The sequence below is a fragment of the Pseudonocardia wallangbongensis genome (assembly GCF_054486945.1).
The window spans coordinates 1-169,158 of sequence record NZ_JBRERS010000016.1; the positions used below are offsets into that span (position 1 = coordinate 1).

Here is a 169,158-nt window from a genome sequence, read left to right on the forward strand (position 1 = left end):
GCCGCGGCAGCCGGGCCGACCCACCGCCACTGCGGGTCGGGGACGTGGTCTCGATGACCGTGCAGGGCATCGGCACCATCCGCAACCGGGTCGTAGCCGGCACCGACCCCCTGCCCATCCCGGCAGCACGGCGCGCCGGCAGAGCCCGGACCTGACCGCGACGACCGGACCCGTCTGCTGCGTCAGTGCGTGAAGCCCAGCGCCGACGAGAGGCGGGCAGCGGTGTCGCGGAGCGCGAGGACCTTGCCGGAGTTCAGGTCGGGGGACAGCGTGTGCACGGTGCCGATGATCGCGGCAGTGGCCACGATCACCCCCTCGTGGTCGAGGACCGGCGCCGCGATGACGCGCACGCCGACGTTGATCGTGTCGCTGACGGCGACACCTGTTCGCCGCACGTCGTCGATCCGCCGGCGGATCCGCTCGGCCTGGGGGTCGTCGAGCTGGTCGAGGAGCGCGTCGACGCGGTCGGTCCGGTGGGCGAGGAAGACCGCGGCCTGTGCGGCGTCGAGGTTCAGGGTGCGACCGACCCGGATCGAGATGTTGAGCACGCGGTTCTCGGGTTCGTGGCAGCGTACGACGACCGGACTGCGGCCCGCCCACACGCTGAGCACGGCGGTCTCCTCTGCGACGTCCGCCAGGTCGCGCAGGTAGGGGTCGGCGATCTCGACCACCCCGAACCCGTTGAGCGCCAAGGTTCCCACGTGTGCGAGCAGGGGGCCCAGGCCGTAGCCGCGGTCGCCGTCCCGCTCGAGGAAACCCGCGTTCGCGAGTGACGCCAGGTACCGGTGGGCGGTGGTGCGCCCGACGCCGAGCTCGGACGCCACTTGCGCCACCCGCACGGTGCGGTCCTCGTAGGAGAACATCCGCACCACCTGCGCGCACCGGGTGACCACCTGGATATCGGTGCCACCGGCTTCGGTTGCCTCGGTCATGTTCCGCATCATGGGGGATGAGCGCGCAGATTGTCCACGATGAGGATGCCATCTCCGCAAACGTGTGATGTGTTCGTCGCATTGTGGTCATTGCATCCGACAGGCGATACAACGTCTCGCGTAGAGCAGAGAGACGAGGAGCCTTCCAGTGACCGCGATCACCGACATCCTCTGGGGATCCGTCGACCTCCACGTGCACTCCGGGCCGAGCCCGTTCCCCCGCCGCTTCACGCACGCCGAGGCCGCCCGTGACGCGGGTGAGCGGCTGGGGATGCGGGGGATCCTGTGCAAGTCGCACCACCACAACACGGTGATGGACATCCTGTCGATGAAGGACCAGCTCGCCGGGTCGAGCTGCCGAGCCTTCGGCGGGATCGCGATGAACAACCAGGTCGGCGGCGTCAACCCGTTCGCCGTCGAGATGTCGCTGCGCATGGGCGGCAAGGCGGTCTGGCTGCCGACCTTCTCCTCGGGCCGGCACATCGACTGCCACCCGGAAGGCACCGGCTTCCCCACGGCGACCGTCGAGCTGCGCAACGTCGAGGTGCCCATCCGCACGGAGGACGGCCGCCTGCTCGACGAGCTCCACGACGTACTGGGTCTCGTCGCCGAGAGCGGCGCGCTGCTCTCCGGCGGGCACATGGACCCGGACAGCATCGAGGAGGTCTTCACCGAGGCGAAGGCGCGCGGCGTCCGGAGGCTGGTCGTCAGCCACCCGAACTTCGTGATCGGGGCCGAGCCGGAGCAGGCCCGCCGGATCGTGGCGCTCGGGTCGTACGTGGAGCACGAGGTCTCCATGTACGACCCGAAGGGCACCAAGAGGTGGGACCCGCAGATCCTCAAGGACTGGATCGACGCGATCGGTCCGGAGCGCACCGTGCTGGCGTCCGACCTGGGGCAGGCCAACCGGGAACTGCCCGTCGACGCGTTCCTGCGGGTCGGCGAGATCCTGCTCGACCTCGGCGTCGAGGAGAAGGACCTGCAGCGCATGACCCGGGACAACCCGGCCTTCCTCCTCGGGCTGGAGGACTGATGGCGTACACGTCGAGCGATCCGCGCTCCCAGCTCGCGACCGCCGACCGGCAGGCGGGTGACGAGGGCATCGCAGCCCCGGAGTTCGCGGACTTCACCGCCACCCCGCCCACCGCGGTGAGCGACCTCGGCTCGCGCACCTGGTTCGTGCGGGCGCAGAACGTCGTGCTCGCCCACACCGAGGCGGTGGCCGGCGAGGTCCTCGCCCGCACCGGCGACACCGACGAGTACGTGGTGCTGCTGCCGCACGAGATCTCCACCGCCCGCGTCCGCGCGGGCGGTGCGGAGGTGGAGCTGGCCGGCCAGGGCCTGATCGTCGTGCCGCCGGGGGACAGCGAGGTCGTGGCGGCGGCCGCCACGCACCTGGTGCGGCTGTTCCGGCCGGACGCCCCCGGAGTGGCGGCGGCAGCCGCCAACGCCGCGTCGTACGCCGAGCCGCACCCGCGGGTGGCGATCGAGGACCGCTGGCCCGCCCCGGTGGACGGCGACCGGCTGCGCGTCTACCCGGTCGGGGAGATCGGACGCAGCCCCGACCGCTTCGGCCGGATCTTCCGGACCCGTTCGTTCATGGTGAACTTCCTCTACCCGCACCAGGGCCCGCGTGACCCCGAGAAGCTCTCGCCGCACCACCACGACGACTTCGAGCAGGTCTCGCTGGCGGTGCGCGGGGAGTTCACCCACCACATCCGCACGCCGTGGACGACCGCCCGCTCCCGCTGGCGCGAGGACGTCCACGAGACCCTCCCCAGCCCGTCGGTCACGGTGATCCCGCCCCCGACGGTGCACACCAGCGAGGCCGTGGGCGCCGGGCTCAACCAGCTGGTCGACATCTTCGCGCCACCGCGGCGCGACTTCTCGGCCAGACCGGGCTGGGTGCTCAACGCCGACGAGTACCCCGCGCCGTGAGCGACGTGCTGCCGGCACCGGCGCTCGGGACGTGGGTGAAGCTGAGCTCCGCGACCACCGTCGAGATCATGGCCCACGCCGGCTTCGACTTCGTGGTGGTCGATCTCGAACACACCTTGCTCGACCTCGGAACCGTCCAGACGATGATCTCGTTGGCCCGCGCGTCCGGGGTGCTGCCGTTGGTGCGCGTGCCCGACCACACCGCGTCGACGATCCAGCGGGTGCTCGACTCGGGCGCCGCTGGTGTCCTCGTGCCGCACGTGGACACCGCGGACCAGGCCGATGCCGTGGCCCGCGCGTGCCGGTTCCCGCCGCACGGCACGCGCGGAGCGGGTTCGACCGGTCCCGCGGGCTGGTGGGGTCGGCTGTCCCGGGCGGAGTACGTGCGGTACGGCAACGAGCAGGTGCTCTGCATCCCACAGCTGGAGAGCGGCCGGGCGATCCGGGAAGCCGGGCGGATCGCCGCCGTCCCGGGCGTCGACGCCGTGTTCCTCGGCGCCGCCGACCTGGCGATGGACGTCGGCACCGGCGACGTGGCCGACCTGCTGGCCGCCGCGCGCGCCGCCGCCCGGGACGCGGGCGTGCCGGTCGGCTCCGCGGCGGCCTCCGCTCCCGCGGCGGGCGCGGCCCTCGACGCGGGCGACGCCTTCGTCGTCTGCTCCAACGACACGTCGATGCTGGCCGCCGCCGCGGTCGACACGGTCGCCGCCGTCCGCCGCGCGTCCGCGGCCACCTCCTAGCCCTTCTCGAGCAGACTGGAGTCACTCCATGAACGCCCCCTCGACGACGACGTCGTGGAACCAGCAGCGTCGAACCCTCATCCCCGCGACCGTCGTCGGCACCGTCCTCGAGTGGTACGACATGTTCGTCTACGCGCAGGCGGCGTCGCTGATCTTCGCGACGATCTTCTTCCCGTCCTTCTCGGGTTCCGCGGGCACGCTGGCCGCCCTCGCGACCTTCGGCGCCGGGTACATCGCCCGGCCGCTGGGTGCGATCGTGTTCGGCCACATCGGCGACAGGTTCGGCCGCAAGACCGCGCTGAGCCTGACCCTGGTCATGATGGGCCTGTGCAGCACCCTGATCGGCGTGCTGCCGACCTTCGAGTCGGTGGGGATCCTCGCCCCGACCCTGCTGGTCGCGCTGCGGCTGCTGCAGGGCCTCGGCTCGGGCGCGGAGTTCGCGGGCTCGTTCGTGATGGTCGCGGAGTTCGCCCCGGCGAAGCGGCGCGGGTACTGGGCGTCGTTGCCCGGCACCGGCGTGTACGGCGGCATCATCCTGGCCACGATCGTCGGCCTGACGGTGTTCCAGCTGCCGGACGAGCAGCTGTACAGCTGGGGCTGGCGGCTGCCCTTCCTGGTCAGCTTCGTGCTGGTCATCATCGGCCTGGTCATGCGGTTGCGGCTGTCCGAGTCACCGGTGTTCAAGGATCTGCGGGAGCGCAAGGAGTCGCACAGCATCCCGTTCGTCGCGATCTTCCGGAAGTCCCCGAGGACCCTGTTCCTCGCGGTCCTGCTCACCGCACCGATCGCCTTCAACGCGCACGTCAGCTCCACCTACTCGCTCACGTTCGGGGTCGAGCAGGGGGTGAGCCGCACCGGCGTCCTCCTCGGCTCGCTGCTGGGTGCGATCGCCGCGTTCGTCCTGGTCCCGGTGGCGGGGCGGCTGTCGGACCGGTACGGGCGCCGCCCGGTGTACATGGTCATGACGGCCCTCGGCGCCGTGGGGAGCTTCCCGTACTTCATGCTGATCCTGGCCGGCGCCGACGTCTCCTTCTGGGCCGCCCACGTGCTGATCATGGCCCCGTTCACCCAGGCGCTGACCGGCGCGCAGGCCGCGTTCCTCGCCGAGCTCTTCGAGCCCCGGCACCGCTACACCGGCGTGGCGCTGTCCCGTGAGCTCAGCACCGCCCTGCTCGCCTCGATCGCCCCGGTCACGGCGTTCGGCCTGATCACCGCGGCGGGTGGGAGGCCGTGGCTGCTGGCGACCTTCATGTCGGTGCTCAGCCTGGCGGCGTTCGCCGCTGCGTACCTCCTCCCCGAGACGCGGGGCAAGAACATGCTCGCCGACGACACCGACGATGCCGCAGCACCCGCGGCGGAACCCGCCGAAGGGGTGGTGCCGTGATGACCCCGACGTACGACGAGCTGCTCGCCCGCACCGACGCGCCCGCGGGCTCGGCGTGGGGCCTGTGGGGCGGCGACGACCAGCTGGGCACGCTCAACTTCCTCACGCCGCAGCGCGTGGTGCGCGCCGCGGGGTTGGTTCGCACCGGGACGCGGTTCAACCTGGACTTCCCGGTGAACGCCTTCGAGCCCTACCCCTCCGGCACCCGCCATCCCGCCCGGCACCACACGTTCGCGAACAACCCGTACCACCGCGACGACTGGGTGGACTCCTTCTACCTGCAGTCGTCGTCCCAGATCGACTCCCTGCGCCACGTCGGGCACCCCGAGCACGGCTTCTACGGCGGCCGGGCGAAGGAGGAGATCACCGACGACGGCGACACCCTGGGGATCCAGAACTACGCGCAGGCCGGGATCGTAGGCCGCGGCGTGCTGCTGGACGTCGACCGGTACCTCGCGGCGCAGGGCAGGCCGTTGCAGCTCAACGACCCGACGGCCTTCGACGCCGACCTCCTCGACGCCGTCGCCGACGCCCAGGGCGTCCGGCTCGAGGAGGGGGACCTGCTGCTGATCCGCACCGGCTGGGCCGGGCGCTACCTGGCGTTGACGGAGCGGGAGCGCGCAGCGCTCAACTCCGCCCGCTCCACGCCCGGGCTCGCCCAGACCGAGGCGGTGGTGCGCTGGTTGTGGGACCACCGGGTCGCGATGGTCGCCGCGGACAACACCGGCGTCGAACGGTTCCCCGCGCAGGACTCCGACTTCGTCGTCGACGGGCTCCCGAAGCCGGAACGCGGCCCCGACCACAACGGGATGATCCACCGCCCGCTGATCGCCCTGCTCGGCATGGCGATGGGCGAGCTGTGGGCCCTGGACGAGCTGGCGGCCGACTGCGCCGCGGACGGGCGCTACGAGTTCCTGCTCACCGCGTCCCCGCTCAACCTGGCCGGCGGCGCCGGCTCGCCGAGCAATGCGATCGCGATCAAGTGATGCGCCTCGGACTGGCCCTGGACCTGGGCAGCGACGCGGCGGCGGGACCCGTCGCCGCCCAGGTCCGGGCGGCGCAGCCGCTGCTGCGAACCGCTGAGGTGGCGGGGTTCGACTCGGTGTGGCTCGGCGAGAGCTACCACCCGCGACCGGAGTCGTTCCACCTGCCGTCACCGCTGCTGGTGCTCGCGCACCTGGCGGCCCGCACCACGCTCGGGCTCGGGACCGGGGTGCTGCTCGCCCGTGCGCAGCACCCGGACCGGCTGGCGGTGGAGGCCGCGCTGCTCGACCAGCTCGGCGACGGTCGGCTCACGCTCGGGATCGGGCTGGGTGGCGACGCGCTGCGCGGCGCGTTCGGCGGCCCGGACCTGCCGGGTGGCCGGATGCTGGACGAGCTGCTGGTCCGGCTGCGCGAGCTCTGGCAGCGCCCCGACGTGGTGCCGGGTCCGCGACGATCGGGCGGCCCCCCGGTGCTGGTCGGCGGGCGCGGGCCGGCCGCCGTCCGGCGGGCGCTCGGGCTCGCCGAGGGCTGGTACGGCGCGACGAACTACTCGGACCGGCTGGTGGTGGCGCAGGCCGCGGCGTACCGGGCCGCAGGCGGCACGGGCGAGGTCGCGGTGAACCGGCTCTGCGTCATCCACGCGGACGGCGGGCGGGCCCACCGGTACCTCGACCGGGTCCGCGCCTACTACCGCGACCGGGCCGCATGGGACATCGGCGGCGAGGCGGGGGACGCCGAGCCGGTCCTGGTCGGCAGCCCCGACGAGGTGCGGGACGGGCTGGAACGCCTCCGCGAGGCGGGTGTGAGCAGCGTGCAGTTGCGCGTCGCCCCGCTCGGCGTCCCCACCGACGTGGCGCTGCAGACCGTCGAGGCGATCGGCGACCGCGTCCTGCCCGCGCTCGCGCCCGTCCGGTCCGAACCCGGCCGAGCATCCCGCCGTGGCGTGTGAGGTCGCGAGGCTCGTGGACCTCCCAACTCGGCCGACTCGGTGAAGTGACCGCGGTTGTCACCGACGCTCGGGCCACAACCGGGGTCGCCTCTCAGCGGTATCCGCACCGGGCGTGTCGTGGCGCGCGAGGGGGCATGGGCGGCACACGGGGAGCTCGGTGGTGTGAGCGTGGATCAGGTCGGGCTGCTTCCAGTCGGGCTCGGAGAAGTACCTCGTGGTCTCCGTGACGACGATGCCGGACAGCACCAGCAGTCCGAGCAGGTTGGGCACCGCCATCAGGCCGTTGGCTACGTCGGAGAACGTTCAGGCCAGGCTCAGCTCCGAGGTGGCGCCGACGTAGGTGATCGCGACGAAACAGCCGCCCTCGAACCCGTCCCCACGGCGACACGGGCGGCGTCGGCCTGACGGGCGATCCCGTCCAGCACCGCGATCCGCGCCTCGGGCACCCGCACGTCCAGCGTCAAGGTGCCATCGGCGGCGGTAAGCCGGAAGTCGAAGAACGAGCAGCACGAGGACTCCCGCACGGTCAGGTCCCCCGTCCTGGCCTCCACCCCGGGTCCGGCATCGAGGCTCAGCCGCAGCCACGTCGGCGCCGGCCGTGCCATCCCGCGCAGCGACGTGGCGAACAGCGCGGCGAACTCGGCCTCCCGCAGCGGCCTTTCCGCGGTTGGCAGCGTGCACGCGTCAGCGGGTGCCCACGCCGCCGGCACTCGGACGGGGTCGCCCGTCGGGCGGTCCTGAACGACCGGCGTGTGCAGCTCCCGGACGGCGTCCGCGGGCGGTGCCCCCACCAACGTCCCGACGAGCGGGCGAGCGCGGAGATGGCCGGGCTCGTGATCGCTGACGCGGGCCAGAATCAGAGGGGTGAGGTGCGCATCCTGGCCGGCGGGCGGATCTCTGGGGGTCAAGGGGACGCAGGTTCAAATCTTGTCCTGTCGTCCCGACCGTGTTCGCGCTGCTCGTGGGCTGCGCCGTCGGGGCGGTGGCCATCCCGCTCGTCGGGAAGCTCTCCGACCGGACCGGGCGCAAGCCCATCTACCTCGCCGTGTCGATGTTCTGCGCCCTGATCTCCTTCCCGTTCTTCTGGCTGCTCGACATCGGCAACACCGCGCTGATCGTCCTGGCGTTCGCGTTCGCCCTCGGCGGCGGCTGCCTCGCATGTTCGGGTCGCAGGCGGCCTTACTTCGCTGAGCTCTTCCCAGCGGCGTAGCGGTTCAGCGGGTTCGCCCTCGGTCGGGAGATCCCTGGCGCCGCACTGGCCGGGCCCGCACCCATCATCGCGGTCGAGCTCGTCGCGGCGGCCGGTGGTGCGCCATGGCTCCTCGCCGTGGCTCTGGTGGTCGTCGCGCTCGCGAGCGCGGTCGCCGTGGCCGTGCTGCCGGAGACGCGCGGTGTGGAGCCGGCTCCTGTGGTCGCCGTCGGGCTGGAACCTGCGGGTGAGGCAGGAACAACTGCGGATGTCCTGACCAATCAATGATCAAAAGTGAATGACTGATTGCACAATGGTCTGAGACGCCTGCTGCAAGTTGCTGGTACTGCCCGCTCGTGGCGGCGATCCACATCTCCGCGCTCAGCAACCGGATGAGCCCGGCGGAGGAGGCGGAGCTGCTGGCGGCGGCCCGCGGAGCAGCCGTGCAGGTCGAGCGGGACCTCGGCCGGATGCACGGCGACACGTGCGCCGCGGGCCTGCGCGCTCCCGGGTCACCGGGTGCTGACAGGACACACATCGCCAGCCGGCAACGCCGGGCGCAACTTGACGTCTGACGTGGAGCGCAGCTGGGCTTCGTAGTGGGTGAGGATGTCGGGGTCGGCGCGCCGGATGGAAGGTGGCTCGTGAGCGGAGGCGCCGACCCTGCCCTGTCCGAGGCCATGATCCGCTGGGCCGCGATCAACACCATCACCCGACGGCTCGCCCGCGGAGGACCCGCCGCCCGGGCGCAACAGCGCACTTTCCGCCGCTGAAGTTGATCTCCAACCGGCACTCTCCCAGTTTGATCTTTAGCTGTTCGTAGCCAAGGAGTAGACGGGCGTGCGCGGACTGGGCTCGCAGCGGTGTCGATCAGGCCGCGCCGCGGTAGGTGCCGAACGTCCAATGGTTGCCCTCCGGGTCGCGCACCGAGAACGTGTGCGAGCCGAAGTCGGTATCCTCCAGCTCGCGGGTCACGTCCGCGCCGGCCGCGCGGGCCCGCGCGTACACGTCGTCCACGTGGTCGGTCACGACGTACACGAATCCCACACCAGAGCGCATCTCCTCGTGGCCGCCCTCGGTGTGCTTCGTGGAGCCGAACATCACGGCGCCACCCTCGGGCCAGCGCAGCTCGGCGTGGGTGATGTCACCGCTGTCGTCCGGTACCACGAGCGCCTCACGGAAACCGAACACATCGACGAGGAAGCGCAGCGCGGCGGGTGCGTCGTCGTAGCGCAGCGCAGGCCATACGGTGGGCTGAGTATCGGTCATGCGGCCTACGTTGACCCACCCATGACCTCAGTGTCTTGGAGAAACGGGAACTCCTCGACGAGCCAGGTGCGCGGCGTGCAGCCGGCCATCGATCGCCACTCGTTGGTCAGGTGCGCCTGGTCGACATAGCCGCAGCGCTGCGCGACGTCGGTCAGCCCGCCGAGCGGCAGGCGGCGGAGCAACTCTGCCGCCCGCCCAAACCGGACCACTCGGGCGGCCCGTTTCGGGCTGAGCCCGACCTCCTGGGAGAACCGTTCGGAGAAATGCCGCCGACTCCACCCCACTTCGGCCGCGAGCTCAGCAACCGGCAACCCACCACCAGTCCGCACCAGACGCTGCCAAGCCCACCCGATCTCCTCCAGCGGCAGACGCACACTGACCCGTGTAGCCGAAGCGAGCAACACCTCGTCCAGGACGCGGAACCTGGCGGCCCAGTCCGGCGCCGCGCGCAGCCGGTCGGGAAGGGTCGCGAAACCCGGTCGGCCCAGGTCCCCGAGGTCGACCACCCTGCCGGTCAGCTCGGATGCAGAGACCCCGAGCAGCGTGCGCACGCCCAGCGGGTTGAGTTCGAGGTGCACCCCGGCCTGCACACGGTCCTGGGCGATCAGCACCCGATCGGCGTGCAAGCCGCCGACGAACGCCTGGAAAGAGGCAGGCCCTCGCCCCGAGCCGGGCCCTTCCAACAGCCGGACCGGCTCCTCGAAACTGACGATCACCGTCACGTGCCGGCTAGGCAGACCGCGGTGGACGTCGAGCGTGACACCGTGCTGTCGGTACCCGATGTAACGGGCGATCAGTGCGCACAGCCCCGGATCCGGGCGGCGCACCACCCACTCGACCTCGGCCGGACGCTCGGGCACGGCCCAACGGTACGGGCACGCTCTGCTCGGCTCGACTCCCCCTGGCACGGCAGAAGCCGGAGCCGCCGGGCAGGCAGCCACACAGGCGTAGCTCGAGCCGTTTGGGCGTGAAACCTGACGATCACGGTAGCCGGGTTGGTAGCCACGAGGCTTGCTTTCGCCTGCGATGGTGTGAGACTCCTGCGACAGTAGCCGTGCTGGACGCCGGCGTTCCTGCTGGTCAGCAGGCGATGGGAGAGTCCACGTGAGACGGGCTGTACGCGCAGTGGCTTGTTCACACCGAAGAGGTCACTGGTTCGATCCCAGTATCGCCCACAGCGCGTTTTGCCTGGTCAGACGGCCTGTCGATGATCTTCATCGGCGGGCCGTCTGCGTGTGCGGGGAGCGGACGGGGAGCATCCTCTCGCGCATGGCTGGGGTGACGTGGGCGTAGACGTCGTCGATGTCCTTGTGCTTGTGCCCGAGGTGTTGCAGGCGCAGCACGCGGGGCACCTGGTCTTCGACGAGCCAGATCTCGTGGGGTGTGGCGTAGGTCGTGGAAGTGCATCACGACCCTGGCCATGAGTGTGGCGAGTCTTCGCCACGCGCTCGGTGCCGCTGCCCCCGGCGCCCTACGCTCGCTGCAGTCGTCTGCAGGATCGCGCGGGTGTTCGATCTTCCGGCCTCGTGAACGAGCTTGGTGCAGAGCAGGGCGCGGCGGCGGCGCAACCGAACCCGAGCGGCCTCCGGGCCCGAGTCACAGCTGAGGTGGGCGAGCTTGCGTGCCACTGTGATCCCGCGGGCGGCCGTGGCGGTGCTGGTGGGACTTGCCGTGCTGGTCGGGGCGTGCGCGACACCGGTCTCGGGTGCGGCGCTGCCCGCGCAGCCGGTCGCCGCTCCTCCCGGTGGGGGCCTGCCGCTCGACCCGGAGCAGCAGCGTGATGCCGAGCTGTTCGCACACGTGCGGTCATGGGACATGTGCGCGATGCACGATGTCGCCGCAGCGGCCCGCGTCACCGGTTTCGACCCCGACGAGCTGCTGCCCTACCGCGAGCTCGGCATCTGCCGCCTGGTGATGAAGCAACGGGGCGGGGCGGCGCAGTGGGAGCTGACGCTCGACGTGTTCCGGCTGGTGCCCACCCCCGGCGGATCGCCCATCGAGGCCGGTGGGGCCGAACTGCAGCAGGTGCGCGAGAGCGACGACGTGCAATGCGCCTACAGCCTCCCGATCGGCGACCCGGACGAGAAGCGGTGGGGCATCGAGGTGTCGGTCTACAGCGTTTCCGCGAACAAGCCCCCGTGCGACGTCGCGGGGGAGTACGCCACGGCGATCGCGCCGCGGATGGCCGACCCCCCGCTGCGCAGCGCTGGTCTGACGACCCCCGCGCTGGACCTCGCCGCGAGCGACCCGTGCGCGCTGGCCGCGGCGATGGTGCCGGCCCTGTCCGGTGGCCTGCCGCCCGACGCGGTGGGCGTCGCGGTGGGCGGGATGGAGCCCTTCGGGTGCGACGTGACGGTCACCGCGCGCGGTGCGTCGGGTTCGCAGGGGGTGCGTGGATCGGTCGCGCTCACGCTCGAGTCGGCCGGTGATGTCGGGGGTGACGCCGTTGCCGGCTTCCCGGCGGCCCGCGATGAGCTCGGCAACGTCTGCAAGGTGGTGTTCGCGCCGTCGGACGTGGTGTTGGCCGGCAACCCCGGCATGCCGCCCGACGTTCCGGCCGTCGAGGTCGCCGGAGACTGCGGTCACGTGGACGGGTTGGCCGAGGCGGCGGCCGGGGTGCTGGTGCCCGCACCGCGCGGCGCGCCGCCCGGGCCGCCGCTCGCGCTGGGCGACCTGAACCCGCCGCCGACGGTCGAGTCGGCCGGTGCTCCGTTCGACCCCTGCACCGTCGTGGGCTGGCCGGACTACCCCGCCGGCGTGCGGCCGGCGACGCCGCGCCAACCAGTGCCGATGCCGGTGGGACCCGACGACCCCTTCGCCGTCGGCTGCAAGTTCAACGCCGGCGACATGCACTCGCTCCTGGTCTGGGGCATGGCGGACCAGACGTTCTCCGCCGATCCCGCGGCCCGCCCTGGCGCCGTCCCCGCCCGGTTCGGGGGACGCCCGGGCGCGGAGGAGCTGGGCACCAACGAGTCCAACGACGCACCGGACTGCTACAGCGCGGTTCAGCTCTCCCGCGGGATCGCCGCGATGTCGACGACCACGTCGGGCGACCCGTGCGCGGTGAACCGCGCCGTGCTCGACCAGGTCGCGCAGCGCGTGCCCTGACCGACCGCGCGCAAGGGTGCTCGACCGGGTGACATCGCCAGGTACGGCCGGCGAGGCGTCCTGACGGTTGCCGGCCGTGCCGCGTCGGGGCCCTGCACGGCCATTCGGTCAGGCTGTGGTGGCGTCACCGGGGTGGCTGGGCGGTGCCCCGTGTCCCTGCTCGACGGAGCTCCGGGCGGTGCGCGGGTCGTCGCCGAAGCCGACGACGAGGCGGTGGGTCATGTCGGCGAGCAGGAAGGAGACCTGGTCGGGGGGCAGCAGCTCGGCGAGCGCCAGGCTGACCATGCCGTGGCACATCGTCCAGATCTCGGCGGCCCAGCCCCGCGCCAGGGTCGGTTCGTCCCGGTCGAACCGACCGGCGTCGATGCAGCGGCGGACTGCGTCGACCATGCGGGCGAACGTCTCCGAGCCCGGGTCGTCCTGGTCGACCGGGGGGCGGTCGACGAACATCGCCCGGTACAGCTCGGGGTGGGCCAGCCCGTTGGTGAAGTACGCGGCTGCGCCCGCGGCCAGATCGGCCACCGGGTCCTCCGTGCGCGGCACTGCGTCGAGGTCGGCGTTCAGGCGGGCGAAGCCATCTCGCCGGACCGCGCGGCGCACCTCGTCCATGCTCCCGAAATGGGTGTAGACCGCCATCGTGGAGGTGCCCACCTCGGCGGCCAGGCGTCGCGTGGTCAGCGCGCGGGGTCCTTCGGCGGCCACGACGCGGGCGGCGGTTTCGACCAGGGCCGTGCGCACGGCGGGGTCGGCGGAGCGGGGACTCACTCCTTGACGATACCATCACAGCGATATATAACATTGGTATTGATTTGTGAGCGCAAGCACGACGGGAGAGTCCCGTGAGGCAGCCCTCCGCTTCGCCGTCCGGTGCCCCTCGGCGAGGGAGCGCCTTGTTCGGTCTGGCCTCCGACATCGGTCTCCCGCTGGCGGCCTACTACACGCTGCACGCCCTCGCGGCCTCCGACTGGGCCGCGCTACTGGCGGCCACCGCCGTCGCCGGTCTCCGGCTCGTGGCCGTGGCGGTGTGGACCCGGCGGGTCTCCTGGTTCGCCGCGATCATGCTTGGTCTGTTCGGCGTCGGCCTCGCGCTCGCCTTCGTCGGCGGCGAACCTCGGTTCGTGCTGCTGAAGGACTCCTTCACGACCGCCACGATCGGTGCGGTGTTCCTGGCCAGCCTGCTCGGTGAGCATCCGATGACCCTCGCGGGAGCGCAGGCCTGGAAACCTCACCAGGCCCAGGCCCTCGGCGCGCTGTACCGCACCGAGCCCGGAGCCCGTCGCGCCTTCCGGGTCAGTGCACTGGGCTGGGGCCTCGGACTGGTGGCCGAGGCAGTACTGCGGATCCCACTGATCTACCTGCTGCCGCTGGAGATCGCGGTCGGGGTCTCCACCGCCTCGATGATCATCGCGATGGCCGCGATCGCGGTCTGGAACGCCGTGTACGTCTCCCGGGCAGCCCGCCGCAACCCCGCCCTGTCGGTGCTCCTGCCGGGTGCACGCCGGGTCGGCCCAGGCGACCCGCGCGGGGAACATGAGATCGGCGGCGGGTCGTCCTGATGGCGCTCGGGTTCACGGGGTCGCGGTCGACGGCTGCGCGGCGGCGCCAGGCACCGCCGACAACGATGGCGGCTTTGCCATTTCCTACGCCTCCGGCCTCGGTGCCGGCTCGACCCGGCGATGAGAGTTCTGGAAATGTGATCCTTCACTACTTCGTTAGCCGTCGGTACGGTGCCCGTAATTTGGTGTCTACTGTCCGTCGGTAATCTTCACTGGTCTTCGCGAAGTGCTCACAAAATGCGTCCACCGGTGGCTCCGGCGCGGAAGGAAATAATTCCGGAATGCCTATGAGCGATGAGTTTTGTCGGCGTCTTCTTCCGGTGCTCCCGCGGATCGCGGACCACTTCGGTACTCCGTGTCACATCTACGACGTGCAGGGCGTCCACGGCACCGCCGACAGCTTCAACCGCGCGTTCCGCGGACTGGATTTCCGCGAGTACTTCGCGGTCAAGGCGCAGCCGAACCCCCAGATCCTGCGCCTGCTGGCCGGCCACGGGTTCGGCTTCGACTGCAGTTCGATCGCCGAGCTCGTGGCCGCCCGGCAGGCCGGCGCCGCGGGTGATGACATCTCCTTCACCTCGAACAACACCAGCTGCGAGGAACTGGCCGCCGCGCTCGGTGCGGACGCCATCATCACCGTCGACGACGAGACCGTCGTCGACAAGCTCGTGGCCATGCGGGCGCGGCCGCGATCGGTCTGCTTCCGCGTGCATCCGGGCCGGTCGGCGTCCGTGCAGAACATGCACCTCGGTGGGAGCGAGTCGTCGAAGTTCGGCATCCGGATCGACCGCCTGCACGACGTGGCGGCGAAGGCGTACGGACTCGACGCGCACACGTACGGGCTGCACATCATGCTCGGCTCGCACCTGCAGACGCCCGACTCCTTCCTGTGCAATCTCGACCTCCTGCTCGAAAGCGCGCTCCGGCTCCGGGACGGGGTCGGGGTGCGCATCGATTTCGTGAATCTCGGCGGCGGAATCGGAATCCCGTACCGCCCGGAGGAACGGGAGTTCGACCTCTCCGGGCTGGCGGCCGGAATCCGAGACCGGGTGCTGGCATTCGAGCGCGAACACTCGTGGCACCTGCGGGTCCTGTTCGAATCCGGAAGGTACCTGATGGGGCCGCACGGGGTGCTCGTCACCCGTGTTCTCAACCGGATGACCAAATGGCGGGAGATCGTGGGCGTCGACTGCGGCATGAACGGGCTGATCCGGCCGGGAATGTATCCCGACGCCTACCACCACGTGTCCGTACCGGATGGCGACGGGCGTGGTCTCGAGACCGTCGACGTCGTCGGCTCGATGTGCGAGAACAACGACAAGCTCGCGATCCAGCGGGTCCTCCCGCGCACCGTCGAGGGCGACCTGCTGCTCGTGCACGACACGGGCGCCCACGCGCTGTCCCAGACCTACACGTACGGCGGGCGACTGCGCCCGCAGGAGCTGCTGCTGCACTCCGACGGGGTCGTCGAGCGCATCCGCCGGGCGGAGACCGTCGAGGACTATTTCGCGACCCTGCGCTGCGCCGCGGACCGGCTGGAGGCCGCGGCGGTGCTGCAGTGACCATCCGCATCGCCCGGAACCCGGCCGTCCCGCCGGGTGACGGCCCCGGCCGCGCCCGACCGGGGCTGGTCGACGAGATCGTCGCGCGCGCCGCCGAGCGGCCCTCCGCGCAGGCCCTGGTCGACGGCGACCGTGTCCTCACCTACGGCGAGCTCGTCGCCGCGGCGCAGGGCGTCGCCGAGCTGCTCGTCGCTGCGGGCGTGGGTTCCGGGGAGCCGGTCGGAACCCCGGCGGTCCGCGAGGCCGACAACATCGTTGCGATGCTGGGGGTGCTCCTCGCAGGGGCGGCCTTCGTCCCCCTCGATCCCGCCGACCCGCCGCAGCGGCTCGCGGAGATGGTGCACGACGTCGGCGCCGGCCTGTGCGTCGCCGACCCGGACCGGTACCCGCAGTTCGCGAGCGCCGGCCTGACCTGCCTCTCCGCGCGGGCGGGGGAGAACCCGACCCCGCGGCCCGCAGCGGAGCCCGACCCCGCGGCGCGCACCGGCGAGGCGACGGTGCCCGGCGACGGACTGCCGGCCTACGTGATCCACACGTCCGGCACGACGGGTCGTGCGAAGGGCGTCGCCGTCCCGCTGCGGGCGTTGGAGCACTTCTCCCGGGTGTCCGTCGCGCATTTCGAGATGACGCCCGACGACCGGGCGCTGCAGTTCTTCTCGCTGGCCTTCGACGCGTCGATCGAGGATGTCTTCCCACCCCTGCTCGCGGGGGCGACCATCGTCCTGCGCGACGACGAGATGGTCCTGTCGATCGACCGCTTCGTCGAGCGCTGCGCGCAGCTGTCGATCACCGTGCTCATGCTTCCCACCGCGTTCTGGCACGAGATGGTCGACGCGATGGAGCGGGACGGGCTTCCACTCCCGCCGACCGTCCGCCTCGTCACCATCGGCGGCGAACAGGTGCGGTCGGAGCGGGTGCAGAAGTGGCGCCGCCTGCCGATGCGCCCGGACGTGCGGCTGGTCAACGAGTACGGGCCCACCGAGACCACGGTCACCGCCACCACGGACGAGCTGGCGGGGCCGGGCGCAGAACCCGACGCCGAGGAGCCGACGATCGGCCGCCCGCTGCCCGGCGTCGTCGCGCGGGTCGTGGACGAGGCCGGGAACGACGTCCCCGCCGGCGAGCCGGGCGAGCTGCTGCTGGGCGGCCCGACGGTGGCGATCGGCTACCTCGGGCAGCCGGAGCGCACGGCCGAGCGCTTCGGCACCGACGCCGAGGGCCGGCGCTTCTACCGCACCGGCGACCGCGTGCGCCTGCGCTCGGACGGGCGCCTGGCGTTCTTCGGGCGCATGGACCGGCAGCTCAAGGTCCAGGGCCACCGCATCGAGCGCGCGGGCGTCGAGCAGGTGCTCCTCGGACACCCGCTGGTCGACGACGCGGTGGTGGACCTCGACCCCGTCGGCGGGCTGCTGGTGGGCTACCTGGTCCTGGACGCCGGGGCCGCGGGCCGGGACGACGAGGTGCTCGCCGACGTCCGCCGCCACGCCGGCCGGCGGCTGCCCGCGTACAGCGTGCCCCACCACCTCCGGCGGGTCGCCGTCCTCCCGCGCACCGACCGCGACAAGGTGGACGTCGCGGCCCTGCACCGGGCGTTCGCGCCGGCCGTGGAGCCGGTCGGCGGTGCGGGCACCGGCACCGAGCGCGACGTGCGCGCCATCGTCGGGGAGGTGCTGGGCGCCGAGCCCGACCTCGACAGCCCGTTGCTGGACCTGGGGGCGCACTCGCTGGCCATGGTGCAGATCGCGACGCGCCTCGCGCGTCGGTTCGGCGTGCGCCCCGCGGTGGGCGAGCTGCACGGCGCGGTCACGGTGCGCGGCGTCGCCGCGCTGGTCGCCGGGCGCGAGGCGCCCGAGCCGCAGGCTGCCCCCGCTCGCGCGGCGTCGCGGATGACGGGGTTCCAGCGCGACACCTGGCTCGCGGACCAGCTGCACCCCGGCACCGCCCTGCACACCATCGGGGTGCGGTACCGGCTCGTGGGTGTGACGGATCCCGCCGCGGTCCAGGCCGCGCTCGACGCGGTCGTGCGCCGCCACGACGCGCTCCGCGCGCGCTTCCACCAGGACGGCGACGAGCCCGTGATGGATCTCGGCGCCGAGGCCCGGCCGGTCCCCATCGCGGTGCACCGCGCCGACGGTGCCGACGTCGACGGGCTGCGCCGCGACCGTGGGCGCACCGTCCTCGACCCCGCCGCGGGCGACCTGCTGGCGGCCACCCTGATCCTCGGGAACGGCGAGGCCGAGCTGATCGTGGCGGTGCACCACCTGGTCTTCGACGGCTGGTCGGCCGCCGTTCTGGCCGACGAGCTCGCCGTCGCCCTCGCCGGCGGCGAGCCGGTGCCTGCCGGCAGCTTCGCCGAGCACCTCACGCGCACCTCGCCCGACTCGTCGGGCTACTGGGTCGAGCGGCTCGCGGGGCTGGACACCGAGGTGTGGATCCCGACGGACCGCCCGCGCCCCGCGGTGCGCTCGTTCCGCGGCGACCGGGTCGAGGCGCCGATCGGAGGCGGCCGGTTCCGCCGGATCTCCGAGCTGGCCGAACAGGCGGGAACCAGCACGGCCACGGTGTTCCTCGCGGGCCTGCAGGCGCTCGTCGCGCGCCTGACGGGACGGTCCGACATCACCGTCCTGTCGCCGGTCGCGCACCGCACCGAGCTCGACAGCGAGCGTGCGATCGGCGCCTACCTCACCGTCGTCCCGCTGCGCACCGAGGTCGCCGCCGGAGCGGACTTCCGGGAGATCCTGGCCCGGGCGCACGGCACCGTGTTGGGCGCGCTGGACCACGACGACCCGCCGCTCGCGGATCTCCCTGCTGCCCTGGGGATCCCGGCGCGGTCGGGGCGCAGCCCGTTCGGCCAGGTCAGCCTGATGGTGCACACTACGCCGAGCGCGGTGGCCCGGTGCGGCGACGCCGCGGTCGAGTTCGTGGGCTCGACCCACCCGGGGCGGACCAAGCTGGACCTCACCTTCAGCATCGACTTCCCGGCCGGCGAACCCGTCCTCTACCTCGAGTACGCGACCGAGCTGTACGACCGTGCCACCGCGTGCGGGCTGGTCGAGCAGCTCCTGGCACTGCTCGACGAGGTCACCGCGGATCCCGCGCGGCCGGTCGTCGAGCCGCGGGGGACGGCGGAGGGCGCCGAGCGGGACCGGATCCTGCACGACTGGGGCGCGACCGACCCGGCAGAGCCGTCGGCCGAGGCGCCGCACCGGCTGTTCGAGCGCCACGCCGCGGAGACCCCGGACGCGCCCGCTCTCACCTTCCGGGGCGAGACCGTGTCGTACGGCGAGCTCAACCGGCGGGCCAACCGGCTGGCGCACCACCTGCGGGAACGCGGGGTCGGCCCCGAGGTCCGCGTCGCGATCTGCCTGGACCGCGGCCCCGACGTGTTCGTCGCGATGTGGGCCGTGCTCAAGTCCGGCGGCGCGTACGTACCCCTCGACCCCGACTACCCGGCCGAGCGGCTGCGCTTCATGCTCGAGGACAGCGCACCGGCGATCCTGCTCACCCGGCGGGCGCGCGCGGAGACCATGGTGGTCCCCGCCGGCGTCGAGATCGTCGCGCTCGACCGCGACCGGGAGCGCATCGCGGACCTGCCGGACACCGACCCGGCGCCCGTGACGCGCTCCTGCGACGCCGCGTACCTCATCTACACATCGGGCTCGAGCGGCCGGCCGAAGGGCGTGACGGTGGAGCACGGCCACCTCGCGCACGCCACGGCCATGTGGCAGCAGGCTTACCGCCTCCGCGCCGAGTGGACCTACCAGCAGGCGGCCAGCTTCTCGTTCGACATGTTCGTCGGCGAGACCCTGCGCGCGCACTGCACCGGCGGCCGGCTCGTGATCGTCCCGCGGGAGACCCTGCTGGACCCGGCAGCGCTCTACGACCTGATGCGCACCGAGCGGGTGGCCTGCACCGAGCTCGTCCCCACCGTGCTCCGACGGCTGCTCGCCCACGCCGGGACCCGCCCCGAGCGCCTGGATCTCGTCGAGCTCCTCATCGGCGGCGGCGAGAAGTGGGACGTCCAGGACTTCCGTCGGGCCCGCCAGGCGGTGGGGCCGCGGGGCCGGGTGGTCAACGCCTACGGCGTCACCGAGGTCACGGTGGACAACGTGTACTTCGACGGCGACGTCGACGGCCTGCCGGACGACGCACCGCTGCCGATCGGGCGCCCGTTCCCGGGCAACCGCGTCTACGTGCTGGACGAGCGCCGCTCGCCCGTCCCGGCCGGGGTCGTGGGGGAGCTCTACCTGGGCGGCGACGGTGTGGCCCGCGGCTACCACGAGCGCCCCGAGCTCGACGCCGAGCGTTTCGTGCCCGACCCGTTCAGCCCCGTCCCCGGCGCCCGGATGTACCGCACCGGCGACGGCGCGCGCTGGCGGCGGGACGGCGTCGTCGAGTACCTCGGGCGGCTGGACCAGCAGGTCAAGATCAACGGCTACCGGGTGGAGCTCGGCGAGGTCGAGGCGGTGCTCGCCACGCTGCCCGGCATCGAGGCCGCGGCGGCGGCCGTGCACCGCGGGCCGGGCGGCCACGCCTACCTCGTCGGCTACGTCGTCGGCGGCGCCGACGCCCCGCCCGCCGAGCCGTCGCTGCGGGAACGGATGTCGACGCTCGTACCGGTCCATCTCGTGCCGAGCCGGATCGTCGCCGTTCCCGCTCTGCCGCAGACCCCCAACGGGAAGATCGACCGCGCGGCGCTGCCCGAGCCGGCGCCGCAGCCTCTGGCGGACCGCGAGCCCACGCCCCGCGAGGCCGAGGTGGCCGACGTGTGGCGTGCGGTCCTCCGCCTCGGGGACGACGCGGCCGTCGGCGTCGACGACAACTTCTTCGAGCTCGGCGGCGACTCCTTCTCGGCCCTGCGCATCGTGCGCCGGCTGGACCCGCCGCCGCCGCTGTTGACGCTGTACCAGAACCCCACCGTCGCCGCCGTGGCCGCCTGGATGGACGGGCCCGCCGGTGGCGGTGCGGGGCCGGACCGGCTGCTGCACCGGCTGACCCGCGGGGAGGCGGATCCGGGCGCGGGCGGGGTCACCGTCGTGGCCGTGCCGTACTCGGGCGGCAGCGCGGTCTCCTACCAGCCGCTCGCCGACGCCCTCCCGGACGGATGGGCGCTGTACGCCGCCGAGCTGCCCGGGCACGAGTGGGCACGTCCCGACGACCCGCTGCTCGGGGTGGACGAGACGGCGGCGCGCATCGCGGACGAGGTGCGCGCGCTCCGCGGGCCGGTGCTGCTGTACGGGCACTGCCTTGGCGTGGCGATCACGGTGGACGTGGCCCGGCGCCTCGAGCGGGACGGGGTCGAGCCGGCCGGGGTGGCCCTCGGTGCGGCGTTCCCGACGGCGCGCCTGCCCGGGCGGCTGTTCGACCTGTTCTACCGGCTCGTCCCGCAGGACCGGCTGGTGTCGGACCGCGCATACCTCGCCTACCTGCGCGGCCGCGGCGGTTTCACCGATGTCGGGGGGCCCGAGCAGCAGGCGTTCGTGCTGCGCAACGTCCGGCACGACGCGCAGGGGGCCGAGGAGTACTTCACCGCGCTGTTCCGGCGGGCGGGCCGGACGCGGCTGCGGGCCCCGGTGCTCAGCCTCGTCGGCGGCCGGGACCGGGTCACCGAGATGTACGAGGAGCGCCACCGCGAGTGGGAGCCGCTGGCCGAGAGCGTGGACCTCGCCGTCATCCCGCGGGCCGGGCACTTCTTCGTCCGCACCCACGCCGCCCAGCTGGCGCAGGCGCTGCGCGCGCACGCATCGCCCCCCTTGACCTCGGCGGGGCCGGGCCCGGACGAGCCGGCGCCCGCCGGCCGCGAGCCGCGCGGCGGCCCGGACCCCGGCCTCCGCCGGTTCGCCGCGGTGGCGGGCGGGCAGCTGGTGTCCATGCTGGGCAGCGCGATCACCGCGCTGGTGCTCAGCATCTGGGTGTTCCGCGAGACCGGTTCGATCACGCAGTTCGCCGTGGTGTCCGCGCTCGGGATGCTGCCGGGGATCGTCGCCTCGCCCTTCGCCGGCGCCGCCGCCGACCGGTGGGACCGGCGAAAGCTCATGCTGGCCAGCGACGTCGGCGCCGCGGCCGCGATGGCGATCGTGGGCGCGCTCGCTCTCGGCGGAGGGCTGCGGCTGTGGCACGTGTACCTCGCCGTCACGGCCGCCTCTCTGGCCACCGCCTTCCAGCGTCCCGCGTACCTGGCCGCCGTCGCCCAGCTGGTGCCCAAGCGCTACCTGGGCCGGACCAACGGGATCAGCCAGCTGGGCGCGGGTATGGGCGTGGTCTTCGCGCCGATGCTCGGCGTCCCGCTGATGCACGTCATCGGGGTCGGCGGCGTGATCGCCGTCGACATCGGGTCGTACCTCGTCGCGATCGCGACCGTCCTCGCGGTGCGCTTCCCGGACCGCCTGTTCCGGCGGCGCGAGGAGCCGTTCACGAGCGAGATCGCAGGCGGCTGGCGGTACGTCGCCCGGCGGCCGCCGCTGCTCGCGTCGCTGCGCTACTTCATCGTCGACAACGTCTTCTACCTGCTCGGGTTCGCCGTCATCATGCCGCTGCTGCTCAGCGAGCAGAGCCCCGTCGCGCTCAGCGCCGCGCTGACGGCAGGCGGCCTGGGCGCCGTGAGCGCAGCCCTCGTGATGGGGCTGTCCGGCGGCACCCCGCGCCGGGCCGACGGGATGCTCCTGTTCATGGGCGTGTGCAGCGTCGGAATGGTCGGCGTCGGCGTCAGCACCTCGCCCGTCCTGATCGTGTGCGGGATGTTCCTCATGGCCTTCGGCGAGTCGATGGCGACCGCGCACTGGATGACCCTGCTGCAGGTGAAGGTCGGCTTCGAGCTGCAGGGCCGGGTCCTGTCCTTCTTCCTCACCGTGATGCTGCTGACCGAGCCGCTGGGCTACCTCGTGGTGGGGCCGTTCGCGGATGCGGTGGTGCGGCCGCTGCTCGAGCCCGGCACGCCCCTGGCGCACCTGTTCGGCCCGCTGCTGGGCACCGGCGCCACCCGCGGGCTCGCCCTGCTGCTCGTCCTCAGCGGCGTGCTGCAGTTCGCGTGGGCCGTCCGCGGCTGGTTCCTCCGGCCGGTGCGGCGCATCGAGGACCTGCTGCCCGACGCCATCCCGCCCGACGAGCTGGGCGACCGCGAGGACCTGCAACGCCTCGCCGACAGCAGCCTCCCGAGCCGCAGCTGAGTTCCCGACGAACCGAGGACCCCCACATGACGGACGCGTCACCGACCACCCCGACCGCGCCGATCGACGCCTACGGCACGCCCCTGTACGACGTGTCCGCGCTGACGCCGGGGGCGCATGTGGTGGTGAAGGACGAGACCAGGTACGTCTCGGGCAGCCACAAGGAACCGGCGGCGCGCGCCGTGGTCGCGGATGCGCTGGCCGACGGCTACCGGCACATCGTCCTCGCCTCGTGCGGCAACTACGGGCGCGCGACGGCGATCGCGTGCCGCGACGCCGGCATCGCGTGCACGGTGACGCTGCCCTCCGGGTGGAGCGACGGCGGCGCGTGGATGCGCTCGGCCGGCGCGCGCGTCGAGCTGGTCGAGGGGAGCTACGAGGACGCTGTCGACGCCTCGCGCCGCCTCGCCGCCGACGGTGCCGCGCGCGGCATGGTGGACGGCAACGTCGACGGCCCCTACCAGGACTCGGTGCTGCGCGGCCACGGCATCGTCGTCGACGCGCTCGCGGCGGCCCTGCCCGAGCCGCCGGCCGCGCTGTGGATCCCCGCGGGCAACGGTACGACGATCGTGGCTGCGCACCGACGGATTCGGGCGTTGGGCTGGCAGACCGTGATCAACGGTGTCGGCTCGGAGGGCAACAACCCGCTGCTCACCAGCCGGCCCGGCGCCTACCGCACGCTGGACCCCGGGTCCGTGCGGGTGACCGACCACAACCAGCCGCTGGTCAACTGGCACGCGCTGCAGGGGCCCGAGGCGCTCGAAGCCGTCGCCGAGACGGGCGGCGCGTTCCACGGCGTCGCGGACAGGCACCTGCGCGCCGCGGCTGAGGCGCTGCGTCCCCTCGGTGCGGAGCCGACCTCCGCGGGAGCCGTCGCGCTCGCCGGTCTGCTCTGCCACGCCCGCGACGCCGGGCTCGAGGACGGCACCCACGTCGTCCTGCTCAGCGGCCGCGACATCCCCCCGGCGAGGCCCCGCCATGAGTGAGGTCGCGCCGCGAACGCGCCAGGACCGGCCCGATCCGCTGTTCGCCCGCGCGCGTGTCTCCGCGGCCGACGAGCGGGTGTTCCTGGCCAAGCTCGTGATCCTCGTGGTGCTGACCGCATCCGGGATCGTGTTCGCGCTGGCGGAACACCCCCTCGCGATCGCCGTCGGCGTGGTCCTGCTGGCCGCGATGTTCACCCACGCCGTCGAGCTGCAGCACCAGTGCCTGCATCACTCGGGCTTCCGCCGCTCCGGTCCGCACCGCCTCGTCGGCGTCGCGCTCGGGCTCCCGCTGCTCGTCGTGTACAGCCACTACCGGGTGCGGCACCTGCAGCACCACCGTTACCTCGGCACCGCGAACGACACCGAGTTCTTCGGCTTCGACACCCGCTCGCCCCTCACCGCCCGCCACCTGCTGGTCGGCCTGTTCGACTACGCACGGCTGTGGCACGTCGGCCGTGACCTCGCGCGCGCCGCCACCGGGCGGTGGCACTACGAGTACGGGCCGATCGCCGACCACATGCGCCGTAAGATCGTGCAGGAGTACGTCCTGGTCGGGGCCGTGGCCGCCATCGCGCTCGCGGTGGCGCTCGCGGGCGCGGGGGCCTACCCGCTGCGGCTGTGGCTGCTGCCGCTCGTCCTGGCGGTGCCGATGCACTTCCTCGTCGAGCTGCCCGAGCACATCCTGTGCGACCCGAACACCACCGACGTGCTCCGCAACACCCGCTCCATCCGGGGCAGCCGCCTCAGCACCTGGTTCACGAATGGCAACAACCTGCACATCGAGCACCACGCGGCGATGAGCGTGCCGATCAACCGGCTGCCGGAGCGGCACGGCGAGGTCGTGCGCCGGGCGCTGTACGTCCAGCGCACCTACCCCGAGTTCTACCTCCTGCTCTGGAGGGCGCTCCGCGAAGGTGCGGGGTCCCGGTGATCCCATCTCGCAGCTGCGCCGTCCGAGTGCGCTCGCCGCGACCGCGGCGAGGCCCCGGTCGATCTGTGCCGCCACCGCGGCCGACCGCTCCGGCGGCAGCCCGCGTGTGGTCCGGACCTCGGCGAGCGTCGGCCCGTCGACGAACCGGGACGAGCGTGTTGCCAGCCCAGACGTCCCGAACACAGGTCATGTAGACGAATCCGGCAAGAAAGCCACCGCCCGAGTCCTGGTCGAGTTTCAGTTCGATCCAGCCATTCGCGCCGGAGTGGCCGCATGCTGAACATCGGTCGCCAATGATCGGCCGAAGTTGCACGCAGTTGGCTTGATCACCTTTTTGATACGTTCGCCAGACATCGGAACTTCTAGAGGTGTGCCCAGAGGATCACACTGGCAGATACTCGCCAATCCAGCCTCCCGGCAGAAGACCGTCCGGCACGCTCCGGTCAGGCGGAAGTGGCGTCCACCGGAGTGTCGTGTCGAGCACGCAGTATCGGGCCACGCCGGACGGCCGCTCGGGTATACGCCGGCTCCACCCCGATGGCGCCCTGCTTGGGCACTGCGGGCAAGGTGATGTCCGTGAGTTCGAGGCCGAGGTTGCATCTCACGGTCGGCTTGCCCGGGGCGGGCAAGACGACCCTTGCTCTCGAGCTGGAGCGGGCGAGCGGTGCCTTGCGGCTGACGCCCGACGAGTGGATGGTGCCGCTGTTCGGGGTTCGGTGGGTCGAGTTCGGCGGGAAGCGCGAGGTTCTGGAAGGGCGGCTCATCTGGGTTGCCCACCAGGTGTTGCGCGCGGGCGGGTCCGTGATCCTCGACTTCGGCTGCTGGTCCAGCGAGGAGCGGTACGCCCTGCGGGCGATCGCCGACCTCGCGGGCGCCGACTTCGAGCTGCACTACGTGAGTCTTCCCGAGGATGAGCGCAGGGAGCGGGCAACGGCGCGGTGGCGCGCGGCTCCGGAGGAGACCTTCGAGATGACCCTCGACGACCACGAACGGTTCCGTACCTCGTTCACGCCACCCACGACCGGCGAGCTCCGAGGTTGCTCACCTCCTCCGCCGCCGGCACCGTTCGAGAGCTGGCCCGCATGGGCTTCCGACCGGTGGCCCACGCTCCCGCGCCTGGACATCATCTGAGCGCGCCGAGGCGGCTCGGGCGTGCCGTCGCGGCGGACGGCCGGCGTCACCTCGGAGGGCCGGAACCGGCTTCCTCGGCGGCCGCCGACGCAATCGACCGTTGCGCCCACGCGACGTCGTGCCACCGGCCGTTCTTGCGCCCGACCTCCCGGAACGTGCCGACGGGTTCGAAGCCCAAGGCCCGGTGCAGCCCGACGCTCGCCTCGTTGGGAACGGTCATGCCGGCGACGGCCGTCCGGTAGCCGCGCTCGGCGAGCCGCGCCAGCAGCGCCTCGTACAACGCCCGGCCGGAACCGCGGCGTCGGCTGCCGGCCTCGATGTAGACGCTGGTCTCGCACGTGCGCCGGTAAGCGGAACGTGAGCGCCACGGGCCGGCGTAGGCGTAGCCGACGACGCGGCCGCCGGACTCCAGATCCTCGAGGACGAGCCAGGCATGTGTGCGCTCCGCCGCGGTGATCCGTTCGCCCATCTCGGCCGGTGTCGGCGGCTCGGTCTCGAACGAGATCGCCGTGTCGGTGACGTACGGGGCATAGATCGCGGCGCACGCCGCGGCGTCCTCGGCGGTGGCCGCCCGAATCTTCATGGTGAAGATGGTAAGCAGAACTGCCCCTATAGTGGTACGGGTGCCCGACACCCTCTCGGCCTCCCTCGCGGAGGCGCTGCTGGCGGCCCGGCAGGCGCGCGGGCTCTCGGTGAACGCGCTCGCGGAGCGGTCCGGGGTATCCCGCGCGATGATCGCGAAGGTCGAGCGCCGTGCGGCGCAGCCCACCGCCGTCCTGCTCGCCCGCCTGGCCGCCGGGCTCGGCATGACGCTCTCCGAGTTCGTGACGCGCGCCGAGGACGGTGCCGGTCGGCTCGTGCGGGCCGCGGACCAGCCGACCTGGACCGACCCGGCCAGCGGCTACCGGCGTCGTGCGGTGTCACCGGCCGGTGGGCGGCCGCTGGAGCTCGTCGAGATCGAGCTCCCGGCCGGGACCCGGGTTGCGTTCCCGCCCCTCACCTCCGAGCTGGTCCACCAGCAGATCTGGGTGCTCGACGGACATCTGAGCCTGCACGAGGGCGCCACCGTGCACGAGCTGGACGCAGGGGACTGCCTCCAGATGGGGCCGTCCGCCGCACGGGAGTACATCAACCCGACCGACCGGGTCTGCCGGTACCTCGTGGCGCTCACCCGCCGGTGACAGCGTTCGTCGCCGCGCGCGGCGCCGAGCTCGTCGTCGCGGCCGTGCCAGCCGCTGCAGCCATGCGCCGTCGCCGTATCCGACGCCGATCTGGCCGAGACCACCCGCCGCCGTCACCGCCGCGGCGAGCGCCCCGCCCGCGACGGTGCCCATCGGCGCGCGGAGGACCGGGTGGCGCACGTCGAACCGGGCGGTGAACCGCGTGGAGAACATCGGTCAGGCCGCGAGGAGCTGGCCGATCACGACCATCACGACCCCGCCGGCGAGCACCAGGTAGGGCAGCGCGCCCGCTCGCCTCGTCGGCGCCACCGCGGCCCCGTCCGCTCCGGTCTCGTACATCGAGTCCGGGAACTCGCCCCGGTCCCGGTAGTAGTGGCGGTACGCGAACACCGGGACGATCAGCGCGGCGGCCACGAGGCCGGTGAGCAGCGCACCCGGTCCCCACACGTTCGCACCCCAGCCGAGCAGCAGCGCGTTGACGAACGCGAGGACCGCGCCGGCGGCGATGAGGGCCGTCGGTGCCCGCCACGGCCGCGCGAGGTGCGGGTTGTCCCTGCGGTGCAGCCATCCGGCGTTGAGGTTGAGGAAGTTGAAGATCATGTAGCAGACCGTGGACGCGGCGAGCACGAACACGTAGTCGCTCATCAGCAGCAGCACCAGGTTGAACACCAGGTCGGTCCACATCGCCCGGGCCGGTGCGCCGTGCCGGTTGGCCTTGCCGAGGTAGCGCGGCAGCCAGCCGTCGATCGAGCCCTGGTACAGCGTCCGCGACGAGCCGGCCATCGTGGTCATGACCGACAGCAGCAGCGCCAGGATCAACATGACCACGAGCAGGTTGCCGACGACCGCGCCGCCGCCGACCATCTCGACCATCGCCGCGGCCACGCCGTCACCTGCGACGATGTCGTCCTGCACCAACCGGTCGAGGCCGAGGGCGCCCTGGAACGTGAACGGCACGAGGGTGTAGACCGCGAGGCAGAGCAGGCCCGCCGCGAAGATGGCCCGCGGCGTGTCCCGGCCCGGGTCCTTGAGCTCCCGGGTGTAGCAGACCGAGGTCTCGAACGCGTAGGCCGACCAGGCGGCCAGGAACAGGCCGCCGGCGAAGAGGGTCCAGCCGCTCCCGTCCCACGCGCCGGACAGCGGCACGAACGGGGCGAAGTTGTCCCGCATGACGTCGCCGGTGAGCAGCGGCACGACCCCGACGACCACCAGCGGGACGAGGACCGCGATCCCGACGATCGTCTGCACCCGTGCGGCCCGGAGGACACCGTGGTGCTGCAGCAGGAACACCACCAGCAGGAACGCGGCGGCGATGAAGAACTGGGCGTTGAGCCGCAGTTCCAGTCCGTCCTTCAGGGCGGAGAGGTCGACCAGGCTGACCGACCAGGTGTTGATGGCGGCGTCCGCCGGGAACAGCGCGGTGATCAGGTAGCCCGCGCCGAGTCCCGACCCGATCGTGAGCACGGGGGACCACGCGAGCCAGTTGCACCACACGGAGACCGGGGCCACGAACTTGGAGTACGGCATCCACGCCATGGCGCCGTACACCGAGGCGCCGCCGGCCTTCTGCGGGTACATCCCCGCGATCTCGGCCCAGGTGAAGCTCTGGATCAGCCCGAACACGACCGAGACCGTCCAGACCAGGACCGAGGGCGTCCCGACGGTGGCCGCGATCGAGCCGATCGAGAACAGCACGAGTGCCGGGACGCCGCTGGCGATCCAGAAGGCACCCTGCCAGCTGATGGTGCGTTGCAGACCGGGGTCGGCGTGCGCGGACCCTCCGGGGGGAACTGCCGGACGTGCGGTGTCGGTCATCACAAAACTCCCGAGAGTCCCCTGGCTTCAGCCGAGGGGAGGAAGGGGGGTTCACACGTTCTCTTGTTTATCGACATGGCGCGGACGACGCCAAGGTGGCGCCGCCAACCGTGGCGACGAAGTAGGAGCGGGTCCACACGGTCGGAAGTCGGCTCCGCGGCGTGGCGAACTCCTCCCAGAGGACCCCGTGAACTGCGGCCCCGGAAATGCCCGGCCGGCGGGTGGACGCCGTACTGTCGATCCGCAGTGACGAGCAAATGCACTTGGTCTGGCTTGGTCTCCGGTTCGACGGTCGGCGCAAAACCAACCGGATGATGTCTCTGAGGTGGTCCTCGATCCGGAAAGTGTCGGGGGTGGGCTGGATAGTGACAGGTGTGGAGGAGATCGTGCGTTACACCTACCGGCTGCGCCCCGGCATGCAGGCCAAGCGCGCGCTCCTCGACGAGTGGCACCGCTGCCGGTTCCTGTGGAACGAGGCCGTCCACCAGCAAGAGACCGGCCGCACACCGACGGTCGGGGAGCTGTCCCGGCAGCTGACGGAAGCCCGCGCACGTACCCGATGGCTCCGCGCCGGGTCGCAGGTTGCCCAGCAGCAGACGCTGCGCACCTACGCCACCGCGCTGGCCGACGCCTACCGGATCAAAGGTCGTGGCAAACCCAGGCTCAAGGGGCGGAGGAACACGCTCCCGTCGCTGGAGTACACCACCCGCGGATTCGCGGTCCGCGACGGCCGGCTGCGGCTCCCCAAGAGCGTGTCCATCCGGGTGGTGTGGTCGCGCGAGCTGCCGAGCCGGCCGACCTCGGTGCGGGTCTACCAAGACTCCCTGGGGCACTGGTACGCCTCGTTCGTGGTCCGCCGCGAACGCGTGCCGGCGCCGCACGCCGGTGGGGCGATCGGCATCGACTGGGGCGTGTCCACCACCGCGACCACCACTGACCCGGCCTACGACCTGCCCCACCACGGATATCGGCGACGCTGCGCCGCGGAGCTGGCCCGTGCCCAGCGGAAGATGAGCCGCCGCCGTAGGGAGCGCGGGCAGGCCCCGTCGGCGGGTTACCGGCGGGCCCGCCGGCGGGCCGCCAAGCTGGCGAAGAAGGCTCTCCGGCAGAACTCGCACACCGCCCGGTTGTGGGCGCGTCGCGTCGTCGCCGACCATCAGATCCTCGCGGTCGAGGACTTTCGGCCACGCTTCCTGACCCGATCGAGCATGGCGCGCAAGGCGGCCGACGCCGCGATCGGCGCGGCCAAGCGGGAACTCTTGGAACGGGCCCAGCGGGCGGGCCGGAGGGTGGTGTTGGTGCCGCCCGCCTTCACCACGATGACCTGTGCGAGCTGTTTCGCGAGAGCCAAGCAGCGGCTCGCGCTGGCCGAGCGAGTCTTCCGGTGCGCGCACTGCGGGCACACCGCCGAGCGTGACCGGAACGCCGCCAGGGTGATCCTGGCCGCGGTAGATCCCGACCGTGCCGGTGCTGACGACGTAAGACACCGTTCGCCTCCTCTCGGGGATGCGGTGGTGCGGTCCGAGCCGGACATCCCCCGGCCGTAGCCGTGGGAAGGGTTAATGGAGTGGTTTCTCCCAACCTTCGAGCTCGCTACGCGCGTAGTTCTCGCCGACCGTCGGCGAGCCCGAGAGCCAGGACCCGAGCTCGGGCTGCGCGAACTTCGCGTGCCGGTGCTTGAGCCAGATGCCGTACGAGTTGCCCTCTTGGAGGTGCGTGATCAGGACCTTCCGGGCGTACTCGTCCTCGCGGCCCTCCGGGATGTCGAAGTAGATCTTCAGGAAGGCGTTGGTGTAGCGGTCGAAGACGGCGTTCATGCCGTCCTCCTGCATCAGGTGGATGTCCTCCAGCCAGTTGATGTCGTCGCCGGGCGTCGCCGCGTCGAGGTCGACGTCGTCGACGAGCGAGCGCTCGAACTGGTACGGGAAGGTCCGCCCGGTCAGCTCCTCGGTGTCGATGCCCTGCCGGGTGCTGAGGTGCCGCTTCGCCGGGTCGAACTGGATCTCGACGGGCACCGGTTCAGACATCGCGCACCGCCCGCCCGTCGTTCGCGACGTGCTTCTCCAGCAGGTGCTTGATCTCGGCCAACGTCTGCTCCTCGGTGACGCCGGGGACGTAGGAGGTGCCGGCCAGCGGAACCCGGGCCATCGCGGCCGCCTCCGTGGTGAGGGCGCAGAGGTCCTCCGGCTCGAGGCTGTGGATGTTCGTCTTCCCGCAGGCCCGGGCGAGCATCTGCACCTCGAGCGTGAGCGTGTGCAGGAAGTTGTAGACGCGCTCCGCGGCCTCGTCGACCACGAGCCGCTTGCGCAGCTCCGGGTCCTGGGTGGTGACGCCGACCGGGCAGCGGCCGGTGTGGCAGTGGTAGCACCTGCCGGCGGGCACGCCGATCGTGCCCTCGTAGTCGGTGACGCCCGGGATCTCCTTGTTGCAGTTCAGCGCCATCAGCGCGGAGTGGCCGATCGCCACCGCCTTGGCGCCGAGCGCGATGCACTTGGCGATGTCGGCGCCGTTGCGGATGCCCCCGGCGACGACGAGATCGACCTCGTCGGCCAGGCCGACGTCCTCCAGGGCGCGGCGGGCCTCCGGGATCGCCGCCATCAACGGGATGCCGGTCTCCTCGGTGGCGATGTGCGGGCCGGCGCCCGTGCTCCCCTCGGCGCCGTCGAGGTAGATGATGTCGGGGCCGCACTTCGCGGCCATCCGGACGTCGTCGTAGACGCGCGCCGCGCCCAGCTTGAGCTGGATCGGGACCTGGTAGTCGGTGGCCTCCCGGATCTCCTGGACCTTGAGGGACAGGTCGTCGGGACCGAGCCAGTCCGGGTGGCGGGCGGGGCTGCGCTGGTCGATGCCCGCCGGGAGCGAGCGCATCTCGGCCACCTGCTCGGTGACCTTCTGGCCCATCAGGTGCCCGCCGAGACCCACCTTGCAGCCCTGGCCGATGAAGAACTCCACGGCGTCGGCGAGCATGAGGTGGTGCGGGTTGAACCCGTACCGGCTCTGGATGACCTGGTAGTACCACTTGGTCGAGAGATCGCGCTCCGGCGGGATCATGCCCCCTTCACCCGAGCAGGTCGCCGTGCCGGCCATCGACGCGCCCTTGGCCAACGCCATCTTGGCCTCGAGCGACAACGCTCCGAAGCTCATCCCGGTGATGTAGACCGGGATGTCGAGTTCGAGCGGTCGTTTGGCGAAGCGCGCGCCGAGGACCGTCTTGGTCTGGCACTTCTCGCGATATCCCTCGATCACGAACCGGGTCAGCGTGCCCGGCAGGAACATCAGCTCGTCCCAGTGCGGGATCGGCTTGAACATCGAGAAGCCGCGCATGCGGTAACGGCCGAGCTCGGCTTTCGTGTGGATGTCGTCGATGACTTCCGGCGTGAAGATGCGGCTCTGCCCGAGCAGGTTCTTCGGCTTGCCGTTGGGCGTGCTCATCCGAGGACTCCTTGTGCAAAGGAAACGGGAATGCGGAACCCGGCTACAGGACGAGCTTGCGCTCGTTCGGTTCGAGGTTGTCGTAGTTCCAGAGCTTCTTCCCGCAGACGAACTTGCGGAACCGCTCCGGCCGCTGGAGCCCGTAGATCCCGAACTTGCGGTCGATGAGCTCGTCATCGGCCGGGGTCATCTCGCTCTCGACGCAGTCGACACCGAGGGAGGCGACCTCGCCACCCACGTAGATCGCGCCGTCGTACATGGAGTCGCCGAGACCGTGGCCCGCGTCGCCGCAGATGATCTGGCGGCCGCGCTGCATCATGAAACCGGTCATCGAGCCGGTGTTCCCACCGACGATGATCGTGCCGCCCTTCTGGTCGATCCCGGTGCGCGCGCCGACGTGCCCGCGGACGACGAGGTCGCCGCCGCGGAACGCGGCGCCGGTGAGCGATCCCGCGTTCTTGTCGATCACGAGGACGCCGGACATCATGTTCTCGGCGACCGACCAGCCGACGCGGCCGGTGATGTGGATCTCCGGGCCGTCGATCAGCCCGCAGCCGAAGTAGCCCAGGCTGCCGTCGATGCGGATCCGGCACCGGGTCAGCAGCCCGACCGCGATCGAGTGCCGCGCTCCCGGGTTGCGGACGACCACCTCGGTGACGTCCTCGGTGTAGAGCAGCCGCCGCAGCTCGAGGTTGATCTGCCTGGTCGTGAGGTCCGCGGCGTCCAGCTCCGCCGATGCGCCCGTGACGACGGCGGTCTTCGGGGCCGTCGTGTCGGGCTCGGCGAGGCCGCGCTGGTCGACCCGTGCGGTGGCGGTCGTCTCGGTCATCGGCTCCACACCAGCACCTCCCGCTCGTAGGGGTCGTAGGTGTCGATCTCGCGGTTGACCACCGCGCGGATCGCGATCTCCTCGGACGCGAGCGCCACCATGTCGTCCGCCTCGTAGAGGACCAGCGGCTTCGCGGCCATCTCGTCCTTGGCCACGCCCAGCTGGTCCTCGGTGACCACGAGGTAGGTGAAGACGCCGTCGAGGTCGTCGAGGCTCTGCTTCATCGCGGTCTCGAGCGAGAGCCCGTCGGCCATGCGCTGGGCGATGTAGACGGCGATGATCTCGGAGTCGCACTCGGACTGGAACCGGTGGCCGAGGCGCTCGAGCCGGCGCCGCCACTGGTGGTAGTTCGTGAGCTGCCCGTTGTGCACGACCGCCACGTCGGAGAACGGATAGGCCCAGTACGGGTGAGCGCCGGCGATGTCGACGTCGGACTCGGTGGCCATCCGGACGTGGCCGATGGCGTGGGTGCCGCGGAAGTCGCCGAGGCGGTACTGGGCCGCGACGGCCTCCGCGTTGCCGAGGTCCTTGACGATCTCCAGCGAGTTGCCGAGCGAGAGCACCTCGGCACCCGGCACGTCCTCGACGTAGTCGGCGAGCGGCTTCAGCTCGCCCGAGTAGCGGAACGTGGCCCGGTAGGCGTACTCCGACTCCCCCTGGACGCGGTCGATCGTCGCGCCGAGCTTGGCCAACCGCGCCTCGACCTCACGACGGTTGCGCTCCAGGCGCTCGCTGAAGTCGAAGTCGCGCTGGTCGGTCGGGTCGGCGAGCTTGAAGCGCATCACCAGCAGATCGGTCGGCTCGCCGTAGAGGGCGTAGCCGGTGGAGTCCGGCCCGCGATGCCGCATCGACTGCAGCATGTGGGTCATGTCGCGCCCGACGTCCCCGGTGCGTCCTCTGTAGATGATCCCCGCGATCCCGCACATGGAGAGCCCCTTTCCTACGGGAGGATGTCGAGGTATTCCTTGACGTCCCAGTCGGTGACGGCGGCGCAGAAGCGCTCCCACTCGTCGCGCTTGTAGTGCATGAAGACCCGGTACATGTCGCCGGGCAGCGCGCTGCGCATGACCTCGTCGGCCTCGAGCGCGGCCAGCGCGTCGCCGAGCGTCATCGGGATCTTGCGGACCTGCTTGCCCTCGGAGATCGCGTCGTAGATGTTGCGTTCCTCGGGCGGGCCGGGGTCGAGGTTGCGCCGGATGCCGTCGGCCATCGCCTTGATCAGCCCGGCCATCGAGAGGTACGGGTTGACCGCGGAGTCCACCGAGCGGTACTCGAAGCGGTCCGGCGAGCTGACGCGCAGCGCGGTGGTGCGGTTCTGGTAGCCCCAGTCCGCGTAGAGCGGCGCCCAGAACCCGGTGTCCCACAGGCGGCGGTAGGAGTTGACCGTCGGCGAGGTGAGGCAGGTGAGCGCGTTGAGGTGCTCGAGGACGCCGCCGATGGCGGCCAGCCCCAGCTTGCTCGGCATCCGCGGGTTGTCCCCGTCGGGCAGGAAGACGTTCTCGGCGTTGTCGCCGTCGCCCTGCCACAGCGAGATGTTGTGGTGGCAGCCGTTGGCCGAGACGCCGGTGAACGGCTTGGGCATGAAGCACGGGAAGGCGCCGAACTCGCGGCCGACCTGCCGGCAGACCTGCCGGTAGGTGGTCAGGCGGTCGGCCGTGTGCTCGGCCCGGTCGAACTGCCAGTTCAGCTCGAGCTGGCCGGGCGCGTCCTCGTGGTCGCCCTGGATCATGTCCAGGCCCATCGCGGTGCTGTACTCGATGACCCGGTGGATCAGCGGCTGCAGCTCGGAGAACTGGTCGATGTGGTAGCAGAAGGGCTTGGTCATGCCCTCGACGGAGGGGGTGCCGTCGGGGTTGAGCTTGAGCCACATCATCTCCGGCTCGGTGCCCGCCCGCAGGTGCAGCCCCGTCTCGCGCTCGAAGTCGGCGTGGATCCGCTTGAGGTTCCCGCGGCAGTCGGAGGTGAGGTACGCGCCGGGGTCCTCCTCCTCCTCGGGGCAGCGGAAGAGCGTGCAGAAGACCCGTGCCGTCTTGGGGTCCCACGGCAGGACGCAGAAGGTCTCCACATCCGGTAGCCCGACGAGCTCCCGGGCCTCCGGGCCGTAGCCGATGTACTCACCGTGCCGGTCGGTGAACAGGTTGGCGGTCGAGCCGTAGACGAGCTGGAAGCCCTTGCGGGCGAACCGCTCCCAGTGCGCCGCCGGTGCACCCTTGCCCATGATGCGGCCGGTGACGGATGCGAACTGGTAGTAGATGTACGTGACATCGGATTCGTCGATCAGGCGACGTACCCGAGCGATCTCGTCGTCGCGACCGTCCTGTGCCAGGAACTGATCGAGATCGGATTCCATGGGCCCCTCCTCTACGAGCGCCGGTGCTCTTGCGGGGGTGGTTTATCCACAAGCAGTAAACAGTGTCCCGCGTCACGACACAACCCCGATCGGCTAGCGTTGGTGCAGGCGGGGTCGGCCCGCCGTCCCCGCGGGCGCGCCCGCGCCGATATCCCGGAGCCGAACATGACCGCTGAGTGGGTGGGTGTCGAGGAGGCGGAGGCCGTGGACGGGCAGCCTCCCGTCGGGGTCGAGGAGTCGCTCGCGACGGTGATCGCCGAGCGCGTCCGGGAGATGCGACTGCGCCACGGCTGGACCGTCGGCAGGCTCGCCGACGAGTGCGGCCTGTCCAAGAGCATGCTGTCCAAGATCGAGAACGCGCAGTCGTCCCCGAGCCTCGGCACGCTGGCCCGCCTCTCCGAGGCGCTCTCGGTCCCGGTGACGGCGTTCTTCCGCGGCCTGTCCGAGGAGCAGGACGTCATCCACGTCAAGGCCGGGTCCGGACTGGTGATCCAGCACCGCAACTCCGCGCACGGTCAGCGGTACCAGTCGCTGGGGACGATGCGGGCGCCGCACGACAGCCTCGAGCCGATGCTCGTGACGCTGACCGAGCGCGCCGACGCGTTCCCGCTGTACCAGCACGCCGGAACGGAGCTCATCTTCATGATCAGCGGGAAGATGGAGTACTGCTGCGGAAGCGGTCGCTACCTGCTCGAGGCCGGGGACACCCTCCAGTTCGTCGGCGAGGTCGCCCATGGTCCGGGCGAGCTCATCTCGCTTCCGATCCAGTTCCTCGCGGTGAAGTCGCTCAGCTCTCGAGGTTGATCCACTCCGTTCACTGAGGATGGACAACGTCTCCTCTCGTTGAGTATGGTCCGCATCACTGTCGCGTAGGGGCGCCGGTCGCGCCTCGTTCCCAGCGGGATCTTCGGAGGCGGGCGGCGTGATCGCAGACAACGACCGGAACGGTTCGACGAACGGGCGCCGGAAATCACCGAGGTACTCGGCGTTCAGCCTCCTCAAACACGGCGTGGTCTCCACCGAATGGCCGCGAGCATGGCGCAACCACGAGGTGCGCCCGAGTTACGACGTCGTGATCGTCGGCGGCGGCATCCACGGGTTGGCCACGGCCTACTACCTCGCCGCGAACCACGGCATCCGCAACGTGGCGGTCCTCGACAAGGGCTACCTGGGCGGCGGGGGCTCCGGCCGCAACACCGCGATCCTGCGCTCGAACTACCTCACGCCGGAAGGCGTGCGGTTCTACGACCGGTCGCTCGAGCTGTACCGCCACCTCGCCGCGGACCTCAACTTCAACGTCATGTTCTCCCGGCGCGGGCACCTGACCCTCGCCCACAACGACAGCTCCCTGCGCACCATGCGCTGGCGCGCCGAGGTGAACAAGCTCGTCGGCGTCGACTCGGAGGTGATCGACCCCGGCCAGGTCAAGGAGCTGGTCCCGCACCTGGACACGACCGCGGACACCCGCTACCCGATCCTCGGCGCCCTCTACCACCCGCCGGGCGGGATCATCCGGCACGACGCCGTGGTGTGGGGGTACGCGCGGGCCGCCGACGCGCACGGCGTGCACCTGCACCAGAAGACCGAGGTCACCGGCATCGAGGTGGAGCACGGGCGGGTGGCCGGCGTGCGGACGAACCGCGGGCGGATCGCGGCACCGATCGTCGTGAACAGCACGGCGGGCTGGTCGTCGACGATCTCCGACATGGCCGGCGTCCGCACGCCGATCCAGACGTTCCCCCTGCAGGCCGCGGTCACCGAGCCGGTCCGGCCGTTCCTGCACGCCGTCGTGGTGTCCGGGACGCTGCACGTCTACGTCAGCCAGACCGACCGTGGTGAGCTGGTGTTCGGCGCCAGCGTCGATCCCTTCACGTCCTACTCCATGCGCGGCTCGCTGGAGTTCGTCGAAGGGCTCGCCGGGCACGTCCTCGAGCTGATGCCGTCGCTGTCGAAGATGCGCCTGCTGCGGCAGTGGGCCGGGCTCTGCGACATGACCCCCGACTACTCACCGATCATGGGCGAAACGCCCGTCGACGGCTTCTACGTCGACGTCGGCTGGGGCACCTACGGGTTCAAGGCGGGCCCGGTGTCCGGCGAGGCGATGGCCGAGGCCATCGCCACGCGGCGGACGCCCGAGATCATCGAGTCGTTCGGGCTCGACCGCTTCGCGCAAGGAGAACTGGTGGGCGAGAAGGGTGCCGCGGCGGTCGGCCACTAGACGCCCCCACCGCCGAACCCACGAGAGGACCTACCTCTGATGATCGAACTGCCGTGCCCGTGGTGCGGGCCCCGCAACGTGTCCGAGTTCCGGTACTCGGGCGAGGTGACGCCGCGGCCCGACCCCGCCACCGCCACCCCCGAGCAGTGGCGCGACTACCTGTACCTGCGCCGCAACCGGCGCGGCTGGGTGGACGAGACCTGGTACCACACCGCCGGGTGCCGCCGGTTCTTCCGGGTGGAGCGCGAGACCGAGAGCAACCGGATCCGTGGGGGAGCGACCCGATGACCGTCGAGCAGTCCCGGTCGGCCACCGCTCTCGCGAGCCATCGCCTCGATCCGCAGCCCGGCGAGGTGATCGACCGCAGCCGCACCCTCCGCTTCACCTGGAACGGGCGTCCGGCCGCCGCCCACCCCGGCGACTCGATCGTCTCCGCGCTGGCGGCGGCGGGCGAGCGGGTGTTCTCCCGCAGCTTCAAGTACCACCGGCCCCGCGGGATCCTCACCGCGAGCTACCACGACCCGGGATGCATCCTGCAGGTCGACGACGAGCCGAACGTGCGGGCCGCGCACCGCCGGGTCGTCGACGGCATGCGGGTGTCGTCGCAGAACACGTGGCCGTCGCTGCGGTTCGACGTCAAGGCCGTGAACCAGTTGGCCGGCCGCTTCCTCGCCCCCGGCTTCTACTACAAGACGTTCATCAAGCCGGAGCGCCTGTGGCCGGCCTACGAGAAGGTGCTGGCGCGCTTCGCGCACGCCGGGTCGATCTCGCCCGACACCCCCCACGTCCACCGCGACAAGCGCTACGCCCACCCCGACGTCCTGGTCGCGGGCGGCGGTCCGGCGGGAATGGCCGCCGCCCTCGCCGCGGCGCGGGCCGGCGCCTCGGTGCTGCTCGTCGAGGAGGAGCACGACCTCGGCGGACACCTGCGCTGGGGCGACCCGGCGCAGCTCGCGCTGCTCGCCGAGCTGCGCAGCACCGTCGCCGCCACCGCCGGGATCGAGGTCCTCACCGACTCGGTCGTGCTGGGCCGCTACGACGACAACTGGATCGCGGTCGCCGAGCGTGCCGGGGACGGGTCGGAGCGGCTGGTCAAGGCGAGGGCGGGGACCCTCGTCGTCGCGGCCGGGCTGATCGAACGGCCGTACGTGTTCGCCGGGAACGACCTCCCCGGGGTCATGCTGTCCACCGCCGTCCGGCGGCTCGTGAACCTGCACGCGGTGCGGCCGGGCGAGCGCGCGGTCGTCCTCACGGCCAACGCCGACGGCGACGCCGCGGTCGACGACCTGCGCTCCGTCGGGGTCGACGTCGCCGAGGTCGTCGACGCCCGGCGCGGCGGCGACGTCGTGCGCGTGCGGGGGCGGTCGGGGGTGCGCGCCGTCGAGCTCGGGGACGGGCGCACCGTGGCGGCGGACCTCCTCGTCACCGCCACCGGCTGGACCGCGCCGACCGCGCTGCTCAACCAGGCGGGCGCCCGCCCCGTGTACGTGCCGCAGGCGGCCCGCTTCGTCCCCGGGGACGACCTGCCCGACGAGGTCATGGCGACCGGCGGGATCGCGGGCGACGGCAGCGTGGACGAGCTCACCGACCACGCCGACGCCGTCGGCCGCGAGGCCGCCCGCCGCGCCCTGGCGCGGCGCGCGCGCAAGCTCGCCCACCTCCCGACGCGCGCCGCGCCGGCACCCGCCGTCGCCGAGCAGCCGCCCGTCGAGGTGCCGGAGCTGGTCATCGAGGACCACCCGGAGCTGTTCCGCGGGCGCAGCCACGGCATGGTCGACTTCTCCGAGGACGTCTCCTCCAAGGACATCCACGTCGCGGCCCGTGAGGGCTACGACTCGGTGGAGCTCGTGAAGCGCTACACGACGGTCACCATGGGTCCCGCGCAGGGCAAGCTCGAGACCGTCAACGCGGTGGCGGTGCTCGCCGAGGCCACGGGGTCGACGATCGCGGAGACCGGCACGACCACCTGGCGGCCGATGCACGTGCCGGTGACGCTCGGGGCGCTCGCCGGGCGGAGCTTCGAGCCGGTGCGGCACTCGCCGATGCAGCCCGCGCACGAGCGCCTCGGCGCGCGCCCGCTCGTCGCGGGGCAGTGGATCCGGCCGGACCACTACGGCGACCCGGCCGCCGAGGTACGCGCGGTGCGCGAGGGCGTGGGGATCATCGACGTCACGCCGATCGGCAAGCTGGACCTGCGCGGGCCGGACGTGTCCGAGCTGCTCAACCTGCTCTACGTGAACAAGTGGTCGAAGCTCGAGGTCGGCCGGGTGCGCTACGGCGTGATGTGCGCCGAGGACGGCGTGGTGTTCGACGACGGCGTCACCGGGCGGCTGGCCGACGACCGCTACCTGATGTCCACCACCTCGTCCGGCGCGGGTGCCGTGTGGGAGTGGGTGGAGAACTGGCTGCAGACCGAGCACCCGGAGTGGAAGGTGCACGTCACGCCGTTGACCACGGCGTACGCCAGCATCAACGTGGCCGGTCCGCGCTCGCGCGAGCTCGTGGGGCGGCTGGCCGAGGGCGTCGACCTGTCCGAGGAGGCGTTCGGCTACATGAACGTCCGCACCGGGCGGATCGCCGACGTCGACGACTGCGTGCTGTGGCGGATCGGGTTCACCGGCGAGCTGTCCTACGAGCTGCACGTGCCCGCCGCGTACGGCCTGCACGTGTGGGAGGCGCTGCTCGAACACGGGCGCGACCTCGGTGTGGCCCCGTTCGGGGTGGAGGCCCAGCGGATCCTGCGCCTGGAGAAGGGCCACCTCATCGTCGGCCAGGACACCGACGGCCTGACCCGGGCGTACAGCGCGGGCCTGGACTGGGCGATCAAGCTCGACAAGGACGACTTCGTCGGCAGGCCGGAGCTCGCGTGGCAGCAGGAGAGCGGGGGCGGTTCGCGGCTCGTCGGGCTGCAGCCGGTCGACGGGGCCGTGGTGCCCGCCGAGGCGAGCCAGATCGTGGAGGGCGAGAAGCGGATCGTCGGCCGGGTCACGTCCAGCCGCATGTCACCGACGCTGGAGCGCTCGGTGTGCCTCGCGCAGCTCGACGCGGCGTTCGCCGATCCGGGCACCGAGGTCACGGTGCTCCTGCCCGACGGCCGGCGGATCGCCGCTCGGGTCACCGACCACCTGGCCCACGTCGACCCCGAGGGGCAGCGCCAGCGGACCGCGACGGATGCACCGGCCGGCCCGCCGAGGCACGTGGGGCCGCCGGTCGCGCGCAGCCCGATCACGGTCGGGCCCGCCGCGGCGTGCGCCGGGGCACTGACCGTCAGCGACCTCAGCGCCTCGGCCAAGGTGCACGTCAGGGCCCCGCACGATGGCGCCGTGGCGGCGGCACTCGGCCGATTCGGCCGGGCGGAGCGCGACGCGGACGGCGCGCTCGTGGTCGGCTCCGGCCCGGGGGAGTGGCTGGTGATCGACGCGCCCGGCACCCAGGACGCGGTGCGCGGCCGGGTCGAGGCGCGCGCCGGTGCGCCCGACGAGTTCGTCACCGTCGTCGACCTCACGCACGGGCGGGCGATGCTGCGGGTCCGCGGCGAGCGCGCGACCGACCTGCTCGCGAAGGTCTGCGGCATCGATCTCGCCGACGACGTGGTCCCGAACGGGGCCGCGCTGCGGACCTCCGTGGCGAAGCTCGTGACGGACGTCGTACGCGACGACGTGGACGGCGTTCCCAGCTACCTCCTGCACTGTGAGCGCTCGTCCGGCCAGTACCTCGCGGACACGCTGCTCGACGCGGGCGCCGAGCTCGGCGTCGAGTTCACGGCCGAGAACACCACACCCTAGGAGCCGACCGTGCCCTTCCCGAATGACCTCGAGATCGCCCGCGCCGCGAAGCTCAAGCCCATCGAGGACGTCGCGGGGGAGATGGGCCTCGGTCCGCACCTTCTCGAGCCGTACGGCCGGGACGTGATGAAGATCCGGCTGGAGGCGATCGAGGAGCTGGCGGAGCGGCCGCGGGCGAAGTACGTCGTGGTGTCCGCGGTGACGCCGACGCCGCTGGGCGAGGGGAAGACGACCACCACGGTCGGCCTCGGCCAGGCGTTCAAACACATCGGCAAGCGCGCCACGGTGGCGGTCCGGCAGCCGTCCATGGGCCCGACGTTCGGGATCAAGGGTGGCGCGGCGGGTGGCGGCTACGCCCAGGTGGTGCCGATGGAGATCCTCAACCTGCACCTGACCGGGGACTTCCACGCGGTGACCGAGGCGCACAACATGCTGTCCGCGCTGCTGGACAACCACCTGTTCCAGGGCAACCCCTCCGGGCTGGATCCGCACAACATCACCTGGCGCCGGGTGCTGGACGTCAACGACCGGGTGCTGCGGAACGTGATCGTCGGTCTCGGCACGCACACCGACGGGAACCCGCGGCAGACCGGGTTCGACATCACGGCGGCCTCCGAGGTGATGGCGATCTTCGCGCTCGCGCGGTCGGTGCGGGAGATGCGCGAGCGGTTCGGGCGTGTGGTCGTCGGCTACAGCGAGGACGGCACGCCGGTCACCGCGGAGGACATCGGCGGTGCGGGCGCGATGACCGTGATCATGCGTGAGGCGCTGAAGCCGAACCTGCTGCAGACGCTGGAGAACACGCCCGTCCTGGTGCACGCCGGCCCGTTCGGCAACATCGCGCACGGCAACTCCTCGGTGGTGGCCGACCTGATCGGCATCCACGGCGGTGACTACCTCGTCACGGAGGCGGGTTTCGGCGCGGACATGGGAGCGGAGCGCTTCTTCAACATCAAGTGCCGGGCGTCGGGGCTGACCCCGGATGCCGCCGTGGTGGTGGCGACCGTGCGGGCGCTCAAGGCCCACTCCGGGCGGTTCCGGATCGTGGCGGGCAAGCCGCTGCCCGAGGCGCTGCTGGCGGAGAACCCGGACGACGTGCACGCCGGGGCGGCCAACCTGCGCAAGCAGATCGAGAACATCCGGCTGCACGGTGTCTCCCCGGTCGTGGCCATCAACGCGTTCCCCGACGACCACCCGTCGGAGCACGAGGCCATCCGGGAGATCGCCGAGTCGGTGGGCGCCCGGGCGGCGGTGTGCCGGCACTTCGCCGAGGGCGGCAAGGGGGCCACCGAGCTGGCCGAGGCGGTCGCGGAGGCCGCGAACGAGCCCTCCGAGTTCCGGTTCCTCTACCCGGACTCCGCCTCGCTTCGGGAGAAGATCGAGACCGTGGCGACGAAGGTGTACGGCGCCGACGGGGCCGACTACGACCTGGTGGCGGCTCGCCAGCTCGACCGCTACGAACGCAACGGCTTCGGCCACCTGCCGGTCTGCATCGCGAAGACGCACCTGTCGATCTCGTCGGACTCCTCGCTGAAGGGCGCGCCGACCGGCTGGCGGATGCCCGTGCGCGAGGTCAGGGCGTCCGTCGGCGCCGGGTTCATCTACCCGATCTGCGGCGACATGCGCACCATGCCCGGCCTGGGCGTCAACCCGGCCGCCCACCGGATCGACATCGACGCGAACGGCGAGATCGTCGGGCTCTCGTGACCTCCTGCATCGGGGTCTTGCCGAGTCGGCCGCGCAGGCGTTCGCCGATCAAGGGGAAATGGTCGCCAAACGATCTTCGGGAGCGACCATCAGCCCTTGATCGCGGCCCTGGCCCGACGGGGGAATTGCCCATAGGGAGATACGCGACCATATCTGAATCGTTCCGAATGGGCTGAGAGCCGAGAAATGTCGCAGATTCGGGCAGTTGCATCTCCATGGAGGGTGTACAAGTCCGGATCGGTCGGCGATGATGTGCATCACAGGGCAGGACGGGGCGTCGCGATGGCGCCTCCCGCAGTGCGCACTCACGCATCGGATTGCCGATCCACCGTTCTCGACGGCGTGCGCCCGCCCGGGCGCCGGATCTCCTGAGGAGCCGCCATGCTCGAAACAGGGAAGGCCCAGCAACTGCGTCTGGAGTACCGCAACCGGCAGGTGCGGTGGGGTTTCATCTGGGCGATCTGGTGCGCTGTGCTGTGGGGCGCCTGGTACGTGCCGGGGACGGTGATCTACTCGGAGGTCCCGTTCGTGGATCTTGCGGGTTCGACGGGTGACTACCTGTTGGCGGCGATGGTGATCACCACGTTGAACGCCGTCGCGGTGCTGCTGGCCATGTACCTCTGGGTGGCGGTGCTGGGCAAGACGGGTGAGTACGTCCGCACGATGCGGCGGGTGCGCATCTCGCGCTGGTATGCCCCGGCGGGGTTGGCGGGCATGTTGGCGATCTTCGGTTCGATCCTGGCGATCGCGTACGTGGGGGCTGCGTTCGCGGCGGTCGCCGCGTTGCTGTATCCGATCATCGGGGCGGTGTTGGCCAGGCTCTGGTACAACGAGCGGATCACGCGGCGGGCGGTCGTGGGAATCCTGGTGATCGTCGCGGGCGGTGTGATCATCTTTGCGCCGGGGATCGTCGGGGAGCTCGCGGGTGCGGGGACCGGGGGCCTGCTCGGCTACGTGGGTGGCGCGTTGGCGTTCATCGGGTGGGGGATCGAGGGTGCCATCGCGGGGCGCGCGCTGGATGTCAGCGACCCCGATGTCGGTCTGACGTTGCGTTTCACGGCGGAGGTGGCGTTGTGGTTGGTCGTTGCGGTGCCGATTGCTTGGGGGCTTGCGGGTAGCCGCTTGTGGGAGGTCACGGGTGCTGCGTTGGCGAATCCGAACAACTTGTTGCTGCTGGTTCTGCTCGGGTTGACGTTCGGGTTCTGTTATGTGTCCTGGTACAAGTCCTTCCCGTTGATCGGGGTGGGTCGGGGGCAGGCGATCGCTGCGTTGTACGGGCCGTTGGCGTTGGTGTGGCTGTATCTGTTCACCTTGGAGGCGCCGGGTGTCCAGTTCGTCATCGGTGGGCTGATCGCCGTGTTCGGCAGTTTCGTTCTCTTCACCGAGAAGCGTGATGTGTTGGAGGTCGTGCGGGCGGTTCCGGGTGCACATTCCCGCGCGGCGACCAACTCCTGAGGGGAGGCACGACCATGCACATGAAGGGCTACATGCTGCAGTTGCTGGCGCGGCGTGGTCCGTTGTGGGACTACGACATCGCCGCCGAGGTGATGCAGGCCTACGGGGTGTCGGGGGAGTACTGGTTCGGCACGGTGCGGTTGACGCTCACCGACCTGTTCTCCAGCGGTCTGCTCGACGAGGTCGAGTCGACCGTGGACCCGGACAAGTCCGGCGGGGTGGAGAAGGTCCTGTTCAAGTTCGGCCTCAACGACTTCGGGCGCAGCCGGATGCGGCAGTCCGGACTGATGGGAGCTGCGTGATGAGTGACTTCTTCGCCTATCCGGCCGGGCCGGTGCTGATGGTGATCCTGATGATCGGGCTGCCCCTGTTGGCGCTCTACCAGGCGCGGACGTTCGTCAAGAAACTCTGAGGCAATCGTGAAGGTGTGGGGTGACCGGCCGTTCTGGGGCGTCGGGGCCGAATGGGACCCGGACTGGCTGCTCACCGCGCGGCAGCGGGAGCTGCGCGAGACGCTCATCGAGTTGTGCGAGCAGGAGATCCGCGACAACGCCGAGCGCTCCGACGACGAGCTCCGGTTCCCGCGCCGCAGCCTGGAGCTGCTCGGCGAGCACGGCTTCCTCGGGTTGACGGTGCCCGAGGAGCACGGCGGGCTGGGCGGCGACCACACCACGTTCGCCATGGCCTGCGAGACGATCGCGCGGTACGGCTGCGCGTCCACCGCGATGTGCTACGTGATGCACGTCGTCGCCGTGCAGGCGATCATGCTGCGAGCCACGCCGGCGCTCATCGAGGACTACATCCGCCCGTTGAGCGCGGGGCGCATCGGCACGCTGTCCTACTCCGACCCGGCCACCGGCGGGCACTTCTGGTACCCGATCTCCTCGGGGGCGGAGCGGGTGAACGGGGCGTTCCGGGTGCGGAAGAGATCGTCGTGGACGACGTCCGGCGGGTTCGCCGACTTCTACGTCGTGCAGACCACCAGCCCGGGCTTCACCGGCTACGACGACCTGTCGGTGTTCGTGGTCGACGCGGGCGACGTCCGGGCGCAGCCCTCGCTGTGGGACGCGCTGGGGCTGCGGGGCAACCAGTCCGGTGCGATCGAGGTCGACGACGCGCTGGTGCCCCCCGAGCACCTCGTCGGGCCGGTGGGCGACGGTGCGGAGTCGAACGACGAGGTGGTCGACCCGTGGTTCCTCACCGGCTCCTCGGCGGTCTGGAACGGGATCGCGATGGGGGCCGTGGACATCGCGAGGCGCCACACCCTCGGAAAGGAGCACCGCGACACCGGGCGGCGGGTGGCGGACTACCCGGCCGTTCAGGACTACATCGGCGAGGCCGTGATCGACACGAACGCGGCCCGGCTCGCGGTCTACTCGGTGGCCGACGCCCTCGACCGGGCCACCGCGGGCAACCAGCGTGTCCTCGAACCGGGCACCCGGGCCCGCGCGGACTTCCTGCACTGGTGCTGGCAGATCAAGTTCACGGCGGCGAAGAACGTCGCCGCCGTGGTCGACCGGATGCTGCACGCCTGCGGCGGCTCGGGCTACCGGCGCGATCTCGGGCTCGAACGCTACCTGCGCGACGGCAAGGCCGGATGGGTGATGGGCCCGTCCAACGAGGTGCTGCGCCAGTTCGTCGGCCGGTCGGCGCTGTTCGGGTTCGCTGCCGTGGACTACTGGAACCGCACGGTCGACGAGCGCGCCTTGCGGAACGAGACCGGGAAGCTCGACCCGGCGGCCAAGCGGGCCCTCGCCGCGCGGCTGCTGGCCGAGGCCGACGAGTCCGACGAGTCCGAGCAGACGACCACGCCCGGAAGGTGACGTGCCCATGACCCTCGCCCTCCCGGCCCCGCGGCTCCTGCTGCCCGGCCTGGTCCCCCGCGAGCCGGGGCTCGAGACCTACTGGGTGCGCCCGGGCGGTGTCACCGCGGTGGCGCTCGCCGGCGGAGACCGGATCGACGTCGTCGACCGGCAAGGGCGGCAGCCCGCCGAGCTGACCGTGCTCGGCGGCCCGCACGCCCTCGACATCCGGCAGGACGCGCCGGCGGGCACGGTGCGGGCGATGGTGCGCACCGAGGGCGCAGGCGACGGCGCGCAGGCCGTGCTCGCGGTGCTGGCCGAGCACGGGGTGGACGCGTCGACCGCGACCGCCGCCCGGCTGTTCGGCGAGTGGTCGCCCGCGGGTGCGCGCGAGTCGTTCACCGCGACGGACGCGGCCGTCGTCCTCGTCGCCGCTCCTGCCGTGCCGATGCCCGTCGACGCCGAGTCCGCGAACCCGCCCTCGGACCTGCTGCTGGAGGTGCGGCGGGCGGCCCAGCGCCGGGACGCCGCGCCCCGCCTGCCGGAGCCCCTGGCCGAGCCGGTGCTGGACCTGCGCATCGACGCCGCCACGGCGTGCAGCTACGAGGTCCGCGCCGGCCAGTACATCCAGGTCGTCGACGTCGAGGGCAGGCAGTGCTCGGACTTCCTCGCCTTCGGCGCCCACCGCCTGGCCGACGGGGTGGAGCGCGGGCTGGATTCCACGACCACGCGCTACCTGATGGGCAACGCCTACCCGCAGCCCGGCCTCCACGGAAAGTTCTACGACCAGGACGCGCAGCCGCTGGTGGAGATCGTGCGGGACACGGTCGGGCGCCACGACACGTTCGGGCTCGCGTGCAACGCCAAGTACTACGAGGACATGGGCTACCCGGGCCACGTGAACTGCACGGACAACTTCAACGCGCGACTCGCCCGCTACGGCGTGGCGGCCCGGAAGGGCTGGCCCGCGCTGAACCTCTTCTACAACACGATGTTCGACGACCACAACCAGCTCGTGTTCGACGAGCCGTGGTCGCGGCCCGGCGACTACGTGCTCATGCGGGCGGCCACCGACCTCGTCTGCGCCTCCTCGGCCTGCCCGGACGACATCGACCCGTCCAACGCCTGGGTGCCCACCGACGTGCACGTGCGGGTCTACGACGCGAGGAGGAAGTTCTCGATGGCCATCGCCCATCGCGTCACCCCGGAGTCGGAGGCCACGCTGACCCGGCAGACCGGATTCCACGAGCGCACCTCCGCGCGGACGCGGCAGCTCGTCGAGTACCGCGGCTACTGGCTCCCGCAGAGCTTCGACGGGCACGGCGCCCAGGAGGAGTACTGGGCCTGCCGGGAGCGGGCCGCGGTGATGGACCTGTCGCCGCTGCGCAAGTTCGAGGTGCTCGGCCCCGACGCCGAGGCGCTGCTGCAGGCCACCGTCACCCGCAACGTCCGCAAGCTCTCGCACGGCCAGGTCGTCTACTCGGCGATGTGCAACGAGACCGGTGGCATGATCGACGACTGCACGGTCTTCCGGCTCGGTGACACGAACTTCCGCTTCGTCGGCGGCGACGAGTACGACGGCGTCTGGCTGCGCGAGCAGGCCCAGCGCCTCGGTCTGGACCGGGTGTGGGTGAAGCACTCCACCGACCAGCTGCACAACATCGCCGTCCAGGGGCCCGCGAGCCGCGACCTGCTCGCGTCGATCGTCTGGACCCCGCCGACCCAGCCGCCGTTCCCGGACCTGACCTGGTTCCGGTTCGCGATCGGGCGCATCGGCGACCACAACGGCATCCCGCTGCTCGTCTCGCGCACCGGCTATTCCGGCGAGCTCGGCTACGAGCTGTGGACGCACCCGCGCGACGCGTCGGCGCTGTGGGATGCCGTGTGGGAGGCCGGCCGGTCCCACGGCCTCACGCCGCTCGGCCTCGAGGCGCTGGACGTCCTGCGGATCGAGGCCGGCCTGGTCTTCGCCGGGTACGACTTCGACGACCAGACCGACCCGTTCGAGGCGGGGATCGGGTTAACGGTGCCGTTGAAGACGAAGGAGGACGACTTCGTCGGCCGCGAGGCGCTGCTCGAGCGAAAGGCGCACCCGCAGCGCACGCTCGTCGGCCTGGAGCTCGCGGGGAACGAGCCCGCCCAGCACGGCGACTGCGTCCACGTCGGGCGCTCCCAGGTGGGCGTGATCACGAGCGCGACCCGGTCGCCGGTGCTGCGGAAGAACATCGCGCTGTGCCGCATCGCCGTGCAGCACGCGGAGATCGGCAATGCGGTGGAGGTCGGGAAGCTCGACGGCCACCAGAAGCGGATACCGGCCCGCGTCGTCCGGTTCCCGTTCTACGACCCCGACAAGACCCGCCCCCGTTCCTGATACCACCGACACCAGGAGGAGACATGGCACGCGTCGCCGTCATCGGTGCCGGCCCGAGTGGCCTGGCCCAGCTGCACGCTTTCGAGGAGGCGCGTCGCAGCGGGGTGGATGTTCCCGAGGTGGTCTGTTTCGAGAAGCAGAGTGACTGGGGTGGGTTGTGGAACTACACGTGGCGTACCGGGTTGGATCAGCACGGTGATCCGGTGCACGGGAGCATGTACCGGTACCTGTGGTCGAACGGGCCGAAGGAGTGCCTGGAGTTCGCCGATTACACGTTCGACGAGCATTTCGGCACGTCGATCCCGTCGTTCCCGCCGCGGGAGGTGCTGTTCGACTACATCACGGGGCGGGCGAAGAAGAGCGACGTCCGTCGGCACATCCGGTTCGACTCGGCGGTGCGGTGGGTTTCTTTCGACGCCGCCCGGGATGTGTTCGAGGTCATGGTGGAGTCGCGTGGGGACGGTGTGACCCGTACCGAGGAGTTCGACCACGTCATCGTCGCCACCGGCCATTTCTCCACCCCGAACATGCCGGAGTACCCGGGGTTCGCCACGTTCCCCGGGCGGGTGTTGCACTCGCACGACTTCCGGGACGCGCAGGAGTTCGCGGGTAAGGATCTGCTCGTGCTGGGTAGCAGCTACTCGGCGGAGGATGTGGCGCTGCAGTCGCGCAAGTACGGGGCGCGTTCGGTCACGATCTCCTACCGGAACGCGGCGATGGGGTTCGGGTGGCCGGAGGGGATCTGCGAGGTGCCGGGGCTGGAGCGTATGGAGGGGAGGACGGCGCATTTCGTCGACGGCACCAGCCGTGAGGTGGATGCGATCGTGTTGTGCACCGGGTACCGGCACTGGTTCCCGTTCGTCGAGGAGGGGCTGCGGCTGCGTACCGCGAACGTGCTCTACCCGCCGGATCTGTACAAGGGTGTGGTGTGGACGGGGAACCCGAGGTTGTTGTATCTGGGGATGCAGGATCAGTACTACACGTTCAACATGTTCGATGCGCAGGCGTGGTTCGCGCGTGATGTCGTGCTCGGTCGGGTCGCGTTGCCGGCGCGGGGGGAGATGGACGTGGACGTCGCGGCGTGGCGGGAGCGGCAGGAGTCGCTGGGTGGTCCGGTGGATGAGATCGACTTCCAGACCGACTACGTGCGTGACCTGCTCAAGGGTGTGGACTACCCGGGGTTCGACCTGGACCTGGTGTGTGAGCATTTCAAGACGTGGGAGCACCACAAGGAGGAGAGCATCACCGGCTACCGCGACCGGTCGTTCTCCTCGCCGTGCACGGGCACGGTCGGTCCCGTGCACCACACACCGTGGTGGGACGAGCCCGACGACTCACTGGCCACGTTCCTGGGCACCGAGTAGGTGGGTTCCCCATCTCCCGTACGAGCGGCACCCTCGTCCGATAGAGCGGTACGGGAGTGCCGTTCGTTCAGTCTGAGGCGGGTGTGGGTCAGAGGGCGCGCGTCAGCGCCTGCGCGCGTTCGAGCAACGGGTCGATCGCGGCGCGCATGGCCCGCGGCGTGAACCGCCCGCCGGGGCCCTGCACGCCGAGCGCAGCCACCAGCGCGCCGGTGCTGTCGAGGACCGGCACGCCCACGGCGTTCAGTTCCTCCTCGCGCTCGCCGACGGCCTGGGCCCAGCCGCGCTCGCGCACGCGGCCGACCTCCACCGCGACGGCCTCCCGGTCCGTCGTGGTGCGTTCGGTGTAGGCGGTGAGCTCGCCGTCGGGCAGCGTGCCGCCCCACGCCAGGAGCACCTTCCCGACGGCGGTCGCGTGGGCGACGCTGTTGCGGCCGATGCGGGCCACGCTCTGCACCGACCTCGGGCTGGGCACGAAGTCGATCGTGATCAGGTCGTGGGCCGCGGGCAGGGAGAGCGTCGTGGTCTCATCCGTGATGGCGGTGAGCTCCTCGAGGAACGGCCGGGCCAGCTGGCGGATGTCGAGTCTGTCGCGGACGGCGTTCGCCAGCTGCATGATCCGGATACCCAGCCGGTACCGGCCCGTCGACGGAACGTACTGGACCAGCCCGGCCGTGGTCAGCGTCGACAGGAGCCGGGAGATCGTGCTGACGTTCACGCCGGTGCGGCGGGCGATCTCGTTCGTACCGAGCTCCACCTCGGCCTCGGCCAGCGCCTCCAGCACCTCCACGGCGCGCTGAACCGATCCCACCTGTCGCGCCGCTGGTCGGCCAGTGCGAACCATAGTATCGTCACCCTCGCAGCAGTGGAGATGGTATCTCCCTATTGGCAATAGTAGCCCAGAGGCTGTGCCATCGCTCCTGCCCCTCGTCCGACGACCTCGCCTGGAGTGAGTCAGCATGAGCGAGCACGCCCGCTACCTGATCATCGGTGCCGGGATCCACGGCCTCTCGACCGCCTGGAACCTCGCCCGCCGCCTCCGTGCGAGCGGCCAGGGGGACGGGGAGGACGTCCTCGTCCTCGACAAGACCGCCATCGGCGCCGGGGCGTCCGGTGTCGCCTGCGGGGTCGTGCGGAACAACTACTTCCAGCCCGCCATGCGCGAGCTGATGGCGCACTCGGTCGGGGTGTGGGAGTCCGACCCGGAGGCGTTCGCGTACCACGGCGTCGGGTACGTCCAGATCGCTCCCGAGGTCATGCGGACCGACGTCGAGCAGATCTACGCGGAGCAACACGCCATCGGCTACGAGTCGGAGCTGGTCGTCGGCGAGCAGGCGTGCCGGGAGTACATGACGGGCATGTTCTCCGACTGGCAGGCGCCGGGGATCTCCGTCGTGCTGCACGAGAAGCGCGGCGGCTACGCCAACAACGTCGCGTCGCTCAAGGGGCTCGCCGCCAAGGCCGAGGCCGAGGGCGTGCGGATCCGGACGGGCGTCCGCGTCACCGGGCTGAGCGTCGACGGCGGCGCGGTGACCGCCGTCGAGACGGACCGCGGGCCGATCACCTGCGACGAGATCGTGATCGCCGTCGGTCCGTGGATCCGCGACGTGTGGTCGATGCTCGACCTGCCCGAGCGGATCCCGGTCACCGGCCCCGACGGCGTCGTGCACCCGGACCGCGCGATGTGGACCTACTGGGCGCTGCAGGAGGGTGTGCTGGAGGTCGATCCGGGGGAGTTCCGCGACAACCACGGCGGAATGCCGCCGGTGCTGCACGTCGACTCCGACCAGCCGCTCCACGACGACTCCGACGGCAGCCTGATCACCGATGAGCTGTGGGGCATCTACTACAAGCCCGACTTCTCGTTCGGCGGCGTCCAGGGCGGTGCGGCGCCGGTGCCGGTGCAGCGACCCGCCGCCGACGTCGCCGTCGACCCGTACGGCCCGGCGAGCCCGGAGTTCGCCGTGGGTGCGGACTTCGCGCGGATGTGGACGTCCGCGCTGGCGCACTGCCACCAGCGCTTCGAGGGCAAGGGGCACTTCTACCGCCGGGAGCCGTCGGGCGGGCTGGGTGCCTTCACCCCCGACAGCTTCCCGGTCTTCGACCGGTTCCGGCAGAACGCCTACGTGATCGCCGACGCCAACCACGGCTACAAGATGATCGGGGTGGGCGACCTGGTCGCGGGAGAGCTGCTCGGGCAGGAGAGCGCGCTGTTGCGGCCGTTCCGGTTCGCCCGCTACGAGACCGGCGAGCTGCACCCGACGAGCAACTCGCCTTTCCCCTGGAGCTGACCGTGCGGGTCCTGCACGTCCAGCACCAGGCCGGGGCGCACCATGGAGCCGTAGTGCTGTTCTGACGCCTTCCAGACAGCGTTATGGGTCCATGATGCTCCACATGGGAACGGACGACCGCGCCGCGCGGCTGTCCGAGCACGTCATCGCCTACGTGTCCGGGACCGGGGAACAACGTCATTAGGATCGGAGGCCGATCCGAGGGGGCCGGGGGTGGGGCTGACGGGCACGTTGGCGGAGGCCGAGTGGGAGTCGCATCGTCCGGCGGTCTTCGGGGCGGCGTACCGGATCCTCGGCAGCGTGGTCGAGGCCGAGGACGTGACGCAGGAGGTCTGGCTGCGCGCCGAGGCCGCGGACCTGTCCGAGGTGCGGGACGTGCGGGCCTGGCTGCTCACCGTGGCCGCCCGGACGTCGTTGAACGTGCTGAAGTCGGCGCGCGTCCGGCGCGAGACCTATGTCGGGCCGTGGCTGCCCGAACCGCTCCTGACCGGCCCCGACGTCGCCACCCAGGTGCTCGTGGACGAGTCGGTGAGCACGGCGATGCTGGTGGTCATGGAGGCGCTCAGCCCTGCCGAACGCGTCGCGCTCGTGCTGCACGACGTGTTCGACTTCCCCTTCACCCAGGTCGCGGAGGTGCTCGGCGGCACGCCCGCCGCCAGCCGCAAGCTCGCCTCGCGGGCACGGGCGCGCGTCGCGGCGGTCGAGGAGCGGCCCCGCGCGACCAGGGCCGAGACCGAACGCGTGCTGAAGGCGTTCAGGGCGGCCGCCGACGCCGGTGACATGGCCGGGCTCGTGGAGCTGCTGCACCCCGAGGCCGTCTACGTCGCGGACGGCGGCGGCAAGGTGATCGCCGCTCGCACACCGGTCCGCGGCTGTGAGCGGATCGCCCGGCTGCTCGTCAAGCAGGTCGAGGTCAGGCGCCCCGAGGGGTTCCGGGTCGTCGAGGTCAACGGCCTGCCGGCCCTGGCGACCTTCCACCGCGGCGACCTGGTCTGGCTGGACACCGTGGAGATCGCCGGCGGTCGGATCACGGAGTTCCGCAGGCTGGTCAACCCCGACAAGCTCGCGCACCTCGGTCACACCTGAGCGCGCCGGGTTGTCTCACTGCCGAACCCTCGGATCCGGGGGGCGAGGCTTGGGGAGAGGACGGCATCGTGGCACACGTCGTGATCATCGGAGGGGGTTTCGCCGGCGTCTGGAGCGCGGCGGGAGCGGCGCTGGCACGCGGGGACGCGGATCTGCGCGTCACCGTCGTCGCGCCGAACGAACACCTGGTGCTGCGGCCGCGGCTGTACGAGCCCGAACCCGACCTGGCCACGGTGGAGCTGCGCAGGATCCTCGAACCGATCGGCGTCGCGCACGTGCGGGCCTCGGTGAGCACGATCGACACCGACCGCCGCGTGGTGGTGGCCGGCAGTGAGCAGATCGGCTACGACCGGCTGGTGCTGGCCGCGGGCAGCACGCTCGTCCAGCCCCACGGCCTGCCCGGCGCGGAGCGGCTCTTCGACATCGACACGCTCGACGGGGCCCGCCGGCTCACCGATCACCTGCGCGACCGGGAGGGGTATTCGGCCGTGGTCGTCGGTGCCGGGTTCGTCGGCCTGGAGGCCGCCACCGCACTGGCCGCGCGGGGTCGCGTGCTGCTGGTGGACCGGTCGGACGTGGTGGGGGACCAGCTCGGCCCGGGGCCGCGCGAGGAGATCGAGTCGGCGTTGGCCGAGCTGGGCGTCGAGACCCGCCTCGGCACGACCGTGACGGAGGTCGCCGACGGGTACGCCATCCTCTCCGACGGCGCCAGGGTCGATGCGGACGCGGTGGTCTGGTCCGTGGGGATCCGGGCCAGCGAGCTCACCCGGCAGATCGCGGACGAGCGCGACCACCTCGGCCGGGTGCCGGTGGACCACCACCTGCGCGCCCTGCCCGAGGTGTTCGTCGCCGGGGACACGGCCGCGGCGGTGTTCGACGCCGAGCACACGGTCATGCAGGCCTGCCAGCACGCCACCCCGCTGGGCAAGGTCGCCGGGTACAACGCGGCGGCCGACCTGCTCGGCGTGCCGCTGCGCGACTTCACCCCAGGCCCCTACGTCACCTGCCTGGACCTCGGTGGCGCCGGCGCGATCTTCACCCGGGGCTGGGACCGCAAGGTGATGGCGTCGGGTGCCGACGGCGCGGCCATCAAGAAGGGGATCAACCAGGCCATCCACCCGCCCGTCGACGACGCCGCCGAGATCCTCGCCGCCGCCGACCGCGTGTACCTCGAGTTCCCCTTCTTCCCCCGCGACGACGAGGAGGCACCCGCCGCATGATCCTGGTGATCGGGGCCACGGGGAACGTCGGCCGGCACGTGCTCTCCCGGCTGAAGGCGGCGGGCACGGCCGACGTCCGCGCCCTGGTGCGCCCGGGGGCGACCGCGCCGGCCCCTGGGGTCGACGTCGCGAGCGGTCGCCTGGATGACCCGGACGGGCTGGTCCCGGCACTGGCCGGGGTGACGACGGTGTTCCTGGTGTGGCCGTTCCTCACGACCGACGGTGCGCCTGCGGTGCTGGAGGCGATCGGGCGGCACGCCCAGCGCGGAGCTCGTGGCGCGGGTCCGGCTGACGGCGGAGGACGCCGACCTCTCGATCGGCGACGGCCCGGAGGTGACGGGCACCGCCCTCTCGCTCCTCCTGGCCGTGTCCGGTCGGCGGGTGGCGCCGGACGACCTCGACGGGCCGGGTGCGGGGGCGCTGGCGTCCGTCAGGTGATCGCCGTTCGTGCGGCGTCTCCGGTTCGGCGCGACGCCTGGTGCAGGAGGCGCCTGGCGCGGCGGGCCGCGGTGGCGACCCGGCCCGGCCGGAGGTGGACCGTGTCGACGGGGAGGTGCTGCGCGCGCAACGCCGCCCGGGTGGCCGCGGCGTCGTAGGGCTCGGCGAAGAAGCGCACCTGGGCGCGGTCGAGGTCGAGGAGGGCGAAACGGGCCCGCGGGACGGGTTCGCGCTCGCGGGACTGGCCGACCGAACCGGGGTTGACCAGGTACCGCTCGCCCGCCGGGAGCGGCATCGCCGCCGATCCCGGAGGTGCGTCCGTGGGGAACACGGTGCCGGCGTTCGCCCCCGTGAGCCAGGGGCGGTGGGTGTGGCCCAGTACGAGCAGCCGCCCGGCCGGGAGCGATCCCAGCAACGCCGCCGCCCGCTCGTCCGTGCGGACGTACTCCTCGGGGTCGTCGGGCGAGCCGTGGGCGAGGGCGACCTCTCCCACGGTCGCCGCGTGCGGCAGGGCGGCGAGGTGGGAGCGGACGTCGGGCCGCACGACCTCGCGGGTCCAGGCGATGGTGCGGCGGGCGAGCCAGCCGGCGCGGGTCACCGGCAGGGCCTCCAGGAGCATCAGCTCGTGGTTCCCGGCCACGCAGGTGGGCTCGAGCTCGGCGACGGTCTCGACGCACTCGTTGGGGTGCGGGCCGTAGCCGACCAGGTCGCCCGCACACATCCACGTGTCGACCCCCTCCGCGCGGAGCCGGGCGATCGCCGCCCGCAAGGCGAACAGGTTCGCGTGGACGTCGCTCAGAAGTCCGATCCGCATTCCTCACCCCGGGGCGGTGGTCGACGGGAGACGGCACCCTTGAGCCGCACCCCGATCATGCCGAGCAGTGGCCCGGGATCGTCCCACTTCCACACGCCGGTGACCGGCTGGGCGCGCCACAGCCACGAGAGCCACTGCGTCGTGGAGACGCCGTGCGCGCGGGCGGCGAGCACGTCCTTGGGGTGCACCCAGTCGAGGCGGGCGCGGCGGGCGGCGTAGCCCGGGCGCGGCCGGCCGGTGAGGTCGGCGTACATGATCCCCGCGAGGTTGACCCCCGCCCGAGCGCCCGGATGGGCCCAGAGGGTGAGTCGAGCGTTGATCTCGAAGAGATACAGGCACCCGTCGGGGCCGTACTTGAAATCGATCTTCGCCACCCCGCGCAGGTCCAATGCCTTGCAGACCATTCGGCCCAGTCGCGTGACCTCGGCATCGTCGGTGATCGTCAACGACGCGGTGTGACCGTACTCGACCGGAATGGTCCGGATCTTGCGCCCGGTGAACTCGCCCGCGATCTCGCCGTTCCCGTCGACGTAGACGTGGTAGCTCACGACCGCGGTCTCGGGTCCCGGGATGCTCTCCTGGGCGATGGCCGGCTTGCTCAGCCCGCGCAGCCGCGGCCAGAACTCCAGCAGCTGTTCCTTGCTGTCGATCCGGATCGCCTTCACCGAGCTGCCGACGGCCGCGACCCAGGTGTGGTCCCGGGCCGTCGGCTTCACGATCATCGGCAGTCCGAGGTCGAGGAGCTCGGCCGGCGGCTCCGGCTCGCAGGCGTCGAGGACGACGGTCGGCGGCACCGGCAGCGCGTTCGTCGTGGCCAGGTCGGCGAACCTCGCCTTGTCCTCGGTGGCCTCGACCAGCGCGGCGTCGGGCACGGCGAAGCGGAAACCCTCGGCGAGCCGGCGGCGGTGCCGGGAGACGAAGATCATCGGCTGGTCGGAGCAGTACATGAGGACGGGCGGGGTGGGCTGCTGCCGGGCGAAGCGGACGAGCCGGTCGGCGAGAGCCTCGTCGTGCCGCTCGGCCGGCTGCATCCAGTCCCACGTCATCACGTTGCGGGCGTAGCGCGACCAGCGAGCCGGGTCGCCGGTGGGGGTCACGACCCCGACCGGTATGCCCTCCATCGCCAGCGATCTCACGACCTCGATGACGCGTGCACCCAGTACCACAGCCATGGGCGTTTCTTCCACGCGCCGTTCCCCCGTTCACGACGAAAAGGGCGAAACTCGGAGCCGCCTCGACGGGGCGAATCCGGACATTTCGACCGGTCATTGGTCTCACCGTTCTCAGTAAGATCAAAGACCGGATCCCGACATTACCGGATCCCCTCCGAATTACACGGTCTATCCGGTGAGTGGCACCATCCGTTACTCGGCCCGGGTCCCGCACGCGCGCGTACGCCAGGCCGAGCACATCGGGTTCCGGGGTGTCGAGGGCCGCGTGTCCACCCACGACCTGGCCGGCAAGGGGCGGTTCTGCCTGCTCACCGGCATCTCGGGGGAGACGTGGGCGGAGGCGGCGGCCAAGGTCGCCCAGGACCTCGGCATCGAGCTCGCCGCCCACGTGATCGGCCCCGGCCGCGAGCACATCGACCTCTACGAGGACCGGGCCAGGGCACGTGAGGTCGGCGAGGACGGCTGCGTGCTCGTGCGGCCGGACCTGCACGTCGCCTGGCGGTCGGCCGGGCTCGTCGACGACCTCGGCGAACCCGTCCCGGGGCTCTACGGTGTCGGGAACTGCGTCGCGTCGGCGTCCGCCCAGGCGTACCGGGCGGGCGGCGCGACGCTCGGCCCGATCATCGCCTTCGCCCACCGCGCCGCCACCGCGGCGCACGCCGGCTGATCAAGGAGGATCACGTGGCACTCACGACCGGGACCATGACCGACGAGCAGCGCAAGTCCGTCGCGCTGGAGTACCTCAAGGCGTTCGACAACGGGGGCACCACCAGCACCGGCGGCAGCATCCTCGACCTCTTCGCCGCCGACGCCCAGGTGTACTTCCCGAAGTGGGGCATCGCGGAGGGCAAGGAGCAGATCGGGCAGATGTTCGGCGAGGTCGGCGGCACGCTCAAGGGGATCAAGCACGACTACGCCGGCTTCAACTGGATCTTCTCGGGCGGCGACACCCTCGTGGCCGAGGGCACCAGCTCCGGCGAGCACCAGGACGGCCCGTGGCGCGCGGGGTCGCCGGACTGGGGCGCCGGCCGCTGGTGCGACGTGTTCGAGATCCGCGACTTCCTCATCCAGCGGGTGTTCATCTACCTCGACCCGGACTACGCCGGACGAGACACCGAGCGCTATCCCTGGATCGCCGGACGCTCGTAAGCTCCGGGACATGTCGCGGGTCAATGACGTCGGCGGTCAGTCCGGATTCGGGCCGGTCTCCGTCGAGGACGACGAGCCCCAGTTCCACGCCGACTGGGAGGCACGGGTCTACGCGCTCAACGTCGCGATGCTGCGGCAGGGCGTCTACAACCTGGACCAGTTCCGGGACGCGATCGAGCGGATGCCGCCCGCCGAGTACCTCGCGGCGTCCTACTACGAGCGCTGGCTGCACGCCGTCGAGACGCTCACGGCAGCCGCGCGCCGTGGGTGAGCCGCGGTTCGCGGTCGGCGACCGCGTGCGCACCAGCACCGTGGACCCGCCCCACCACACCCGGCTGCCGCGCTACGCGCGCGGCCAGGTCGGCGAGGTGGTGGACGTGCAGGGCACGTGGCCGCTCGCCGACGACCGGGCGCAGGGGTTCGGCGACCCGCGCGTGGAGGCGGTGTACACGGTCCGGTTCCCGGCCGCGGACCTGTGGGGCCCGCCGGGCGGGCACTGGGTGCAGGTCGAGTTGTGGGAGTCCTACCTGGAGGTCGTGACGTGAGTGACCACCACTCCAACTCCGAGATCGCGGTGCGGGTCCGCCGGATCGAGGAGCAGCTGATCGACGCCGGGCTGACCAGCGACGACCGGCTCGACGCCATCATCGCGCGGGTCGTGTCGGGTACGCCGGCGAACGGCGCCCGCGTGGTGGCGCGCGCGTGGGTCGACCCGGCGTTCCGCGAGCGGCTGCTGGCCGACGCGAACCCGGCGCTCGAAGAGCTCGACCTGTCGATGAGCGGCGGACCGCAGCCGCAGCGGTTCACCGTGGTGGCGAACACCCCCGCGAGGCACAACGTCCTCGTCTGCACCCTGTGCTCGTGCTACCCGATCGGCCTGCTCGGACCCTCGCCGTCCTGGTACAAGAGCGAGGCGTACCGGGCGCGCGTCGTCCGGGAGCCGAGGACCGTGCTGGCCGAGTTCGGTCTGGAGCTCCCCGCCGACACCGAGATCGTCGTGCACGACACCAGCGCGGAGAGCCGGCACATGGTGCTCCCCATGCGCCCGGACGGCACCGGCGGGCGGGACGAGGCCGAGCTGGCCGCGCTGGTCACGCGGGAGGGGCTGATCGGCACCGCCTCTGTCTAGCTTGCTCGGGCCGAAGAAGCCGGTGTGATCGAGTCGAGTTCGGTACTCGCGGTGCGGCGCTGTCGGCGCGATGTCCAACCCGGGTTCGGGCCTGCTCAGGCGGGGGGTCGCGTTCCGCGGAACGCGAAAATGATTATCGGGTCGGTCTGACCAGGGGATTCGCTGCCGGTGGGCGCGCCGTACCCGGCTCGTAGCGCGCGGCCCCCGTCTCGATCTGGTCCGGGGCGCGTTCCCTCCGGTTCGCCTCGTCCCCGCCACCTTTGCGGGGTGGCCGGGTTGGCGTCACCACCGTCCCCCGGGGTCACCCGGGCGGCCGTCCCCGACCTGCCGGCACGCCGGTTCGCGACCAGACCTGTGGCTGGCGACCACTCGACCGGCGGTGGTGCCGTTCCCCGGGCCGCTCAGACTCTGGCGTCGGCACCGAGTGTCCTGCCGGCCGACGGCCGGCCTGGAACGACCCGAAATGGGGCATGATCAGCGGAAACGGGACCTGACGTGCATAGGGAGGCTGTTGCCAGATCCAGCCGCCGGGCGGCGGCCCGCGATCAGCGGTATCGGTTGTCCATGGTTGTGGCAACGACGATGTGCACCCGATAACGGCAGGTCAGGGCGGCGATCAAGGGAGGATGGTCGCTGTTGAAGATCGACTAGCGACCATTTCGCCTTGATCGCCGAACGCCGCCGCGGCCGATTCGGCAGCACCCTCTGTGTGAGCGTGATGTCCCGATCCTGCCGATCACGGCCCGCTGGGTGTCGACCTCGGGGTTGTTCGTGGGGTCGCCCAGTGTCTGAGGAGTGCAGAAGGGGCCGGCGGGACCACCGCCGGTCGAGTGGCCGCCAGCAGAGGCGGTCTCGTCGAGACTGGCGTGCCAGCAGGCCGGGGACGGCCGCCCCGGTGACCCCGGGGGACGGTAGTGGCGCCAACCCGACTACCCCGCGGGGTGGTCGGGGCGGTGGACGGGCGTGGCCGCGCCCGGGACCGGGTCGATGGGTGGGCGATCGGGCTACGAGCCGGGTACGGCGCGCCCACCGGCAGCCGATCCCGCGACGAGACAGACCCGACCGCCAGGCGCCGGATCATGCCCGCGCATCGACGGGCATCGGCCCCCGCGCCGCCGCGTGCGCAGGCCCCCCGTCCAGCCGATCAGGTCTGCTGGGATGAGCTGCCGCGCAGCCGGGCCGACGACCCGCCGCCGACCAGCAACATGATCACGATCTACCCCCCTCCGTCTGGAGCGGCGCCTGGTGCAGCGCCGTGTCGGTGAGAGGGTGGCGGCGTGACGACTCATGCCGCCCTGGACGTGCCGGCGCTGCTGGCGGAGCTCACGCTGGAGGAGAAGGCCTCGCTGTGCTCGGGCGCGGACTTCTGGCACACCAAGGCCGTCGAGCGGGCGGGGGTGCCCGCGGTGATGGTCACCGACGGCCCGCACGGGCTGCGCAAGCAGGCCGGCTCGGGCGATCAGGTGGGCCTCGGCGAGTCGGTGCCGGCCACCTGCTTCCCGCCGGCCGTGGCGCTGGGCTCGTCGTTCGACGCCGGGCTGGTGGAACGGGTGGGGCGGGCGTTGGGTGCGGAGGCGCGCGCCGGGCGGGTCGCGGTGCTGCTGGGGCCGGGCATCAACATCAAGCGTTCCCCGCTGTGCGGGCGCAACTTCGAGTACCTGTCGGAGGACCCGCTCGTCAGCGGTGTGCTGGGCGCCGCGCTGGTGCGGGGGATCCAGAGCGCCGGCGTCGGTGCCTGCGTCAAGCACTTCGCCGTGAACAACCAGGAGACCGACCGGGCGCGCGTCAGCGCCGAGGTCGACGAGCGCACGCTGCGCGAGATCTACCTGGCGGCGTTCGAGCGGGTCGTCACGGAGGCGAGGCCGTGGACGGTGATGTGCTCCTACAACAAGGTGGGCGGCACGTACGCCTCGCAGCACCCGTGGCTCCTCACCGACGTGCTGCGCACCGAGTGGGGCTTCGACGGCGCCGTCGTCTCCGACTGGGGTGCGGTGGACGACCGCGTCGCCGCCCTGCGGGCCGGGCTGGACCTGCAGATGCCGGCGGCGAGCGGCCACGCCACCGACGCCGAGATCGTCGCCGCGGTCCGCGCCGGAGAGCTCGAGGAGGCCGTTCTGGACCGGACCGCCGAGCGGCTCCTCACCCTGCTCGCCCGCTCCGGGCCGGCGGTCCGGGACGGCGGCACGTTCGACGTGGCCGCACACCACGCGCTCGCCCGCGAGGCGGCGGCGGGCTGCGCGGTGCTGCTGAAGAACGAGCCGGTGGACGGCACGCCGGTGCTGCCGCTGGACCCCGCGGCCTCCGTCGCCGTCATCGGCGAGTTCGCGCGGACCCCGCGGTACCAGGGAGCGGGCAGCTCGCAGGTCAACCCCACCCGGCTGGACGACGCGTGGAGCGCGATCCGGGGGATCGCGGGGGAGCGGGCGGTCTTCGCGGCCGGGTTCGGGCTCGACGACACGGTCGACGCGGCGGGCCTGCGCGCCGAGGCCGTCGAGGCGGCCCGCGGCGCCGACGTGGCCGTGCTCTTCCTCGGCCTGCCGGCGTGCGCGGAGTCGGAGGGCTTCGACCGGGAGCACATCCTGCTGCCCGCGGCCCAGACGGAGCTGCTGGAGGCGGTGGCGCAGGTCAACCGGCGCGTGGTCGTGGTGCTCTCCAACGGCTCGACGGTGCAGGTGGCGGGATGGGGCCACCACGCCCCCGCGATCCTCGAAGGCTGGCTCCTGGGGCAGGCGGGCGGCGGGGCGACCGCCGACCTGCTCGTCGGGCGCGCCAACCCGTCGGGCCGGCTGGCCGAGACCGTCCCACTGCGGCTGCAGGACAACCCGTCGTACCTCAGCTTCCCCGGAGAGCTCGGCGTGGTGCGCTACGGCGAGGGGGTCTTCGTCGGCTACCGGGGTTACGACGCGCGCGAGCAGGAGGTGTCCTACCCCTTCGGCCACGGCCTGTCCTACACGAGCTTCGATCACACCGACCTGGAACTGCTCCCTGACGGGGAGCAGGGTCTCGGCGTCTCGGTCACCGTCACAAACACGGGAGCGCGGGCCGGCAAGGAGGTCGTGCAGGTCTACGTGTCCGCCCCGGACTCCCCGGTGGCCCGTCCGGTGCGGGAGCTGAAGGCGTTCGCGAAGATCGCGCTGGAGCCGGGGGAGTCCCGCCGGGTGCAGCTCGCCCTGACCCGTCGCGACCTGTCCTACTTCCACGTCGGGCAGCGGCGGTGGGCGTTCGAGGGCGGGGAGTTCGGCGTCGCCGTGGGTGCCTCGTCCCGGGACCTGCGCCTGCGCGCGACCGTCACCGTCGCCGGCCCGGCACCCGTGCCGCCGCTCGCCGGGGACGCCAGCCTGCAGGAGTGGCTGGCCCACCCGGTCGGATCGCGCCTGCTGGAGGAGCGCCTCGCCGCGGCGGGCCCGAACAAGCTGTCCGACCCGGAGATGCGCACGCTGGTGGGCAACTTCCCGCTGGCGAGGCTGGTGACGTTCCCGGACATGCCGCTGACGCCCGCCGACGTGGAGGACATGCGGGACGCCGCACGCTGAGCCGGGATCACGTCGCCCGGGGCGCGGGACCGGCGAGGAGCGCGCGGAGCCCGGCCGTGGTGACCTCACCGTCCTCGGTGTGCTCGGCCCCGATGCCGGTGAGCGTGTCGAGGGCCAGCCCCCAGTTGTGGCGCGCGTCCGCGTGCCGGCCGAGGGCGCGGTGGGCGTGGGCGAGGCCGTCGTGGGCGTTCGCCTGGTCGGCGGGCTGGCGGAGCCCGGTCGCGAGCTCGAGCGCCGCACCGTGGCAGGCGAGAGCACGATCGTGGTCCCCGGCCGCGAAGTGGAGCCTTCCCAGCCCCTGGAGCGCCTCGAACTGCAGGTTGCGGTTCCCGATCGCCCGGCTGAGCTCGAGGGTGTGCTCGAGCGTCGTCATCGCGTCGCGGTGCCGGCCCTCGAGACGGTAGGTCGATGCGAGGCCGTTGAGGGCGTTCAGCTCGCCCTGGCGGTTGCCGATGGCCCGGGCGATCTCGAGGGCCTGCTCGAAGGAGGTGCCTGCCTGCTCCCCACGGCCCTGCTGGCGGTGCAGCCAGCCGAGTCCGGTGAGCGCGTCGAGCTCACCGCTGCGGTTGCCCGTCTCGTGGGCGATCCCCCGCGCCCGGGAGAAGTCCTCGATCGCCTGCTCCCCACGGCCCTGCTGGCGGTGGAGCCAGCCCAGTCCGGTGAGCGCGTCGAGCTCGGCGCCGCGGTTGCCGGTGTCGCGCGCGATGCGCCGGGCCCGGGAGAAGCTCTCGGCCGCGTCCTCGTACCGACCCTGCAAGCGCTGGGCGTGACCGAGTCCGGTGAGCGTCCACATCTCGCCCGGGCGGTCGCCGGAGGCCACGGCGATCGCCAGCGCCTGCGTGTAGTGGTCGGTGGCCTGGGCGGTCCGGCCCTGCTGGCGCTGCGTGTGGCCGAGGCCCGTGAGAGCGAGCAGCTCGGCGGCGCCGTCGCCGGTGGCGCGGGCGACGGCCAGCGCCAGGTGGTGGAGGGTGTCGGCGGTGGTGTAGTGGGCGCGCCCGCGGAGATGGCGGTGCAGCGTGCCGGACAGGTGGGTGGTGTGGTCGGGCCATCCGTGGTCGGCGGCGTGCCGGGCCACCGCGAGCAGGGTGGGTAGCTCGACGTCGAGCCAGGCGATCGCGGCGGCGGGATCGTCGAGAGCGGGCGGCGGGGTGCCGGACGGCGGGACGAGGGGGCGGCGTTCGCGCTCGTAGGGATAGGCGACGTCCATGGCGATGGCCGCACCGTGGCGGTAGTGGTCGAACAGCCGGGTGAGCGCGGCCCGCACGTCGGCCTCGCTCTCGTCCGCGTCGGCCCTGGCGATGCTGTGGGCGCGGACCAGGTCGTGGAACCGGAAACGCCACGGGGTCGGCTCTTGCAGGAGGTGGGAGTCGAGCAGGCGGTCGATCAGCCCTTCGGCCGCCGGCACGGTGCTTCCGAGCAGCGCGGCCGCGGCGTGCGCGGTCAGCTCCGGCCCCGGATGCCGGCCGAACAAGCGGTACGCACGCTGCTGCTCGGCGGGCAGCTGCTCGTAGGACACGTCGAGGGCAGCGGTGACGGTGCGCTCGCCCGCCTCGAGCTCGGCGAGCAGGCGCCGCCGGACCTGCAGGCGTTCGAGGAGGTGCGACACCGTCCACGAGGGGTGTGACCGGAGCCGTGCCGCCGCGACGCGGATCGCCAGCGGGAGCCGTCCGCACAGCTCGACGGTCTCCCGCACGGGCGCCGCCGGTTCGGCGCGCACCCGCCGCTCCCCGGCGGCCACGGCGAACAGGGCGACGGCGTCGGGGAGCGGGAGCAGGTCGAGGGAGACGGTGTGGCTGTCGTCCAGCCCCGGGAGCCGGCGGCGGCTGGTGACGAGCAGGAGGCATCCGGACGTCCCGGGCAGCAGCGGCGCCACCTGCGACTCCGTCGCCGCGTTGTCGAGCAGGATCAGGGCGCGGCGCCCCGCGAGCCTGCTGCGGTACAGGGCGGCGCGGTCGTCGAGATCCGGAGGTATCTGCTCGGCCGGCACCCCGAGGGAGCGCAGGACCCGGTCGAGCGCCTCGCCGGGGTCGACCGGCCGCCCGCCCTGCGTGTACCCGTGCAGGTCGAGGTAGATCTGCTCGTCCGGATACCGGGACGCGACGTCGTGGGCGGCGCGGACCGCGAGCGCGGTCTTGCCGACACCCGCCATGCCGGCGATCGTGGCGATCATGAGCCGGCCGGCGTCGCTGATCCGGTCGAGTTCGGCGAGCTCGCGTTCCCGGCCGGTGAACAGGGGCGGTGGTGCCGGGAGCTGGCGCAGCCGGATCGCCGAGGCGGTGGCGGCCGGTTCGCCGGGTTCGCGGGTGTCCGCCACCAGCATCGCCCGTTCCTCCGGGCTCAGCCCGAGCGCGTCGGCCAGCAGCCGGATCGACGCGCTCTGCGCCCGCCCGCCGGATAGGCCCCGCTCGTACCTACGGATCGAGCGGACGCTGACGCCGGCCCGCTCGGCGAGCTGCTCCTGCGTCAGCAGCGCGCGCTCCCGCCACAGCCGAAGCCGCCTTCCGAGATCCGCCACAGTGCTCCTCGTTGCCGCGTACACGTCGCTGCGGCATCTCACCAGAAGCGGCGGATCCCGATCAGCGCGCGGTGCAGCCACCGTCCAGGATCAGCACGGTGCCGGTGGCGTAGGAGGCGCCGGCGAGCCACAACACGGCGTCGGCGATCTCGGCGGGCTCCGCCTTCCCCGGCGCCACGGCGTTCACGCGTACGGCGTGCGGGGCGAGCTCCAGCGCCGCGGCGCGGGTCAGCCCGTGCACGCCGTGCGTCGCGGCGGCGCCGGCGGCGTGGCCCGCCATCCCGGCCGTAGCGAGCACCGAGGACGTGTTGACGATGCAGCCACCGCCGGCCTGGGCGATCATCTGCCGGGCCTCGAACTTGAGGCAGCGCCACACGCCCAGCAGGTCGACGGCCAGCACCGCCGAGAACTCCTCCTCCGCGCACTCCCAGAGCGGCCGGCCGGGCCCGGTCACCCCGGCGGTGTTGTGCGCGACGTCGAGCCGGCCGAACGCGGCCGCGGTGCTCGCGACCGCGTTCTCGACGTGGTCCTGGTCGCGGACGTCGGCGACGATCGGCTGGATCCGCCCGTCGGACTCCTCCGGCAGGCTCGCGAGGCCGGCCGCGTCGGCGTCGACCGCCGCCACCCGCGCGCCGGCGGCGGCGAACGCGAGCGCGCTGGCCCGGCCGATGCCGGACGCGGCCCCGGTGACGAGCACGGCGGCCCCGGAGAGGTTTCGTGCCATGCGAGCGCACTCAGCGAACCCGATCCGGGCGTTACGCCCGGTCAGTCGGACTCGTCCTCCACGACGTGGTCGGGGGAGACCGCGTGGACGCCCAGCACGCCGGGCAGCTCCGTGAGCTCCGCGGCGAGCTCGTCGAGAAGGCCGGTGCCGCGCAGCTCCACGAGGACCGTGACGGAGTCGCCCACCGGGTCGCCGCCTCCCACCACCTGCCGGACGTCGTGCCGGGTGGAGAAGCGCGCCACGACCCACCCACGCCCGGTGCAGCTGGCCAGGACGTCGCGGAGGAGCCCCCGGCCGTCCTGGTAGGTGACCTCGATCAGCTGCGACCGCGGACGGGACCGCTGGATCCGCGTGCTGAGCGGCGTGAGGCCGTAGACGACCAGGAAGTAGCCCGCCGTGGTGGCGACGGCCAGCACGAGCAGCCCGGCGCCTGCGGCCATTCCCACGGCCGTGGTCAGCCAGACCGCGGCCGCGGTGGTCAGCCCGCGCACCGCGTCCCGCTTGACGAAGATCAGCCCGCCGCCGATGAACCCGATGCCCGAGACGATCTGCGCCGCGACCCGGGACGGGTCCAGCGTGATGTGCTCGCCCAGGACGTCGGTGAACCCGTACTTGGACACCAGCATGATCAGCGCGGAGCTGAAGCCGATGAGGGTGTGGGTGCGCAGGCCGGCGCTCTTGCGGCGCAGCTCCCGGTCCAGGCCGATGAGCGCGGACAGCACCAGGGCGCTGCCGAGCTCGAGGATCTGGACCCAACCCTGGCCGGTCGGCTCGATCAGCAGTGAACCCATTCCCCCGACGGTAGCCCGATGCTCAGGCCCCGCCCTGCGGCTGGTCCACGGCGGGAACCTGGATCCAGTCCAGGTGCTTCCCGATCCGGTCGTCGCCGGAGGAACGGCCGCGCAGCCGCCGGTGGATCCACGGCAGCACGTGCTCCCGGTAGTAGCGGGCCTCGGCGAGGAGCCGGCGGGCCGCGGGCGAACCGGCGCTCGCCGCCATGGCCGCGGGGCCCGCACCGAGGGCCGCGAGCACGAGCTCGGCCACGCGCTGGTGCCCGGTGGCGTTCAGGTGCAGCCGGTCGGCCGACCAGTACTCGGGACGGCGGATCTCGGTGTCGTGGAAGACGTCGACCAGCTCGACGCCGGAGGATCTCGCGAGCGCCGCGACGCCCGCGGTCAGCGCGGCGGCGCGCCGGTGGACGCGGCGCCCGAACGGGAGCCGGTCGGACGGGTCGGCGCCGGAGAGCAGCACGAGACGCACGCCCGCCTCCGCGCAGCGCCGGACCGCCCGCTCGGTGAGGGCCACCAGGTGGGAGACGTCGACGCCCGGCCGCAGCATGTCGTTGCCACCGCCGTTGAGGGTGATCAGCGTGGGCGCGGGCGTGAGGGACAGCGCCGCCTCCAGCTGGCCGGTCACGATCGGGGCGAGCAGCCGCCCCCGGACCGCCAGGTTGGCGTAGCGGACGTCACCTGCCCGGGTCGCCGTGAGACCCGCGGCCACCCGGTCGGCCCACCCCCGCACCGCCCCGTCCGGGAGCTCGTCGCCGACGCCCTCGGTGAAGCTGTCCCCGATCGCCGCGTACCGCACCGCACCTCCCCGCACGAAACCCTGCATGACAACCCTGCATGACAACCCTGCTGCCAGTTGACCACGATGAGCGGATGGATCTCGAGTTCGGTCTCTTCGACTGGGTCGACGCGGTGCCGGGAACGTCGGTGGCCGAGGTGTACGACACCCGGCTGCGCATCCTCGCGGAGGCGGACACCGGCGGCTTCGCCACCTACCACCTGGCCGAACACCACGGCACCCCGCTGGGGCTGGCGCCCTCGCCCGCGGTGTTCATCGCCGCCGCGGCGCGCGTCACCGAGCGCATCCGGCTGGCGCCCACGACGTTCGTCGTGCCGCTGTACGAGCCGCTCCGGCTGGCCGAGGAGATCGCCATGCTCGACCAGCTCAGCCACGGCCGGCTCGACGTCGGGGTGGGACGGGGGTCCAGCCCGTACGAGATCGCGATGTACGGGCTGGACCCCGCGGACGCGGCGAACCGGTTCCAGGCGGCCGTCCCGGCCGTCCTCGAGGCGCTCGAGACCGGCGTGTTCCGGGGGCGGGCCGACCCCGTCGAGCTGTCCGTGCCGGTGTACCAGCGACCGCACCCGCCACTGTGGTACCCGACATCCAACCCGGACTCGATCCCGCGCCTGGGCGACCAGGGCTACAACGTCCTCTTCGGGTTCGGTTTCGCGTCCCCGCCGCTGGACCTCGTGCGCGAGCAGAGCCGCACGTTCTTCGCGCGGTTCCGCGCGTCCGAGGAGCGTGGGGCGGCCCGCTGCAGCCTGCCCGGCCGGCCGCCGCGCTTCGGGGTGATGCGGCACGCGCTCGTGGCACCGACCGACGAGGAGGCCCGCACGTTGGCGAAGGCGGCGTTCGCCGACCACTACGCGAGCTTCTCCCACCTCTGGCGCGCGCACGGCAACGACCGGTTCTCGACGCCCCCGGACCTCGACGAGCTGGCGCGGGAGGGGAAGGTGTTCGTCGGGTCGCCCCGGACCGTCTCCGCGCAGGTCGCCGAGGCGGTGACGGTCGGGGAGCTGAACTACGTCGCGTGCGCCTTCGCGTGGGGGTCGCTGGACGTCGACGCCGTGCTGCGCTCGCTGCGGCTGTTCCGGGACGAGGTGGTGCCGGCGGTCGGCCAGAGGGCCGGGAGCACGTGAGTCAGTCCTCGTGCACGACGACGCCGCGGATGAGCTTGCCGTCATCGAGGTCCTGGTACCCCTGGTTGATCTCGTCGAGGCCGTACCGGCGCGTGATCAGCTCGTCGAGCTTCAGCCGGCCGGCCCGGTACATGTCGAGCAGCCGCGGGATGTCGAGCAGCGGGTTGCACATCCCGAAGACGTGCCCCTGGATCCGGCGCTGGTAGCCGACCAGCATCCCGTTGGCCGCGAGCTGCACCTGGACGTCCGTGCTTCGGCCGACGGAGGTGACGGTGACCTGCGCACCCTTCCCGACGATCGCGGCGGCCTGGGACACGACCTCGGCGCTCAGCACGCCGACGGTGCAGATGGCGTGGTCGGCCAGCTGCCCGCGGGTCATCTCGACGACGGCCTCGTGCGCCTCGGCGGCGTCGGCGAAGGTGTGGGTGGCGCCGAACTCCAGCGCCTTCTCGCGCTTGAACGCCACCGGGTCGACCGCCACGATGTTCCGCGCGCCGGCGTGCAGCGCGCCCTGCACGGCGTTCGACCCGACCCCGCCGACGCCGAAGATCACGACGGTGTCGCCCGCCCGGACCCCAGCCGCGTACACCGAGGTGCCCCAGCCGGTGGGGACGCCGCACCCGGTGAGCGCCGCGACCTCGAACGGGATGTCGTCGTCGATCCGCACGCAGGACGCCTGGGAGACGACCGCGCGCTGCGAGAACGTGCCGAGCATGCAGAACCCGCCGAGGTCCCCGCCCCACTCGTCGTGGAACCGGAACGTGCCGTCGGAGAGCATCCCGGTGGCCATCTGGGCGCCCTGGTCGCACAGGTTCTGCCGGCCCGAGGAGCAGTAGCGGCACGTGCCGCAGGCCGGGATGAACGAGCACACGACGTGGTCGCCGGGCCGCACCCGGGTGACGTTCGGGCCGACGGCCTCGACGACGCCCGCGCCCTCGTGACCGCCCACGATCGGCAGCCTGCTCCAGGAGTCGCCGGTGCGCAGGTGCTCGTCGGAGTGGCACATCCCGGAGGCGGCGAACTTGATGCGGACCTCGCCCGCGCCGGGTTCGTCGAGCTCGAGATCCACCAGCTCCCAGGGCTTGCCGGTCTCCCGGATGATGGCTGCTCTCGTGCGCATGGCCCTCCCGTCGTCGCTGACCAGGCGATTCCCAGTGAGCGACGCTAGGCAGGCCGCGCAGCCGGTGCGATCGACGCATGGCGGCGGGCCCTTACGTCATGCGTCGTAGCCGTTCAGCGCCGGCGCGCCCACGGGGGCTCCTCCTGCCCGCGCCTGCGGGCGGCCCTGGAGAACGCGACACCGAACCCGTACAGCAGCCCGCCGGCCAGGAACGCGCCCACCGCCGCCGGGGCGAGCGGCACGCCGGGCTCGAGGTCCGGGGGCGCCGCCGGGCCGAACCCGGTGAGGATCAGGTACATCCACCCGGAGAAGCCGGCGAGGGCGACGACGATCCCCACCCACGCCAGCACCTGGCCGGGGTGGGGGTCGTTCGCGGTGACGTCCCGGCCGGCCACGATGCCCCTGCCGGAAACCTGGACTCCGGTCCGGGCCCGGACCTGGTTGACCAGCCGCCAGCCGCCGTGCTTGTCCAGCTGCCTGCGCAGTCGCCCCAGCTCGCGGCCGAACCGGGAGTCGTGGCGCGCCACCGCGTCGATCGCGCGGGTGACCTCGGCGAGGGTGGCGCCGTCGTACGGGTCCTTCGCGAGCTCGGCCGCCGGCCGCGGGCCGAGCCTGCGCGCCACGCCGTCCGTCAGGCGGTCGAGCGCGCCGTCGACGACGCGGTCGAGCGACCGCCGACCGCCCCGACCCACCGCCACCGCGAGGTACGCGGCGATCACCCCTCCGTCGATCATGAGCTCACCTCCGCCCGGTCCGCATATCCGAGAGCAGGCAGGGGAGCGGCTTGATACGTGCTCACCGGCCGTTTTCACTGGTCCCATGACGACAGGGCTCCCCGTGGGTGTCGTCGGGCCCGGGGTCATGGGATCGGCGATGAGCGCGCACCTGCTCGCCGCCGGCTTCCCGGTGCTCGGCTTCGACGTCGACGCCCGCCGCACCGCCGAGCACGCCGAGCGGGGAGGGGCGGTGTGCGGGTCCCCGGCCGAAGTGGCCGCGGGCGCCGAGATCGTCGTCACGTCCCTGCCCGGTGCCGGGCCCCTGTCGGGCGTGCTCGACGGCCTGCGCGGCGGCGCGCGGGGGGTGAGTGCAGCGAGCGCCGCACGGAAGGGCGGGCTGCGGCGGTTGTGTGGCCTCACAGCCTTTCGCGCCCTGGTTTGTGGATGATCCGCACCCGGGGAGCCGCCGAACTCCGTATGGTCAGTCCACCGCCGGCGAGAGGTGGGTCACATGCGAACCCGTGCAGTCATCCTGGCTTGCGCCGCCGTGCTGCTGGCGTCCTGCAGCGGCTCGGTGGTGGGTGGTTCCGGCGGGGGAGGAGGGGAGTCCGGCGCCCAGCCCCTGAAGATCGGCCTCATCACCAGCCTGACCGGCGCCTACGTCCAGCTCGGCGAGGAGCAGCGCAACGGCGCCGAGCTGGCCGTCCAGCTGCTCGGCGGCCGGGCGGGCGACCGCCCGGTCGAGCTGATCGTCCGCGACGACCAGCTCAAGCCGGACGTCGCGCTGCGGGAGGCGCAGTCGCTGGTGCAGGCCGAGCAGGTCGACTTCCTCGCGGGCTGCGTGTCGGCGGCCACGACGCTCGCCATGAACCAGATCGCGAGCCAGGCGGGCGTGCCCTACCTCGGGACCTGCCAGACCGAGCAGCTCAACCGGCCGCCGAACTACAACCCCGCCACCACGTACCACCTCGCTCCGACCACGTCGATCCCGGTCAGCGCGGCGGTGCCCTACATCTGCGGGAACCTCGGCAAGAACCTCTTCCTGCTGCTCCCGGACTACGCCTTCGGCCACGAGCAGGAGGCCGGCTACACGAAGTCGGTCGCCGAGCAACAGGGCTGCACGATCGCGGGAACCGCCTACTTCCCGCTCGGGACGACGGACTTCAACCCGTACATCCCGAGCATCGAGGGCTCCGGCGCCGACGTGCTCGTATTCGGTGGGGCGGGCCGGGACCAGGTCGGCTTCATGCGCCAGGGCGCCCAGTTCGGGCTGAAGGACCGGATGCCGCTGTTCCTCAACCTCGAGGACCTGAGCTTCGACGAGGAGCTGGGCTTCGACCTCATCGACGGCACCTACGCGCTGTCGGCGTTCTACTGGAACGTCGACGACCCCGGCGTCCAGGAGTACGTGCGCGCCTACCGCGACGCGTACGGGAAGCCGCCGGGCGGATACGGCGTCTACGCCTACAACGCGGTGAACCTGATCGCGGAGCAGGTCGCCGCCGGTCAGGGGGCGCCGGAGGAGTTCCGCACCGCGGTCGAGGGCCTGGACGTCTCGCTGGGCCAGGGCCCGATGACGATCCGGGAGTGCGACCACCAGGCGCTCGGCCCCGTCTACATCCTCGAGGGCCTGTCGGCGCAGGAGGCGGCGAGCCGCGGCGGTGACCCGCAGTACGGGTTCCGGGCCGTCGTGCAGGCCGTGCCCGGCAGCGCGGACCTGGCCCCGACCTGCCAGGAGGTCACCTCCGAGTTCCAGCGGGTCGGGTCGTAGAGCCGTGGACCAGCTGGCCTCCCAGATCGTTCTCGGGCTGGTGAGCGGCGCGCTGCTCGTGCTGCTCGCCCTCGGGCTGAACCTCATCCTCGGCCTGCTGGAGTTCATCAACTTCTCGCACGGGGCCCTCTACATGCTGGGTGCCTACGTGGCGTCCTACCTCGTGGTGGCCACGGGCAGCTTCTGGTGGGCCCTCCTCGTCGTCCCGCTCCTGATGGGTCTCGTCGGGGCCGGGCTGGAACGGTCGCTGATCCGGCCGCTGTACGGGCGCGACCAGGTGGACGCCCTCCTCCTCACCTTCGGCCTGACCTACGTGATCATCGAGGGCGTCCGGGTGATCGCGGGCTCCGGCGGCCGGAAGGTGGCCGCGCCGGAGCTGCTCGACTTCCAGGTCCCGCTGGGCGTCGGGCGGCCCGTGCCCGCGTACCTGCTGTTCGTGGTGGTCGCGGTCGGGCTGATCGTCGGCGGGCTGTGGCTCTTCCTGCACCGCACGAACGTCGGGTTGATCGTGCGGGCCGGGATCCGGGACCAGGTGATGATCCGTGCCCTGGGCGTGCGGTTCGACCGCTACCGCACGCTCGTGTTCGCCGTGGGCATCGCGGCGGCCGGGCTCGCCGGTGTGCTGACCGGCCCCATCACGGGCGTCTACCCGGAGATGGGCGCCGACATCCTGGTGCTCACGTTCGTCGTGGTGGTGGTCGGTGGGATGGGCAGCTTCTCCGGCGCGGTGCTCGCCGGGCTCCTCATCGGCGTCGTCGTCTCGCTGACCACCCTGTACGCGAGCATCTACGCGGGGATCGTGCCGTTCGTGCTGATGATCCTCGTGATGAGCCTGCGCCCGCGCGGCCTGCTGGGCGCGGCATCGTGACGGACGTCGTGCGCCCCGCTCGGGTGAGCACCACGGCACCCGCGGTCGACGGGCCGGTGCGGTGGCGGTGGGGGCAGCTCCTGCTGGTCGCGGGGCTGGCCGTGGTCGTCATGTTCACGGTGCCCAACCCGAGTCTCGCGATCGGGATCCTGATCTACGGCCTCTGGGCGGCGAGCCTCAACCTCCTGGTCGGGTACGGCGGGCTCGTCTCCTTCGGGCACGCTCTGCCGTTCGCGTGGGGCGGGTACGCGAGCGGGCTCGTGCTGCAGCACGTGACCACCAGCGCATGGGTCGCGCTGGCCGTGTCCACGGTGGGCATGGCGGTGCTCTCGGTGCTCATCGGGGTGGTCTGCCTGCGCCGGAGCGAGATCTACTTCTCGATGCTCACGCTGGCGTTCGCCCAGCTCGGGTTCTTCATCGCGCTGCAGTGGGTCTCGGTCACCGGCGGCGACGACGGCCTGTCGAGCATCCCGGTGGCCACGCTGTGGCTGCCCGGCGCGCAGCTGCAGCTCAACGCGATCGGCGACCCGCTGGTCTTCTTCGTGTTCACGGCCGTGGTCGTGCTCGTGGTGTTCGCGGGCCTCATCCTCTACACCGAGTCCCCGATGGGCCGGCTCCTGCAGGCGATCCGGGAGAGCGAGGAGCGTGCCCGCGGGTGCGGGTACAACACCCGGCTGGTGCAGCTGGCGACGTTCGTCCTCGCCGGTGCGGTGGCCGGGCTCGCCGGCGGCATGTTCGCGATGCTGAACAACTTCGTCGGACTGCAGCCCTACTGGCTGCTCGGCGGCATCGTGCTCGTCATGGCGATCCTCGGTGGGCGCGGGTCGCTCTTCGGGCCGTTCCTCGGTGCGCTCGTGTACCTGGTGCTCGAGAGCACCCTCAGCGCGCGCTTCGCGTCCTGGCAGCTGATCGTCGGGGCGATCTTCGTGGTGTGCGTCCTGGTGTTCCCGCAGGGGCTGTGGGGCCTGTTCACGTCGTCCGTGCCGCGCCGGCTCCTGCGGAGGAAGCGATGAACGATCCGATCCTCCGCGCCGAGGGGCTGGAGCGGTCCTTCGGCGGCATCCGGGCCGTGGCCGGGGTGGACCTGGAGATCCCGCGCGGTGGCCTGCACGCCGTGATCGGGCCCAACGGCTCGGGCAAGACCACGCTGTTCAACCTGCTCACCGGCCACACGCGGCCGGACGCGGGCCGGGTGCGGTTCGACGGGCACGACATCACCGGCATGCCCTACCACAAGGTCGCCCGGCGCGGGCTCGCCAAGTCCTACCAGATCACCACCGTGTTCCCGCTGCTCACGGCGATGGAGAACGTTCGGATCGCGGCGCAGTCCGCCGCCCACGCCTACGTCTTCTGGCGGCCGGCCGACCGGATCGGGCGGGTGGTCGCGCACGCGGAGGAGGTGCTCGCCCGCGTCGGGCTCGCCGACCACCGCGAGGTGGTGGCGAGCAACCTCTCGCACGGCGACCAGCGCCGCCTCGACCTCGCGATCGCGCTGGCGACGTCGCCGACGCTGCTGCTGCTCGACGAGCCGACCGCGGGCATGAGCCCGGCGGAGACCGCGGCCACGGTGGAGCTCGTCCGCGACCTGCGCCGTGACGTCACGATCCTGATGATCGAGCACAAGATGGACGTCATCCTCGGCATCGCCGACCGGATCATGGTCCTGCACCAGGGCACCACGCTGTTCGAGGGCACGCCGGACGAGGTGCGGTCGCACCCGGAGGTCCAAGAGGTCTACCTCACGGGGAGCAAGTAACCATGGCGGCGGTGCTGGAGCTGGAGGACGTTCACGGCTACTACGGCCTGGCCCACGTGCTGCAGGGCGTGTCGCTCACCGTGCAGCCGGGCGAGCTCGTCGCCCTCCTCGGGCGCAACGGGGCGGGCAAGACCACCACGGTGAAGGCGATCATGGGGATGGTGGCCGTGCGCGGCGGGCGCATCCGGTGCGCGGGCCGCGAACTCGTGGGGCTGGCCACCGAGGTGATCGCGCGGTGCGGCATCGGCTACGTGCCCGAGGACCGCAGGATGTTCCCCGGCCTCTCGGTCAGGGAGAACTTCCGGCTGGCCGCGCTGGGGGCCGGGGAGCGGGGGACGGCGCAGCGCCGGGCGCTCGACGTCTTCCCGCAGCTGGAGCCGCACCTCGACCGCGAGGCCGCGCGACTGTCCGGCGGCCAGCAGCAGATGGTCGCGGTGGGCCGGGCCCTGATCTGCGGCACCCGGCTGCTGCTCGTCGACGAGGTGACGCAGGGACTCGCCCCCGGCCTCGCCTCGGACATGGCCCGCACGCTGCGTCGCCTCGCCGACGACGGGCTCGGTGTGCTGCTCGTCGAGCAGAACAGCCAGCTGGCGTTGGAGATCGCCGACCGGGTCTGCGTGCTCGACCAGGGGACGGTCGTCGCGGCGGGGGAGGCGGCCCACGTGGGTGGGGACGTCGAGCAGTACCTGAAGCTCTGAGCGGAGCCGGTTCACCCGGAGGCGTGACGCCGTGGGACGTGACACAGTGCACGCGTGGTCGTGTCGGAGGTGCCGGCCTCGCTGCGGTCGTGGATGTCCGCCGTCAGCGAGATCGCGCGCGCCGTGAACGCCGCGGAGCCGCTTCCCGACCTCCTCACCCGCGTCGCCCAGCAGGCGTGCTCGCTGATCGGCTTCGAGTACTGCGCGGTGATGCTCGCCGACGCGCGCGGTGAGCGGCTGCAGGTGGCGGGGTGGAGCGGGCTCAGCTCCGACTACCTCGCGCTGGTCAACGGCAGGTGGTCGCTGCTCATCCACCCGCCGGACCGGCAGCACGACTCGCCCGCGGCGGCCGCCTACCGGGAGGGGCGCACGATCGCGGTGCCGGACGTCCACGCCGCCCGGGACTACGGCCGGCTACGGGACCTCGCGCCGGCGCAGGGGTACCGGGCGCTGGTCGTCTCCCCGATGCCCGCGTCGGACGAGGGCTCGGCCGAGGGGCCCGCCGAGCCGGCGGGTGTGGTGGTCGGCTACTCGGTCGCCGCCCGCGACTTCACCGCGTCGGAGCTCGAGCTGATCGAGCTGCTCGCGGGTCAGGCCGCGCTGGCGTTGGAGACCGCCCGGCTGCGCGCGGCGCAGCAGCAGGTCATCGGCGAGCTGTCGCGGGCGAACGACGAGCTGCGCCACGGGCGCGCCGTGCTCGACTGGGCCGAGCAGCGCCACCGCGAGCTCATGCAGATGGTGCTCGACGAGGTCGGGTTGGCCGGTCTCGTCCGGGCGCTGGCCGCCACGCTCGACGCGTCCGTCACGGTCGAGGACGCCGGCGGCGAGCTGCTGGCGTCCGCGCCGGACGAGGGCTACCGGCCCCCGCCCGACGCCGTGGCGCGGCGGCGCCGGCCCGCGCGGGCGGCGCTGGAGTCGATGACCCACAGCTACGACGTCGTGCAGGTGCCGATCGCCCGCCGCGGTGGGAGCGAGAAGGCGTGGGTCGCGCCCGTCGTGCTGGGGCACGAGCTGGCGGGCCGGCTCTGGGTCACAGCGCCGTCCACGGTGCCCGCGCCGGTGCAGCTGCGGGTGATCGAGCGGTTCGCACTGGTCGTCGCGCTGGAGTTGCTGAAGCGGCGGCACCTGGTCGCGGTCGAGGCCCGGCTCTCCGGAGACCTCATGGCCGACCTGCTCCGCCCGGGCGGCCCGGCCCAGCCCCAGGCGGTGCTGGACCGCGCCGCCGCGCTCGGGCACGACCTCGCCCGCCCCCACGTCGTCGCCGTGCTGGCCGTGGACGGCCGGATACCGCCCGGTATGCGGCTGCCCGAGCTGGTCCGGGCCGTGACCGACGCTCCCGCGCTCATCGGCACGTACGACGAGGACTGCGTGCTCCTGCTTCCCGCCGACCCGGACCCCGGCGTGATCCTGGCCCGGGTGCACGGCCACGCGGTGCGGGTGGCCCGGCGCCGCTGCGCGGTCACCCTCGTCGCCGGGCCGGTGGCGGGCGAGCTCGCCGACTACGCCACGGCGCACCGCGTCGCGCGCGGCGCCGCCCGGCTGCGCCGCGCGACCCGGCCCGGCGGTCTCGTCGACATCCGCGGGCTCGGGCTGTCGGCGCTGCTGCTGGAGACCGGGGCCCCGGACGCCCTGCGCCGCTTCGCGGACGCGCTGCTGGGCCCGCTCGCCGTGCACGACGAGCGCCGCGGCGGCGACCTCGTCTCCACGGTGCGGGTGTGGCTGCGCGCAGGCTGCTCGACCGCGGCGACCGCGGAGGAGCTCGTCGTGCACCCCAACACGGTGGGCTACCGGCTGCGGCGCATCGAGCAGCTCACCGGGCGCAACCTGCGGGGCGTCGACACCCGGCTCGAGCTGCAGCTGGCGCTCACGGTGCGGGACATCGTGGTGCTGGCGGACTGAGCCGGCGCGCCGTCACGGGTGGGTTCCGAGCACGCCGCAGCGGTTTTTGATCAGTAGGTCGGCGCATTCCCGGGTCGAATGGAGGGTGTTGCCGGCAGGCCCCGGGTTTGATCAGCCGGTGGGTGCACTCGCGGCCACATGTGGCCGCCCGCGCACCGAAGCCGTGATCACGCCGGCACCCGCCTCCGGTGGCGTCATGGCCCGCCGGGCAGGGGGTTGTACCGCTACTGGCGATCACCGTGCGCCCGCTTTCGCGCCGAAGTGGTGATCAGGTCGACGTCATGCGTCCCCGGTGCGCCGGCGACGTGGGCGAGCCCGATTCACCTCGTTCACGCACCGACAGCAGACCATCGAGCATGAGGCTGACGACTCGAGCGAATTGCTCGTCGTTCGATTCAGGCTTGGCTGCTGAGGCTTCAGCGAGGACGGCGGCCAGTCGTGGGTGTGCTCCGTCGGTGGCGGCACGGGCAAAGATCGCGGCTCTGCCCTTGGCGAACTCGGGGTCGAGCACGCCGCCGCCGGGACGCTCGTTGCGGAGGTACGTCTGGACCAGGCCGCCCAGCACGCCGATCGCCTCGAGCTTGGCCATCCCCGGGGCGGGATGGTCGCGCAGCTGTTCGAGGGTGTGCTCGAGCAGCCGAATGACTGCGGGGCCGATGGGTGGCCGTTCGAGGACGGCATCGGCGAGCCACGGCCGTGCACGCATGTAGCGGACCCGGTGCAGTACCTCGGCCACGAGATCCTCTCGCCACCCGCCCGTGACCCGGGGCGGCCGGTACCGGCTGAAGGCCGTGTCCACCATGAGGTCGAGCAGGTCCGCGCGGTTGGCGACGTGGCGGTAGAGAGAGGCCGAGCCCGTGCCGAGCTGCGCCGCCACCCGTCGCATGGTCACCGCCGCCAGCCCATCGCGCCCGGCCACCGCGATGGCCGCGCGGACGATCTGCTCCCTGTCCCATTCGGCGGGCCGGCCCGTCGCGTGGGCCGGCCGCTCCGGGCGAAGCCAGATCGGTGTGGGCACACGCGATCCTAAACAGGTTGCGATCGGCGATCGCAAACAGCTAGGTTTGCGATCGCTGCCCGCAAACTTGGATGCAGGCCGGCGGAGGGGAAGTGATGGACAGCTCGATCGCGGAGTTGACGCCGTTGCAGCAGGCCTGCCTGCTCACCCTGCGTTGGCGCGCGCAGGACGCGCGCTCGGAGACCCCGATCCTCGGGGATGCCCTGTCGCTGCAGGTGGCCGAGAGCCTGGGACTGGACCTCACGTCGAAAGTCGTGCGCAGCAATGTCCTGGTGAAGGCGGTGCGCGACAAGATGCTCGATCGTGTCGTGTCCCGGTTCATCGCCGAACACCCGACGGCAGTGGTCGTCGATCTCGGGTGCGGACTCGACACCCGCCGCCAACGCTGCGCCCCGCCACCCGGCGTCGACTGGTACGACGTGGACTTCCCGGCCGTGATCGCGCTACGACAACGTCTCCTCCCCGACGGAGCGCACCTGGTCGGCGCCGACGTCACGACGACCACGTGGCTCGATGACCTGCCACGCGACCGACCCACGATCGCGGTCAACAACAGCCTCATGCTGATGATCACCGCCGAAGCGTTCAGAGCGATGGCGCGCGCGATGACCTCGCACGTCCACCGCGGAGAGTTCACCTTCAACGCCTACAGCCGATTGGCGATCCGCAACAGCCGCCGCATCAGTGGCCGCGTCAAGAGTGGCCGCTGGAACATGCCCCCGGCGGTCGGCGAGGGGATCGACGACCCGCATGAAGCGGAGACCTGGGGCGCAGGGCTCTCGCTGATCGAGGAGCAGTTCATGGCAAACGCGCCAGAGGTCGACCGCTGGCCGCCCTTCTGGAAGGCGGTCGCCCGCCTCAACGCCCGGAGCGTCCGCTTCGCCCGCAGCGCTGATCGAGTGCTCCACTACCGATTCTCCCGGGGATAGCTTCGCCGAAGATCTGTCGACGAGCGGCCGCATCAGGCGCGCGTGAATGCGTGCAGCCTGGTGGGCGTGATCACGATGGCCTCGGAGAACATCGCGGCGAACCGTTCGGGGGTACCGAAACCGGCCGAGGCGATGTGTTCGCCGTACTTCGCCACGTGCTCCTCGACGTCGAACGCCGGCGGATGGTCGGGGACGTGCTTCGCCGTGCCCTCGACCCGGACGACATCGGAACCCGATGCGGTCTCGTCGAGCGTCAGCGTCACCCTGGGGTTCGCAGCGATGTTGCGGAGCTTGACCTTCCCCGGCTCGCTGAAGACGAGGATCGTGTCGTCGTCCTTGACGACGAATCCCACCGGGACACTGTCCGGCTGCCCGCTCGGCCGAACGGAGGTGAACCAGGCGACGAGGTTCTCCCGGAGCCGGCGCTCCACGTGCTCACGCAGTGCGGCGGACAGATGGGACGTGAACTCCACGATTCTTCCCTTCGCCGTAGCTCGGGTCATGACCGGCGGTACCGGCCGGGTGTGGTGCCGATGAGGTCGGCGAAGGCCGCGATGAAGCTGCTGGGGTTCGCCCATCCGCAGGCGTGGGCGACGTGGGTGGTGTCGTGGCCGTCGGCGAGGAGGACCAGTGCGTGGTGGACGCGCAGCTGGGTGCGCCACTCGTAGAAGGTCATGCCGAGCTCGTCGTGGAACAGCCGGCTGAGGGTCCGGGCGCTCGCGCCGATCATCCGCCCGAGCCCGGCCAGCGAGGTGCTGTCCGCGGGGTGCTCGTAGAGGACCCGGGCGAGGGCCTGCAGCCGGTCGTCGCGCGGTTCCGGCAGCTGCAGCGGCTGCTCGGGGGCTTCGCGGATCTCGTCGACGAGGACGCGGCGGAGGCGGGTGCCAGCCGAGCGGTCGCGGTCGCGGGCGGAACCATCGTAGTGGCGCGGGCCCGTGAGGGTGAGCAGGACCTCGCGGGCGAGGTCGGAGGCCGTGAAGACGGCGGGGTGCCCCGGAACGAGCCGGGCGTGGGATGCCGGCAGGAACACGATCCGCATGTCGGTGTGGCCGTGGGCGCGGTGGTGGTGCCCGAACCCGGCCGGGATCCATGCGACCCGGTTGGCGGGAACGATCCACGTGCCACGTTCGGTGTGCACGGACAGGACACCCCGGGCCGCGTACACCAGGTGCCCCCGGCGGTGGGAGTGCACGGAGCTCGTTCCACCCGACGGCCAGAGGTGCACGCCGCCGGACGGCCACAGCCGTGACGTGGGACCGGGCCGGGGAGGTTGGCGGCCAACGGGCATGACGTGGCAATCTACCGGTGGTCGGCCGCGCCGCGTTCCGGCGACAGTGCACGCATGAGCGATTCGGGTACGACGATGCGTGCGGCGGTCTGTGTCGGGGCGGGTGCCCCGGACGTGCTGCAGATCCGTGAGCTGCCGGTGCCGGCGGTCCGGGAGGGCTGGAGCCTGGTGCGGGTGAAGGGCGCCGGCCTGAACCGGTCGGAGCTGCGGACCCGCCAGGGGCATTCCCCGAACGTGGTGTTCCCCCGAGTGCTCGGGATCGAATGCGTGGGGATCGTGGCGAACTCGACCGACCCCACGTTGCCGGACGGGACGACCGTCGCGGCGGTGATGGGCGAGATGGGCCGGGAGTTCGACGGCGGCTATGCCGAGTTCGCGTTGTTGCCGAACTCGCTGCTGATGCCGATCACCACCTCGTTGCCGTGGGACGTCCTGGCCGCGCTGCCCGAGACGTACCTGACCGCGCGGGGCGCGCTGGACGCGATGGGCGCCCTGGCGGCGGGCCGGGGGCGGTTGCTCATCCGCGGCGGGACCTCGTCCGTGGGCATGGCCGCCGTGTCGATCGCGTCGGGCCACGGCGTCGAGACCGCGGCCACGACCCGGCGACCCGGCAAGGTCGACGCGCTGACCGCGGCCGGCGCCGACCACGTGCTCGTCGACGACGGTCGGTCGCTGGCGGCGAGCGTGCACGCGCTCTGGCCCGAGGGCCCGGACCACGTTCTGGATCTCGTGGGGGCGAGCACGGCGGTGGGCTCGCTGCACCTCGTCCGTCGTGGCGGAACGGTGTGCGTGGCGGGTTCGCTCAGCGGGTGGGCGATCCCGGACTTCGAACCGATCGCGATGATCCCCTCGGGCACCACGCTCACCGCCTTCCACAGCGACGACGTGAAGGGCGGTGCCGGCGCGGCCGTGTTGCAGCGGGTCGTCCGCGAGGTCGAGGCCGGCGCCTACCGCGCGAACGTGGACCGCGTCTTCGGCCTGGACGACATCGTCGCCGCCCACCGGTACATGGAGAGCGACGGCGCCACGGGGAAGCTCGTGGTGGTGCCGTAGCCGGGTTGTGCACCAGCCCAGCGGACCCGCGGGGTTCCTGGGCACGGCGACATGGTTCGCGGCGGGCGTCGCGAGCACGATCGAGTTCGTGAGTGCCACCCCGCCCGTCGCCGTCGTGACCGGCGCCAACCGGGGCATCGGGCAGGTGATCGCCACGGCCATGGCGGCCGACGGCTTCGCGGTCGCCGTGACGGCCCGGGACCCGGAGACGCTTGCGGAGACGGCCGCGCGGATCGACAAGGCGGGCGGTACGGCGCTGGCGCTCGCCTGCGACGTGCGCGACGAGGCGTCGGTCGAGGCGATGGCCCGGGCCGTGCTCGACCGGTTCGGCGGGGTGCACGCCGTCGTGGCCAACGCGGGCACCGCGGGCCCGACGGCGCCGATGCACCGCATCGGCCTCGCCGAGTGGCAGGACTGCGTCGCCACCGACCTCACCGGCGTCTTCCTGACGTTCCGCGCGTTCGTGCCGTCGATGATCGACGCGGGGGAGGGGTCGCTGATCGCGATCTCCTCGATGACGGGGAAGCGGCCGCTCACCGGCCGCACCCCGTACGCGGCGGCGAAGATGGGCGTGATCGGGCTCGTCCGCACGCTGGCCCTCGAGCTCGGGCCGCACGGGATCCGGGTCAACGCGGTCTGCCCGGGTGCGGTCTCCGGCCCGCGGATCGACGACGTCGTCCGCAAGCAGGCCGCCGCGCGCGGGATCACCGAGGTCGAGGCGCTGGCGGCGTTCACCGGGTCGTCGCCGCTCGGCCGGCTGGTGGAGGCGGACGAGGTCGCGCGTGCGTGCGCGTTCCTCGCCTCCGACGGGGCGGCCGCCATCACCGGTGAGGACGTGAACGTCAGCGCCGGCGTGGTCATGTTCTAGGGAGGATGCGTTGCGGATCGTCGACCTGTCGCAGGACATCTACGAGGGGATGAAGGTCTACCCCGGGCACCTCAAGACCGTGCAGTTCGAGCACGCCACCCACGAGGAGACGGCGCCGCGGTTCGACAGCGGCTTCTCGTTCCAGACCACCGGGTTCATGCTCAACGACAACGGCCCCACCCACGTCGACGCGTTCTCCCACCTCGACCCGGACCCGTCGGCCCAGACGATCGAGGCCATGTCGCTCGACCTGTTCTTCGGCCCGGCGGTCTGCCTGGACGTCAGCGACTTCAAGCCGCAGACCGACATCACCGCGGAGGACCTGGACCGGGTGGAGTCGGAGTCCCCGGTGGACGTGCGGCCGGGCGACATCGTGCTGTTCCACACGGCCACCTGGAACCGGTACTCGGGCCGCAAGGAGTACCTGAGCGAGTTCCCCGGGCTGGGCGAGTCGGCCAGCGAGTGGATCGTGCACCGGCAGGTGAAGACGTTCGGGGTGGACAGCCCGACCCCGGACAACCCGGTGAGCACCAGCTACCCCTGCCACATGATGTGCCGCCGCGAGCACATCACCCACTACGAGAACCTCGCGCACCTCGACGAGGTGGTGAACACCCGGTTCACCTTCGCCGGCTTCCCGCTCAAGCTGCGCGGGGCCCACGGCGGGCCGACCCGGGCGGTCGCGCTGGTCGAGTAGTACTACAGCTACAGATCGTGATCATGTCGCTGGTCGGCGGCGCGGGGCCGATGCCCGTCGATGCGCGGGCATGATCCGAAGTATCGGTTGTTCACGGTTGTCGCCGCAGCCATGGCCAACCGATACCGCGGATCTTGAACGTGACCGCGGCCTGGCCCGCATGGTGCTGATCCCGGTGCGGCTGCTCGCGCCGACCATCCTGTACCTCTCGTGTTCCTCATGCTCGGCCTGGGCGTCGCCGTCTCAGTGCTGTCACGGCCGTCGGATACGTCGCGGTCATGCCGATCGCGGGCTTCTGGATCACGAGCGCCGTCGTCATCGTCGTGCTGTCGGTGGTGCTCGCCGAGTTGCGGAACCTGCGGACCGCGCTGGTGTCGGTGGCGGCCGCGGTCGCGATCTGCGTCGTGTTCACGTCCCGGGTGACGGCCTGACGCCCGACCGGGCAGGATCGAGACGTGCCGCTTCTGATCGACCACCGCCCGTCGGCGTCGCCGTACGTCGAGCGCGTGTGGCGCAGCCGCAGCGAGGACGTCGCCCGGATGACGGCGATCGCGTCGCCCCGGTGGAGCCTCGTCTTCTGGGAGCAGCGCGGCCGGACGTACGGCGCCGTGCAGGGCCCGGGGTCGACGGCGACTACCGCGCCGGTCCCCGAGGAGTCCACGTTCTTCGGGATCGACTTCGCGCTGGGGGCGACCCTGGCCCGCCTTCCCGTCGGTGGGCTCGTCGACGGGTACGCCGAGATCCCCGACGTGACGCGCACGTCGTTCTGGCTGGACGGGTCCGCGTGGCACCTCCCGGACTACGAGAACGCCGAGACGTTCGTGGGGCGGCTCCTGCGCGAGGGGGTCGTGGTCCGGGACCCGCTGGTGGCGGACGTGGTTCGCGGGGCCGAGCCCGACCTGTCGGACCGCACCGTCCAGCGGCGCTTCCTGGTGGCCACCGGCTTCACCCGGGGCGCGGTCCGGCAGATCGACCGCGCGCGGCAGGCCGCGATCCTGCTGCGGCAGGGGGTGCCGGCGGGCGAGGTGGTCCATCGGCTCGGGTACTTCGACCAGCCGCACCTCGCGCGTTCGCTCCGCCGCTTCATCGGGTGCACCGCCACATCGCTCCGGGACGGAGCCGGCGGCGAGCCGTTGTCGCTCCTGTACAAGACCTGAGCCCGCCGGCGCCTCTAGCGTTCTCCTCCCGGAGATCAGGATCAGAGGGAGACGCGGTGCGCAAGCTTGTGGTCGGGACGTTCATGACGCTGGACGGGGTGGTGCAGGCGCCCGGTGCGCCCGACGAGGACCTGGACGGTGGATTCGCGCACGGCGGCTGGACGGTGCCGCTGTTCGACGACGAGCTCGGGCAGCGCATGGTCGAGCTGACGGGGCGGTCCGAGGCGCTGCTGCTGGGCCGCCGGACCTACGAGGAGTTCGCCGCCAGCTGGCCCCTGGTCGGCGACGAGGACCCGATCGCGGCCAAGCTCAACAGCATGCCCAAGTACGTCGCGTCGCGCACGCTCGAGACCGGCGAGTGGGCCAACACCACCGTGCTGTCCGGCGACGTCGCCGAGGAGGTCGCGAAGCTCAAGGAGCAGCCCGGCGGGGAGATCCACGTCTCGGGCAGCGGCACCCTCATCCAGACGTTGCTGGCGCACGGGCTCGTCGACGAGTTCGTCCTGCTGGTGTTCCCGGTGGTGGTCGGTCCGGGCAAGCGGCTGTTCGGGGACGGGACGCTGCCGGGCTCGTTGGAGCTCGTGGAGACCACGTCCACGGGGGCCGGCGTGGTGATCAGCACCTACCGGCGGCGTGGCGCCCTCGAGGTCGGTGCGATCGGTCCCGAGCAGGAGGCCGACGGCTAGCCGGCGGCCGGCTCACTGGTGGCGCGGTCTCGTGCGGTGACCGTTGACGCTCCTCATCGGTCCCGACGACTCCGGTGAGCGCGGCCGGGGGAGCTCGGGAGCACCGGGGGAGATGGTGTGCAGGGCCGAGACCCGGTGGTCGGCCCGCCAACGGGACACGATGTAGGAGCGGATGCCCTCGACCAGGGGGGCGACGTCCTGCGGAGGACGCACGACGAGGCGCAGGAACTGGCTGCTCATGCCCAGCTTGTTGCCGCATTCGCGGACCAGGACGCCGTGCTGGGAGATCAGGTGGTCGCGCAGCTCGCTGCCGTCGATCCCGTCGGCGAGCTTCACCAGCAGGAAGTTCGCCTGGGACGAGAACACGCTGAGCTCGGGCTGCTTGGCGAGTTCCACCCCCATGCCGAAGCGGTCGCGCGCCAGCAGGCGCAGGCTCTCCTCGTACTCCTGGCTGTGCTCCGTGAGCATGAAGACGACTGCCTCGGCGAGGGAGTTGAGGTTCCACTTCGGGAGGGTCCTGCGCATCGTCGCGGCCAGGCCCGGGTTGGCGACCAGGTAGCCGAACCGGATCCCGTGCAGGCCGAAGTTCTTGCCGAGGCTCTTGAGCACGACGACGTTCGGACGAATCGTGGCCTCCGTCGCGACGGACGGGTTGTGCTCCGCGTCGACGAAGTCGATGAACGACTCGTCGATCACCACCAGGTCGAGGTCGGCGAGCTCGTCCATGAACCGGAGGACCTCGCGGTGCGGGAGGTAGCCGCCGTCCGGGTTGTTGGGGTTGCACAGCACGGCGACCCGCGACCCACGGGCCCGGATGAACGCGATGTAGCGATCGACGTCCAGCTCGAAGGCGTCGCGTTCCTGCAGCGGGAACATGTCGACCCGCTTGCCGGTCTCCATCGGCTGGTCGGTCCACCTGCCGAACGTCGGGATCGGGATCGCGAGGCTCTCGGCCACCCACAGGTGGTCCATCCACGTGATCAGCTCGGTCGACCCGTTGGACATGGCGATCGTGCTCGGGTTGAGCCGCAGGACCCGCGCGAGCTGCCCGATGATCGTGTCGGCGTCGCTCGGATAGAACTTGAGGATGTTCTCCAGGTCGCCGGCGAGCTGCTCGAACATGCCCCTCGTCGGGAAGTACGGGTTGCACGGGATGCAGAAGTCGATCAGTTGTCGGCCGGTCTCGCCCATGCGTCTGGACAGCTCGAAGTACGACGGGCTGTGTGCGGTCCCCTGGAACAGCTGTGCATCCACGCCGTGTCCATTCGCGCCGTGTCCATTCGCGCTGTGTCGCACACGATCACTTCCCCTCGCTCGCGCGCGCGGTTTCAAGGTCACCGGCAGGCACGTGCGCGGGCGGGAAGCGGTTCACGGAATCGGGCTCGGGCGGGTGAGCGGGCGGTTGCGTGCGGTAAGGATCCCGGAGGTGGGTGCGAATTGGCGTACCCGTTCCGGCGAACGGGTGTCACCGAGCGGATCGCGCGTCCTGTAGCTCGGCGTTCGCGACGGCGACGTCCAGGTCGCCTTCGGCGGTCACCGTCACGGTGGCCGCGGTGGCGGCGGGCAGCGCGACCGTCGCGACCGCGGCGGCGGCCGGCACGATCCCGCGTGTGGAGCCGTGCTCCGTGGCCACCGTGACCGCCGCATCGGGCCCGCTCAGGTGCACGACGAGCTCGGCGGGCGAGCTGAGCGGTCGGACGACGAACGCGACCCATCCACCTGGGCGGATGCCGAGCATGGCGGTTGCGTCGCCGCTCTCGTCCAGCGGTGTACCGCCGGTCCACGAGAGCCGGAACGCCCCGGGCCGGCCGGGTTGGGTGTTGGCCGCCCGGAACTCGATCGACTCCTCGGCCAGATCGGCCCGCACCAGTGCGCCGTCGTTGCGGGCGCCCGGCGCCACCCAATCCCGCGAGCCCGGCCCGGGCAGGTTGACCGCCGTTCCCGGCGGCACGGCGGCCACGGCGATTCCCACCCCGTCGGCGCCCCGGACGTCGTCGAGCGGCTGCTCCGGCGCGACGGAAGGCGTGTTCCGGGTCGTGGCCCGGTCGGGTTCGGGGAACGTCGAGATGGTCACCACACCGAGCAGGCCCGAGAGCAGCACGGCCACGATCGCGACCGGATGCAACCCGGTCGCGCGAACCCTGGCCACGCCGGCCGCCGGGGCCGGTGGGTCGGGCTCGCGCTCGAGGGGCTCACGCTGGAGCGGGACGAAGAGGTCGGCAGGCGGCCGCGCCGCGGTCCCGGTGCGGGGGGAGACCTGATGGGTGGGCACGATCCTCACTCCCGGTCACACGGTCCTGCCCGCGGCTCGGTTCAGTGGGCGGGCGGGGACGCGCCGGGGTGCACACTTGTATGGTCCGGCATCCTCGTGGATACGATGTTCGCCCTGCGGAAGGGGGGAGGTGACCGTGGCCGGTTCCGCGCGCGGTGGCGTTCCCGACCCGTACGCGCAGCTCAAGGAGTCGATCTACCTCGGGGACCTGCAGCCGGGAGAGCACCTCGTCGAGACCTCCCTCGCGCAGACCTTCCAGGTGAGCCGCACCCCCATCCGGGAGGCGCTCACGCGCCTCGAACAGGACGGCCTCGTCGTCCGCACAGCCTCCGGCCTCGTGGTGCGCAACCGCACACCGGGGGAGGTGCTCGACATCTACGAGGTGCGCATCCTCCTCGAGGCGCAGGCCGGGCGCTCCGCCGCCGAGCGGCGCACCAACAACGACGTCATCGCCCTGCGCCAGGCCCACCGCCGCTACGTGAACGCCACCGAGCTCGACGCCCGCGGGCGCGTCGCGGCCAACCGCAACTTCCACCAGGTGCTGTGGCACGCCACCCACCAGCTGGCGCTCATCGACCTGCTCCAGCGGGTCGAGGTCCAGCTCGGCCGCTTCCCCCTCACCACGCTCTCCTACGAGGGGCGCTGGGAGGAGACGGTGCAGGAGCACTCCGAGCTCGTCGAGGCGATCGACGCCCGCGACGGCGACCGGGCGGCCGAGGTCGCCCACCGGCACTTCAGCGAGGCCCGGGACATCCGGCTCAAGCTCTGGGAGACCGAGGAATAGCGGCCATCATTGCGTCGTGGCCTTTCTGCAGCTCACCGCGATCCTGGTCGAGGACTACGACGACGCGATCACCTTCTTCACCGGCGCACTGGGGTTCGAGCTGGCCGAGGACTCGCCGGCCCGCACGAACGACGGCCGGGCCAAGCGTTGGGTGGTCGTCCGCCCGCCGGGCGCGGAGACCGGGATCCTCCTCGCCCGCGCCGACGGCGAACACCAGGTCGCCGCGATCGGCGACCAGCACGCCGGTCGGGTCGGTTTCTTCCTCCGCGTCGATGACTTCGACGCCCGCTACCAGCGCATGCGCAGCGCCGGGGTCGAGTTCCTCACCGAGCCCCGCACCGAGCCCTACGGCCGGCTCGTCGTCTTCCGCGATGTCGCCGGCAACCGGTGGGATCTCCTCGGCCCCGCTGCCGCCTCTCCCTGATCCCCTTCAGCGGCTGCCGGATCCGGCCGTGTGCAGGTGTATACCGCGGCTGTTAGGGTGCCACCGAGTCACCGACGTGGGTGAGGTGGGCTGCACGTGAGTCGCACGGTCGCGACGGTCGTCGCCGAGTACCTGTCCGCGGCAGGGGTGTCGCACGTGTTCACCTACCCCGGCGATCCCACGGTGGAGTTCCTGGAGGCGCTGCGCCGCCAGGGCACGGAGATCGTGCTGGGGCGCCGGGAGGGCACCGCGGCCTTCATGGCCGAGGGCCTCGCGCAGGCCACGGGCTCGCTCGGCGTCTGCGTCTCCACTCTCGGCCCCGGGTCGACGGCCCTGGTGAACGGCGTCGCGGCCGCGCAGTGGGACCGGGTGCCGATGCTGGCGATCTCCGGCCAGATCGAGGCCGCCCGCGAGCAGTTCTTCACCCACCAGGTCGTCGACCACGGCCGGCTCTTCGGCCCGATCACCAAGTGGGCGGGGCGGCTGGAGACCGCGGCGCTGGGGCCCACGGTCCGCAAGGCCCTCCGCACGGCCGTCGCCGAGCGCCCGGGCGCGGTCCACCTCACCGTCGGCGGGGACGTGTTCAAGGCGCAGGCCCCGGACGAGCCGGTGGCGCTGCCCCCGCTGACGGAGCGCGCCCTGGGGGTCCGGGTGCACGGGGACGCCGCCGACCCGAGCGCCCGCCTGGCCCGCAGCCGCAGGCCCGTGATCCTCGCCGGCATCGGCGCCGTGCGGGCCGGGGCCGGCAAGGAACTCCTCGCGCTCGCCGAGACGGTCGGGGCCCCGGTCGTCGTGTCGCCGATGGCGAAGGGCGTGGTGCCGGAGGACCACCCGTACTTCGCGGGGGTGCTCGACATGGCCTGCAACCAGGTCATGTGGGGTCACCTCGCCGAGAGCGACCTGATCCTCGCCGTCGGCTTCGACGCCGTGGAGCTGATCAAACCGTGGTCGCTGTCGGTGCCGGTGCTGCACATCGACGCCGTGCCCAACACCGACCAGGTCTACCGGGCCGAGACCGAGCTCGTCGGGCCGATCGGCGACATCGCGCGCTGGCTCGCCGACGAGTGGCGCGGCGAGCCCCGCACCGGTGCCGCCGAGGTCGCCGCCCACCGGGAGCGCCTGCGCGAGGCGTACTACGCCGGTCGCGTCGCCGGCCGGCTCAACCCCACCGACGTGCTCGACGTCGTCCGGGCGGCCATGAACGCCGACGCCGTGGTCAGCTGCGACGTCGGCTCGCACAAGCTCCTCGTCGGCCAGGGCTGGACCACGCCCAACCCGCGGGGCGTGCTCATGACCAACGGCCTGTCCACGATGGGGTTCGGGGTGCCCGCGGCCATCGCCGCCAAGCTGGCCTTCCCGGACCGGCCCGTCGCCGGCCTCGTCGGCGACGGCGGTTTCGCCATGGCGGCCACCGAGATGCGGCTGGCGGCGAGCCTGGGCGTCAACGTCGCGATGGTCGTCTTCGTGGACCAGAGCCTCAACCGCATCGAGCTCAAGCAGGCGGTGGCCGGCTACCCGAGCACGGCCACCCGCATCGAGGCCACCGATCTCGTGAAGCTCGCCGAGTCCATGGACTGCGACGGCGTGCGCGTCACGTCGGTGGCCGAGCTCGAACGCGCGACGGAGGGGATCAACGACCTCGGCCGCCCCCTCGTGATCGAGGCGATCATCGACCCCGCCCAGTACGAGGCCCAGTTCTGATGAGGACGGCTCTCCTCTTCACCGGCGGCGCCTGGCGCGAGGGCGCGAGCGTCGAGACCCTGCACGACAAGTTCGACGGCTCGCCGCTCGCCGAGGTCCACGTCCCGGACCGCGCGCAGGTGGATCGCGCCGTCCGGGCCGTCGCGGCCGCGCAGGCGGCGTCCGGGCTCACGGGCTACGAGCGCGGCCGGGTGCTGATGGCTGCCTCGGCGCTGATGCGCGAGCGGAGGGACCGCTTGGTCGACGCGGTCGTCGCGGACACCGGCTTCACGCTCACCGACGCCGAGCGCGAGATCGACCGCGCCACCGAGACGCTGCAGCTGTGCGGCGAGGAGGCCAAGCGCGTCACCGGCCGCACGGTGCCGGTGGAGGGCGGTCCGGGTGTCCGCGGCCGGATCGGCTTCACCTTGCGCAAGCCGCTCGGCGTGGTCTGCGCGATCACGCCGTTCAACGCGCCGGTCAACACTGTGTGCCACAAGATCGGCCCGGCGCTCGCGGCGGGCAACGGCGTGGTGCTCAAGCCTGCCCCCGAGACCCCGCTGACGGCGGTGGCGCTGGTCGAGCTGCTGCTCGACGCCGGCCTCCCGGAGGGGCTCGTCGCCCTCCTGCCCGGCGGCGCCGAGGTCGGCCAGGCGCTGCTGGACCACCCGGTGCCCGCCTTCTACGCGTTCACCGGCAGCACCCGCGTGGGCGAGCACATCGCCCGCAGCGCGGGCATCCGCCGCACCCAGCTGGAGCTGGGCAGCCTCGCGAGCACGATCGTCTGCGCGGACGCCGCCCTGGAGAGCGCGGCCGGGCTGTGCGTCAACGCGGCCTTCCGCAAGGCGGGCCAGGTGTGCACGTCCGTGCAGCGGCTGTACGTCCAGCGCGAGGTGGCGGAGGAGTTCGGCCGGCTCGTCGCGACGGGCCTCGCCGACCGGCCGGCCGGTGACCCGCGACTGCCGGGCACCTTCGTCGGTCCCGTGATCTCGCCGGCGTCGGCCGACCGCATCCAGTCCTGGGTGGGCGAGGCCGTCGAGCAGGGCGCCGAGCTCGTGCACGGCGGCACGCGGGAGGGCTCGGTCATCGCGCCGACGGTCCTCGGCAACGTCGCGAAGACCATGACCGTGATGACGAGCGAGATCTTCGGGCCGGTGGTCGTCCTGCGGCCGTTCGACGACCTCGCGGACGCCGTCGCCGAGGCGAACGACACCCCGTTCGGGCTCGCGGCCGGCGTCTTCACCGCCGATCTCGACAGCGCGCTCATGGTCGCGCGCGAGCTGCGGGTGGGCACCGTGCACATCAACGAGACGTCGAGCAGCCGCGTCGACCTCATGCCGTTCGGCGGGGTCAAGGCGAGCGGAACCGGCCTGGAGGGGCCGCGCTACGCCATCGAGGAGATGAGCGAGGAGACGCTGGTGACGGTCGGCCCGGCCCGCGGGTAGGCCGGGCGGTTGACCCCGCCCGGGTCCCGTGAAAGCATCGGAATCCCGTTGTACACAACTGGCTACAGTTGTCCACGATGCAGGAAGCGGCTCATCGACGAGCAGGAGGCAGGCCCATGGACACGGGCATGCAGGAGGCGCGGTCGTCCCGGGCGCCCGACCTGGCCGCCGCGGCCGCCGTGTTCGCCCTCGGGCTCGCCGCCTTCGTCGGGGCGCTCGGCCTCGGCTACTGGACCCGCGGACCGGGGCCCGGGTTCTTCCCGCTGTGGCTCGGCGCCCTGCTGATGCTGCTCGGTGGCGTCTGGGCCGGGCAGGTCGCGCGGGGGCGGAACGTCCACGCGTCCGAGCCGGTGGCGCCCGGCGGTCCGCGCGCCGTCGCTCTCGTCCTCGGCGCGCTGCTCGTGACGACCCTCCTGCTCGACGTCGTCGGCTACCAGCTCGCGATGACGGCGCTCGTGCTCTTCCTCCTGCTCGTGGTCGGCAAGCGGCACCTCGTCGAGTCGATCGTGGTGGCGCTGGTGGCCGGGTTCGGCGTCTACGCGCTCTTCGCCAACGTCCTTCAGGTCTACCTGCCCACCGCCGGGGTGCCGTTCCTGGCCGAGATGGGTCTCTAGTGGACTTCTCGCAGCTCCTCGCCGGCTTCGCCGCCGTCCTCACCGTCCAGAACCTGCTGCTGGTGGTCGCCGGCTGCCTGCTCGGCACGCTCATCGGCGTGCTGCCCGGCGTCGGCCCCGTCGCGGGTACCGCGATCCTCATCCCGCTCACGATGGACCTCGACCCGGCCGGGGCGATCATCATGCTGGCGGCGATCTTCTACGGCTCCCAGTACGGCGGCACGATCACCTCCGTCCTGATCAACACGCCCGGCGAGGCGTCCTCGGCGATCACCGTCCTCGACGGCTACGAGATGACGAAGAAGGGGCGCGCCGGCATCGCGCTCGGCATCGCCGCGATCGGCTCTTTCGTCGGCGGCACGCTCGCCACGATCGGCCTCGCCGTGGCCGCCGCGCCGCTCGCGACGCTGGGCCTGCAGGTCGGCCCGCCCGAGTTCTTCGGCCTGATGGTGCTGGGCATGTCCCTGCTCGTGGGCCTCGCCGGGAGGTCGATGACCAAGGCCCTGATCTCGGCCGCCATCGGGCTCCTGCTCGCCATGGTCGGGCTCGACCCGGTCGAGGGTGCGCCGCGGTTCACGCTCGGCATCGCCCACTTCTTCGACGGCATCGAGTTCGTCGCCGTGCTCGTGGGCCTGTTCGGGCTCGGCGAGATCCTCGCGACGCTCCTCGAGAAGCGCCGGGCGGTCGAGCAGGTCACGGTCGGCAGGCTGTTGCCCGACCGCGCGGACCTGCGCGACAGCGCGGGCGCGATCGGCCGGGGCAGCCTCATCGGCTTCCTGCTCGGGCTCGTGCCGGGTGCCACCGGTTCCGCCAGCTCCCTGCTCGCCTACGGCGCCGAGCGCAAGTTCGGCCGCAACAAGGCGGCGCTGGGCACCGGCGCGATCCAGGGCGTCGCGAGCCCCGAGTCGGCCAACAACGCCCACGCCAACGCCGCTCTCATCCCGCTCTTCACGCTCGGTGTGCCGGGCTCGCCCACGATCGCCGTGCTCATGGGCGCCTTTCTCATGAACGGCCTGACCCCGGGGCCGACCCTCTTCCAGACCGACGCGGACGTGGCCTGGACGGTGATCGCCAGCCTGTTCGTCGGCAACGTCGTCTGCCTGGTCCTCAACCTGCCGCTGATCCGGGTCTGGACGATGATCCTCAAGATCCCGCAGGAGCTGCTGACCGCGATCATCATCGTGTTCCTGGTGGTCGGGTCCTACAGCATCAACAACAGCACGATCGACGTTCTCGTGATGTTCGCCTTCGGGATCGTCGGCCTCGCCTTCCGCCGCCTCGACATCCCGCTCGCCCCGCTCGTGCTCACGCTGATCCTCGGCCCGTTCATGGAGAGCGCGATGCGGGAGTCGCTCGACATGTCCCGGGGCGCGATGACGATCTTCCTGACCCGCCCGATCACGCTCGCCCTGCTGCTGGTCGCCGCCGCGATCATCGCCGTGCCGGCGGTCCAGGCACTGCGGCGCAGGCCCGGCCCGCTCGCGAACCGTCCGCGTGAGGACGTCGAAGTCTGATGGAGGAAATGTGAAGAAGCGCCTCGCCATCGCCGTCGCAGCGCTGCTCGCCCTCACCGCGTGCGCCCAGCGGGGTGGCGGCGGCTCCGGCGACACCCCGGACGACTGGCCGGCGGGGGAGACCATCACCCTGCTCGTGGGCTACGCCGCGGGTGGCACCACGGACGTGATGGCCCGGTCGCTCGCGTCGTCCCTGGAGAAGGAGCTCGACGTCCGGGTCCAGGTGGAGAACAAGGACGGCGCCGGGGGCCAGCTCGAGTACACCGAGCTCGCCGGCTCCGCGCCCGACGGCCTGACGATCGGCACCCTCAACTACCCGACGATCCTCACGACCATCCTGGACGAGGAGAAGGGCGCCACCTACACGCTGGACGACTTCCAGCCGCTCGCCAACCACGTCAACGACCCGCGCATCACGATCGTGCAGCCCGACAGCCCGTTCCGGAACGCGGCGGACCTCGTCGAGTACGCGCGCTCGCACCCCGGCGAGCTGCGGGGCGCCACGTCCGGCCTCAGCGGCGGCGGCCACTTCTCGATGATCAAGCTCGAGCAGGCCACCGGGACCGACTTCACGCCCGTGCACTTCAACTCCGGCCAGGCCGACGCCAAGGCCGCGTTCCTCGGCAAGCACGTCGAGGTCTACTTCGCGTCCATCGGTGACGGGCTCGAGGTCGTCAAGTCCGGCGGTGGCCGCGCGGTCGGCGTCGCCGACGACAAGCGCAGCTCGCTCCTCCCGGACATCCCCACCTTCAAGGAACAGGGCATCGACATCGAGGAGGCGGGGATGCGCGGCTACGCGCTGCCCGCCGGGGTCCCACCGGAGCGCGTCGAGCGCCTCGCCGCCGCCTTCGAGAAGATCATCACGAGCGACGAGCACCAGAAGACCCTCGCCGACATCTCCCTGCAGTCGGACTTCATGGGCCCCAAGGAGTACACAGAGTGGTTGAAGGCACAGGAGCCCGAGGTAGCGCGGGTGAACGAGATCTCGAAGTCCGACCAGTGACCAACCCATCAGCGACCGACCTCCGCATCGTCGTCCTCGACGACTACCTCGACGCCGTCACCGGTTGTGCCGACTGGTCGGCGCTGCCGGCCGAGGTCGTCACGATCAACCGGCACATCGGCGCGGAGGACGAGCTCGTCGCCGCGCTGGCCGACGCCGACATCGTGGTCGCGACGAGGGAGCGCACCCGGATCGGGAGATCGGTCCTCGAGAAGCTGCCCCGGCTGCGGCTGCTCGTGACCACCGGCATGCGCAACGCCGTGATCGACCTCGACGCGGCCACCGAGCGCGGGGTGCTCGTCTGCGGCACCCGAGGCAACAAGCGGTCCACCGTCGAGCTGGCCTGGGGGCTGATCCTCGCGGTCACGCGGGACATCCCCCGCCAGGAGGAGTCGCTGCGCGCGGGCCGCTGGCAGAGCTCGCTGGGCGTCAGCCTCGAGGGCAGGACGCTCGGCCTGCTCGGCCTGGGCAGCATCGGTGGCGAGATGGCCCGGATCGCCCGCGCCTTCGCGATGGACGTCGTCGCCTGGAGCGCCAACCTCACCGACGAGCGGGCGGCGGCTCACGGCGCCCGCCGGGTCGAGAAGGACGAGCTCCTGGCCCAGGCCGACATCGTGTCGATCCACCTCGTGCTGAGCGAGCGCACCCGGGAGCTCGTCGGCGCCCGCGAGCTCGCGCTCATGAAGCCCGGCGCCTACCTGGTCAACACGTCCCGCGCCGGGATCGTCGACACCGACGCGCTGGTCGCGGCGCTGCAGGACGGGGCGATCGCGGGCGCCGCGGTCGACGTGTACGACGTCGAGCCGGTGCCCCCGGACGCGGCGCTGGTCGGTGCCCCGCGCACCGTCCTGACCCCGCACATCGGCTTCGTCACCGCGGAGGAGTACCGCCTCTTCTACGGCGACGTCGTCGAGGACATCTCCGCCTGGCTGGCCGGTTCCCCGGTGCGGACGCTGAACGAGCCGCCGGCGATGCCGTGACCCTGGAGCAGGACGACCTGCGGCGCACCGTCGAGGCCCTCGCCCGCGACCGGCTCGCCCCGGGTGCCCTGGCGCGGGCGCACTCCCCGCAGTACCCGTGGGACGTCGCGCGGATGCTCGCCGGGGCGGGCCTCCTCGGGATCACGATCCCGGAGGAGAAGGGCGGCCAGGGCGGCACCCTGCTCGACGCCGTCGTCGCGATCCAGGCGGTGGCGGCGGCCTGCCCGCGCAGCGCCGACGTCGTGCAGTCGGGCAACTTCGGCGCGATCCGGACGGTCGCCGAGTACGCCACGGCCGAGCAGCGCGAGCGGTTCCTGCGCCCGCTGCTCGCCGGCGAGCAGGTGATCGGGCTCGGGATGACCGAGCCGGAGGCCGGCTCCGCGCTCACGGACCTGCGGACCAGCGCCACCCCGAAGGGCGACGGTTTCGTCATCGACGGCACCAAGGTCTTCTCGACCCACTCCGCGGAGGCCTCGGTGTTCCTCGTCTACGTCCGGTTCGGACCCGGCGTCGGCGGGATCGGCTCGGTGCTCGTCGAGCGGGACACCCCGGGGTTCACACAGGGCAAGCCGTCGGCGTTCATGAACGGCGAGGAGTGGTGCCAGCTCTACTTCGACGGCTGCGCCGTCCCCGCCGGGAACGTGCTGCTCGGGCCGGGCGGGTTCAAGCGGCAGATCGCGGGCTTCAACGCGGAGCGCATCGGCAACGCCGCGCGGTCGCTGGCCGTGGGCCGCTACGCCTTCGAGGCCGCGCGCAGGCACGCCCTCGAACGGGAGCAGTTCGGGCGCCCGCTCTGCGAGTTCCAGGGCCTGCAGTGGATGTTCGCCGAGACCGCCGTGCAGCTGGACGCCGCCCAGCTGCTCCTCGAGCGCGCCGCCACCGAGCTCGAGAACGGCCTGCCGAAGGGCTACGACACGGCCGTCGCGAAGCTCGCCGCCAACCAGGCGGGCTTCGCGGCCGCCGACATGGCCGTGCAGGTCATGGGCGGCACCGGCTTCAGCCAGGAGTCGCTCGTGGAGTACTGCCTGCGCCGCACCCGTGGATGGCGGATCGCGGGCGGGTCGTCGGAGATCCTGAAGAACCGGATCGCCGAGTCCGTCTTCGGCCGCCGGTTCTCCCAGCGCGGGGCCCGCACGTGAGCCTGCGGCAGTCCCTGCTGTCGCCGCGCAGCGTGGCGCTCGTCGGCGTCTCCGACGACGTGGGCAAGACCGGGGCGCGGCCGTTGCAGTTCCTGCGCCGCGCCGGGTGGCCCGGCACGGTCTACCCGGTCAACCCGCACCGCGCGCAGGTACAGGGTGAGCGGGCGTGGCCGTCGGTCGAGGCGCTGCCCGAGGTGCCCGACCACGCCTACGTCCTCGCCGGATCCGACGCCGCCGTGGAGATCACCCGCGAGTGCGCGCGGCTCGGCGTCGCGGTCGTGACGATCATGGCCGACGGGTTCGTCGGCCCGGACTCCGCCACGCAGGCCCGGGCGCGGGCGCTGGCCGAGATCGTCGCCGAGTACCCGGTGCGGGTGGTGGGGCCGTCCAGCCTCGGCGTGGTCGACCTGCACGAGCGCCTCACCCTGACCGCGAACGCGGCCTTCGCCGAGCCGGACCTGCCGGTCGGCGGGCTCTTCGTGGCCTCGCACTCCGGCAGCGTGATCGGCGCGCTCGTCTCGCGCGGCAAGGAGATGGGGATCGGCTTCGCCGGTCTCGTCTCGACCGGCAGCGAGGTGGACCTCACCCTCGGTGAGATCTGCCTGGCCACCGTCGACGACCCGGCCGTCGACGGCTACGCCCTCTTCCTCGAGTCCCTGTCCGGAGGGGACGACCTGCGCGAGTTCGCCCTCGCCGCCGCCGAGCGCGGCAAGCCGGTGCTGGCCTACAAGCTGGGACGTTCCGACGCCGGTGCCGACCTGTCGGTCTCCCACACCGGCGCACTGGCCGGCGACGACGCCGTGGCCACCGCCTTCCTCGCCGACCTCGGCATCGGGCGCGTCGACTGCTTCGAGGCGCTCCTGGAGGGCCAGCAGCTCGCGCGCGCGGTGCGGCCCCGGGCCCGCCCGACGCGCCGCCCGCGGGTCGGGGTCGTCACCACCACCGGCGGCGGCGGTGCGATGGCCGTCGACCGGCTCGCCGTCGCCGGCGCCGTGCCCCAGCGGCCGAGCGAGGAGACGCGCAAGGCGCTCGCGGCGCGGGGCATCGCGGCCGCCCACGGCACGCTCGTCGACCTCACCCTCGCCGGCACGCGCTACGAGGTGATGTCCGCGGCGCTCGAGGTCATGTGCGCCGCGCCCGAGTTCGACGCCGTCGTCGCGGTGCCCGGCTCCTCCGCCCGATTCCACCCCGACCTCACGGTCCGGCCCATCGCCGACCGCGCGGGGACCGGTAGCCCGCTCGCCGCGTTCGTCGTGCCGGAGGCGCCCGAGGCGTTGCGGCTGCTGCGGGCCGCGGGGGTCTCGGCGTTCCGGACACCGGAGTCGTGCGCGGACGCGGTCGTCGCGGCGTTCGCGCGGCGCACCCCGCGCCCCACCGCGCCCGCCGCGCCCCCGGCCGGTGTGCCGGAGGTGCTCGACGAGGTGGCCTCCTACGCCGTCCTCGACCTCGTCGGCGTGCCGCACGCCCCGTTCACGCTCGTCGCACCCGACGGCGACCCCCCGGACGTCGCGGGCCCGAGCGTGGTGAAGGCGGTGTCGGCGAAGCTGCCGCACAAGTCCGACGCCGGCGCCGTGGTCCTCGACGTGCGCGACGCCGTCGGGGTCCGGCGGGCCGTCGGGGAGGTCGCCGCGGCCGTCGCCCTCGCCGGGGTCGACCTCGGGACCGTCATGGTGCAGCCGATGGTGCCCGGTCTCGCCGAGGTGCTCGTCGGCTACCGGCGCGATCCCGACGCGGGCCCGATCATCGTCCTGGCTGCCGGGGGAGTGCTCGCGGAGCTCTACCGGGACCGCTCGGTGCGCACCGCACCGGTCGACATCGACACCGCGCGGGAGATGATCGACGAGGTGGTGGCCCTGCGCGCGCTCGCGGGTTACCGGGGGGCGCCGCGCGGGGACCTGGCGGCCCTCGCACGCGCCGTCGTCGCGCTCTCCCGGGTGGCCGGGATGCCGGAGGTCGTCGAGGCGGAGGCCAACCCCGTGATGGTCCTGCCCGAGGGGCAGGGCGTCCTCGCCGTCGACGCCCTCGTGCGGCGCCACTCCGGCGGGGTCAGCAGTCCGGCGCCCCGCCCGGAACCTGCTTGAGCACCGTGGGCGGTCGGGACTCCTCCGGCCACAGCGTGAGCTGGTAGCGGGTCGCGCGGTCGAGACCGTTCGGGGCCGCGGGCAGGATGCCCTCGAACGTGGCGCGGACGCGGTAGGTGCCGGCCGGCACCCGCAGTTGGGCGTCCTCGTCGTTCAGCATCGTCGCAACGGCGATCGTGCCGTCGGTGCTCAGGCTGGCCTCCGCGACGTGGTCGTACCGGGCCAGGTCCTCGTCGGCAGGTGCCCCGCCCTCGACGTCGATGGTGAGGGTCCCCTCCGAGCGGTCGGTGGCGATGCCGACCGCGTCGGACGACCCGCTGGCCACGAGGTCCCGGGGCAGGGCGTCCAGGTAGGGCGCGTCGGCCGGTACGCCGATCCCGGTCCCGTCGGTCAACGCGAAGTGGCAGGCGTAGGGCAGGAAGGCCTCGAGCTCGACGTGCGTGCTCCAGTCGCCTTCCCCGAGCGCCGTGGCCGTCTCCGCCGGGTCCGGCGCGCACGCCGTGAGCGTCAGCACCACGGCAGGGAGCAGGACGGCTCGGCTGTGCGTCCGCCGCACGCTCATCAACAAGAATCCCCCTCGTAACACAGTCGAACACGATCGTGTTCTATTGTATACACTGCGGTCCAACAGTGGCCGGCGACGGCCCCCGACCGCCTGCAGGAGTCGATGAGGTGACCAGCCCGAGCACTGCGCCCCCCAACAACGCCACCGAAGTCCTGGCCCGTGCGGCCGTGGACGCGCGCACCCGGGCCCTACCCGATCCCGCGGTCCGCGCCGCCTGCGCGGCCATCGTGGACTGGACCGCGGTGACCGTGGCCGGCGCTGCCGCCGAGCCCGCCGAGGCGCTGCGCAGGGCGCTGCTCACGGGCGCCGGCCCGTGCCGGCTGCCCGGCACCGGCGCCACCGCGTCCGCCGAGACCGCCGCGCTGATCAACGGCACCGCCGCGCACACGCTCGAGCTCGACGACATCTACGCGCCGGGCCTCTACCACCCCGGCGCGCCGACGATCGCCGCGGCGCTCGCGGCCGCGGAACGGCGCGGGGCCGGCGGGGCGGACCTGGTGCGTGGCGTCGCCGTCGGGTACGAGGTGGGCAACCGCGTGGCGAGCACGCTGGGCGCCGCCCACTACCGGTACTGGCACAACACCGGCACCGCGGGGGCGATCGCCGCGGCGGCCGCGGCGGCGGAGATCCTGCGGTTGGAGCCCGTGCCGTTCGCCCATGCCCTCGCCCTCGCCGCCACCACCGGCGCCGGCCTCCAGCAGACCTTCCGCAGCGACTCGATGGGAAAGCCGCTGCACAGCGGGCACGCCGCCCAGGCCGGCACGGTCGCCGCGTTCGCGGCCTCCGCGGGCTTCACCGGCACCCCCTCGGCGCTCGACGGCGAGATCGGGATGGGCGCGGTCATGTCCGACTCGCCGTCGTGGGAGGCGGCGGGTGCCCCCTTCGGGCCGGCCTTCCTCGTCGAGCGCACGTCGGTCAAGCCCTACCCGTGCTGCGGGCACGTCTTCGCCGCCATCGACGCCGCGCTCGAGTTGCGGGAGGCGGGCGTGCGTGCCGAGGACGTCACCACCGTCGCGGCCGAGTCCTACTCCGCCGCGCTGGCCGTGGCCGGCAACCCCGCGCCGACCACACCGTTCGAGGCCAAGTTCTCCATGCCGTTCGTCGTCGCGCACGCCCTCGTCCACGGCGAGGTGGCCGCCGGGGCGTTCACCGACGGCCTGGCCGACGACCGCGTCCTCGACCTCATGAAGCGGGTGGCGCTACGGCCGGGGGAGGAGTTCGACGCGGCCTTCCCGGCGCGCCGCGGCGCCCGCGTCACCGTCGCCGGCCGGGACGGCGCCGAGCGGTCCGCCAGCGTGCCCGACCGGCGGGGCGACCCGGCCAACCCCGTCACACCCGAGCAGCTCGACACGAAGTTCCGCTCGCTCGTCGAGCCGGTGCTCGGCGCCGACCGGGCGGCCGAGCTGGGCCGGCTCCTGGGGGATCTCCCGGCGGTGCCGGACGTCCGGACGCTGCCCCTCGGCGTGCGCTGACGTCGGGGGGTCACGATCAGGCGCACGATCTTGTGACCTGCGGCTCTTGTCTGCGTCGAGATTGTCTGACAGCCTGACAGGCGGGTTCGCCTGAAGGGAGCGCGATGACCTCGTACGAAGTGCTCGCCGTGCGGTACGGCACCCGGGTCGCCACCAAGGCCGAGAGCTACCTCAACTTCCACATGTACGGCGAGCCGGACGAGTCCTTCGAGATGGACTACTACTTCTGGCTCGTGCGGGGCGGTGGCCGCACCGTGTTGGTCGACTGCGGGTTCGGCGAGGAGCCCGGAGCGCGCCGCGGCCGGCAGACGCTCGTCGACCCGGTCGTCGCGCTCGCGGGCCTGGGCGTCGACGCGGCCGCGGTAGACCAGATCGTCGTCACCCACGCACACTACGACCACATCGGCAACCTGCACCGCTTCCCGAACGCCGAAATCGTCATCGCGCGGCGCGAGTACGAGTTCTGGACCGGCCCGTACGCCCGGCGGTTCCAGCTCGCCCAGCCCACCGAGACCACCGAGCTGGCCCACCTCGGCGAGGCCGGGGCGCAGGGGCGGCTGCGGCTCGTGGACGGCGCGCTCGACCTGGCGCCGGGCATCGAGTTGGTGGTGGTGGGCGGGCACACCCCGGGCCAGATGGTGGCGCGCGTCGGCTCCACGGTGCTGGCCGCCGACGCCATGCACTTCTACGAGGAGCTGGAGCGCGACCGCCCGTTCTTCATCGTGGCCGATCTCCCCGACATGTACCGGGGCTTCGACGTGCTGCGGGAGATGTGCGAGGAACCGGGGAGCGCGCTCGTCGCGGGCCACGACGCCCAGGTGCGGCGCCGGTTCCCCGACCGCGTGGGCGGGTTGCCGGCGGACCTCGGCGAGCTGGTGGTCCGCCTGAGCGGGAAGGAGTCGGCATGACGGGTGAGCGGACGGTCGGGTTCGTCGGCCTGGGCAACATGGGCGGGCGGATGGCCCGGCGGCTGGTCGACGCGGGGGTCGAGGTGGTCGGGTTCGACCCGCGCGCCGACGCGGTAGCGGCCTGCGGGGCTCGGCCGGCGGCGAGCCCGGCCGAGGTGGCCCGCGGGGCTGCTGTGGTGTTGATGTCGTTGCCGGACAGCTATGTGGTGGAGCCGGTGGTGCGGGGCCCGGACGGGTTGCTGGCCGGTGCCGGGCCGGGTGCCGTCATCGTGGACCTGTCGACGTCCTCGCCGGCGTCGACCACTGCCCTGCACGCCGAGGCGGAGGCTGTCGGTGTCCGCTACCTGGACGCGGGGATCTCCGGTGGTGCCGCGGCGGCGGAGAAGGGCACGCTCACGATCATGGCGGGCGGCGACGGGGAGGCGTTGGCGGAGATCGGCTGGGTGTTCGCGCCGATCGCCGCGCACGTGCACCACATGGGCGCCTCCGGTGCCGGGCACACGGCGAAGCTGCTCAACAACTTCCTCAACGCGGTCAGCCTGGCGGCTACCGCGGAGGTGATGGTCGCGGGTCGTAAGGCGGGTCTGGACCTGGCGCAGCTGTTGGAGGTGGTCAACACCAGCAGCGGGGTCAACTTCGCGACCCAGAACCGGTTCCCGCGGATCGTGCAGGGTGACTACCTGGAGGGCGGGTTGACCGGCAGGCTGATGACGAAGGACGTCGCGCTCTACGTCGATCTCGTGGGCCGGCTCGGTGTGCCGAGCCTCAACTCGGCCGGACCTCTTGCAAGCTTCGGGCTGGCCGAGAACCTGGGGTACGGCGACCAGATCAGCAACCGGGTCGTGGACGCGATCGGCGATGTGGCCGGCGGCGTCCGCGTGCACGACACGACGGGAGGATGAGCGAGCAGTGCAGATCGTCCGGGGGCGGGCCCCCGACACCACCCCGACCCAGAACCGCAGCGAGACCTTCACGGGCACGGTGTGGGGTGACCCGGTGCTGCCCACTACGGAGGGCAACACGATCAACTCGGTGACGTTCACGCCGGGTGCGCGGACCTACTGGCACCACCACACGAACGGCCAGATCCTCGTGGTCACCGCCGGTCGGGGGTGGGTGTGCCCGCACGGTGAGCGGCCGCAGGAGATCCGGGCAGGTGATGTCGTGTGGGTGCCTCCGGGTGAGCGGCACTGGCACGGCGGCACCGCCGGCACGATCATGACGCACCTGGCCGTGTCGCTCGGGCCGACGGTCTGGCTCGACGAGGTGACCGAGGACGAGTACCGGGGAGTGCCGGCGTGACGGACGAGCGGTATGAAGAAGGCCTCGCCGTCCGCAAGGAGGTGCTGGGCGAGGCGCACGTCGAGCGTTCGCTCGCCGCGGTGAGCGACTTCTCCCGCCCGGTGCAGGAGTTCGTCACCCGTGCCTGCTGGGGCGATGTCTGGGGCCGGCCGGGCCTGGACCGGCGCACCCGCAGCCTGCTCAACCTCGTGATGCTCACCGCGCTGGGGCGCAACCACGAGCTGGGTGTGCACGTCCGCGGGGCGATCACGAACGGGGCCACCGAGCAGGAGATCCAGGAGGCGCTGCTGCAGGCCGCCGTCTACTGCGGGGTGCCGGCCGCGCTGGAGTCGTTCCGGGTGGCCGAGCGGGTGCTCGGCGAGATCGCCGCCGCGAACGGCGCCGGTAACGGCGCGGAGTCGGGCGATGGCTGATCCGACCTGGTCGGCCGACCAGGTCGGCCGGGTCGCCGCGCCCCTGCGCGAGCAGGTCGTCACGCTGGTGCGGGACGCGATCCTGGGCTTCCGGCTCCAGCCCGGCCAGCGGCTCGTCGAACGCGAGCTGGTGGAGCAGCTGGGCATCTCCCGCCCGACCGTGCGGGAGGTGCTGCGCCAGCTCGCGGTCGAGGGCCTGGTCACCGTCGTGCCGCAGCGCGGGGCGGTCGTCACGGCACTGTCCCCGGACGACGCCGCCGACCTCTACGAGATGCGGGCTTCCCTCGAAGCCCTCGCCGTGCGGCGGTTCGTGCAGCGCGCCCGGCCCGAGCACGTCGCTGCGCTGCGCGGCGCCGTCGACGAGATCGAGCGCACCGCGCGTTCCACGGAACCGCAGGAGCAGCTGCAGGCCAAGGACCACTTCTACGAGGTGCTCTTCACCGGCTCCGGCAGTGCCCCGCTCCAGCAGACCGTCGCCGGCCTGCAGGCCCGCGTCCGGCTGCTGCGGGCCACGTCGCTGTCCGAGCCGGGACGGCCCCAGGAGGCGGCGGCGGAGCTGCGGGCCGTGGTCGACGCCGTGGAGGCGGGCGACGCGGACGCAGCGGCGGCCGCCTGCGCCCACCACATCGAGAACGCCGCGCGCACCGCACTCGCCCGCCTGCGCAGCCCCGTGACCCAGGACTGATCAGAACGCGGGAGGCGGGGTCGTGCCCGTCGAGCACGCCCCGCGCCCCCCGGGTCGAATCAGGAGTCGACCTCGACGACGGGGGCGCCGTCGGCGGCCTTCTGGACCGACTCGCACCCCTTCAGCGCCGACGCCTTCGTCTCGTAGGCCTCGCCGGTGGCGACGACCTGGCCGTTGGACGCCTTCAGCCGGAACCGGAACTTGCCGGCGCGGTCCTTGTACACCTCGAACTTGCCCGCCATCTTGGTCCCCTTCACTCTGCGTAACGCTAGCGACGCGGAAGGTAGTAGAGGTGGGCGACCGGTCCCGGCGACGCGCCGGACCCGGACGGGGGACGCGATCGCACTCCGGTGCCGAAGGGATCCACCACGAGCCCTCCTCACATCCGGGCGCTGGCCGCCGTGTTGGCCTCGACCGGCGGGCGCCTGCGTTCCTCGTACCGGGCGAGAGCGGCGTCGATGCCCTCCGTACCGCGGACCTCCTCGGCCAGCGCCACGGCGTCCTCGAGCGCCATCGACGCCCCCTGGCCGGTGGCGGGCGACGCCGCGTGGGCGGCATCCCCGACGATCAGCGCGCGGTCGCGGTGCCACACGCGGACGTCCGCCAGGTCGTACGCGTTGGTGACCAGCACCCGCTCGGCGGCCGCCACGATCGACCGCGGGCCGGGCTCCGCACGCAGCACGTCGGTCAGTAGCGCCGACCAGCCGTCGGTGGTGCCGGCGGAAACCTCGTCCGGGGTCAGCTCGGGCCCGATCACCCGCGCGAACCACCAGGTGCCCTCCCGTTCCGTGGCGATGAACCCGAAGGCGACGGAACCGGCGGAGGTGCTCCGGACGAAGTGGATCCGGTCGATCGGCTCGCCCGGGGGAGCGCCGGGCGTGCTGCCGTAGAAGATCTGCGATCCGACGTACCGCGGCGGGGCCGCACCCGGGTCCAGCTGCGTGCGCACGGCCGACCGGAGCCCGTCGGCGCCGACCAGCAGGTCGCCGCCCGCCCGGGAGCCGTCGGCGAAGACCGCGACGACGCCGTCCCCGGCCCGCTCGGTCGCGGTCAGCCGCTCGCCGTGCCGCAGCGGGATCCCGCGGCGGCGCACCTCGTCCTGCAGCACCGTGCACAGCCGGGCCCTGGTGAGATAGCGGAACCCGGGGCCGCCGGGTTCGCCGAGCGGCCGGCTCGCGATCTCGGCGCCGGCCCCGTCGGAGACCTGCATGGTGCGCAGCGGAGCGCTCGCCCGCCGGACGGCCTCGCCGGCCCCGATCGCCTGCAGGGCCCGTACCCCGTTCTCCGCGAGCGTCAGGAACGCCCCCGCGTCGGTGAACGTGTCCGGGTGCGCCTCGTGGACCACGACGTGCGCGCCCGCCCCGTGCAGCGCGAGCGCCGCGGCCGACCCGGCGATGCCGGCTCCGACGACGTGGACCACCAGCGTCATGCCCCCGAGGCTAGCTCTCGGCCGACGCCGCGCCGCCCAGCCACCGGCCGATGTCGCGCAGGTGCGCCAGCACCTCGGGGGAGGCGTCCAGCCGCGTACCCGGCCCGAGCGTGACGACGTCGCGCACGAGGTGGTCGAGCGAGTCGGCACCCAGCAGCACCGTGCAGGACGTGTCGTCGAGCGGCTGGATCCGCGCGGAGATGGACATCGGCAGGCGGGCGCGCACGACGTCGGCCGGCACCGGGACGGTCGCGCGCACCGTGTAGCGGTAGGGCGTCGACGTGATCGTCCGGCGCACGTGCTCGGCGGGGTCTCCCGCGGGCAGCTCGCGCGGTGTGAACCGCAGCCGCACCGACTCGGGGCGATCGATGCGGTCCACCCGGAACGTTCGCCAGTCGCCCGCGCCGGTGTCGAAGGCCACCAGGTACCACAGGCCGTACGTGGCCACGACGTGGTGCGGTTCCACCCGCCGCTCGGTGGCGGTGCCGTCCCGGCGGCGGTAGCCGAACCGGACGATCTCCCGGTCGCGCACCGCGCCCGCCAGCACCGCGAGCACCCCGGGCTCGATCCGCGCGCCGCGGTGGTCGGGCACGGACACCACCGACTCACCGACGGCGGAGACGCGCCTGCGCAGCCGGCCGGGCATCACCTGCGTGAGCTTGGCGAGCGCGCGTCCCGCCGTCTCCCCGTCGCCGAGCGTGCCGAGCAGGCTCGTGGCGATCGCCACGGCCTCGTCGTCGTCGAGCAGGAGGGGCGGCAGGTCCTCGCCGGACGTGAGCCGGTAACCGCCCGCGGTGCCGGTGGTGCCCTCGACCGGGTAGCCGAGCTCGCGGAGCCTGCCGACGTCACGGCGCACCGTCCGGTCGGTGACGCCGAGCCGCTCGGCCAGCTCGGTGCCCGCCCACTCGCGCCGTCCCTGCAGGAGGCTGAGCAGCCGCAGCAGCCGCGCCGGGGTGGAGAGGGTCACGGCCGATCTCTACGGCAGGACCGGCTCCCGGGCAACTCGAACCGCCGGGCGCCACCGCACCGCCACCGCGGCCGCGCTCAGGGCGACCAGCGCGGCGCAGGTGCCCATGGCCGGGCCGAAGCCGTCGACGAAGGCGGCGGGGGAGGCGTAGCTGCCCGTACCGGTGAAGACGGCGACGAACACCGCGAGCCCGAGCACGCCCCCGAGCTCGCGCAGCATGGCGTTGACGCCCGACGCCGTGCCGATGTCCGCAGGCGGGACGGCGCCGAGCACGGCGTTGGCGGTGGGGGCCAGCGCGATCGACCCGCCGATGCTCGCCAGCAGGAACGGGACGACGAGCTCGCCGTAGGGCATCCCCGGCCGGGCCACGAGCGCGACCCACGCGATCCCGGCGGCGGTCGTCAGCAGCCCGGTGACGATCAGCGGCCGGTTGCCGATCCGGTCGGCCAGCCTGCCGGCGAGCGGGCCCAGCACGATCAGCGTCGACGTCCACGGCACGAGGCCGATCCCGGCCTGCAGGGGACTGAGGCCGAGGCCGGTCTGCAGCAGCTGGGCGTAGAAGAACAGCCCTCCGAAGATCGATGCGAAGAGCCCGGCCGTGGCGACGTTGCCGGCGATGAAGCCGTGGCAGCGCAGCAGCCGCATCGGGAACATCGGTGCCGCCGCGCGCCGCTCCCAGCGCACGAACGCCAGGAGCGCCGCGCCGCCCACCGCGAACGCGCCGAGCACCTCAGTACTCGCCCAGCCCACCGCGTTGCCGCGGGCGAGGGCCCAGACCACCCCGAGCACGGCCGCGCTGACCAGCAACAACCCCCGCACGTCGAGCGCGGTGTGGGCGCCGCGGCTCTCGTCGCACTTCGCGAGGATCAGCGGCAGCACGACCAGGCCGATCGGGACGTTGAGCCAGAAGACGAACTCCCACCCCACGCTGTGCGTGATCGCGCCGCCGAGCCCGGGACCGGCCAGCACGGCGATGCCGGAACCACCCTGCAGGAACCCGATCGCGCTGCCCCGCCGCTCGGGCGGGAAGGCGGCGCTCACCAGCGTCATCGCGAGCGCGCTGACGAACGCGGCGCCCGCGCCCTGCACGGCCCGTGCGAGGACGAGAACCCCGACGTCGGGCGCCGCCGCGCACGCCGCCGACGCCGCGGTGAACAAGGCCATCCCGAGCGCGAACATGCGGCGCCGCCCGTACCGGTCGCCGAGGGCGGCCGCCGGCATGAGCAGCACGGCCATCACGAGGTTGTAGCCGTTGACGGTCCACTCCAGCTGCTCGGCGGTGGCGCCGAGGTCGGCCTGGATCGAGGTGAGCGATGCGGACACGACGAGCGCGTCCAGCGCGGTCATCAAGGATGCGACGGCCGCGAGCGCCAAGACCCATGTCCTTCGGTGCGCCATGATCGTTCCTCTCACTGTGAGCAGTGCCGCCATGGCGACAATCGGAACGGCCCCGGATCGACATCGGGCGGGGGCCGGCGTCCTCCGTTACGGTCACCCGGACGGGTTCGGGGGGCGCCGTGGCGGATCGTGACGTGATCGCCGGGCGCTACCGCCTCGACGCCGAGATCGGCTCCGGTGGGATGGGCGAGGTGTGGCGCGCCACCGACCGCGAGACCGGCGTCACCGTCGCGCTGAAGCGGGTCCGCCTGTCCCACCTCGCGCCCGGCGAGCGCGACCGCGCCCGGGAACGGCTGCGAGCGGAGGCCGGGATCGCCTCCCGGCTGCGGCACCCGCACATCATCGCCGTGCACGGGCTGGTGCAGCACGACGGTGAGCCGTGGCTGGTGATGGAGTACGTCCCCGCACCGAACCTGGCCGACCTCACCGCGGCCGGGCCGCTCCCGCCGCCCCGGGTCGCCGGGATCGGCGCGCAGGTGGCCGAGGCCCTCACCTACGCGCACGGGTCGTCGCCCGGCGTCCTGCACCGGGACGTGACGCCGCGCAACCTCCTCGTCGGCAAGGACGATCACGGAGAGGATCACGTCACGCTCACCGACTTCGGGATCTCCACGGTCGAGGGCGAGGACACGATCGGCACCGGTGGGCGCCCGTTCGCCGGCGTGGCCGCCTACGTCGCCCCCGAGGTTGCGAGCGGGGTGAAGGGCGGCCCGAAGGCCGACGTCTTCTCACTCGGGGCCACGCTCTACGCGGCCGTGGAAGGGCGGTCCCCGTGGGGCGACGGCGACCTCGTCCAGACCCTCGGCGCCGCGATGAAGGGGACGGTGGACCCGCCGCGCTCGGACCCGTGCTGGTGCGGATGCTGCAGCGCAGGCCGCGGGAGCGGCCCGCCGCAGCCGGACCGGTTCGCCGTGCGGGCCCAGTTCGTCCGGTCGCCCGACGAGCTGCCGGAGGGGACGCGCGAGGAACGCGACGGGATCGTGGTCTTCCGCAGTGGCCTCGTCGACGAGCAGTGCACCCGCCGGCTGCGGTTGCCCGACGGCTACGACGTCTGGATCGTCGCCAGGTCCGAACGCGGGGCCGTCCCGGACCTGTGCGCGGTCGCCGACGTCGCCACCGACAACGCGCTCTCGGTCTTCGCCCGCGGGCCGGTGCCCCGCCGCCAGGTGCCCTTCGACCCCACCTCGCCGGCCGTCGTCGACGCCTGCGGCCTGCTCGACCGGGCGACCGTCGCCACCGTGCGGGGGCTCGAGACCGCTGGTCCCGACCGCGGCGTCGCATCCACAAGCACGGGGTGTCCGGGCTCGTCGCCCCGGAGGTGCCCCGGCCCATCGGCAACCAGCTCAACGACCACCTTCTCCGCGAGCTCATCCGCTCCGCCACCCTCGTCCCCACCGACCTGCACCGGCTCGACGACTGGGCGGACGGGTAGCGTGCGCCGCTGGTACCGGGGCGACTGCCACGTCCACTCGGTGCATTCGAACGGTGGGGAGCTCACGCCGCAGCAGCTCGCGGCCGAGGCCCGTGCGGCCGGCCTGGACTTCATCGCGACGACGGAACACAACACGTCCGTCGCGCACGATGCGTGGGACCTGCTCGCCGGGGACGACCTCGTGGTGATCCGGGGCCAGGAGGTCACGACCAGGACCGGGCACTGGCTCGCGCTCGGGATCGAGCCGGGGCAGGTGGTCGACTGGCGGTACGGCCTGCGCGACGACCTGATCGACAGGCACCTGGCCGAGGTCCATCGCTCCGGTGGCCTCTGCGTGGCCGCACACCCGTACGCGCCCTACCCCTCCGGTTCGTTCATGTACCCCTACCACGGGTTCGACGTGGTGGAGGTGTGGAACGGGCGGTGGACGTCGGACCTGCCGTGGAACGCGGACAACGAGGCGGCGTCGGCCGAATGGGGCCGCAACCTGGCGGCCGACATCCACCGCGGCCGGTGGCGGCCGGCGATGGGAAACAGCGACGTCCACCTCAGCGGGCAGATCGGCACGCCGCAGACCGTCGTGTCGGCCGAGGAGCCGACCGCCGACGCGATCCTCGCCGCCATCCGAGCCGGCCGGAGCTGGATCGCGGAATCGGCCGCCGTCGAGCTGTCGGTCGAGATGGTTGCCGGCGATCGCACGGCGGGGGTCGGCGAGCGCCTGACCACCCGTGAGCGGCCGGCGGTGATGCGGGTGGACGTCCGCGGGGTTCCGTCCGGCGCCGTCACCTTCCACACCGACCGGGGCAGGGTGCACCGCGAGTCCCTGGCCGATGACGGCTCCGGTGCCGTGGAGTGGTGCACGAGCGCGGAGGAGTCGGCGTTCGTCCGCGTCGAGGTGCGGCATCCCGATGGGCACATGGCGGCGCTCAGCAACCCAGTCGTCCTGATCTGAGATGCTGGGCCGTTCGAGTGCCCCAGCTGCGCGACAGCTCGTCCGAGCGGCCCTGATCGGCTGGACGGGGCCCGCGCACACGGCGGCGTGGGGGCCGATGCCCGTCGATCCGCGGGGCAAGATCCGAAGTTTCGGTTGCCCATGGCTGTCCACACGACCATGGACGCCCGATACCTCGGATCTTGACGGGGAAGATCGCGGGTATCGGTTGTTCATGGCTGTCGCCGCAGCCATGGCCAACCGATACCGCGGATCATGAACGTGACCGCCGCCCGGCGGTCAGGACTGTCTCGCCGCGGGATCGGCTGCCGGTGGGCGCGCCGTACCCGGCCCGTAGCCCGAACGACCCACCCCTTCGACCCGGCCCCGGGTGCGACCACTCCCGTTCCCCGCCCACACCTCACCCCGCGGGGTGGTCGGGTTGGCACCGCTACCGTCCCCCGGGGGTCACCGGGGCGGCCGTCCCCGACCGGCTGGCACGCCAGTCCCGACGAGCCCGCCGCGGTTGGCGGCCACTCGACCTGCGGTGGTCCCGCCCGCCCCTTCTGCACTCCCAAGACGCCTGGGCCTGCCCGCTTGTCCGTCGTCCTGGCGTGCTGCAGCGCCGTCGCCGACCTCGTGTCGCGGTGACCGGCCTGCGTCGCCCCGTGTTCGGCGACGCCGCGTGGGTGCCCGTCGTCGACACCGCGCAGCGGGCGTTCGTCCCCGCCCGCCTGCACGACGACCTCCGGCGCGCGAGCGACCCGGATCTGCCGTGGCCCGCCGCGCGGGAGCGGTGGTCGGCGGAACCGGTGCCGGTCACGCACCTGCTCTGGTGGCCCGCGGCGGTCGCGGGGGCGGTCGCCGGGATCGTTCCGGGCGGGGTGGTCGTGCCGGCTGCCGGTGACCTCTTGCGCGTCGTCGCGGCCGCGCTGGCCGTGCGGATCGTGCTGGGGGTGACGGCCCGGCAGCGGGCGCGCGCCTACCGGGCCCCGTGGGCGCGGTGACGCGCGGCGGCCGTCACTTCGGTTGGCAGATCACGTCGACCAGGGCCGGGCCGCCCGATTCCAGGACGTGGGCGGCGGCGCGCCGTACCGCGTCCTCCACGGCCGCGGGGTCCGTGACCGGGCCCTCGGCGTGCCAGCCGAAGCCGGTGGCGATGGTGGCGAAGTCCGGTTCCGGGTCGGAGATGGCCATCCCGATGTGCGCGCGGTCGACGGGGGTGCCGCGCTGCGCGGCGAGCTTCTCCTGGTGCTCCCAGTCGTTGTAGTAGGCGCGGTTGTTGTACATGACCACGAGCAGCGGCAGCCGGTAGCGGCTCGCGACCCACAGCGCGCCGACGTCGAACATCAGGTCGCCGTCGGGTTGCAGGTCCACGACGAGCCGGCCGGTGCCCTTGTGGGCGAGCGCGACGCCCAGCGAGATCCCGATCTGGGTGGCGGTGCCCAGCTGCTTGCCGGGGTGGCGGTGCGGGGCGTCGAAGTCCCACAGTCGCAGCGCCCACTCGGCGGCCGTGCCGGCGGTGAGCACCCAGTCGTGCTCCTTGACGACGTTCCAGACGGCTGCGGCGAGCTGCGCGGTGGCCACCGGTGTCTCCCCGGCGGCGTCGGCGGCGTGCTGCGCCCAGCCGGCCCACGCGTCCTCGTGCACCTCGGTGATCCGGCGGGTCCACGCCGCGCGCTCGGCCGTGCGCTGCTCGTCGTCGCCGGCCAGGAGGGTGCGGCACTCCTCGAGCAGCAGGGGGAGCGCGACGGCCGTGTCCGCGACGATCGCGTGGTCGGCCGGGATCTGCTGGGCGTAGTCCTCGCTCCAGGACGAGATGCCGGTGTCGCCGAAGCCGATCGAGAGCACCCGGGTGCCCGGTGCCAGCCGGGAGACGTTGCGCCGCGCCAGCCGGTCGGTCCGGTGCGTGGGCTTGACCATGTCCTTGACGTCGACGAAGAGCACGCAGTCGGCCTCGTCGATGATGTCGGTGTCGCTGACGCACAGGGGGTGGCGGGTGGGGAAGTTCAGCCGCCAGTGCGTGTCGACGGCGCCGACCCCGACCAGCTCCGCCAGGTCGACGAGGTGCCCGAACGACGCGTCGTCGCGGCCCGGGTAGGCCAGCACCATGACCGGCCGCTTCGCCGCGCACAGCTCCTGTGCGAGCGTCCGCAGCGTTGTGGGGTCGGGAGCCAGCGGGGCGGGCGCGGCGGCGAGCGCGGCGACGTCGTCCACGGGCACCGGTTCCTCGACCTGGTCCTCCTGCAGGCCGGCGTCGAGGGCGACGTACGTCGGGCCGGTGGGTCCGGTGGTGGCGATGCGGTACGCCCGGGCGAGGACGTCCGGCACGGACTCGATGGAGCGCGGCTCGTGGTCCCACTTCGTGTACTCGCGGACCGCCTGGCCCTGCACGTTCGCCGAGTGGATCCAGTCGATGTAGGGGCGTCGGCGGTCGTGGTCGGCGGGGCCGGAGCCGCCCAGGACGAGCACGGGGGCGCGGTCGATGTAGGCGTAGTAGACGCCCATGGTGCCCTGCAGCAATCCGACGAGGTCGTGCAGGATCACGCCCATCGCGCGGCCGGTCGCCTTCGCGTAGCCGTGCGCGAGCGCGACGGCGATCTTCTCGTGCGGGCACTCGATCATCTGCATCTCGTCGCCCGCGTAGTTGACGAGCGAGTCGTGCAGCCCGCGGAACGAGGAGCCGGGGTTGAGCGCGATGTAGGGCAGGTCCAGGTGGCGCAGGGCGTCGACCATGACGTCCGAGCCCCAGACCGGCTTGTCGTAGGGAGCGTGATTGGTCATCGGCTCAGCTCCAGTCGGGGTCGTCGGTGGGGAGCGTGATGGTGATCGTCTTCTCGCGGGTGTAGGAGAGCAGCTCCTCGTGCGCGTTCTCCTTGCCGAGGCCGCTCTGCTTCCACCCGCCGAACGGGGAGCCGGGCGGGCGGCGTCCGGTCCCGTTGACGTAGACGTAGCCGGCCTGCAGCCGGTCGGCCAGCCGGTGCGCGACGCGCAGGTCGCGGGTGTAGACGTTCGCGGTCAGCCCGAACTCGGTGTCGTTGGCCCGCCGGACGGCGTCGTCGAGGTCGGTGAAGCCCATGACCGCCATGACCGGCCCGAACACCTCCTCGCGCGCGATCGGCATGTCGTCGGTGACGTCGGTGAACACGGTGGGCTCGACGAAGTAGCCGCGGTCGAGGCCAAGGGGCCGGGAGCCACCGGCGGCAACGGTGGCGCCGGTGGCCTTCGCGCGCTCGATGTGGTCGAGCACACGCTCGTGGTGGGCGGCGAACGCGACCGGCCCGACGTCGTTGGTCTCGTCGCACGGGTCGCCGACGCGCAGCTCGTGCACCCGCTCCAGCAGGGCCTCGGTGAAGGCTGCGCGGACGGCGTCGTGGACGTACAGCCGGGAGGTCGACCCACAGGACTGCCCGTTGCTGCGGGCGATGTTCATGCTGGCCACCGCGTCGCGGGCGGCCTTGCGCGGGTCGACGTCGGGGCAGACGATCAGCGGGTTCTTCCCGCCGAGCTCGAGCGTGACGTGCGCGAGGTTCCGCGCGGCGGCTGTCATGATCCGCCGACCGGTGGGCACCGAGCCGGTGAACGCCACCCGCTGCACGCCGGGGTGGGAGACCAGCGCGTCGCCGAGGTCGGACCCGGTGCCGGTGAGGACGGTGAGCACGCCCGGCGGGAGCACCGCCTCGGCCACCTCGGCGAGCGCGACGGCCGAGAGCGACGTCTGCTCGCCCGGCTTCACGATCACGCTGTTGCCGGAGGCGAGCGCGGCGGCCGCCTTGCCGCATGCGAACTTGAACGGGTGGTTGAACGGCACGATCCGCACCACGACGCCGTAGGGCTCGCGCTGGGTGTAGGACACGGTCTCGGCGCCGGTGGGCGTGCTGGCGCCGTGGGTCTGCCCGGCGAGGCCGGCGAAGTAGTGCAGCTCGCGGACGGTCGACTCGAGATCCCCGCGCATGCCGGCGATGGGGTTGCCGCTGTCCAGCGTGTCCAGCACCGCGAGCGGCTCGGCGACCTCGGCGACGGCCGCGGCGAGGTCGCGCAGCAGCGCGGCGCGCCTCGTCCACCCCAGCGCCCGCCAGGCCCCGGAGGCCTCCTGGGCGGCGCGGACGGCGAGGTCGGCGTCGGCGGCGCCCCCGGCGGGGACGGTGCCGAGCAGCTCCTCCGTGGCGGGGTCGATGCAGTCCAGTCGGGCCCCGGACGCGGCGTCGCGCCACTGCCCGCCGATGGACATCCGGGCGTGCACCGGCGGCCTGCCCCGGCCGACGTTCCCCAACACCCGTGTCATGCCGGCTCCGTTCTCACGTGCACGACGGCCAGCCGGCCCTCCTGGGCCGCGGCCAGCGCCTTGGTGAAGGCGCCCGCGAGCTCGGCCGGCTCGGTGACGGTGCCCGCCGTCCAGCACCCGTAGGAGGCGGCGAGCCCGTCGATGTCGACGGCCGGGTCGGCGATCCGCATGCCGATCCAGCTGTTGACCTCCGGCCGCCCGCGTTCGCGGGCGACCGCGGCCTGGTGCGGCTCGTCGTTGTAGAACGAGCCGTTGTCGTTGACGACCAGGAGCCCCGGGATCCCGTAGTGGACGGCGGTCCACAGGGCGCCCGCGGCCATCAGCAGGTCGCCGTCGCCGATGATGCCCACGCCGAGCAGGCCGCGGTCGCGAGCGGCCAGGGCCCCTCCGACGAACGCCCCGGGCCCGTACCCGACGCCCCCGCCGCCGGAGTGGCCGAGGTAGCTCCCGGCGCCCGGCAGCTCCCACACCCCCTCCGGCCAGCTGCGGGTGTTGCGGAGGCAGAGCAGGTGCGGGACGTCGCGCACCACCGACCACAGCTCGCCGACGAGCCGGGCGGGCGTGATCGGGCGGGCGTCGGAGGGCGCCGGGAGCGCGGCCCGCGTCGCGCGGACCTGCGCGATCACCCGCTCGCGGCGGTCCGCGTCGCCCGGGACCCGCTCACGCAGGGCGGCGACCAGCTGCCGCGCCCCGGTCAGGGGGTCGGCGAGCAGCTGCGCGGCCCGGGGGAACGGTGTGGAGAACGCGTTGCTCCACGACCGCTGGTCCAGGTGCCCGGTGGAGACGTCGACGATCGCCGGTTGCGTGGTTGCCGCGCTCGCGCGTCCCCGGCCGCGGCGGCGCAGCCGCCCGGGAACGTCGGGCACCCCGATCGCGAGCACGACGTCCGCGTCGGCGAGCCAGCGCGGGTCCCCGGTGCCGTTCTGCGGGTGCGTGGTGGGGAAGGAGACGGTGTTGCGGTCCTCGACGTAGGCGGCCCCGAGCAGCTCCACCAGCTCGACGAGGACGGGCGTGGCCGCCGGGTCCCAGTTCATCGCCCCGGCGGTGACGACGGGGCGCCGGGCGCCCAGCAGCACGTCCACGGCTCGCGCGAGGCTCGCCTCGTCGGCGGCCGGGGGTGGGGCCGGGGCGTGCAGCGCGAGGTCGGGCAGGGCGACCGGCTCGGTCAGCGCCGCCTCCTGCACGCCGGCGTCCAGGGACACGTAGGCCGGCCCCCGCGGCACGCTCGACGCCCGCCGGTGCGCGGTCAGGACGTCGGCGACGAAGGCCGCGGGCGTCGCCGGCTCGGCGTCCCAGGTGACGAAGTCACGGACCAGTTCGGCCTGCGTGGTGGCCGAGTGGGCCCAGTCGATCGGGCGGCGCAGCGCCGGGTCGACCGGACCGCTGCCGCCGAGGACGAGCAGCGGCACCCGGTCGCAGAACGCGTCGTAGACGGCCATCGAGGCGTGCATGAGCCCGACGAGGTCGTGCACCGCGGCCACGCCCACCTGACCCGAGCCCTTGGCGTAGCCGTGGGCGAGGGAGACCGCGATCTCCTCGTGCAGGCACAGCAGGAGCTGCGGGTCGGTGTTGCCGCCGTGGTTGACCAGCGAGTCGTGCAGCCCGCGGAACGACGAGCCCGGGTTGAGCGGCACGTAGCGGGTGCCGAGCGCGCGCAGCAGGTCCACCACCAGGTCGCTGCCGTAGGCGGCAGGGCCGGGGGTGAGATCGAGAGGTCTCTCCGTCACCCCTCGAGGACCTTCACGTTGTCGTAGCCCAGGTGCTTGAAGAGCCGGTTCTGGAAGCTCAGCAGCCGGAGCGGGGTGCCGTCCGCCGCGAAGTGCTGGGCCACGGTGTTCTGCGGGACGTACATGATGTCGCCCTGCTTGAACTCGTGGTGGGTGGGTTCCTTGGCGATGTGGGCGTAGTACCTCTCGGCGATCTCGGCCTGCACCTCCCAGTGCAGCGAGTAGCCGTCGCCGGAGAGGGCGTAGAGCACCTCGTCGGCCATCTTCCAGTAGCGCGGGGTGGACTCGCCGGGCTCGATCGCCCACTCGAACGCGTCCACGCTGAATAGGCGCGCGTTGTCGGTCGTCGGGCTGGTCATCACGCGGATCCGGCCCAACTCCGTGTCCTCCCAGACCGTGTCCCCGACGCCGACGACCTTGGTGCGTTCTAGCACCCCGGGAGTCCAGATCTGCGCCCAGTCCTCGCGGGGGCCGAACTCGTCGGGCCGCTCGACGGGGCCGCCGCTGCCCTGCTGGAGCAGCCCGAGGAACATCCAGCTGCTCTTCGCCTTCACGACGAGGGCGAGTGCCTTCTCGTCGTACGGGTTGTAGTGCCGGTGCACCGAGTCGGTGTGGACGAAGACGAAGTCGTCCTTCTTCCAGTCGTACCGCTGGTCGTCGTGGATCTCGTAGCCGGCACCCTCGAGGATGTAGAACGCGGCCTCGTTCTGGTGGCCGTGGCCGCGGTTGCTGCCGTGCCCGTCGATCTCGACGAAGTGCACCTGCAGCGTCTGGGTCAGGAACTCCTCGTCGCCCGGGCCGATCCGCCACCACGTGCGCGACTTCTTGGTGGTGCTGTTGTGGGCCACCGCGTCGCCGTGGTCGGTGACGAACTTCTCGTCCCGGACCCTCGGATGGGCGAGCTGTTGGCGGCGGAACGCCTCGAGCTCGTACTTGTCGGACTCCAGGCCGCGTACGAACACGCGTCCGTCTTCACCCACGGTGGCCTCCTCGGCGCCGTTCGACGATTAAGGTCTAGTGGTTAGACCAATAGCTGTCAAGCTTGCTACTGTCCCGTGCCATGGCCAAGGACGCGCTCGTCACCGATGACCTCGCGGCGAAGTTCGCCACCGAGAAGGACACCCCGTACACGCGCTGGGTCGCCGCGGAAGGGCTGGAGATCATCGCCGCCCACTACGTGCCCGACCTGCGCACCGCCCCGCTCAAGCCGTGGGCGCGCCGCGGCGGCCTGGGCGTGTTCATCAACCACGAGGCGACGCGGACGTCGAACGACTGCTACGTGTGCGAGATCCCGGCGGGCGGTGAGCTGGCCCCGCAGCGGCAGCTCTTCGAGGAGATGATCCTCGTCCTCGACGGGCACGGGTCCACCCGCGTGTGGAACGACGGCGGCGCCGAGGTCAGCTTCGAGTGGGGACCCGGCTCCCTCTTCGCGATCCCCCTCAACGCGCACCACCAGCACTTCAACGGGTCCGGGCAGCAGGCGGCGCGGTTCGTCGCCTCCACGAACCTCCCGCCCGTGCTCAACCTCTACGACGACGTCGACTTCGTGTTCGGCACGGCGCACGACTTCCCGAACCGCTTCGCGGGAGAGCCCGACTACTTCGCCCCCAAGGGTGAGCAGAAGGGCCTGCTGCTCGACACCAACTTCGTCGCGGACGCGGTCAACCTCCCGCTGATCGAGGCGAAGGAGCGCGGCGCGGGCGGCGGGCACATCCGCTTCGCGATGGCGAAGGGGTCGATGAACAGCCACATCTCGCAGTTCCCGACCGCCACCTACAAGAAGGGGCACCGGCACGGCCCGGGCGCCCACGTGATCATCCTGTCCGGCGAGGGCTACAGCCTCATGTGGCCGGAGGGCGAGGAGCCGCGGCGCTACGACTGGGGTCCCGGCTCGCTGATCGTGCCGCCGAACATGTGGTTCCACCAGCACTTCAACAGCGGCACCGAGCCCGCCCGCTACCTCGCGTTCAAGCACGAGGTGGTGTCGATCCGCAACGCGCAGGGCGTGCCGAAGGCCTGGATCAGCATGCGTATCGGCGGCGACCAGATCGACTACGCGGACGAGGCGCCCCTCGTCCGGGAGACCTTCCGCAAGGCGCTTGCCGAGCACGGCATGGAGCCTCGGATGGACGCGGCCTACGAGGCCGAGCGCGAGACGCTCCCGCCCAGACCGGTCGCGGTCTGAGGTGGAGCCGGTCTACTCCGCCCACGTCCCGGACCACGACCACGATCACGACGACGAGCCCCTGCATCCGATCGATCTGGGGCCGATCGAGGACAACCCGATCTGGCAGCAGGACAACGTCACCCTGGTGAGCGTCGGGATGGACATCGGGTCCTCAGGTACGCAGGTCGTGTTCTCGCGGCTGCACCTGCGGCGGATCGGCGAGGATCTGACCAGCCGGTACGTCGTGGTCCGGCGCGAGACGACCTACCGGTCCCCGGTGGTGCTCACGCCGTACGTGGGCGCTGGGCCGGTCGACGCCGGACAGATCGACGCCGAAGCTCTGGGCGTGATCATCGACAAGGCGTACGCCGAGGCGCACGCCGAGCCGGAAGGCGTCGACACCGGCGTCGTGATCCTCACCGGCGAGGCGCTGCGGCGCCGCAACGCCGAGGCGATCGCCCGGATCCTCGCCGACCGCGGGGGCACGCTGGTGACGGCCACGGCGGGCCACCACATGGAGGCGATGCTCGCCGGGTACGGCTCCGGCGCGGCGAAGGCGTCCTACGACAGCGGCGGGCGCATCCTCCTGGTCGACGTCGGTGGGGGGACGTCGAAGCTGGCCCTGCTGGAGGCCGGGCGGATCGTCGCGACGGCCGCCGTGCACGTCGGTGGCCGGCTCCACGTGGTCGACGAGGCGGGCCGGATCGTGCGTCTCGAACCGGCCGGCCGGGAGCACGCCGCCCGGGCCGGCCACCGGTGGCAGCTGGGCGACTTCGCGTCCGAGGACGAGCTGGAGCGGGTCGCGGAGGCGATGGCGGACGTGGTCGTCGCGGCGGTCACGGGCGGGGCCGCCGCCGGACCGTTCTTCCTGACCGAACGGCTGGGGGACATCGGGCCCGTCGACGGGGTGATGTTCTCCGGCGGGGTGGCGGAGTACGTCTACGGGCGGGAGGAGGCCCGGTTCGGCGACCTCGGGCATCCGCTCGGCAGGGCGTTGCGGCGCCGGGTCGACTCGGGTGCGTTGCCGGGGCCGCTGCTGCCGGCGGGGGAGTGCATCCGCGCGACCGCGCTGGGCGCGTCCGAGTACAGCGTGCAGCTCTCCGGCAACACGTGCTGGATCTCCGACCCCGACGCCCTGCTCCCTCGGCGCAACCTCCAGGTGCTGCGACCGGCGTACGAGCCGGGGGAGGACGTCGACAGCGCGGAGGTGGCGGCCGCGATCCGGCGCCACCTCGCCGCGCTCGACACCGGGACCTCCGACGTCGCGCTGGCGATGTCCTGGACCGGGCCGCCGCGCTACCGGCGCCTCGTCGCCTTCGCCCGCGGCCTGCGGGACGGTCTCGCCGAGCGGATCGCCGTGGGCAGGGCGGTGTACGTGGTGCTCGACGGTGACGTCGCGATGACGCTGGGCCGGCTGCTGCGCGAGGAGCTCGGCGTCGACACCGACGTCCTGGTCGTCGACGGCCTCACGCTGCGCGACTTCGACTACGTGGACATCGGGCGGGTGCGCTACCCGTCGAACACCGTGCCGGTGACGATCAAGTCGCTGGTGTTCGAGGCGGCACCGCCGGGTTGACGGCGGTCAGCCCGACACCCGCGACGCCGTGCGCGTGAGGTGGACGCGCATCAGCTCGGTGGCGCGCTCGGCGTCGCGTGCGGCGAGCGCGTCGACCAGGGCGCGGTGCTCCTCGACGCCGAGGCGGCCGTGGGCGGGCACGCTGGAGCGGGCCTCCTGGAGCGACCGGATCATCGGGTCGTGCAGCGACTCGGCGAGCAGGGCGATCGCGCGGTTGTGGGTGCAGAAGGCGAAGCGGGAGTGCCACTCGGCGGACAGGGAGAGCGGGTAGTCGTCGGACTCGAGGGCCGCGCTGCTGCGGTCGCAGATCTCGTACAGCGCCGCGATGTCCTCCTCGGTGGCGCGTTCGCAGGCGAGCGGCACGAGCCCCAGCTCGAAGACCATCCGCGCCTCGGTGACCTCGAGGGCGGAGAGGCTCGACAGCGAGATGAGGTCGGCGATCCCCTCGCCGACCATGCGGCTGCTCGGTGCGGTGACGAACGCCCCGCCGCGGGCGCCGACGCGGATGTCGACGAGGCCGTTGGCCTCCAGCACGCGGAGTGCCTCACGCACCGTGACGCGGCTGACGCCGAAGCGCTCGCACAGTTCCCGTTCGCTCGGCAGTCGGTCACCCGCAGTGAGCTGACCCGACCGGATGAGAAGGCGGACCTGATCGACGATGACCTCGGAGATGCGACCGACGCTGACCCTGCTGAGCAGGTCACCCTTGTTCGGCGCGGAGCCGCCGGGCGTGGTTGGGGAGGTGGTTCCCGGCCTCGTCACTCACGCATTGTATGCCTTTACGGACAGTCGACAGCGGCGGCGCGGCCGGGCACGAACGTCACGAATCGTGGCGCTGGTCCTCACACGAATGCCGTGGTCTAATGGACAGACCAAGCGAGAGAGGACGTCGCGCTGTGCCGAAGGTGATCTACGTCGGCGACGACGGCGAGGAGTTCGCCGTCGATGCGGTGCTCGGCGAGTCCGTCATGGCGACCGCGGTGAAGAACGGTGTACCCGGGATCATCGGCGAGTGCGGGGGCAACGCGTCCTGCGCGACCTGTCACGTCTGGGTGCGTGAGGAGTTCGTCTCGGCGGCCGGCGAGCCGAACGACATGGAGGAGGACCTCCTCGACCTCGCCGTCTCGGAGCGGCGCGCCGGGAGCAGGCTCTCGTGCCAGCTCGCGGTGAGCCCGGAACTCGATGGGTTGACGGTCGACGTGCCTCCTGTGCAACCCTGAGGTCATGCGGTAGGTATAACGGTTAGTCCACAAGCCTGAGGGGAGGACGCCCGTGCTTCGTCAGGACATCAACGAACTGCTGACCCGCACCGGTCCGGGCACACCGATGGGGGAGCTTCACCGGCAGTACTGGATGCCGGCCTGCCTCGCGGAGGAGCTTCCCGACGACGACTGCCCGCCGGTGCGGCTCAAGCTGCTCTCCGAGCGGCTCATCGCCTTCCGCGACAGCCACGGCCGCTACGGCCTGATCGACGAGTTCTGCGCCCACCGGGGTGCCTCGCTGTGGTTCGGGCGCAACGAGGAGGGCGGCCTGCGCTGCCCGTACCACGGGTGGAAGTACGACGTCGCCGGCCAGTGCCTCGAGGTGCCCTCGGAGGCGGACAACTCGACCTTCTGCCAGAACGTCAAGCTCACCGCCTACCCGCTGGTGAAGGTCGGCGACGTCCTCTGGACGTACATGGGGGACCCGGCGACGCAGCCGCCGCTGCCGGAGTTCGAGTTCGCGCTCGTGCCCCCCGAGCAGACCTACACGTCCAAGCGCCTGCAGCAGAGCAACTGGCTGCAGGCCTTCGAGGGCGGCATCGACTCCAGCCACGTCACGTTCCTGCACTCCGGCGGCCTGAAGAACGATCCCCTGTTCAAGGGCGCCAAGGGCAACGAGTACAACCAGAACGACAAGAAGCCCTTCTTCGAGGTCGCCGACTCCGAGGGCGGGCTCTTCGTCGGCGCCCGGCGCAACGCCGAGGACGGCAAGTACTACTGGCGGATCACGCCGTGGGTGATGCCGTCCTTCACGATGGTGCCCCCGCGCGGCGACCACCCGATCCACGGCCACTTCTGGGTCCCGATCGACGACGAGAACTGCTGGGCCTACAGCTTCGACTACCACCCGGTCCGGGCGCTCACGGCCGATGAGCGGCAGGCGATGGTCGAGGGCCACGGCGTGCACAGCGAGAACATCCCCGGCACCTACCGGCCCGTCGCCAACCGCGACAACGACTACCTGATGGACCGCGAGAAGCAGCGCTCCGGGGAGTACTACTCCGGCGTCAAGGGCATCGCGATCCAGGACGCGTCCCTGCAGGAGAGCATGGGACCGATCGCCGACCGCACCAAGGAGCGGCTCGTGCCCGCCGACGCCGGGATCATCAAGGCGCGGCAGAAGCTGCGGAAGGCGGCGATCGCGCTGCGCGACCACGCCACCACCCCGCCCGGCGTGGACCCCGAACACCACCGGGTCCGGTCCGCGGCGGTCGTGCTCCCGCACGCCGAGGCGTTCCTCGACGCCTGCCGCGAGGACGTCCGGGTGCGCCCCGGCCAGCCGATCGCGTCGGTGTAGCCGCATGGCTCCCAGGACGTTCGTCGACCCCAGCCTGCCGGGCAGCTGCGCCCGCGCGGCCACGGCCGCCGAGGCGCGCTTCCGGATCCAGCGCCCGGTCGCGCCCGCCCGGGCCCCGCGGATCATCGCCCTCGACGGCGGGGCGGTGGAGATCGTCCGCCGCACCGCGACGCTCCGGTGGGCCAACGCCCGCTTCTACGCCTGCGAGCCGACCGGCGGCACGCTGGAGCTGCGCTCGATCGAGGGCCGCCCCGCCACGCTGGCGGACGAGCTGGCCAGCGCCGACGTCGTCGTGATGATCGCGACGGACGACGGCGGGGCGGGCTGCGCCTACACGATCGGCAAGGCCTGCTGGCAGCGCAGCATCATGACGGCGGGCCTGGTCGTCTCCGACGACGACGCCGCGGACCGGGCCGTCGCCGCCCTGCGCCCGCACGCCCGCGTGCTGCTCCCCGGCGCGGACGAGAGCGACGTCGTCGAGCTGCTCACGGCGCTGCGGGCATGAAGGGGCGGCGATGAGCGACCGGACCACCCTCCGCGGCCTCCAGCGGATGAAGGACGAGGGCCGCAAGATCGCCGGCGTCGTGGCGTGGGACTACCAGGTCGCCAGGATCGCCGACCGCGCCGGTGTGGAGATCGTCTCGGTCGGCGACACGGTGGGCGTGAACCTCTGGGGCCACGCCAACCCGTTCGAGATCACGATGGACGAGATGATCGTCGTGTCCCGGGCGGTGCGCCGCGGTGTGTCGCGGGCGCTGGTATCGGCCGACTTCCCGTTCGGCCCGGTACAGGAGGGCACCGCCGAGGCGGTGCGCGCGGCGATCCGGTTCGTCAAGGAAGCCGGCGTGGACCTGGTCAAGGTCGACGGGGCCGCCGACCACCTCGACGCCGTCGCGGCCATCACCCGCGCCGGGATCCCGGTGTTCGCGCAGTTCGGCATCACGCCGCAGACCGCCCTGCGGTACGGCGTCGAGTACTCCGCGACGCCGTCCGCGGCCGACCAGGTCCCGGAGGACCTGACCGGCGAGATGATCGCCACGGCCCGCCGGCTCGAAGAGGCCGGCGCGGTGCTGCTGAACTTCACGAACTCGGGCCCCGTGGTCGGCGCCGCGGTCGCGAAGGCCGCGTCGGTCCCGGTGCTGGGCGGTTTCGGCGGCGGGCCGTGGCTCGACGGCCGGATGCGCATGGCCCACGCCGCCATCGGCTACGCGGCCTCGGCGATCGACGCCCCGGCCGGCTCCCCCGGCACCTACGCCAACGTCGCGCAGACCACCCTCGACGCGCTCACCCGGTACGCGGACGACGTGCGGGCCGCCCGGCAGCTCCCCGGCGGGAGGTGACCGTGCCCACCGCCGTCGCCGACGGGATCCCCACCCGCTACGAGGTGGCGGGTTCGGGCCCGCCGCTGCTGATGTTCTCCCCGGGCGGCTTCGACTCCACCCTCGAGAGCTGGCGGACGGTCGGGATCTACCGCCGGCTCGCCCTGCTGGAGCAGCTGACCGCGCGCTACACCTGCATCACGTTCGACCGGCGGGAGTCCGGCCGCTCCGGCGGCCGCGTCGAGCGGCTGTCCTGGAGCCACTACGTGGCACAGGCGGTCGGGCTGCTCGACCACCTCGGCATCGAACGGGCCCATCTCATGGGCGGCTGCGTCGGCTGCTCGACGGCCGCGGCCATGGCGGTGGAACGTCCGGACCGCGTGCGGTCCATGGTGCTGTTCTCCCCGGCGGGCGGCGTCAGGTACCGGATGCGGCAGCACGACCGGTTCGCCCGGCACCTGGCCCACGTGCAGGCCCATGGCCTGGACGGGGTGGTCGCGCACGTGACAGCCACGGACGCCGGCTTCTCCGCGGATCCGCGGGTGGGGCCGTGGAACAGCGTGATCCGCACCGACCCGGCCTTCGCCGAGGCGTACGCGACGCAGGACGCCGGCCGCTACGCGCTCGTCGTGGGCGGCACCGCACGCCTGATGTTCGACCGGGACACGGTCCCCGGCGCCGAACCGGAGGACCTGCTGCGCCTCGACGTCCCGGCGTTGATCGTTCCGGGCCAGGACGAGTCGCACGCCCCGTCCGCGGCGCGCTACCTGCAGGAATGCCTGCCGCGCGTGGAGTACTGGGACGTCCCGGTGTCCGGGCAGACGCGGGAGACCGCTCCGGCCCGGGTCCTGGAGTTCCTCGACAAACAGTGAGGAGACGCAGATGGCAATGACGCCATCATCGAGGCCATTGCGCGCCGCCGTGGCCGCTGTCGTGCTCGCCGTGCTCGCGGCGTGCGGGACCGGTGGATCGAGCGGGGACAAGGCCGGCCCCTTCGCCGGCGAGGACGTCGACCTCGTCGTCCCGTACGAGCCAGGAGGCGGCTACGACGCCTACGCCCGCGCGCTCGCGCCCTACCTCGAGGACTGCCTCGACGCGACGATCGTCGTGCGGAACGAGCCGGGCGCGGGCGGGCTGGTCGCGACCAACCAGACCGCCGCGGCCGGTGCCGACGAGAAGCGCTTCCAGATCGTCAACACGGTGGGCCTCGTCTCGGCACAGATCGCGCAGGCCGACGGCGTGAGCTTCGACCTGGCCGACCTCAACTGGGTCGGTCGGATCTCCGCGCCGCCGAACGTCGTCGTGGTGGCGCAGGACAGCCCGGTCCACAGCTTCGCGGACCTCGTGAACGCCACGCGGCCGGTGCGGTTCGTGGCGCAGGGTCCGGGGGCGAACGACTACATCGCGCCGAACATCCTGGGCGCCGCCTACGGCTTCCCGTTCGAGATCATCACCGGCTTCGCCGGGTCGGCGGAGGCCCGCACGGCGGTGGTCGCCGGGAACGCCGACGCACACATCCTGCCGGTCGACAGCCAGCTGCCGGCGATCGAGTCGGGCGACGTCCGCCCGATCGTCACGCTCGACGAGGAACGGGACCCGCTCCTGCCCGACACGCCCACCGTCTACGAGGCGGCCCCGCCGGCCGCCGACGCGAAGGCGATGATCGACAATCTGGTGGCGCTGGGGCAGACCGGGCGCGCGCTGATGGCCTCGCCGCAGATGCCGGCCGACCGTGTCGAGGCGTTGCGCGCCGGGTTCGGGTGCGCCATCGGCAACCCGGACCTGGTGGCCGACCTGGAGGAGCAGGAACGTCCCCTCGACCCGCTCGGCGGGCCGGAGACCGGGCAGCTGGTGGGTGACGTGCTCACCGCTCCGGACCAGTTCCGGCAGAAGATCGTGGCGAGCTACTGATCCCGTTCCAGATCCGCGATCTGGTCGATCCTGCGCTGGTGGACGCCGCCCTTGAACGGCGTCTCCAGCCAGGTGGTCACGATCTCGCCCGCGAGGTCGGGCGCGACGACCTTGGCCCCCAGCACGAGGACGTTGGAGTCGTTGTTGCCGCGGGAGATCCGCGCGTGGAACAGGTCCGGGCACAGCCCGGCCCGGATGCCGCGGATCTTGTTGCAGGCCACGGTCTCGCCGAGCCCGCTCCCGCCGACGACGATCCCGCGCCCGACGCCGCCGCCGACGACGTGGCGGCACAGCTCGGCGCACAGGGGCGGGTAGTCGACCTCCTCCGGGCCGTGCGCGCCCAGGTCGATCACGTCGTGGCCGCTCCCGCGCAGCATCGCGACCAGCCCGGCTTTCAGCGCCACACCGTTGTGGTCGGCCGCGATCGCGATGCGCACGGGCGGACCCTCCCCGATTGCCTAGGCCTCGAGCCCGAGCGTCCCGGCGGCGAACACCTTCTCCAGGTCCACCGGGCGCGAGAGGATCTTCTGGTCGACGCCCGTGCGCACCAGCCGCTCCAGCATCTCGCGGTTCGGTTCGATCCCGTAGGGGAGGGGATCGGACCCGGTCAGGTCGAGCACCTGCCGGTTCAGCTCGTCGGTCGGGGTCGGTGACTCGATCCCCCCGTTGTTCAGCCGGTCGACGTAGACCTGCTTGGCGCGGGCGAACGCGTCGAAGATCTCGGCGGCGGCGTCGGGGTGCTGCCGGAGCACCTCGTCGCGGACGACGACGAGGTGGTTGATCGGGTACAGGTGCCGCTCCTGCAGCGCGGTGAGGGCGGCCTCCCTCGCGTCCGGGATCAGCGGCACGACGTCGGGGGCGTCGATGCGGGCGCCGAGCACCGCGGCGAGCTTCCCGCTGCGCAGGAGCTCCTCCAGGCTGCGCGGCGGCTTGACCGGGACGACGTTGGCCGGGGGCCGGTACTGGGCGACGTGCTCGTCGCCCGACAGCACCCACGTGACCTTGTCGAGGTCCAGGCCGTACTCGTCGCGCAGGATCGCGCGGGCCCACACGCCGGTGGTGACGGTGTAGCCGCGGTCGACGCCGACGCGGCGGCCCTCGAGGTCCTTCGGGTGCCGGATGCCGCCCGCGGAGGCCACCTGGGCCACGCCGTGGTGCAGCCCGCGGGCGAGGAAGACGGGCAGCGCGGTGAACTCGACCCCGTGTTCCTTGGCCACGAGGTAGGTGGTCAGCGCCATCTCGCTGACGTCGTAGGCCAGCTCGCGGACCATCCGGCGGAAGGCCGAGACGAGGATCGGGACTTCCTCGAACTCGAGGCGGAACCCCTGGGGAGTCACCTCCCCGTTCTTCAGCGCCTCGTTGGCTCCCTGCGTGCGGGTGACCGTTCGCAGCACGGACCCGGGTTCCTGCATCTCGATCCTCTCTGGTCGCTCACCGACACCCTATGGTATTACCAATAGACCTCAAGCAGAGAGGCGGGGTCGATGCCCGATCAGGTGCTGGCAGCCGTCCGGACAGGTCCGGGGGTGACCGAACTCCGCGAGTTCCCGATGCCCGACATCGACGAGGACAGTGCCCTTCTCGAGGTCGAGGTGGCCGGGATCTGCGGCACCGACGTGAAAATGTACGCGAAGCCACCCTTCACCGCTCCAGTGATCATGGGGCACGAGAACGTCGGTGTCATCTCGCGGGCAGGACGCGGCTTCACCGAGCGCAAGGGTGTGCGCGAGGGCGACCGGGTCTTCGTGGAGCACTACGTGGGCTGCTTCCACTGCGAGTGGTGCCACGCGGGGGAGTACCGGCACTGCGAGCTCACCGACTGGCGCACCAACCCCGGCGCCCGCCGCTACGGCTACACCTCCGCGGACAACCCCGGGCGGCTGTGGGGCGGCTTCTCGCAGTACATGTACCTGCCATGGAACGCGGTGATCCACAAGGTCCCGGACGGCGTGTCGGCCGAGCTCGCGGGCCTGGTCACCCCGCTGTCCAACGGCATCGAGTGGGCCCTGAACGCGGGCCGCGTCGGGTACGCGTCCACCGTGCTCATCCAGGGGCCGGGACAGCAGGGGCTGTCCCAGGTGGTCGCCTCCAAGCAGGCCGGCGCATCGCTGATCATCGTGACCGGCACGACACGGGACGCCGCCCGACTCGACCTGGCCAAGGGGCTAGGTGCCGACGCCGTGATCGACGTGCAGCGGGAGGATCCCCTGGCGCGAGTGATGGACCTCACAGGAGGCCGCGGCGTCGACACCGTGCTCGACTGCACCTCGGGGGCCGGCACGGCGCCGGTCCTGCTCGGGATCGACGCCCTCAAGCGCCGCGAGGGGATCATGGTGACCCAGGGCGAGCTGGCGGCGTTCCCGGACTTCCCGCTGAAGAAGCTGACCGAGAAGTCGATCACACTGGCCAGCGCGCGCGGGCACGGCTACCGGGCGGTCGAACTGGCCCTCGAACAGCTCGGGTCCGGGCGCTTCCCGCTCGAACGGCTGGCCACCCACAGCTTCGGGATCGACCAGGTCGATCACGCGATCCGGGCGCTCGCGGGCCAGACCGGGGAAGATGCGATCCACATCTCGCTGTTGCCGTGGAAGGAGAAAGCGTGAACCTGGTGGTCCGCAACCCACCCCGTACCGACCGCGCGCTGGTCGAGGGCCTCGCGGGGTTCGGCGTGTCCACGATCCACGAGGCGCAGGGCCGCGCCCACCTGCTCGACCCGGCCCTGCGACCCATCTGGCCCGGAGCACGCGTGGCCGGCACCGCGGTGACGGTCAGCGTCCCGCCCGGTGACAACTGGATGATCCACGTGGCCGTCGAGCAGTGCGCCGAGGGCGACGTGCTGGTGGTGGCGCCGACCAGCCCGTCGTCGGCCGGCTACTTCGGCGAGCTGCTCGCCACCGCGGTGGCCCACCGCGGGGTCCGGGGTGTGGTGCTCGACGCCGGCTGCCGCGACGTCGCCGAGCTGCGCGACATGGGCTTCCCGGTCTGGTCCCGGCACGTGTGCGCGTACGGCACCGTCAAGGAGACGCTCGGCAGCGTCAACGTCGGCCTCGTGTGCGCGGGGCAGTGGGTCGAGCCAGGCGACGTCGTGGTCGCCGACGACGACGGGGTCGTCGTCGTGCCGCGGGCGAAGGCCGCCGCCGCGCTCGAGGCCTCGCGGGCGCGGGAGGAGAAGGAAGCGGGGGTCCGGGAGCGCTACGCGAAGGGCGAGCTGAGCCTGGACGTGAACTCGATGCGCGAGGCGCTCGCCGCCAAGGGCCTCACCTACGTGGACACCTACGCCGACGCGGGGGACAAATGATCATCGACATCCACGGCCACTACACGACCGTGCCGGCGGCCCAGGTGGAGTTCCGGGACGCGCAGCTGGCCGCGCTCGCCGACCCGGCATCACCCGCCCCGGAGCCGGCGAAGGTCAGCGACGACGCGATCCGCGAGAGCGTCGAGGGCAACCAGCTGCGGATCCTGCGCGAGCGCGGCGGCGACCTCATGCTGTTCTCGCCGCGCGCCTCCTCGATGGCCCACCACGTGCCGGACCCGGCCACCGCGCGGGCGTGGGCGGCCACGAGCAACGACCTCGTCGCGCGGGTCGTCGACCTGTTCCCGGAGCACTTCGCCCCGGTCTGCCAGCTGCCCCAGACCCCCGGCGGCGCGCTCGCCGACTCCGTCGCCGAGCTGCGCCGCTGCGTGGACGCGGGCTTCGTGGGCTGCAACCTCAACCCCGACCCGTCGGGCGGGTTCTGGAACTCGCCGCCGCTCACCGACGAGTACTGGTTCCCGCTCTACGAGGCGATGGTCGAGCTCGACGTGCCGGCGATGGTGCACGTCTCCGGCTCGTGCAACCCCAACTTCCACGCCCTCGGCGCGCACTACCTCAACGCCGACACCACGGCTTTCATGCAGTTCCTGGAGGGCGACCTCTTCACGCGGTTCCCGACGCTGCGGTTCGTGATCCCGCACGGCGGCGGCGCGATCCCGTACCACTGGGGCCGCTACCGCGGGCTCGCGATCCGGATGGGCCGGCCGGACCCCGCGACGCTGCTCTCCAACGTCTTCTTCGACACCTGCGTGTACCACCAGCCCGGCATCGACCTGCTGGCCCGCGTGCTCCCGATCGAGAACGTCCTGTTCGCCTCGGAGATGCTCGGGGCCGTCCGCGGCGCCGACCCCGAGACCGGCGTCGAGTGGGACGACACGAAGACCTACGTCGACCAGCTGAAGCTCACCGACGCGGAGCGCCACCAGGTGTTCGAGCAGAACGCGCGGCGCGTGTACCCGCGGCTGGACGCGCGGCTGCGCGCGGCGGGGCGGTAGGGGTGGCACGCCTGCGGCTCGCGTTCGCCTGCGGTGACTACGACCGCACCCGGGCGCTCCACGAGGGCACCGTCCAGCCGGACGGGATCGACCTCACCTACCTGCGCCTCCCCGTCGAGGAGACGTTCTTCCGGATGATGCGCCACCGGGAGTTCGAGGTGGCGGAGCTGTCGCTGTCGTCCTACGTGAAGTCGCTCGACCTCGACCCGTCGCCGTTCGTCGCGCTGCCGGTCTACCCGTCGCGCCAGTTCCGCCACGGCGGCATCTTCGTCAACGCGGCGTCGGGCATCGAGAAGCCGGAGGACCTGCGCGGCAAGGTGGTCGGCACCCCGGAGTGGCAGCTCACGGCCGGGGTGTGGATCCGCGGCATCCTCGCCGACCGGCACGGCGTGCCGGTGGACTCGGTCGAGTACCGGACCGGTGGGCAGGAGACACCGGGCCGGATCGAGAAGGCCGCCGTCGACCTCGGCGGGCGCGTCCGGATCGAGCCGATCCCCGCGGACACGACGCTGTCGGCGGCGCTCGCCGACGGCCGGATCGACGCGCTGCAGAGCCCACGGGTGCCCTCGTCGTACCGCCAGGGGAGCCCCGTGCGGCGCCTGTTCGCCGACCCCGTGACCGCCGAGAAGGAGTACTTCGCGGCCACCGGGATCTTCCCGATCATGCACGTGGTCGTCGTCCGCCGGGACGTCTACGAGCGCCACCCCTGGGTCGCGCAGTCGCTCACGAAGGCGCTGCACCTCGCGAAGCGCGCGGCCATGGAGAACCTCTACGACTCCTCCGCGCTGAGGTTCACGCTGCCGTGGGTGATCCCCGCCGTGGAGGAGGCCAAGGCGCTGATGGGCGAGGACTACTGGTCCTACGGGCTCGAGGCGAACGCCGAGACCCTGTCCACTTTCCTGCGCTACCACCACGAGCAGGGGCTGTCGCGGCGGCGCTACGAACCGAAGGAGCTGTTCGCGCCGGAGGCCACCGAGGAGTTCGTGATCTAGCTTGCTGGGGCCGGAGTTCCTGGCGGTGCCCGGCGCAGCGTCGCTGGTGGTGCCCCGCGATCTTCCCCGTCAAGATCCGAAGTATCGGGCGTCCATGGTCGTGGTGACAGCCATGGGCAACCGATACTTCGGATCATGCCCGCGTATCGACGGGCATCGACCCCGCGCCGCCGCGTGCGCAGGCTCCGTCCAGCCGATCAGGTCCGCTCGGATGAGTTAGAGCAGGCTCTTCAGCGGGATGGTCGGGTCCGCGGCCTCGGCGGCGGGGAGCGTCCTGCCCATCGTCAGCGCCTTGCGGACCACCAGGTAGTCGGCGGGGGAGTTCACCGCGTCGACGGCGATGAGCGCGCCCTCGCGGTAGTAGAGGACGGCGAACCGCTCGCTGTCGGGCTCGCCGCGCACGTCGTAGTGGTCGTAGCCGACGGACAGGCCGGCGATCTGCAGCCTGAGGTCGCCCTGGTTCGACCAGAACCAGGGCACGCTGCGGGCGTCCGAGTTCCGGCCCAGCAACGTGGCCGCGGCGACGCCGGCCTGCGCCACGGCGCCCGGCACCGACTCCAGCCGGACGCGGCCGACGCCGGTCATGGGGTGGGGCAGCACCGTGCAGTCGCCCGCGGCCACCACGGCCTCGTGGCTGGTGCGGGCGGTGGCGTCCACGACGATGCCCCCGCCGAGGTCACCATCGCACTCGAGGCCGGCCTCCTCGGCGAGTTCGGCGCGGGGGACCACGCCGATGCCCACCAGGACGAGGTCGGCCGGGAGCTCGCGCCCGCCCGCCAGCCGAACGGTAGCGACCCGACCCGTGCCCCCGAACCCGACCACCTCGGCCGCCGGCAGCACCGTGGTGCCACGACGCTCGTGAGCCTGCCGGAGGAAGTCCGAGACGACCGGCGCCACCGCCCGCCCGACGAGCCGGTCCGCCGCCTCGACCAGGGTGACCTGCTTGCCCTGGGCGCGGGCGGCCGCGGCGGCCTCGAGCCCGATGAAGCCGCCGCCGACGACCACGATCCGGGAGGCGTCGGCCAGGCGGTCGCGCAGCCGGACCGCGTCGTCGAGGCCGCGGAGGTAGTGGATGCCGTCGAGGCCGGCCCCGGGGACGTCGAGCCGCCGCGGCCGGGCGCCGACCGTGAGGGCGAGGCGGGCGAAGCGCAGCGTGCGCCCGCCCGTCGTCCGGGCGGTCCCGGGGCGGTCGCCGTCCGGCAGCATGACGTCGACCACCCGCTCACCCCGGAGGAGGTCGATCCGTTGCTGCGCGTACCAGGCCGGTGTGCGGAAGGCGAGGGACTCCGCGCCGGCCGCGCCGGAGAGGAACTCCTTGGAGAGCGGCGGTCGCTGGTAGGGCGCGTGGGGTTCGGCGCCGACGAGCGTGATCGGGCTCGTGTCACCGAGCTGCCGCAGGGAGCCTGCGAGCTGCACGCCGGCCTGGCCCGCGCCGACGACCAGCGTGCCCGTGGACGTGGTCCGAGGCATGCGGGACCCCTTCCGCTGCGAATGGACTTACCATTATGCCAAAGGTGGCCCTTACCGGGAAGCGGAACCTCGGCGGCGCAGGGCGAACGCCGGGAGCGTCATCCCCGCCCCGACCACGGCGATCGCGGGTGTGAGCGGCACGAGCGCCACCATCCCCGCGACGGCCATCGGTGCGGCGAACAACGCAACGGCGCGGAACGTGCCGGTGGCCGCGATCGCGTCCCCGCGTTCCTCCGGGTGCACGGACTCGGCGGCGAGGGCCGGGCCCAGCACCTGGACGGCCCCCGCGGCGGCGCCGCTGACCGCGAGCACCACGGCGGCGAGCACGGTGTTCCCGGCCACCGCGGCGGTGAGCGCGGTGGCGGCGCCGGTCACCACGATCCCGGCGAAGAGTGCGCGGACCGTGAGCTGCGCCCGGACCCGTCCGGAGAGCCCGGTGCCGAGCAGCTGGGCACCGTTCGCGACCGAGATCAGGGCGCCGACGGCGGTGGCGGACTGGCCGGCCGCGTCGAGCGCGACCGGGACGTAGGAGGTGAGCAGGGCGCGCCAGCCGCCGGCGGTCATCCCCGCCCAGCACCCGACGTCGACCCCGGGGCGGCGCCACAGCCGTCCCGGCGGGCGGTCGGGCGGTGTCGCGAACGGCGGCAGGCGGTCGAGGAGCAACGTGGGGACGAGGCCGACCAGCGCGATCGCCGCGGATGCGCCCAGTGCGAGCTCCGGGGCGATCTCGGACAGCACGCCGGCGAGCACCGGCCCGGCGAGCTGGCCGACCGACCCCACGAGGTTCACCTGGGCCAGCGCGCCCGCCGCCCGGCCGTTGCCCCGTACGACGTGGGTCTGGCTGCCGGTCCAGAAGCAGGCCCGGGAGGCGCCCTGGAGCAGCTGGGCGATCACGAACGGCACCCACGCGCTGGACAGGGCGACGAGCACGCAGCCGGCCGCGAGCGTGATCGCGGCGCCGGCCATGAGCGTCCAGTCCGGCCATCGGCGCATCGCCCAGCCCAGGCCGAGCCGGACGGTCATCTGCGAGACCGCGGAGGCCGCGGTCAGGGCGCCGATCTCGAAGGCGGAGTAGCCGGCCTGCAGGGCGAGCAGGGGCAGGGCGACGCTTGCGGCACCGAGGGAGACGGAGTAGATCCCTGCTCCTGCGGCCGACGCGACGGCGTCGCGCGAGGGACGATCACGCGACGGCACGCGCTCTGCTCCGATCGGCTGCAGCAAAGGTATTACGGTTGTGCCAAACTACCAGCCGTGCCGTGCACCGCTGCATCGTCGCGAAAGAGGGACGCCGAATGCTGACCGACGCCCTCGACGGCCTCACCCAGGTGTTCCAGCCGGAAACCCTGATGCTGATGCTCCTCGGGGTGCTCATCGGCTTCGTCGTCGGGATCCTGCCCGGGCTGGGCGGGGCCGTGACGCTCGCCCTGATGCTCCCCTTCACCTTCGACATGCAGCCGGTCGAGGCGTTCGCGTTCCTGCTGGGCATGTGGGTCGTCACGTCCACCACCGGCGACATCACCTCCGTGCTCTTCGGGGTGCCGGGCGAGGCCACCTCGGCCGCCACGGTGCTCGACGGGCATCCCATGACGAAACGGGGAGAGGGCGGCCGGGCGCTCGGGGCCGTGCTGCTGTCCTCCGCGCTCGGCGCCGTGTTCGGGGCGCTGGTCCTCGCGCTCTCCATCCCGATCATCCGGCCCGTCGTGCTCGCCTTCGGCCCACCGGAGTTCTTCGCGCTCACCGTGCTCGGCCTGACGTTCGTCGTCGCCCTGTCCGGGCGGCGGCTGCTCAGGGGCTTCGTCATGGCCAGCCTCGGCCTGCTCGTGTCGCTCGTCGGCCTGGACCCGCAGGAAGGCGTGCCGCGCTACACGTTCGACCTGCTCTACCTCTGGGACGGGATCGGCATCGTCCCGCTGGTCGTGGGCCTGTTCGGTGGTGCCGAGGTGCTCCAGATCATGCTCAGCAGGCGCAGCATCGCCCGCGCCGACAGCGCCGACGCCGCCGACGCCTCGCTCGCGGGCGTCGGGCAGGGCGTGCGTGACGTCTTCCGCCACTGGACCCTCGTGATCCGTTCCAGCGCGATCGGCACGGGCGTCGGCATCGTGCCCGGCCTCGGGGGCACCGTCGCCCAGTTCATGGCCTACGGCGCGGCGCAACAGAGCTCCAAGAACCCGGAGATGTTCGGCAAGGGGTCGATCGAGGGCGTGATCGCGGCGGGCGCGGTGAACAACGCCAAGGACAGCGGGTCGCTGATCCCCACGATCGGGTTCGGCATCCCCGGCGGTGCCGGGAGCGCGGTGCTGCTGTCCGCGTTCCTCATCGTGGGCCTGAACCCCGGCCAGGAGATGCTGACCACCTCCCTCGACGTCACCTTCTCGATGATCTGGGTGACGGTGCTGGCCAACGCCGTCGCCGTGGTGGGCTCGTTCCTGCTCCTGAAGCCGCTCACCCGCCTCACGTTCATCTCCGGCCCGCTCCTGGTGCCGTTCCTGCTGCTGGTCCTGACGCTGGGCGCCTACACGTCGAACAACTCCTTCGCCGACGTGCTCGTGATGATCGGGGCCGCCGCCGTCGGCGTGATCTGCATCCGGTACGACTGGCCGCGTGTGCCGTTCCTGCTCGCGGTCGTGCTCGGCTCCCTCGCCGAGCGCTACCTCTTCCTCTCGCACTCGCTGTTCGGGTGGACATGGCTGACCCGCCCGATCGTCCTGGTGATCGGGCTGGCGATGGTGGTGGCGATCGTGACCCCGACGGTCCGGAGGCTGCGCAGCAAGAAGCGGGACGATCGGCGGACACCGGATCCGACGAGCGAGGAGAAGGTATGACCGCGCCCGCACCCGCCGAGGCCTCCGTCGCGAGCCGCCGCCCCACGCCGGAGGCCGTGGCCGACATCGCCATCACGGTGCTGCTGCTCGCGCTCTTCGCGGGGGCCTTCCTCGCGGCAGGCGACTGGTCGTTCCGGGCGGCCCTGTTCCCGCGGCTCGTCACCGGTGCCGGCGTCGTGCTCGCCGCGCTGCACCTCGTGCAGGCCCTGCTGCGGCTGCGCCGCCCGGCGCCGGCCGTCGGCGCCGATGACTCGGATCCCGACGACGTCGAGTACGTCTTCCGCACGGCCGGCCCGCGGCGGTGGGCGTCGACCCTCGGCTGGGTGGCCGGCTTCTTCGTGCTGCTCTACCTTGCAGGCCTGTACGTGACGGCGCCGGTGTTCTCGCTGCTGTATCTCAGGTTCGCGGGCAAGAGGACATGGATCTTCAGCGCGATCTACGCCATTGTGATCGCGGTTGTGCTCTACGTGGCTTTTGAGCTGGCCCTCGGCGTTCCCACGCCGTCCGGCCTGCTCCTGGACTGATTACAGGGAGTATCGATGGGTCGGCGTGGCCTCAGTGCAGTGGTGGCGCTCGGTGTCGGCGCGGGCGCGCTCGCGGGGTGCTCGAGTGGCACCCAGGCCGCAGGCGACGCGTTGCCGGCCTGCTCCTCGCTCGAGGGGGAGACCGTGTCGCTCGTCGTCCCCTACGAGCCCGGCGGGGGCTACGACTCCTACGTCCGGCTGCTCGCCCCGTACCTGGAACAGCAGACCGGCACCACGATCGCCGTGCAGAACCAGCCCGGAGCGGGTGGCCTGCTCGCCCTGAACAACCTGCTCACCGAGAAGGCCGACGGCACCACGATCGCGATCATGAACGGCGTCGGGGCCGGTGGCTCGTCGCTCGCCGGGGCCGACGGTGCCCAGTTCGCCCTCGACGACTTCACCTACATCGGTCGCGTCGTGAGCGAGCCCCCGCTCATCGTCACCGGCGCCAGCGGGCCGTACCAGACGTTCGACGCCGTTCGGGGCGCGCAGGGCTTCCGCTGGGGGTCCACCGGACCGGGCGCGGAGGACTACGTCACCGCGTCGCTCCTCGACGCGGTGTTCAACATCGACGCCGAGGTCGTGACCGGCTTCCCCGGGTCGGGCGAGACCGAGCTCGCGATCCTGCAGGGTGCCATCGACGGCATGTCCGGCAACCCCGGCAGCCGCCGGCAGGCGGTCGAGGAGGGCACGCAGACCCCCGTCCTGCGCATGGGCGAGGAGGCGCCGTCGTGGCTGCGGGCCGACGTCCCGTGGGTCCGCGACGTCCCGATGACCGACGAGCAGCGGGCGCTGGTCGACGCGCACCTGGCGTTGATCGAGATCGGTCGCCCGCTGGTGGGGCCGCCCGCGATGGACGAGGCGGCCAAGGGCTGCTGGCGGGAGGCGATGGCCACCGTCATGTCGAATCCGGACCTCCTGGCCGCCGCTCAGCAGCAGGAGCGCGAGCTCTCCTTCCTCGGTGGCGCCGAGCTAGACGGCCTCGTGCAGCGGATCGTCACCGCGCCCCCGAAGTACCGTGAACTGCTGGCTGGCATGTACTAAGGTAAAATTGTCAGTCCAATAGGAGGAGGTCGGCATGCTGCCGCCCGGCGACGACGCGCACCAGCAGCTCTACCACAGCAACAAGAACCGCACGTTCGTCCGCGCCGTCCAGGGCGACTACGGCCTCTCCGCGGAGCTCGAGCGGCTGCGGTCGATGCCGCGGGTCCAGAAGGCGAGCGAGATCAAGTTCGTCGACGGGCCGCAGGCGTACAGCCGCCACTACGTCGAGCCGAAGGACGGCATCACGCAGACCTTCCACCTCCACCTGGAGGAGTACGGCCCCGGCGGGAAGTCGCAGAAGCACGGGCACGTCAACGAGGCGGCCTTCTACATCCTCGACGGCCACGGCTACGAGATCCACGACGGCGAGCGCTACGACTGGGAGGCGGGCGACGTCGCGATCGTGCACAACAACTGCGTGCACCAGCACTTCAACGCCGACCCCGAGCGCCCGGCCCGCGCGCTGGTCATCAAGACCAAGCCGATGTACATGTTCATGAACATGCTCTTCCAGAAGCAGGTGGAGCCGCGCCAGACCACGCCGACGCCCGAAGGCGTCGGGTTCGAGGTCCGCGAGGAGGAAGAGGACTTCAACCACCCACCGGAGGGCTACCAAGTGCCCCCCATCGGGAGTCCGCCACGTACCTCGACGGCCCAGCTTTCCGCTGAGCGCACCGGCGAACCGGCCGAGTACGCCCAGTACGAGGCCGGCCCGCCGGCACACTCAGCGGAAACCTGGATCCGCCGATCTACGCCGCGGTCTCCCGATGGGGGGCACTAGTGGCCTGGTCCGAGACCGCGGCCTGGGTCGCCGGCACCGAGAACGCCCCGCTCTACGCCAACCTGCTGCAGGACGCCGCCGAGGCGCCCGAGCGCAACGCCGGGCGCCGCAAGATCCTCAAGCCCGCGGACATGCCGTGGGAGATGTCCCGGCAGGGGCTGCTGAAGCACCTGATCAACGAGGACATGAACACCCGCATGGAGACGGTCGACGCCTACATGCAGATCATCCCGGCGGGGAGCCGCTCCGGTAAGCACCGGCACCTGGCCGAGGAGTGCCTCTACGTGCTCGAGGGCCGTGGCTACGACCTCCACCAGGACTGCGACGTCGAGATCACCGACACCTACTTCTGGCAGCCCCAGGACGAGGTGAAGCGCTTCGAGTGGGAGGCGGGCGATGTCATCTACGTGCCCCCGAACACGATCCACCAGCACTTCAACGCCGACCCCCAGCGCCCGGCCCGTCTGATCTCGGCGATCAACCGGATCTTCAAGCACAGCGGCCTGAACGATCTGGAGCAGTTGGAGGATGCGCCGGAGTACGACCCGACGGTGGTCCTGGACGCCGACCGGGTCCGCGAGTACCTCCGCGGTAGCTGATCTCGCGTCCCGGCGGATGCGAGATCAGCCGAGGGCCACCCCCTCGGAGCCGGATGGCGTGGGGTCGGGCAGGCGCATCATGCGGAACGAGTTGAACAAGCCGATGAGGCCGGCCAGGAGCGGGATGAGCAGCGCCACCTGAAGGGCGATCGGACGTGCCTCGGTGTTGATCCCCAGTATCTCGTCCTCGATCTCCGGAGGTTGGCCGACCACCAGCTGTTCGAGCTGGGTGTTGGTCATCAGTTGCGCGTTCTCCTCCAAGACCTGAGCGACCTGTTGCTTCTCGGCGGCCGGGAGCACGGTGCTTTCCTGCGCCAGGGTGGTGAAGGTGGACGACAGGGTCGCCAGCATGATGGCGCCGGCGAACGCCAACCCGAACGACAGCCCGAACGAGCCGGCCGCGGAGTTCACACCGGCGGCCTCGCTGACCCGTTCATCCGAGATCGGGGACAGCGTGTAGTTGTTGAGTTGGGACACCAGCAGGCCCAGCCCCGAGCCCGCGATCACCAACGGGACGATGAGGGCCCAGCCGAACTCGGCGCGGGGCACGATCGGGATCAGCACCGCGACGCCCACGGTGAGGAGCACGAAGCCCAGCCGGACGATGCTGCTGGGGCGGCGGCGTCCTGACTTCTTCCCGGCGAGCACCGCAACGGCGAACATGCTGAGCGAGAGCGGGGCGAGGGACAGGCCGGCCTGCATCGCGTTGTACTCCAGCACCATCTGCAGGTAGATCGGGAGCGCGATCATGACGCCGCCCAGTGCGATCTGCTGGAGCATCTGCTGGGAGATCCCGAACCTGAAGAGCGCGGAGCCGAACAGGTCAGGGTCGATCAGGGGTGCTTTCCCGGCGTGCTTGCGCCGCACCAGCCAGTACACCAGCGCCGCCATCGCGATCACGCCCGTGACCAGGAGCCCGGCAACGGACTCGCCGCCCTCCTGCCACACCAGGATGCCCAGCACCAGCCCGCCCATCCCCAGGACGGACAGCAACGCGCCCACGACGTCGATGCTGCGCGGTCCGGTGTAGGGCACGTCGCGGACGAGTGTGATGCCCGACAGCACGACGGCGATGATGGCGACCTCGAGTACGAAGCCGACGCGCCACGACAGGTAGGTGGTGATGAAGCCGCCGAGCAGCGGTCCGACGGCAGCAGCGATCGCCGCGGCGGCCCCGACCAGGGCGTAGACCTGCTTCTGCGCCGATCCCTCGAAGTTGCCGTGGATGAGCGACTGCATGGCCGGCAGCAGCAGGGATGCACCGATGCCACCCAGCACCGCCCAGAAGATGATGACCGCGGTCAGGCCCTGGGCGAGCGCCATCGCCAGGGCGCCGACGGCGTAGCCCAGCAGACCAAGCGCGTAGGCCCGCTTGCGCCCGATGAGATCGCCGACCTTGCCGCCGATCAGGATGAATGCGGCGGACACCAGCGCTTCCAGCGCGATCGCCGACTGGACGCCGCTGGCGGTCGTGCCGAGATCCCGGACCACCGCCGCGATCGACACGTTCATCAGCGAGGTGTCGACGACGAGCACGAACATCGCCGCCGCCAGCAGCAGGGCCAGCCTTCTCTGCCGGCCTCTCACCCGCTCGCCATCGCTGGAACTCGCTGCCTCGGTCATCGCGGACCCACCATCTCGCCGATCGTGACGGTCCTGCGCCCGCATCGAGCCGTCCTTCGAGGCCCACCCGTCGTCCGGCGCGGCAGGAATGTCACCGCGCCGCGGCGGTGCGGACATCACCCGGTCGGGGTGACCAACACGCGCAGCGGCCCCCCATCCGTCCGCCTCGGCTCTAGGTCGCGGCCGCCGTCGCCGCCAGGCCGTCACGGCCTTGCTGCGGAGTGTTCCGACCCGGCCTCGGCCGGCCTCGTCCACGGGATCGGACCGAGCTCGCGACCGACGTACGGGGGAGACGGAGCCATCCCTCGCGGGTGATGCCGATGTCGGCGCGGGCGGCCAACAATCCGCGCGCTCCCCGCGCAAAGCTCCATCCCTCCATCCCGGCGTTCGGAGAGGCGCGGTACATGGACGTGTTCGCCATCGTCGTGGTGGTCGTGGTGACCGCATTGATCTTCGATTTCACCAACGGCTTCCACGACACGGCGAACGCGATGGCGACCTCGATCGCGACCGGCGCGCTCCGCCCCAAGATCGCTGTCACGATCGCGGGGGTCCTGAACCTGGCTGGTGCCTTCATCTCCGTCGAGGTGGCCAGGACGATCTCCGGCGGGCTCGTGACCGAGGCGCTGATCACCCCGGTCGTGATCTTCGCCGGGCTCGTCGGAGCCATCCTCTGGAACCTGCTGACCTGGCTGCTCGGGCTGCCCTCCAGCTCCTCGCACGCGTTGTTCGGCGGGCTCATCGGCTCCACCCTGGTGGCGGCGGGGCCGAGCGCGGTCAACGGGACGGCTGTCCTCTCCAAGGTCCTCCTACCCGCGGTTGCCTCGCCGGTCCTCGCAGGTCTCGTGGCCGTCGCCGCGACGTTCATCGCCTACCGGCTCACCGCGAACGCCGACGGCCCCACGGTCCGGCGCGGCTTCCGGATCGGCCAGGTGGCGTCGGCGTCGATGGTCGCGCTCGCCCACGGCACCAACGACGCGCAGAAGACGATGGGCGTGATCACCCTGACGCTGATCACGGCGGGGATGCTCGCTCCCGGTTCGGCGCCCCCGTTCTGGGTGGTGCTCACCGCGGGTCTGGCGATCGCGCTCGGCACCTATCTCGGCGGCTGGCGGATCATCCGGACGCTGGGCAGGCGGGTCAGCGACATCCAGACGACCCAGGGATTCACCGCCGAGACCACCAGCGCAACCGTCATCCTGGTCTCCAGCCAGCTCGGCCTCCCGATCTCCACGACACAGGTGTGCACCGGTGCGATCTTCGGTGCGGGAGCGGGCCGCCGGCTTGCAACGGTGCACTGGAGTGTTGCGGGTCGGATGGCGGTGGCATGGGCCGTCACCCTGCCCGCCGCCGCGGTCGTCGGAGCGGCCGCGTCCTGGACGGCGGCGAGCGGGCCGTTCGGCGTCGTCGTGGTCGCCGTGGGCGGACTCGCGCTCGCGGCCGGCATCTACGCCGCGTCGCGCCGGAACCCGGTGAACGCGCTCAACGTCAACGACGTGCCCGCGCCGCCGACCGCACACGCGACGTTCCGGTCGGGTCAGGAGTCCGCGTGACCATCGACTGGGGTTCTCTCGTCGTCGCAGCGGTCGTCTCCGCCGCCGTCACCGTGGGCGTGGTGTCGCTGGTCGCGTTCGCGCTCCTCGGGCTCTCGGCACGCGTCCACCGGCCGGTCGGCGGGCGGGACGACGGCGCCCCGGGCCCGGTGCGACCCGCGGTCGGCGCCGCCGTCGCCGCGGTCTGCACGCTGGCCGTCGTGCTGATCGTCGCGTACGGCCTGTTCCTCGTCGTGACGTGAGGCTCGGGACGACTGCAGCGGGTGACGTCCCGCGAGCGGCTACCGCCCGCTGACCGTCCGCAGGAGTGCCTGCGCATCGGCCGGCGGGCTGTCGCCCGTCCAGGCCACGTACTGGTCGGGGCGGATCAGGATCAGGCGTGCGCCGTAGGCCTCCCGGCCGTCCGCGTACGTGTCGTGGACGACCTTCACCGGCAGCCCGTCGCCTTCCCAGGCACCGGTGTCGGCGTCGAGGGCCAGGAGGGTGAATCCGTCGCCGAGCGCCTCGAAGACGGTGCGGCCGGAGGAGAGCGGGAGGGGTGGGAGGTGGTGGCCGGCCCGCGCGCGGAAGGTGTGCTCGCCGTGCGCGCTGACGGCCCCGCCGGGCGGGCCGCAGACGATCGGGGAGCCCTCGTAGTGCGGTTCGAAGTCGCGCAGCCGCTTCCCGAAACCCGCAGCCGCCTCGGCGAACCGCTGCTCGAACGCGGCCCGGTCGGCCGTCGGACGAGAAGTCTGCAGGAACTCGCGGTCGTCGCGGATCCAGCCACCGATGATGTCCTCCCCGACGTCGCGGAAGACCGGCTGCCGTTCGAGGGTGTAGGACTCCAGCAGGTCCTCGCCGCCCCAGCCCTGCAGCACGGCGGCGAGCTTCCAGCCGAGGTTGACCGCGTCCTCCAGGCCGTTGTTGAGGCCGAAGCCACCGTAGGGCGGGTGGGTGTGGGCCGCGTCGCCCGCGATGAGGGCGCGGCCGGCCCGGTACGTGTCGGCCACCTGGACCCGCAGGTCCCAGAACCCGACGTGCTCGATGTCGCAGTCGAACGTGAACCCGGCGGCGCGGTGCAGCAGCGAGGTGAAGTCGTACGCACCCAACCGGGCGTGCCGGGGGACCGGGGCGTGGAAGAAGAAGCTCTCGCCGACGTCGACGCGGCCGAAGAACATCCAGTAGCCGTTCAGGGCGGGGTGCAGCACCCGGTACGTGGAGCGGTCGGGGAACCTGCCGAGCGCCCGGTGCAGCTCGGGGGAGCGGAAGACGACGAGCGCGACGAGCTCGTCCCAGTCGGTGCCGCTGCGCGGGATGTCGGCCTGCTCGCGCACGAGTGAGCGGCCGCCGTCGCAGCCGACGACGTAGTCGCCGGTCAGCACCTCCCGCTCGCCGTCGTGCTCGACCCCGACGCGGACGCCGCCTGCGTCCTGGGTGACGTCGGTGGCCCGCCGGCCGAGGCGCACGTCGACGTGCGGGAAACCGGCGAGCCGCCGGCGCAGCACCTCCTCCGTGCGGTACTGGGGGAGGCGCTCGTTCTCCTGGAAGTAGTAGGGCGCCACGAGCTCGCGCGCCGGCGGCGCCGCCCAGAACTCGCTCATCAGGTTCTCGTAGGCCGTGACCTGCCCGATCGCGTACCCGGGAGGCATCGTGCGGGCGGCGCGGATCTGCTCGGCCACGCCCCAGCGCCACATGTGCTCCATCGTGCGCTGGGACAGGCCCTGCCCCTTGGGGATCATCGACAGCTCGGTGCGCTGCTCCACGACGACGCACCGGATCCCGCGCAGCCCCAGCTCGAGGGCGAGCCCGGAGCCGACGGGCCCCCCGCCCACGATCACGACCTGGTGGTTCACGCAGCTGCTCCCTTCGCGGCGATACCCGCGTAGTCCCGCACGAGGTTCGGCCGGGTGAGCAGCGCGATCGCGGCCAGCACGGGCACCGCCGCACCCGCCGTGAGCGCGGCGACCGGGCCGGCGAGGCCGGCGGCCACGCCGATCACCAGGTCGCCGAGCGCGGGCCCGCCCCGGGAGGTGATCTGGTAGAGCGACTGCACGCGGCCGCGCAGCTCGTCGGGCGTCTCCAGCTGTACCGCGGAGTGCCGGATCGTGGTGGCGGCGGCGTCGAACGCGCCCAGGAGCAGCGCGAACATCAGGACGGCCGCGAGGAGCGAGACCTGGGCGAAGGCGATGGCGACGACCCCGTAGGCGATCGTGGACGCCAGCAGCGCCCGGCCCAGGCGGTGCGACCGGGAGACCAGCCGGACGATGCTGTACGTCGCGAGCAGCGCGCCGAGCGACGGCGCCGCGGACAGCAGCCCGTACCCGGCGGGCCCGATGTCGAGGCGGTCGGCGAAGGCCGGGAGCAGCACCCGGTAGGCGCCGAACACGGTCATCAGCAGGTCCAGCCCGCACAGCGACCAGATGATCGGCCGCCGCCGCACGTACCGGACGCCCTCGGCCATGTCCCCGCGGATCGAGCGTGGCGCGTCCGCGCGGTGCAGGGGCGGCACCCGGACGGCGGCCAGCACGCCGACCAGGACCGCGTAGGAGATCCCGTCGAGCAGGTACACCAGCCCGGGGCCGTTCGCGGCGATGAGCAGGCCACCGATCGCGGGCCCGACGAGCACGGCGACCTCGCGGGAGGGGTTCAGCAGCGCGATCGCCGCGGGCAGCACCTCGCGGGGGACGAGCGCGGGTACCAGCGCCTGCCGGCACGGCTGGTCGAACGTCGCCGCGGCCGTGGTGACGAGCACACCGCCGATCACGTGCCACGCCTGCGCGACACCGGTCAGCGACACGGCGGCCATCGCGAGGGCGACGAGCATGGCGACGGCCTGGCTCGCCTGCAGGAGGCGGCGGCGGTCCCAGCGGTCGGCCAGCACGCCGCCGAGCGGGCTCAGCACGACCAGCGCCACCGCCTGGGCGCCGCCGACCAGGCCGGTGGCGGCGATCGAGCCGGTGAGCTCGTAGACCTGCCAGAGGCTGGCCGCGACCGTCGCCCTCGTCCCGATCTGGGATCCGACGACACCCGACCAGAAGAGCAGGAAGTCCCGGTTGTGCAGCAGCCTCGACCAGTCCATCAACCGACCGGTACGAGCGTGACCTTGCTCGGCTCCGTCGCCACGAAGATCTCGGTGCCTGGCTTGATCGAGACCGCCGGGTTGCCCCGCACGCGGAGGCTGCCCTGGCCCACGCGGACGATGTGGTCGATCGAGTCGCCGAGGAACGCGCGGTTGGTCACCGTGCCCGGCCACTCGTTGACGCGGTTGCCCCAGCCGGTCGTGCTGATCTCCAGGCTCTCCGGGCGGACGGCGGCGATCACCTCCTCACCCACCGGGACGCGGGCCGCCGACTCGAGCCGCACGCGCCCGGCCTCGGTGTCGATGTCCACGCAGTCGCCCTCGCGCGCCGCGACCTTCCCGCGCAGGAAGTTGGACGTGCCGATGAACTCGGCGACGAACCTGCAGTTCGGGGCCTCGTACACCTCGCGGGGACGCCCGGTCTGCAGGACGTTGCCCTCCTTCATCACGGCGATGGTGGTCGACAGCGCCAGCGCCTCGATCTGGTCGTGGGTGACGTAGATGGACGTGATGCCCAGCTCGCGCTGCAGGCGCTTGAGCTCGTAGCGCAGCGACTCGCGCAGCTTCGCGTCCAGGTTGGACAGGGGCTCGTCGAGCAGCATCAGCGGCGGCTCGATGATGATCGCCCGGGCCAGGGCGAGGCGCTGCTGCTGGCCACCGGAGAGCTTGGTGGCCTGCCGGTCGGCGAGGTGCCCGAGCTCCATGGTCTCCAGCACCTTGGCCACGCGCTCGCGGATCTCCCGCTTGCCCGGCCGCTGCGACCGCCTGCGCACCTGCAGCGGGAAGGCGACGTTGTCGAACACGGTCATGTGCGGCCAGATCGCGTAGGACTGGAACACCATCCCGAGCCCGCGCTGGTTGGCCGGGACGTTCAGACCGTTGCCGTCGAACAGGACGCGGTCACCGACCACGATCCGGCCGGCGTCCGGACGCTCCAGGCCGGCCACGGCCCGCAGCGTCGTGGTCTTGCCGCAGCCGGACGGCCCGAGCAGCGTGAACATCTCGCCCTCGCCGACCTCCAGGCTGACGTCGTCGACGGCGAGCACCCGGCCCGCCGTCGCCCGGCGCTTGCTCGCCTCCCCGGCGAAGCTCTTCACGAGGTTGCTGATGGTCAGCAAGGCGGAGCCTCCGATCACGACTTGAGGCCGACTCGGGCGCCGACCTTGTAGGCGACGGCCACCAGTACGGCGAGGATGAGCACCATGATCACGCCGAGGGCGGACAGCTCCCCGAAGCGCGCGTTCGCGTACAGCTCCCAGATCGAGATCGACAGCACCTCGTTGCCCGGCGTGTAGAGCAGGATCGAGGACGAGAGCTCGCGGAAGCTCACGACGAAGATGTAGACCCAGCCCGCGAGCAGTGCCGGCGCGATGAGCGGCAGCAGGACCCGCCGGAACGTCGACCACCACCCGGCCCCGCTGACCTGGGCCGACTCCTCCAGCTCGGTGGAGATCGTCTGCATCCCGGTGACCGCGTAGCGCATGCCGTAGGGCAGGTACCGCGTGCAGTACGCGATCAGCAGGATGAGCAGCGTGCCGTAGATCGGCAGGGGGCTCCGCAGGTAGACGAACGCGATGCCGACACCGAGCACCAGGCCCGGGATCACGAGTGGCGAGAACGCGATGTGGTCCAGCAGCTGGCGGCCCGGGATGCCGGACCGGACCACGACCCAGGCGGCCACCGCCATCAGGGCCATCACGATCGTCGCCGCTCCGCCACCCAGGACGAGCGAGTTCCGCAGGGCCGTGGGGACCGTCGGGAGGTTGAACACGGCGATGAAGTTGTCGAAGCTCATCGACGCGAACGCCTCTGCCGACGGGGGCCGGTAGTAGGGCAGCAGCGCCGTGTAGAGCAGCACCATCAGCGGGGCGAGGACCGTGACGAAGAAGTAGAGCAGGATGCCGCCGCCGACGACCGGCTTCCAGCGGCCGAGGTCGATCGGGCGCGGGCGGAAGCCCTTGCCGGTGATCGTGCCGCCGCCGTGACCGCGGCTCAGCACGTTGGACAGCCAGATGCCCAGCGCGGCCACGGCGAGCAGCCCGACGGCCAGCGCGCCGGCCCCGGCGAAGTCGACCGGGAAGCTGCGCAGCACCTGGTAGATGCGGCTGGTGAAGACGTAGATGCCGTTCTGCAGGCCGAGCAGGGCCGGCACCTCGAAGCTCTCGAGGCTGCGCACACCCATGATCAGGGCGGCCGAGAGGAGGGCCGGGCGCACCAGCGGCAGCGTCACCCGCCGGAACGTCTGCACGCGGGTGGCGCCGCTCATCAGCGACGACTCCTCCAGCGAGGGGTCGGTCGAGCGGAACGCGGCCACCATGAAGAGGAACGCGATGGGGGACAGGTGCAGCCCCTCGACCCAGATCATCCCCCACACCGTGAAGATGTCGAACGTCCCCGGCCCGAAGATCGGCTCGAGCAGGCTGTTGAGCAGGCCGATCGTGGGGCTGGCCAGGAAGATCCAGGCGATCGTGTACAGGATCCCCGGGATGATCAGCGGGATGATCGACGCGGCGAAGAACAGCGCCTTGAACGGCACATCGGTGCGCACGTTGAAGTAGGCGAGTGCCGTGCCGACCGTGAGGGAGAGCAGCGCCGCGCCGGCCGCGAACCACAGCGAGTTGCCGACCAGCTCCCCGATGCGGGCGTCGCCGTAGGCGCGCGCGAAGCCACCGAGGCTGAAGCCCTGGGCATCGGAAAACGTGGTCCACAGCAGGTAGACGAGCGGGACCAGGGCGAGGTAGCCCACCACGACCGTGATCGCGGCCGCGACGAGGGTGCGGGGACGCAGGAGCACCTCGCGCCACCGCGCGAGGGCTCCCGGTTGTCTCACCCGGCTTGCGAGTGTGGCCATCGGCTACTTCTCCGGGAGCTGCTCGCCGCCGCGGACGACCTCGTCGTAGCGGGCGGACCAGTCGTTGCCCTCCGACAGCAGCTTCTGGACGTCGACCGGGAGCACCTGGTGGCCGGCGAGCGGGTCGGTGCCGTCCGGCATGACGGACGGGGTCAGGCCGTTGTCGAGGATCACGCTCTGCCCGTCGGCGAGCATCCAGTCCATGAACAACATCGCGGTGCCCGGGTGCTCACTGCTGCGCAGCAGGCCGCCGCCGTTGGCGCGGGCGACGACCGGTTCGACGAATGGCTGGTCGTCGATGGGTGCCCCGCCGGCCCGGCCCTTCTCGGTGAGGTAGGTGTACGACGCGGCGACGACGCCGAACTCCCCGGCCGAGAGCAGCTCGACCTGGCCCGAGTGGCCCTTCGCCACCTTCGAGCCCTGCACCATGTCGGAGAAGAGCTTGTCGATGTCGGCGTCGGCCATGCCCTGCTGCTCGAAGTAGTCGTAGAGGGTCATGTACCAGTCGAAGTCGCTGACCTCCAGGGACAGGATGCCGTCGTACTTGGGGTCGGCGAGGTCCTGCCAGGTCTTCGGGACGAGGTCGCCGGACACGAGGTTCTTGTTCCAGGCGGGGGCGAAGATGTTGAAGCGGGTCGGGGTCCAGCCGTCGTACCGGAACTTCTCGTTGATCTTGTTGCGCTGCTCGCCCTCGTAGTCGCCGGTGAGCCCTTGCGAGGCGATGATCGCCATCTCGGTGGCGTTGGTCTCGACGACGTCGGCCCCCGCGAAGTTCGCCGAGGACTCCTGCAGGGTGCGCTGCAGGACCGTCTCCGAGTCGGCGCGGTAGACGTCCACGTGGACGCCCGTCGCCTGCTCGAACTGCGGCACCACGATGTCGGCGATGTCGGCGTTCATCGAGGTGTAGAGGGAGAGCGTGTTGCCTTCCTGCGCCGCCAGCTCGACCAGGCGGTCGTGGCGCGCGGATCCGGTGAGGGCGCCGACCTCGGCGTAGACGGCTTCGGCGGCGGTGGGCTGGTCGGAACCCGGGGCGGGACCGGACGTCGGGGCGCCGCCGCAGCCGGAGAGCAGCAGCAGGCCCGCGGCGCCGAGGCCGATGAGCGAGCTCGCGAGCGAACCATTGGCACAGCGTGCCGATGTTCGTGACATGTGATCTCCAGGAGGTGCGGCGGTGCAGCTCGGGAGGGCCGGTCCGAGAGGACTAACGGACTGACCATTGGTGCGCAGGAAGGTAACTCCCCTCACCGGGCCCTGTAAAGCCCCGGATCCCCGCCGGCGAGCAGCCGCAGGGCCGCGTCGATCTCGAACGTGCGCATGAAGGCGAGCGCCGAGCGCGCCATCGACAGGTCGGCCCCCGTGCCGGCCGCCATCTCCTCGGCGTTCGCGATGTCCTTCTCGAACCAGGTGAAGCGCATCCGGTCCATCTCGCGCAGCGTCCGGCTGTCGGTGGGGCTGTCCTGCATCGCCGCCCGGAGCTTCGGCACGTCGCCGCCGAGCCGCCGCCCCAGCTCCAGGGCCTGCGCCACCGCCGAGACCTGCGCCCAGTGCACGAGGTTGTTGACCGTCTTGCCGACCTGGCCTGCGCCGATGTCGCCCAGCAGGTGCACCGCGGCCGTCCAGGGCGGCAGGACCGGGCGCGCCGCGTCGAGCGCGGCCGCGTCGCCGCCGACGAGCAGCGTCAACCGGCCCGACTCGGCGGCGCGGACGCCGCCGGTGAGGGCCGCGTCGAGCACGTCGACGCCGTCCGGGGCGGCCGCGGCGAGCTCCCGGCAGGTGTCCGGCAGGGCGGAGCTGGACAGCAGGACGACAGTTCCGGGGCGGGCGCCGGCGAACACTCCTCGCTCCGCCGTGAGGACGTCGCGCAGCTGGTCGTCCGTCGCCACGACGACGACCACCACGCCCGCGGCGGCGGCGACGCCGGCCGGGTCCGGCGCGGCGTCGGCGCCGTGCGACGTGGCGGTGGCGACCGCCGCCCCGTCGAGGTCCGTGACGGTGGTCGGGACCCCGGCGGTGGCGAGGTGCCGGGCGATCGGACCTCCCATGGCGCCGAGCCCGATCACCCCCGCTCCGGACGGGGCGGGCGGGCGGCTGGAGGTGTGCGTCATCGCGATCTCCTCGGATAGGGACGTCCGGCCATAATGGTCTACTGTCAGACCTATGGGCGACCCTCCGTCACCGGGAGCGCCCGCAGGTTTCCTCGCCCGTACCGTCCGCTCGCTGAACCACCCCAACTACCGCCGCTACCTCGGTGGGCACGCCCTCAGCGTCGTCGGCACCTGGATGCAGCGCGTCGCCCAGGACTGGCTGGTGCTCGAGCTGACGAGGGACCCGGTCGCCGTCGGCACGGCGCTCGCCCTGCAGTTCCTCCCGATGCTCCTGTTCGGGGTGTGGGGCGGGGTGCTGGTCGACCGCCTCGACCGCTGGAAGCTCCTCGTCGCCACCCAGGCGGCGAGCGCCCTCCTCGCCGCGGTCCTCGCCGTCACCACCCTGCTCGGTGCCACCACGCTCGGCCTGGTCTACGTGATGGCCGCGCTGCTCGGGCTCGTGACCGTGGTGGACTCGCCCGCCCGCCACACGTTCGTCACCGACCTCGTTCCGCCCGGCGACTACGTCAACGCCCAGGCCCTGAACTCCACGATCCACAACACCGGCCGGCTGGTCGGCCCGGCGGTGGCCGGGCTGGTCATCGCGGCCACCGGCGCCGGCGAGGCCTTCGCGGTCAACGCGATCTCGTTCGCCGCGGTGCTGGTGGGGCTCGCCCGCATCGACCGGTCGGCGCTGCACCGCACCGCGAAGGCGGGGTCGGGCAGGGGGCAGGCGATGGCCGGGCTGCGCTACGCGTGGGGCCACCGGGAACTGCGTGCCTGCCTGTTCCTGGTGGCGGTGGTGGGCCTGTTCAGCCAGAACTTCCGCGTGATCCTCCCGGTGACCGCGGTCGAGGTGCTCGGCGGAGACGCGGCCACGTACGGGTACCTGACCTCGGCGCTCGGGCTCGGGGCCGTGCTGGGCGCCGTCGGCGCGGCATCGAGCGTGACCGTGACCGGGCGCAGGCTGCTCGCCTGCACCGTCGCGCTCGGTGCGACGAACCTGGTGATGGCCCTGGCCGGGCAGCTCGCCTTCGCGCTGGCCGGCCTGGTCGCGGTCGGGGTCGCCAACATCGCCTTCAACACGATGGCCCGCAGCCTCCTGCAGCTGCGCAGCGCGCCGGAGATGCAGGGCCGCGTGATGGCCCTGCACGTGCTGCTCAACCTCGGGACGACACCGCTCGGCGGCCCGCTGCTCGGCTGGGTCTGCGCGATGGCCGGATCCGCGTGGGGCTTCGTGGTGGCCGGCGGGGCGGCGCTGCTGGCGGCGGTGGTGGTGATACGGCGCCTGGCCCTGGGGTGACGGGGCCCAGGCTGGACGAGCGGCACTCCCGTCCCGCTCTATCGGACGAAGGTGCCGCTCGTCCGGAGATCGGCGCGCTGCGGGACGCGATGTCAACGCACACTTCAGACAAGATCGACCACCCGGAGCACGGCCGCCACCGAGCGGTCGACGTCGGCATCCGTCGTGGCCGCGTTCGAGACGGCGATGCGCATGTAGCGGCGGCCGCGCCAGGTGGTGCCGCCCATCCAGCAGGTGCCGTCGCGCTGGACGGCCGCGAGCACGGCCTCCGTTCGCTCGTCGGAACCGAAGTCGACGAGGACCTGGTTGAGCACGACGTCGTTCGCGATCTCCAGGCCGCCGGCCGCGAGGCCGTCGGCGAAGCGGCGGGCGAACCGGCAGCACCGCTCCACCAGCTCCGCCATCCCGTCCGCGCCGAGCTCGCGCAGCGCCGCCCAGACGGCGAACCCGCGGGCGCGCCGCGACGACTCGGGAACGAGGTCACCCGGCGCGGGCACCGGACCGCCGGAGCCGGTGAGGTAGCTCGCCGAGTAGTTCATCGCCGCGACCTGCACGTCCGGGTGGGCGCAGATCGCGAAGCCGCAGTCGTAGGGCACGTTGAGCCACTTGTGCCCGTCGACGGCCCACGAGTCGGCCAGCTCCACCCCGTCGACGAGGTGGGCGCGGGCCGGCGCGGCGGCGGCCCACAGCCCGAACGCGCCGTCGACGTGCACCCAGGCGCCGTGCTCCCGGCCGAGCGAGATCGCCGCGCGCAGGTCGTCGCACGCGCCGGTGTTCACGTTCCCGGCCTGCAGGCACAGGATCGTCGGCCCGGCCGGGCCCGCGCCGAGCACGCGGGACAGATCGGCGATGTCGACCGCGCCGTTCGGGCCGGCGGCCACCTCCTGGATCGCGGCGGAGCCGAGGCCGAGCAGGCGGGCCGACCGGTCGATCGTGGCGTGCCGCTCGGTCCCGGCGACGACCCGCACGCGGGGTGCGCCGTGCAGGCCGGCGCGCTCCACGTCCCAGCCCGCGGCCCGCAGCACCTGGTGGCGCCCCGCGGCCAGCCCGACCGTGTTGGCGCCCTGGCCGCCGGTCCCGAAACCGACCGATGCGGTGGCCGGCAGTCCCAGCAGCGCGAGCAGCCACCCGCCCGCGACGCGTTCGGCCGCCACCCCCGCGGGGGACAGCGCCTCGTTGAAGGGCGCCTGGTCCCACCCGGCGGCGAGCATGTCCGCGGCGGTGGCGGCGGGCAGCGCGCCGCCGACGACGAACCCGAAGTACCGCGGGCCCGCGGTGCTCATCAGCCCGCCCTCGGCCGCCGCGACCAGCTCCTCGACGACCTGCGCCGGCGGGGTGCCGGAACGCGGCAGCGGGCCGCCGAACGCCTCGAGCAGCGCGTCCAGATCGGTGGGGGCCGGCACCGGCCGGTCGGGGAGCGAGGCCCGGTAGTCCGCGGCGACCGCCGCGGCGCGGTGCAGGAGCGATCTGAGGTCCACCGCCGGATGGTACGAAGGCCCGGACGGGCACGAAGGGCATAGCGTGGGCGGCGTGGATCACGTCGATGCCGTCGTCGTCGGGGCCGGGATCAACGGCATGGCCGCTGCCGCGCAGCTCGCCGGGGCCGGCTGGTCGGTCGCCCTCGTCGACCAGCACGAGCGGATCGGCGGGTTCGTCGCGGGCGGGGAGCGCACGGTGCCGGGCTACCGGCACGACACGTACTCGTCGTGGCACCCGCTGTTCGTCACCGGCCCCGTGTACGCCGAGCTGGGGCCCGACCTGCACCGGCACGGGCTGGAGTACGCCAACTCCGACGGTGCGGTCGCGGCGTCGGTGTCCGACGGCGGGGGCGTGGCGATCGCCCACCGCGACGTCGAGCAGACCGTGGCGGGCTTCGCCGATCCGGCCGACCGGGACGCCTACCGCGCGGCGATCGGGCGGTTCGGGGCGCACGCCGCGCACATCGGCGGGATCCTGGGCAGCGAGCTGCGCTCGCCCGGCGTGCTCGGCCCGCTGTGGGGGCTGGCCCGCGAGGGTGGCCGCCGCGAGCTGGCGGCCTACGCGCGGGAGGTCGCCACCAGCGGGCGCGCGTGGCTGCGCACGCACTTCCGCGGCCCGGAGGTCGACCACCTCTGGGCGCCGTGGCTGTTGCACGCCGGGCTCGCGCCCGACAGCGCGTCCGGCGGGCTGATGGTGCCGGTCCTCGCCGCCACGCTGCACGCCGCGGGCATGCCGGTCGTGGTCGGCGGGGCGGGGGACTTCCTGACGGCGTGGGAGCGGCTCCTGGTCGAGCGGGGCGTCTCCGTGCACGCCGGGCGCCGGGTCGAGCGGGTGGTGCTGCAGGACGGGGCGGCCGCCGGGGTCGCGGGCGACGGTTGGGGCATCGCCGCCGACCGGGCGGTGCTGGCGTCGGTGACGCCGCGCGCGCTTTACGGATCGCTGTTGCCACCCGGTGCCGTGCCGGCCGCCGTGGGCGAGGAGGCGGCGCGCTTCCGGCCCGGCCGGGCGGCGATGCAGGTGCACGTCGCGTTGTCCGGACCCGTGCCGTGGCGCGATCCGGCCCTGGCCGCGGTGCCGCTCGTGCACCTCTCCGACGGGTCGGCGTCCACGGCGATCGCCTGCGCCGAGGCCGAGGCGGGCCTGCTGCCCCGCCGCCCGACGGTGGTGGTCGGCCAGCAGCACGTGCTCGACCCGACGCGGGTGCCGGAGGGGGCGGCCGCGCTCTGGCTGCAGCTGCAGGAGGTGCCGTTCACCCCGGTCGGTGACGCGGCCGGAGAGCTGGACGTGGCCGCCGGCTGGGACGCCGCGCTGGCCCGCGGGTACGCCGGCCGCGTGCTGGACCGGGTCGCGGCGCACGCGCCCGGGCTGCGCGCCCTGGTGGTCGGGGTGGACGTGATCACCCCGGCCGACCTCGCCGCGTACAACCCGAACGCGCTGGAGGGGGACCCGTACGGCGGCTCGGCCGAGCTGGACCAGAACTTCCTGTGGCGGGGGAGCCACGCGACGCCGGTGCCGCGGCTGTGGCACATCGGCGCGTCGACCCACCCCGGTCCCGGGCTGGGCGGGGCGTCCGGCCACCTCGTCGCCCGCCGCCTCCTGACGCCGACGCCCCGGGACCGCGTGCGCCGGATGGTCGCCGGCCCACCCAGGTAACGGACCGGTCAGCTCCCCGTCACCAGCGGCACGAACGCGACGCCGCCCAGGTCCTCCGTCCGGCCTCCCCGGTACCGCAGGAGCGTCCCCTTCCCGCGGCGGCCGACCGGGCAGACCAGCGCCCCGTCCGGGGCCAGCTGCTCCAGCAGCGCGGGCGGCGGCTCGCCCTCCGCCATGGCCGCGACGACGATCCCGTCGAACGGCGCGCGGTCCGCCGCCCCGAGCGCCCCGTCGCCCGTCCGGACCTCGACGTTGTCGCACCCGGTCGCGGCGAGTGCGGCGCGGGCCCGCTCGGCGAGCTCGGCGTGGCGCTCGATCGTCACCACCGAGCGGTGGCACCGGGAGAGCACGGCCGCCCCGTACCCGGATCCGGTGCCGATCTCGAGGACGTGCGCATCGGGCCCGGCCTGCAGGGCCTCGGCGCTCAACGCGACGATCAGCGGCGCGGAGATGGTCTGTTCGAGCCCGATGGGCAGCGGGCTGTCCTGGTAGGCGTCGGGGGCCACCTCCCGCGGGACGAACCCCTCCCGCGGCACCCGCCGCATCGCGTCGAGGACGCGCTCGTCGGTGATACCCCGGGCGCGCAGGCGTTCGACCATGGCGGCCCGCTCCCGGTCGGGATGGCTGGCCATGTCCCACGGGTTCCCGCCCCGCTCGGACGTCATTCGTCGCCCGCCCCGGTCACCGTGCCCGGTTGATCGCGCGCGGGCCGGGGTATCACCGGGTTTCCCCGAACGCGCAGGAAGGAGCCCGTCATGGCCCAGCAGACCACCACCACGGATGTCGTCGACGTGCTGACCACGGACCACCGCGAGGCGCTCGACCTCCTCGACCGCATCGCCAGGAGCACCGACCCCACCGCGAAGCGGGACATCGCCGACACCGTCATCGCCGAGGTCGTGCGGCACGCGATCGCCGAGGAGATGTACGTCTACCCGGCCATGCGCAAGCACGTTCCGGGCGGGGACGAGGAGGTCGAGCACGACATCGAGGAGCACAAGCAGCTCGAGGCGACCATGAAGCGGCTCGAGGCCGTCGAGGCGACCGACCCCCTGTTCGACCATCTCGTGCGGACGATGACCGAGCAGCTGCGCCACCACGCCCACGACGAGGAGTCCGACCAGTTCCCGAAGCTGCGTGAGCACGTCCCGCACGACGAGCTGGTGGAGCTGCGGGGGAAGGTGGACACGGCGAAGAAGGTCGCGCCGACCCGGCCGCACCCGAACGCTCCCAACGCCGAGCTGTTCCACAAGCTCGTGGGCCCCGGCGTGGGGCTGGTCGACCGGCTGCGCGACCGGCTCACCCACCGCGGCAGCTGACGCCGGGCCGCCCGTAGAGTGCCCCTCCGTGGTGTCGGACGGGGGCGCTCTGCGGGCGGTGGACGAGGGGGTCACGCGCCGCCTCAAGGCGCTGGCCTGCACCGCCCCGCTGCACGACCTGGACGCCCGCAAGGTCCGGCTGGACTGGGTCGACGCCACGCGCTACCAGATGGCCGAGATCGCCCTGCAGGCGATCGACCAGGTCACCCTCGCCATGGACTTCGACCACGGCGCGGACCAGGCCCTGGTCGTGCGGCGGCTGCGGCCGTTCGTCGCGGCGCAGGTGCCCGGCGCGCCGGTGGGCGAGCACGAACGCGTCGCGCAGTGGGTGATCGAGAACCTCATCAACGTCGGCAACCTGGACCGCGGCTTCCGGGTCGACTACGGCACGTTCACCGACGACGGCCGCTACGTCCGGCGCCGCTTCGACTTCAAGCTGCTCGTCGAGGTGGCCGCCCCGGACGGCGAGGTGTACCTGCGCGCCTCCGACGAGGCGATCAACGTGCTGGTCGGCGCGCTGGACACCGACGTGGAGTCGGCACAGGTCGCGGCCGAGGTGAAGCTGGAGAACCTGATCAGCCGGGGCCGGCTGGGCGACGCCCGCCTCGCGGCGGAGCAGGCGCGCTACCGCACCGTGCAGTACGCGGAGGCGCTGCGTCAGAAGCTCGACGCCACCCGCCGCGACGTCCGGTCGGTGGACTGGCTCTCCGCGGTGCCCGAGCTGCTCGACGAGGCGCTCACCCACATCGAGTCGCGCTACCGCGCCGAGACCGCGATCCTCGCGAACATCGCCGACGCCCGCGACGAGGCCACCGAGCCCGGGCGCCGCCGGCAGGCCGCCGAGCTGGTCGACGTCGTGGGCGACTGCATCCAGCGGCACACCCAGCTGCAGGCGCGGCTGCAGGAGGCCGGCGCGACGTTCCGGGCGGAGCAGGACCGCCAGCAGTTCAGCGGGCGCCCGAAGCGGGCGGCGATCGACGTGTTCGGCCAGCTCCTGCGTCCCTGCCTCGCCCTGGACACCGCCACGGCGACCGGGCCGGCCGCCGCGTTCTTCGGCGCGGGTGCGGGCGTGCGGGTGCCGAGCGTGCCCAGCCTGACGGGCCTGGTGGAGACGCTGCTGACCCCGCCCGTCGAGCGCGACCCGCTGGGGGAGCCGCTCGCGGAGCCCGATCTCGCCCCCGTCACCGTCGAACGGTTCGGTGCGGACCTCTGGCGCCACGCCGCCGGGCTGTTCGGCCCGGACCGGGGCGCGCGGCGCCTGTCCGAGCTGCTCGCCGAGGCGCGGGAGATCGACCCCGAGCTGCCCACGCTCGTGGCGCTGCGTGCCGTGCACGCGGTGGGCTCGAGCGTCGGCACCGCGCGCAGCCAGGGTGACCCGGGCGTCCTGCTCGCGTTCGACGACGGCACGGTGCTGCGGGACCCGGAGTTCGGCGGCGCCGACCTGCTCGTCACGACGGCCGGGGTCCTGGCCCCAGAACCGGGTGTCGAGGAGGAGGTCGCGTGAGCCGCGAGATCCAGCCGCAGGACGTCGAGTCCGCGGCGCGGCTCGTCGCGCACGGGATGCGCCCGAAGTCGTTGCCGTCGCGCGACGCGGGCTACGCGGAGCTGGTCCGCCGCTACCGCGACGACGACGGGTTCGCCGACACGGTGCAGCGCGTCGCGGCCGGGCTGGGGCTCGTGGTGCTCGCGGTGGGCCCGCAGTCCGGGATCGTGCTGGCCGCGGTCGAGGAGTCGGTGTTCGAGATCCGGATGGACGAGTACGCGCGGCGCACCGTGCTGCAGAACCGCCAGACCGACAAGATGCTGCACGGCCTCGCCCACCTCGCCGCCGCCGCGCTGGCGTTCCCGCGGCCCGACGACCTCGGCGACGACAGCTACGTCGGCCGGGTGTCGGTCGACCACGTCGACGGGGCCGTCCGCGAGGCGTGCCGCGTGCTCGAGGAACGCACCGCCGACGCCGACGCCGACCCGCTGTCGGACGCCCCGCACCTGGAGGCGGCGTGGCGGGCGTGGCTGCGCAGGCCGGAGGCCACGGCCACCAAGGACGGGCGCGTGGGCGAGGCGACCACCCGCGGGATCGTGGGCAAGGCGCTGCGGTTCCTCGCCGACCAGGGCTTCCTGGTCGCCGTCGGCACCGAGGGCGCCTACCGCACGACCCCCCGCTACCAGGTGCAGGTACGCGAGCTCGCCGCGCAGCGCGCCTTCGACGAGCTGCTGGAGCTCGGCGTGCTGCCGGTGGCCACGGCGGGCGGTGCCCTGCGCGCCCCGGCCGGTCTGGAGGCGCCCGATGTATGAGCTCTCCCGCGTCCGGCTGTTCTCCGTCGGCCCGCCCGGGGCCCGCTACCAGGACGTCACGCTCGACCTGCGCGGCGTCGGCCCCGCCGTGCAGGCCGCGCGGCAGGTCGACCTGTTCGCCCCCGACGACCTGGAGCGCGTGCCGCGCCGCCCGTCGCCGGCGTCGGTGCTGTTCCTGGAGAACGGCGGCGGCAAGTCCGTGCTGCTGAAGCTCGTGTTCTCGGTGCTCCTGCCGGGGCGCCGGCAGGTCGTGGGCACGACGAGCACCACCGTGCTCGAGAAGTTCGTGCTCGGCGAGGACGTCGCGCACGTGGTTCTGGAGTGGATGCACACCGGCACCGGGCAGCTGCTCGTCACGGGCAAGGTGTCCGAGTGGCGCGGGCACGTCACGTCGCTGGATCCGGAGAAGCTCGGCGCCGCCTGGTACTCCTTCCGGCCGGCCCCCGGCGTCGGCCTCGACGACCTGCCGTTCACGGTCGACGGCCGCCGCGTCACGACCACCGGGTTCAAGGACCGCCTCGCAGCACGGCACCGCGACCTGCCCGCGCTGGACCTGGTCTGGGAGACCGGGCCCCGGGACTGGACGCGCCACCTCGCCGACACCGGCCTCGACCCCGAGCTCTTCCGCTACCAGCGCGCCATGAACGCGGGGGAGGGCGAGGCCGCGGAGGCGTTCGCGTTCCCCACCGACGAGGCGTTCGTCGACTTCCTGCTGCGCGCCGTGCTGGACACCGAGGAGCCGCAGAACCTCGCCGACCTCGTCTCCGGCTACGCCACGCGGCTCGCGCAGCGGGCCGACCTGGAACAGGAACGGGACTTCGTCGACGGCACGCTGACCCGCCTCGGCCCGCTGACCGACGCCGAGCGGGCGGCGGCGACCGCCCGGCTCGCCGAGGGGGCGGCGCAGGACGGCGCCCGCACGCTCGCCGCCGCGATCGTGGCCCGCCGCGGCGTCGAGGACGAGCGGCTGGCCGTCGCGACGCAGGCGCACGACGCCGCGCACGAGGGCGTCCGGGCCGCCGAGGCGCGGGAGCGGCGGCTGCAGGAGACCACCACCGAGCTGCGCCGCCGCGTCGCAGTGCTGGAGCTGGTGGCCGCGCAGGAGGCCGAGGGGGCCGCCCGGCGCACCCACACCGAGGCCGAACGGAACGTGGCGGCGTGGCAGGCCGTCGAGCCGGTGCTGCGCCACCGCATCGCGGAGGCCGAGGCACGCCGGTTGCGCGGGGTGGTGGACGCCGAGCAGGAGCGGGCGCGCCCGGCCCTGCGGGCGCGTCAGGAGGCGGCGGGCGCGCTCGCCGCCGGGCTGCGGGCCATGGCGGGGGAGGCGGACGCCGCTGCGGCTGCGGCCGAGGAGGCCGCGGCCGCAGCGGACGAGCGCGCCGAGGCGGCGCGGGCGGCCGAGCTGGCCGAGGTCAGTGCCGCCGCCACCCACCGGGCGGCCGGCGAGCAGGCTCGCGGTGAGCTGGCCCGGATCGAGCACCGCACGGCCGTGGCCGCGACCGCGGGCCACCTCACCGAGGGCGCCGAGGTGGCCGCCGCCGGCGCCGCCGCCCAGGCCGAGGCCGACGCCGCGCAGGCCGAGGTGGTGGCCCTGCACGCCGAGCTGACCGACCTGCGGCACGCCCGCCGCGCCGTCGACGAGCGCCGCGGCAGCGCCCGGCGCGCCGACGACGCCGCCCGCGCCGCGGCGGAACGCGCGGCGGCCGCCCTCACCGACGCCCTGGCCGCCCGGGACGCCCTGGCCGGCGAGCCGCGGCTCGCCGAGCTGCTGGGCGTCGAGGAGATCCGGCCGGACACCGACGCCTCCGCCCTGGACGAGCGCCTCGTCGCCGCGATCGGCGCCGGTGACCGCAGGCGCACCGACCTGCTGGCCGCTCAGGACCGCGACGCGCGGGCGCTGCGCGCACTGGGCGAGGGTGGGCTGCTCCCCGAGCCCGCCGAGATCGAGCAGGTGCTCGGGGTGCTCGAGGCGGCCGGGATCACGGCGTACTCCGGCTGGCGCTACCTCGCGACGCTCCCACAGGTGCAGCGGGCGGCGGTGGTGGCGCGGCTCCCGCACCTGGTGGCGGGCGTGCTGCTCAACAACGCCGAGGACTCCTCGCGGGCCCGCGAGGAGCTGGAACGGGCGCGGCTGCTGCCGTGCGCCGCGGTGGCCGTCGGTGCCACCACCGCGGTCGGCGCCGGATCAGCCGCCCCGGGCGTCGACTTCGTGGTGCCGCCGAACCCCGCCATGGTCGACGAGGCGGCGGCCGGCGAGGTGCGCGCGGAGCTGGAGCGGGAGACCCGGGAGCGCGCGGCGGCGCTGGACTCGCTCGGTGCCGCCCTGGACACCGACCGCGGGCTCCTCGCCCGGCTGCGCGCCTGGCGGGAGGGGCACCCGGCTGGGGAGCGCGACGCGCTCGCCGAGGCCGCCGACTCGGCGCGCTCGGCCGTCGCCGACGCCGCCCGCGAGGCCGAGCTGGCCGATGCCGAGGTCACCGGGCTCGACGAGCGGGCCGACCGCCTCGAGCAGGACGCGCCCCGGCTCGCCGCGGCCGTCGAGGCGGCCCGGTCCCGGGCCGCGGCGCTCGCCACGCTTTCGGGCGAGGTGCGGCGGCGGCCGGAGCTGGAGGAGCAGGTGCGGGCCGCCACCGCCGCCGTCGAACGGGCCGAGGCGGCGGCCGGAGCCGCGCGCGCCGCGGCGGCCGACGCCCGGCGCGACGCCGACGAGGCCCGCCGCAGCCGCGACCGCCAGCAGGCGGTGGCCGGCTCCAGCCGCACGGAGCTCGCGGAGCTCCCCCTTGATGGGGCGGCGCTCGACGCCGAGGGCACCGACGTGGCCCTGGAGGTGCTCCGCGCGGAGTACCGCAACGCCGAGGCCGCATACTCCGCTGCCGAGGTCGACGTCGACCTGCGTTCCCGGCTCGGCGACGCCGAGCGGGCGGCACGGTCGGCCCAGGCCGCGTTCGACGAGCTGCCGGCCGAGGTGCGTGCGGCCGCCGACGCCCTGCTGCGTTCGCCCGATGCCGCCGACCCCGCCACCCGGCGGGCCGCCACGGCCCAGGCCCGGTCCGCCCTCGCCCGGTCCGCGGAGGGCCTGCGGGAGGCCGGCGCGGAGCTCGCCGTGGCGAAGCGGGAGGCGGGCCGCTTCCCCGCGGGACCGGACTCGATCGAGCCCTACGGGGAGCCGGCCGACGTCGAGCACGGCCGCGGGCTGGTCGAGCGGGCCGAGCACGATCGGCGGGCCGCAGCCGGTGCGGCGAGCGCCGCCCGGGACGGGGCGACCGCGGCCGGGTCCGCGCGCCGGGCCGCGGAGGCGTCGGCGGAGGGTTTCCGGCATGTCGTCGCCGGCCTCGACGACGGCGCAGTGGACGCGGCGGAGCCGGGCGCCGCACCGTTCGCCGGCGATGTCGACGCCGCGCTGGGCCGCTGGAAGGAGCTGCGGGCCGCGGTGCGCGACGCCGCCCGGGACCGGGCCGCTGCCGATCGGGCGGTGCGCGGCGCGGTCGACGCGGTGGCCCAGTTCGCGCAGGAGACCCGCTTCTCCAGCGTGGCGAGCCCGGTGCGCAGCCACCTGCTCGGTGTGGCCCGCACGGACATGCCGGGGCTCGCGGGCGAGTGGGAGCGGGCGCTGCGCCCGCGGCTGCGCTCGCTCGAGGACGACCTGGCCACGATCGGCCGGCACCGTTCGGGCATCGTGACGCGCCTTTCCGGGATGGTCGGCGAGGCCCTGCGCACGCTGCGGCTCGCGCAGCGGCTGTCCGAGCTGCCCGAGGGCCTCTCGGACTGGTCGGGCCAGCAGTTCCTGCGCATCCGGTTCGACGAGCTCGACGACGCCGCGCTGCTGCCCGAGCTCGGCGAGGTGGTGGACCGCATGGCGGGGGAGCGCGCCGGGAACGCGCGCGACCGCCGGGACGGCATGTCGCTGCTGCTGCGGGGCGTGCGCGCGGCGATGCCGAAGGGCGTGCGGGTCGAGATGCTCAAGCCGGACGCGGTGCTGCGCACCGAGCGGCTGCGGGTGTCGGAGATCCGCGACGTGTTCTCCGGCGGGCAGCAGCTGACGGCCGCGATCGTCCTGTATTGCACGATGGCGGCCCTGCGTGCCCACCAGCGCGGGCAGGGCAGGCGTGCGCACGCCGGAGTGTTGTTCCTGGACAACCCGATCGGTCGCGCGTCGGCGGGCTACCTGCTGGAGCTGCAGTTCGGTGTGGCCAGGGCGCTGGGCGTACAGCTGATCTACACCACCGGCCTGTTCGACGCGGGCGCGCTGTCGGCGTTCCCGCTGATCATCCGGCTGCGCAACGACGCGGACCTGCGGGCGGGCCGCAAGTACCTGTCCGTGGACGATCGCATCGCGCGGCAGCTCGCCGAGCTGGATCCACCCGACGGGAGCGGCCGGGTGGCGTCGGCGCGGGTGTTCCGCCGCCCGGAGCCGATCCCGGGCTGACCCGCGATCGTCAGGCGTTGACGGAGGAGGGCGTGGTGCTCGTGGCGCGCAGGTCCCGGCGGAACGTCTCCGGCGCCTTCCACACCGCGACCATGGACAGCACGGCGCCGATCATCACGTAGCCGGCCACCAGCGGCCAGCGCGTGCCGTCCGGTCCGGCGAGCGCGGTGGCGATGAACGGGGTGAGCCCGCCCGCGAGGATGGAGGCGATCTCCCGGCCCGCGGCGGCGCCGGTGTAGCGCCGGTCGGCCGGGAACAGCTCGGCGAAGAAGGCCGGCTGCACCGCGTTGATCGCGTTGTGCCCGAGGTTGAGCACCAGGACGTAGCCGAGCGTGATCAGCAGGAACGACCCGGTGTGCAGCAGCCCGAAGAACGGGAAGGCCATCACGAACACGACCACCGAGCCGAAGAAGTAGACCGGGCGCCGTCCGATCCGGTCGGAGACGGCGGCGAACGCGCCGTGCGCGACGAACGCCAGCACGGAGACGACGAGGATCGCGTTGTTGAGGGTCTCGCGTTCGATCCCGAGGGCCTTGTTGCCGTAGGACAGGACGAACACGGTGAGCAGGAAGTAGGGCAGCGACTCGGAGAAGCGCAGGCCGAGGATCAGCAGCAGGTTGCGCCAGTCGTCGCGGAACGTCGAGACGATCGTGCCCGCGCGGGTCGCCGCGCCGGTGTCGGCGGCGGGGGCGACGGACCCGGTGAAGACCGGCGTCTCGGACAGGCTGCGCCGCATCCAGAACGTGACGACCAGGATCACGGCCGAGAGCAGGAACGGCACCCGCCAGCCCCACGACAGGAGGTCGGCCTCGGGGAGCGTGTAGACCCAGGCGAACGACAGCGTGATGAGGATCTGCGCGGAGAACCCGCCGGTGTTGGGCCACGCGGTGAAGAACCCGCGCCGTTTCTGCGGCGCCGACTCCAGTACGATGATCATCGAGCCGCCCCACTCGCCTCCGACGGCGAAGCCCTGCACCAGGCGCAGCACCACGAGCAACAGCGGAGCCCAGATGCCGATCGTGGCGTGCCCGGGCAGCAGCCCGATGAGGATCGTGGAGAGGCCCATCACGGTGAGCGTGACCAGCAGGGTGGACTTGCGGCCTTGCTTGTCGCCGCGGCGGCCGAAGTACAGGCCGCCGAGCGGGCGGGCGAGGAAACCGACGGCGAACGTGCCGAACGCGGCGAGGGTGGCCACGAACCCGCTGCTGTCGGGGAAGAAGACCTGGGGGAACACGACGGCGGCAGCCGTGCCGTAGACCAGGAAGTCGTAGTACTCCAGCGTGTTGCCCAGGAAGCTCGACGCCGTGACCTTCCAGGTGTAGCGACGATCGGACAACGCGTCGGTCGCGACCATGCGACGCCCCTCTCGAGTGCGGGTGGTGCGGGAACTATGACCTGTCTACGGTTAACCGTCAACGGTCGACGTTGACCGTCGACTACGCGGGCCCATAAGGTGGCCGCACCCGAACGAGGAGCGTCGATGATCGTCAGTCCCGTCCACCGGCCGCCGCTGGGAGAGCAGCTGCTCGCCCAGGTGCGCGCGTTGATCGTGCGCGGCGAGCTGGAGCCGGGCACCCACCTCGTCGAGGGGTGGATGGCGGAGCGGTTCGGGGTGAGCCGCGGCCCGGTCCGGGACGCGCTGCGCCAGCTGGAGCTGGAGGGTCTGGTGGAGACCCGCAGGCGCGGCGTCCACGTCCGCGGCCTCACCGAGGACGACATCGTCGAGCTGTACGCCGTGCGGGGCGCCCTCGAAGGCCGCGCGGTCCGGGACGTGATCGCCCGGCGGGAGGGCGTCGACTGGACACCCATCGACGCCGCGGTGGCCCGGATGCGCTCGGCGGCCGTCGCCGCCGACCCGCCCGAGTTCGCCGCCGCCGACCTCGACTTCCACAGCGCCTTCTACGACCTCGGCGGCAACCGCAGGCTCGCCGCCACCTGGGCCCTGCACCGGCCGCTCTTCGCCGCGATGCTCGCCGTCACCAACACCACCGACCGCGACCTCACCCCCATCGCGCAGGACCACGCCGACCTCGCCGGGATCGTCCGCGCAGGCGACGTCGGGCCGGCGCTCGACGCCCTGGACGAGCACCTCGGCGGCTCCTGCGGTCGCATGCGCACGGTGCTCGCCGGGCGCGCGCAGCGCGCCTCCTGAGCCGCCCGAACACCCGAGACCGAGGGAGATCCATGCCCGAGCCCGCCGCGCGCGCTCCGCAGTCGAGGGCCGAGGTACTGGCCGCCGTCCCGACCTTCTTCGACGTGGACGGCGAGCTCGACCGCGCGACCACGGTCGCGCACCACGCCGCGCTCGCCGGGCGCGTCGACGGCGTGTTCGTGGCCGGGACCACCGGCGAGTTCCCCGCGCTCGACCGCGCCGAGCGGCACGCGCTCACCGAGCTCGCGCTCGACGCGTACGGCCCGGACCGGGTCGTCGTGCACGTGGGCGCGGCGAGCACCCGCGAGTCGGTGGCGCTCACCCGCGACGCCGTGGCGCTCGGTGCCCGCCGCGTCGCGGCGCTCACGCCGTACTACCTCCCCGTGGACACCGCCGCCGTGGCCCGCCACCTGGCGGCCGTGGTGGACGCGGCCGGCCCGGCGCGGGTGTACGGGTACCTCTTCACCGAGCGCACGGGCGTGGACCTCGACGCGGCCGAGCTCGGCACGATCGCCGCCGAGATCGGGCTGGCCGGTGTCAAGCTCTCGGGCGCGGCGAACGAGCGGATGGCCGAGTACGCCGCGGCGTTGCCGGCCGGCGCCCGCCTGTGGTCCGGCGCGGACACCACCCTCCCCGCGGTCGTGCGGGCCGGCGGGGCGGGGATCGTGTCCGGGCTCTCGGCGGCGTTCCCGGAGCCGTTCACGGCCCTCGCCGCAGCCGTGGCGGCGGGTGACCCCGAGGCCGAGCGGGCCGCGCAGGTCCGGGCGGACGCCGTGCTGGACGCCCTGGCCGGCACGGTGGAGGGGATCAAGGCGGCGCTGCACCACCTCGGCGTCGGCGCCGGCACCCTGCGCATGCCGGCCCCCGCCGTCCCGCCCGCGGCGCTGGAGCGGATCGCCCGGCTCGCGGGGGTTGTTCCGACGGCCGTCCTCATGCCGTGATGCCCTGGGCGCTCCACCCGCCGTCGATCACCCCGCGGCGCAGCAAATCGGCGGAGAGCTCGGTGGTGATCGACCCGGGCGCGATCGCGTTGACGCGCAGGCCGCGCGGCGCCCACTCGACGGCCAGGCCGCGCACGATCCCGGCCTTGGCCGCGCCGTACGCGGTGCGGCCCGGGAAGCCCATCAGGCCGTTCAGCGAGGACATCATCACGAGCGCGCCGCCGGCGGGCATCCGCTGTGCAGCCTGCTGGGCGCCGATCATCGCGCCGGTGAGGTGCACGCGCAGCATCGCGTCCCGGTCGGCGCCCGGGTAGCCGACCGAGTCGCCGGCCCGGGCGTGCCCGGCGTTCGCCACGGTGACGACCACCCCGCTCGTCACGCGGCCGCCCGCCGGAACACCTGCTGCACGTCGATCCACTTCTCGGCGATGCACAGCCGGTCGCCCTCGTCGGCGAAGCGGTGCCGGTAGCGGCCGTAGATGTCGACGACCGTGTCGCCGGCCAGCTGGGCCGAGTGGAAGGCCGCCCGGGACGTCAGAGCGCCGTCGGCCCGGTCGACCAGCACGTTCGTGACGAGGTGGATGGTCCAGGTGGCGTCGCCGTCGAACACCGACCGGTAGAACTCCGGCACGGCGTCGCGGCCGGTGCGCGCCCCGTCCACGCGGTGCAGCACCACGTCCGCGGTGAAGACCGGACCCAGCGCCTCGACGTCTCAGGTGTCGACGGCGAGCGTGTAGGTGTGCAGGACGCGGCGGACCGCCTCCGCCTGCTCGACCGTGGCCGTCACCGCGCCTCCAGCAGCGGGATGTCGCTGTGGCTCGGGAGCGGCAGGATCGACGGCAGCACGTCGCGGCCCAGCCGCCGGATCGCGGCCACGGTCTCGTCGGCGTCCATCGTGGGCCACTGCGGGCGCACGAGCAGCGGGTCGACGGGAAGGGTCGTCACCAGGTCCGTCAGCTGCGCAACCACCTGGTCGGGGGTGCCGAGCACGACGTGCCCCTTGACGGCCTCGGCGAACTCCCGCTCGAGCTGCCCGGCGTCGAACACGTCGAGGCCGCGCTGCGCGTAGGTGACGTAGCGGCCCTTCGCCACGCGCGCGTACTCGGCCACGGCGGCCTCCGCGGAGTCGGCCACCAGCACGTTGCGGCGCAGCGGCTGGGGCCCGAACGGGACGCCCCGCTCGGCCATGCCCGCCCGCACGAGCTCGTAGCGCTCGGCCACCGCCGGCGGCGGGAGCTCGGGCGGCACCGCGTACCCGGTGGCGTACCGGCCGGCCCGGCGGGCGCCCGCCTTGGCGAACGCACCGATCCAGATCGGCGGGTGCGGCTCCTGGACCGGCCGGATGTGCGGGCGCACCCCGTCGAGCCGGTAGTGGCGGCCGTGGTGGGTGACCTCGTCCTCGGTCCACAGCCGGGGCAGCAGCTCGAGGATCTCGTCCAGCCGGGCGGCCCGCTCCGCGTACGGCACCTGGAGGTGGTCGAACTCCTCGGCGCGGTAGCCGAGACCGACGCCGAAGACGAGCCGCCCCTCGGTGACGACGTCGAGCGTCGCGATCTCCTCGGCGAGCAGCACGGGGTGGTACAGCGGGCCGATCATGACCTGCGTGACCAGCTTCGTGCCCGGCGACACGTGCGCGGCGAGCCGCGCCAGCCAGGGCACCGGCTGCATCCACCGCAGGTCGCCGTAGAGGAAGTGCTGCCCGATCGCGATGTAGGAGAACCCGTTCTGCTCGGCCTCCCCGACGATCCGCAGCACGTCCTGGAACTGCTGGGCGGGCGGGACCGACCGCGGTACGTCGCTCAGCAGCATGCCGACCTGGACCATGTGCGTCCCCTTCGGTTACCGGGTGCCCAGCGGGCGGCTGTCGAGGTGGCGGGAGGGCGGCAGGAGCACCACCAGCACCCCGATGGCGGCCGGGACCACCGTCATGATCGAGCTCCTCCTCGACCGATTTCCCTGCGATTGATGCGCATCAATCTAGGGGCGCGCTCGTAGCGGACACAAGAGGCGTACCAATATCAGGGTTTCCGTCGCGGGCCCGATACCCTGCACGGATGGAAGCAACAGCGCGCGCCCGTGCGACCGGCCCGGCGCCGCGGTCGATCAAGCGCGGGGCCAAGGTGGCGGAGGCCCTCGCCCAGGAGATCGTCCACGAGATCGTCTCGCGCAAGCTTCCGCCGGGCACGCTGTTGTCCTCCGAGGCGCAGATGCTCGAGGACTACGGGGTCGGCCGCGGCTCCCTCCGGGAGGCACTGCGGATCCTGGAGGTGCACGGCCTCATCACGATGAAGCCGGGCCGCAACGGCGGTCCCATGGTGATCGAGGTCGGCACCCGCGACTACGGGCGCATGTCCACCCTCTTCTTCCACCTCGGCGGCATGACCTTCCAGCAGCTCGTCGAGGCGCGGCTCATCCTCGAGCCGATGATGGCGCGGCTGGCCGCCGAGCGGCGCGGGCAGGAGCTCACGGGCCAGCTCGCCGACCCGGGCACCACGCAGGTGGACGACGACCGCGTCTACTACGAGGCCACCAACGAGTTCCACCGCACGGTCGCCGCGATGTCGGGCAACCCGGTGCTCAACCTGATCAGCGTGTCGCTGGAGGACATCTTCCGCGACCAGGTGAGCGGCGCCCTGTCCCCGAAGGACGAGCGCACCCACGTCCTCGAGGTCCACATCGCCATCGCCGACGCGATCGCCGCCGGGCGGGCCGAGGAGGCCGAGCGGCTCATGCGCGAGCACATGCAGGAGTACGCCGACTGGGTCCGCCGGCGCCGCCCGGAGCTGATGGAAGAGGTCATCGACTGGCGTTAGCCGACGGAGAGGCTCCACCCGACGAGGGACGCGACGCCGAGCCGGTGGACGAGTCGGGGTCGGATCCGCGGAATGCACCCGGACTCTCGCCGAGGCCGTAGTGGGTGTGGGGACGGGACCACCGAATAGCCCGCGGGCACCCGGCAGGAACGGGCTCGTCCAGAACCGGCGTGCCGCCACGTCGGGGACGGCCGCCCGCGCAACCCCAGGGTTCGGTAATGCGCCCAACCCGGCCACCCACCCCAGGCGAAGGGGTTCGACGAACCGGAGCGCACGCACGCGAGGCCGGCGGCGGGAGGCGGGGCAGGACGCGGCCGGTCGGGTACGGCGCGCCCACCGCGGCGGGATCCCCGGTGAATGCTCGCACCGGGCAGCGGTGCGACCGGTCGTCGATGCGAGCTGCACCCGGCCGCGGCCGTGACCACGCTGAGGTACTTCTCGCGGCGCATGATCGGCCCTGAACACCCCGCGGTCCATCCCGCGGCGACCGTGATCGTCGAGTGCGGTCACAGAGCCGCACCGGAGCGGTGTCATGTCCGACCACATCGGTGACACCGATGTCTTGGGACATCGGTGACAGTGGTGAGCAGGACGCCCCGCAGTGTGTGGGGCCGCTTCTCACAGTTCAAGGGCGCCCTGTCGGGCGT

General features: G+C 72.6%; 153 protein-coding genes and 4 pseudogenes. 100 read left to right on the forward strand and 57 right to left on the reverse strand.

The window, feature by feature from the left end:
• Nucleotides 1-182: 182 nt before the first annotated feature.
• Nucleotides 183-932, reverse strand: a complete 750-nt coding sequence (locus ACU436_RS36900; RefSeq protein WP_459031741.1) for an IclR family transcriptional regulator — start codon at nucleotides 930-932, stop codon at nucleotides 183-185.
• A gap of 148 nt (nucleotides 933-1,080) precedes the next feature.
• On the opposite strand from ACU436_RS36900, the gene ACU436_RS36905 reads away from it, so the two are divergent.
• From ACU436_RS36905 to ACU436_RS36930, 6 genes are read left to right on the forward strand one after another with little or no spacing between them, the layout of a single operon-like run.
• Nucleotides 1,081-1,965 (forward strand): DUF6282 family protein, encoded by an 885-nt coding sequence (locus ACU436_RS36905; protein WP_459031742.1) that lies wholly within the window; start codon nucleotides 1,081-1,083, stop codon nucleotides 1,963-1,965.
• Nucleotides 1,965-2,870 (forward strand): cupin domain-containing protein, encoded by a 906-nt coding sequence (locus ACU436_RS36910; RefSeq protein ID WP_459031743.1) that lies wholly within the window; start codon nucleotides 1,965-1,967, stop codon nucleotides 2,868-2,870. The genes ACU436_RS36905 and ACU436_RS36910 overlap by 1 nt, the downstream gene beginning before the upstream one ends.
• A complete protein-coding gene (locus ACU436_RS36915; protein WP_459031744.1) occupies nucleotides 2,867-3,610 on the forward strand; it encodes an HpcH/HpaI aldolase family protein in 744 nt (247 codons plus the stop codon). The genes ACU436_RS36910 and ACU436_RS36915 overlap by 4 nt, the downstream gene beginning before the upstream one ends.
• Nucleotides 3,611-3,638: 28 nt before the next feature.
• Nucleotides 3,639-4,994, forward strand: a complete 1,356-nt coding sequence (locus ACU436_RS36920) for an MFS transporter (RefSeq protein ID WP_459031745.1) — start codon at nucleotides 3,639-3,641, stop codon at nucleotides 4,992-4,994.
• Nucleotides 4,994-5,980 (forward strand): cyclase family protein, encoded by a 987-nt coding sequence (locus ACU436_RS36925; RefSeq protein WP_459031746.1) that lies wholly within the window; start codon nucleotides 4,994-4,996, stop codon nucleotides 5,978-5,980. The genes ACU436_RS36920 and ACU436_RS36925 overlap by 1 nt, the downstream gene beginning before the upstream one ends.
• Nucleotides 5,980-6,927, forward strand: coding sequence for an LLM class flavin-dependent oxidoreductase (locus ACU436_RS36930; protein WP_459031747.1), 948 nt, complete (start codon nucleotides 5,980-5,982; stop codon nucleotides 6,925-6,927). The genes ACU436_RS36925 and ACU436_RS36930 overlap by 1 nt, the downstream gene beginning before the upstream one ends.
• A 57-nt stretch (nucleotides 6,928-6,984) precedes the next feature.
• Here ACU436_RS36930 and ACU436_RS36935 read toward each other — a convergent pair whose 3' ends face one another.
• Both ACU436_RS36935 and ACU436_RS36940 read right to left on the reverse strand, forming a co-directional pair.
• Nucleotides 6,985-7,203, reverse strand: coding sequence for a hypothetical protein (locus ACU436_RS36935; protein ID WP_459031748.1), 219 nt, complete (start codon nucleotides 7,201-7,203; stop codon nucleotides 6,985-6,987).
• Between the two features lie 38 nt (nucleotides 7,204-7,241).
• Nucleotides 7,242-7,718 carry a hypothetical protein gene (locus ACU436_RS36940; protein WP_459031749.1) on the reverse strand — a complete coding sequence of 159 codons (477 nt, stop codon included), beginning with the start codon at nucleotides 7,716-7,718 and terminating at the stop codon, nucleotides 7,242-7,244.
• A gap of 155 nt (nucleotides 7,719-7,873) precedes the next feature.
• Between ACU436_RS36940 and ACU436_RS36945 the strand changes: the two genes are divergently transcribed.
• The 3 genes from ACU436_RS36945 to ACU436_RS36955 all read left to right on the forward strand — a co-directional run bounded on the left by ACU436_RS36945 (nucleotide 7,874) and on the right by ACU436_RS36955 (nucleotide 8,691).
• Entirely contained in the window at nucleotides 7,874-8,137 is a 264-nt protein-coding gene (locus ACU436_RS36945; RefSeq protein ID WP_459031750.1) for a hypothetical protein, read from the forward strand.
• A gap of 117 nt (nucleotides 8,138-8,254) precedes the next feature.
• Nucleotides 8,255-8,404, forward strand: a complete 150-nt coding sequence (locus ACU436_RS36950) for a hypothetical protein (protein WP_459031751.1) — start codon at nucleotides 8,255-8,257, stop codon at nucleotides 8,402-8,404.
• Nucleotides 8,405-8,472: 68 nt separating this feature from the next.
• On the forward strand, nucleotides 8,473-8,691 hold the full coding sequence (locus ACU436_RS36955) for a hypothetical protein (protein WP_459031752.1): 219 nt from the start codon (nucleotides 8,473-8,475) through the stop codon (nucleotides 8,689-8,691).
• A 295-nt stretch (nucleotides 8,692-8,986) separates the two neighbouring features.
• Here ACU436_RS36955 and ACU436_RS36960 read toward each other — a convergent pair whose 3' ends face one another.
• The 3 genes from ACU436_RS36960 to ACU436_RS36970 all read right to left on the reverse strand — a co-directional run bounded on the left by ACU436_RS36960 (nucleotide 8,987) and on the right by ACU436_RS36970 (nucleotide 10,728).
• Nucleotides 8,987-9,385, reverse strand: coding sequence for a VOC family protein (locus ACU436_RS36960; protein WP_459031753.1), 399 nt, complete (start codon nucleotides 9,383-9,385; stop codon nucleotides 8,987-8,989).
• A 5-nt stretch (nucleotides 9,386-9,390) separates the two neighbouring features.
• Nucleotides 9,391-10,245 carry a helix-turn-helix domain-containing protein gene (locus tag ACU436_RS36965; RefSeq protein ID WP_459031754.1) on the reverse strand — a complete coding sequence of 285 codons (855 nt, stop codon included), beginning with the start codon at nucleotides 10,243-10,245 and terminating at the stop codon, nucleotides 9,391-9,393.
• A 354-nt stretch (nucleotides 10,246-10,599) separates the two neighbouring features.
• Nucleotides 10,600-10,728, reverse strand: a complete 129-nt coding sequence (locus ACU436_RS36970; protein WP_459031755.1) for a hypothetical protein — start codon at nucleotides 10,726-10,728, stop codon at nucleotides 10,600-10,602.
• A gap of 274 nt (nucleotides 10,729-11,002) precedes the next feature.
• Here ACU436_RS36970 and ACU436_RS36975 point away from each other — a divergent pair, with 274 nt between their 5' ends.
• Entirely contained in the window at nucleotides 11,003-12,493 is a 1,491-nt protein-coding gene (locus ACU436_RS36975) for a hypothetical protein (RefSeq protein ID WP_459031756.1), read from the forward strand.
• A 108-nt stretch (nucleotides 12,494-12,601) separates the two neighbouring features.
• Here the strand turns inward: ACU436_RS36975 and ACU436_RS36980 are convergent, their stop codons facing one another.
• The gene (locus tag ACU436_RS36980) at nucleotides 12,602-13,258 is read right to left on the reverse strand and encodes a TetR/AcrR family transcriptional regulator (protein ID WP_459031757.1); all 657 of its coding nucleotides are present in this window, start codon (nucleotides 13,256-13,258) and stop codon (nucleotides 12,602-12,604) included.
• A 125-nt stretch (nucleotides 13,259-13,383) separates the two neighbouring features.
• Here ACU436_RS36980 and ACU436_RS36985 point away from each other — a divergent pair, with 125 nt between their 5' ends.
• The 6 genes from ACU436_RS36985 (at nucleotide 13,384) to ACU436_RS37010 (ending at nucleotide 25,825) form a co-directional block, all read left to right on the forward strand.
• Nucleotides 13,384-14,049, forward strand: a complete 666-nt coding sequence (locus ACU436_RS36985; protein ID WP_459031758.1) for a VC0807 family protein — start codon at nucleotides 13,384-13,386, stop codon at nucleotides 14,047-14,049.
• 281 nt (nucleotides 14,050-14,330) lie between these two features.
• Nucleotides 14,331-15,611, forward strand: coding sequence for a diaminopimelate decarboxylase family protein (locus ACU436_RS36990; protein ID WP_459031759.1), 1,281 nt, complete (start codon nucleotides 14,331-14,333; stop codon nucleotides 15,609-15,611).
• A complete protein-coding gene (locus tag ACU436_RS36995) occupies nucleotides 15,608-22,777 on the forward strand; it encodes a non-ribosomal peptide synthetase/MFS transporter (protein WP_459031760.1) in 7,170 nt (2,389 codons plus the stop codon). Before ACU436_RS36990 ends, ACU436_RS36995 begins: the two co-directional genes overlap by 4 nt.
• A 26-nt stretch (nucleotides 22,778-22,803) precedes the next feature.
• Nucleotides 22,804-23,763, forward strand: a complete 960-nt coding sequence (locus ACU436_RS37000; RefSeq protein WP_459031761.1) for a pyridoxal-phosphate dependent enzyme — start codon at nucleotides 22,804-22,806, stop codon at nucleotides 23,761-23,763.
• Nucleotides 23,756-24,694: a fatty acid desaturase family protein gene (locus ACU436_RS37005; protein ID WP_459031762.1), complete on the forward strand. Its 939-nt coding sequence runs from the start codon at nucleotides 23,756-23,758 to the stop codon at nucleotides 24,692-24,694. The genes ACU436_RS37000 and ACU436_RS37005 overlap by 8 nt, the downstream gene beginning before the upstream one ends.
• Before the next feature lie 576 nt (nucleotides 24,695-25,270).
• The gene (locus ACU436_RS37010) at nucleotides 25,271-25,825 is read left to right on the forward strand and encodes an AAA family ATPase (protein ID WP_459031764.1); all 555 of its coding nucleotides are present in this window, start codon (nucleotides 25,271-25,273) and stop codon (nucleotides 25,823-25,825) included.
• 46 nt (nucleotides 25,826-25,871) lie between these two features.
• Here ACU436_RS37010 and ACU436_RS37015 read toward each other — a convergent pair whose 3' ends face one another.
• Nucleotides 25,872-26,408 carry a GNAT family N-acetyltransferase gene (locus tag ACU436_RS37015; protein ID WP_459031765.1) on the reverse strand — a complete coding sequence of 179 codons (537 nt, stop codon included), beginning with the start codon at nucleotides 26,406-26,408 and terminating at the stop codon, nucleotides 25,872-25,874.
• A gap of 40 nt (nucleotides 26,409-26,448) precedes the next feature.
• On the opposite strand from ACU436_RS37015, the gene ACU436_RS37020 reads away from it, so the two are divergent.
• Nucleotides 26,449-27,006 (forward strand): helix-turn-helix domain-containing protein, encoded by a 558-nt coding sequence (locus ACU436_RS37020; RefSeq protein WP_459031766.1) that lies wholly within the window; start codon nucleotides 26,449-26,451, stop codon nucleotides 27,004-27,006.
• A gap of 81 nt (nucleotides 27,007-27,087) precedes the next feature.
• Here ACU436_RS37020 and ACU436_RS37025 read toward each other — a convergent pair.
• The 3 genes and pseudogenes from ACU436_RS37025 to ACU436_RS37035 form a co-directional block, all read right to left on the reverse strand.
• Nucleotides 27,088-27,219, reverse strand: a pseudogene (locus ACU436_RS37025) (nitronate monooxygenase); the annotation flags it as partial.
• Nucleotides 27,220-27,222: 3 nt separating this feature from the next.
• The gene (locus tag ACU436_RS37030; RefSeq protein ID WP_459031767.1) at nucleotides 27,223-28,821 is read right to left on the reverse strand and encodes an APC family permease; all 1,599 of its coding nucleotides are present in this window, start codon (nucleotides 28,819-28,821) and stop codon (nucleotides 27,223-27,225) included.
• 67 nt (nucleotides 28,822-28,888) lie between these two features.
• Nucleotides 28,889-29,161 (reverse strand): annotated as a pseudogene (locus ACU436_RS37035) (IS200/IS605 family transposase); the annotation flags it as partial.
• Here ACU436_RS37035 and ACU436_RS37040 point away from each other — a divergent pair.
• The gene (locus tag ACU436_RS37040) at nucleotides 29,136-30,368 is read left to right on the forward strand and encodes an RNA-guided endonuclease InsQ/TnpB family protein (RefSeq protein WP_459031891.1); all 1,233 of its coding nucleotides are present in this window, start codon (nucleotides 29,136-29,138) and stop codon (nucleotides 30,366-30,368) included. The pseudogene ACU436_RS37035 and the gene ACU436_RS37040 overlap by 26 nt on opposite strands.
• 12 nt (nucleotides 30,369-30,380) lie before the next feature.
• Here ACU436_RS37040 and ACU436_RS37045 read toward each other — a convergent pair whose 3' ends face one another.
• The 5 genes from ACU436_RS37045 to ACU436_RS37065 are packed head-to-tail and all read right to left on the reverse strand — an operon-like array spanning nucleotide 30,381 to nucleotide 35,432.
• Entirely contained in the window at nucleotides 30,381-30,848 is a 468-nt protein-coding gene (locus ACU436_RS37045) for a hypothetical protein (RefSeq protein WP_459031768.1), read from the reverse strand.
• Complete coding sequence (locus tag ACU436_RS37050) at nucleotides 30,841-32,253, reverse strand: FMN-binding glutamate synthase family protein (RefSeq protein ID WP_459031769.1); 1,413 nt, start codon at nucleotides 32,251-32,253, stop codon at nucleotides 30,841-30,843. The genes ACU436_RS37045 and ACU436_RS37050 overlap by 8 nt, the downstream gene beginning before the upstream one ends.
• 43 nt (nucleotides 32,254-32,296) lie before the next feature.
• Nucleotides 32,297-33,082: a GltB/FmdC/FwdC-like GXGXG domain-containing protein gene (locus ACU436_RS37055; protein WP_459031770.1), complete on the reverse strand. Its 786-nt coding sequence runs from the start codon at nucleotides 33,080-33,082 to the stop codon at nucleotides 32,297-32,299.
• Nucleotides 33,079-34,008, reverse strand: coding sequence for a class II glutamine amidotransferase (locus tag ACU436_RS37060; protein WP_459031771.1), 930 nt, complete (start codon nucleotides 34,006-34,008; stop codon nucleotides 33,079-33,081). Before ACU436_RS37060 ends, ACU436_RS37055 begins: the two co-directional genes overlap by 4 nt.
• A gap of 14 nt (nucleotides 34,009-34,022) precedes the next feature.
• The gene (locus ACU436_RS37065; protein WP_459031772.1) at nucleotides 34,023-35,432 is read right to left on the reverse strand and encodes a glutamine synthetase family protein; all 1,410 of its coding nucleotides are present in this window, start codon (nucleotides 35,430-35,432) and stop codon (nucleotides 34,023-34,025) included.
• A gap of 165 nt (nucleotides 35,433-35,597) precedes the next feature.
• On the opposite strand from ACU436_RS37065, the gene ACU436_RS37070 reads away from it, so the two are divergent.
• From ACU436_RS37070 to ACU436_RS37115, 10 genes are all read left to right on the forward strand, one after another.
• On the forward strand, nucleotides 35,598-36,236 hold the full coding sequence (locus ACU436_RS37070) for a helix-turn-helix domain-containing protein (protein WP_459031773.1): 639 nt from the start codon (nucleotides 35,598-35,600) through the stop codon (nucleotides 36,234-36,236).
• A 118-nt stretch (nucleotides 36,237-36,354) separates the two neighbouring features.
• Nucleotides 36,355-37,650 (forward strand): FAD-dependent oxidoreductase, encoded by a 1,296-nt coding sequence (locus ACU436_RS37075; protein WP_459031774.1) that lies wholly within the window; start codon nucleotides 36,355-36,357, stop codon nucleotides 37,648-37,650.
• A 39-nt stretch (nucleotides 37,651-37,689) separates the two neighbouring features.
• Complete coding sequence (locus tag ACU436_RS37080) at nucleotides 37,690-37,938, forward strand: sarcosine oxidase subunit delta (protein WP_459031775.1); 249 nt, start codon at nucleotides 37,690-37,692, stop codon at nucleotides 37,936-37,938.
• The gene (locus ACU436_RS37085) at nucleotides 37,935-41,435 is read left to right on the forward strand and encodes a 2Fe-2S iron-sulfur cluster-binding protein (RefSeq protein ID WP_459031776.1); all 3,501 of its coding nucleotides are present in this window, start codon (nucleotides 37,935-37,937) and stop codon (nucleotides 41,433-41,435) included. The genes ACU436_RS37080 and ACU436_RS37085 overlap by 4 nt, the downstream gene beginning before the upstream one ends.
• A gap of 9 nt (nucleotides 41,436-41,444) precedes the next feature.
• Nucleotides 41,445-43,142, forward strand: coding sequence for a formate--tetrahydrofolate ligase (locus tag ACU436_RS37090; RefSeq protein ID WP_459031777.1), 1,698 nt, complete (start codon nucleotides 41,445-41,447; stop codon nucleotides 43,140-43,142).
• 381 nt (nucleotides 43,143-43,523) lie between these two features.
• Complete coding sequence (locus tag ACU436_RS37095) at nucleotides 43,524-44,597, forward strand: EamA family transporter (RefSeq protein WP_459031778.1); 1,074 nt, start codon at nucleotides 43,524-43,526, stop codon at nucleotides 44,595-44,597.
• A gap of 14 nt (nucleotides 44,598-44,611) precedes the next feature.
• A complete protein-coding gene (locus tag ACU436_RS37100; protein WP_459031779.1) occupies nucleotides 44,612-44,899 on the forward strand; it encodes a hypothetical protein in 288 nt (95 codons plus the stop codon).
• 117 nt (nucleotides 44,900-45,016) lie between these two features.
• The gene (locus ACU436_RS37105; RefSeq protein WP_459031780.1) at nucleotides 45,017-46,420 is read left to right on the forward strand and encodes an acyl-CoA dehydrogenase family protein; all 1,404 of its coding nucleotides are present in this window, start codon (nucleotides 45,017-45,019) and stop codon (nucleotides 46,418-46,420) included.
• 7 nt (nucleotides 46,421-46,427) lie between these two features.
• A complete protein-coding gene (locus ACU436_RS37110) occupies nucleotides 46,428-48,770 on the forward strand; it encodes a DUF1989 domain-containing protein (protein WP_459031781.1) in 2,343 nt (780 codons plus the stop codon).
• Between the two features lie 23 nt (nucleotides 48,771-48,793).
• On the forward strand, nucleotides 48,794-50,134 hold the full coding sequence (locus tag ACU436_RS37115) for a flavin-containing monooxygenase (RefSeq protein WP_459031782.1): 1,341 nt from the start codon (nucleotides 48,794-48,796) through the stop codon (nucleotides 50,132-50,134).
• An 88-nt stretch (nucleotides 50,135-50,222) separates the two neighbouring features.
• Here the strand turns inward: ACU436_RS37115 and ACU436_RS37120 are convergent, their stop codons facing one another.
• Nucleotides 50,223-50,942 (reverse strand): IclR family transcriptional regulator, encoded by a 720-nt coding sequence (locus tag ACU436_RS37120; RefSeq protein WP_459031783.1) that lies wholly within the window; start codon nucleotides 50,940-50,942, stop codon nucleotides 50,223-50,225.
• A 148-nt stretch (nucleotides 50,943-51,090) separates the two neighbouring features.
• On the opposite strand from ACU436_RS37120, the gene ACU436_RS37125 reads away from it, so the two are divergent.
• The 5 genes and pseudogenes from ACU436_RS37125 to ACU436_RS37145 all read left to right on the forward strand — a co-directional run bounded on the left by ACU436_RS37125 (nucleotide 51,091) and on the right by ACU436_RS37145 (nucleotide 55,166).
• Nucleotides 51,091-52,422, forward strand: coding sequence for an NAD(P)/FAD-dependent oxidoreductase (locus ACU436_RS37125; protein WP_459031785.1), 1,332 nt, complete (start codon nucleotides 51,091-51,093; stop codon nucleotides 52,420-52,422).
• A 213-nt stretch (nucleotides 52,423-52,635) separates the two neighbouring features.
• Nucleotides 52,636-53,508, forward strand: coding sequence for an RNA polymerase sigma factor SigJ (sigJ, locus tag ACU436_RS37130; protein WP_459031786.1), 873 nt, complete (start codon nucleotides 52,636-52,638; stop codon nucleotides 53,506-53,508).
• 68 nt (nucleotides 53,509-53,576) lie between these two features.
• Entirely contained in the window at nucleotides 53,577-54,728 is a 1,152-nt protein-coding gene (locus ACU436_RS37135; RefSeq protein WP_459031787.1) for an NAD(P)/FAD-dependent oxidoreductase, read from the forward strand.
• Nucleotides 54,725-54,919: pseudogene (locus ACU436_RS37140) on the forward strand (SDR family oxidoreductase); the annotation flags it as partial. The gene ACU436_RS37135 and the pseudogene ACU436_RS37140, both read left to right, overlap by 4 nt.
• An 82-nt stretch (nucleotides 54,920-55,001) precedes the next feature.
• Entirely contained in the window at nucleotides 55,002-55,166 is a 165-nt protein-coding gene (locus tag ACU436_RS37145) for a hypothetical protein (protein ID WP_459031896.1), read from the forward strand.
• Here the strand turns inward: ACU436_RS37145 and ACU436_RS37150 are convergent.
• Entirely contained in the window at nucleotides 55,159-55,980 is an 822-nt protein-coding gene (locus ACU436_RS37150) for a metallophosphoesterase family protein (protein WP_459031788.1), read from the reverse strand. The genes ACU436_RS37145 and ACU436_RS37150 overlap by 8 nt on opposite strands.
• Nucleotides 55,962-57,152: a carboxylate--amine ligase gene (locus ACU436_RS37155; protein ID WP_459031789.1), complete on the reverse strand. Its 1,191-nt coding sequence runs from the start codon at nucleotides 57,150-57,152 to the stop codon at nucleotides 55,962-55,964. The genes ACU436_RS37150 and ACU436_RS37155 overlap by 19 nt, the downstream gene beginning before the upstream one ends.
• A gap of 175 nt (nucleotides 57,153-57,327) precedes the next feature.
• Between ACU436_RS37155 and ACU436_RS37160 the strand changes: the two genes are divergently transcribed.
• The 6 genes from ACU436_RS37160 (at nucleotide 57,328) to ACU436_RS37185 (ending at nucleotide 62,963) form a co-directional block, all read left to right on the forward strand.
• The gene (locus ACU436_RS37160; RefSeq protein WP_459031790.1) at nucleotides 57,328-57,819 is read left to right on the forward strand and encodes an aromatic-ring hydroxylase C-terminal domain-containing protein; all 492 of its coding nucleotides are present in this window, start codon (nucleotides 57,328-57,330) and stop codon (nucleotides 57,817-57,819) included.
• Nucleotides 57,820-57,833: 14 nt separating this feature from the next.
• The gene (locus tag ACU436_RS37165) at nucleotides 57,834-58,301 is read left to right on the forward strand and encodes a nuclear transport factor 2 family protein (RefSeq protein WP_459031791.1); all 468 of its coding nucleotides are present in this window, start codon (nucleotides 57,834-57,836) and stop codon (nucleotides 58,299-58,301) included.
• Between the two features lie 10 nt (nucleotides 58,302-58,311).
• Complete coding sequence (locus ACU436_RS37170; protein ID WP_459031792.1) at nucleotides 58,312-58,572, forward strand: hypothetical protein; 261 nt, start codon at nucleotides 58,312-58,314, stop codon at nucleotides 58,570-58,572.
• Nucleotides 58,565-58,846 carry an SH3-like domain-containing protein gene (locus tag ACU436_RS37175; RefSeq protein WP_459031793.1) on the forward strand — a complete coding sequence of 94 codons (282 nt, stop codon included), beginning with the start codon at nucleotides 58,565-58,567 and terminating at the stop codon, nucleotides 58,844-58,846. The genes ACU436_RS37170 and ACU436_RS37175 overlap by 8 nt, the downstream gene beginning before the upstream one ends.
• The gene (locus ACU436_RS37180; RefSeq protein ID WP_459031794.1) at nucleotides 58,843-59,430 is read left to right on the forward strand and encodes a nitrile hydratase subunit alpha; all 588 of its coding nucleotides are present in this window, start codon (nucleotides 58,843-58,845) and stop codon (nucleotides 59,428-59,430) included. The genes ACU436_RS37175 and ACU436_RS37180 overlap by 4 nt, the downstream gene beginning before the upstream one ends.
• A gap of 1,277 nt (nucleotides 59,431-60,707) precedes the next feature.
• Nucleotides 60,708-62,963 (forward strand): glycoside hydrolase family 3 C-terminal domain-containing protein, encoded by a 2,256-nt coding sequence (locus ACU436_RS37185; RefSeq protein WP_459031795.1) that lies wholly within the window; start codon nucleotides 60,708-60,710, stop codon nucleotides 62,961-62,963.
• A gap of 7 nt (nucleotides 62,964-62,970) precedes the next feature.
• Here ACU436_RS37185 and ACU436_RS37190 read toward each other — a convergent pair whose 3' ends face one another.
• The 4 genes from ACU436_RS37190 to ACU436_RS37205 form a co-directional block, all read right to left on the reverse strand.
• A complete protein-coding gene (locus tag ACU436_RS37190; protein ID WP_459031796.1) occupies nucleotides 62,971-65,478 on the reverse strand; it encodes an ATP-binding protein in 2,508 nt (835 codons plus the stop codon).
• A 61-nt stretch (nucleotides 65,479-65,539) separates the two neighbouring features.
• The gene (locus ACU436_RS37195; protein ID WP_459031797.1) at nucleotides 65,540-66,202 is read right to left on the reverse strand and encodes an SDR family NAD(P)-dependent oxidoreductase; all 663 of its coding nucleotides are present in this window, start codon (nucleotides 66,200-66,202) and stop codon (nucleotides 65,540-65,542) included.
• Nucleotides 66,203-66,243: 41 nt separating this feature from the next.
• Nucleotides 66,244-66,993: an MgtC/SapB family protein gene (locus ACU436_RS37200; protein WP_459031798.1), complete on the reverse strand. Its 750-nt coding sequence runs from the start codon at nucleotides 66,991-66,993 to the stop codon at nucleotides 66,244-66,246.
• 22 nt (nucleotides 66,994-67,015) lie between these two features.
• The gene (locus ACU436_RS37205; protein WP_459031799.1) at nucleotides 67,016-67,816 is read right to left on the reverse strand and encodes an SGNH/GDSL hydrolase family protein; all 801 of its coding nucleotides are present in this window, start codon (nucleotides 67,814-67,816) and stop codon (nucleotides 67,016-67,018) included.
• Nucleotides 67,817-67,863: 47 nt separating this feature from the next.
• Between ACU436_RS37205 and ACU436_RS37210 the strand changes: the two genes are divergently transcribed.
• Nucleotides 67,864-68,913 carry an LLM class flavin-dependent oxidoreductase gene (locus ACU436_RS37210; protein ID WP_459031800.1) on the forward strand — a complete coding sequence of 350 codons (1,050 nt, stop codon included), beginning with the start codon at nucleotides 67,864-67,866 and terminating at the stop codon, nucleotides 68,911-68,913.
• Nucleotide 68,914: 1 nt separating this feature from the next.
• Here ACU436_RS37210 and ACU436_RS37215 read toward each other — a convergent pair whose 3' ends face one another.
• Both ACU436_RS37215 and ACU436_RS37220 read right to left on the reverse strand, forming a co-directional pair.
• Nucleotides 68,915-70,033 (reverse strand): NDMA-dependent alcohol dehydrogenase, encoded by a 1,119-nt coding sequence (locus ACU436_RS37215; protein WP_459031801.1) that lies wholly within the window; start codon nucleotides 70,031-70,033, stop codon nucleotides 68,915-68,917.
• A 113-nt stretch (nucleotides 70,034-70,146) separates the two neighbouring features.
• A complete protein-coding gene (locus ACU436_RS37220; protein ID WP_459031802.1) occupies nucleotides 70,147-70,767 on the reverse strand; it encodes a hypothetical protein in 621 nt (206 codons plus the stop codon).
• Between the two features lie 85 nt (nucleotides 70,768-70,852).
• Between ACU436_RS37220 and ACU436_RS37225 the strand changes: the two genes are divergently transcribed.
• The 7 genes from ACU436_RS37225 to ACU436_RS37255 all read left to right on the forward strand — a co-directional run bounded on the left by ACU436_RS37225 (nucleotide 70,853) and on the right by ACU436_RS37255 (nucleotide 77,741).
• A complete protein-coding gene (locus ACU436_RS37225; protein ID WP_459031803.1) occupies nucleotides 70,853-71,197 on the forward strand; it encodes an NAD(P)-binding domain-containing protein in 345 nt (114 codons plus the stop codon).
• Nucleotides 71,198-71,260: 63 nt separating this feature from the next.
• On the forward strand, nucleotides 71,261-72,520 hold the full coding sequence (locus ACU436_RS37230; RefSeq protein ID WP_459031804.1) for an ABC transporter substrate-binding protein: 1,260 nt from the start codon (nucleotides 71,261-71,263) through the stop codon (nucleotides 72,518-72,520).
• Between the two features lie 4 nt (nucleotides 72,521-72,524).
• Entirely contained in the window at nucleotides 72,525-73,388 is an 864-nt protein-coding gene (locus ACU436_RS37235) for a branched-chain amino acid ABC transporter permease (RefSeq protein WP_459031805.1), read from the forward strand.
• The gene (locus tag ACU436_RS37240) at nucleotides 73,385-74,401 is read left to right on the forward strand and encodes a branched-chain amino acid ABC transporter permease (protein ID WP_459031806.1); all 1,017 of its coding nucleotides are present in this window, start codon (nucleotides 73,385-73,387) and stop codon (nucleotides 74,399-74,401) included. Before ACU436_RS37235 ends, ACU436_RS37240 begins: the two co-directional genes overlap by 4 nt.
• Nucleotides 74,398-75,144 carry an ABC transporter ATP-binding protein gene (locus ACU436_RS37245; RefSeq protein ID WP_459031807.1) on the forward strand — a complete coding sequence of 249 codons (747 nt, stop codon included), beginning with the start codon at nucleotides 74,398-74,400 and terminating at the stop codon, nucleotides 75,142-75,144. Before ACU436_RS37240 ends, ACU436_RS37245 begins: the two co-directional genes overlap by 4 nt.
• A gap of 2 nt (nucleotides 75,145-75,146) precedes the next feature.
• On the forward strand, nucleotides 75,147-75,842 hold the full coding sequence (locus tag ACU436_RS37250) for an ABC transporter ATP-binding protein (RefSeq protein WP_459031808.1): 696 nt from the start codon (nucleotides 75,147-75,149) through the stop codon (nucleotides 75,840-75,842).
• 54 nt (nucleotides 75,843-75,896) lie between these two features.
• Nucleotides 75,897-77,741, forward strand: a complete 1,845-nt coding sequence (locus ACU436_RS37255; RefSeq protein WP_459031809.1) for a helix-turn-helix domain-containing protein — start codon at nucleotides 75,897-75,899, stop codon at nucleotides 77,739-77,741.
• 268 nt (nucleotides 77,742-78,009) lie between these two features.
• Here the strand turns inward: ACU436_RS37255 and ACU436_RS37260 are convergent, their stop codons facing one another.
• Nucleotides 78,010-78,759, reverse strand: a complete 750-nt coding sequence (locus tag ACU436_RS37260; RefSeq protein WP_459031810.1) for a TetR/AcrR family transcriptional regulator — start codon at nucleotides 78,757-78,759, stop codon at nucleotides 78,010-78,012.
• Between the two features lie 95 nt (nucleotides 78,760-78,854).
• Here ACU436_RS37260 and ACU436_RS37265 point away from each other — a divergent pair, with 95 nt between their 5' ends.
• Nucleotides 78,855-79,688: a class I SAM-dependent methyltransferase gene (locus ACU436_RS37265; RefSeq protein WP_459031811.1), complete on the forward strand. Its 834-nt coding sequence runs from the start codon at nucleotides 78,855-78,857 to the stop codon at nucleotides 79,686-79,688.
• Nucleotides 79,689-79,720: 32 nt separating this feature from the next.
• On the opposite strand, the gene ACU436_RS37270 is transcribed toward ACU436_RS37265, so the two are convergent.
• Together ACU436_RS37270 and ACU436_RS37275 are read right to left on the reverse strand one after the other, a co-directional pair.
• Nucleotides 79,721-80,161, reverse strand: a complete 441-nt coding sequence (locus ACU436_RS37270) for a pyridoxamine 5'-phosphate oxidase family protein (protein WP_459031812.1) — start codon at nucleotides 80,159-80,161, stop codon at nucleotides 79,721-79,723.
• Between the two features lie 26 nt (nucleotides 80,162-80,187).
• On the reverse strand, nucleotides 80,188-80,913 hold the full coding sequence (locus tag ACU436_RS37275) for an AraC family transcriptional regulator (RefSeq protein ID WP_459031892.1): 726 nt from the start codon (nucleotides 80,911-80,913) through the stop codon (nucleotides 80,188-80,190).
• Between the two features lie 117 nt (nucleotides 80,914-81,030).
• On the opposite strand from ACU436_RS37275, the gene ACU436_RS37280 reads away from it, so the two are divergent.
• The 6 genes and pseudogenes from ACU436_RS37280 to ACU436_RS37305 all read left to right on the forward strand — a co-directional run bounded on the left by ACU436_RS37280 (nucleotide 81,031) and on the right by ACU436_RS37305 (nucleotide 85,437).
• The gene (locus tag ACU436_RS37280; protein ID WP_459031813.1) at nucleotides 81,031-82,029 is read left to right on the forward strand and encodes a zinc-binding dehydrogenase; all 999 of its coding nucleotides are present in this window, start codon (nucleotides 81,031-81,033) and stop codon (nucleotides 82,027-82,029) included.
• Between the two features lie 88 nt (nucleotides 82,030-82,117).
• On the forward strand, nucleotides 82,118-82,897 hold the full coding sequence (locus tag ACU436_RS37285; RefSeq protein WP_459031814.1) for an SDR family NAD(P)-dependent oxidoreductase: 780 nt from the start codon (nucleotides 82,118-82,120) through the stop codon (nucleotides 82,895-82,897).
• A 10-nt stretch (nucleotides 82,898-82,907) separates the two neighbouring features.
• Nucleotides 82,908-83,594: a cyclase family protein gene (locus ACU436_RS37290; RefSeq protein WP_459031815.1), complete on the forward strand. Its 687-nt coding sequence runs from the start codon at nucleotides 82,908-82,910 to the stop codon at nucleotides 83,592-83,594.
• Between the two features lie 254 nt (nucleotides 83,595-83,848).
• Nucleotides 83,849-84,025: pseudogene (locus ACU436_RS37295) on the forward strand (hypothetical protein); the annotation flags it as partial.
• 24 nt (nucleotides 84,026-84,049) lie between these two features.
• The gene (locus tag ACU436_RS37300) at nucleotides 84,050-84,751 is read left to right on the forward strand and encodes a helix-turn-helix domain-containing protein (RefSeq protein ID WP_459031816.1); all 702 of its coding nucleotides are present in this window, start codon (nucleotides 84,050-84,052) and stop codon (nucleotides 84,749-84,751) included.
• A 56-nt stretch (nucleotides 84,752-84,807) separates the two neighbouring features.
• Complete coding sequence (locus ACU436_RS37305) at nucleotides 84,808-85,437, forward strand: dihydrofolate reductase family protein (protein WP_459031817.1); 630 nt, start codon at nucleotides 84,808-84,810, stop codon at nucleotides 85,435-85,437.
• Nucleotides 85,438-85,449: 12 nt separating this feature from the next.
• On the opposite strand, the gene ACU436_RS37310 is transcribed toward ACU436_RS37305, so the two are convergent.
• Nucleotides 85,450-86,691, reverse strand: coding sequence for a pyridoxal phosphate-dependent aminotransferase (locus tag ACU436_RS37310; RefSeq protein WP_459031818.1), 1,242 nt, complete (start codon nucleotides 86,689-86,691; stop codon nucleotides 85,450-85,452).
• 211 nt (nucleotides 86,692-86,902) lie between these two features.
• Complete coding sequence (locus tag ACU436_RS37315; protein ID WP_459031819.1) at nucleotides 86,903-87,709, reverse strand: hypothetical protein; 807 nt, start codon at nucleotides 87,707-87,709, stop codon at nucleotides 86,903-86,905.
• Nucleotides 87,710-87,845: 136 nt separating this feature from the next.
• Between ACU436_RS37315 and ACU436_RS37320 the strand changes: the two genes are divergently transcribed.
• The 10 genes from ACU436_RS37320 (at nucleotide 87,846) to ACU436_RS37365 (ending at nucleotide 99,373) form a co-directional block, all read left to right on the forward strand.
• The gene (locus ACU436_RS37320; protein ID WP_459031820.1) at nucleotides 87,846-88,493 is read left to right on the forward strand and encodes a GntR family transcriptional regulator; all 648 of its coding nucleotides are present in this window, start codon (nucleotides 87,846-87,848) and stop codon (nucleotides 88,491-88,493) included.
• A 16-nt stretch (nucleotides 88,494-88,509) separates the two neighbouring features.
• On the forward strand, nucleotides 88,510-88,917 hold the full coding sequence (locus ACU436_RS37325; protein ID WP_459031821.1) for a VOC family protein: 408 nt from the start codon (nucleotides 88,510-88,512) through the stop codon (nucleotides 88,915-88,917).
• Nucleotides 88,918-89,013: 96 nt separating this feature from the next.
• Complete coding sequence (locus ACU436_RS37330; RefSeq protein ID WP_459031822.1) at nucleotides 89,014-90,618, forward strand: thiamine pyrophosphate-binding protein; 1,605 nt, start codon at nucleotides 89,014-89,016, stop codon at nucleotides 90,616-90,618.
• Nucleotides 90,618-92,042 (forward strand): aldehyde dehydrogenase family protein, encoded by a 1,425-nt coding sequence (locus ACU436_RS37335; RefSeq protein ID WP_459031823.1) that lies wholly within the window; start codon nucleotides 90,618-90,620, stop codon nucleotides 92,040-92,042. The genes ACU436_RS37330 and ACU436_RS37335 overlap by 1 nt, the downstream gene beginning before the upstream one ends.
• Before the next feature lie 116 nt (nucleotides 92,043-92,158).
• Nucleotides 92,159-92,656, forward strand: a complete 498-nt coding sequence (locus tag ACU436_RS37340; protein WP_459031824.1) for a tripartite tricarboxylate transporter TctB family protein — start codon at nucleotides 92,159-92,161, stop codon at nucleotides 92,654-92,656.
• Complete coding sequence (locus ACU436_RS37345) at nucleotides 92,656-94,170, forward strand: tripartite tricarboxylate transporter permease (RefSeq protein ID WP_459031825.1); 1,515 nt, start codon at nucleotides 92,656-92,658, stop codon at nucleotides 94,168-94,170. Before ACU436_RS37340 ends, ACU436_RS37345 begins: the two co-directional genes overlap by 1 nt.
• Nucleotides 94,171-94,180: 10 nt before the next feature.
• Nucleotides 94,181-95,173 carry a tripartite tricarboxylate transporter substrate binding protein gene (locus ACU436_RS37350; protein WP_459031826.1) on the forward strand — a complete coding sequence of 331 codons (993 nt, stop codon included), beginning with the start codon at nucleotides 94,181-94,183 and terminating at the stop codon, nucleotides 95,171-95,173.
• Complete coding sequence (locus tag ACU436_RS37355) at nucleotides 95,170-96,153, forward strand: D-2-hydroxyacid dehydrogenase family protein (protein ID WP_459031827.1); 984 nt, start codon at nucleotides 95,170-95,172, stop codon at nucleotides 96,151-96,153. Before ACU436_RS37350 ends, ACU436_RS37355 begins: the two co-directional genes overlap by 4 nt.
• Nucleotides 96,150-97,292, forward strand: a complete 1,143-nt coding sequence (locus ACU436_RS37360; protein ID WP_459031828.1) for an acyl-CoA dehydrogenase family protein — start codon at nucleotides 96,150-96,152, stop codon at nucleotides 97,290-97,292. Before ACU436_RS37355 ends, ACU436_RS37360 begins: the two co-directional genes overlap by 4 nt.
• The gene (locus ACU436_RS37365) at nucleotides 97,289-99,373 is read left to right on the forward strand and encodes an acetate--CoA ligase family protein (RefSeq protein ID WP_459031829.1); all 2,085 of its coding nucleotides are present in this window, start codon (nucleotides 97,289-97,291) and stop codon (nucleotides 99,371-99,373) included. The genes ACU436_RS37360 and ACU436_RS37365 overlap by 4 nt, the downstream gene beginning before the upstream one ends.
• On the opposite strand, the gene ACU436_RS37370 is transcribed toward ACU436_RS37365, so the two are convergent.
• Entirely contained in the window at nucleotides 99,339-99,935 is a 597-nt protein-coding gene (locus tag ACU436_RS37370; protein ID WP_459031830.1) for a hypothetical protein, read from the reverse strand. The genes ACU436_RS37365 and ACU436_RS37370 overlap by 35 nt on opposite strands.
• A gap of 110 nt (nucleotides 99,936-100,045) precedes the next feature.
• Here ACU436_RS37370 and ACU436_RS37375 point away from each other — a divergent pair, with 110 nt between their 5' ends.
• The 6 genes from ACU436_RS37375 to ACU436_RS37400 all read left to right on the forward strand — a co-directional run bounded on the left by ACU436_RS37375 (nucleotide 100,046) and on the right by ACU436_RS37400 (nucleotide 104,718).
• Entirely contained in the window at nucleotides 100,046-101,410 is a 1,365-nt protein-coding gene (locus ACU436_RS37375; protein WP_459031831.1) for an MmgE/PrpD family protein, read from the forward strand.
• Nucleotides 101,411-101,514: 104 nt separating this feature from the next.
• Nucleotides 101,515-102,318, forward strand: coding sequence for an N-acyl homoserine lactonase family protein (locus ACU436_RS37380; RefSeq protein ID WP_459031832.1), 804 nt, complete (start codon nucleotides 101,515-101,517; stop codon nucleotides 102,316-102,318).
• The gene (locus tag ACU436_RS37385) at nucleotides 102,315-103,220 is read left to right on the forward strand and encodes an NAD(P)-dependent oxidoreductase (protein WP_459031833.1); all 906 of its coding nucleotides are present in this window, start codon (nucleotides 102,315-102,317) and stop codon (nucleotides 103,218-103,220) included. Before ACU436_RS37380 ends, ACU436_RS37385 begins: the two co-directional genes overlap by 4 nt.
• Nucleotides 103,221-103,227: 7 nt before the next feature.
• Nucleotides 103,228-103,620: a cupin domain-containing protein gene (locus ACU436_RS37390; RefSeq protein WP_459031834.1), complete on the forward strand. Its 393-nt coding sequence runs from the start codon at nucleotides 103,228-103,230 to the stop codon at nucleotides 103,618-103,620.
• Nucleotides 103,617-104,033 carry a 4-carboxymuconolactone decarboxylase gene (pcaC, locus tag ACU436_RS37395; protein WP_459031835.1) on the forward strand — a complete coding sequence of 139 codons (417 nt, stop codon included), beginning with the start codon at nucleotides 103,617-103,619 and terminating at the stop codon, nucleotides 104,031-104,033. Before ACU436_RS37390 ends, pcaC begins: the two co-directional genes overlap by 4 nt.
• Nucleotides 104,026-104,718: a GntR family transcriptional regulator gene (locus ACU436_RS37400; RefSeq protein ID WP_459031836.1), complete on the forward strand. Its 693-nt coding sequence runs from the start codon at nucleotides 104,026-104,028 to the stop codon at nucleotides 104,716-104,718. Before pcaC ends, ACU436_RS37400 begins: the two co-directional genes overlap by 8 nt.
• Before the next feature lie 59 nt (nucleotides 104,719-104,777).
• On the opposite strand, the gene ACU436_RS37405 is transcribed toward ACU436_RS37400, so the two are convergent.
• The 4 genes from ACU436_RS37405 to ACU436_RS37420 all read right to left on the reverse strand — a co-directional run bounded on the left by ACU436_RS37405 (nucleotide 104,778) and on the right by ACU436_RS37420 (nucleotide 108,488).
• On the reverse strand, nucleotides 104,778-104,975 hold the full coding sequence (locus ACU436_RS37405; RefSeq protein WP_459031837.1) for a YegP family protein: 198 nt from the start codon (nucleotides 104,973-104,975) through the stop codon (nucleotides 104,778-104,780).
• 122 nt (nucleotides 104,976-105,097) lie between these two features.
• Nucleotides 105,098-106,147 (reverse strand): FAD-dependent oxidoreductase, encoded by a 1,050-nt coding sequence (locus ACU436_RS37410; protein WP_459031838.1) that lies wholly within the window; start codon nucleotides 106,145-106,147, stop codon nucleotides 105,098-105,100.
• 10 nt (nucleotides 106,148-106,157) lie between these two features.
• Complete coding sequence (locus ACU436_RS37415) at nucleotides 106,158-107,114, reverse strand: helix-turn-helix transcriptional regulator (RefSeq protein WP_459031839.1); 957 nt, start codon at nucleotides 107,112-107,114, stop codon at nucleotides 106,158-106,160.
• A 9-nt stretch (nucleotides 107,115-107,123) separates the two neighbouring features.
• Complete coding sequence (locus ACU436_RS37420; RefSeq protein ID WP_459031840.1) at nucleotides 107,124-108,488, reverse strand: DHA2 family efflux MFS transporter permease subunit; 1,365 nt, start codon at nucleotides 108,486-108,488, stop codon at nucleotides 107,124-107,126.
• 143 nt (nucleotides 108,489-108,631) lie between these two features.
• On the opposite strand from ACU436_RS37420, the gene ACU436_RS37425 reads away from it, so the two are divergent.
• Nucleotides 108,632-110,896, forward strand: coding sequence for a CehA/McbA family metallohydrolase (locus ACU436_RS37425; protein ID WP_459031841.1), 2,265 nt, complete (start codon nucleotides 108,632-108,634; stop codon nucleotides 110,894-110,896).
• A 626-nt stretch (nucleotides 110,897-111,522) separates the two neighbouring features.
• Nucleotides 111,523-111,882, forward strand: coding sequence for a hypothetical protein (locus tag ACU436_RS37430; protein WP_459031842.1), 360 nt, complete (start codon nucleotides 111,523-111,525; stop codon nucleotides 111,880-111,882).
• A gap of 13 nt (nucleotides 111,883-111,895) precedes the next feature.
• Here ACU436_RS37430 and ACU436_RS37435 read toward each other — a convergent pair whose 3' ends face one another.
• Genes ACU436_RS37435 through ACU436_RS37450 form a run of 4 tightly spaced genes read right to left on the reverse strand, consistent with a single transcriptional unit; the run spans nucleotide 111,896 to nucleotide 117,867 of the window.
• On the reverse strand, nucleotides 111,896-113,659 hold the full coding sequence (locus ACU436_RS37435) for a thiamine pyrophosphate-binding protein (RefSeq protein WP_459031843.1): 1,764 nt from the start codon (nucleotides 113,657-113,659) through the stop codon (nucleotides 111,896-111,898).
• A gap of 4 nt (nucleotides 113,660-113,663) precedes the next feature.
• Nucleotides 113,664-115,160, reverse strand: a complete 1,497-nt coding sequence (locus ACU436_RS37440; protein WP_459031844.1) for an aldehyde dehydrogenase family protein — start codon at nucleotides 115,158-115,160, stop codon at nucleotides 113,664-113,666.
• Nucleotides 115,157-116,887: a thiamine pyrophosphate-binding protein gene (locus ACU436_RS37445; protein WP_459031845.1), complete on the reverse strand. Its 1,731-nt coding sequence runs from the start codon at nucleotides 116,885-116,887 to the stop codon at nucleotides 115,157-115,159. The genes ACU436_RS37440 and ACU436_RS37445 overlap by 4 nt, the downstream gene beginning before the upstream one ends.
• Nucleotides 116,884-117,867, reverse strand: a complete 984-nt coding sequence (locus ACU436_RS37450; protein ID WP_459031846.1) for a cupin domain-containing protein — start codon at nucleotides 117,865-117,867, stop codon at nucleotides 116,884-116,886. The genes ACU436_RS37445 and ACU436_RS37450 overlap by 4 nt, the downstream gene beginning before the upstream one ends.
• An 80-nt stretch (nucleotides 117,868-117,947) precedes the next feature.
• Between ACU436_RS37450 and ACU436_RS37455 the strand changes: the two genes are divergently transcribed.
• Together ACU436_RS37455 and ACU436_RS37460 are read left to right on the forward strand one after the other, a co-directional pair.
• Nucleotides 117,948-119,072, forward strand: a complete 1,125-nt coding sequence (locus ACU436_RS37455) for a cupin domain-containing protein (protein WP_459031847.1) — start codon at nucleotides 117,948-117,950, stop codon at nucleotides 119,070-119,072.
• Between the two features lies 1 nt (nucleotide 119,073).
• Nucleotides 119,074-120,630, forward strand: coding sequence for an ethanolamine ammonia-lyase reactivating factor EutA (locus ACU436_RS37460; RefSeq protein WP_459031848.1), 1,557 nt, complete (start codon nucleotides 119,074-119,076; stop codon nucleotides 120,628-120,630).
• Nucleotides 120,631-120,636: 6 nt separating this feature from the next.
• Here the strand turns inward: ACU436_RS37460 and ACU436_RS37465 are convergent, their stop codons facing one another.
• Complete coding sequence (locus ACU436_RS37465) at nucleotides 120,637-121,392, reverse strand: FadR/GntR family transcriptional regulator (RefSeq protein ID WP_459031849.1); 756 nt, start codon at nucleotides 121,390-121,392, stop codon at nucleotides 120,637-120,639.
• 134 nt (nucleotides 121,393-121,526) lie between these two features.
• Between ACU436_RS37465 and ACU436_RS37470 the strand changes: the two genes are divergently transcribed.
• From ACU436_RS37470 to ACU436_RS37495, 6 genes are read left to right on the forward strand one after another with little or no spacing between them, the layout of a single operon-like run.
• A complete protein-coding gene (locus ACU436_RS37470; protein ID WP_459031850.1) occupies nucleotides 121,527-121,850 on the forward strand; it encodes a 2Fe-2S iron-sulfur cluster-binding protein in 324 nt (107 codons plus the stop codon).
• A gap of 52 nt (nucleotides 121,851-121,902) precedes the next feature.
• Nucleotides 121,903-123,189, forward strand: coding sequence for an aromatic ring-hydroxylating dioxygenase subunit alpha (locus ACU436_RS37475; protein WP_459031851.1), 1,287 nt, complete (start codon nucleotides 121,903-121,905; stop codon nucleotides 123,187-123,189).
• 4 nt (nucleotides 123,190-123,193) lie between these two features.
• A complete protein-coding gene (locus ACU436_RS37480; protein WP_459031852.1) occupies nucleotides 123,194-123,694 on the forward strand; it encodes a hypothetical protein in 501 nt (166 codons plus the stop codon).
• A gap of 10 nt (nucleotides 123,695-123,704) precedes the next feature.
• The gene (locus ACU436_RS37485; RefSeq protein ID WP_459031854.1) at nucleotides 123,705-124,529 is read left to right on the forward strand and encodes a 3-methyl-2-oxobutanoate hydroxymethyltransferase; all 825 of its coding nucleotides are present in this window, start codon (nucleotides 123,705-123,707) and stop codon (nucleotides 124,527-124,529) included.
• A 2-nt stretch (nucleotides 124,530-124,531) separates the two neighbouring features.
• Entirely contained in the window at nucleotides 124,532-125,380 is an 849-nt protein-coding gene (locus ACU436_RS37490; RefSeq protein ID WP_459031855.1) for an alpha/beta fold hydrolase, read from the forward strand.
• A gap of 16 nt (nucleotides 125,381-125,396) precedes the next feature.
• A complete protein-coding gene (locus ACU436_RS37495) occupies nucleotides 125,397-126,419 on the forward strand; it encodes a tripartite tricarboxylate transporter substrate binding protein (protein WP_459031856.1) in 1,023 nt (340 codons plus the stop codon).
• On the opposite strand, the gene rpiB is transcribed toward ACU436_RS37495, so the two are convergent.
• Both rpiB and ACU436_RS37505 read right to left on the reverse strand, forming a co-directional pair.
• Nucleotides 126,413-126,856 (reverse strand): ribose 5-phosphate isomerase B, encoded by a 444-nt coding sequence (rpiB, locus tag ACU436_RS37500; RefSeq protein WP_459031857.1) that lies wholly within the window; start codon nucleotides 126,854-126,856, stop codon nucleotides 126,413-126,415. The two genes, ACU436_RS37495 and rpiB, sit on opposite strands and share 7 nt — an antisense overlap.
• Before the next feature lie 21 nt (nucleotides 126,857-126,877).
• Entirely contained in the window at nucleotides 126,878-127,831 is a 954-nt protein-coding gene (locus ACU436_RS37505; RefSeq protein ID WP_459031858.1) for a substrate-binding domain-containing protein, read from the reverse strand.
• Nucleotides 127,832-127,945: 114 nt separating this feature from the next.
• Between ACU436_RS37505 and ACU436_RS37510 the strand changes: the two genes are divergently transcribed.
• The 4 genes from ACU436_RS37510 to ACU436_RS37525 are packed head-to-tail and all read left to right on the forward strand — an operon-like array spanning nucleotide 127,946 to nucleotide 131,722.
• Entirely contained in the window at nucleotides 127,946-129,022 is a 1,077-nt protein-coding gene (locus ACU436_RS37510; RefSeq protein ID WP_459031859.1) for a zinc-dependent alcohol dehydrogenase, read from the forward strand.
• Entirely contained in the window at nucleotides 129,019-129,717 is a 699-nt protein-coding gene (locus ACU436_RS37515; RefSeq protein ID WP_459031860.1) for a 4-carboxy-4-hydroxy-2-oxoadipate aldolase/oxaloacetate decarboxylase, read from the forward strand. Before ACU436_RS37510 ends, ACU436_RS37515 begins: the two co-directional genes overlap by 4 nt.
• The gene (locus tag ACU436_RS37520; protein ID WP_459031861.1) at nucleotides 129,714-130,730 is read left to right on the forward strand and encodes an amidohydrolase family protein; all 1,017 of its coding nucleotides are present in this window, start codon (nucleotides 129,714-129,716) and stop codon (nucleotides 130,728-130,730) included. Before ACU436_RS37515 ends, ACU436_RS37520 begins: the two co-directional genes overlap by 4 nt.
• Before the next feature lie 2 nt (nucleotides 130,731-130,732).
• The gene (locus tag ACU436_RS37525; RefSeq protein ID WP_459031862.1) at nucleotides 130,733-131,722 is read left to right on the forward strand and encodes an ABC transporter substrate-binding protein; all 990 of its coding nucleotides are present in this window, start codon (nucleotides 130,733-130,735) and stop codon (nucleotides 131,720-131,722) included.
• Nucleotides 131,723-131,938: 216 nt separating this feature from the next.
• Here the strand turns inward: ACU436_RS37525 and ACU436_RS37530 are convergent, their stop codons facing one another.
• On the reverse strand, nucleotides 131,939-133,192 hold the full coding sequence (locus tag ACU436_RS37530; RefSeq protein ID WP_459031863.1) for an NAD(P)/FAD-dependent oxidoreductase: 1,254 nt from the start codon (nucleotides 133,190-133,192) through the stop codon (nucleotides 131,939-131,941).
• A 51-nt stretch (nucleotides 133,193-133,243) separates the two neighbouring features.
• Nucleotides 133,244-134,386, reverse strand: coding sequence for an MFS transporter (locus ACU436_RS37535; RefSeq protein WP_459031864.1), 1,143 nt, complete (start codon nucleotides 134,384-134,386; stop codon nucleotides 133,244-133,246).
• A gap of 98 nt (nucleotides 134,387-134,484) precedes the next feature.
• On the opposite strand from ACU436_RS37535, the gene ACU436_RS37540 reads away from it, so the two are divergent.
• Genes ACU436_RS37540 through ACU436_RS37560 form a run of 5 tightly spaced genes read left to right on the forward strand, consistent with a single transcriptional unit; the run spans nucleotide 134,485 to nucleotide 138,962 of the window.
• Nucleotides 134,485-136,014: a tripartite tricarboxylate transporter permease gene (locus tag ACU436_RS37540; RefSeq protein WP_459031865.1), complete on the forward strand. Its 1,530-nt coding sequence runs from the start codon at nucleotides 134,485-134,487 to the stop codon at nucleotides 136,012-136,014.
• On the forward strand, nucleotides 136,011-136,538 hold the full coding sequence (locus ACU436_RS37545; protein ID WP_459031866.1) for a tripartite tricarboxylate transporter TctB family protein: 528 nt from the start codon (nucleotides 136,011-136,013) through the stop codon (nucleotides 136,536-136,538). Before ACU436_RS37540 ends, ACU436_RS37545 begins: the two co-directional genes overlap by 4 nt.
• 15 nt (nucleotides 136,539-136,553) lie before the next feature.
• A complete protein-coding gene (locus ACU436_RS37550; RefSeq protein WP_459031867.1) occupies nucleotides 136,554-137,582 on the forward strand; it encodes a Bug family tripartite tricarboxylate transporter substrate binding protein in 1,029 nt (342 codons plus the stop codon).
• Between the two features lie 34 nt (nucleotides 137,583-137,616).
• Nucleotides 137,617-138,363, forward strand: a complete 747-nt coding sequence (locus ACU436_RS37555; protein WP_459031868.1) for a cupin domain-containing protein — start codon at nucleotides 137,617-137,619, stop codon at nucleotides 138,361-138,363.
• Nucleotides 138,363-138,962, forward strand: coding sequence for a cupin domain-containing protein (locus tag ACU436_RS37560; RefSeq protein ID WP_459031869.1), 600 nt, complete (start codon nucleotides 138,363-138,365; stop codon nucleotides 138,960-138,962). Before ACU436_RS37555 ends, ACU436_RS37560 begins: the two co-directional genes overlap by 1 nt.
• Before the next feature lie 24 nt (nucleotides 138,963-138,986).
• Here ACU436_RS37560 and ACU436_RS37565 read toward each other — a convergent pair whose 3' ends face one another.
• Complete coding sequence (locus ACU436_RS37565; RefSeq protein ID WP_459031870.1) at nucleotides 138,987-140,948, reverse strand: MFS transporter; 1,962 nt, start codon at nucleotides 140,946-140,948, stop codon at nucleotides 138,987-138,989.
• Between the two features lie 41 nt (nucleotides 140,949-140,989).
• Between ACU436_RS37565 and ACU436_RS37570 the strand changes: the two genes are divergently transcribed.
• Both ACU436_RS37570 and ACU436_RS37575 read left to right on the forward strand, forming a co-directional pair.
• A complete protein-coding gene (locus ACU436_RS37570; protein WP_459031871.1) occupies nucleotides 140,990-142,138 on the forward strand; it encodes an inorganic phosphate transporter in 1,149 nt (382 codons plus the stop codon).
• A complete protein-coding gene (locus tag ACU436_RS37575) occupies nucleotides 142,135-142,380 on the forward strand; it encodes a hypothetical protein (RefSeq protein ID WP_459031872.1) in 246 nt (81 codons plus the stop codon). Before ACU436_RS37570 ends, ACU436_RS37575 begins: the two co-directional genes overlap by 4 nt.
• A gap of 39 nt (nucleotides 142,381-142,419) precedes the next feature.
• Here the strand turns inward: ACU436_RS37575 and ACU436_RS37580 are convergent, their stop codons facing one another.
• The 6 genes from ACU436_RS37580 to ACU436_RS37605 form a co-directional block, all read right to left on the reverse strand.
• A complete protein-coding gene (locus ACU436_RS37580) occupies nucleotides 142,420-143,970 on the reverse strand; it encodes an FAD-dependent monooxygenase (protein ID WP_459031873.1) in 1,551 nt (516 codons plus the stop codon).
• A complete protein-coding gene (locus ACU436_RS37585) occupies nucleotides 143,967-145,196 on the reverse strand; it encodes an MFS transporter (RefSeq protein ID WP_459031874.1) in 1,230 nt (409 codons plus the stop codon). The genes ACU436_RS37580 and ACU436_RS37585 overlap by 4 nt, the downstream gene beginning before the upstream one ends.
• A complete protein-coding gene (locus ACU436_RS37590; protein WP_459031875.1) occupies nucleotides 145,196-146,314 on the reverse strand; it encodes an ABC transporter ATP-binding protein in 1,119 nt (372 codons plus the stop codon). Before ACU436_RS37590 ends, ACU436_RS37585 begins: the two co-directional genes overlap by 1 nt.
• 14 nt (nucleotides 146,315-146,328) lie before the next feature.
• The gene (locus tag ACU436_RS37595; RefSeq protein ID WP_459031876.1) at nucleotides 146,329-148,047 is read right to left on the reverse strand and encodes an ABC transporter permease; all 1,719 of its coding nucleotides are present in this window, start codon (nucleotides 148,045-148,047) and stop codon (nucleotides 146,329-146,331) included.
• Between the two features lie 3 nt (nucleotides 148,048-148,050).
• The gene (locus ACU436_RS37600; protein ID WP_459031877.1) at nucleotides 148,051-149,196 is read right to left on the reverse strand and encodes an ABC transporter substrate-binding protein; all 1,146 of its coding nucleotides are present in this window, start codon (nucleotides 149,194-149,196) and stop codon (nucleotides 148,051-148,053) included.
• Nucleotides 149,197-149,288: 92 nt separating this feature from the next.
• Nucleotides 149,289-150,152, reverse strand: coding sequence for an NAD(P)-dependent oxidoreductase (locus ACU436_RS37605; RefSeq protein WP_459031878.1), 864 nt, complete (start codon nucleotides 150,150-150,152; stop codon nucleotides 149,289-149,291).
• Nucleotides 150,153-150,204: 52 nt separating this feature from the next.
• Here ACU436_RS37605 and ACU436_RS37610 point away from each other — a divergent pair, with 52 nt between their 5' ends.
• Nucleotides 150,205-151,434, forward strand: a complete 1,230-nt coding sequence (locus tag ACU436_RS37610; RefSeq protein WP_459031879.1) for an MFS transporter — start codon at nucleotides 150,205-150,207, stop codon at nucleotides 151,432-151,434.
• A gap of 104 nt (nucleotides 151,435-151,538) precedes the next feature.
• Here the strand turns inward: ACU436_RS37610 and ACU436_RS37615 are convergent, their stop codons facing one another.
• The gene (locus tag ACU436_RS37615; RefSeq protein ID WP_459031880.1) at nucleotides 151,539-152,912 is read right to left on the reverse strand and encodes a pyridoxal phosphate-dependent decarboxylase family protein; all 1,374 of its coding nucleotides are present in this window, start codon (nucleotides 152,910-152,912) and stop codon (nucleotides 151,539-151,541) included.
• A gap of 52 nt (nucleotides 152,913-152,964) precedes the next feature.
• Between ACU436_RS37615 and ACU436_RS37620 the strand changes: the two genes are divergently transcribed.
• On the forward strand, nucleotides 152,965-154,566 hold the full coding sequence (locus ACU436_RS37620) for a phytoene desaturase family protein (RefSeq protein WP_459031881.1): 1,602 nt from the start codon (nucleotides 152,965-152,967) through the stop codon (nucleotides 154,564-154,566).
• A gap of 8 nt (nucleotides 154,567-154,574) precedes the next feature.
• Here ACU436_RS37620 and ACU436_RS37625 read toward each other — a convergent pair whose 3' ends face one another.
• Nucleotides 154,575-155,231, reverse strand: coding sequence for a protein-L-isoaspartate(D-aspartate) O-methyltransferase (locus tag ACU436_RS37625; RefSeq protein WP_459031882.1), 657 nt, complete (start codon nucleotides 155,229-155,231; stop codon nucleotides 154,575-154,577).
• 90 nt (nucleotides 155,232-155,321) lie between these two features.
• On the opposite strand from ACU436_RS37625, the gene ACU436_RS37630 reads away from it, so the two are divergent.
• The 4 genes from ACU436_RS37630 to ACU436_RS37645 are packed head-to-tail and all read left to right on the forward strand — an operon-like array spanning nucleotide 155,322 to nucleotide 162,606.
• Nucleotides 155,322-155,885 (forward strand): hemerythrin domain-containing protein, encoded by a 564-nt coding sequence (locus ACU436_RS37630; RefSeq protein WP_459031883.1) that lies wholly within the window; start codon nucleotides 155,322-155,324, stop codon nucleotides 155,883-155,885.
• 49 nt (nucleotides 155,886-155,934) lie between these two features.
• Entirely contained in the window at nucleotides 155,935-157,389 is a 1,455-nt protein-coding gene (locus tag ACU436_RS37635) for a hypothetical protein (RefSeq protein WP_459031893.1), read from the forward strand.
• A 56-nt stretch (nucleotides 157,390-157,445) separates the two neighbouring features.
• Nucleotides 157,446-158,180 (forward strand): hypothetical protein, encoded by a 735-nt coding sequence (locus ACU436_RS37640; protein WP_459031894.1) that lies wholly within the window; start codon nucleotides 157,446-157,448, stop codon nucleotides 158,178-158,180.
• Entirely contained in the window at nucleotides 158,173-162,606 is a 4,434-nt protein-coding gene (locus tag ACU436_RS37645; RefSeq protein WP_459031884.1) for a hypothetical protein, read from the forward strand. Before ACU436_RS37640 ends, ACU436_RS37645 begins: the two co-directional genes overlap by 8 nt.
• Before the next feature lie 10 nt (nucleotides 162,607-162,616).
• Here ACU436_RS37645 and ACU436_RS37650 read toward each other — a convergent pair whose 3' ends face one another.
• On the reverse strand, nucleotides 162,617-163,960 hold the full coding sequence (locus ACU436_RS37650; RefSeq protein WP_459031885.1) for an MFS transporter: 1,344 nt from the start codon (nucleotides 163,958-163,960) through the stop codon (nucleotides 162,617-162,619).
• Nucleotides 163,961-164,086: 126 nt separating this feature from the next.
• On the opposite strand from ACU436_RS37650, the gene ACU436_RS37655 reads away from it, so the two are divergent.
• Complete coding sequence (locus ACU436_RS37655) at nucleotides 164,087-164,758, forward strand: GntR family transcriptional regulator (RefSeq protein WP_459031886.1); 672 nt, start codon at nucleotides 164,087-164,089, stop codon at nucleotides 164,756-164,758.
• A gap of 32 nt (nucleotides 164,759-164,790) precedes the next feature.
• Nucleotides 164,791-165,699: a dihydrodipicolinate synthase family protein gene (locus ACU436_RS37660; RefSeq protein ID WP_459031887.1), complete on the forward strand. Its 909-nt coding sequence runs from the start codon at nucleotides 164,791-164,793 to the stop codon at nucleotides 165,697-165,699.
• On the opposite strand, the gene ACU436_RS37665 is transcribed toward ACU436_RS37660, so the two are convergent.
• The 3 genes from ACU436_RS37665 to ACU436_RS37675 all read right to left on the reverse strand — a co-directional run bounded on the left by ACU436_RS37665 (nucleotide 165,689) and on the right by ACU436_RS37675 (nucleotide 167,522).
• Nucleotides 165,689-166,078, reverse strand: coding sequence for an SDR family NAD(P)-dependent oxidoreductase (locus ACU436_RS37665; protein ID WP_459031888.1), 390 nt, complete (start codon nucleotides 166,076-166,078; stop codon nucleotides 165,689-165,691). The two genes, ACU436_RS37660 and ACU436_RS37665, sit on opposite strands and share 11 nt — an antisense overlap.
• The gene (locus ACU436_RS37670; RefSeq protein ID WP_459031895.1) at nucleotides 166,075-166,398 is read right to left on the reverse strand and encodes a hypothetical protein; all 324 of its coding nucleotides are present in this window, start codon (nucleotides 166,396-166,398) and stop codon (nucleotides 166,075-166,077) included. The genes ACU436_RS37665 and ACU436_RS37670 overlap by 4 nt, the downstream gene beginning before the upstream one ends.
• An 83-nt stretch (nucleotides 166,399-166,481) precedes the next feature.
• Nucleotides 166,482-167,522 carry an LLM class flavin-dependent oxidoreductase gene (locus tag ACU436_RS37675; protein ID WP_459031889.1) on the reverse strand — a complete coding sequence of 347 codons (1,041 nt, stop codon included), beginning with the start codon at nucleotides 167,520-167,522 and terminating at the stop codon, nucleotides 166,482-166,484.
• Between the two features lie 230 nt (nucleotides 167,523-167,752).
• Between ACU436_RS37675 and ACU436_RS37680 the strand changes: the two genes are divergently transcribed.
• Nucleotides 167,753-168,511 carry a FadR/GntR family transcriptional regulator gene (locus tag ACU436_RS37680; RefSeq protein ID WP_459031890.1) on the forward strand — a complete coding sequence of 253 codons (759 nt, stop codon included), beginning with the start codon at nucleotides 167,753-167,755 and terminating at the stop codon, nucleotides 168,509-168,511.
• The last annotated feature ends 647 nt before the right edge of the window (nucleotides 168,512-169,158 follow it).

Bases quoted from the DNA above. Each gene is read 5' to 3' on its own strand.
- ACU436_RS36900 (WP_459031741.1), bottom strand. From the start codon at position 932: ATGACCGAGGCAACCGAAGCCGGTGGCACCGATATCCAGGTGGTCACC.
- ACU436_RS36910 (WP_459031743.1), top strand. From the start codon at position 1,965: ATGGCGTACACGTCGAGCGATCCGCGCTCCCAGCTCGCGACCGCCGAC.
- ACU436_RS36920 (WP_459031745.1), top strand. From the start codon at position 3,639: ATGAACGCCCCCTCGACGACGACGTCGTGGAACCAGCAGCGTCGAACC.
- ACU436_RS36925 (WP_459031746.1), top strand. From the start codon at position 4,994: ATGACCCCGACGTACGACGAGCTGCTCGCCCGCACCGACGCGCCCGCG.
- ACU436_RS36930 (WP_459031747.1), top strand. From the start codon at position 5,980: ATGCGCCTCGGACTGGCCCTGGACCTGGGCAGCGACGCGGCGGCGGGA.
- ACU436_RS36935 (WP_459031748.1), bottom strand. From the start codon at position 7,203: ATGGCGGTGCCCAACCTGCTCGGACTGCTGGTGCTGTCCGGCATCGTC.
- ACU436_RS36960 (WP_459031753.1), bottom strand. From the start codon at position 9,385: ATGACCGATACTCAGCCCACCGTATGGCCTGCGCTGCGCTACGACGAC.
- ACU436_RS36990 (WP_459031759.1), top strand. From the start codon at position 14,331: ATGCCTATGAGCGATGAGTTTTGTCGGCGTCTTCTTCCGGTGCTCCCG.
- ACU436_RS37000 (WP_459031761.1), top strand. From the start codon at position 22,804: ATGACGGACGCGTCACCGACCACCCCGACCGCGCCGATCGACGCCTAC.
- ACU436_RS37005 (WP_459031762.1), top strand. From the start codon at position 23,756: ATGAGTGAGGTCGCGCCGCGAACGCGCCAGGACCGGCCCGATCCGCTG.
- ACU436_RS37015 (WP_459031765.1), bottom strand. From the start codon at position 26,408: ATGAAGATTCGGGCGGCCACCGCCGAGGACGCCGCGGCGTGCGCCGCG.
- ACU436_RS37030 (WP_459031767.1), bottom strand. From the start codon at position 28,821: ATGACCGACACCGCACGTCCGGCAGTTCCCCCCGGAGGGTCCGCGCAC.
- ACU436_RS37040 (WP_459031891.1), top strand. From the start codon at position 29,136: ATGTCTCTGAGGTGGTCCTCGATCCGGAAAGTGTCGGGGGTGGGCTGG.
- ACU436_RS37045 (WP_459031768.1), bottom strand. From the start codon at position 30,848: ATGTCTGAACCGGTGCCCGTCGAGATCCAGTTCGACCCGGCGAAGCGG.
- ACU436_RS37050 (WP_459031769.1), bottom strand. From the start codon at position 32,253: ATGAGCACGCCCAACGGCAAGCCGAAGAACCTGCTCGGGCAGAGCCGC.
- ACU436_RS37055 (WP_459031770.1), bottom strand. From the start codon at position 33,082: ATGACCGAGACGACCGCCACCGCACGGGTCGACCAGCGCGGCCTCGCC.
- ACU436_RS37060 (WP_459031771.1), bottom strand. From the start codon at position 34,008: ATGTGCGGGATCGCGGGGATCATCTACAGAGGACGCACCGGGGACGTC.
- ACU436_RS37065 (WP_459031772.1), bottom strand. From the start codon at position 35,432: ATGGAATCCGATCTCGATCAGTTCCTGGCACAGGACGGTCGCGACGAC.
- ACU436_RS37070 (WP_459031773.1), top strand. From the start codon at position 35,598: ATGACCGCTGAGTGGGTGGGTGTCGAGGAGGCGGAGGCCGTGGACGGG.
- ACU436_RS37080 (WP_459031775.1), top strand. From the start codon at position 37,690: ATGATCGAACTGCCGTGCCCGTGGTGCGGGCCCCGCAACGTGTCCGAG.
- ACU436_RS37085 (WP_459031776.1), top strand. From the start codon at position 37,935: ATGACCGTCGAGCAGTCCCGGTCGGCCACCGCTCTCGCGAGCCATCGC.
- ACU436_RS37095 (WP_459031778.1), top strand. From the start codon at position 43,524: ATGCTCGAAACAGGGAAGGCCCAGCAACTGCGTCTGGAGTACCGCAAC.
- ACU436_RS37100 (WP_459031779.1), top strand. From the start codon at position 44,612: ATGCACATGAAGGGCTACATGCTGCAGTTGCTGGCGCGGCGTGGTCCG.
- ACU436_RS37110 (WP_459031781.1), top strand. From the start codon at position 46,428: ATGACCCTCGCCCTCCCGGCCCCGCGGCTCCTGCTGCCCGGCCTGGTC.
- ACU436_RS37115 (WP_459031782.1), top strand. From the start codon at position 48,794: ATGGCACGCGTCGCCGTCATCGGTGCCGGCCCGAGTGGCCTGGCCCAG.
- ACU436_RS37125 (WP_459031785.1), top strand. From the start codon at position 51,091: ATGAGCGAGCACGCCCGCTACCTGATCATCGGTGCCGGGATCCACGGC.
- ACU436_RS37150 (WP_459031788.1), bottom strand. From the start codon at position 55,980: ATGCGGATCGGACTTCTGAGCGACGTCCACGCGAACCTGTTCGCCTTG.
- ACU436_RS37155 (WP_459031789.1), bottom strand. From the start codon at position 57,152: ATGGCTGTGGTACTGGGTGCACGCGTCATCGAGGTCGTGAGATCGCTG.
- ACU436_RS37170 (WP_459031792.1), top strand. From the start codon at position 58,312: ATGTCGCGGGTCAATGACGTCGGCGGTCAGTCCGGATTCGGGCCGGTC.
- ACU436_RS37195 (WP_459031797.1), bottom strand. From the start codon at position 66,202: ATGGCACGAAACCTCTCCGGGGCCGCCGTGCTCGTCACCGGGGCCGCG.
- ACU436_RS37200 (WP_459031798.1), bottom strand. From the start codon at position 66,993: ATGGGTTCACTGCTGATCGAGCCGACCGGCCAGGGTTGGGTCCAGATC.
- ACU436_RS37205 (WP_459031799.1), bottom strand. From the start codon at position 67,816: ATGCAGGGTTTCGTGCGGGGAGGTGCGGTGCGGTACGCGGCGATCGGG.
- ACU436_RS37210 (WP_459031800.1), top strand. From the start codon at position 67,864: ATGGATCTCGAGTTCGGTCTCTTCGACTGGGTCGACGCGGTGCCGGGA.
- ACU436_RS37215 (WP_459031801.1), bottom strand. From the start codon at position 70,033: ATGCGCACGAGAGCAGCCATCATCCGGGAGACCGGCAAGCCCTGGGAG.
- ACU436_RS37220 (WP_459031802.1), bottom strand. From the start codon at position 70,767: ATGATCGACGGAGGGGTGATCGCCGCGTACCTCGCGGTGGCGGTGGGT.
- ACU436_RS37225 (WP_459031803.1), top strand. From the start codon at position 70,853: ATGACGACAGGGCTCCCCGTGGGTGTCGTCGGGCCCGGGGTCATGGGA.
- ACU436_RS37230 (WP_459031804.1), top strand. From the start codon at position 71,261: ATGCGAACCCGTGCAGTCATCCTGGCTTGCGCCGCCGTGCTGCTGGCG.
- ACU436_RS37245 (WP_459031807.1), top strand. From the start codon at position 74,398: ATGAACGATCCGATCCTCCGCGCCGAGGGGCTGGAGCGGTCCTTCGGC.
- ACU436_RS37250 (WP_459031808.1), top strand. From the start codon at position 75,147: ATGGCGGCGGTGCTGGAGCTGGAGGACGTTCACGGCTACTACGGCCTG.
- ACU436_RS37265 (WP_459031811.1), top strand. From the start codon at position 78,855: ATGGACAGCTCGATCGCGGAGTTGACGCCGTTGCAGCAGGCCTGCCTG.
- ACU436_RS37280 (WP_459031813.1), top strand. From the start codon at position 81,031: ATGAGCGATTCGGGTACGACGATGCGTGCGGCGGTCTGTGTCGGGGCG.
- ACU436_RS37335 (WP_459031823.1), top strand. From the start codon at position 90,618: ATGAGGACGGCTCTCCTCTTCACCGGCGGCGCCTGGCGCGAGGGCGCG.
- ACU436_RS37340 (WP_459031824.1), top strand. From the start codon at position 92,159: ATGGACACGGGCATGCAGGAGGCGCGGTCGTCCCGGGCGCCCGACCTG.
- ACU436_RS37370 (WP_459031830.1), bottom strand. From the start codon at position 99,935: ATGAGCGTGCGGCGGACGCACAGCCGAGCCGTCCTGCTCCCTGCCGTG.
- ACU436_RS37380 (WP_459031832.1), top strand. From the start codon at position 101,515: ATGACCTCGTACGAAGTGCTCGCCGTGCGGTACGGCACCCGGGTCGCC.
- ACU436_RS37385 (WP_459031833.1), top strand. From the start codon at position 102,315: ATGACGGGTGAGCGGACGGTCGGGTTCGTCGGCCTGGGCAACATGGGC.
- ACU436_RS37400 (WP_459031836.1), top strand. From the start codon at position 104,026: ATGGCTGATCCGACCTGGTCGGCCGACCAGGTCGGCCGGGTCGCCGCG.
- ACU436_RS37410 (WP_459031838.1), bottom strand. From the start codon at position 106,147: ATGACGCTGGTGGTCCACGTCGTCGGAGCCGGCATCGCCGGGTCGGCC.
- ACU436_RS37435 (WP_459031843.1), bottom strand. From the start codon at position 113,659: ATGACCAATCACGCTCCCTACGACAAGCCGGTCTGGGGCTCGGACGTC.
- ACU436_RS37440 (WP_459031844.1), bottom strand. From the start codon at position 115,160: ATGACACGGGTGTTGGGGAACGTCGGCCGGGGCAGGCCGCCGGTGCAC.
- ACU436_RS37455 (WP_459031847.1), top strand. From the start codon at position 117,948: ATGGCCAAGGACGCGCTCGTCACCGATGACCTCGCGGCGAAGTTCGCC.
- ACU436_RS37480 (WP_459031852.1), top strand. From the start codon at position 123,194: ATGGCTCCCAGGACGTTCGTCGACCCCAGCCTGCCGGGCAGCTGCGCC.
- ACU436_RS37485 (WP_459031854.1), top strand. From the start codon at position 123,705: ATGAGCGACCGGACCACCCTCCGCGGCCTCCAGCGGATGAAGGACGAG.
- ACU436_RS37495 (WP_459031856.1), top strand. From the start codon at position 125,397: ATGACGCCATCATCGAGGCCATTGCGCGCCGCCGTGGCCGCTGTCGTG.
- ACU436_RS37505 (WP_459031858.1), bottom strand. From the start codon at position 127,831: ATGCAGGAACCCGGGTCCGTGCTGCGAACGGTCACCCGCACGCAGGGA.
- ACU436_RS37520 (WP_459031861.1), top strand. From the start codon at position 129,714: ATGATCATCGACATCCACGGCCACTACACGACCGTGCCGGCGGCCCAG.
- ACU436_RS37530 (WP_459031863.1), bottom strand. From the start codon at position 133,192: ATGCCTCGGACCACGTCCACGGGCACGCTGGTCGTCGGCGCGGGCCAG.
- ACU436_RS37540 (WP_459031865.1), top strand. From the start codon at position 134,485: ATGCTGACCGACGCCCTCGACGGCCTCACCCAGGTGTTCCAGCCGGAA.
- ACU436_RS37545 (WP_459031866.1), top strand. From the start codon at position 136,011: ATGACCGCGCCCGCACCCGCCGAGGCCTCCGTCGCGAGCCGCCGCCCC.
- ACU436_RS37550 (WP_459031867.1), top strand. From the start codon at position 136,554: ATGGGTCGGCGTGGCCTCAGTGCAGTGGTGGCGCTCGGTGTCGGCGCG.
- ACU436_RS37555 (WP_459031868.1), top strand. From the start codon at position 137,617: ATGCTGCCGCCCGGCGACGACGCGCACCAGCAGCTCTACCACAGCAAC.
- ACU436_RS37570 (WP_459031871.1), top strand. From the start codon at position 140,990: ATGGACGTGTTCGCCATCGTCGTGGTGGTCGTGGTGACCGCATTGATC.
- ACU436_RS37585 (WP_459031874.1), bottom strand. From the start codon at position 145,196: ATGGACTGGTCGAGGCTGCTGCACAACCGGGACTTCCTGCTCTTCTGG.
- ACU436_RS37595 (WP_459031876.1), bottom strand. From the start codon at position 148,047: ATGGCCACACTCGCAAGCCGGGTGAGACAACCGGGAGCCCTCGCGCGG.
- ACU436_RS37600 (WP_459031877.1), bottom strand. From the start codon at position 149,196: ATGTCACGAACATCGGCACGCTGTGCCAATGGTTCGCTCGCGAGCTCG.
- ACU436_RS37605 (WP_459031878.1), bottom strand. From the start codon at position 150,152: ATGACGCACACCTCCAGCCGCCCGCCCGCCCCGTCCGGAGCGGGGGTG.
- ACU436_RS37610 (WP_459031879.1), top strand. From the start codon at position 150,205: ATGGGCGACCCTCCGTCACCGGGAGCGCCCGCAGGTTTCCTCGCCCGT.
- ACU436_RS37625 (WP_459031882.1), bottom strand. From the start codon at position 155,231: ATGACGTCCGAGCGGGGCGGGAACCCGTGGGACATGGCCAGCCATCCC.
- ACU436_RS37630 (WP_459031883.1), top strand. From the start codon at position 155,322: ATGGCCCAGCAGACCACCACCACGGATGTCGTCGACGTGCTGACCACG.
- ACU436_RS37640 (WP_459031894.1), top strand. From the start codon at position 157,446: ATGCGCCCGAAGTCGTTGCCGTCGCGCGACGCGGGCTACGCGGAGCTG.
- ACU436_RS37645 (WP_459031884.1), top strand. From the start codon at position 158,173: ATGTATGAGCTCTCCCGCGTCCGGCTGTTCTCCGTCGGCCCGCCCGGG.
- ACU436_RS37650 (WP_459031885.1), bottom strand. From the start codon at position 163,960: ATGGTCGCGACCGACGCGTTGTCCGATCGTCGCTACACCTGGAAGGTC.
- ACU436_RS37655 (WP_459031886.1), top strand. From the start codon at position 164,087: ATGATCGTCAGTCCCGTCCACCGGCCGCCGCTGGGAGAGCAGCTGCTC.
- ACU436_RS37660 (WP_459031887.1), top strand. From the start codon at position 164,791: ATGCCCGAGCCCGCCGCGCGCGCTCCGCAGTCGAGGGCCGAGGTACTG.
- ACU436_RS37675 (WP_459031889.1), bottom strand. From the start codon at position 167,522: ATGGTCCAGGTCGGCATGCTGCTGAGCGACGTACCGCGGTCGGTCCCG.
- ACU436_RS37680 (WP_459031890.1), top strand. From the start codon at position 167,753: ATGGAAGCAACAGCGCGCGCCCGTGCGACCGGCCCGGCGCCGCGGTCG.